Source organism: Pectobacterium jejuense (genome assembly GCF_026800125.1).
GTDB lineage: Bacteria > Pseudomonadota > Gammaproteobacteria > Enterobacterales > Enterobacteriaceae > Pectobacterium > Pectobacterium jejuense.
Window position 1 is genome coordinate 1 of sequence record NZ_JAPQKX010000006.1, and the last position, 230,686, is coordinate 230,686.

Sequence of the window (230,686 nt, forward strand, 5' to 3'; positions counted from 1 at the left end):
GTCTTCAGCCTGTCGGTCAGTTCCCTGTCCAGCCTCGCCTCAATATGCGCCCCGGCATAGCGTTGCACCGGGGGCCGCGGCCGGTCCGTCGGCAGCGTCAGGCACGCCGGAATACCGCGCAACTGTTCGACCCAGTAGCGCTGCTGCGCCTGCAACACCTCAGCCTGCACATGCCGATGCTGCCAGGCCGCATAGTCGCCGTACTGGATCGCCAGCGGCGGCAGCGGATCGGGACCGCCCGCGCTGAACGCCTGATACAGCGTCCCCAGCTCCCGCATCAACACCCCGACTGACCAGCCGTCGGCGATAACATGGTGCAGCGCCAGTCGCAGCCAGTGCTCGTCATCGCTTATCCGCACCAGTTCGCCCTGCGCCAGCGGGCCGCGTGTCAGATCGAACACCGGCGCAAACGGCGCAGGCGTTCCGACGCCCGTGGCATCGCGCAGCCGCAGCGGAAAACCGCATCCGGCCGGCCCCACCACCTGCACCGGCGCGCCCTCCCGGCTTTCGATATGGGTGCGCAGCGCCGCATGACGCGCCACGATCCGGTCCAGCGCCTGACGCAGTGCCGCGACGTCCAGTTTTCCGCACAGGCGGAACCCGCCCGCTATCACATAGGCGGCCCCCGCCGCCTCATCCATCTGCGCCAGGAACCACAGCCGCTGCTGAGCCAGCGACAGCGGCGGCGTCTCGCCCGCCGCCAGCGGTTCAATGGCCGACAGCGCCCCCTTCCCGGCCGTGCCGAGCGCGGCCGCCATATCCTTGAGAGCCGGACGGGCAAACAGTTCCGCCAGCGGCAGTTCACGGTTTAACTCACTGCGAATGCGCGAAATGAGCTGTACCGCCAGCAGCGAATGACCGCCGAGCGCGAAGAAATCGTCCTGCCGGCCCACCGTCTCCAATGCCAATAATTCCTGCCAGATCCCGGCAAGCACGACCTCTTCACGCCCCTGTGGAGCCGTATAAGCCTGCCGAGAAAAGGCCTCTTCCCCCGGCTCCGGCAACGCTTTACTGTCCACCTTGCCGTTCGGTGTCAGCGGAATCTGCGCCAGCACGACATAGGCCGCCGGCACCATATATGCTGGCAACCGCTCGCTAAGGTGTTCTTTAAGCGCTTCGATAGCGATACCGCCCTCCTCCTGAGGAACGCAGTACGCCACCAGCCGCTTATCCTGCGCCGCACCGCGCGCCATCACGATCGCCTGCTTGATGTCATCACAAGCCTGTAGCACGGACGCTATTTCGCCCAGCTCAATGCGGAAGCCGCGGATCTTCACCTGAGAATCGTTGCGCCCCAGATAATCAATCGTACCGTCAGCGCACCAGCGCCCCAGATCGCCGGTACGGTACATCCGTTCTCCTTCGCCCGCGAAGGGGTCGTCAAGGAAACGCTCGGCGGTCAGTTCAGGCCGATTGAGATAACCCCGCGCAACCCCGGCTCCGCCAACGTACAGCTCTCCCGCCACCCCTATCGGCGCTGGCATCCCGCTCGCATCCAGAATATATAACCGCAGGTCTGCCAGTTGGCGTCCCACCGGGCTTTCCCCGCTCCGTTCCGCGTCGCGTTCATCCAGCAGAGCATGGGTAACGTGCACCGTGGTTTCGGTAATACCGTACATGTTGACCAACTGCGTGCGGCAACCGACGTTCTGCCGATACCAGGGCGCTAACGCCGCCACATCCAGCGCCTCGCCGCCGAAAATAACCCAGCGCAGGGCATGCCTTTCCCCGCTTGCCGCCTGCGCCGCCGTAAGCTGACGGAACACGCTCGGCGTCTGGTTAAGCACCGTCACGCCTTCTTCGCACACCAGACGGTAAAGTGCCTGCGGCGAGCGCGCGGTCAGTTGCGGCACCACCACCAGACGCCCGCCGTGCAGCAGCGCTCCCCAGATTTCCCATACGGAGAAGTCAAAGGCATAGGAGTGAAACAGCGTCCAGACGTCCTGTTCGTCGAACCGGAATGTTTCCTGCGTTGCCGCCAGCAGGCGCGTTACGTTGCGGTGCTCCACCATCACCCCTTTGGGTCGGCCGGTAGAGCCGGAAGTGTAGATAATATAGGCCAGATGGTTCGCCGCCAGCCCCAGCCGCGCCGGGCTAATATTCGCCGAAGGGCATTGCTCCCAGGGCCGGGATTCCGCATCCAGCACAATCAGGCCAAGCCCCTGAGGCAGCTCGCCCAGTTGTGGCAGGAGCGCCCGTGTGGTGATCAACACCGCCGGTTCGCTGTCTTCCAGCATGTACTGCAACCGCTCCTGCGGATAGCTGGGATCCAGCGGCACGTAGCCGCCGCTGGCCTTCAACGTCGCCAGAATGGCGACGGGCAGCTCGCAGCTGCGTTCAAGCGCGATCGCCACACGGCTGTCCGGGCGTATGCCCAGCTCGATCAGCCAGTGCGCAAGCTGGTTGGCGCGGGCGTTCAGTTCGCCGTAGCGCAGCGACTGCGCCTGACAAACCACCGCCGTGGCATCCGGCCGCGCCTGCGCCTGCGCTTCAAATTGCTCATGGATACAATGCGTTGACGGATAGGTGCTTTGCGCGGCACCCCACTGCTCGATAGTCAGCGTACGCTCTTCAGGCGGCAACACGGGAATATCGACAACCAACCGTTGTGGCTCATTTTGCAGCGCCTCAACCAATCCCGATAGCGCTGTCTGCATGTAACCAACCACGCGCTCGGCGTCTATCGAAATAGCCGCCTGCACAGTCATCGTGAGCCCCTTATCCTGATCGTCAACGCACAGGATCAAAGGGTAATTGGTTCGCTCTTCCGCACTGAGAAGATCGATGCCTTCCCACAGAGAGATGGCTTGATCCTGTGGATTAATGGCGGTATGCCGATAATTCAACAACGCGCTAAACAGCGGTAGCGGCGCAGGCACGCCGCTGCAACGCTGCGCCAGCGCCAACGAGGCGTGCTCATGAGCCAACAAACCGGCCAGCTGACTTTGGGTATAACGCACAGCATCCGCAGCCTTGCAACCTGACAGTTGTAATCGTAACGGCAATGTATTGATAAACATTCCCAGCGCATGACCGGATCCACCTTGTAGCCGACCGACCAGCACCGTCCCGAAGACCACATCTTCACGACCCGACAGCACGCCGATCACCCGCCCCCAGGCCAGATGGAACAGGCTGGCCACGCTAGTCCCGAAGCTGCGGGCCTGTTCACGCAGCGCGCGGGTCAGCGCCGCCGGCACGGGTTGAATAACTTTATTGATGCCCTGACCATCTCCCTGCACATCCGTCAGGCCATAAGGCAGCGTAGGCTCTTCTAGCGTTCCCAACATATCGCGGAAGAAAGCGTTGTCCGCGTCGCTATCACGTCCAAGACGGACCTGCGCCACGTAGCGGCGGAATTGGAAAGGAGCAGGCAGAGATTCAGCCTTATCTTCCAGATACGCCTGCGCTTCCTTTAGCAGCAACTGAAGCGATGTCGCATCATCCACCAAATGGTGATACAACAGCGTCAGCAACCAGCGGCGATTAAGCTTATCCTCGGCAATCTGTACCGCCAGCAAAGGCGCTCGCCCGATATCCAACCGCGCCGGGCTGGCATTTAACAGCTGCTCAGCAATATCGCCATCAGCAGGATTCAGGGTGAATTCGGTCACTGGTGTCACGGCTGAACGCCACACCACCTGCACTGGGTTACGCAGCGTTTTCCACACTATCGAAGTGCGCAACACGTCATGGCGCGCGATTACCAGATTTACCGCGTCGATAAAAGCATCGAGACGCTGCCGGCTGTCAAACGCCAGCAGCGCATTCAATAAATAGGGATCGTGCTGCTCCGCCGTCAGGGAATGGTAGAGCAATCCTTCCTGTAAAGGCGCCAGCGGGTAGATATCCTGTACGGCAGCTGCACCACCGGGCACCGTCGCCACAACACGGTCAATGTCCTCTTGTAACAACGTCGCCAGAGGCAGCATTTCCGGCACAATATACGTACAGCCGGCAGGGATCAAATTGTCAGGAACAGAGAGATCGACCCTACGCCCCGTCACAGAGGCCAAAGCCGCTAGATTAGGCTGTTCAAACAGTACCCGGACATCCGTATCCATTCCTTCGTCGCGCATCCGAGCCATTAAACGCACTGCCAGCATGGAGTGTCCGCCGAGCTCAAAAAAGTTGTCGTGGCGGCCTACCTGATCCAGATCCAGCAGCTCTTGCCAAATTCGGGCTAGCGTCTCTTCGATAACGCCTTGCGGCGCCTCGTAAACATGCGTTACTCGCGAGCCGACATCCGGTGCCGGCAGTGCTTTACGATCCAGTTTGCCATTCGGCGTCAAAGGTAGGGCAGGGAGCCGTACATAGGCATCCGGCAACATATAAACCGGCAGCGTTTGCTCCAAATGTGCACGCAATATCTGCGCTTCCGGTATTTCGCCCTCATGGCCTTTGGATAACACGTAATAGGCGGAAAGAAATTGCTCGCCAACACCATCCTGTCTGGCGATCACCACGGCTTCGCCCACTGACGGGTAGCTCAATAGCGCCGCTTCAATCTCGCCCAGCTCAATGCGGAAGCCGCGGATCTTCACCTGAGAATCGTTGCGCCCCAGATAATCAATCGTACCGTCAGCGCACCAGCGCCCCAGATCGCCGGTACGGTACATCCGTTCTCCTTCGCCCGCGAAGGGGTCGTCAAGGAAACGCTCGGCGGTCAGTTCAGGCCGATTGAGATAACCCCGCGCAACCCCGGCTCCGCCAACGTACAGCTCTCCCGCCACCCCTATCGGCGCTGGCATCCCGCTCGCATCCAGAATATATAACCGCAGGTCTGCCAGTTGGCGTCCCACCGGGCTTTCCCCGCTCCGTTCCGCGTCGCGTTCATCCAGCAGAGCATGGGTAACGTGCACCGTGGTTTCGGTAATACCGTACATGTTGACCAACTGCGTGCGGCAACCGACGTTCTGCCGATACCAGGGCGCTAACGCCGCCACATCCAGCGCCTCGCCGCCGAAAATAACCCAGCGCAGGGCATGCCTTTCCCCGCTTGCCGCCTGCGCCGCCGTAAGCTGACGGAACACGCTCGGCGTCTGGTTAAGCACCGTCACGCCTTCTTCGCACACCAGACGGTAAAGTGCCTGCGGCGAGCGCGCGGTCAGTTGCGGCACCACCACCAGACGCCCGCCGTGCAGCAGCGCTCCCCAGATTTCCCATACGGAGAAGTCAAAGGCATAGGAGTGAAACAGCGTCCAGACGTCCTGTTCGTCGAACCGGAATGTTTCCTGCGTTGCCGCCAGCAGGCGCGTTACGTTGCGGTGCTCCACCATCACCCCTTTGGGTCGGCCGGTAGAGCCGGAAGTGTAGATAATATAGGCCAGATGGTTCGCCGCCAGCCCCAGCCGCGCCGGGCTAATATTCGCCGAAGGGCATTGCTCCCAGGGCCGGGATTCCGCATCCAGCACAATCAGGCCAAGCCCCTGAGGCAGCTCGCCCAGTTGTGGCAGGAGCGCCCGTGTGGTGATCAACACCGCCGGTTCGCTGTCTTCCAGCATGTACTGCAACCGCTCCTGCGGATAGCTGGGATCCAGCGGCACGTAGCCGCCGCTGGCCTTCAACGTCGCCAGAATGGCGACGGGCAGCTCGCAGCTGCGTTCAAGCGCGATCGCCACACGGCTGTCCGGGCGTATGCCCAGCTCGATCAGCCAGTGCGCAAGCTGGTTGGCGCGGGCGTTCAGTTCGCCGTAGCGCAGCGACTGCGCCTGACAAACCACCGCCGTGGCATCCGGCCGCGCCTGCGCCTGCGCTTCAAATTGCTCATGGATACAATGCGTTGACGGATAGGTGCTTTGCGCGGCACCCCACTGCATGAGCGTGTCACGCTCTTGAGGCGATAGCAGTTCGTAATCGCCCACTTTTTTAGGCAGATTATCTTCGGCGATCGCAAAAAAGTACATCAGGCGGCGTAGGTGACACGCTAAATCATCTTCATCGTACAGGGAGGCATTGCCCGTCAGGCACAGCTCCAGGCCATGGGTTGTGCCACGATCGAGTACCGTGATCATAAGATCATCCGACGGGCCAAGCGCCAAATTGTGCACGGCAACTCCCGCATCGCCAAAACGTATGTCGTCGTACTGGAAAGGAATGATGTTGATCGAGGTGGAGTACAGCGGACTACCCTGAGCGATCAAGCCCAGATCGGCGCTAATGGATTCGCCACGATAGCGCTGGTGCCTCCCGGCACCATATAACACGCTTTTCGTCTGACTAAGGCACTCTGCGATACCGTCGTCGTCCGACAGCCGCAGACGCAGCGGCAACACATTGCTGACCATACCCGGAAAGCGGCGAAAATTGCTACCGGAGCGTGCCGTCATCGGCAGCCCCAGCAACAGATCGTCCTGGCTCGTTATTCTCTTAAGATAAATGGCTATCAGGCTAATCAGTAACTGTGGTAAGGCCACGCCATGCCGGCTGGCAATATCCCGCAATTGAAGATGGCTGTGTTGCGGTAAGTATTGCTGCCGACGGACAATATCGGAACACGTCGCTTGCCTCTGCGCCAAACTTACCGGAGCTGGTTGGTCGATAAGCTGTTTCATCCAGTATTGACGATCCTGCTCATAGCGCGTTGATGCTTCATACGCGTTATTGGCGTCCAGCACGTCCGTCAGGGAGGCAAAAGAATCGCCACGGGGATGATTGCCTGCCAGAAGATCGGAATAGACTTCAGCCATACGCCGTACGAGCAAAGCCGCACCATACCCATCAAGAATAGCGTGATGATAACTGTGGTAGAAAAAAAATCGTTCGGGTGCCAATTGAAGAAGGGCGAATGAGAAAAGCGGACCGCGCGACAGATTAAAGGGAGTATTTTGATCGTTTCGCATCCATCGCTCTGCCGCCGCTGTGGAATCAGACTCTTGACTAAAATCAAGCAGCGGGAAAGTCCAGTCGGACGACAGATCGAGACGCTGGCAGGGCCCTTCTGGAGTATTATGCAAGGTCATCCGCAGAGACGGTGCTTCTTCAACGACAATTCTGCCCGCTTTTTCAAATATCGCCGTATCCAGAGGGCTAAGGATTTCAAGATATTCAGCGGCTTTGAATACCTGGGGTTTAGCGCTGTGGTTTAGGTGTTGGGCGAACCACATCCCCCGCTGCGCGGAAGATAAGGGGAAAATAAGGTCGCATTGCGCATTTTCCCTATTACCCACTGGTTGCAGATTACACAAAAGTGCCTTTTTATCAGACATAGGATTCCCTCCCTGTTTGGCGTATTTAATCAGAGATTAATATTTATCGCTTTGAATATAATTAGCATATTAATACTTATTCAATATGGTTAGTATGTTAATATTTCAACTAACACTCCCCTTATTTAACTGTCGTTCTTCCACATCATAAAAACATTGACTTTACTATCACCCTCAGATATTCAGTGATATAATTACCTTACACTTCGTATTACATGACTCAACAAATGAAGAAAATAGTCTATATCACCATACTTTAATCTACTTATACATTGGATGCGTCTAATAAAAACAACCCAACATGAGTTTCTCTTTAAAAAGCTCATAATATAGTTTTTGAGAAAAAAAACAAATAAAAAACAAGTATGACGGATATTGAAATATAACATTAAAATTAAAAACCATATTAATTAATTATTAATTAACTGACAAATCATAACAAGCAAAACTATATATCTTGATTTATAATTAATGTGAGCGTCACATACAGACTTATTAATGCCCAGACGAAGGTAAGATGCACGTTGTTAAACCTGCAGTTGCCAATCAATGAGTACAGAACAGTGGCATGCTGATTGATCTCCTCCCAATATCGGTGCCAGGCTAAATCAGAGATCCGGGCCTTTTGGCAGACTTCGAACAAACTCCTCTGAGTCTGGTTATTTAACGAGGAATGCGGTCTCTGCAGGTTATATTCCTGTCGCCAGTATTCGACCTTATCCTGAGCGTCTTCCAGTGACAGGAACCAGTGGACGTTCAGACATTCGTCCCGAAAACTACCATTAAATGACTCGATGAGGGCAGTATCTGTCGGTTTTCCGGGCCGGGAGAAGTCCATTGTCACCTTGTTTTCATAGGCCCACTGATCCAGCGGCTTAAAAATAAATTCGCTGCCATTGTCGGTCTGCAGCCGTCCCGGTACCCGCTTCTGTAACTGCTTCAGGCGCTCCATCACCGCGACCACATCGTCTCCGCGCAGCCCCAGACCTACCTGGATTGCCAGACATTCCTGATTAAAATTATCGACTACAGTTAGCGCCCGGATACGACGTCCGTTGAACAGATTATCAGCCACGAAGTCCATGCTCCAGCACTGGTCAATCGCACTCCCCCCAGGACGTACACGTCTGTGTCTGGCGGTAACATGTCGACGGGGGCGTTTTGTCCGCAGATTCAGGCCTTCCTGACAATAAATACGGCGTGTTTTCTTATGGTTAATCAGCCAGCCTTCCCGGTGCAGAAGAATATGAATGCACTGAACGCCGTAGCGAACACGGGTTTCGGCAATTTCCCTTATCCGCTGCGTAATGGCCCGGTCATCACGGCAACTGCGGTAGTGGTACACTGTGCGACTCTGCATCATCAGACGGCAGCCACGACGCAGTCCGATACGGTAAGCTTCCAGCAGATATTCCACCGCTTCACGCTTTTGCACGAGCCTCAGAACTTTTTTCGGATGACATCTTGCAACATATCTTTGTCCAGACTCAGGTCCGCCACCAGCCGTTGCAGACGGTGATTCTCTTCTTCTATCTGATGCAGACGGCGCAGTTCCGTCACGCCCATGCCGCCAAACTTCTTCTTCCAGTTGTAAAAAGCGGCTTCAGGGCAAACGCAATCTGCTCTTCGGTATAACGTGTCTTTTTCATGCTAGATGACCTCTTTTGGACGGAGAATACGGGCCGAAAACTCTACTTTACGCCGGTACTGAACAAAGGGAAGAGATCACTGGGTTCGGTAAAGCCCCCTCTCTCACTGGATGTGAATCGCTACAGATAATATGAATGGGCGCCCAGTAAGGCACTTCGGGCAGATGATAGTTACTGGGCTTGCCGCGCCGCCAATCAGCCATGCAAAGCGGGCGCTCAGCGCGGCTGACACTGCCTGTCGGAAATACCGAAACGTTCTAACCAGTTCAACTTAGATTGACACAGAGCACGACTCTGGAACTGAGCTGACTGCCAAACCTAGTTGACCCATAAATAATATGCGTGAGAAATTAAGTTCGAGTCGGTAAAAATTATTCAGCATGTCCTTGTTCTTCAGGAAAAACAGCGTTGTCGATAAATGGCATATCGTCAGGCTTTTCCTTCTCACAGAGCAGCTTCAATAATTCATTTCGAACCAAAAGTTTCCGGGCCCGGGTTGTGGCCACATACAGCAAGTTAGTTTCATCCGTCCGGGCTGCTTCTGATAACAACGGGTCGGTAATATCCGAAAAGTCGTTGTTCAGGATTACTGTATCCCATTCCAGTCCCTTGCTGCGATGCGCAGTCGATACCACGACATCAGCATCTTTTTCATTCGTCGTCGCCTGACGGCGTAAGACCTGTAATTTTTGCGGGAGCGGGAAATATTTATCAAGTAAGCCGATCGCCTGATTCATTTCGACGTCGTTGGTTGCCTTGGCGATAGATTTATACTCTTCAAAATCCCGGTATTCACGGCTAAGACGTGGTGTACGCATCCGTTCAGGCATATCGACTGAAAACCAGTACAAGTCTTCCAGCTCTTCCGTTTTATAGCCTTCAATCCCTCCTACCCAAAACACGCGCTTCTCTTCCATACTCTCGTAGAGCGCAGCACCAATGACGCCGGCAACCGTCCGGCTGAGCACAGTGTAACGAGAAACGTCCGCAGGCAACCGATCAACCACATCGTCACTACCGCCATTTCCAATTACTGGATGTGTTTCCTCCTGGCGCGCCAGCAATATATTTGCCATTTCTGCAACAGCCGGACCAAATCGAAAGCTCTGTGTCAGCCACAAGCGGTCAGCACCTTCCAGTGCTGGAGAATTCAGCGCGTTATCGGCCCCACGAAAACGATAAATTTGCTGATGGCGATCGCCAACCAGGACGACATTACAATTTTGAGTAAGTACCAGCGAACTGATGACAGGATTGGCATCCTGCGCCTCATCAAACAGGATCGTGTCCCAACGTTTTGACAAATCGGGCGCTGACAACTGGAACAATTTCAGATAGGTATCATGCGTGACAGGAAACGTCGAATCGATGCAGCTCATCTCATTCCACAGAAACTGAGCCGTCCCCAATATATTGTCTGCATCTAGTCCTTCGCGATCACCCTCATCCGGAAGATGCTCATAACTGAGTGCCAAAGAAGCGCTGCACAGGAAATGGTTCAGCGCAGTCAACGCTATTCTGACCAGCGGCCAGTGGCGGGTATTCAGTTTCCGGCCGACGTCGGTAATGCGCAAATTGGGTGTTAATCTCGGCTTTAGATGCTTGCCAAATTTCATCCATGCTAGTTGATGAGAGGTCTTACACTCAACATTGAATGGAAACTTGCGTTCCGCATCATCACGAACTGCACGATTATACGCAAGGTAGAGCATCCTTCGGTCAGGATTGGCCTGCGCGTAGCGAACCAGCGTTGTCGTTTTACCAGTGCCAGCAAAAGCATTAACGACCAGATGTCTCCCTTTCCAGTTGATCACAGCGGATTGTTCTGCCGTGTCCAAGTAAGCCATATCTGTACTCCATGGTGAAAAATCATGTTCGCACAGTGCAAGAAAGGGAGATCTATCGCCATTAAAAACTAATTCTTCATTTTGGAAATTTTCAGAGCTCAGAAATTTCACTGCTGACCGCATTCAAAAAAATAACAAACAACAAATTACTTTTTAACCTTGATCAGATAACCACTTTGTCTATAGTAAATAGCACTTACCTCAATCACATCACTGTTAAGAACAAACCAAGCTAAAAATTAAAAAACCATTATAAAAAACACTAAAATTTAATATAATTAAAATTAGTTAAAAATCCATTTCAATAAAATAACTGTCATAGATTAATGAATCACATTAGTTTTTCACTTCTCATCGTGTGATAGCAGCGCTGATGGATGCAGTGCCACTCCCGGCAAGTGTAGCGCCTTTATGCGAAGCTACTTAGTAATCTTTTCCGTCGCTACCAATCTACAATTACCCGTATCGCATTTATCATTAAAACACAACTCTGCCAACCCCCTACCAGATAAATCTAATTTCACGCACTCTAGCAAGGAGGATAAATCATTATCATCATCACTACCCCTCAAAAAATAATATCCCTTACCAGAATATAAAGAAAATTTAAAAGGTGTTAACAAAACGCCATCCATTAATTCATCATAGACCATTCCAATATCAACAACCGCTATCCCCAATCCTTTTATCACTGCATTAATAGCTGAATCCATCGACTCAAACTCATACTTATTAATAACTTGAAACCGATCTTTCAAACGTGACTCTTCACACCAAGAAAACCAATCTAATTCTCTTGATTTAACATAAACGAGATCAATTAGAATTCTATTATCTTTTTCAAAGAGATGTAACAACTTTGGAGACACCACTACAATTAAACACTCAGGTGAAAGCAAAGTACAATTCCATTCATCAGAAAACTTACCATCGCCATATTTTACTGTTGCATCATGATTTTTTAAATTGGCAATAGAATGAGAATAGTCATCATTTATAGTTTCGACAGTGATTATTGGGAAGTTATCTTTATTTTTATATTTTCTTAAAATAGGAATGAACTGGCGTATAGAAAAAGTGTATGGACTGCTTATAGTTAATACGATTCCAGCACGGTGAACATTTTCACATGCTTTACTTAGTATTTCGAATGCATGGCGAAGATCACCAGCAAAAGACTCACCTTCTTTAGTTAAAAAAACCTTTGGCCCTTTACGATAGAAAAGCTTCCTGCCAAAAAAAACCTCTATGGTATTGATATGCTTACTAATTGCACTTTGCGAAATAAATAACTCACTCGCAGCCAAAGTGAAAGATTGATGCTTGGCTGCTGATTCAAAAGCCTTTAATGCGTAAAGAGGGGGAATATTAGTCCAATCCATTTATTCATCTCCATGATACGAAAACTTCCCAATAAACGCACACTAGCTATCTCTTACTTCAAAATCATTAACCATGAGAATAATCTCAAAACCCCATAAAATAAACCATGAAAAAAAGGAATAGTAACAATAACTATTTTCCCATTTTTAAACTGAAAAACATCATCTATAACCAAAAGTAAATATTAATCCCCAAACCTCGCAGCCCAATTACTTAGCTTACTTTTATTAAGTGTTAGATGGAAAAATGGGAGCAACTATGAATACCTTTTCATCATTTAGAAAGCACGCTCTTTTACATTCAAAGGAGACAGCAGTAAAATCAATCAATCACAATATATCTTTTTATAATTTACTTCTCTTAATCCAGCGAATAGCCACAGGATTGAAGAGTGCAAATATAAAAAAAGGAGACCGAATTTCTATCCATATGGGAAACTGCTTTGAACTTATAGCTACATATTATGCCTGCCTAAAAATTGGAGCAGTCTTTGTCCCTCTCAGCCTAAAACTGTCTGCTAAAGAAGTGAAAAATTTAATTCAACATAGCTCATCCTGTGCGTACATTGGTGACAAAAAAAGATTTTATGAAACAAAACAAGAAATTGAATCATGTACAATGCTAGAAAAAATATGGGTTATAGATCTAAAAATAGAAGATAAAGAAAATAATACACATAATTGGGAAGAAATCATCTCACAACCTTATGATTATTCAGAAGATAACATTTACACAGACGAAATCGCATCTATATTTTACACATCAGGAACGACAGGACACCCTAAAGGAATTGTTTATTCACAAAAAACACTAATTGATGCTGTAAATTTAACAAAAGTAACCATAAACCCCAGACTCCCCAAATCAGATGGTGATAAGCCTGCTATTCTTAGCTTAGTCGATCTCATTAGCCCATGGAGTATACTTATTACCTTTGCAGCTCTTCAAAAGGGTTATTCAGTACTATTACTTTCAGAAGTCGACATAGAAAACATTACAGAAACATTAAAAGAAACACAGCCAGCATGGATTGCAGGAACACCGTCAAACTTTCATAAAATCATTAAAAATGAAGAAAACAACAACAATTCACTCGATCTTAGTGAAACAGTTTGTGTCGCGGGAGGTGACTCCTGCGCAACAGAATTAAGCCAGAAATTTTTTGAGTGTTTTGGTTCTCATCTTCAAAGTTCTTATGGTCAAACAGAATTAGGGGGGCCAGTAATATACCATCACGATATCTATGCTATCAACGAACCCTCTATTGGTTGGCCCCTACCTGGCGTAGAAATTAAAATAAATAATACTCAATCAAGTAATGGAGAACTTCTAATTCGCTCTCCGGCGAAAACCATAGGAATTTGGAATGGACATGATATTGAACTATTTCCCTCTGATCGATGGCTCGCTACCGGTGACCTTGTTCGTCAAGAAAATAATAGAAACTTGATTTTCCTCGGGAGAGAAAAAGATCAAATAAAAATAGAGGGCTATCCTGTATACCCAATAGAAATTGAGAATACTCTTATTCAACACGCAGACATCGCCGCCTCAGTTGTGTTTAGCGTCCCAGATAAATTCGCTGGTGAACGTATTATTGCATTAATTCAACCCCAAAAAAACCACTCACTTAAGGCGGAAACAATAGCATCCTACTTATCCGATAACCTTGCTCATTACAAACATCCATCCGAATACATTTTCATTAAAGAAATACCTGTCAATACCACGGGGAAAATCAGCCGTAGGAAACTATCAAATGAATACCACTTATTAAAGAGTCAGGCGGAAAAAGTTTTTACGTTATAAAAAAATAGTAAACATCAAAGAATTTATGAAATCAATTCACAAACCATGAATAGATAACATGAATGACATCTAAAGCATTAAAAACACTTATTAACCTAAAGGAATCATCACCTTGAAAAATATAGAAAACACTATTATCGGAATTCTAATCGACGATCTATTTATTGGCATCCCTCGTTCAGAAATTGAGACAGATATCAATATGCGAGATGGTCTTGGTCTAGATTCCTTAGGGTTCAGTGAACTACGAGCCCAGTGTGAGTATGCGTTTAACATCAAAATTGAAGATGAATACTTTACTCCTCAATATTTCGATTCAATTCAAACGCTCACAAAATTGATTTCAGAGTTAATTCTCAAATCAAATAATCAGGAGGGGAACCAATGAATATTCAACACCAAGATAAAGATGACCATCAGCCACGATTAATGGGATTTACGGAGCTTAAAGGATGGCTAAGACACCGACATCCTATGGTGTACCTCGATCGTGTTCTTGATTACGAGCCAGGGAAATATATTAAAACACTTATGGCAGTTTCGGGTCAGACAGATGCTATCGCTGGCCATTTTCCCGAACGCGCTATTTTTCCGGCAAGCCATATGGTGCAGGCCATATCACAATCGGCAATTATTTTATTTCAGCTTTCAACATCACCGCTAGCTGATGATGAAATCACGCTAGTAGGCTCAATTAAATCTCGGTTTACACGGGTGGTTGTACCCGGAGATCAAATTATTTTTAATCTCAATTGCGAAAGTTTGCGAGATAAATTCCTGACCTTTTCCTGTAAAGCAGAAGTCGCAGGTCAAACGGTCGGAATGCTAAAAGGCTCGCTAGTGCGCGAGAATATATCCACGCTAGGAGAGCAGTTATGGTAAATCATCACTCACCTGTTTGGGTTACAGGTATGGCCTGGTCTACAGCGTTAGGTGATGAAATACCCACTGTCTGGCAATACCTGCTAGAGGGTATCTCCGGTATAACTGACCTAGACTCCACATTATCGTTACGTAGTAACCTTGCAGCCCCAATACCAGACATCCCTTTAGAATGGGACGGGGCAAGACGTCAACACGCATTAACGGTAAAAACCTTACGTAAAGCGCTTGAGGATGCTTCTATTCCTGCGGATGACCCAGATATTCTCCCAGTTTTAGGAACCAGCTACGGCCATCATTTAGATTCACCCGATACTTTCTCGTTATCAGAATGGTCAACACAAGCTGTCAAAGCAGTCGGCTGTGTTAAGTCTCCTATCACGGTAAGTACAGCCTGTTCAGCAGGCTCTGATGCAATTTTAACGGGGCTGAGCTTTATCAAGGCGGGCCTTACCGAAATATGTGTATGCGGGGGAGCCGATGTACTGACTCTGGGGAAACGGCTCAGCCATTCACGGCTAGGCACGATGTCTAACGATGGCCTACGTGCATTCGATATTAGCCACAATGGTACCGTACTCGGTGAAGGTGCTGCCTTTCTGATATTGGAATCCGAAGAGCATGCTAAACGTCGCGGTGCCAAGCCTTACGGAATCCTCGCAGGAGCAGGCTCCGCAAACGACGCCGCCAGTGCCGTTTCGCCTGATTTATCAGGGCAAAATGTGATGCTTACCGTAGAACGAGCGCTCAATAGCGCAGGTTTAAAACCGGAAGATATTTCCATTATAAACGCTCATGGTACAGGAACACAGGTTAACGACAGTGTAGAGGCAAAAGCTTATTCAGCATTTTTTTCCCCCTTGCCACACCCGCCGATGCTATTCGCCACAAAAGGAGCATTTGGGCATACACTCGGCGCAACGGGAGCCATTGAAGCCATTGCAGTGCTACAGGCATTAAAAACACAAAGGCTTCCCCCCATTCATGGATTGTATGATCCCATTACCCCCTCCGATTTACCTATCGCCAATCAAAAAAACATGCCTTGCACGGCAACAGCGGGGCTGAGCATAACGCTTGGATTTGGTGGATTTAACACCTGTCTGGTTTTCCAAAGTGCAGGGAGCGCAGCACGATGACAAACGTCGAAACATTAACCCTGAAAGCACTCAACATCGTGGGTCATGGGATGGCAAGTACGCCTGATTTGTATACGTACAAACCTGCACAAAAAGCCTCACTTTATGCAGACCCTTTGTCATGGCTTGTTCTTGAAGCCGTTGAGCAAGCTATCAACGAGCACCGAGATGTCATTACATCGGCCTGCTCTTCTGTGGGGCATATCGCCATTAGCGACCAATGTACTCTCAAGACCATACACGACATTTCACAAACACTTCCCTCAGGACACCTTTCACCATTGCGCTTTTCCGGTGCCTGTCCAGGGATGATCATCGGACTTCCATCGCAATTCCTACGATTTAGTGGTCCGAGTATCGTATGGAGTATGCCACCGGACAACATGCAGCCCTATGCCACAGCATTAGCGCAGCTCTGGCTGGATGAGGGTTCGGCAACTCACGTCATTATTACCGAACATCGTGTCGACGAATCAGGCCACCACATTCGCAGCGTTGTCGTCACTCAGAGCGGAGGGGAACATCAATGACCTCCCAACCTACCATCACGCCCAGCTCCGCCCAGCACTTTCTGGACGGGCTTATTCAGGTCGATGTCAATCCGCATGATGCGCCATCGTTGGTTTTCGTCGATCTGGTAAAACACCTTCGTGAACAAGGGATTGAACCAGGCAATCCCGTAATGGTGGCAATCCCGAATAGCGTGCACTTCGCCGTAATCATTTTTGCGCTGTTGACCATTGGCGCGGTTCCCGTTCTGCTGCCGTCTTCTGCACCAGCGTCTCGTATTTATCGTATCGCGCAGGTAGTTGGTGCCAGAAACCTGATCGCATTACACCTTCCCTCTGGGCTGGCGCAAACGCAACCTGCGCAACCTCTGCCGCAATCGGGTCAGTTGATTCGTGTAGAAATATCCCGTGAACACCGTTATCAGCCGGGCGAGATCATTCTTCTCACATCAGGAACATCCGGTATCTTCAGCGGTTGCTTATTTCATATCAACGATTTATTTCGTAATGCGAGAAATCATGCACAAGCAGTTGAACAGCGCGCGGAAGATCGGATATTGATCAATCTACCAATGTACTACTCCTATGCTTTCGTCGCACAACTGCTCTCCTCTTTTGCACTAGGAAATACGGCGATTATTGCCGGCCCTCCTTTCACGCCAGGCAACTACGAGCGAACGATTGAAACCTACCAAATCACCCAGTCATCCATTACGCCAACAATGGTTAATGCCTGGTTGCTATCCGGTTCCGAACAGCTTCCAGCTCCGCTGCGACGTCTGACCATCGGCGGAGATGCTCTCTCAGCCAGTTCGGTTGAGGCGATTCTATCGCGTAATCCCGGAATCGAACTGTATCTCACCTATGGTTTGACGCAGGCGGGGCCGCGTGTTGCAACACTGGCCGCGCATCGCGCATCGCCCGATAAATATGCGTCCGTCGGTAAACCTTTCCCTGAAGTTAATGTTCACCTGCGTAAGGACAACCCTGACGACAAGGATGGCGAACTCATAGTTGAAACCTATACCGGCATGATTCGACGAATCCGCAGTTTGGATGAAGGTATTGATACACCACGCCATGGAGAGCGTCGCATCATCCACACCGGCGATCGTTTCACCATTGATGAGGACGGCTATCTTTTCTTTAAACAGCGCAACCCAACCTATGTCATGAGCCGCGGCGAAAAGGTGTGTTTGAAATCGGTCAGTGAAATAGCCGAAACCATTGCGGGAGTGTCTCATGCGGAAGCGTGGGTACATAACGATGCCGCCGAGACCGGCGGTGTGGAATTCACGCTGGATGTCTATTGTCAAGACAGCTCACTGAGCGAAGGAGAGATTCGACGCCAGCTCGGAAAAATTTTGCTTCGCAGTGAGCAGCCGAAGATTATCACGCTGTATTCCTCTTCAGACATCGGGTGGAGAAAAACCGCTCGTCAAAACGTCGCCACCAAATAACAGGAGTTCACGTATGGATGCCTTAAATCTGCCACTTATACTCTCTGGCGAATCAGCGTCGGCGCTCGCCAGCGTAGCCGAACATTGGCGAACCAAGATCGAATTCCTATCAGACGCTGAATTAACGACGTTTTGTCTGCATCAATTCGCCATTCCGCATGCGGAAATTCGTAGCGCCATCTTCGCGACGGATAAAGCCGGGTTGATCAAAGGACTGACGTCACTTTCGCAGGGTCGCGCAGCGCGCAACGTTTTAACAGGGAATGCGGCGGCGGGGGGAAACCCAGTACTGGTTTTCTCTGGGCAGGGCCCCTTGTGGCCAGGAATGACCTCTGAATTACTCAACGCACTGCCCGCTTATCGTCAAAGCGCGGATAAAAGCGGTACGCTATTTCAGGACAACCTGAACTGGAACCCAGCAGATGCACTTGCGGCGGGTGAGCCTTTCTCACGTCTGAAACAAATCCAACCCATACAGTTCACGATATCCTCCGCGCTTGCGGATGCATGGAGAGCTTTTGGCATCCGTGAAGCAGCCGTGGTCGGACATTCTGTCGGCGAAGCATCGGCAGCCTATTCCTCTGGCTACTTAAGCCTGGAGGACGCCACCAAACTGGTGACACTGTGGGGAAAAGCGCTCTCAAACATTGAAGGACAAGGTGCGATGGTGTCGGTCGCAGCCTCCGTTGAAGATGTTACGCCATTACTCAAAGAGTGGGATGGCAGGCTGGCTATTGCCGCTATCAACAGCAATAAAAGCGTTACATTAAGTGGCGGTACAGCAGACACAGAAGCCCTACTCAACAAATTAACTAAAGCGGGATTTTGGGCCTGGAAAGTGCCGGGTGGAGAGGTTGCAGGGCACTCTCCTCAGGTGGACAGACTTAAAACCGAGGTAATAGCGCACGCGCCGCACGATATTCTCTCTTCAGCGCATGCGGCATACTATTCTTCCGTCTCCGGCGTGCGCTACAGCAACGAAGATTTTCAGCCAGACTACTGGTATCGTATCCTGCGGGAGCCTGTTTTGTTCGAAAACAGCATCCGGGCATTGATCAACGACGGGCATCGTCTTTTTATTGAAGTCAGCCCACACCCCGTTCTGACCTCCATCATAGAAGAACATCTGCGCGAAGCCGGCGTTAAAGGCGCCGCCATCTCCACGCTCGATCGCCGGAAAAACGATCGGGAGGGTTTCCTTCAATCGTTGACTCACGCGTTTATCAACGGCGCATCGGTTGATTGGGCAAGCGTATTCAATCAACTTCTTCCTGAGCATGCGGAGCACTATCGCACTGCGCTAGCATACGCAAATGAAACCGCGCCCATCGCCAATGAGCCCTCTTCGCTTTCCGCTAATGCATTTAATACCGCGCTAGACGACAATATCGATCGGTTAGCGCTGCAAGATCGTAGCCCATCGGAACAATATGACATCCTGCTGGAGCTCGTATCACGAGAAATCAGCGCGCTGCTGGGCGAAACCTTTTCCTCGGACATGCAGGCGTTTCGTGATATTGGATTTACCTCATTGACTGTTGTCGAGTTCTCACGTGGACTCTCAGTCGCCACAGGGATAGAACTCCCCTCCACGCTTGTTTACGATCACCCGACACCGCGTGCATTAAGCGAGTATCTGAGACAAGCGCTTGGCCTCTCATCATCCGATGACGAGCAGGAAACACTGGAGACACGTAACCACGATGAACCTATTGCCATCATCGGTATGGCGTGCCGTTATCCCGGCAGCGTAAACAGTCCAGAAGCATTATGGGATTTACTCGTTAATGAGCGAGATGCAATCGGTGATTACCCGTCGGATCGTGGATGGAATATCACCAAACTGTATGATCCGGAACCGGGCCGACTAGGTAAAATATCCACCCGCACCAGCGGATTTTTATATGACGCTCCGCTGTTTGACGCTGGATTTTTCGGCATCTCACCACGTGAAGCCCTGACTCTGGAACCTCAACAACGACTTCTGCTTGAAGTCTCGTGGGAAGCCATTGAACGGGCAGGAATCGAGCCGTCGAGCTTATATGGTTCCAATACCGGAATATACGCCGGTATCATGGCGACAGAGTATGGATCTCAGATTCAGCATGCCTCAGAAGACGTTTCAGGCTACGGCTATATGGGAACCGCCACTTGCGTCGCCTCCGGCAGGGTAGCCTATAGCCTTGGCCTGCATGGACCGGCGGTGACCATTGACACCGCCTGCTCCTCCTCGTTAGTGGCTATCCATACAGCCTGTGAAGCGCTACGCAGCAATGACTGTAAACTTGCATTAGCGGGCGGTATCACGATTATGCCAACACCAGGCGTACTTATCGACTTCTCCCAACAGCGCGTGCTCGCGCCCGATGGCCGTTGCAAAGCCTTTTCTGCGTCAGCGGACGGCGTAGGTCTCTCGGAAGGCATCGGCATGCTATTACTCGAGCCGCTGTCTCAGGCACAGGCCAACGGGCATACGGTTCTGGGCGTCATCCGCGGCAGCGCAGTCAATCAGGATGGCGCCTCTAACGGACTGACCGCGCCCAATGGCTCCGCACAACAACAGGTGATTCGCCACGCGCTGGCCAACGCAGGCCTGACGCCTCAGGATGTCGATGTGGTTGAAGCGCACGGCACCGGTACTCGTCTTGGCGATCCAATCGAAGCGAATGCTCTGATGGCAACCTATGGCCGACATCGCTCAGCCGAACAGCCGTTGCTTCTAGGGTCAATCAAATCCAACATCGGACACACGCAAGCCGCCGCCGGTGTTGCCGGGCTGATCAAGATGCTGATGGCTTTCCGCCACAATATGTTGCCGCGCAGTCTGCACATTACGGAACCTTCTCATGAAGTCGACTGGTCAAGCGGTGCGATACAGCTACTCTCAGCTTCGCGCCCTTGGCCGCAGGTCGATCGGCCCTATCGTGCGGCAATCTCTTCATTCGGCGTCTCTGGCACCAATAGTCACCTCATCGTGGAACAACCGCCAGTATCGGTGTCGAATGGCCACATGCAGACCGAGGCTGTCACTGTGCCACAGGAGATGCTCTGGCCAATTGCTGCAAAAACCGATACTGCGCTGCGTAAAAAAGCGGCGCAATTACGGGAGTATCTGGCTAACCAACAAGCTATCGAGCCCATTAATGTGGGTTACTCACTCGGTATCTCACGTAGTCAATTTCCCTACCGAGCCGCCGTCAGAGGTCAATCAAAAGAAGCGCTGTTAAAAGGGCTACAATCGCTTGAAAATGGGCAGGATCACCCGACGCTAACTGTCGGTGCCTCCCCCGCCAGCGAATCAGGAAAACTGTTATTCATCTTCCCTGGTCAAGGGTCGCAGTGGCCTGAAATGGGAATGGAGCTGTATAACGCCTTTTCCGTTTACCGGCAGGCTATCGACGAAGTTGATGACGCGCTGCGCGCCTATGTCGACTGGTCGCTAATTGACGTGCTGCGTGGTAGCCCAGACACTCCGCCTTTGGATCGCGTTGACGTCGTGCAGCCAGCGCTTTTCGCGGTGATGACCGCACTGGCTCGCCTCTGGCAATCTTTCGGATTTACGCCGCACGCCGTCGTGGGACACTCTCAGGGCGAAATCGCTGCCGCCTATATCGCAGGTGCCTTGTCGCTACAAGATGCGATCAGGATCGTGGCGTTACGATCAAGACTGATGCTCAGCCAGTCAGGACACGGTGCCATGGCCACGCTCGGCCTTTCCGAAGAACAGACTCGCGCCCTCCTGACTCCAGATGATGGGGAGATTACCCTCGCGGTTTTCAACAGCCCGTCAGCAACCGTGGTTTCAGGCGCTGCCACATCGATCGAGGCGCTACTCCGTCGCTGTAAAAAAGAGCGAATCCGCGCCAAACGCATTGCGGTAGATGTCGCAGGCCATTCTCCTCAGCTCGATACGTTACGCCCTATCCTGATGGAGCTATTTTCCGGTTTAAAACCTAGCGCCACGCGCATTCCTTTTTACAGTACCGTGGACGGCCACGCGCCCGATATGCCTCTTGATGGCACAACCCTCAACGCCAAATACTGGTGTGACAACCTATGCTGCCCGGTACGTTTTTTCGACACGATATCGGCATTGAACAAAATGGGTAAAGTAGCCTTTCTGGAGTGCAGCCCGCACGCCGTGTTACTGCCCGCGCTCGAAGAAACAACAGACAGCACAGCAACGATCGTCGGTTCGATGCAGCGTAACAAACCCGCCATTGAGTGCCTAACGCAGGCAATGGCACAGTTGTACGTCAACGGACATAACCTCAACTGGCGTGCGCTTCATCCTACAGCCAACCTCGTGGATATCCCCACCTATCCTTTCGAGCATCGTCACTACTGGCTGACGCCCCCTGCCGCCAGCAATGTCGCCACAGTCGGACAACGACCGACGGAGCATGCATTACTCAGTGCAATCATCGACCTTCCAGACGACGAAGGCATGCTGCTGACCGGGCGTATTGGGCTAGCCAGTCAGCCCTGGCTCGCCGATCACGCTGCCACTGGTGTTGCTCTGGTTCCAGGAACCGCTTATCTGGATATGGTGCGCTATGCCGCGTTACTCACGGACTACCAAAAAATCGAGGAAGTAGTGATACAAACGCCGCTGGTGCTGCCTGAACAAGGGGAGTTGGATCTGCAACTCAGAGTCGGACGGCCTGACGATCGAGGACAACGTACCGTTACGATCCATGCACGGCATCATAGCGACGAGGAGAACGCCCCCCCGGAATGGACACTGTACGCCAACGCGTTATTACAGCGCGATGCCTCAAAACAGGTACAACGCCCATTCGACAACGCGGACTGGCCGCCAGCCGGCAGTGAGCCGTTGGATCTCGCCCACCTTCATCAACGGCTCTCTGCCGCTGGATATGAATATGGTTCAGCCTTCAAAGGGCTTAGTGCAGCCTGGCGCAATGGCGATAGCCTGTATGCCGAAGCCAGTTTGCCTGAAGAACTGTCGACGAACGGACATCTTCTGCATCCTGCGCTGCTCGATACCGTACTGCATACCATCGCGCTGCCCGATAGCGAAAACGAGGATGCGACAACGCTGCGACTCCCGTTCGCGTTGAGCGGTGTGACGATAGCTGACAAACAACCACGCCAGTTACGCGCACGTTTGCATTTGAAAACGCCAGAGAATATCAGCCTGATTGCTACTGATGAGACGGGCGAAACGGTAGTTGCCATTGAAACGCTCAGCTTACGGGAAACTACGCGGGATAATCTGCGTAATCAGTTACGCATCCAGCCGGAGTATGATCTGCTGCGCACGACCTGGAGCCCTCTGCCCAGCGCGTCTAAAGCAAAAGATGTTCCTTCAACCGCCAGTTGGGCGTTGCTGGATACCGATCCCACCGACGCCAGTCCGCTAGACATCTCCACCCGCTATGATTCATTGTCGGCCTTAAACGCGGCACTGGCGTCATCCACGGCACCAACGGTACTCATTTGGCCGTTGCCAGGTAACAATCCGGCGCAGACTGACGATGTGCCTCTCTCCACTCGTGCGATGTGCGAACAGGTTATCAACCATCTGCAACCCTGGCTGGCCGATGAAAGCATGGCCAACACCACGCTGCTGGTGATTACGCACCATGCGACAGAACACGGTTCACATGAACAGTTGGATGTCGCACAGAGCAGCGCATGGGCGTTACTCCACTCGGCACAGAACGAGAATCCAGGCCGCCTCGTTCTGCTTGATACCGATCGTCCTTTCATCGATACCGCATTACTCAGCGCAGCGCTGGCTAGCGATCGTCCACAATTGGCAGTGCGTCAGGGGCAACTGCTCATTCCGCATCTGACCAGAACAGTGAAAACCGGACTGCTAACCCCACCGTCCGATAGCGCTCTGTGGCGTCTGGATATTTCGGACGCCGGAAATCTCGACAATCTGGTGTTGAAACCCGCTCCTGAAGCTGGCGCGCCGCTCGGTAAGGAACAGATTCGACTCAGCGTGCGTGCGGCCGGCGTTAATTTCTATGATGTCGTATGCGCACTGGGATTAATCGCGCCGCAGCATGAATTCGGTACGGAAGCATCCGGCGTCATCACAGAAGTCGGGACGAATGTTAAAGACTTCAACATTGGCGATCGCGTGATGGTGCTGACTGAAGGCGCTTTCGGGCCAACGGTCATCGCCGACCGAGCGACGACTTTCCGTCTTCCTGACGACTGGACTTTCGCGCAAGCCGCTGGCATCCCCATCGCCTTTCTTACCGCCTACTACGCGTTGATGCAACTCGCCTCGCTGCGTCAGGGCGAACGTGTATTGATTCACGCGGCGGCAGGGGGTGTCGGCCAAGCAGCCGTTCAATTGGCGCATCACCTGGGGGCGGAAGTGTTTGCCACCGCACATCCAGATAAATGGCCAGTCCTGCGCCAACTCGGTATCGCCGACGATCACATCGCCAGTTCACGCAACCTTAAGTTCACCGGGCAATTCCGTCCGTTACTGAGTGATAAAGGGATTGATGTGGTACTCAACTCGCTTACCGGAGAATTTATCGATGCCTCTATGTCGCTAATGGCTTCAGGGGGACGCTTTGTCGAACTGGGCAAAACCGATATTCGCGAGGATTTTCCTACGGATCTGGTTTATCACTATCTTGACCGACCGGACAAAGATCCCGAACTGACCGCGGAGATGATTACCACGCTGTTATCGTTAATGCGCGCGGGGTCACTAGCGCCCTTGCCAATCACCGCCTTTGATATCAGAGAAGCGGTATCCGCATTCCGGTTGATGCAACAAGGTCGTCATACTGGCAAAGTGGTGTTGACGTTTCCCCAGCAACTCAATCCCGATGGTACGGTGTTGATTACCGGAGGAACGGGGACGCTGGCCGGGCTGCTCGCTCGGCATCTGGTGGCGTCACACCAGAGCAAAAACCTGATATTGGCCAGCCGTCGCGGCTTACGCGCCGATGGCGCGGTACAATTGCAAGCAGAACTGGAAAGCGCAGGGGCAACAGTCAAGATCGTCGCCTGCGATACCACCGACCCTCAGGCGTTGGATAAACTACTCGCAGCGATTCCAGCCACACATCCGCTAACCGGCGTGTTCCATACCGCTGGCGTACTGGCCGACGCCACCATCGCCAACCTGACAGCGGAAAGCCTCGATACAGTATTTTCACCCAAAATCGACGCAGTTTGGCATTTGCACCATAAAACCCGCACACATGATCTCGCGGCTTTCGTTCTCTACTCATCCAGCGCGGGAACGCTGGGTAGTCCGGGGCAAGGCAACTACTCTGCTGCGAACAACGCGCTGGACGCACTGGCACATAACCGCCGCCAGCAGGGTTTGAGTGCCACGTCCCTTGCCTGGGGCTGGTGGCAGCCAGTCACCGGGCTATCGAGCCGGCTCAGCGATACCGACAACGCGCGTATCGCGCGAACGGGTCTGGCGCCTATCACACCAGAACATGGGAATGCGATGATCGACGCATCGCTGGCATTACCTTACGCGGTTTATACCGCAGCGCCGTTGAACCCGCAGATGTTGCGTAAAAATGCACAGTCAGGGCGCCTTCATCCGTTATTTGAGCGGTTGGCGGGTCCCGCAATCGCGCGTAGGTCGTCATCGGGCGGAGAAAAAATGCCCGACCTACGAAAATTGCTATCCACGCTGGAATCCAGTGCTCGGCTAAAACAGTTACAGGCCGCCATCACCGATAACATCGCGAGCATACTTGGCCTTGATAACGGTTCACTTCTCGCGCCCGAACAGTCATTTAAAGAGAGCGGTATCGACTCGCTCATGGCACTGGAGTTACGCAACCGTCTGGCGGCAGTTTCCGGCCTGCGTCTACCGGCAACCCTGACGTATGACTACCCGACCCCTGTCGCGCTAGCGGAATATCTCGATGCGGAACTGTTCGCGGGGCAGGATGCGACGACCAACGCCGTGATGGCGGAAGAGGATGAATCGCACTTACGCGAGCGTATTGCCGGCATTCCGCTTGCCAGCCTACGTGATGCCGGCTTGCTGGATAAATTACTTCAGATAGCAAACGGCATCGCCCCCGTGGAGGACGCATCGAAAAAGCCTCAGGTTACCGATATTGAGTCCGCAAGTCTGGATGAGCTGGTGTCTATGGCTCTGTCTGACAAGGAGAAAATGCTATGACGCATCCAAAAGAGAGTCACGCCGCGAAAAATACCGCCGCGGGCGAAGGAACCACCGATCCGCGTCTGGTTGAAGCGTTACGCCACAGCCTGTTGCTGAACGAACAGTTGAAACAGCGTAATCAGGATTTGACGCAGGCGGCGCATGAACCTATCGCCATTATTTCAATGGGCTGTCGTTTACCCGGCGGCATTCATTCTCCCGAACAGCTTTGGCAACAGTTGTCCAATGACGAGGACGCCATCGGCCCCTTCCCTGCCGATAGGGGATGGAACGTGAAGACGCTCTTTGAACAAAACCCGGCACTCAGCGCCGTCGCCAACGCCTGGAAAGGCGGGTTTCTGGAGGATGCAGCAGGCTTCGACGCGGGCTTCTTTAAGATATCCGATCGTGAGGCACTGGCGATGGATCCTCAGCAACGCCTACTGCTGGAGGTGAGTTGGGAAGTTCTGGAGCGTGCTGGTATCGTTCCCGCCACGCTAAAAAACAGTCAGACCGGCGTCTTTATTGGCGCCACGCACAACGGCTATCTCAGCGATATCGAGCGGCGCAACCCCGCCGCCGACGGTTATCGCTTACAAGGCAGCCTGAGCAGCATCAGTTCCGGGCGCATCGCTTACACATTGGGACTTAACGGTCCGGCTATCACGGTAGATACCGCCTGCTCTGCGTCTCTCACTGCGATCCATCAAGCCATTCGCTCACTGAAGAGCGGCGAGTGTTCGCTTGCTATCGCAGGCGGAGCAACGATTATGGCTTCTCCAGAGGTCTTTGCCGAGTTCACCCGTCAAGGCGGTCTTGCCGCAGACGGAAGATGTAAAGCCTTTTCTGACCATGCCGACGGAACGGGGTTTTCTGAAGGCGTTGGGCTTATTTTGCTGGAGAAACTCTCCGATGCATTACAAGCGGGTCACAGCGTACTCGCCGTGATTAGAGGGAGCGCAATTAATCAGGATGGTGCCAGCAACGGGCTGACTGCGCCAAACGGCCCTGCGCAGGAACAGGTCATCCGTCAGGCGCTGAATAATGCGGAGCTGACCTTTTCCGATATTGATGTCGTAGAAGCGCACGGCACCGGCACCACGCTTGGCGACCCTATTGAAGCACATGCACTGCTCAACACCTATGGCAAACATCGGTCTGACGATCAACCGCTATGGCTTGGCTCACTAAAATCCAATATCGGCCATACCCAGCTTGCCGCTGGCGTCGCCAGCGTCATCAAGATGGTGATGGCTCTCAGGCACGGGCGCTTGCCCAAAACGCTGCATGCCGAGACACCGTCCGGAAAAATAGACTGGTCACGAGGCAACATTAAGTTACTCAACACGGCACGCGACTGGCCTGATACCGGGCGTCCCAAACGCGCAGCGGTATCATCATTTGGCTTTTCCGGCACCAACGCTCACCTTATTCTCGAAGAGGCTCCGTCAATTGCGCCTCCGGTGCAAGAAGCCGCACCTGCAAGGACTTTCCCCGTGCCTGGCATCGCGCTACCGTTGTCTGCGGCCTCACCAGACGGGCTGTGCGCTCAGGCCAAGCAGTTGCACGCATGGTTGACTCAGAATGCAAGCTCGATGCCCGACATCGCCTATTCGCTAGCCACCACCCGCACCCATTTTGACTATCGTGCCGTGATTACCGCAGAAGACAGTAACAATGCGCTTATCGCACTGGAGGCATTGGCCGCCAATCGCTACGCTCCCGGCATCATTCAAGGCGTCCGTTCTCCGTCAGGCAACGTCGCTTTCCTTTTTACGGGGCAAGGTGCACAGTGGCCGACAATGGGACAAGGGCTATACCATCAATCTCCGGTTTTTGCTCACACGTTCGACGACGTCTGCCAGCATCTCGATCCGCTGCTGTCGCAACCCCTTAAAACCGTCATGTTCGCCGAACAGAACAGTACCGACGCGCTGCTGCTGGATCGTACCGATTTTACCCAGGCGGCGTTATTCGCGTTCGAAGTCGCGCTGTGCCGGACTGTCATGCATCTCGGCGTACAGCCAGATGTACTGATCGGCCACTCCATTGGCGAGATCGCCGCCGCGCATATCGCTGGCATATTCAGTCTGGCCGATGCCGCGATATTTGTTGCAACGCGTGGGCGGCTGATGGAGTCCATCGCTGCCGATGGTACGATGGTTGCTATTGAAGCAAGTGAGGCGGAGATGTTGCCGTCGTTGCAGAAATATAAAGAATGCATTGCGATCGCCGCGATTAATTCGCCGTCTTCTGTAGTGATATCCGGTGACACCGACAAGGTGCTGAGCCTTGCAGAAGAGTGGCGCGCACGCGGCTACCGTACACATCGCTTAAGAACCAGCCACGCCTTTCACTCGCCCCATATTGATGGCATCGTTGATACCTTACGCCGTACCCTGTCAACGCTGTCATTTCAGGCTCCCGCCATTCCAATTGTTTCAACGGTGACCGGTCAACGGCTGACCAATGAACAGGCCTGTTCCGTTGAGTATTGGACAAATCAAGCCCGCTGTGCGGTGCGATTCGACGCTGCCATACAATGGCTTGAGACACACAATATCGTTGTCGCGTTGGAGGTCGGCCCTGACGGCGTACTGACGGCTTTGGGTCGAGCCAGTATAGTCGGCGAATCCAACGGTGTTCCCAGCGCAGCGTGGATTGCTCCCTTGCGTAAAGGGCGGGATGAGTTACGCCCCTTCTTTGCCGCTCTGGCCAAATTGTACGCACAAGGGCAACCACTGGACTGGAGGAAACTGCTCGTTCAGACACCGATCGTACCGCTACCTACCTATCCCTTCCAGCACCGTCGCTATTGGTTGCAAGCGCCACAGACACGCCCAACCTTAAATGGTGGATTTTTTGCGGTTAGTCATCCTTTTTTACATACAGGGATCGATAGCGCTGCTCAGCAAAGCTGGATTTTTACCGGACAATTAGACGCAGCCAGACACCCTTGGATACTGGAGCACCGGGTCGCCGACATCCCCGCAGGCGCGGGGACGATGACCGCAGAGATGATACTGTCTATCGGGGAGCAGTTTGGCTGCCAGCGTCTTGACGATCTCTTCCTGCACGCGATTTTGCCTCTGAATGAGTGTATTCCCACGTCCATCCAACTCCATGTCAGCCCACCAGAAGCGGATGGCGGTAGAACGGTGGAAGCCTATTTTCATCAGCCTGGCGATCCAGAACCGCGTGAGTATCAGATGGCTCCCTGGAAACGCTATGCCACTTGCCGTCTTGTACCAGACGAAAAGTTATCACCGGAGTGGCCGGATTTTCATAATGACAACTGGCCGCCCGCCGACGCCAAACCCGTTGATTTTACCCCGATTTATGAACACCTCGCTGCTCAGGGTGTGATTCTAGGTAACGCATTTCAAAGGCTCATTAATGTATGGGAGCACGAAGACGGGCTGTATATCGAAGCCACGTCGCCAGAGAGTCATGCGGAACTGGGAGAGGATTTCATTCTGCACCCGACCCTGCTAGACGCGGGAATGCAAGCGGCATTACTGGAGCAACTGAAACCAAGCGAAGAAAACATTCAGCCCCGTTTACTTTTCTCCCTGAGCGGGATACGGCAATACATCAGAGGTGCACAGCGTCTGCGAGGTCACCTGGTGCGAAAAACCACTGAGCCATCGACATCAGGCTACAGCGAATATGCGTTACGACTCGCGGATGATACCGGTCGAGCAGCCGCAATCATCGACTCCATAGTGCTGAAATCGTCAAACTCACCGCGCCTTGCCCCGTCACGTCCGCCGTTTTACCGTCTGGCATGGCGCGAGATTGCGCCAGACTCATCCACCACGAAGCCGAAAACTCACTGGATTATTCCGCAAAACAGGTTACGGAAGCGTTTATCCAGACTCATCAAGGAGCACGATACTTCCTGCACGTATGACGATATGCATCAAGCGCTGGCGACGTTCTCACCGCAGCCAGATGAGATCGCCGTCTTCATCGCGCCGGATGGCGACGATACCCCTGAGTTTATCGATCATAACCCGACACACTGCGTACTCAATGCTCTGCAAACGTGGATCGACGAGCCACGTACCGCAGATGTCCCCCTTCTTATCGTGACGCAAGGCGCAATAGCCACCAATGATGGAGAGAATGTCCCGAATCTCGCCCAGTCCCCACTCTGGGGATTAGTGCGCACCGCACAGCTTGAATATCCAGGACGATTCTACCTGCTTGATATCAATGAGGTAGAAAACACAGCATTGTCTTCTATTCATACCGCGATTAACACGCTGTGCCATGAGCCTCAACTGGCGTTACGCGAGGGTAAAATACTCACCCCGCGACTGGTAAAAGCCGCCGGCAATGGCGACCTTACCGATTACAACCACGCCGACCAGCCGGAAAACCCGAGCCGTAACCTTAACCCTGACGGCACCGTACTCATCACCGGCGGTACGGGCGCGCTGGGCAAAGTTATCGCGAAACATCTGGTGGAGCATCACGGCGTTCGTCACGTGCTTCTTGCCAGCCGACGCGGTAAGGGCGCGCCAGGCGCCAATGCGTTATTAAAAGACCTCGCCGAGCTTGGCGCACAGGCGACGATTGTCGCCTGTGATATCGCCAACGTGGCAGCCGTGGCCTCACTGCTTGATACTATACCGACGGCACATCCGCTCACCGCCGTCATTCACACAGCAGGAAGTGTGGATACGGCGACGCTGAAAACAATGAGTGCAGAGCAGATAGATAACGTTTTACAGTCTAAAGCCGTTTCCGCCTGGAATCTGCATCAGCTCACGCAGCATCACGATCTTGAGGCATTCATTCTCTATTCTTCTGCGGTCAGCATTCTTGCGCAAAAAGGACAGGGAAATTACGCCGCCGCCAACGCCTTTTTGGATGCACTGGCGTACCATCGGCGACATCAGGGTCTTCCTGCGACCGCAATGGCCTGGGGTATGTGGGCCGAACGTTCGGAAATGGGGGAGAAACTTGGTGACGACGATATACAACATATTATCGCAACAGGCCAAATCCCGCTTTCTCGCCCACAAGGCCTGGCCTTCCTGGATACCGTTGTCGGTGCACAAGTAGTGAACCATCCGCCGCTGCTGATACCTGCGCGTTTAAATCTGGAAGCGCTACGCGAGCAAGGCGACACCCCGCTATTGGCGGAAGTACTCCCAGCTCGCACAGCAGCAAGAAACAGCGTCAGTGCATCACCACAGATCGCAAACATGCCGGAAAAAGAGCGGTTGCCTTATCTGCTTAACGTGATCATTCAATACGCGGGTGAAGTATTGAGTCATCCCGATCCGGAGTCCATAAGAAGCGACGTGGAATTCATTACACTGGGATTCGACTCTCTTACCTCGATGGAAATGGGAAGCCGATTATCACAAACATTTGGTGTCCGCATTCCCGCTACGGCAATTTTTGACCATTCGACGCCGCAAGCGCTGGCGCAATTCTTACTGAATATTCTGACCGAGGAAAAGCACGCTACCGCAGCAGAGGCACACATTGATATAAAAAAAGACGCTGACAGGTTCTACCACCTGCTACGGCAAGCTGTGCAGCAAAACATGACGCAGGAAGGACTTAGCGTGCTGACCGGCGCGGCGCGCCTACGCGAGCATTTCTCGCACAGACAGCACGAACAGCACGCGCCAGAGACAGTGTGGCTGCGTAACGATCGGGAAAAACCGCTGCTGGTTTGCCTTAACTCATTCATTCCCGCCGCAGCAAATTTAACCTATCAGCGCTTAAGTTCAGCCTTGAGCGATCGGTACAGCATACTGACCGTGCCGTTGCCGGGATATCATGGCGAGCCCTTGCCTGGCACAGACTACGCGGCGGCGACGGCGCTGGCAACGGCAATAGAGAGAGGCACATCGGGGCGCGATTTTACGCTGGTAGGCTTCTCAACTGGCGGGCTCGTCGCACATGCCGCAGCTCACCAGTTGGAGGCTCGCGGCCGACAACCTAAAGCCGTAGTATTAATCGACAGCTTTCCGCCATCAGCCATGAATGAAGCCACAATGGGCGATGTACTGCGCACATGGTTTGCAGCCAAAGGCGAATTCTGGTCGGACGAGGACACCTCAGTCATGGCGATGGCCTGGTATCTCGAATTATTCGGCAGGCAGTGGACACCCTCTCACTTGAAAACACCAACGCTGCTGCTTCAGGCCAAAGATTATCCAGCGTCCGCACAACCGGAACGTTGGGCGAATGAATGGCCAAATTTGGTGAAAAGCATCATCACGCCGGGGAGCCATTTTGAACTGCTGACAGAATATGTCGCTCATACGGCAAAAAACTTATCTGATTTACTTGGTGAAACAGAAAAAAAAACGATCCGAAAGAGGAGCAATTCCGCAAGAAAAAATCGAAAAACTGAATATATTAAAAATGAATAATAAATATATTGGCGTGATAAAAAATCAGATATCGCGAGAATATTGATGCAGGAGAATAGTTATGACTGAAAATGACCTGACTTCTCTTTTCAATAACTCGGCTTTATTTAAAGCCTTGGGATTTAACATTATTGAAATAAAGGACGATGCGGTTGTTATGGAAATAAATGACGACAACCCCTGCCATCAGGGAGGCTTTGGTGTACTCACATCTCTCGGTATTAACGGTGCAGTGATCAGCGCAGCTCTGGAGTCAGCAATAGGCCTATGTGGATTTAACGCTCTGGGTCGTGAACCCGCTGGCGTGGTTGAACTTTCTGTCAAAATTTTACGTGTGATACGTAAAAAACCATGTCGAGTCGAGGCGCGCATCGATAATAAAAACAATAATGTCGCTTTTATTTCTGCCACGCTAATCAGCGCAAGAGGTGGTATTTGCGCAACAGGAACCGGCATTGTACTAAAGAGTAAAGCCACTGAGGCAACACTATGAAACTTACTAGTTAAAGCGTAGCAGAACGATTTTTATTTATACGTGTTAGTGGAACGCCAGTCATGGCGTTTCACGGATGAGTAATGCCACCAACGCGATCTGATATAAAGCAGATTGATAGATTTATTCGTTTCGACAAGGAGTTCAACATGACGACAAATTATTCTGTTCCTAAAGAGATGAAAGCTTATCTGATTCGCCCAGAGCGTTATGGCGATCCTATTACTGCAATTCAACAGGAAACCGTCAGCATTCCGAAATTATTACCTAATCAGGTTCTTATTAAAGTGATGGCGGCAGGACTGAATTATAATAATGTCTGGGCCGCATTAGGAAAACCCGTCGATGTTATCTCAGCGCGCCGTAAAAGAAATAAAGATGCTGAGCCGTTTCATATTGGTGGTTCAGAAGCGGCAGGTATTGTTTACTCTGTTGGTCATAATGTTAGTAACGTCAGCATCGGTGATGCCGTGGTGGTTTCCTGCTCGGTATATGACGCTACCTCGCTTGAATCACGCCTTTCTAACGATCCGATGTTTACCCGCAGTCAGGAAATCTATGGTTATGAAAGGAATTACGGATCATTTGCAGAATTTACAATCGTTGAAGACTATCAATGCTTTCCCAAACCTGACTTTCTGACTTGGGAAGAGAGCGCGACCCTGATGCTCAATGGACCCACAGCCTACAAACAACTCACTCACTGGGCACCAAATAACGTCAAACCAGGCGATGCCGTTCTCATATGGGGAGCAGCTGGAGGATTGGGTTCATTATCGGTACAAATTGTGAAAGCCCTCGGTGGGCTCCCCGTCGCGGTTGTGTCAAGTGAAGAGAAAGGAGAATATGTTCGCAAACTGGGGGCCGTAGGATATATCGTCAGGAAAAAATACTCACATTTCGGTCGACTTCCCGATGTGACTTCCGATGAACATACGTCATGGTCCAGAGCATTCGCCAATTTCAGACGCGACTTCTTTAAGGCCTTAGGAAAAAAAGAACTGCCCAAACTGGTCATTGAGCACTCAGGACAAGATACTTTCCCTACATCACTACAAATCTGCGATCACTCAGGTATGGTAGTCACAGTGGGGGGAACCTCGGGTTATAATTGTGACTTTGACGTGCGCCATTTATGGATGCATCAGAAAAGAATACAAGGTTCTCACTATGCCAATATCCGTGAATGTAATGAGTTTCTTAATCTTGTTAATCAAAGAAAGATTATCCCCACCATGAACAAAGTCTTTCATTTTTATGAAATACCTTATGCGCACCAAGAGTTATTAAACGGAGGTATATTCGGTAATGCAGCGGTACTGGTCAATGCAACCGCTCCGAAACTCGGCTCAAGCGTTTCTCATGAAGAGAAACTCACGACTGCAAACAGTCATTGAATGACTAATAACCTATCCCAAAAGAAATAATCATTAATAATGATTATTTCTGAGGGGGGATATTGCGGGCAGTAATTGGTAGCTCAGTGATAAACTCTGGGAAAAATCGCTGCTCTTATCCTGGAACACAAAAATCATCGCTCGCTGGGTACGCATTGTAAATGTGTTAATAATCGTGCCGTAATGAACGCTATTTTCTTTATGCTCAGGACAGGCTAACAATGGAATGCGCTCAACGGCACTGGAATATGTTAATCAAGCTGTGCCGATCGTCGGTTTCAAGAGTAGTGCAATGTAGGTTTTTTGAGCAATTCTAGCAGAACCGATTGCTGGCCTGCGAGCAGCTAAATGTTATCGACTAGTTGTGGTTGTCGATAGCTGAGTGCATGACAAAATCACCACCGACAGACCCAAGAAACAGGGCGACTTCCCACAGACAACGGGAAACAGTAAATAAATTGAGCAAAAAATTGCGCAGAATACGCACTTATACTGAAATTTTCACTTAAGATAATGAAGCGATTGTCTATTTGAAATAGTATGGGCGATCAATAGTGAAAATATATCCTGGGAAAATTAAATAAAAAGCAATAATATAATCTCATCAGTTAAAAAAATATAAAAAGAAAGCTCCCCCGAGAGGAGAGCCTTCTGTTGTTAAGCCGCCAGTTTATTTAACGAGGATATAGACAGACTGGCAGTGTTCATCAACGATACAACGTGTTCTGACTCCTCCCTAATCCACCCAATTGTATCGACCATAACCTCATAATAATCCGATGTATTCGGGCGTTCAGGATCATTGACTTCCGTATCACCCGTAAAACTCTTCATTACAGCACCATTGCGATAATGAATATCGGCACGGAAGGTCACTGGTACATAAATTCCTGCGGCAATCGCATCGACATGCTGGGTCAAAAAATCATCCTCAAACTCCATGATATCTATCTCGTCAATGGACTGTGGAGACATGTATAAACGTATTTCACCGGCACTACCACGCCAACGCCGTATCTCTTTTTCCTCAAATGCACAGGCGCTGACAAACTGCGTCAGCGTTTCTGCACACTGATGAGAGACATCCCGTAATGACCGCTCTAGGTGATCCATGAAGCGGAACCAATAACGTTCACTCTGCCGAAATTGCGCCAAAGTCACGTACTCATCCGGCAAACTGTCGCTCTGTCCAGAGGCTTCACGAAACGCCGCTTCATCCAGTTCGTAGAGAGGCATGATGTCAGCGCGCAGCAACTGGTCGGTTCGGCCACTGATTTGCGGGTGAACACGGGGAAGATACAAATACCCATGTTCTACTCCGTTACCATTAGCCTGCCAGTTCGTGGCGTTTATCCACAACGTCAGAACTTTCCGGCTGCGCTCACGCTTAACGTCATCTGTATCAAGACGCTCCAACATGGTTTCCATTACAGCCGTCAGTTGCTCGTTTTCAAACAATGTCTGCGTATTAACGTAAGTAATACCGGCATCCTCATCCAACTGCCAACATATATCGTCATAATCTGGTGCGTAACCTAATGTCCGCTGATACGCATGCTGAATGTATTCATGAATAATGCACATGGTGTACTCCTGGCAAAATGAGGGATGGCAGGAGGCCCGCAGGGCGTTCCCCTGCCGGGTAAAAAGTTAAGTAATCAGTCAGGCAACCAGACGCAATGCTGGCGCCGGTGAGTAGTTATCGAGCTTCAGACGTCGTCGTTCGTCACGCAGCCAGACTATCGCCTGCCGCACAACGTCACCGTAGTCTGCCGCGGTCAGCTGATTCACGTTCGCGACATCTTTCTGAACGGAAAAACGACCGATGATGGCACCATTGTGATAGTGAATCCGGCTCTCCAGCGCAACAGGGTATATCTCGCGGCGGCAAACCCGTTTGACGAACTCAACCGGGTCTGTCGCACTCACGCTCTCTGGATTAACCGGCCCCAGGTTCACAGTGATAAACCCAAAATCCGTGTCAAAACGCCGGACAACCCGTTCATCAACGTCACAATGCCGCTGCAATGCAGCCAACTGCGCTACACAGTGCTCTCCCGTCTGCGCCAACGCGCGACTCAACCAGGATTCAAACCGTGACCAGTGCTGTATCGTTTGCTCCAGTTGGGTACGAGGGATGACATCATCAGTATGCAGCTCACCTTGTGCCGTCAGTTGGATAAAGTCGGCATCCGACAAATCCAGTAATGCCGACGGATCGCCTGGTAATAAACAGTCAACCCTGCCGCTGCTCTCCGGAGAGGACCTCGGCAACAATCGTGTATTGCCACTAGCTGTGGCCAACGCATCCAGCCCCAAAATCCACAGTGTCAAGATTCGCTCACTCAGTTGACAACGAGCCCGTAGCTGCCGATTGCCGGGGATCTGATCGAGCATAAACTGCATAACAGGTAACAATCGCTGGCTATGAAACACGATATCCGTATTCATGTAGTCCTGCAGATCGTTACTGATATCCGCCTGCCACTCATCCTGATGCAGGAAGAGGTTCATGTGTTTCAGGTATGTCTGTTGAATAAACTGCTCTGTCAGCATGATGCTCCTTACAAATAAAGTAAGGGCGCTTCCCCTTCCGGGAGAAACGCCCGGTTAGGGTTAAATTGTTATGTCAGGCTACTTTCTGTTGAGCTTTTCGCTCTTGTTCACGGGTCCATTTACGTTCCCAGCCAAACATCATCCAGAAAGGCGTACGCCAGGTCTGACTGAACGTCATGCTCAGGCTGTTCCCGACAATCACCATGGCAGGGATGCCACATAACGCCAGTTGCACATACGCCATCATTGCCGCAACGGGATCGATATCGACACAAACGGCCATCATCTGTTTCTGTGGATTAAGGCCTGCTTCCAGCATGGCTTGTGCCATCGCAACAACCAGGCCGCCAGCTCCGCACGCGGGGTCTGAAACAGTAATGAAATCCCGTTCCCCACTGGTTAGTGCAGGCAGACCATCAGCCAGTTGCATTTTCGCCATCATGTAGCCAACGGAATACGGAGTGAAATACTGCCCCCGGCGCTGATCGCCAAGCTCGAGTTCCATGAATACAGAACCAAGAAAATCCGAAGCACTGAATTCCATTCCCTCAACTAGCGTGTTGAACAGTAAAGGGAAACGGTTCTGATCGGCTTTCTTGTAACGTTTTATTCGCCGCATGTAATCATCTTCGATTTCCTGCACAAAATGGCACCGGTTATGTAACGCCGCTGCCGACATGTGAATAAAATCGCTGAAGACCGTCCAACGGTTCTCATACGGTGCAATTTCCTGAAACTGGCGGATAAACGTTGCCCGATGTGGATTGGGACGTCCCTGGTTTCTGACCCAGGGGAGCGCGGCGAGATTTCCCGGATCATCCGGGTCACCTCCTTCTTCCTCATCGTTAGCTGCAACCTCATCGACCAATTCGGCAGACGGTGGCGGTAGCAACAACGTGCCAAGCTCCGGAGCCTCTAGAACTACGCCGCTATCATCGATGTCGCTGGCGACACGATGAACAGCTAGACTTCCGGGATTCAGTGAGAAACGCGCCAATGCATCAGCAACGCTATTCAACTCTGGCGTGAACAATGCCGTCGGCATATCACACCGAGGCCAGTCATAAATCCGTGCCAGCGCATTTACCGCATTACTCGGTGAAATGTTGTAGCGCAAGTGCTGATTCACCACGCTGTCACACACTAACGTCGTGTCATCCAGTTGCTGGCCATAATGCGTCGTTAACAGATGAGCAGCCTCTCTCTGCCAGTATTGAACCTCATCGAGCGGCAAGGTGACCAACCGCTGACGCTGAGTTTCCAGCCAGTCGACAGCCTTGCCCGCCTCAGAGGCAGATTTAAACAGTATCCAGGGATCTGAACCTCGTTCACCCGTCCACATCGGTTCGCCGGCAAGACGTATACCAGCCCGTGCTGCAAGCAACGCCCGTCCGATATCAGCGATGAGCGCTTCCTGCAGGTACGTGTTTATGTCAGGTGAGTCATTCGGCACCGTAAAACGACCAAGCCGGGTTGGATGCCCGGTTGCACGAATAAGCATTGCGGCCAGGCTATCCGCATCGGACTCAGGTAATTCAATGCGATCGCTGTCAGGAAGATAAACCGCCGGACGCTGTGCGCTGAAAAGTACCGGAACCTGAGAAGCAAACTGCCACTCCCCTACTCGTTCCATGCCAGGAACGGGCGACGGTGGCCATGGCCATCCAGGTTGCAACATATCGGATAATCCCTCGCACTGTTCAATGTTGATAACCCGAAACAGCGAAAGTGACGGTTTATACCGGACGACCGTGGTTGGTTTCTGTCCGGGCATTATCCTGCCGCCCAGAGAACGCAGGTCATCGCCGGTCAGCCAACGGTTTGATATCAACCCGTTTTGTAACGCTGATTGCCAGAGTAATAAAACGTTAATCCCAGTGAACCCCTGCCCGCTCAATGCGTGAACGGGTATACCGTGACGAATAACACTTTGCCGCCACGGTACCGTATCAGCGTTGACACTCTGCACCAGACGTTCTGTTAGCAGCCGGCAGATGTCACCAGCATCCTTCAATGTGAAAGTTTTCATAATGGTCTCTATCGAACGGAACCATCCCCTGAGGGATGGTTCCCTCAGGAAAAATCAAAAATCAGAGTACAGTGGTGAACAGTTGCAGAATCGCATGACCCGCAATAACAGCCTGCTGGCACAACTGCACAAACTGCTCATGATGCAGATAGGCCCAGATAACAGCAGATGTGATTATCCCTGTCGCCGACATGGCCATCAGAAACTGGTTACGCCGCCGGCGGAACTGTGCTTCTTTCTCTGAGACTTGTGTGTGCAAAAACAGTCCCAGCGTTTGCAGTTCGGCAAAACGACTGAACTCTTCACGCCGTAGTGCTTCACAAGCTGCATCATAACGTTCCAGTTCTTCCGGATGACGCTGCTCAAGAAAACGCCGGTAACCACCGTCTCGCAACGTGTGATAGTGCCGATCGAACTCAACCTGCAACCAGTCATAGAAACGGTTACGAGTACGTTCGATGGCACCAGGCTCGCGAGTCAGCGACTTCATTGCGACTTGCGTGGCCAGGGCCGATTCCTGGTGTTCATTAGTGGTCAGTAAACTCATGGTATGGACTCCGAAAAAAGAAGACGGGTCCACCCCTGCGGGTGTCCCCGTCAGGGTTAGTAATATGCTGAGTTAGTCAGTCAGGCTGATATGAACAACATCATTCTCATAGCGCAGATAAAATTGCTGCCACAACGATGTCGATTTATTGCCGTCACCAGGTAAACAAAAGTAGCCGGTTGTTATTTCTGAGCGAGTATTCGCAGCCAGTGCTTTTAATGCATGGCGAATCAGACGATGCAGCCGTTCTGTCTCGCATGCCTGCTCGGGCGTAAACGCGACAAGTCTTTCCCAGGCGCTGTCATCAATAGCAACAGCCGGAGATGATTGCGGCCGCCCAATCATGCTGCTTCATCATTCTGAGCAGCTGACGAAATCGTCACGACAGCGGGCATCCGTTCAGGTTTAGGTCGTTGGCGCACATTGCGTAGTAACTTCTGGTGCATGGCCAATGCGGTATCAACCGCCTCGTCCTCGCTATCCATATAACGTTCGCCATAAAACGCCTGCGGAGTCTCTTCACCGAAATATTGCAACTCCACACCAGGTTTATAATTGTGGCGGTGCTTCAGTACGACAGCACGTCCACTACATTGATGATCATCGGCGAGCAACCATTTTCCGGTATAAATTATTCGATGAGTTGACGATTCAATGGGCTCAGAACGCTGACGCCAGATCTGATAAAGCCAGACAAGAGCACGCGCAGACAATATGCTCGTCCAGCGTACGATGAACCACAACCCTGTAAACAGAACAATCAGTATGTGTAAAGGCATTGGCATAACCTCTCCTTTCAATGAGTTAACCCGCGAATTACCAGGACGAAAGCCAAAAGAACCAGAGAACCGGCGACTTTCAGCAGCGTGAGATAACCGAGCAGTTTCAGTAGAGCATTGCGATCGCGCCGAAAGCATTCCCGACGAATAAGCTGACACAACGCGTCCTCCTGCTCTGGTGTAAACGAAGTACCCTGAGCTGGAGCTTCTTGAGTGATATCAATGTGAGACATGAACTCTCCTTTTGGTCATAAAAAAGGGAGAGCTATCCCGTACGGGAGAGGACTCTCCCCGTGGGGTAACGTCTGATTAGACGAAAGTGTTTATGTGGTTATAACCATCCGCGTTCAGCAAACGACACCATTTCACCGTGGCCAACCACTATGTGATCTAGTAGGCGTGTTTCAATCAGATATAGTGCGTTAACCAAATCCTCGGTGATTTGTCGATCGGCATTACTGGGTTCAGCATTACCAGACGGATGGTTATGCGCACAAATGACTGCGGCCGCATTCAGAGCAATGGCACGACGAACAATTTCACGTGGGTGGACTTCAACGCTTCCAATCGAGCCGGCAAAAAGGGACTCACAGGCAATTAAACGCTCCTTACGGTCTAGGAACATAACAACAAAAACTTCTCGTTCCATGTGCTCCAATTTGAGACGCAAGTAAGCTTTAATATCTTCAGAAGACTGCATGACTTCCCGTTTCCTGACTCTCCGTTCAAGAAGCGCCAATGCCATATTGATGACACGTGCCTCACGCTCGGTATAAGCGGTAATACTGGGAGGTGTTAATTCGCGCATAAAAGACCTTTACAGGCTTAAGGGCGAATGCTTTCCCCCACGTGGCGAAAAGCATTGCCACTGGGGGAAAGGTAAAATTATCGTAGGACGATAATTGATGTAGAACGGATTATCTAGATTGGTTAGGGAGTAAAGCTCCTCACCAAATTTGTTGAATTAAAGCCTTTGCTTGCTGGGATTTTAATCCCGCTGTTAGTGTTAGTCGTCGGGTGCATACGATGTCTGAAAAAGTGGTAATACCGTTTCCAGAAGAAACAATATCTGACTTCACAGGTGTGCATGTACTGCCACACTTCACCGAAATTTTCTGCAACTGTTGGTTTTGGTAGGTTTCGGTTTGCTGAATGCTGTCCAAGAGTAGCCCACATGGAATGCCATTCAATGCTGTCACGTGGAACAAGGTCTATTCCCATATCATCTTTGTTCATTGATAAATACTCTCTTCAGTTTGAAAAGGGATTTATCCCCCATAGGAGAAAAATCCCCATATGGGTTAGGTAACAAAAAATGCATCAAAAACTGTATTCAATGTGCTCGACCGAGCCACTCAATGTAACCATCAAAATCGCTATCGCCATCCAGGCAGGAAGAGAATTCCCAGCAGGTATGCTTACCCTCCTGGACGCCATTCTGAAAGGCTTTATCCCAAAAACCCTGGGCAACTTTGTTTCCCAGTGAAATCACATCATTCAAATAATGACTGTAATTATCAGGGATAAAATTCAGCCCAACGGTTTCGCCAAGACATTCTGCGATTTCGAAAATCTGATAGTCATTGTCCGTAAAACCATCCTCATCAGGAGAACAGTTGATCCGAAGTGCCTCGAATGCACCAATCTCCATCAATTTTCCTTCTATGTCAGAAATCACACACAGCAGGTCAACGACAGAATGACGATTACGAGCAAGACGGTTAAGTAAAGTATTCATAATGGATAAATCCTTTTTTCAATTTGAAAAGGGATTTATCCCCCTCAGGGGAAAAATCCCCGTATGGGTTAAGTTGAAAATGAATCTCATCACGCCTGGCGCTAAAGACCCTTTTGCACCAGTCGTTCTGCTAACTGGTCATACGTTAAGCTATCGCTAACGACAAGCTGATATTCTTCTGCATATTCGATGTCGTCCGGATACAAGGTGATACGATCATCTCCCAGCCAGGACGGTACCTCATTAGCAAAAAACCAATTGTTATCCGGGTAAACAAAAACAATGCCATCAGCCATTTTGGCTATCCTTGTTCAAGGTACGAGATGCACATTCGATAATGTCACCTAATACCATAAGCAATTGCGGCATAGTTAAAGGTGTACCTTCCGCGATAATCCCAAGCTTCACTGCGCCTTCGCCAATTGCATTGGCAAAAAGAGCACGCTGATGAAGAAGATCATCGACAGATTCGGTAGCTAAATCACGATAACTACTGTTGTCTAAACCGAATTCTGGCGTTATTGCATTAGCTTCCACATGGCTGTGTGCATAACGCAGCAACCTGTCGAACGCTTTCTGAGTTTGCAAGATTTCGAAGTCCGATGTTGGCAATCGGTTATCTCTGAAATCAAGTAGCAACCCACGAAGGGCGTATAACGTCACCGATATCCCGAACGCATCTGTTGTCACTTGTATCTGCCCCCCGGGCGTTCTGACGTCATAAACCTTATCTCCGTCAGGAACGGCGTATACCGGAGTCTCCAGATCGCCAGTCACCTGAGGATGCCAGTCATTCCAACTACCACCAGTAAAGTGAAGTTTGGACTGCCAGACCTCAATGATGTACTGAACAAATACATCGTACGTATCTTGCGACATGAAAGAGTAGAAAGTTTCAAAAGCTGACGCTTTGTTAGTCTGTGTCATGGATAAATCCTCTTCTAAATTCAACTTGAAAGGGATCTATCCCCAGCGGGATAAATCCCGCATGGGTTAAGTCACGATATGGCAGCTGATTAGTAGAACGTCCGGCCGTCATACCAGTTGCGCTCGATATCTAAACTGAGCGTGTAGAGGTAGTTGTCAATGAGCCAAATGCTGGCATTAGGGCTCTCATGAACACGGGCAGCATCCGTCAGGCCTTTATTAAAATAGCGCTGCCACAAAGCAGCATTAACAGAAAGGCCGAGTTCAAGAATATCTGCGAAGTATTTGTCAAAAAAGTTACGCGGTAGCAGTTCCAGGTTGATAATTTCACCGGTCTGCCGTGCAACCCACGCTATCTTTTTCTGGTTAAGTGTCATCAACGCCAAATCGTCCCAATCTACCGTATCGATGCCGAGACGCATGAACGCAGTCGCTTCCATCAATACAGACTCAATATCAGAGACAATCCTGATGAGGTCTATTGTGGAACGTTGTAGAAATTCATCATCGCGTCGCAGAATGGCCAGGCGCGAGACGAAAGGTTTCGTGTTGAAATCGTGCATCGATAAATCCTTTTTTCGGTTCAAAACGAAAAGGGATTTATCTCCACGTGGGGATAAATCCCCGTGTGGGTGTGCTAAGTCACTGGAAGCGGTAACGCAGAGTTGCTAACTGTTTTGCTAGCAGTTGCGCAACCTTGATTGCCTCGTGACGCTGTGGAAACGTATTATCGGCGCAGGCATGAGAGTCGAACTGGTAAGATTTTGAGCCTAACCAACCGGTACAACTTTCTATCTGATAGATCCATTCCGAATCGCTTCGAAAAACCAGCGCACGGAATCTCATATGTCCAGAGCAATTAGGTATCCACTCACCAATAAATGCATCGTTACGCTGTGTGTTTTTCTTCAGCAACGCAGACAGACGCTCAGTAAAATTACTCGTACGACGTAAGACCATTTGCATGATGTTCTCCTGATAAAACGGGAGAACATCCCCCAGGCGGGAAGATATTTCCCGTTGGGTTGCTGGCTTAAAATTGATGTTAAAACGAGTCTTCCGGATATACCTGTTCTGTCGAAACCGTAACTGGCTCAACGATGACATCCATCGATTCATCTGGTTGCAGAGGGTTATGCTGGAAACCGCCGAGTCTGCTCAAATAAAAAAAGCAGAAAACGATGACAGCACTTCCCCAGACGAGTAAAAGCTGAAGGAAACTGTAGGTCTTATAAACATGCTGCCGCGTTTTCACTTTTTTCTTCAGTGAAAGCAACAACTGACCTGCCCAGTATCCATCACGATATGCAGTAGAAGAGTTCATTGTGATTGCTCCAAAATAAAATATTTGGAAAACCACACCCCTGCCATCGGGAAGTAGCTTCCCGGAGGGATTGATAGATAGTTAAGCGGAACCTTCATCACCACGCTCGTAGCGGCGTTCAAACTACCTGGTGACATCTGCTCTCAAAGGATGGCAGATTTACCGCGCTTCTTAATCACGCCCTTTTCCTTGCAGGCTTTGGAAAAGTGACTCAGTCACCCGAAGGCGATCCTCACAGACTGAAAGATCATTGGTGGTCGTCAGAGACGACAGGTTAGCTCGCTCAACATACTTAAAGATGGAATTAAATTCAATATATTCTCAACTATCCCTGAGCCAATTAAATTATTCGTATCAGATACGAATAAAGCATTGAACTGTTTGCGGGAAGAATATTTAATCGTATCTGATACGAATAAGAGGGGGACGTATGCGTATTTCAAGAAATCAACGTGATGTCTTGTTTTTACTGTATGCAATTGAGCAGAAGAAAGGCCACCAACATTTTGTAACAGCTACGGCCTTATTCTCTATGATAAGTAGAAACCGTAGTGCGACATTATATCCAAATCATTTAAGAACGTCCTGCCATACACTACATAAAAATGGTTTTGTTGAACAGTATAGAGACGAAAAATTAAAACTTTCCTATACATTAACAGAACAAGGAAGATTGGCAGCGTCGATGATTTACAATGAAACTGCCAAAAATTCTTCTTGAACTTCTCTCACTGAGAGGGATCAACTTTATTATAAACACGGGCAACATAGCGGCCTCGACCATCACCGTGCCCCAAATCCATGGAAGCTAATGCATCAGACTCATCTTTACTAAATCCATTTTTAAGATGTAGCTGTGTTGCATCTTGGGTATAGGCATACCTAAGGCTATGAGGTGCATATTTTCCGACAAGCCCCGCTTCCCTAACGATATTACGATACCGTTCAATTGCTAAATGCAAAGCAGGACGGTTAATCAATCGACCGTTATTTTCGCTCGTAATATGTAATGCATTATTCACTGCATTGATTAGCTTCTCCCGTTCAATAATTGTCGTATCTCTGGGCCGACCTCCTTTCGTGCCATAAACAATTCGAACTTTCTCATCACCATTCTGCAAAGCCTTCTGCCATGTTTTAAGAGATTTAACAGACTGAATAGTTTCCTCTGTCCGTAAGCCAAGAAGACGAGATAACTCCATGGCAGCAGCTGCACCTTTATCAGCAGCACTCACTTTATCTAAAATGCTCTGATATATACTATCTGGAATCGCAACTTTTGAACCGTCACGACTTGCACCAGAAATACCCAGTGCTTTATTACTCAAATTCTCATTCTCAGGGTCAGCCATAATAGTTTTACCCGCTGCATGGAGGATAGATCGTATTGCTGACATTTCATTTTGCAACGTTCTGATTGAAATTTTCTCTTCCTGACGGCTTCTTATATACATTTCAATATGACGAGGCTTAATATGCTTCGCATTCCTGATTTGCACATTCAAACGTTTTAATCTTTCTGCAAAACGATCGGCTATTTTCATGCGGTCATTAAGTGTTTTAAAACTACCGCCACCATCCCGCGCCAACGTCACAAGATTCTTGTTTAACTTAGCCATACAGTTCTCCAAATCCAATGAAGTGAGTTATGTATTCCGTCCGTGTGAACGGAATACATAACTCACCTGCTCCCTTTTGAAAGAGAGCGAAAATAGATACTTCATCCCCGACGACACGGTTTGATTTTGCGCATCCTGCGTCTCAGCAGACATCTGTGCATCGGGGGCGAAATGTTGAATTGTTGCAAGGCACCCTGGGTGTTACCCATTCGCGGCTTACGCCGGGCTGACTTTCGTCAGTCTACCTCCACACGCCAGTTGTTGCTGGCGTCGCCATCGATGTCGTGCTGATTACCTCCTCTATCTAATAGAAATGTCTTCATGATGATGTCTTTCATACATTCGGACTGTTTGTTAAATGAACGACCATTAAACGGTTAGTAAAACGTCTTTATACGTACTAAAAACCGTTACTACGTGTTGGTCAGATGGTAGAAGAATCGTCTATCGGGCAGTGCGTAAGCTCTGACCGTATTACGCGCTCGCGCGTCACTTGGTATTCGCGTTGCTCATACACAAGTGACGCCGCGCAGCTTCGACCTTCCATTGCGACTCCCGTAAGCGGCCAAATGTACCAAATGGCCTTATACGTGCGTGCAAAGGTCGGACGTAGCTCTAGACGTATTCGTATCTTGAATTGTGCGTAAAACAGAAAACCTCGAACAACATCAAATTGTTGCTGAAGCTATCGATCTGCTCTCGATAAAACGAGCCAGTATTTGAGTGTATAAGCGGAACCTTCATCACCACGCTCGTAGCGGCGTTTAAACTACCTGGTGACATCTGCTCTCAAAGGATGGCAGATTTACCGCGCTTCTTAATCACGCCCCTTTCCTTACAGGCTCTGGAAAGGTGATACAGCCACCCAAAGGCGATCCTCACAGGCTGACGGATCATTGGTGATCGTCCGAGTGGACGATGATACAGCGAAAATGATACTAACAACGCAATTCGAGATCGTCAAATAGTTACCCACATATCCACAGACAAAGTCGGCTCGGCACTCGCCGACCGCTCCCGTTCGCCCGCGCCTTTGGTGGGCGCAGACTCACGGGCTTATTTGTCCGTGGATATATGGATAACAATAAAAGCTATACAGTAATTACGCTTCTGGATTATTAAGATAATAAAGAAAATAATCTGAACTATAATCTTTACTCCAGCCAATCCAAACTGATGACTCTCCAGCCTGACCAAAAGGTGAAACACATCGGTTTCCAAGCATTGCACCTTCTTTACACAGATTACTTTTACATTGAATAACCAGATATGTGCAACATGCGCAGCGTGGATTTTTATGCTGAATTAACAGTTTTATTTTTCGTCGACATTAAAAATTGATGCCTTTAAACTGCTGCTGTATCCGGCGTTAGAATACACCTATGTTTTATAGTCACGTGTATATTTACGCTGAAAAAATATCAATTTTTATTGGCTTGGGGTTTCAATTAAAAAAATTTTAGTTAAAAAGCAAGAGAATAACGATTATTTAAAACCCAATTATGCATTCTCTTTTTTCATTAAAAGTCAGATGTAAAATCCAGTTATTTTATATCTGGGTTCAGACTTTTATGTCAACAAGGTGTTGAGACGTTATATTTTCGGCTTTTACATTTTCGTTATTCAAATTCACTGACTGAACTTCAGCCTTATCTCGTGCATATCCAGCCTGTTTTTGCTGTAGTTCACCAAACTGGCTGTACATATCAGTAAGCTGCTGCAGGATTTTGCGTTGCTCTTCAGGCATCCCGCAGCGCCTTTTTCTCAACCAACTCAGCTATCTTTTTTGAAAGAACGTCGATCTGAGAGGAAACATCAGTTCTTCCACCACCGCCTGCGAATGAATTCGTAACCAACTGAAATATCTGTACTTATCACCATAACCTTCTCCACTTATTGGCAGAATAATGTCTTTATTTACTCACCGAGCCATCAAAAAAAGTTTTACAGACCATATCACTTATGCCTACAGAGGCAATTTCGCCCCTTTCAGCCGATTCTGCGGCAGCGTACACTAAAAAATCGTAGGACTTGGCGAGCCAGGTTGCGGTCAGGTCAACTCTGAACACCCCTTCCATCTGTCCCCGCAGAAAAAAACCTTCCAGCGCCTCGCTGTAAAAAGACGGTGAGTACCCTTTCATATCCTGATTTTTTAAATCACTCATATCCATCCAGAGTGAGGCGCACCAGAACAGATAAAAAGGCCTGCTCGCCATTACGCCTTCGGTGAGGCGCATGAGCGCATCTTTAAAAGAAGATGAGCTTAAGTCAGCGTACTGCAGTGCATTTTCTAGGTGCCTCCGGGACAGAGTCGTCAGGAGTGCTATCACGCTCTCACGTGTTGGAGAAATTCTGTAAAGGGTTGCCTTGCTGATCCCTGCCATGCTTGCGATCTGCTGCAGATTCGCCCTGGGTTTCTGCATTACGGCAGTTGCAAGTGCCCCCGCAAGCTTCTCGTCAATTGTCACACTCATCCCTACACCGCACCATAAAGTATCAAATGAATCAATAGTGAACCAAATATATCTCATATCAGGAAAATCATCAATCTTTTGATTCTTTGTGGTGTTAAATGAATCTAGTTTGACTCATTAGCTACTATATGGAATCATCACACCACTCACAAATAGTTTGTAACAGGTAGAAGAGGGTTTGATGACAAAGTTAAAGGCTGGCTTACTTGCTCTTGCCATCGGTGGATCGTTGCTGACGACTGGCTGCGATAATGGTCAATCGGCTTCACAACAGGGTCAGGGGGAAGGTCAGGGGCAGGCGATTCCGGTTGAAATGCTAAGCATTACTCCCCGTTCTGAGAACCTGACGACAGAACTGCCCGGCAGAATATCTGCCGTACGCGTTGCCGAGGTTCGCGCTCGCGTGGCCGGTATTGTGCTGCACCGTCATTTTGAAGAAGGGGATATGGTCAGGGCCGGTGATCTGCTGTTTACGATCGATCCGGCTCCTTTCCGCGCGGCGCTTGAGCGGGCGCAGAGCAGCGTTGCGCGTGCGGCTGCTGAGGTCACAAAGGCCGATGCGCTGGTACGGCGCTACGCACCGCTTGTCAAAGCCGACGCCATCAGCCGTCAGGACTATGATGACGCGCTTGCAGCACTGCAGACTGCGCGTGCCAATAAAAAATCCGCTGACGCCGATGTCACGACTGCGCAGCTTGACCTGGGCTACGCTGCCGTGCGGGCACCTATTACCGGCCGAACCGGCAAGAGCTTGGTGAGTGAAGGTGGGCTCGTAGGACAGAATGAAACCACTCCACTGGTAAAAATACAGCAGATGGATCCGGTGTATGCCGACTTCAGGCAGCCCGTCAGTGACGTGATAAGGCTGCGGCAGGCCCTTAAAAACGGCACTCTTTCTGCTGATGCAGACGGCAAGTCGCCGGTCAGAGTAAGCGTAGACGGTACAGAATATCAGGCCAGAGGTCATCTGCTTTTCTCGGACGTAACGGTTGATGAAGGCACTGGGCAGATTATGCTACGCGGCGTTATCCCCAATCCCGAAGGTCTCCTCATGCCTGGCATGTACGTCCGTGTGACCACGGATATAGGAATCGATAAAAAAGCAATATTCGTTCCTCAGCGCGCGGTTTCTTTTGGCTCTGACGGAACACCGCACGTCATGACTGTCAACGCTGAAAGTAAGGCTGAATTAAGAAATGTGCACACCGGTGTCATGAGAGCAGGCGAATGGCAGATAACGCAGGGCCTCAGCGCCGGCGAAAAAATAATTGTGGCGGGTACAGACAAAATCCAGCCGGACACGCCGGTTACGACAGCGACGCAAGCTACGGCTAAAAGCCAGTAATGAATAACGCCAGCAACCGCCTGACATTGACGGAGCGGCACGTAACAGTTCACACCCGATGGATATTCTATGTCTGAATTCTTTATCAAACGCCCAAGGTTTGCCTGGGTAATTGCCATATTTATCATACTGGCCGGAGTGCTTTCTCTCTCGTCGCTGCCGGTTGCCCAGTATCCTGCCGTTGCACCGCCGCAAATTCTGATCACCGCGGCCTACCCCGGAGCTTCAGCTGACGTCATCAACAATACCGTGACCAGCCTGATTGAGGAAGAGCTAAACGGCGCAAAAGGACTCCTCTACTACGAGTCACAAAGTAACAGCGCTGGCGTGGCTGAAACCTACGTTACGTTTAAACCAGGCACCAATCCTGACCTTGCTCAGGTGGACGTGCAGAACCGTATCAAGCGTGTTGAATCTCGTCTGCCGCGCCCGGTGATGCAACAGGGTCTTCAAGTAGAACAGGCGAGTGCCAACTTCCTGATGATTTATGCACTTACCTACAAGGATGCAGATAAAGATCCCGTGGGGCTGGCTGATTATGCAGCACGGTACCTGAACAATGAGCTTCGCCGCGTACCTGGTGTCGGCCGCGTGCAGATGTTCGCGTCCGAACGCGCCATGCGCATCTGGGTCGATCCCGCAAAGCTTGTCGGTTATAATCTCTCTGTTGCGCAAGTTAATCAGGCCATATCTGCACAAAATGCGCAGGTATCAAGCGGCAGCATCGGGGACCAACCCGTCCCTCCTGATCAGGAGATAACTGCTACCGTGATGGTTCACGGCCAGCTTACCTCCCCCGAAGCATTTTCAGAAATCGTTCTGAAAGCAAACAGCGACGGATCCACTGTCAGGCTGAAAGACGTTGCGCGCGTTGAAATGGGAAGCCAGGACTACAAGTTTACCTCACGCCTCAACGGCAAGCCTGCAGCCGCTATCGCCATTCAGCTTACGCCCGGTGCCAACGCGCTGCAGACATCTGACGGCGTGAAGTCCAGGCTCAAGGAACTGTCGGCAAACTTCCCGGCGGACATGTCTTACAGCATACCTTATGACACCTCACGCTTTGTAGACGTGGCGATTGAGAAAGTCCTGCATACCCTGGTCGAAGCCGTAGTACTGGTATTCCTGGTGATGCTTCTGTTCCTCCAGAATATCCGTTACACGCTGATCCCTACGATTGTTGTTCCTGTCAGCCTGCTGGGAACGCTTGCCCTGATGCTGCCACTCGGTTTTTCAGTGAACATGATGACCATGTTCGGCATGGTTCTGGCAATCGGTATACTCGTTGACGATGCCATCGTCGTCGTGGAAAACGTCGAGAGGATCATGTCGGAGGAAGGCCTTTCGCCGCGAGATGCCACAATGAAAGCCATGAAACAGATCAGCGGCGCCATTATCGGCATAACCCTGGTTCTTGCTGCAGTATTCCTTCCATTAGCCTTCATGAGTGGATCTGTCGGCGTTATTTACAGACAGTTCTCGATTTCACTCGCTATATCAGTGCTTTTCTCCGGCTTCCTGGCACTCACCCTGACGCCTGCACTATGCTCTACGCTGATAAAACCTCTTTCTCAAGATCACAATCAACAGAAGAAAGGTATTTTTGGCTGGTTCAATAAGCGCTTCGATCGCGTGACACATGCCTATTCCGGAGCCACATCAGGTCTGGTCAGCCGCACCGGAAGAATGATGCTTGTCTATCTTGTTATTGTCGGCGTGCTGGCTTTTGCGTATGTGAGATTACCTTCCGCATTTTTACCCGCAGAGGATCAGGGCTATCTAATCACGGACATTCAGCTTCCACCGGGTGCAGCACTACCGCGTACGGCAGAAACCGCTAAGCAGATGGAGGACTACTATCGCAGCCTTCCGTCAGTTTCAGATGTCATTTCCGTCATGGGCTTCAGTTTCTCAGGTACCGGGCAGAATGCTGGCCTGGCATTTACCATGCTCAAAGACTGGTCTGAACGCTCTTCCGATCAATCAGCGGTAAACGAAACCGGCCGTGCGAATGGCGCTCTGCAGCAAATCAGCGACGGAACGCTTTTTGCCGTCATGCCACCTTCCATAGAAGGACTGGGTAATTCCGGGGGCTTTGCACTCCGCCTGCAGGATCGTGGCGGACTGGGGCGGGATGCGCTGCTTGAAGCAGGCAATATGTTGATGGGTAAGGTCTTTCAGTCACCTGTGTTTGCCTACATCATGATCGAAGGCCTCAAGGATGCGCCGCAGCTTGACGTCAAAATCGATCGTGAAAAAGCCGAAGCGCTGGGTATTTCATTTGACGTTATCAACAACACTATCTCGACCGCATTCGGATCGGCGCTGATAAACGAATTCCCTAATCAGGGCCGCATGCAACGCGTTATCGTCCAAGCAACCCCGGAAAGCCGAGCGACGCCTGAATCGCTGGGCAAACTCTACGTTCCTAACCGTTCAGGTGATATGGTCGCCCTGGAAAACTTCAGCGAGATTGGTTGGAAAACCGGTCCCGTCCAGATTGTCCGCTATAACGGTTATCCGAGCATAAAGTTTGCCGGTGACGTGGCGCCCGGCCACAGCTCGGGTGAAGGGATGAAGGAAATTGAGCGCCTAGCAGGTGAGCTGCCTCCAGGCATCGGATATGAATGGACTGCACTTTCTTACCAGGAAAAAGCGGCAGGCTCTCAGGCGCCGCTGCTGCTTGCGCTTTCCATGCTCGTGGTGTTCCTGGTTCTTGTGGCACTTTATGAAAGCTGGAAAATTCCGCTTTCCGTGCTGCTTATAATCCCCGTAGGTGCACTGGGTTCGGTGATGGCCGTCACCGCACTGGGCATGCCTAACGACGTTTACTTTAAAGTCGGTCTCATCACCATCATCGGTCTGGCGGCCAAAAACGCCATCCTTATTATCGAGTTTGCAAAAGACCTTCATGCACAGGGGAAAAGCCTCAGAGAGGCGGCGGTTGAAGCAGCTCACCTGCGTTTCCGCCCGATTATTATGACCTCCCTTGCCTTTATTCTCGGCGTTGTTCCGCTTGCCATCGCGACAGGTGCAGGTGCAGAAAGCCAGCGCGCCATTGGTACCGGCGTTATCGGTGGTATGCTGACGGCAACGCTTTTGGGCGTGCTCTTTGTTCCTGTTTTCTACGTATGGGTCATGTCATTTACCAAAGCCGGGCGCGAGCGTAAAAAGGAAGCTGTGCAGGAGAATAACAATGCATAATTTTCAGATTAAGAATCTTGTTCTCCTGTGTGTTGTTGGCCTTTCCGGGTGCTCACTGGCGCCCGACTATCAGCAGCCAAAAATGCCCGTTCCGTCCATTTATGCTGAGGGAGGGGGCGTTCAGGCGGGCCCGATGCCGGACTGGCGTAATTTTATCAGTGATAATCAGCTTCGTGAGCTGGTCGGCAGGGCGCTGGAGCATAACCGAGACCTGCGCATTGCGCTGCTTAATATCGAAAGCGCGCGGGCGCAGTACGGAATCTCAAGAGCTGACCGTCTTCCTGCAGTGAACGCTACAGGCGCTTTCAGCCGGGAGGACACGCCAGCCCTTCAGCGCCCACCGGGCGCACCGGCAGGACCTCAGTCGATGTACCGTGCCGAATTGGGCCTGAGCGCCTTCGAAATCGACCTGTTCAGCCGCACCCGCAATCTGTCTGAGTCCGCACTGCAGGAATACCTTGCCACCGAAGAGGCGGCGCGCAACGTCCGCATTACCCTGATCTCACGCGTCAGTGAGGCCTATCTTGACTATGCCTCTGCAGGTTCAAGGCTGGCGCTTACGCAGAAGGTGCTGACGTCGCGCGAGAGAGCATTCTCTCTGGCGAAGCTGCGCTTCGGGGCCGGCACCGCGAGTGAGCTGGACGTGTTGGAGGCGCAGGGGCTTCTTGAAGAGGCCCGCACCGAGTCGGTCCGGTCCGCGCGTACGCTCTCACAGGCACGCAACGCGCTCCGCCTGCTGGTCGGCGAAGACAACCTCAGTACCTCTCTGGGATCGGCGCCTGCCGGAGGTCAACTCTTCGGCGACGTCAGGGCAGGGCTTCCGTCAGATCTGCTGACACAGCGGCCCGATATTATGGCCGCTGAGCACGGTATTCGCGCACGCAACGCTGATATTGGCGCCGCAAGAGCCGCATTTTTCCCGCGCATAACGTTAACTGGCGCGCTGGGAACGGCGGGGCCGGAACTGTCCGGGCTTTTCTCCGGAGACACGCGGACATGGCAGTTCATGCCGCAGATCACGCTGCCAATTTTTGCCGGCGGACGAAACCGCGCGAATCTGGATCTGGCCAACGTTCGTAAGGACACCGCCGTTGCAGAATATGAAAAAACAATTCAGACCGCGTTCACGGAAGTGTCAGACGCGCTCAACGCCCGTACTTCTTTCGACAAAGAGCTGATGGCGCGTCAAAAACAGGTTACATCCAGCGACCGCACACTCGCGCTGGCCGAACTGCGTTACCGCACCGGACTGGACAGCCATCTGCGCTATCTGGATGCGCAGCGTCAGAATTTCACCGGACACCTGAACATGCTGGACTCGTGGAGGAACTCGCAGGCCAGCAGGATTCAGCTTTATAAGGCCTTGGGCGGCAGTCAGTCTCTGGAAGGCATGGCTGCCCGATAGTAGTTTTATATATTTTTCACATGAGAGGTGGTTATGATTTTAATTACAGGTGCAGCAGGACAGTTGGGCCGTCTGGTGATTTCTGAACTGCTCAAAACCGTTCCGCCGGAACAGATAGTTGCAGCAGTGCGCGAACCTTCAAAAGTCGGCGATATGACAGCGCTGGGTATTCAGGTTCGTCGGGGAGATTACACGTGTCCTTCGGACTGGGATGAAGCCCTCAAGGGCGTTGATAAAGTGTTGCTGATTTCATCGCCGGACGTTGGCTGCCGTGAAGAGCATCACAGGACGGTTACGGATGCGATCGCTGCTTCAGATTCGGTCGGCCTTGTCGCCTATACAAGCATGCTCCGTGCGGACTCCTCGGGTGTACCATACGCTGCGGAAGACCGAGCAACTGAGGCGATGGTTCTGAAAACCGGTAAAAACGCCGTTTTCCTGCGCCACAGCTGGTACATTGAAAACTATACCATGAATATTACCCAGTCGCTGCAGACAGGCATGCTGTTCGGCTGCGCCGGCAGTGGTGTATTGTCGGGGGCTTCGCGCGAAGACTACGCCGCCGCCGCTGCCTGCGTCCTGACGTCGGAAAAACCGCTGAAGCAGGTCTATGAGCTCGCGGGAGATGAAAGCTTTACACTGCCGCAGGTGGCTGCAGAAATGACACGCCAGACGAACACGACGGTGAACTACGTTGACATGCCGGAAGAGGACTATCGGAGTATGCTGGTTGATTACGGCGTACCTGACGGTGTGGCGATGATTCTGGCTATGGCCGATTCCGGCGTTGCCAGAGGCGATCTTTATACTCAGAGTCGGGACCTTTCAACGCTTATCGGCAGACCGACCCTGACCCTCCGGGAGGTAATCGCTAAAGCGCTGCTTCAGCAACAGTAATTGCAAGCCTGTCAGGGCCCTGCCCTGACAGGCTTAATCAGGCGAAATCACCCTCTGAGAAGTGGTGTCTCCCCTGCAGAGGTACGCCGCTTTTCCTCACTGAAGGTCATCGATATTAACCTCTCTTCAATACGCGCCCTGTTATTATCATCCTCCTCGTTATGCTGCCTCAGCAGGCTCGTTAACCAGAACCCGTCGGCTGCAAGCCTGACTGTTTCAAGCTCTGGCGCACTGTCGGTCTGCTGATGCCTGACAAGCCGTGCCGCAATCCAGTTTGTCCAGCGGTCAGCGAGGCCCGGTAAAGCGCCAGCAGAAAACGTCAGGGCTGTCCACGGAGAGTGGCGGGGTAACCTCGTGAATGCAGCCCGGATATAGGCGCGGGTAAAAACGCCGTACCGGTCACCGTCCTGCATAACGGCAGTGTCAATCTGTGAATCCAGTGATTCAAGCTCATTTTCAAACATGGCAGTGAGCAAATGCTCTTTGCCCTGGAAGTGATGAAACAGACCGCCTTTGGTGATGCCTGCCGCTTCGGCAATATCGTTAAGGCTGACCGCGCAAAAGCCCCTGTTGGCTATGAGGCAGGCCGCAGCATCAAGTAGCCGCAGGCGAACGGCTTCAGGATTTTTTCTGGAGGGTGCTGAAACGTTCATAATCAGTGCGCACTCATCTTTGAGAACCCATTAACAATGACCACCCCGGCAACAATCAGCGCAATGCCGACGAGCGCAGCCGCATCAGGTTTTTGCCTGAAAACCACCACGCCGACGACTGCTGTGAGGATAATTCCGAGACCCCCCCAGGACGCATAGGCCACGGCAAGCGGGACGACCCGTAATGCCTGAGCGAGCATGTAGAAAGAGAACGCATAAGCGACTATGGCAAGAAGGGAGGGCATGAGGCGGGTGAAATGCTCAGACTTTCCCAGAAAGAGGGTGCCGGTCACCTCTGAGACGATAGCGGCGGTCAGCGCGAGGTAAGCAATAAAGGGCTGCATATTTATCTCCAGTAGAAAACGCAATCATAGCACATACCAACCGGTCGGTATGTGCTATGATTGTAAAATCATCCGGAATTGTTTGCCAATGAGATGGTCAGAAAAGCTTATCTGAAAGCCAGATGACTATGCGAAGGTAGTATTCAGGAATATTTTAAACTAAGTCAGGTAGTTTTGTGGATCGGCACGGATTGGGATAAAACCTTTGAGTAATTTCACGATGGAGATTCAAACAGACGAGCAGAACCGCTCAGGGGCATATTATCTACGGGTTGCCATCTGTCTGCTGTATCGATCATGGCGCTATTTATCCATGCGCTGAATGCCAGTGGTTCGCAAAAGAAACCAGGAAGGCTGGTGCGTTATGTCATGATGATGACGATATGCACCCGGCACCGCAAGCTTTGATGGATTTGCGTCCTTCACTAGACTAAAATGTAACCATGAGATATTCCATTTGAGAAGGATATTCAGATGCAAAACACAGCAAAGAACCGAGCCTATCAGCGTGGACTTAAGGCTGCTGGTATCTGGAAAGGCACAAAAAATCGACTGATACAGTGGGATGCTGCATGTGTAGCTGCCGCTGGCCGTCACCATCTGCCAAAATGGGCAGGTCATATTCCGGTTGCTGCGGGGATTGTGTTGTTTGTATCTGGTGTATTGCTGGGCGGAGCAATCCTTTCTGCTATTCTGTTATTTGTTGCAGGACTTGTGTCGGTAATGTTTGGGCGACGCCCTAGCGATGCAAATAGTACAAACCATTATGTTCCAGATGATCCTAACTATCCACATAATGGCCCTTTTGACGTTTACTACGGTCCTGGAACTCCATCCTATAATCCTCATGAAATATACTACAACGAACCATTTGATGAGAAAGACCAATAAGGGGAGTATAAACATCCCCTTATTTTATTATCAGCTATTTCATTCCCTCTTTTACCCCCCCTTCAAACGAACCGATAGCTTTACTAGCAGCCCCTCCCGCTTGACTTCCAGCACTTTGAGCAGCTGCAGGACCTTTTTGAATCGCATTGGACAATGCCCCACCAATATCAAGTCCCGCCCACGATAATGCTCCTACCCACACAGTGGGAAGCACGATAAACATCGTTCCCATCACAAAGTTCATGACCATATCGTCAGAAGTGTTCTGAAAACCAGCCAGATTGAATCGGCTGTGGGTATCCGAACTGTACAGTGCTTCAAGTAGCCAGCTGTCGAGCCATCGTGCCAGTTCCCACCAGAACGTCAGGAAATTCAGCGCGAATATCACGAACGTTAAAGTAATCACGACCTTGAATTCATAGACACCAAAAGCCAGAACCAGCGGCAGCATGACGCAGACAGCCATCAACAATATGGCCTGAACCATCGGTAGCGCCTGGCGCATGGCATCAAATGCCGGAAATGCTCCCAGACTTCCCAACGCGCCGCCGGCAATGGCACCAAACCGATTGACGGTATTCATCGTAGTGAAGTCCGCATTACCCCCGTAACCAGCATAAACCTGCCCCCCCTGGGAGATATTTAGGCTCTGAGGACTCACCAGGCGCCTGATCACCGCTTCTTTATAGTCAGCGGTGCTTTTCCCCATCATTTTCAGTGCAGCAGAAAGACGCAGCCACATGCCAGGATCAGCTTGATTGACTACTCTATCCTGCAAACCGGTATCCGCGGCGGACCACCATTCATTACAAGTAGGATACCCCCCCCGGCCCGTATTCGGCCGGCCACTGTCCCTGGCATCGTTCCAGGGAAAATTTGACCGCGGCATTTTTGAGTTCAGTTCACCATAATAACGGGAACGAAACGTTGAACTGCCCAGCCATTCAATGTCCTTCAGCACATCCTTATCCGTTGTAGCCCCCTGGTCTTGCTGCTTCCACGTGTATAGCGCGAGCGCATAGCAGTCGTTGGTAAAGTCCTGCAGCTCTTCAGCCAGAGCCGGATTGCTGATGTTGGTCCTCTGCACCTCAAAACGAACCTGACGCAAATCCGGCCGACAGGGAATGGTTGCGACCGCAGCCTGCGTTACGCCTTTTGACAGGCGGTGTACCACAGCCCACCAAAAGGGTACCGCCGCTGTCTGATCGCCGAGGCTGGATACCACACTTGAATATCCACTTTCATCCGGAGACTGCGTTGTCCAGGTTCCACACATTTTCGCCCGAGACGTATCATATTGCATGGTACTCAGGCTCAGATTAATCAGCGGAACGCAGCAAGCCAGCATCACAAAGAACGCACCGTACAACGCGTTCTCGATACGGGGCAGTGACAGCATCCCTTTATTGCCCTCATCCTCCCCTTCTTCCCTGACCTTCATCCAGATACCAACAACTTTAAACGCCAGCGGCGCAGCAAAAAGCCCGGTACCAATCAGGATGTTCCACAGGCCATTATTAATGACCCAGCCCAACAGCGTCAGAAAATACTCGAGATAGCTGTTCGTGGTCATCGCGCCGCCCCTGTATCAATATACATGGCGTATTCACATGCCAGTAAAAACATCGCGCTCACGATGGCCATCCGTTTCAGCGGAGCTTTATACTCAGGCTTACATCCTGGCGCATGCCAGATTTTCCAGAGCCCCCATCCCAGTGCGCTATACAGCGTCAACCGCCAAACCAACCAGCCAATGCTCGTTCGCTGCATCCAGTGGCGTAGCGCTAGGAATTCATCCGAATAGGACACGCCAATGCTCGCGATCAGAAATGCAATAAACATAACGCCAGAGCAGAATGCCAACGCGAGCAACAGCACTTTGGTTCCCTGGCGTAGTCGCTTAATGGCAGATTGAGGCTGCGCCTTTTTAGATTCAGACATAGTTAGTTACTCTGGGCGGGAATCGTCATCTGGTTGAAGCGTATATCCGTATTGTCCTGGATTTGCTTCTGCGGATTGGTTTCTACGCGACTGTTTTCCCGTTCGATGATAGTCAGTACTGAGTTACGTGCCAGCTCGCGTTTGAGTTCCATCTCGTTCTTCAGTGCATTAATTTCCCGATCAAGCGACTCAATACGCCGGGTTCCCTCATCAACAGCAGCTTCCTGAGCAGCGGCATTAGGTTCGGACATACCCGTCATCAACATACGACGCATCAGTAATGCCGTCTCGACCGTATCCGCCATCGCCAGTTCGCTGGCCAGTCGGCCGGTTAACGCCGCATTATCCGGATCGCGTTGTAATGCCCGGATAACACCACTGGTGATAGTCAGACTCCCTGCCTTCAGCTTGGCCAGGTTCGCAGCCGTTGGTTTCTCCACCCCGTTAACCATTTTCACCAGTTGTTCCAGATTGGTTTTCGTTGCGTCTTCCAACATGGGGGCAAATCCCGTTCCCGCCTGAGTGGTACCAGGTTGCTGGGCGTCATCCCCACTGGTGCAGTCAGAGGCAACCTTACACGTCCGCATAGAGCGATCGCCAAGTACCTGAACAACTGCTTTTGCCGCATCTTCAGAGTTTGCAAATTTCTGACAAACAGAGCCCGTACAATTGCTGGTACTGACGGAAGATGTACTCAGTACAGGTTGACTGTTCATCATGTTATAACCCGCAGCGACCAAATCATGCGTTGGGCGAATAGCAGGCTGCCCTTTACCACCACGTCGTTGACCACCAATCCAATTTTGGCCGTTATTGCCGGTCAGTTTTTGGGAGTCGTTATCCGTTTGAATGGCATCGGCTTTTCCGCTGTTAACCAGTTGTTTGTACTCATCTGCCTGTGCAGACTGTGTCCATTTGCTGGAATCAGAGAAATCCATCATCCGTTTAGTCATGTTCTGGCAATTAAACATGGCCTTATCAAACGCCACATTTGCCTGAAGCACACCGTTAGTTAGCATGTCATAGAGACCCGGGCTCGCTCGTTGAATAATGGCACCAGGTAAACTGGAGACCGCACCGGTCGCACCCTGAATAACCTCCCCCATCAGGTTTTTAAATCCAGATGTCACCCCATTCAACTGATTGCCGACCGTCGTTTTCAGATCGAAATTACCGCACTGCAGATCAGAGCTCCAACCGAGATCAACACCCAACTTCTGCATACTGATGCGCGTCGCCGGCTGTGAAATCACAGAGCCGCCACCGAGCGTATAAAATAGCTTGTCGGACACAGCCCCACTGACATCAGCCCCATACCCCAGCGCCCCACTATTCGCCTGAGGCAAATTGACATTGAGCTGATCAGCAAGAACACATGGCGTAATCAAATGCAGCCCGATAGCCAGCACACAAAGTTTCATGTTCATCGTTATTCCTTAAAAATTCGTAACAGATAACAACCGCTGACCACGGCGTTGGCAGCAACTATAGGGTTGCCAGAGGGTATAAACTGCACTGCCATTCTCCGCTGACATGCGGTCACCATCAGGGAAGATCGCGCAGGAAGACGTTAGCTGTGGAGATAAGCGCTGCCACTTGTGATTGTTGGTGTTTTCCACGACAGGCTCTGGAGGCCAGTAACCATCGCGGCGGGAACCCGTCAGGGCCTGATAGACGTGCAGTTGACCAGAGCGCGTAATAATGTCTGCCACACGTTGGGCGACAACGGCGGACGCTTTATCGTCATCGGTATGCTGGACAAATCCAGAACGGGGATAAACATTCCCCCACATATTTCCAGACGCCATGCTGCCCACTTCGCGTTGGCCAGGAATGAGCGCCTCAGGATACAGCGATTCAGGAATTCCCGTTCGCCAGGCGAGAGAATCCAGTGTGCTCAGAAAATACGGCATGAGCGGAGTGGCAACGCTATCGCAGGAATAACCGGGAATTTGTCCACCGATGAGGGTCGAGGCTGGGTGGCCGATCGCATCCGCATACTTGAATTTGATATTGGATTTTCGTCGCCCCGGATCTTTAATATCTGCCGCGTTCCCTCCGCCGGCAGTGACCCCGCTTAACCCACTGGTCACCGTACTTTCCAACCCGCCAGCACCTTGACTGACCAGAGACATTTCTGACCAGGGATTGCCTCCTGGAGCCATATACGTGGATACCACTGCATCAGGAATAAAGTGAGTGACTTTGACGGACGTGCGAATGGTACAGCCGAATTTCGTGCAGAATAGCCAGTAACAGATGCCACTGACACGCCAGCTGATACACCCTGGAGAAATAGCGCTGGCAACGATTTGTGCGGTGTTAACGGCAGCAATCGCAGCAGGCTCACACGCGGTCGTGAGCATAATTCCAACTGCAATCGGCCGTAACCGGGTTCGCCATCGACTCATGGTCGTCCCCCTTCCTGCATTTTATATGCAAGCGCTTTGGCAACATCGGCCGTGCCGTACACCACGTCGCGATCGTCAAAAACAACTGCGGGATATTTTCGTACACCGATTTCCCACGCATGTATAACGCCACGATAAGCCGTTTGCAGGTCATTCTCATGCTGTTGCCACTGCGGAGAACGCATGACAGCCAGAGCCTGCTCTGTCGCTTGCTCCATCGATGCTGGAAACTCGCCAAACACGGAATGTTGCAACCGTTCCGGCGCATCCAGCCAAACTATCTGAGTCTCGGGTGTCAGATTGCTGGGAGGGTGTTGCTGGTCGGTATAAACAACGGGATTGGCCAATAATGGGGCAGGTAAAAACAGGAGAAGAAAAGCATAAATTTTGCCGTTCATCACCGCACTCCTCTAGGTTAATAAATACCCTTCAGGTTGCAGCAGGTGAGGGAGATAAACAGCGGTAAACTCTTTTCGAATAAATGAAAATTTACGGATTACAATAACCGAAACATAAATAAGGCCACTTCCAATAATTTTTCACCAACCGGAGGCGTATGAACATCCGAAGACTAAGGACTGACAGTATTGAACTTTCCCCAGAGGTTCAGGGACTACTGAATAACAGTATGGACTTCTTGCAAAAGGCACAGGATGAGTTTGCCTCATCACCAACCCATTCCATCGTCAGCTTTTGGACGGCCGTCGAGCTGTTACTTAAGGTACCGCTTGCTCATGAACACTGGTCGCTAGTATGCAGCGGAAAGAAAATTGTTCGCAAAAAGTATCGCGAAGGTGATTTTCAATCCATCACCTTTGCAGAAGCCTGTGAGCGGCTAAGCGATGTATTGGAAAAACCTCTGCCACCCGCCACCCTTAAAGCCTTTGACAAAATCCGCCAACACCGCAATCGCGTGGTCCATTTTTATCATGATGCCTTTTCGGAAGAAGACAAAGCGAAGTTACTGGCCGAGCAAGCTGACGCCTGGTTTGCGTTGAACCGCCTGATGCGCGAAGACTGGAAGTCACTTTTTGAAGGGGCTCTGGGAAACTATCTCGCCAAGCAAGAAATGAGTCTTCTAATAAAAAACACTTACTATGCCGATATTAAGTTCGACCAGATCAAACACGTGATCAAAGGACATCAAAAAAATGGGGATAAAATTCTCAACTGTAAGTTGTGCAAAAAATCTGCCTCACCAGTAAAAGTGCTTTTACAAATAAATGATTATTCTGTCAAAACGTCGTCATGCTTAGTGTGCGGTTCTTTTCAGGACAAGCTCATCGAATTTTCATGCCCTGAATGCAATAAGCCGCAAAGTTTAATCGCTTGGGATGAAACGGATTTTGAATGCACTAAATGCCAGCATTCTGTTTCCCGTTATGAGCTTTTTGATACGAGTAGTTGCTCACCGGACGAGTACCATTACGCCCCCACTCCGGCTGGTTGCTCCGAATGTGATACCGACCACTCTGTTTGTGAACTTGGAGAGGGGTATTTCTGCACACACTGTTTTAGCTTTTTCGAATCTATTGGCCAGTGTGAGTTCTGCGGTCATCACAGTACAGATGTAAATGAATTCAGCGCAATGACTGGCTGCAGCTTTTGTGAAGGACATCCAGAAACATGGGATGATGACGATGACTGAATATTGTTCATAATAAGAGCCCCAGCGAACCTGAGGCTCTGTTCGTCTGTCTTCACTATTCTTGATGCAATCGCGATTTTAATTACTGAGCTGTCGCAACAGCGTCAATTCTCTATGCGCTAGTCGCAACTTCTTTCAGATACAGAACCAGGTAAACCACATCAACAGCATCTGGAACAGAAATGTACCAACGGGGATGATCGTAATCATCAATCTCTGGCCAACTCGTTGTGCCGGCAACAGAGATCAGGATATCAACACAGGGGCCGATACCGTGTCCGCCATCAAAATGCAGCGCTACCGCACCTCGTGTACCGACTCGGTGAGGATGGCACGTTACATTGCACTGCATAGGTAAACGCTGACGAATAGCATCACGTAGCTGTTGCAGTTCGCTGTCGTTTTTCAGGGAAATCCCCGCCTCGCCTTGCGGTTTCAGACTAAAAAGCATGGGAAAATGGCCACTCTCCGTTTGGATCGTCGGCGTAGGGTATTTCAATGTCATCATGCTGCAGCTTTCTCCTGCTCAACCAAACCACGGGCTTTATCTAATGCTTTGGCGACCCGCATTGCCGCTTCCAGCTCCGAACAATGGAATTCATTCATCAGACGACGTCGTTCCACTTTTTCTTCTTTTTCTGTCATACCGAGCGCCAGGTACAAACTGGGGGGAACGGCACGGAACAACGCCTGGACGTTCTTCGATAATACGACCCCCTCGGTGTAACATTTATCCAGTTTACTGGCTGACATCAGCACCGATTTCTGTTCATCCGTCAGGGATTTGAAACGGCTGATATCATCGACTTCTTTCTTTGGCATCACCAGGCATAGCCACCATTCAGCCATGTTAAGCATTTTGCCGGCTGCATCTGGAAAATCCTCCAGGTTCTGCGTTGCCAGCCAGAGCCAGGCCCCCAATTTTCGCCACATTTTGACGATCTTGGTCATATAGGGCGCCAACAGCGGGTTAACCGTTGCAATGTGCGCCTCATCAACAGCGAAAACAATATCCCGTTTCTTGTATTGATCACGCTCAGCAATGTTGTTGATGGTGTTCGTCAGTGACACCATGGTCAATGCCATCTGCGCTTCATACCCTTCACGCGCAAAATACCCCAGATCAATCAGCGTAACGTCAGCTTCTGGCCAGAGCTGCCCTTCACGGTTAAACAGTTCTGCTTCAAAACTCCCTTCCTGTGTGAAAATACTCAGCGATTCAGCCATCTCAGCGGCTTTAGTACGACGCTGCTCATTGCGCTCAGTATCCATGGAAATATCAAGTAATGCGCGTTGCAGATCGGACGGAAGCATCTGTTTAGAAGCGGCATAAGAGGCTTTCGCGGCCATCACCAGTGCTTCACGGATCATTGCGCGATCGGCTCGTTTAAGCTCGGCTTCTTCCTTCGCATCACCACCGGTGATCATCATGCGGGCTGAAATCTCCATTTCCCCCAAAATGTCCCGTTTCTCTTTCTTATCCCCCTGATCGTCACCCTGCTCCTCTGTATCAGCGTCCAGTTCAGGCAGTGCATCTGCATCAATGGCCAAAGGAACATCACTGTTCAACAACTGATAAGCGTCACCAAACAGCGGAAGACTCAACCCATTACCCGGTTTGATACTGACCTTATTCACCGTCAAACCAAGGCTTTCAAAATAATCGGCCAACAGCCCAAATGAGTTGCCGGCTTCGGCAATAAACAGTCTGGGTCTGTGGATAGCCATCACCTGCGATAACATCGCGCACATCGTTGCTGACTTCCCGGCACCAGTCGGTCCAAAGATCAATTTATGTGCATTTTGGCTGCGATCACTTTTATTCAACGGGTCGAATGAAAATACGTCTCCCCCACGATTGAAAAAGCTGATCCCAGGATTACCCGTACCCGTTTCACGACCCGTTACAGGTAATAACCCAGCCAGATGCTGTACCCACGTTAGCCGGGTATACCAGTGTTTCTTATCGGTTTCAGGGTTAAAACACATGGGCAAGGCGCGTAAATAGGTATTCAGCGGAGCAACGTCATACTCTGGCCGCACCGGCTGCAAGCCTGCTCCCAGCAATACGGTCGTCAGTTCAACCCGTTTATGATTGAGCGTTTCCACATCATCGGCACGCAACAAAAATGTCAGTCCGGCACGGTACAACTTGTGCCGATTTCCCAGATACTCTTTGACGGTTTTAACATCCTGGCGAACACGTCCAGACTCAGTGTTCTCGCCGACTGCGTTCTTGGATAGCCGGGTAAAATCAGCTTCCAGTTTATCTTGCGGCTGTACCACTATGGTCATACACAGGGTGGTACCTTCCGGAAAGAGATCCATTAACGCATTGATCTTTTCTCCCCGGAGCATTTCCCCTGTAATCGCTCCGGGTTTTGGTGGGCGCCGTAATTTCTCGACCGGCAACGCACAATGCGCCTGATTATCAAACCACCATACGCCGTTCTCCACATCCGAACGTGGCGGATTGAACCACAGCGTCTCCGTGAAATCGTTTAATACCGGCATAGTGCCATCAGGTGTATCGCGTCGATCAAAATAGGCTGCCTGACGATATAACGTGTCTTTATCCACCCATTCCGGCGACGGATTAAAATGACGCAGCAACCAGCCATGCACCTGATGACCATTCTGTCGCACACACATTACTCCTGCGCCAGACAATGCACTGGTCACACGTTCACAGACCTGGTTGAGCATAGAGATCGGCGGCATCGGGTCTCGGTTGTTTTTACCAATCCAGCGGTATATCACAATGCGCGTACGACGCTGCTGACCGCGCCAGGGCTGGCCAGTAATTTTGGTATCAGTAAACAGACCTTCAGAACGGGCAATCCCCCGTAAATGTCGCTCAGTCTCTTTCAGCCAGGCTTCCGAGAACGGTGTGCCCTGCGCATGGGGTTTGACATAGCCCCTCAGGCGATCGACATAAGTATCGACATTGTTCTCATCCTGGCAAAAGAACTGCACAACCCAGGGGTTTTCATCTAGTTCTTCAAAGCTGTCCTGTATCGCATCCTCGACCGTATCGCGGATTTGTTCCAGGCGCTCTTCCGTACGTCCTTCTGTCGCAACGGGAGAGACTTCATATACCGCTCCGACAGAAATGCCATCATCCAACAACAGACATTTATCACTGTCCAAGAACTCTGCCCACGGCAGGTAATCGATGATTGAGGGATTAGCATGGTTCAGCCTAACCTCATCCTGAATCGTCATATTCCCAGGACGTTGCAGTGATGCTCGTCCGGCAACCTGAATTGAAATACCTTCAGCAAGATTGCCGATCGCGTCATCAGGTACACGCGTTTCACGAGAGCGGGATAGGCGCTTTTTATTAAATAGTGAGAACATTACAGCGCCTCCACGCGTTCACCCGGCATCGCATACTGGGTCTGGCTATAGAAGGGAAATACCGTGCTGTATCCGGGAACGGGTGTACTGCCCTCAGTCAAATGAGGGAAAATATATATCACCATGTCTGGGTTCGGCAGGCGGGGAAACTGTTGACTGATTTCGCTCTCCTGAGTTCGGCTGTAACTCCGATCGTCATGTAACGACGTTTGAAGCTCAGTTACACTCAGCGGTCGGCGTAATACATCTCTGGCCTGGGCTGAACGTCGAGTTGTTCCCTCTCCATCTGCACCATTCCATAATTCCAGCATGGAGTGCTCACCAGCTGGCAGCATTTCTTCTTTTGAGGTCGAGCACCCGCTCAATAACACCATAACAAGCAGTGTGGCCATAATCTGGCATTTAGGCATGTGTTTCTCCAGAACGTCGGAATAAATGAAAATGACCGGCAATGAGCGAAAATGACCGACACATCGGGTGACGGGATAATTCGGCAACCGTCATCCGTACGGTGTGCCAGTCATTAAGATGGCCCTGTTCGATGGCCATCAGGAATGGATCGGTCTGTTTTTCCAGAAAACAGGCCAGTTCAAAGCGTTTGAGTGATGCGGGCGGTAGTTGTCTGACAAAAAAGCAGCCTTCCAGCACCGGAATACAATGGCTACCAACATCAAGAAATAGTGCGTCATTAACCCAGTAAAGCGATGCTTGCGCTGATTCAGCCAGACTCTTGGCTAATAATTCAGAATCGGACTGACAATAGTGAATATCAATCCGTAGCCGATCGGTTGCGGATGCCGTACTAAAGATCCAGATGTTTTCCCAGCAGGCGTGAATGGTTTCCATCTCGCCTCCTCAATCCAAACCACGCTGGTTACTACCATCAGCCGGTAACGAGAAGTCGTACCGAACCTTGCGACCCTTGTCTTCATAATCAATCGCCAGTTGCCTGGTAATATGCACGGCTAATCGCATGCCTGGCGGGACATAAATCGCATCAAATGTCTGGCCGTAACGCTGTTTCACCCAGTCAGTCGTCTCATTCAGACCACCGGCCAGCGCCTTACCAAGAACCGCCTGGCCCGCGTCCCCCGTGAGTGAGGAGGTCATCCCACCATAGCCATTTGTTTGCGTCGTCTGCTGGTTTTGACTCAGCGCACCGGCAGCACCAGAACCAGCAGACAAAGCAAAAATGGTGGGCAGATAGGTCGATGCGTTAGATTTGCGTTCCCCGCCGATACAGGGGATCCCCGCTTCATCAGAAATCCAGCCAATACCACCGCTGGTACTACTCTCCCCCTGATTGTTACCGCCATTATTGCTATTACTGTTACCATTAGCGTCAGAGCGCGGCAATGTGCGAACGGTGCCATCGGCAAACACAAACGTAATACTATTGACCTGGCCACGAACGCACGACAACGTCCAGTCACCGCTGGCAGTACCCGACACGATCGCCCCCTCTACATCGGGCAAATCGATACCATTTGCGGTTAGGTTGTCTTTACCAATGAGTACCTTGAATGGGTAGGGATCAGTCACAGTGCCATTAATCGGGACGCGCCCTAACAGCGCCGTCATTGCCCGGCTGCCGATCAGGGTGGAATTCTCAGGTAAGGTGTAAACTGGCTCTGCTGTAACCTCATTTTTTTCGTTCGAGTACCCTTTCACCTGCTGCTCATACGCCGCTTTCTGGCGCGTTAACTCATTGTCGTTAAGAAAGGAGGTAGGAAACTGAGGTAATGCAGGCATACCAGAACTAGAGACCTTATTAGGATCAGTGGGTTTCTGATCTTTTGGCTGTACCCATATCAGCCCATCTGCGCCTTGCGACGAGGTGCCACTGGTACCACTTCCCATGCCGTCCAGCCCTAACCCCAGAGGAATATCACCGTGCCCAGAGGCGTCCTGGTAGTTACTCCCTCCGCTAATATGGCCACCGGGATTACTCATCGTATTCGCCAGTTTATCGGTCAGTTCCTGAATTTTATTCTGTAGCCGTAACTGTTCATCTTGTAAGCGTTTTTGCTGTGTATCGTAGGACTGCTGCACGCCAGAAACAGCTTCATTCACTTGCCCTGACACATCGGTACTACGGCGGGTCAATGCCTCATTTTGTTTTTTCAGGTCCTCATTTTGCTGGCTCAATCTGCCTAAATCACTGCGCACCTGATTTAACGAGCCGACCAACGTACGTAACGTATCCTGGGGAGTATCACCCGCGACGCCCAACGCTTTGAGTTCATCTGGAGACAACCCCAGTGTTGTCGTTGCTGTATCAGCGGCATTCTGTGTCTGGGGTGAATCTGATTGGCAACTCTTTACGCCAATCAGTGCACCGATGGCCAGCACCGATGGCACAATCACTTTGACCAACGTATTGGACTTAATTTGCATGAACACGTTCCTTCTTACTGGCCTTACCTGATGTTGGCGGCATTTTGGCGACCGGCTCTGCGACAAATGCCAGTTCCGGACGGCTATCGGTGACCAGGTATAATGTTGTCGTGTCTTCTGGTGAACCTATTGGCCCTACCCAACGATGCTGGAACGTGGCAGAAACAAACTGTCCCTGAAGAACCCGGGGATCGAGGACAATCTTTCGGCTGGACGTATTACGAACACGTAACGCCACAACGGAGCGCGCCCCAACTCCCCAGGCTGACAGCGTGGTTATATCCAACGGTTCAGAGGGATATAAGGTCGTGATCTTCCCAGATAGACGAGGGTTAACGGGATGAATACCACTCACAGGCTCTACCGCACGCAATGGCCCGTAGAGTGTTTGCGCGGCAAAACGCGTCAGAACGACAGGTAGGGGGGCGTTATAGCGAGGCGCTTTAGACTCTTTCGTGTCTGGCTTCGCTCCGGTAGTGGAAGATGAATCACTATGCCCGGATACCTTAGCAGGACGATCGCTGCTATCTACCGTAGTGACATCACCGCTATATACCAGACGAACAGGCTCTGTTGGGCCATTCGGTGACGCAGTCACATCGAGCAGAATAATCTCGCCGCTTTCCAGATCCTGTAACTGCAACCGCGTTTGAGGAAATGCACTGTCCGCTTTGAGATAAACCGCCCCACCGGTCGATTGAACGCGTAACTTGTCATTCAATGCCGGCGGGAAACCGACACGAACATTTTTATCCGCAAAAATAACGCGTTCTTGCCCTACCTTTAGTGGGATCTGCAGCGGGATCCGCTCCCATTTAATTAATTCATCAGCGGTAGCGTGCAATGACCCCGTCATGAACAATGCCAGTAAACCGCGCTGAAAAAGTCGCTGAGCTGTGGAAGGTTTCATTTTCACTGCATCATCCCCTTTTTCTTCTCTGGCTGAGGCTGATGTGAAATTTCCAGACGCTGCGGCATACCGTCATAACAATCCAGTGCCAGACCAAACGGGTTACGCTCTGCATCCCCATCCCAACGGACAACTTTTAGCGGGTAACGCACCAGTACCCGTTTAACAGGTTCGGTGTGGTAATACTCATCGGTCACCAAATCCAGACGGACAACCCAGTTATCACGGCTGATAACATCCACACTCTCCGCGCTGTATCCACGTCCGGGGATCTCGTAAACCACACGAACACGATCCAGGAGCTCGTTACCAAGGGAGCGCTTTTTCGCGTCTGCATTCAGAAAATCCAGACAGGATGGCGTCAGGTACGGGGATAGTCTAAATATCTTGCTGGGATAATCCTGTTCGCCATTTTTTGGCCAGGCATTCAACTGCTGGAAAATATAAAACGCGAAACTGTACACAGTAGGTGCCGGCACTTCCCACCAGGGCTTGGTACTACCCGCCCGGAGGTCTGGAGGGTTGTGAACCGTCAAATTGCTGGGTGCCTGCATCCAGCCGAGTATCGTGACCAGTAGCAGGACAACCAGAACACCACAAGCCATACGTAATGTCAGGATATGCTGATCACGATTTCTCACCGCGTTACGATAAATACTCATGATCGTCCCTTAGCGTGGCTACGGCGTAATGACCATCCTTGAGAGTGAATAATCAACGTCTCATCCCCTACACCAATACGTCTTTTCTTTTCCCCCAATTTTTGCCAGATATAATTCTCAGGTTTACCGCGTTTAATTCGGGCTATCCAGTTACCACCGAAACCAACTGCCAATAAAGGAGTCAATAACATTCCTGTCGGGACAATGACCCATCCAGCAAGAGGAATAAGGAAGACGGACCACAGGAGGCCAGCAAGAATCCCAAACAACGCGGCAAGCCCCAACTCTGGTGTGGTAAATCCTCGAAATGCCACGGGTTCGGCATTCAGGCGATCGGGTAAAAAAGGAATGGTCAGCATGCCGCCACCTTACAAAATAATGTTGGCAGATTTACCCAGCAACCAGATAATGAGGACAAGCAAGAGAGCCCCCACTACGACGATAGCGCCGAATTTTGTCCAGCTTGCACGTTCATTGCGAACCTCAGTAAAGGTATGACCAGCAGCAATCGCAACATTAATAAACATAATGGCCGCGACCAGCAGCCCACCCAGAGTAATGCCATCTTGTAGATAGCCTTTGAGCTGCCCCATCATTCCTGAACCAGCACTGGATTGTGGAGCCTCAATGCCGGGCAAAGCAGCAAATGCGGATTGGCATAACACGCTAATGTAGAACAAGAACGCGATAAGACGGCGAAGCATAAACATGGATAAATTCCTTTGTGTAGACAAAATTAACTGGCAAACATCCAAATACTGATAACCAATAAGATCACAGCTCGTAATACAAACCTGCCCAACGCAGCATCCCTGACTTTCTCGTTAGCCCACCCATTCCAGACGTCACTTAATGCCCAGGCAGCCCACAAAAACAGCGAGGCCAGCAGAAAGCCGATACAGATGAGGCTGAGTATTTGGGGATCGAAACCAGATGCTGATTTAAAGGCTGAAGACTGTGCGGCAGTCATAGACATATCAGGGACTCTCCCGACGGTAGTTCCCCGCAATAGAACTGGCTTCCCGAGGTTGTGCCCGGGATGGTGCCAAGTAGGTATCGATACCCGCTCTGATGGCATTCAAATCCGCAGTAATGCGTTGATAGTCGAAGTGGTATCGGGCACGATCGGCGGGGTCAGATTGCGCAGCGACAACGCGAGCTCGTTCCAACGACGCCTGAACCTGATCGAGTAGGCGTTGTGTGCTGGCTAGCTCGTCTTTCTCTGATGCATTCGCCGCATGAGTAAACAGCAATGAAGCACCTATCAGACAAGCAAGCCGGGCTGAGGGAGAAAACATGCACACCTCACAGTGAGTTGACGGTGCACATAGGATGAGGAATCAGGGAGGGTTGGTCAGCGATAAACTCTATCTGCGATGTCTAAAATTTATGATGAAATATATACCTATACATTCATGCAACAGGAACTAACATGGATTCTATTAACAATTCGGCATTTTATGCATCACTAGCCATTCCACTTTTATCTGTAGCATATATAGCCTTACTATCATTTATGCTAAACGACATATTTCAATCCATCAAAAGACGCAAGTGTAAGGAGACTATCAAGAAGTCAATCAATGCGGGGATAATGAAAAATGAAGATATTTATCTTTTAGCTGAACGATGGGGTGTAAAACGAGAAAAAATATCTAGCGTGCTTAATCTTATTCTCAGTGACTATCTTAACGAAAAAGATTGTCCTGATGAGCCGTTAGGAAAAATCAGAAACCTTATCGTTTGGCATCAAGAGAATGATCCTTTCGCGGATCTTCCTGAAAACATTAAATTACAGCTATTACATTTGCAAAAAAAGACAGACACTGATCATGCTGGTATTCTACAATTATCTAAGTCGCTGAATGAAATATATTTATCAAATCAACGAAAAGCAAAACGTGAGCAAAGAATCTCAATAGTCAGTCTTTTAATAGGGTTGATAGGTTTGTTTTATGGGTTCATAAAATAGAGGCGTACACTCTCCCTTGATTCTCAATGTAATATTCATAGGGATTCTCTGCACATTCTATAGGCACTGACGCGCCGCAAGCGGCTTGCCTGCTGACGAAGGCACACAAAAGCAAGTTTTGTATGCCTTCGTCCAGCTCAATTAAGAGACACTCATCTTCTGAAAAAGAGGATCTGCGCCAATAAATACCTCATCTGGAATATCAACCCATTCTTCCCGCAGAATATCGAATTCACCTTCATTCCAGTATCGCAGGAACATCTTGCATTCATCCGCATCCAGCTCCAGCGCAAACTGAATAGCAGCGACAGCCGCCTGACAGGATCCATCACTCATTACCGTCTATCCTCTTCTAAAATTAAAGATATTTTTTAAATGTGGCCGTCGTTACTGTAATTGCAGTACCAAATAGCAATGCTGCAGGTAACAGTAATAAATTAGGGTAAACAGCCATCGGCCAGGACAAATACAGCATAGCGGGCACATAAAACGCGGGTTTCACCAGACGTTTGGCATGGTGATAGAGAAAACTGGATTCATAGCCAGCACCAAAGCGTCGCAAGTCACGACGCCCCAGTCCTTCAACAGTGGCAACAATTACCACCATCGCAAACAAGGGTATCGAGAGAACCAGGATGGTGACCCTAACCAGGGTAACTACCGTGACATAGACAGTAGCCAGCAAATATTCCCGCAATGATTGTGCCAGCCAACCACTCCAGGCGTTTAAGCTACGACTGAGCTCACTATGACTGTCTGCCTGCATCTGATATTGGTTACTAACCCAATCCATAAAGCCACTGTTGATAAACGCCCAGTGATAGCCAGTGTTGATCCAATGGATTACGGTGACAGAGGGCTCGGAAAACAACAGACTACGTTTGAATTCTGACGATAAATAGCCCAGTTCAGTGTTCATTACCTGCTGACTGTGTGCAGCTCCTTCTGTTGGCCAGAAGAATGCAATACCCACGTACTCAATCAGCAGACTCAACAATAATGAGCCCAGAATGATACCAATCAACTTCCATGGCCAGCCCCACAATACGTTATAAAGTAATCCATGTTGCCGCTCTGGCTTTTGTGGGGAGGGATTACGCGCAGGTTCAGCCATATTACTCCCCCCCGACTGAACTACCGTTCCACCATCCCTCACTGGATCGGTAGTTACGGCGCATCTCTGTGGCGACAGCCTGCAAATTGGCTGGCATCATTGCATCATTCAAATCATTCGCCGGCAGTGGCATCCTGATTTTCCACAACTGGCCACCTTCAAGCAGGGCGAACGCCTGGCCTTTAGGCAGGCTGACGACATCAGACGGTTCAATCAGTGGAGTTTTTATCGTGCCGACACGGTCCTGTGTGCTTGAAGTAAAATCCTGTCCAGTCTCAACATTAGCCGTATCCGAGTGACCGGAAACCAACGTTTTACTGTAGATCTCAACCTGCGGCAGCTGCGTCGTAAGCAATTCTGCGGTTTTGTTGTCCCGGACACGCAGCATGATCAGTGTATTGAAGTTACCAATGACCTGAGCCGTTTTCGCAGCATTGCCGATACGCGCTTCGATATCCGATGACGTTTGCGTATAGGCGGTTACTTGAACACCGGCGCCACCGCCCTTGTTTATCAACGGAATGAATTCATCGCCCATAAGTTCATTGAATTCATCGCAGTGCAGGTTGATAACAGCCTTTTCCTCTTTCTGTTGCGGGAGCCCGGCATTAATTCCATGTTTATAAATATGGCCAGCAACGCTGACAAGGTCGGCAAACATGCTGTTCCCCACAGCAGTACCAACTTCACTATCTGTAAGGGCGTCCAGACCGATATACACAACGCCCCGTTTGCGAACAATTTGTTCCCAATCAAAAATGGGCCGTGAGTCATGCATATCCAGATAGTCCGGCGACAAAAGGGACGCCGTTTTACCCGTCGTCAGTTTTTCCAGTAGTGGCAGAAGGGAGGCAACAATTTTGTCGAAATAGGTTCGGTCATAGCGAACCGCGCTACGCAGACCATCGAGAATCGGATCATAGAGTGCCTTGCCAGCTTCAGAGCTTAATGCAACTTCTATCGCCCAGATGCCAACGCTATTAGGCTGGCCCTGCATATTTCGGGGAACATCTTCATCAGAGAGTACCCCTAGGTTATTACGTATCTGCAGTTGTAGCTCGGGCAGCTCTTCTTCAATGATTTTCTCAGCATAGCGCAGATACAGGTCCGCAATATTGTTGACGTAACGCATAATCAACGTGTAATCAGGCCGTTCACCCAATGCAACCAGAGCTCTGGCTACAATGTTTACGAAACGCCACGCGAACTCCTTAAACGCCGCACTGTTACCCTCCCCAGCCAATTGCCCTGAGATACGTGATGCCACTTCAGAAACGCGCCCAAATCTTCCGACCGCATTGTAGCGTGCTGATATCTCAGGCCAGCCCAGATGGAAAATATAAAGCGAATCACCTCGCCCAGCTCGATGTGCTTCAGCCCATACACGACGTAATAAATCAGGATCGCCTTTTGGATCAAAAACGATCGTCACATCACCACGGCGGATATCCTGGGTAATAAACAGTTCGGCCAACCGTGTTTTTCCAACACGAGTCGTACCCAAAACAATGGTATGCCCGGGGCGATCAGCCAGTGGTATGGTGACATCCACTTCATCCGGTTCAATACCATGCAAAACCGGCTTCCCGCCAACAGGTGGCAAAGGTCGTACTGGGTTCAGCGGAGAATCGACGCTTAACAACCTGGTAAGCCAAGGCAAACTGTGTTCTGACACATTCTCCAGTTTACGAGCTGCCTGATATAACGTTGATGGCTGAATGTAGCGTTCTACTTCCGGACGTAGCGTGTCACGCAGCCGCTGAGTGTGTTTCTGCGTCCACATAAATCCCTTACCGATAAACAACCGCCGTTTACTGACTGGTATTTGCTTACTACTCATAACGTAACGCGGTAGTCGTCGTAAATTACGCCGGTAACGCAGTACCTTCATTCCCTGGCGGGTTCGTACCATGGCCAGAACAGCAAATCCACCGGCCGTCACATAACTGACAGACGGGGCCAGAGCTATCGCCCAGGGCGCTTGTATACAGACAAATGCGGCTGTGGCAGAGACTGCGGCTGTATTCAACTCAACGGCTGGCCGTAGCAGTGCCTCAATGACATAACGATCGCTCATTGGTTTTTTCTCCCTGTGAACCGCCGCCACCAAGGAAGTTTCTTATGTTCTGGCGTCCGGTCATCCTCCCCCCACGTCGGTGATGCTAACGACAGATCCCAGTTCTGTTTTGCGGAGACGGATCCACCGTGACCATATCCATATACGCCTCTACTCATCTTATGGGACAGCCAGAAACGATAAAGTCCCTCAATGCACATTGAGATAAGGACGAGAAGACAATAAAAGCTATAAACACTTTTAAGATCTTGATGAATAACTTCTGATAATGGCATCGGTTTATTCACGCAATTGCTAATTGTCATTTTTGTAGGCAATTCCACACAGTGTTTTTTATTCATATATCCAGAAGGAGCGGATTGATATGCTTGTGCCCGAGATGACAATGCATCTGAATAAAGTGGCTCTAAACCACCCGTCAATGAGCCCATCATGAGAAATAAAAATAATAATGAGCCAACGATAAGGCTCGGCCACATAATCAACACGCGATAAAACATAATACTAATCTCTTTTACCAATAGCTTTGCATACCAGTAATTAATGGAAACTTTCATATTTTCTACCTTTTAAGTTTATCCAAATCGGATTGCCGGCCAACAATGCCAGTAATTGCTGACCGCTGATGATATGAAGGGGAAAAGTCCTGTTATGATTTGACGTTGTGAACTGCTTGCTTTTAGCCCCAGTACGTCCGGTATGAATAAATAGTCCGCAACACCGATGCTGTATCAGTAATGCCGAGAACGCAGCGACGTGCGCGGGATCTATTGCTCTGCTATAGCGTTTTGCCTGGATTAACCAACGTTGTCCTTCAATAAAGACTTGCCCATCCAATCCGCCGTCACCGCTGTATGATGCATTGCGAATCACCTTTAATCCCTGACGCTCCATTGCCAGTAAAAGGAGTTCTTCGAACACATACGGATTAACACGACGGAGATAGGAAAAACGCTGCGCATCGCCTGCCAAAGTAGGGAGTCTTTTTAACAAGCGTTCGGCCGTTTTACGATAACGCCGATGGCGACGCACGCTAGCTTTGCCACGCCAGCGGAATAACATGCTTATAACGGCAACAGTAAGAATGAAAAAAAGAATAGGCACAACAATCAAGGTAGGGTCTGCAATCACAGCCTCAGCCAGATATGGACGCTGTGGGATCATGGTTGTACCTCTGAAGATACAGAGGTCTCCGTGATCAGCGCGGGATAATGTCGCAATTGTAATCGGCGAGCTAACTCACCACCTGACGCAGGAGCCATCTGCACATCAGGAACCAGCGTTCGCAGGGACTGAACCTCTACCATATCCGTTACATTGACGATTAAGCCAACCGCCTGCATTTGGCCCAATTTTGCAGCATTCATCTGTAACCAGGAACGTGACACCGGATCGTCTCCAACGAGAAATAACGCACCAATTCCAGGCAAATTCAGCGTTCTTGACGCTTCAATACCAACAGTCAGTTCTGGTGTCAGCACCGGCAGCATAGCTCCCTCTCCTGGCTGACCTTTCCAGGTGCGGATTTCAGTATTATTGGCTTCGTTATTGTCCTGGCGGTTAATACCATCAAAGAACGATGCGGTATCTTTCCCTCCCAAATCGGCGACAACATTCAGTTCTGCATGAACAAAGAACGGGATCGCCAGAAAACACAGCGCAGATGCAGAAATAATTTTCATTTATTTGACACTCCGGGGTTCGATCCAGACAAGTTGAGTGGTAGGAGTAATCTCAGGAAGATGGGAAGCTGTCGAAGGTTCAATCATGGCCAATTTGCGCTGCACCGCAGAAATGTATCTGGCAGCCGGAGCACCGCCGGCTGGATGGTGGTAGCAACCAACAGCACGTAGCCAACTGCCCGGTTTTCTCTCGTAGCATTCACGTAGAATTTGTGCTGAAACATTCAGATTGGTGTAGGGTTCAAACGCCTCCCAGGAGTTTGCAAAACGACGACCGTTCCAACCCCAGTTAACCTGCCCTAATCCAACATCAATGTTTTTATGTGGAACCGTCTTCAGAAAACGTTGTAGTGCCTGCCAGGCTTCCAGCCGGCTGTCATATTGATAGCTTCTCCCCTGAACATTCAGACTCCAGGGCCAGGGGCGAATGCCATGAGGCAGCTTGCGGCTAGACTCCTGTAATGATTGTGCATAAAACAGTTCAGGCGGAACCTGATGTAAATACGCAACACGCTGATACCCGTCAGGCACCGGTTGTCGTGATGCGTTAACACTGGAAGAAAAAATGCTGAATATAACCAGCATCAGAAGGCAGCGACACGCCATCCACTTTCTCCCTGCTGCAACAACACTGGCATCAGTCCATTACCAAAGCGAATCCAACGACCGCCATCATGGTTCAATGTGATTTGACGATTACGCACGCGTTCTACTGAGATATTGCGCTCTCTGGCCCATTCACGCAGTTTGTTATCATCCCCACCGCTATCGACCAGATAGATATCAACCGGGCGATCATCCGCCAGAACGGCCGCGAGACGTGAATTACAGTTGCCGCAATCCTTGGATTTCACAAATAACGCCAATCGACCACCGTTATCGTGTGCGACACCGCCCGCATTACCCATGTTGACTGGCAATGCATTCGGATAAATGCGCCCCCAGGCAGCATCCACCTCACGCTGAAATTTCAAAATCTTTTCAGTTCGCTGAAATTCTTCTTTAACCCACTTCTCTGCTAACTGCCGCCGCTCTGCATCGCTGCGAGCTTCAATACCCAGGGTGGTTAACGGATCCAATCCCGGCGACTGGATACCAGTTTTCCCCCGGATCATGTCCTGATATCGAGCCCATTCTTCATCTGTCAGCCCCCACTGTGTCGACTGAAGGTGAGATAACCCCTGATCAACAACTCGAGTTTGTGAATTCGACTCAGGTGTAACATGAATGCTGGTATTGACGGACGCATGTGCCATTCCTGCCAAAGCAAGCATCAGCGCCATTGCTTTCACTTTCATAACGGTTCCTTACTGCAATGTGAGAATTTGAGATTTCCCATTAACCAAAAAATGCGCCTGATTTCCGTCAATGCTGGCTAACGTCCAGCCATTAACCGATTCGCCAGGCGTTAGCATTCGTATATCTGACCAGCGATTGCTTGCTGAATGAGGGATGATGACGGCATATTGCTGCCCTCCCCGATGCTCAATACTGGTTAATGCAAAAGGGGCGGGAACGGGTTTAATTACCCGTTGAGGCTTTTTTGCAGGGGTAGCCTTCTGCTTTTGCGGCGCTAACTTTTCAAACCTGTTTTGCCAGTCAGAGGCTAAAGAGGAAATACGTTTATCCTGTGCATCTGCTGTTCCCTGCAGATCATTAATACGCTGTTCAAGGTGTGCTAGCCGTTCAGGAATAGCTGATTGCCCTTCCGCGCTTTTAATGTACTGATTCAGCTTTTCATCTAGTGTGCGAGCCTGGCTCTGCTGAGACTGGCGGAACGTATCGAACTCCTGCACAGTAATAAATTCACTCCGAAGCTCGCCAACTTTAATTTTCAATTCTTGTATCTCTGTCGGCAATTGCTGAAGCTGGCCACGCCGAAATGCGGCATCCAGCGAGTCCAACTGGACACTCTGCTGTTGAACGATCAGGAAAAGCACGACAGAAAGACCTAGCGGAACAAAAAATAAAACGGCAAGCAGGCTTTTAAAGAGCCAGGAGTGCCGCGAATTTTCCTTATCCGCAGATTCTTCTTTATTGAAGAGTCCCATGCGCCGCGCGGCGACGTCTGCAGAGGAAGTCTTGGCGTAATGTGCGTTGACCTCTTCAGCAAACGGATCATCTTCTTGAGCTTCGGATAAAGGGGGAATAATGGTGTCTGTAACGGAGGACTCAGTTGTCATGCCTCAAATCCTTGCCTTTGGTTAACGGTTTTCGGCATTACTTTGCAAAAACCGAGAACCAGAAACGACAAAAAACTGAATATTGGTGATGAGAAATTTAGCGTTTGTAAAAGAAGTACTCATCTATTCTAAAGCATTCTTCTGGCGTTCTATTTCCGCCTCAGAATCAATCTTAGCCTGACATTTTTCCCCAATATAATTAGCTTCATAATGCGATCAGTTTAATAAAAACAACAACAAGTGACATAGTTTCTTTCATTTATTAAAGCCACCTCTAATCAACGTTCAATACCTATTATCGACTTCCCTGCGACAGCCTGGTGCAGTCGAGCATCTTTACCTGAGTGATAGCCGGCGTGATATGCATTATCATCGCCGCGACAGCTTTTCGCTTCCCGGCTTTTAAGTTCGCCAAACCCCTCGGAGATCTGTTTGTAATACAGTGACATTAATTGTTGCTCTTCTGATTCAACAGTAAACCGGCTAATGGCATTCCGAGCTCCGCTCACCCAGCCTGCACAAAATTGATCTGCACGATTGGTTTTAGTAGTGCGTTTGATACGCTTATTTTGTGAGGCAATAAACTCACTACGGGCTTTAATCAACTGAACGCTCAATACGTCGAACCCGTATGCAGCAATCTGTGGTCGTTCTGTCGGACCGTAGAATGCAACAGAACGTCGATGCTTCCGCGTCCATGTGTAATAACAATGCACACCGAATGCATAACACAGCATGTTTGCCAAACTGACCACGTATTCTGGGAGTTTTTTCGCATCAGACGGGCAATACTCACTCTGAAATTCCTTAATCGACTTCAGATCGATGTCCAACTCGCTCAGGCCAAATTTATGCATTAGATTCTGGGCCTGGCTAATAGCATTAGCAGCCTCATGCTCATTCGTGCTGCGTTTTGCTAAATGGAGGAGTTTTTGAATTTTCTCCATGTATTTTTCTTTTTCTTCTTCATCACTCATACTTCCCCCCCCGACATTATTGTCGTTAATTTATTTAATAATGATTTTATTTTAACTAAACTTTTTTTCCTGCATAGAAAAGCTATAATAATGATTAATGCACCAAGCCAACACAGGCAGTTGATAAAAACCTCTACGATGGAGTTCAAATTTTTTATTAAATCAGAATCACCTTCCGAACCACTAAAAAAACAAGCATAAGAAAAGAAAAAACAAGAATCACCACACCCAAGCAAAGTATATTCGCTCGAAGAATTTCTCTAATCTGATATGGAAGCGCTGAGCCCCACCGTTTTTAATCCATAAATAGACAGCAGCAGTAATAAGACTAAGTAGTATAATGCCTATCATTCGCTTCGCTCCTATATTTACTTTCCAGCCATAACTTTACTTAACTAACTACCTATAACAAATAAAAAAAGAACAAATATTAATATAAAATCCACAAAATCCATTATTAACCCCCAAAATCTTTCTTCAGCCACTCATTTATTAACGTTTTAATTTTATTTAGCCCTGTATTTTTTCAACGCTTCTTTATAACTGGCCTTAGCTGCTTTCTTTGTTTTGCTCCACTCACCGTAAATGCTTGAATCCTGATAATTCCCGTACCGATACATACGCCATTCCCCGCGACTACTATCGTAGTCAATGCGTGGAGTGTTGATACCCAACCATTCAGCAAAATCTCTATGCCCATAATCGGCATCAAGATACTCCTGCCAATTTCTCTTTGCTTTGGCTTGTCTGGTGTTAATTTTCGGTGGGGTATAATCAACAATATCACCGTAAACAATGCCATCTGTCGGGTGATAACGGTCAGGTGGAGAATTAGGAGCATCATCGAGTACAACGCCGATATACTGGCCAAAATCACGCACTATTGTTCCAGGATGGCCATATGCAATAACACGCCGCCCAACGCAGGCATTAACGCCGTAGTGCTGATTGACGTAATCAAATGCGCTCATTTAATTGGCCTCGATTTGTAGAGATGAACCCATGCAATGATTTCATCAAGTTGTTTGCTGTCCAATTCAGCACAGTTCGCGTAGATCGCTGCAGCAACCAGCCCCTGTTTTTTTCCGTTGTGGACCCAATACCCAGTTTACAATCTATTCCTTGCTGTCCGTCATCAGTCAACACTCTCCTACCGCGACAAGTCACAAACTGTTTAGCGTTTATTCCCACCGTCTTATCCCTCATTTCAAGTTGCGTGTACGTTGGTTCCATACAGTTGATGAAATAATTCACAGAAGGGGCTATTCATAGATAGCCCCTTCTTCAGCAATCAGAATGTGAACGTCAATTGAGCAACAGCACCATATGTTCTGTCTGTTCCCGCCATGCCGGTGATATCCAGATGTACGACATCAAACGGAGACAAACCAATGCCAGCAGTAAAATAGGAGTTATCACTGTCATGAATATCAGTACGATACCCTGCGCGCAGTTGCGCCCATTTCCAGGCATTCAGTTCGCCACCTACACTGACAAACTGGCTGTCTTTATCAGAGTTAAAACGACTGGCGGGTGTCAGATCGACATCAAGCGCAGTGGTAAAGAAACCGTTGCTGTATGCCGTTCCCAGCGTTGCCTGAGGCTTGATTTTGAACGTGTCTTTGACGCCGTTGACTTCTTTCGTCTCGATGCTGCGTGCAACCAGATTCTGGCCAACCAAACCAACCATCCAGTTATCGTTCAGATTGGTTGAAAAACCGACATCTACGTTGGCGCCCGTTTTATCGTTACGATAGTTGCCACTACGAAAATCCGAGCTGTCATAGTTATTGATCGCAACGTTGTAATTGAATGTATAGACGCGTTGTATTTTCGGTGTAATACCAGCAGAGAACTCGAGTCCGCCGACGTTAAATTCACGTGCCATCGCAACACCAACATCTGCAACGACAGCGGCACGGCCATTGGCAGATGATGTTAACGAACTCAAATCTGAGCCGTTTGCAGTACCATTTGACACCCCATCAAGCCACTGGAGATCGCTATCTGTCACGTTGGTTTTGACTGTTGCCGTTCCCCACGCCTTAGCAACGACGGCAAATGGCAGAACGCTATTGGGAACAGCAGCAACCGTTGACGCACCGGCATGCGCCTTAGCATGGCTTCCAGAAAAGTCTTGTAATGATCCACGCAGCGTTGACGCAGCTAAACTGGCATCTCCGCCGGCACTAACGATACGCTCAAACGATTTCCAATCATTGTCGATACGGTCGACCCCATCCTGCAGATTATCCGGGTCTGAAACCTGAGCGCCCACTGCAGGCAAAATCAGACTAAAGTCATCTGACTTATCAAATTTCGTCAGCAGCGCGGGGTTTACCAGAGCAGCTGCGCTGTAGTGCGAGGAAGCAACACCGGTTCCGCCCATAGCATCACCGCGAGCTTCAGTCCATGTTCCAGCCGCATTAGCTGAAGCAGCAATTGCACTGATCCCCGCAATAATAAAACTGCGTGTAATTAATGAATGTTTCATTCTTCATTCCTATTATGGAGGTTAAATATTTATGATTATTTTTTCTTGGTATTCCCTGGTACTGGCACAACATTCACTTCTTGATTTTTTGACAAAAAGATCCCCTGATGCTGGCGCATCATTAATAATAAAAAAACAAAATTTAACCTGCTAAAAAATCTTGATAGCTCTTATATTCACTTTTGTAATTATCAACAACCATACTGGGAAAAACAGAACCATCGGTTAACGATTCAACTTGTTTCTGCGAATAAGCCAAATACTTGGCATTCTTCGTTTTCGGAAGTTCCCACTCTCTCAACACGCGATAAATTTTAATGATTGGAATATTAATTACCCCCTGAACATTTTTCCATTTCCGAGTAAAAGCCAAAGTCACATTACAATCACTCATTGCGCGAAAGAAAACCAACTCAACATCATCACTCAAAGCGTCATAATCCAGAGGTTTCTGGTCAAAAAAATGGTAATTCTCCATTGGATACATTTTCTCGCAAAACAACCACTGCACGTCGATTTCAAACCACGATGCCAACTGATGTAACACCTGAGAGTTTAACAAATCCAGTGTTCGTTCTGCGCTGGATAATGCCCCCTGACTAATACCAAATGGTGCAAGTAATTGCGCCTGTTGCAATACATTTACCCTATGAGCATCCATCAACAAACAAAAACGTTCATAGACTCCCATCATTTTGTCAGCTGTTGATGCTCTGGCTTCAGAAAGTACACCTTCCAAGATAATGCCGTAGAGCGTAGACTTGGAAACACCGATACGCTCAGCATGCATGTCAAGGAACGCCCTGCTTTCTGGTTTGATCCTTACTGAAAACTGGCTATTACCACCATCATATTTGCCATCACCTTCAGGAAATACCATGTCCCCTGAACGAAGTAATGCAATTAATGCAGTATATGTAGGATTCATTCACTACGACTCCACATAAAAATCATTCTAATGTAATTAAGTAATTCGCTTTAATGTACAAGCGAGGTTAAACAACATAATTAATCGTGTACAACAAAATAAATCGATCGGTTCGATCTAATGTATCGATCACAGTAAAGTAATGTACTTTTTCAATCCACGATAAATTAATCACTTGCCACTAGAAATTTAGATTTTCGACACAATTATCATTACCCCCTTGTTAGGCACCGATACTAATCGCCACTCCTGCATCAGCATTTGAAGCATAATCCCCATGCGTTCAAAACGAGACAATTCGACCCCGACTACCCGGTATTTTCTGGCGTATTTTGACAAAACTCCTTTCGCAAGTGCTATCTGCGGTTTTCGAAAAAGGTGTGAACGGAGGACAACCGCACAGTCATGTTGCCCAAGCGCCCTCTCCAGCACAGAAACAAACTCAGCGTTGAACCGTCTGGTCTGAGCCTTACTGAGCCGACCAACTTTTGAGAAAAGAGCCAAATGGATCATTACACGCACTCTTCCTTTGTGCCTAAAATAAAAAAGAGAGAACCCTCTAAACGGCAGCAAAAAACTGATAAATGAGTAAACTGGGCAGTACAGGACAAACAGAGAAGCGAAGAAGATTATAAAAACCATTTATAACCACAATAGCCATATAAGGGTAACAAAGGAATGTAGTGCTAAAAGAGGAAATGACGATATTTAACTCAATATCGCCATAGTTAAATTAGGAGTGCCTAAGCCTATTTGGAAAGACTAATCTGAATATCACTGCTGTTATGGAGAACACCTGACACATAAACGACCTGAATCACGTCACCGCTTTTAACGGCGTATTGATACATTTTCTGTGCAACTGCGGTCGACTGATATCCCCAGTAATGCCCTCGCGAGCCCATTTTTACCACGGTTATCACGTTATCGAGCTGCGCGATAGCAGTACCGTTAACCAGGACATTGAACAAGGCGTTTGATGTATGCCAGCCATCCACAGGCTCGAAAAGAGACGAAATCGAGACATTGATAAAATCATAGTCCCCCGTTGCCGTGTAGGTCAGATTGTTCACCGCAGAACGCGTGACCGCACCACTGGTTCCTGCTTGCCCCCATGTCGTTTTGCCTTTCACATCAGACTGACAGGACAATAACTTACCGCTGACATCACGACTGACCGCGCCAATGTCCGCCCTCAGGCAGGTCTCTCCCTGGACATTCACCGACGCTAGCAGTAAATTACCCCGGACGCGTTGACGCCCCCAGATATCTAATTTCACAGTATCGTTGTCACCATCACCGCCCAATGACAGATAGCCACGTCCATCTCCCCCCGTAACGTTCATCAAAACAGCGTTTTGATCGCTGCTGCCGCCACCGCCAAACTGTACACTACTGCTGCCTGTTTTTGCCCTAACAAAACTGTCTGAGTTGATACCCTTCTTTACGTCCAAATCGCTATTCATCGTCACCCGTTTACCGAATGAAGAAAATCCGGTAACACTCAGATCCTGAGCGATATTCGCATTCTTTGAGAAATTACCACTCTGGCCATAAATATTGCCGGCATTGTCGATATTATTCCCGCCCATATCGATTGCGGTATGCATGCGATTCAGATCGGGTTTTCCGGTCACCGCAAAGCGGTATAGACGATCGCTTTCTCCCCGGGCATTGCTGAGTTCATCCGTCGTCAGAATAGCTGCCAACTGCCCTGTCGTCGTAGTCACGCCGAACGTGGCCAGCGGCTCTGTCCACACCCCCATGGCGCCCGTTATCTTTCCCGCTTCCCAGATATAACCACCGCCATCGATATGCATTGAGATAAAACGCAGCCCCTTGAACGGTAACGCGGTGCCGGATTGGGTATACACCACGGCCTGGAGCTGGGGCTTTGACGGATTTTGCTCACTCCTGACGACGGCGCCCTGCCAGCGCTGTCCGGCGGTGTTAATTTCACTGAACCCCGCCGCTAATACGCCGGTGTTTTTGAGCATAGCCGCAGTGACGATGACCGGCGTCGTGGTACCCGCCTGACTCAACAACGTATCGTAATGGCGACCAACATATTCCTTCAGCGCCGCTTTAAAACGGGTTCCCTGCTGTGCCATACCCTGATACTGCAATTCCTGCATGTAGTCCCGATAGACTGAGGTACCCCATACCGCAACACCCAACAGGATGAGCAACGCAACCCCCATTTCCATCATCGCCCAGCCCCGATGCGGCATTTTTGCTATCGACATTCTTTTTTCCTCAAAACACCACGACAGGGTTAAACACACGGTTGATTAATGCCAGCATTGCGCCGGCACATAGCCAAGGACCCAAAGGGCCTTCTTTTCGCGTACCCGGTGAGCTGGCGTGCCACAGCACAAAGCCAGTCACACCAAGTAACAACGCCAGCAAGGCTCCACTCCAGCCGCACCATGCGGCCAGTGCAACAGACAGCCACACATCTCCCAGCCCAAGCGCTTCGCGTTTTGCCCGGTAGTTGCAATAAAAGCGGACGATCGCGAAAAGTGCTCCAATCCCTGCCATCGCCCAAAGATGTTGCTCATCGCGTTGCCACATCACTAACAGCCCCGATGCCGCAGTTACGCCGGTATATTCAATCGGCAGCCAGCCAGCCGTGGCATCCAGCACGCTGAGCTGCAACATAAACCCCAGAAAAAGCACCGCACTAACCCGCTCAAACAGCGAAAGTGGTGCCGGCGCCAGCAGGAGCAGGAGCGCCCCCAGCGCGTACCCGGCAATAAAAAGCCGGCTAATGCGCCCATCCCACAAAGTAATGGCGCCCTGTTCAGCCAGGAAGCGGATAGGTGGTTTAACCACCGCGCTAAAGACGAGAACCAGTGCCATATAAATCAGAGGAGACCAGGGAACCAGGCCATTAAAATAGAAAATCATGGCAGCACAATCCCCCGTTCTTCTTTCAACAGGCGCTTGTAGCGCTTATAGATACGATTGGCATACGCTTCGCGAGTCTCATGGCGATCTTTGCGAAACCCGGCGTTATACGACCCCAGGCAATTCCAACTGATACCGCACACTTGAAAATGCTTTGCCAGTATCCATGTGCCGATTTGTACGTTCAGGCAGGGTTTAGTCAGCAAATCCTGCGGTGTCTGAATGACCCCCATCGCGATCAGCTTTGGAATATGCGTCGAATTCACCTGCATCAACCCGTAATCCCGACTGACTTCTCGCCGGGTTGCTTTATCCCGATTGATATTGATGGCATCCGGATTGAGGGAGCTTTCTCCCTCTGCAATAGCTTTCACCAACAAGGCATCAACCTGATATTTAGCGCCGGCGGCATCAAAGCAAAAAGCTGATGCTGTTCCCGCACACAACAGTTGGAGCAGCATCACCAGACAGAGCGTCGGGCCGCAACGTACACACACGCGCTTAACCGTTGATGGTGAATGTCAGTTTGTTTTGTCCCGTACGCCCGCTGTCGGCCAGGCATTCAGAGCCGGCTGATTCCAGCGACACCAGCCCGTCTGCATGTGATGCGCTGTTGATTGTAATACCTGATGCTGTGCCAGAGGCCGACATACGCGTCACTATTGCGATGCAGGCCTCCTGTGGAATTTTCTCTGACGTCAGTGTGAATCCGTTGTTAAAACCATTAGACGCTACAGGCGCTAAAACGATTTGCCCCCCCCATGAGTTCCACAGCGTCGCCGTTCCTGAACTACGCTCCCCCTGAACGGTAATCCCTTTAACGCCCCCCACCTGAATCAGCGTGCCGGTCATTTTGGTTCCGCTGCTGAAGTTGTAGCCCGATGAGTCTTTCAACATCCCTTGCGCAGTGGTGATCAGGTTTTGGTAATTAGAAACCTCAACCCCCACATCTTTACGCCCCAGCAACATAGAAATACCGCCCAGCACCAGGGCGATCACCACAATAACAATCAGTGCCACAGCACCGTTTTCCATAATGGCCCAGCCACGGTGTGGAGAGCGTTTTTCAAATGTAATAGCAGACATCATCTTTCCTCTTAATTAAAACCTGGTGGTATTACCCATATCCTGCAGTTGGAAACCCGACAGCAGGAGCAACACAAAGAAACTTATGATCAACATGAAGGAATAGAAGCGCATACGCGTAATGCGGAATTGAATACGCGACAGCGTCGTTTTCAAAAACTCATCGCCATAGTTACGGATCATCGCAGCCGAACCATCGCGACTGGTGAGCAGATAGAGATAATTGACCCCCTCTTTGCTCGGAAAATGATACCCACTGTCACGCAGGGCTTTTCCGAGCGATGCCCCTTCCTCCAGGTTGTCTATCGCCGCCTCAATACGCACACGCAACCACGGTGACGCAAACCGTCGCAATTGGTTGAGCGCATCCAGCGTTTTTACGTTGGCGTCCAGCAGAGAAGAGATGTTCATCAGGAAAATAGCCCCCTGAAGTTCTTTGTAGATTGACCAGGGAGCAAGATAATCGGCCCATTGGCGTAGTGGGTTAGCCCAGCGAGGCAGTGACCAGAGCACCCAGAAGACAAACATGCCAAAGGCTAACCCGGCTATCCCTCCTGAATGCTCAATGGTGTCAGACATCATTGCCAGTACAGAAAGCGCCCCACTCCATGTGGCAGGATCGGACATTTGCTCCAGTTGAGGTTTCACTGCATACGTCACCACTGCAAACGCACCGCCAACCAGGACAATCAACAGCAGCGGATAAATCAGCATCTGCAACACCATCATGAAAATGGTACGCCGGGCTTCAATCAGCACATTGACCTGCTTCAACACATCCGGGAGCGAACCGCTGGCCATTCCGGAGCTGATTAACGCAGCCTCTTCTAATGGTCCCCACTTCGCCAACACATCTTCCAGTGAGTTTCCTTCACTGTTATCCCTCAGAGCCTCAATACAGTCAGCCGTCAGTTCGGCTAACGGATGCCAGTGTTCGCCGAAGTTGGTGTGCACATCTTCAATTTCCTGTATTGCTACCAGCAATGGCGTATTGTTTTCCAGGAGAAAACGGAGCGAAGAGTAAAACCGGGATCGATAGGAACTGGAGAACGTCCGGCGCAAAATCTCGTAGCGAAAACGCTCCCAGGCGGACATGTCACGCATCAGCCATCCCCCCGTCAGGACGCAACATGTCGTCCTCATCCAGAGGGCAGACGAGATCTGCATCGAGTGCATCCACCTGACCTGTATTCAACTTGTGTAGCAAATGTGTCAGACGGGAAATCCCCCCCAAATGATCAAGCCAGTACTGGCGGGCAGCCATCTGTCCCTTTTCCAGATACAACGACATAAACCGGGCATCCGGGCGAATGACTTCAGCAATGACGCTGCGACCGATAACACCCCGACTGACAAGGCGGTCATTCAGTTTTTTCTGGCAATGAGGGCAGCCCTCAGCATTCCGGAAATGCAGGTTCTCAACTGTGCAAATCCCCTTGACCTGACAATAACGTTCCAGACGTACACGCTGTTCAGGTGATAACTGAAGCACCTTCTCCCCCCAGGAAATCCGACATTGGGGGCATAAAACCTGGACCAGACGTTGACTGATAAGGCCAATAAGCAGTTGAGGATCGGCTATTAGCTCTTCTGATATGCCCATCAGTCCCATACGACGCAGAGAGCCTACCGCGCTATTCGCATGCAGCGTGCTCATTACCAGATGACCGGTCTCCGATGCATACAACGCGGCTTTCAGTGATACCCCGTCCCGAATTTCGCCCATCAGAATCGCATCGGGATCGAGTCGCAACGCAGACGAGTTCGCCTTGTCCCACGCCTGTAGCACCGCATCAGTGCTGCTCTTGTCAGCAATAATCGGGGTCTGTATCGCTCCCGGGATCGCCCCCTCAGGCGGGTCTTCAATCGTCAACAGACGCTTACGGCCCTGCGTTCGTTCCAGATACAACGTGCTGAATGAGCGTAGCGTTGTACTTTTACCTGATCCTGTAGGGCCAGTTAGAAGAACAATACCTTCCGGGGTTCTCAACATCTGCTGTGACAGCTGCTGCTGTTCGGGAAGAAATCCCAGCTCATTAAGCGAGGGAGCGTTATCACCATCGTCAGGGATGATACGCATCACGACATACAGCCCGGACGCCGTCGGCGTATGGCTGTAACGCGCACCAAACAAGCCGACTTTTCGTAAAAACTCGGCCTTGATGCGCCCGTCCTGTTTACGATTGGGATAAAACTGTGTTTCTGTCACATCGCACATCGACAAAATAGCCGTAGATGCCTGCGCCATCCCTTCCTCACCAGGCAACTCGTCAATGGTTTCAATCTCACCGTGAATGCGGAACTGAACACGACACAGCGCGTCATCAATAATCAAATGAATATCAGAGGCATGAAACGACTTCCCCTGCGCAAAATAACTCAGTACCGCCTTTTGCCGATCGCTCACATTAGTCAGTTCAGACAGAGTAAGTCCGGTATCAGGTTTCTTTTTCCGCCGTTCATTCAACTCACCAAGGCTGATAAAGTCAGGGGAAACGGTCTTCTCTCTGTTTGCCTGCATGAGCTGACCGATCCACCCTTGGACCCGTTTATCTGTCCTGCGGTTGATATCTACCGCCACTCTTATCCCGCCATTCGGCACGTTTTCAACCAGCACAAACTCGGCCAAGTCCGCCGGAATATCACTCAACATTGCGTTACCCTCAGAATGACAGTTGTGAGCCGTCGCTCAGCGTGACGGAGGAATCAGTGATCGCACTGATGGAGGACGTCGTTCCAGGCAGCCGATCACCTTTTGCCATTTCAATGACATTGCCGCTCGCAAGGCGAATGCGAGCAAACATGGTTTTCCCATCGCCGTAGGTTTCCAGTAAAACGGGTTTACTGACTTTTTCCGGCGCTGATTGGCCTGCTGGCATCGTTGCCGCCATAGGGGCGATCGGTACCTGATACGGCGTTGTACCTGGAGGAACAATAAGAGGAAGTGGACTTTGGCTTTCTTTCAGCATCCGTTGCAACTTCGCACTCTCAACCTGAGCGGCCAAAAGCAGATTACGTGCCTGTACATCTTCAAGCTGACCGACAGTAACCAGTGAATTGCTACTCTCTGTCTCTCCTGTCGCTATCTCAGACTCTGCGTAAGCCGATGCCGCGACCATCAGGCACAACAGTGCCAGGCTATTTCTGCGCATAGATATGCCCTTTAATCTGGTAATCAAACTGCCCCTCCGCACTCAGAGAAAACGTAATACTGTCCAGCCTGATGCCGGTGTCATCGAAATCGGTCAAAATCCACTCTGGTGCCAGCTTGCTGTTTACCGTAAAGAGGTACTCATGCCAGTCCTGTACGGGCCCATCTGCACTCGAGCCAGGAGCTCGAGCAGGAGGCACAACCTCGCTGAGAGGGACATCAATATTTCGTCTCTGGAAATGGGACAGGAATCGCATCAATTGCACACCAGGCATGGGTACCGCTTCGTCACGCCACGGTGTCGGTTCGTTGTCGGTAATGAATGGGATAAAAACCAATCCGGTTTTTCCCCCTTCAAGAAAATTGAAAACCGCGTTTTGCCCCAGCAGCTGTTGTGAACGCCGGTCAAAATCGGAAATGGTGCTGCCGGGACGCGCTTCGTAACGCAAACGCATACCATCTCTGATACATTCCCCAGTCGTGAGACGCCAGCCGGCAATGGACACAGGTAGTGGTTTGCGAACAAAGTAGCACCGACTCAGAAAGTACGGCGTCGGCAACATCGTTGCCCAAGGGCGAGGTAATGTCTGTAGAGATTGTATTTTTTGACGTACTTTAGCTTGCTCTGCACGCAATGCAGCCAACGCCACTGCTTCTTGTTCAGCCTGCTCGGTCATATATTGCCAGTACCATGCCCCAGCACCGCCCAATGTGAGCGCAAGAAGTACAACGGCCAACGTAGTTAGTGACGTTAACTTCACCAGACGAGTTTGTTTACGCTGAATGAGAGACAATGATTTCGCTAACGAGAGCAAATCTATCGGGAAATCAGGTTCAGCAACCACTGCCCATCCGCCATCTGGCGCGTCATTAAACGAAAGAAACAATGCTTGTGCAGCCAGCGCTTCATCCAGTGTGCCGACAACATCCCCCATGACTGAAGGTTGACCGTTTTGAGATGCCAGGAATACCCATCGCGTTTCATCTATCGGGTAAATCCCGTAACTGTTATCGCCCGCAAACAAACAGAATGCGGCGGCCAACGAATGCAGCGAACGGCGTTGATGTTGTTTTGTAGTGTGTGCATAGCCTAAAGCTCGGGCCCCCTTCTTCCCCAAAGCAATACGATGTGAGCCAGGATGAGCGCTAAAAAGAGAGAAGCGACGGCGATACATGTCTGTCTCAGGTACCCACTTCAGCCCAGCCACCCATCCGCGACGCCCCTCGGGAATGACGGTAGAAAGCTGCTCTTTTTTTACTTTTACGCTGCGTACAGTTTTCATCCGTTACCTCAACACAACAGGCGTAATGACAATAACCAGAGACGTACGTGAGTTGTCACCCGAGCGGCCGCCCCCAAACAGGAAATTATCGGGTGTAAACGTGCCTGATTTGTTGGTTGTAGTATTCACCTGTTCAAATCCGGTCAGCACCAGTGACTGACCCGCTCGCAGGTTAACTTTACGTGTCAGTGAACGCAGTTTCGTGTGGGGCATATCCATGCGCGAATTGCCGTCCGCGGTCGTAAATGAGCGAATGGTTGGCGGGTCAGACAGATTGAATGAGAACTGGAGCTGGACATCGCCGTTTTCTTTAATGAACGGTAGCATCGTGACATTTAGCCCTGTGGTGATCATTCCTGGTTCAAGAGAACTCGTAGAACCGGCATTGGTCGTCGCTGTCGTGCTGGCGCGTGCGATGTAAACCGTCTGGTCTGACAACTGGAAGGGCGCTGGTGACAGGTTAGTTGTGGGAGCCGCCTGACTCATATCAACACTGACGGTTCCTTGTTCACTCAGTGCTTTAAATAACGCATTAGAGCCAGAAAATTTAGCAGCATTGCCCGTGGCACTATTCAAAATAGAAACGCCACCGCTCATTGCATTCTCTGAGGCACCACCGAAACTCCCTGTCATGGTCGCCCCCACATTATTCAGCGAGCGGTAAACCAATGACCAGTCCAGCCCCATTTGATTGGTTTTGCTCTGTGTCACACTGAGTAATTGAACATTCAATTGCACCTGGCGATTTAACACTTCATTCTGATAGTCGACAAAGCGCGCAACCCGAGCCTGAACCTGAGGCGTATCTGTCACCGTCAGCGCACCACTGGCCGCAGACAGCCAGAATCGTCCCTTCTGTGGAGTCAGCATCGTTTCAATAGTCTTGCGAATATCTTCATATAACTCGCTGTTCAGGTCGGTCGTCGTTTTTTGTGACGAACTCGCATCCCCCGATGCCGCGCCGGCGACAGACGATCCGCCGGATGCCCCCATCGAGCTGGACGTACCGGAAATCACGCTCGCCGTGCTCTCGGTTTTTGTGTTGAGCATGGCTAACTGATAGGTTTTTGTTTCGGTGTAATAAAATACAACCTGATTAGGTCCCTCAGACCTCCAGGACACCCCCAACTGGACAGCGATGTTATCCATCAGCTCAGCAATTCTGTCGCCATTCCACTTTATTGCACCAAGGTACAAACCAGATGAACCAGACATGTTCTGAGAGGGCTGTGATACCTGAGACGATGCGGTGGGATCAGAAATGCGGGACAACGCAACACGTCCATTATCATCCGGAATCGGTAGCGTTCCCGACATCTGTTGCGTTGCGACATTACTGACTGAGGCAGACTGCATTTGTGCCACATCGGGCGTAATAACCACACGGATACCACAGGTGCGCGTCAGACGTTGCCCCAGCTCCAGCAGGGACATTCCCTCTGGCCGATTGATCCGAAACGGACAATAACCCAACTTTTTTCCGTCATCGGATGATAACGGTGCGATTACCGGGTTCAGATTAACCCAAGGCTTATCTACCCAGGTCACCGCGGATTGCGTCTTCGACGTCTGCGATTCTGTAATACGTCGAGCCTGCTGGCCCGATGCATGAGCGTCGTCCTCCAGTTTCCGGATCTCAGTCAACGCACAACCCGAAAGAACGGCCATCACCGTTAAAGCCGTCACACTCAGAGCTGCGCGGCGCAAAGATAAAAAGGCGGGACTCTGCATCCTGCACTCCTGGTTCAGTTCAGATAAACGATATTCCCATCAGTCACACCGACCGGGAGGGATAGATTCATATCAGTGCCATCCATCATCTTCAGCCGACCGCCTGAGACGATGCAGACCAGTGACGACGACACAGAATGTGTGGCCAGCGCATTAACCAGACCGGGAAAATCGGCTGCCCATACCCACAGCCGGCCATTTGAAATTACGGCTTTGATACGGTTATCAGGCGACGGCACCAGAGCTAACTGAGCAATATCAATCGCGCCATTATTCATCGGGTTGTCATAACGCCAGTCATTAACGACGGAAGCGATGCGTAACATGTCGTTAGCCACATACGATGCGGAGACCTCATTGACTGACTCATGCTGCGATGCTGCACGCCGATTCTCCGTATTGCCGACGATTAAAAAGAAAACCAGCGTGAACGCCATGACGAGGTATCCCATCAGCGCCGTTCTCCTGGACGGTCACTGACCGAAATCAGGCACTGAATGCGATTTGCCGCCGCAAACAGAGGCGTATCGGCATCACGGTACAAATCGAATGCTTGTGTAATCACTGACTCAAAATTGCCGTGAAACGAAAGTGGCGCATCAATCCGGTAATCCACGTTGACGGGCCAGATGACAACCCAGTTACCACCATTCACACACGACGCCTCACTGGCCCATTTGTTGACTGACTCACGTAACGTCGTTCCCACTTCAGCACGCCACAGTGTTCCCTGGGACTGCGTACTGACAGGTTTACCAGGGACAAATGGCGACTTGGGAGCGGTTGTTGAGGCCAAAGCAGCAGGCGTTGCGGATTGTTGTGCGGGTGGCAACTTTTGCTGAGCCGGTAATGCCGCAGGTGCCGGAGGCAATGCAGTTGTAGGCACCGTCGCAACCGGTTTTACGGTCGAGGCTGAAACTGATGGTTTTACCGTTGTGGCCCCCTGACCAACGGGTGTTTTTCCATTCACTGGGGCTAAGTTAAGAGGTTGCGCTGTTGCTGATATCGGTTTATTAGCCAGAGCATTATTACCTGTTACTACAGAGGACGGTATCGTGGTTAATGCAGGTACAGGCAGTGGCTGACTATCCGGTTTTAACGTTCCTTTCACCGATGTTACTGAAGATGGATTTCCTGAAAATGAACTGCCTGGCTGTCGTGGCGCAATTGGAGCCGTCACCACTTGCGTGGGAGCAAATGAACGATATTCATCACGCAGAACAAAGCAGATCTCTCGATTCACATCATCAACACGCAGTCGCCATGCTGGCCCCGCGACAATCTGTAATGCTTCACTGAGACGAACCGGACCAATGTTGCGTTGCACACCAGGCAACGGGCGCACAAGCAGTTCAGAGAACATCGATGAACTGCTGGGACATAATGAATACCCCGATTCAAGCAGCAAATATCGAAATCCATCACCGACGCTACGCACAAGTTGCTGCGGCATCGTGATGTCGATCATTTGGTTGAGGGGATCGCGTTGTGAATCTGCAGGGCGAGTGCTGACCAGTGTGTAACGGTCATAACGCACGACTTCAGGTGAACGATTTTGATAAATATCGTTCGTCCTTGGCTGCACAGCTGGGCGGGAAACTGAAGAGGTTGTTTGTTGTGCGCACCCCACTACCAGCATTGCAGCAGAAAGGCATGCCAGCGTCGTCGTAGCTGGCGTATTTCGAGGGTGCCGCATAGGTCTTGTCATCAGTCTCCACCGTGTTTAAGAGAAATCTCAAAATCAGGTGGTTATTCTGCCGACAAGACCGGACTGAACAACGCTAAACTAAAAACGTGCTCAGAAAAGAAAAACGCTGACCGAAGCCAGCGTTAGTGCCCTATTACTACAGGGGATCAGTTAATTTGGCCAAAAATCGGCGTACAACACCTCTTCTACCGTCCAGATTTGTTCATCCGGCAGGTTTTCAAGCTGTGTTTCATCCGCAGCTATAGCGACTGCTTTAGACCAGATCACATCATACCAATCTGGATCATTCAGCTTGTTTTTCAGGCTGGGAGACTCTTTCAGCGCGTATGCCACATCTTTACGCTGCGCTTTGACAGTTTTTTCCCAGCTCGAACCACGACGTTCCGGTTGATATTTCCACTTGAGCAGGTGAGCAATCAAGACAGCCATACGGCTTGCCAGCTCTCGTTGTTCGCTCTTACCCACGTCTGCAATCTCCTCCGCGATATTCTCGCAGTCGATCTCTGAAAATTTACCGGAGCGTAAAAGTTCCGCCTGTTCATTCGCCCAAGCGACGACATCAGTCTCGTATCGAGTATGAGTAGTCATTTTACCCCCGTAAGATCACAGACAAAGTAAGTGTTTTACTAAGTCTGTCATGTAAAAAAGCACCAGTCAAAGACTGGTGCCTGTGTTTACGAAACAGCATAAATCGCTTTGCGACATACACCATAACCAAACCCAAGGAACGGTATGTCATCGTCAAAATCCATCGGCGGTTCATTGCCTGCTGGACGTTGAAACTGAGGTGTACCACTCTGTGCCGCTGGCTGCTGAGGCTTTCCCCATTCAGTACTGGCTGCACTTTGGTTGTTGTTAGGACGAGAGCCTAACATCTGCAATGTGCCGCCAACGTTAACGACAACTTCAGTCGTATAGCGTTCGACACCAGCCTGATCGGCCCATTTACGCGTTTGTAATGAACCTTCAATGTAAACTAGAGATCCCTTACGGAGATATTCGCCAGCGATCTCAGCGAGCTTCCCGAAAATTACCACACGGTGCCATTCGGTCTTCTCTTTCTGTTCACCACTTTGCTTATCCCGCCAGGTCTCGGAAGTCGCTAATGTCATGTTGGCAACTGCACCACCATTCTGCATATAGCGAATTTCTGGATCCTGACCAAGATGGCCAACTAAAATAACTTTGTTAACACCGCGTGAAGCCATAATCTTTCTCCTTTTACATTGAAAAACACCCCGCAAGCGAGGTGTTTATAATGAGTACCAGTTATCAGAATGAGTTATTCGCATAGGATTTAGCCGCAGCGGTACCATTGTTCTGAGGAGGCACGGAGTCAGATTTTTCAGCTTTATAGACCTGTTGCTGGCCTACTTTGATCCAGTCAACCTTAATCAATCGGGCTTTCTGGCTAACACGCTGTTCACCGGCATGTTCACCGGATTTTAATGTAAAAATCTCAGCAGAGAGATTACTCAGTGTGAAACCAATAAGGACTTTCTTATCCTCATCAGACGCTTTTTGACAGCGTGCAATCAGGTCAGTTGCTTCCTTACCGGCCACAGTGACATCAAAACGAACATAGTTCGCTTTATCTGCCGGACCACTTAAGGCATTAATGACACAACTCAGGAATTGTCCTGACTGGCCAGTAACGTGACGGATATTACTAACATATCCCAATCCATTAATCAGAAGATTAAAATATTCTGATTTGCCAGTTTGAGAATTGTTTTGGTTTTGAGCTTGAGTATTGTTATTTGCAGACATAGTGTTCTCCAGGAGTGTTAAATAAGGTGTAACGGAGAAAACATTCCCTTGAGGGAATTGTTTTTCCCGTCAAGGGTCAGGATCAGCTGTTATCCTGACTTGTCTGGTTAGTTAAGCGGAACCTTCATCACCACGCTCGTAGAGGCGTTTAAATTACCTGGTGACATTTGCTCTCAAAGGATGGCAAATTTACCGCGCTTCTTAATCACGCCCTTTTCCTTGCAGGCTTTGGAAAAGTGATTCAGTCACCCGAAGGCGATCTTCACAGACTGACAGATCATTGGTGGTCATCAGAGATGACGAGTAAGCACGGTCATTTTTAAATCACTGGACAATATCGTCAAACCTAAATTGTTTACGCATCAGTGAAAATAAAAACGGCACCCGAAATGGATGCCGTGGAGGAGGAACAACAGTTTGTAAGAACGCCTGACCGATACTACTGGTTCAGCGGCAATCGAATGCCTATTCGCCCCTGTTCGACGCTAGGTACGTCTGGCTCAGACTGTTCTCTCCATGGCAAAAAAGCCAATGCAGAGTAGTCGTTATAGAATGAAAATTAACGGAAAAACAATTTACTACTCTGCGAAAATTAAAACGGTGTCGGTTTTATCCGACACCGTCTAACAGGGTGTACCATCTCCCTGAAGTCTTCAACGTAGCTCCGGGGAAATTTCCCGACGCGTTTTTCACGGAGAGTATGCGTCTTACAGATCGACTGAGTGTGCGGTAGCCATCTGTTGGGCTGGTAGCGATCAGTTCCCCGTAAGAACATCACACTACCTCGTAGCCTTCGAGGTACAAAATGCATCAAAGCGACATTACCTTATCAAATATGTCAAATGTCAGGTAGCTGGTTTATTCTTAGTTTTTAGATTTTTCTTACCCCTCTTACCTTTTGTCCCTTCGCTAATGATCCCTTTGCAGAGCGGGTACTTCACACACCCCCAAAATACACCATTATCACTGTTTCTTTTTCTCATTATCCCACCACACTGGGGACACAGTGGAGAGACTGGTGCCGTCAACTTAATCGCTTGCTGACGCCCCCTATCTACTAATCTTAATGTCCATTCTTTTTGCTTTTGTAAAAAAGCATCCAACGACATGCGTCCTTCAGCAACATCATCCAATGCCTGTTCCCAAAGCGCTGTCATACCTGGATTAGTTAGAGCCTCTGGTAACTGAGAGATTAGCTCTCTGGCCAACTGCGTTGAATAAATGAACTTTTCACGCCGTTTTAGGTAATTACGCTTAAATAGTACATCTAATATATTTGCACGAGTAGCCTCGGTGCCCAGCCCCGCATTATCACGTAAGATTTTCTTTAATGTCGGATCACTAATAAAACTAGCTGCATTCTTCATTGCATCAATCAATGTGCCATCAGTAAATCGAGATGGGGGTTTAGTCTGTTGGGCTTTGACTTCACAACCCAAGACATTACAAATATCGCCTTTATTTAAAACAGGAAGGCTCCCTTGACTTCCATTTTCATCAGATTGAATATCGAGTTCTTTATCATTGGAAAAGAGTTTCTTCCATCCTATAACGACACTCACCCTACCTCGAGTTTTAAACAGTTGCCCTCCTAAATTAAACGTAACATCTGTAACATCGGATTCCTGGAGAGGAAAAAACTGAGCAAAATAATGCAGACGAATGAGTTGATAAACATTCAACTCATCATCTGATAATTTGCTTATATCGAAGGGTTGTTTCGTAGGGATAATTGCATGGTGAGCAGAGATTTTTTTGTCATTCCAGATACGGGAAACAAAAGAACGATCAGCATCTTTAATAAGTGATGTGGCAGCAGGATCTGACTGCAAAATAGCGGAAAGCACATCGTTCACCTCCCCTTTCATGGACTCAGGCAAGTATCCACAATCAGTTCTGGGATAAGTCGTCGCTTTGTGAACCTCATAAAGTGACTGAGCGATTTCTAATACTTTTGGAGCGCTCATTCCCCATTTATCAGAACAGGCTTTCTGTAACATGCTCAGGCTAAAACATAACGGCGCTGGCGTTTTTTCTCTCTTAAGTAACACATCAACGACAGATGTTGTCGCCGTTTGCTTGCAGAGCTGCTCCACCGCAAGGGCTGCATTATGCTGAATACAGCGCTTTTCATCATCGCAATATCCAGCAGCTGGTACCCATTGAGCTCTAAAGGTCATTCCGGCTTTTTCAATATCAGCAAACACCTGCCAGTAGGGCTTAGGAGAGAAATTCTCAATATCGCTATCTCTCTGGACAACAAGCGCTAGTGTTGGGGTTTGAACTCGTCCTATAGACAACAGCTCATCGATACCTTGTTCTGAAGCTTTAAGAGTATATATTCGAGTTAAATTCATGCCAATCAGCCAGTCGGCCTTACTGCGCCCCATGCCAGCATAATAAAGACGAACCGTTTTCTCACCTGGGAGGAGATTATCTAGCCCTTTTCGGATACTCGCGTCGTCAAGGGCGCTCAGCCACAGGCGTTTGACGTTTCCAGTAAATTGGCAATAATCCAGCAACTCTCTGGCTAATACCTCTCCTTCCCTATCAGCATCGGTTGCAATAACAACTTCATCCGCCTGTTTCAATAACCGACTAATTACAGCGAATTGCTCTGCAGAACTTTGCTTAACAACCATTTTCCATTCTGTTGGCAGGATAGGCAGAACATCCATACGCCAGGGTTTGCCGAACTGAGCACCGTATTCTTCAGGTGAGGCGACTTCCAGAAGATGCCCAAACGCCCAGGTTACGACAGTTCCGGTGCCTGATAAAAAACCTTTCCCTCGTTGAGTTGCACCGATAAAACGGGCGATATCTCGCCCCTGGCTCGGCTTTTCACAAAGAAAAAGTCGCATCATTCTCCCCCACGCAACGGTGATGAGAATGATGAGCGAACGTGGCCAGACATAATATCGGGATCTGGCTCGCCGAAACGCTCTATCGCCTTAATACCAGCAGGGGTTTTCGATAAAATGTCGCTTCGAGTAACATTGAATGATCTATAACCCTGCACCAAGTGATAAATTCGTCTTACCGCATAACCATTATTGTCGAGGTATTTATCCCTCTGCGCCCTGGAAATTAATCCGTAGTGAAAGGCCTGAAACACTCTCATTGCAAGCTGGTCATATCCAACCAATAACCATACACAACGGTAGCCAAGAGGCGAACGGCTATACACGCCAATATTTAACGGAGAAACAGAGCGCACATCGGTTAATGAAAGCGTTTGAGGGATCGCTTTTAAAATCCCGGAGAGTTCATCAACATCTGACTGTATTTTTTGACTCGATACACCCAGAGCATTTTCTAACTTAACCAACAATGCATCCGCATACGGGTTGTCTGCTGACGAATCATTGTTTGCCACGCCAGCAACAGCAATAACCTGAGGCATACTAAAGATCGTAAAAAATCGCGGACGCTCTTTTTGTTTTTTTGCCAAATCCTCACCTGCATCTTCCTTTCTGCGACCGTCCCATAACCGAATCGCGTAATGGGTATGGAGTTCAAGGGTCAGAGATGATTTCAATGCACCAGAACGGGTTTCTCGTTCACGGACAGGTTGAGTGGCAGAAGATGAAGTGACTGACTCTGATGAAACGGGTTCCTGATGTGTGTCATTATTCACACCATGATCTAACTCTGACATTGCTAACTCCTTGTGCTGACCTAAAATATTTCTGATATGAGTTAGAAATATTCAGGGCAAAGGAGTAACCAGCTCAATTCCAAACCAGTTTTACAGATCTATAAATATCCATGAATTAAGCAAACAGTATGATATGGTCGCTTTTTAATCACTGTTGCAGCCCTGCAACAGCGCCTGTTTTTTAACCACCCAACCATTCACCACCCAACATCACACCATTTTGTACCTGAATTCACCATGTGGTTATTTTTTAATCGCTGTTGCCCGGGGCAACAGAGGCTATTTTTTAACCAATCAACCATTGGCCACCCAACATCGCGCCATTTTGCGCCTGAATTCACAAGGTGGTCACTTTTTAATCGCTGTTGGCAGTGCCAACAGTGCCTGTTTTTTAACCACCACCACAATCATCCAGCCGCACACTTCCGTCGTATCTCAGCCAGTACACTCTGAACATGCGCTTTATCAGAAACTTTCGTAGTTGGCTCAGGCATAGCATCACTTACCGCCGTAGGAGTTTGGGGCTGAACAGGCGGTTTGGACGCTCTTTGGGTAAAGAGCTTTCCGTCACGGGCCCGTTTTAATACGGCCAGCAGCCAGCCAATGGGATTAGTGAGCCCCCCGTCAGAAAGCGCCCTTTTCAGGGATTGCAGCACCTGCTCGGCTTGTTCGCTGGTCAGTGCCTGAAGTTGTTCTGTCGCCATGTTACGGTCATCAAGTGACAGCAATTGCTCAAAGGTGCCGGGCAGTACGTACGTATTTCTTTTTACACAGTGTGTATTACTACGTACGTAACGGTTCGGATTCCGAACTGAGTGACAACCCCTTGAAATACCACTGAGTTCGGATTCCGAACCAGGTGATTTATCCCCTTCTGGATGACTGAGTTCGGATTCCGAACTCAGTGATTTTGCGTCCAAACTTGGTGATTTTTGTCTTAGTTCGGATTCCGAACTGAGGTGACGAACACTCTGTCTGGCTACCATTTGTTGCGGTGTTTGTGCGGAACCAAGGCGACTCTCAATAAGCGCAATACGGCTATGACGATGCCGCATCGTTGTATCATTTTTGATTTCGTTCAGAACGTCCCATGCTGTCTGGCTGATAGTTTTATTTTTATTCCGACATGCTTCAGCAACCGTGTCCAGCCAACCGGGATCGAAAATCTCCGCATCACGGAATGAGAGCGGTTCATCATGCTGTGCATAAATATTCCCCCGAACGCGCCCCTTTTCATCGCGAACGCGTTTGCACAAACTTAGCCAACCGGTGATCCTCAGCATCAACAGTACGCGGCTAATGGTTTCCCGGGACGCCCCACCTTTATGTGGAGAAGCCAGTTGACGCTGTAATTCATCATAGGTAGGGAAAATTGCGCCCTCATTTTGCTGGGCATACAAACGGATCATCATCCAGGCCATCTTATCCAAAGGAGATAGCCGAGTGTCTAATAGTAAACGTCTGGGGTATGCATCATGTACGTTCCCCATATAAAGCAGCCCGCTACGCAGCTGTCCCGCGTCATCAGCGGGTATTCGTTCAGCCAACCGGAGATTCATCTTCTCAACGGTGTAGGCTATCAGGCTGTCTGCCGGCAGATTCATATCGTTGTCCTTATCGCTGACTGTTTCTTATACGGCTGTTGGCTCGTAATAAAAAACATCAATGCACTTGTTTCTGCATCCGAATAGTCAGATGCAGCATAAACACACTGATTAGCCATATTTTAATTGACTCATTTTTAATACTTCGATTTCGTCATATTCCACCTCATATTATTTTCGTATTTCTTTGTTATAACGTTCGTGATTCATTAACTCCCACGAATCACCATGATTTCGACTCAATAGCCTCCAGAATGGACCGATATCAATCTTTAAATACCTGGAGTTTTTTTCCGTAAGACGGGTGTAATTTCGCTCTCCTTCTCGAAAGCGTCTAATTTGATTCTTAGCCTTGTGGTAATGTGATTTCGGCACGGTTGCCGGAGCATATAATCCCGGCATAATTTCGCATAAACGAGAACGCATTATTATCCTCACCGTGATATCGTTTTTCTTGATGATTCAGCAGAAATATTCATCCGATGCGTTTGACTCCATGACCGGACAGCGTGCCAGACAGCCGTCAACGACACATCCATCTGCTCTGCGGCTAACATCATGACATCCAACCCTTCGCCACTATCGACATTCTCTACAGTAGCCAATTGCCAACGCTGCCATAACGCTGCACTTTCCTCTTCACTCAGAACAACGCCACGCCCAGGGCGTACATCAATGCCGGCAATGCGCCGCCGATTAGCGACTTCCAGACTGGATAATCCAAACATGTGTTGCATGAGTTCAATCGAACCACCCAGTGATAACGCACGATCGATGCGTTGTACGCGCATCTGTTCTCGGCGGGCATGCTGAACAAGACGATAAAAATTCTCGTGATGAAGGCTGAACTGCAATACGGAAACGGAACTATTGGAAATATAGTGCAAGTCTTCAATCGTCAAACTTTGCAGTAGTTGCATTTCCTCTTGTTTTAGTCCAAGAGACTCACAACGACGTATATAGCCACTCTTTAAGTCCATCACTAGTTGGGTAAGAAGGTTATTTGCTGGCTGAGATACATTTGCTACTTGTAGTGAACTTTCACTCATAATTTCCCTCTGCATTTACGTGTTATTTATTTTTTGAACAACCTGAATACCTGTCTAATAAATACTCATGAATACGCCGAAAATCAGCAATTAACGGCGTACATTCATTCGCTGTTTTTAAGAAAATGTCACATTCATCATGCCGACTGAGTATTTCACCGCGCCGATCTAATATTCTGACATCGTCTGTATACGCATCCTGTATCTGGCGCTCTTTCTCTTTTATGGCACTGGATAGTGCATTAAGCAGCACCTCATAATAGGTGCCGCTTTCTAAACGTAATTTCCCCATCCTTTACTGCTCAGCTTGTTCCATTGCGATCTGCCGCTGATGTTCACGTAAACGGCGTAATACTCGGATCAGGCGTAACATTTTCACGGTATAAGTATCGTCAAGAACGGGTGAATCCCCTCTGTTTGCGGAGCCGATAACATTCAGGCAAAAGCTGAACATGTTGAATGGTTCATCGCTTTGCTGGCCAGTGAGTCCATTGAGAAAGAGAATAAATGGCGCGTTGGTTCTTGATGCAATATAACCAGCATCAAGAGGCTCTTTCGCTTCCAAGATCTCGTTGGGATAGCCCATAGCCTCAGCCAGCTCAAATGCCAGTCGATACGCGCTATCCTGTAAGTGTTCGATGTCATCCTGGAACGCAGAGATCTGCCAGATATCAGAGACGGGCTCCAGACCTCCCTTAGCAAAAGACAGTACAGAAGCAGAAGAGGCCAGTTGTTGGGTCGAATGCCCATCCGAAGGTGAAGAAAATGTCGTCTGACTCTCTGAACCTTCACTCTGACGATTTACCAACCCAGAAAGATTGCCCTGGTTATCGTTATCGCTATGGGAGAAGGCATTGTCATTACCCTGAAATTCCCATTCCTCTGCATTCTCATCATCATGATGCTCGTCGTCTTCGTCAATATGCTGACGATGAGCGCCACTTGCATCGTTTAACGAGGGGGGAGAAAAATGCTGTCTATCGCCATTCTTTCCAACTTGTGAGGAAGGTGGGGATGCAGATTCCGAACCAGCCGAACCAGCATCATCCCCTTTGTCCTTATTTGTCTCTCCAGTTGGTGACTCATGGACGAACGCGGGTAAGGGATCGGTATCGCCGAAAAGTTTGCGCTGATTGCGCACCTTCGGATCTAATTCCATTACCCAGCGATCGTAGTTAAGAGACGGGTGTGGTAAAGCACCGACTAGGTCACCGATAAACTCGTCCCGGAACATTTCCAGTGACCAGTCATCCGGAGAATCAAATTTTTTGCAGCATCCACCAAAAACATCTTCAAAAGACATTAACGGTGTCGCTCTAAAAGAGTAAGAAGACCACACGCTTTCCGCTACAGTTCTCAATGACAAAAGACTTTTTATTTGATGCCGTCCTAGCCCTGATTCAAGTAAATTTGGCATATATGGATATAGGAAGGTTATTGTGTTTTCCATTCGACTAATGCTGGACTTGTCAGTTGGCAATCCCTCTTCTGCTAACAATATTTCCAACTCACGTAACGATACGGATTTTCCTAGTTGCTCTTCGTAAATGCCACGAGCCTTCTGGATACCAAATGCTTTTTCGATAAAAGCCAGCTCACCACGAACTTCGTTCTCAACCAAGTGGCCAATGACACACTTAAGTCTGCCAGGCCAAGGTTTGAAAATGACCGTGTGGCGAAAGAAGCGTTCTTCGCGAGTTTCCTCCCATAGTTCACTCAGAATTTTATGACGAGTGTTCCCACCGTCACTAAAGATATAAATGCCAGGAAGATTGGGGTCACAGGTAACTTTAGGTACGGTATCTAAGCCTCTATTACGAATTGATTCTTTAATTTCGTCATATTTGGGATTGCGCGTAGTACGCGGGTTATCTGGATTGGGGGACATCTGATCCAACGTCAGTACCATTGGCATTTCATTGACCGGCAACGCGGAAACCTGAGCGGTTGCAGGCTCCCGACTGCCTTGCAGCATTGCATTACCAAGTTGCAACGAGGCTATTTTTTTATTCATCAGTATTTATCTCCATAGCCTAAATGCCATTCTCTGAAACGCGTATATTGCGCATCAAAGGCAAGTTTTACGGTGCCCACAGGTCCTTGGCGTTGTTTACCAATAATGATTTCAGCCAACCCTTTATCTGAGGTATTCGGGTCATAAGCCTCTTCACGATGGATGAACATAATCATGTCCGCATCCTGCTCCAGAGAGCCACCATCCCTAAGATCGGATAGGGTCGGTCGCTTATCAGCTCGGGTTTGTGACGCACGATTTAGCTGAGATAACGCCAGCAAAGGAACATTAAAATGCTTGGCAATGGACTTGAGAGAACGAGAAATTACCGATATTTCCTGAGTACGGTTTTCAGAGCCTGGGGAACTCATTAACTGCAAGTAGTCAATCATGACCAGGCTGGGTTGACCATATTTACGAATAAGGCGGCGTAGGCGGGAACGTAACAAAGATGGGGTTAAATCACTGTTATCATCAATGACCAAACGATCTTCCCAGGATTTCATCACCCCCAGTGCATTGGATATTTTCCCCCAATCTTCATCACTCAATTGGCCACTGCGCATTGCCTGGACACCGACACCTGCGATAGAGGCAGCCATACGCATAAGCAATTGTTCTGTTGGCATCTCCAGGCTAAATATGAATATGAATTTATCAGTTATACGTTCAATCGCATTTTCAGCAAAATTTAGCCCTAACGATGTTTTTCCCATTGAAGGACGTGCAGCAAGAATAATAAAGTCAGCTTCCTGAAGACCGCACGTCTCTTTATCTAACTCGCGATATCCCGTAGGCGTGCCCGTTATTCCATCAAGTATGGAGGAGTTACGCTCTAACCGATTTGCAACCAGCATCAATCCCTGTTGGACTGTCGTTTCACTTTTGGTTTCACGCTGCTCCGATATGTCAAAAAGCGCTTGCTCAGCCTGTTCTGCAATATCAGACACTTTTATTCGTCCCTGTGCCGTGGACATGGCATCAGCGCTGATTTTTTTGCCCAGAGAGATCAACTGACGAGCCTGGCTCCTGTCCCTGACAATCTCAGCATAGGCATTCGTATTCCCTGCACTCGGCGTGTTTTTGGCCAGTTCTGCGAGGTAAGAAAATCCCCCAATTGACTCAAACAGGTTATTAGGGGCTTTTTCGATTGATTCAGACAGCGTTATGAGGTCAATGGGTTGGCCGCTATCGACCAACCGTTGCATAGCCTTAAATATCTGCTGATGTGCCCGGTTATAAAAATCGCCGGCAACAATCCGTTCAACCACATCATCCCAGCGGTTGTTTTCCAGCATTAATGCCCCGATAACTGACTGCTCGGCTTCCAAAGAAAAAGGAAGATGTTGCGTCTGGGAGTTAGGCATGCTCAGCCTCCTTTCCGCCACAGCCAATCTGGCTAATGCTCATGAATGCTTTCACCAGACGCTCATGTGTTCTGGGAGAAACCAGCATTAACGGCCAATCATCCAAATAACTGGGACGTTTTGCATCCGGATTCCAGCCAGTTTCAAACAGCATCGTGTCACTAGATGACCCTGTATTATCCAAGGAGAGAAGGGACAATTCTTCTTCGGGAAAAACGTTGTAAACAATGACTGACGACTCAGGAACACCCCACGTATTGGCCAGAAGTGAGCGTGCGCGTTCCCCCGCATGCTCAGTGTAAAATGTTTCAAAAAAAACGGTCTGCTCACCAACGTCTTTATAGCGCCAGTGGTTGCAGGAACAGAATGCTCTATAGAGAGTCTTCATTGCGCTCCCTCCCCGGCATAACCACCTGCCAAAACTACATTAAAGCCATGTAATAACATCGTTTTTAATAGGGTTATGTAAACTTCTGAAAAGGGCGTCGGACTGATAGTTGCTAGGGATATACTCCCCTTTACTGACAGATCGTTTTCTGACCGCATAGTTTGGCGACTCCGGTCAGAAGGAACTGCCAGTGATTTCATATTCATCCGCAACAACAGGAGAAAAGAATGAATACAAATAACCAACAACAGTCCGACATTGATGCTTTTGAAAATCGCTGCAAATTTTTTTACCGTCAGGCGGCAGAAAAGTATTCGGAATATCCCGGTGCAGAACTGATTCAGATGTCCTACCGCTTGCTGTGGCTGGGCGAATGGCTTCGTCTGACGCATAGCTGGCATCAGCAATTCAGCCCCAGTTCCCCGCGAGAAGCATTGGAATACGCACTGATTAAGCAGCATCAGTGGACGCCGGAGATTATTCAAAGCATGTCCGATAAAGATATGTCGCTGGCGCTGACCGACTATTGGACTGCTTTTGCATCCGATCCTGAATGGAGCTCCAGGCAATGGGATATCGAGAAGCAACTCGACCGATTGGATGATCCGTACACCGGAATGGATGTTTGGTCGAAAAGCACGCTGACTGATGCCATTCCGGCATAGTAGTGACTGAAGATTAAACACTGGCTACCTCCCCTGTACCAGTTTGGTTCCGTAACACGGAATCAAACTTATCTTTCCAATGCGGGAAGAGCTCGCAAGCGAGACTATGCATGGTTACTGCAGCCGCAGCGCTTTTGCGATCGGTTACATATTCAAGACGGTGGACGGGTTGACCAAAGGCATGACCACGCTTATAGACTTCGAGCTGGTCAATTTTTGTTTCAAGAATGGAAATGTTTATGCTTTCGGATTGAAGGTATTTCTTCTCAGAAACGATATTGCCCAACTCTTCCAGGGTCTTACGATCCAATGATGTGTTCTCAACACAGTTGGCCAAAATTTTGATATCAGGGATCTGAATTCCGTATGCCTGCAACGCCAGTAACCGGGACATTAGACGCACAGTTCCACGCATGAATTCCCGAACATCAGGAAGTATGGGTTTAATCACGCCAACAACATTTTCTGTGGCAGCCAGAACAACGAGCTCAACCATCACGCCCGCAGCCCCTTTCGAGTCAATCATGATGACGTCGTAACTCTGGAAACTTTGATGCTGAAGGATGTTCTTGAGACGCATGCGTCCATCAGGGGCGTGAAGCATAGCTGTGGGGAGACGATCATCAGGATCGTTGGAAATGATGAGATCGAGGTTAGGTATGGCTGTTCGAGAAATTATGCTGTCTGGCTGGTTTAGATCTGTTGTCTGCATTAACAGCTCAAACAATCCAAACGGTGCCTCATGCTCCAATGCATAAATACTGCTGGCAGTAGGCTGCGAATAGTCGCCATCGATAAGCAAAGTCTTTAGCCCTGCATCAGCAAAAAAACCAGCAAGATTAGCAGCTTGAGTCGACTTCCCTTCGCCACCTTTTGTCGAAATTACGGGTAAAATTTTCATTTTGCACACTCGGTTTAATGTGCAGCTTTTTGCGTCTATCTCAGCACGAGGATTGAAAATCCTCGTGTCCTTGGTTCGATTCCGAGTCCGGGCACCACTAATTCTTAACCCTCGCCTTTGGCGGGGGTTTTTCGTTTCTGGCGTGTGGACTCCCCATCGAACACCGTTCGATTATTCGCCGCAAGCGGCTCAACCTTTCAGGGCCAGCGCGACAAGCGCGCTGTTCAACGCCTCCGGCGTTTGTCCGAGTCCGGGCACCACTAATTTAAAGAAACCAGCCTAACGGCTGGTTTTTGCTTTTGGGGATTGGGTTCTGAACTGGGTCTCGTTCTCTACGAAAGGGCTATCCCTCCGTCCCTATGATTCGGGCTCATACTTTGCCGTTTACTTTCTCTAGATCCCGCCAGCATTATTGCTAAGATCCCTGCAAAATATAAAGCGCTTGGTTAAAGAGGAACACTGCAATGAAACATCGGATTAGCGTTGTCGTGGACAAAGCCGACAACCAAAGTCCCAATTCTGCTGGGATACCTATTTCTGGTCTGGTGGACGACGCCATGGGCAAAGAAGCCTATCGGATCAAAACTGAGGTGTGGAAGAAGGAAAACCGCGAAGCGATGGAAGACATCGCCCGATTTATCGCAAAGAATAGTTCTTTTGCTGATGAAAACAGGAACTGGTGACCAGATAATTCATTGTTTATTAAAATAAACGCACCAGTCATTACAAAATGCTTGTCGACGTACAAAGTGATATTGTCGAGACACCAAAACATCGTATGGTCATCCTGTAGTCCCTCCGATTTTTAATACCACCGTCAGGCCAGTTTTACCTCACGCACATTAATAAAGCACACATCCGTGTGCGCTTTCTTCTTTGATTATTACAACTTGCTCACTGAAAAAACAGGAACACTGCCATCTTTATTGATTTTAAGCACATACTCACCTTTCCCTTTATTATAATCACCGCCAAGGACTTGTTTTGTATCCCAAGCTTCGCCAATGGTGTACCACAAGTTAGCTCCAGATTGAAACATGTAATATAAAATAGACTTGTGCCCCTTATTTAATTTAATCAGAATGCGATGCCCCTCAAGAAATTCCTTCGGCGTATCACACCATGGAACCCAAAGCCCATTAGTAGACTTTTCCTTTCCAACATCGACAATTATAGGTACGTCAGTTATTCTCTCTTGATTGTTAATATGTACAACATATGTAGATCCTTGTTTATTATCTACAATTAAGATATTACGGATATCAGCCATATTTTCTCCTAATCACAGGTATCTCATTTAAAACCAGTGCGAACGATGAAGTAAAAAATGCATCTACTAACATACTTTGAAATCTTTCAATCCTGACAAAGCATATAATAAACACTACTCCACCACTTTTATTACTTTGCTTTAAATTTCGATGCGTTTTATTTTTTAACTCACAAATCGCATATTTTACAAGATGAAAAACTCTATATTTCATCAGGTGTAAAATTCAGCAAGCCACCTTAAATGACTCAAATGACATGTAACCCCTTAACGTTTTGTATTATGGGCAGCCAAATGCATCTTTTCCCAACGTTCCCTTTTGCGGTTTTACGATAGCTGCAATATCTGCTGGGAGCGCTGACCAAATGGTCAACTTCGGATTTGCTTTCTGTTCAATGTTATCAACCGTAACCTGATAATTGCAAAAATCAGTATTTTTCGGTGCACCCTGTTCCATCAGGAACGCAGAATATTTTCCCTTATCCGGACAAGTACCAATGAAAATAACTTTCCAATATCCACTCGGAATTTGGACCGTTGGCGCTGCAGGAAGAGTAGCTAATGTTTGAAAGATAATTTAGTGATTGCCAATCTGATGCCCCACCTAAATCTGCAAGCGGAGCTTGATGCACTCGATCTACAACCTGCGTAGTATTAGCACCATCATATGCTGAAGGCGCTAAGGTGTCAGTAACAGGTAAATTAGGATCTTGTTTCCAGTTTCTTGCTCTACCGCTAGCTTGACTGGCCTTTGTAATTTCATACACAACCCAATTTGTTTGCAAATTTTGTTCCACTATTATTGTTCAGAGTGTACGCATTGTGGACTATCGTTTGTGAACGTCCTCCCGTTGGGCAACCAACAAAGCAATTATCAACCACTGACCGCTGGGACCGCTTCTACGCCGACTAATTGTGGTTCCCTCGGCTGATATGTTGTAGTACAGCCAGCCAACAACAATACAGGAATAAGCTTGATAAAATAATTTATCATAGTTCCACCTTTTTTAATTACCGTCCCAAAAACAACACAATCAATTATTGACTAAAAAAACCCACACTGCCACATCAATCTAAAATATAAAATAACAAACAGCCATTAAAAATAAAAACCAGCATTAAAATAATTAACAAATGCAAGAAAAAAACAATACAAAATAAAACATAACCAAGGAAAGTATTTGATTTGAAATTAAAATTATTAAACATAAAAATAAAAACGACTGTAGATATCATATTAAATTAAAAAGCGATTCAAGATGTAGAGATCTATTTTCAAAACATTCATGTCCCAGAAGGTAGACTGGCATCAGACGATACATATGACATTGTTCCCGGACTATCGATAGATGATGCGGTTCAATATTAGACTTACCAGTTCAACGAAGCTCAAAAAGATTAAAAAAACAAGTAAAAGCTGGACGTGTACTCATGGAACGCTTTGTTGCAAGTGCAGCCGTCAATAAGCAAGCGCCAACCAATAAGGAGAAGTACAATTTTGATATATGGGAAGATGTAGCCAACCAATTAGTTCCAGCATTTTTTACCGAGCCAGTAACAGGTAAGAAACGTTTAGACACGACAGTAAAAGGCGTTGAGATAGCCAAGAATGTCATTCAATTTTTAGGGAGCGTCATCGCTGGTAATGTAACAATCTTTGCTAAATTTCTCCAAACCTTTGGTAAGGGATTTGTAAGCATACCGGTTTTAGTTCCACAAAAATGTTTGATATTGCCAAACATAGTGCCATTCTCAGATTAGAAATCTCCCCACCAAATCCCCCAACGTCACCATCAGCATCATCGGATCTATCGGTGAAGGCTCAAAACCCACACGCAGGTAAAATTCCCGCGCTTCCTCAGACCGCGCATGAACCAGCATCCCGCGAATGCCAATAGTATCCGCCACCTGAATCACCCGCAGCCCTGCATCACGCACCAGCGCCCGGCCAATGCCCTGATCATGCAATGATTTATCTACCGCCAGACGTCCCAGTACTACCACTGGAATCGGATCGGGCATATTTCGGTGAAAGCGTCCGGGGGCGTCATTCGTTGCCACAGCACGGGAAGCCAATGAGTAATACGCCAACACTTTTGAATCATCGCAACTGACGAAAGTTCATGATGCGCCAGTGACCTGATTTTTCATCACCCGTTGTTTCAGACAGTTGTTCAGATATTCCACGCCACAACAGAATGGGGAAAGTACATATTCGGCATTGAGTGCTTCAGGGGCGGAAATCATTTCTCCTGTTCCCATGGTGCTGACATTTGCATGGTTTTACGCAGCGCGGAATTTAGCGAAGGAGACTGATCCAAACGGGCAAAGAATTCCTGATAAGCATCGGGATCTGCCATGATGATGCGCTGATCAATCAACACTTCCTCTACGGCAGCACGGGCAGCATCAAGAACAAAATCAGTGCGATTCTTTCCTCTGGCTTTCGCCGCACGATCGATAAGATCGCGTTCGGCAGGCTTGATACGTAAATTTAATGTCACACGTTTAGCAGAAACATCTTTTACTGCTGGCATGATGCCCCTCCTTATTCCCTCTGGAGAATAATTATACAGCTTGCGTAAAGCTTATCTCATTACGTTTTGTCGGCCTATGGGGAGCAACTTTCCTATCGGACGGCGTGAAGATGCTTTTGGTACCGCAGCCAACAACGTTCGATACAGCTGCCACATTCACTTCCAATATGATCTCTAACGCTGCTCCCCATCAAACCTCCTCAGAAGCCTGACCGATTTCCCGCAGTGCTCCCGGTGCGTGGCCCACGATGCGTTTAAATGCCCGGCTGAACGCCGCCAGAGAGCCGTAACCCAGACGTAGCGCCACCGTTTCAATCGCCTGATGCTCATGACGGATGTACTGGACGGCCAGACGCATGCGCAGCTCGCTGAGATATTTCGCAGGTGTGGTGCCAGTTGCAGAGAGAAAACGTTCGGCAAAAACGGAACGGGAGGTGCCCGCCTCTTTTGCCAACTCCGCGACGCTCCAGTTGACGCCCGGCTGCTGATGCATCGCGTAAATCGCCCGGCTCAGTCGCGGGTCGCGCAGTACCTGTACCCAGCCCGTCGCTTTACCACAGCCGGCTTCAACCCATCCACGCACGATGAGCGCCGCGACCACATCGGCCAGTCGCGCCAGAATGCCGGCAAATCCTACCTGACGCGTCATCGACTCACGTTCCATGGCCGCAAGAATCGGATGGATTTCCGGCCAGGTCGACATCAGGCGGCTCACCATCATGACTTCCGGCATCGCCTTGATCAGCGGCTGCATTCCACCCAACTCAAAATCCATGCATCCGCTGAAAATCACCGTGTTTTCGGTATCAGGACACGGTTCGCAGCCGATCGCACACACCGAATTGCAAATCGCTTCGCTTGGAAATGCCGACACCGGCGTGACGTCAGCCTTTTCATCAGAGAGCAACGCATGCGAATTCCCGTTGGGGATAAACAGTGCGTCCCCGCTTTTTAGCACAAACGTCGCGCCACTCTCCATGCGCAGCAGCGCCGTACCCTGGCTGACAAAATGAAACTGCGCTCTGCCGGGCTCGTAGTGAAACGCCACACCAAAGGGGGCATGGGTTTCAATTCGGCGATATGTCACCCCGGAAAGACGCATCCCACGCAGAAGCTCGCTGATCAAATCGGGTGACTGAACGGTCATGACGGCAACTCCGGACGAATAATCAATAAGTGAAGATTATATGTCATAGATCGTCCGTGTGGAACGCTCTATGCTTCGTGACGGTTGTCACATTTTTCTAACGAGAGAGCAACAGATGAATTCATGTATAGCGGCAAGTGAGGCCATCGCGCCCGCAAAACCCGCCTGGCGAGCCGTTTATTCACTAGGACTGGGGGTATTTGGCCTGATTACGGCTGAGTTTCTACCGGCCAGTTTATTAACGCCGATGGCGACAAGTTTAGGCGTCACGGAGGGAATGGCAGGCCAGGCGGTGACCGCGACGGCACTGGTCGCGCTGGTGACCGGCTTGCTCATCACATCGGCAACCAAAAGTATCGACCGCCGTTGGGTGCTGATGTTTTTCTCGGTGCTGCAAATCATCTCCAGCCTGCTGGTGGCGTTTGCCCCCAATCTGCATGTGTTGCTATTCGGACGTTTACTGCTAGGCGTTGCCATTGGTGGATTCTGGGCCATGTCCACCGCCACGGCGATGCGCCTTGTGCCCAAGGATAAAGTGCCTAAAGCGCTAGCGGTGATCTTCTCCAGCGTCTCGATTGCCACCGTTGTTGCCGCGCCGCTTGGCAGCTATCTGGGGAGTTTGATTGGCTGGCGAAACGTCTTTATCCTCTGCATTCTGCCGAGCGTTGTGGCGCTGTTTTGGCAATTGTGGGTGTTGCCATCGATGAAGCCGGAAAGCAGCGGTAGCCTGGGAACACTGCTTCGCGTGCTGCGCCGTCCGGGCATGATCGGCGGATTGCTGGCAACGGTGCTGATCTTCAGCGGACATTTTGCCTTCTTCACCTACCTGCGTCCGTTCCTGGAAACCGTCGGGCAGGCAAGCGTCGAGAATATTTCCCTGATTTTACTCGGCTTTGGCCTCGCCAATTTTGTCGGTACTTCGATTGCCGGTTATCTACTGGCGCGAAACTTGCGCCTGACGCTGGCACTGGTGCCATTTGTGATGGGCGTTCTGGCACTGACCATGGCGGCCTTTGGACATCTGGCAATGCTGGACGGCCTGCTGGTGGCGATGTGGGGATTTGCGTTTGGTCTGGTTCCTGTGGGCTGGTCAACCTGGCTTGCGACAACCGTACCGGACGAAGCCGAAAGCGCGGGCGGTTTACTGGTAGCATCGATCCAATTTGCGATCGGGGCTGGCGCTGCAGGTGGCGGGGTGATATTTGACCTCAACGGAGCCAGCGGTGTGTTTGCTGGCAGCGGATTATTGCTGGTATCAGCAATGGTGATTGTTTTTGCGGGCGTGCGAGTTCGCGCACAATAACACGCAATGCCACACCTGAGAGTCGGTGTGGCATCTGCCGCTTATCATCCCTTTTGAGCCGTTCGCATCGCCAGATCGACCCGATGGTTCGAGAATCCTCGATAGGAAATCGAGCTTTCCCTCACCCAGCTATAAATCTTCCAGCAGATTCTTGGAAAGCTGTCGCAGCATATTCAGATCCTCATCCTTCATACGCATAGAGCAACGCATCTGATTTGGCAGGTCGACGATCCGTTCTTTCAACGCAAGCGTCTTGTCTGTCAGCACCACTTTTTTCATCCGCTCATCACCCGCAACCGCAACCCGGTTTAAAAATTCCTTGGCTTCCAGTTTCTGGACAAGCGGCGTCAGTGTGCCGGAATCAAACAGCGTTTTCTCACTCAGTTCTTTGAGCAGAATATTGTCCTGATCGTATAGGGACAGAAGGACGACAAACTGCGGGTAAGTCAGATCGAATTCTTTCAGCAGCGGCCGATACTGACGGATCAGTGCATTGGCGACTGAATACAGAGAGAAGCACAGCAGTTCACCCAGGGTACTGTTTTCTTTCATTTTAAATACTCCGTTACTCACAAGCTTAAAAAAAATTATAAATAACGTTTGACCAAAAGTAACTTGTACGCAAGTATTGTTTATACGATTTAATCGTGAAGTTATGAAAGGCAACCCGATTGAACCTATCAACCACACAATTTTAAAAAGGGCCAACATCATGAAAACCGTCTCCACCATCCTGACTTCTGCCGTGTTCGCATCTATGACATCCGTCGCTTCTGCGCAGCCGATCAATGCCCCTGCACCGACCGCTGGTGTACAGGCTTTTCTTGATGTCCTGAATTCCGGTAAGGGCAAGCCGATAGAGCAGATGACTCCACAGGAAGCGCGTCAGGTTCTGATCGGTGCGCAACAGGGCGTGAAACTGCCAGCCGCACAGGTGTCTGAAAAAACCATCCAGGTGAACGGTCAGGCTATTAAGCTGAAAATTGTGAAGCCGGAAAATGTATCCGGTACGCTGCCGGTGTTCATGTTTTTCCATGGCGGCGGCTGGGTGCTCGGTGATTTCCCAACTCACGAGCGTTTAATCCGCGATCTGGTCAGGGCGTCTGGTGCCGCAGCGGTTTACGTGGATTACACTCCGTCCCCTGAAGCACGCTTCCCTGTAGCCATCAATCAGGCTTATGAAGCGACGCAGTGGGTAGCCGAGCACGGTCAGGAAATTGGTGTGGACGGTAATCGTCTGGCGTTGGTCGGCAACAGCGTCGGCGGCAACATGGTCGCGTCTGTTGCCCTACAGGCTAAACAGTTCGGCGGACCGAAAATTCGTTATAACGTCATGCTGTGGCCTGTAACGGATGCGAACTTCGATAACGCGTCCTACAACCAGTACGAAAAGGGCTATTTCCTGACGAAAAATATGATGAAGTGGTTCTGGGATAACTACACGACCCGTGCGGCAGACCGTAACAATATTCTAGCCTCCCCGCTGCGTGCCAGTACTGAACAGTTGAAGGGCTTCCCGCAGACATTGATTCAGACGGCAGAACTGGACGTACTGCGCGATGAAGGCGAAGCGTTCGGACGTAAGCTGGATGCAGCAGGCGTACCTGTGACCGTGACTCGCTACAACGGCATGATCCATGATTACGGCCTGCTGAATCCGCTGAGCGAGGAGCCGACAGTCATCACCGCGCTGGAGCAGGCAGGCGCAGAGTTGCAAAAACACCTGAAATAACGGCTTGATATAGCAATGGTTCCAAATGATAAAAGCCCTGACTATATTAGCCAGGGCTTTTAAGGTACTACAGATTTAAGATTTAACATTCATTGACTTAATAACATTTACTACTATTGGTACTGCTTCAAATGTACACGTTTATAACAGATAATATTGGGTACTAAAATGAGCTAAACCTCCCTATATTTACTGATTTAAACAGTCTGCCAACCTTATCACCATTCAAAGATATGGCAGGTTAACAAGTACATCCCCCATCGCGATATAGACTCTTTGATGCGTGGCCTTACTCCCGTTGCGATATCTTTCACATCACTAAACCAACACCTAATCGCAACCAATAAAAACAAAATCATGGCCTTACATCATCGCGCTTTCACCCCATTTTTGCGATTCTCGGTACTGACTACGTGGCCTTAGAGCATCATCGAGTGAGAATATGAAGTTTTCTCAACATCGATTTCCCATACAAAAATATTTCGTGACCTGTATCGCAAAATACGTGTTAAAGAACATATTCACTGTCTTTAACATCACAGCAGGCTGAAAATTCACTGCTGTTAGTAACCAATCTACGGATTTTAAAAACAGTGTCAATACTGTTTTTAATAACATGGCTTTAATAACAGTAGTCATTAGAAACGCATGAATAAAACACAGAGAAATAGAGCACTTGCCATATTTATATCTTCAGCACCGCGTTTAATTTAATCTCAACGACCGTATGACCAGTGGTTATTTTCTTTGTCCCGCCAAGGGTTAATAGCATCGAATTATTAATTAATTCATCGTTCCAGTTATGCAATATGTTTTTAAACAGATAGATATCATAACCAGAAGAAGTTACCTCAAAGAAACTGCCCTTACAGGTCGTGCTTTTTTACGAGATTCAGATTTCTGCTCACTGGCAGGTCGCGTAATAAGGACCTTTGAGCTCTTTCTTATATGAGAAAGCATGGCAGGTTTTGAGACGGGTATTAAGGTCTGTGGATTTATAGACGTAAGCCGTTACATGCTGCTTGCCCTTTATGGGCTCGACACCCCCAATGTGCCATAAGCTGTTTTTCAGATAGAGGTTAGTATTGGCTGTGCTGTTATACCCATTAACAACACTCGCTTCGGAAGACTGACTGAGAGTCTGGCGAATGGTGGTGCCTTCTCCATCGGTAGACTTGGTATCAAGCTGTTGCTGGGTGATAGCCGTCCATTTGCTGCAATCGTCGTTACTGCACACGAACACCGCCGCTAGCGTGTGGCTAGAAACTACGCTCAGACCCAATATTGATACCAGAGGTAGCAGACAGGATTTGAATGTTTTCATTGGAGCCTCTTTTCGATAATTATCAGTGATGATTACAACGTTAAAATGGCGGTTTCCGCATTGTTTCAAAGCTGAATCCGCCGCCTGCGCACAGGGACAGAAGCACGCATTCCTACAAATTAAACGCGATAACGTGACGCCACGGCTTAATGAGGACTGAACCAGTTCAAGTTCAGTGCCCCTTCCTCGGAATTAACCTTTTCAGCATCTACCTATTCCTTTTTAATGCCCCCATCCTTTGCCATAGGAATTAAAGGTGAAGGTTTTATCCTTGGTAATATTTCCGCCAGGGTACTGTAGCCGCTTGTTAGTCTGGGTATGGAACTCAAGCCCCTTTGGCTCTTGTTTAATACCGTTTCCTTTACCGGAACCGCTCAGTAACGGAATAGGCTCCGACGCTAAAATGTTATTCACACCGGTCTGAACATCTGAATCACATTTATCCCAGGTGTCCTGAAGGATCTGGATCGTCACATCATAGGGTTTGCCCCCCAGCCCCTGAACCTTATATTTTTTGTTCACATAATAAGTCATGACGCATTCTCCTAAGTTCTGTGAATTAAGGTTAAACCACTCATAGCGCCGGGGCGATGTACTGCACCGGTAGGTACAAATCAGAGAGATTAAGCAACGGCATCGGGTTCACCGTCAGGTCCGACATAATAGTGACCTCAAATTCCAACTTGGCCTGTAGCGTTGAAGGATTGTACGTCTGCACCCAGTCGGTAATCGTCGCGCTCAGGGTCGCCACCATGTCATTCAGCGTCAGCGTGCTAGTACCTTTTCCGTCGATATTGACCGACAGCGGCGGCATTATCGCCAGTGGCAAGGGAACCGGCATCGCGAAAAGTTCGGTTGAAAGGCTGTAAATCCAGGTGGTATTAATCTGGATCGTGCTGTCACCGCTGACGTTGGCATCAAACAGTGCGTTAAACAGCACTGCCAGATGCTGCTCAAGCGTGCGCGGTGTCGGGTTACCGTCCGGCGAATTCAACGCGGCAATATTCACCTGTCGGTCAGAACGTAGCGTCGGGTGCAGCGGGTTACCGAATGAGACTTCCGGCGTGGTGAAGACAAACGGCTGACTGATGCTGCCGCCGATATCCTCATTACGCGTCAGATATACCGTCGAAATAGCATCCTGCCGTTCCAGAATCTGCATACCCGGCAGCAACACCGTACGCGCCGCCACACTTTGCGCAACTTCTGCAGTCAGCGGCTGCTGGTTGCTATCCAAATAGTACCAAGCGTAGAGGCCAACGCTGGGATCGCTCATCGCCTCAATAGGTACCGCCGTATAGCCCTGAATATTTACGACGGGATCTTTCGCCATCCCGGTTGGCGCACCGTCGGTAGAGTGCAGCGTGACAACCCACACCGCTTGATCAACCTTATCAATCTTGACGCTGCCGGTTTCCTCAGCAATCCAGAAATGCCAGGTTGCCCCACTCAACTGTGGCGCGCTTGGTGGTGCAATGCGTATTCCACCGGCTCCCGCCTGAGTAGCAATATCAGTGACTATCTTCAGATAAGCCCCTAATGCCAGAGAAGCATCGTTAATCTTGTTCTGATCGGTCGTGCGGGCATCAATCAAAGGCACCGTTTGGCCGATTAGCTGCGTCAACGTCTTCTGGCTACTCATAAACTGCGCCAGCCCCTGGAACGCATCCATATAACCTGCCAGCCGTAACATACTGTTATCCTGAAGGTTATAAGAGACTTCGTTATAGATACGATCCTGCTCGAAGTGGAAGTCCGTGCTGTAGGTGTAGCTGTAATTCCACTGGGTTAGCTGACTTAGTTCGCTGGCCTGCGCGTCGGTCGCAACACCGTTTTGCGTCATCATGCGCGGCGTAGCAGGAAAATCACGCAGCAGTAGCGGCACAGTGAACTGTCCCAGATTACCGCTCAGCATCGCGTTGTTATCGGTCCAGATAGGTGACAGCCAACTGGAAGCCAGATAGCCCTCAATGCCCGGTATCGCCGACACCTGATGCTCAATTGATGCCCCCGTCCACGAAAGATCCAGCGTCACGCTCTGGACCACTTCACCATCCACTTTGATGTTACCAGGAGACGACATCAGGAAAGTGATAGGCTGATTATTGCCATCCACCAGCGGCATCTTGGGCGACGTTAACGTCACCAAGCTCTGAATTTCTTCACTGTCAGTGTTCCAGGTCAGGTTGCCGAACAGTTGCGGGCTCTCTTCGTCGGCAAGCTGTGGAATATCTGCACTCACGGTGGCGCCAAAAGAGATTGCAGCACGTACCGTATAGAGATTAGAAAGCTTCACAAGCAGGCTCTGATACAATTCTTTCTGAGCAGACACCAGTCGGGTACTACTCTGCCCGGCATACACCGGGCCCATCAGTTTTGATGCAGCCTCAGCCAGTGAGTCCTTCTGCTTAGCCAGTTCCGCCATAAAGCTTTCTACACCCGCGGGCTTATTGGTCGCTTTAGCATCAATAACCAGAATCGATGAGGTAAATTCCGGCGAGAACAGCGTATCGAAGAAGCTGAAGAAGCTGCTCAGCCAGCTGTCCATATCTGTGCCGGACCAGGTGTTGCTGGCAGGCGTGGTGGTGAAGCTGTTGGTCGTCGGATCGAAGTCCGCCAGTTTACTGTATGGCCAGACCTGCGCATCCCGCGTGACAAGCGTGTTGGATACCGGCTCTGGGGCAAACAGCTCTGGCGTTCCCTTATCGTTCGCCTGCCAGGCAATACCGTTACCAGAACCATTCACAGCCATACGCATCGCCCACACCGACGACTGGCTGACGCCAGCAGAAGGAAGGTAGCGATCGGTCCCTTGTGCAATCACCAGCGCAAATGCCCCTTCCTCAGAAAGCGTTGCGTCGATATCGCGAGCGAAGCTCTGCAGGATATTTTGATTACTACCTGCTGACGAACGCTGGGTTCCAGCTTCAGTTTTTGCCGAAATAACAGACGTCACCGCCAGCGTCTCGCTGACAGCAGAAAAATCCCCTTCGGCAATACCGCCAGTGCGCTTAATGGTGACGCTCAGCGTCAGCGGGAACACACTCGCTGGGTTCAACGCCTGCTTTGCGGCGGTCACGAAAAGCATAAAACTCAGCGGCGTTGGATCAGGTAAGCTGGTGTTCCCCTGCGCTCTGGCGGCAAGGAATGTCTGAATACTCACCAACCATCCCGTCAGCGTGCCCGCAGCACCATACTGGTCACCGAGACCAATCTGTTCTGGGCTGATCTGCAAGCTGTCTGCCACCAGCGTGGTTTCCATGAACAGTGCAATACCGTTAGGATCGTCAAGCTGATACAAAATCGCGTTCAGCGTCTGTAAAGACGAATTGGCACGGGATTGCCAGGCGTTAGCAGTGTCTTCCTGACTGGGGTTAAACGCGCTGGGATCGAAGGCACTGGTCAGCTGAATCTGGAAGTCCTGGCCGACAGGTGCGGTGTCAGCCACCGACCAACTGGTGGAGATGGACGGCCACTGGGCAACGGTCATCAGGTTATCGGTATATCCCGTCAGCGCTGGCGCGTTGTTATTCGCTCCCGCCACGCTGTGATTGTCATCCAGTGTTGAAACCATGCGGTTGCCATAGAGATCGTTCCAGCCGTAGTCAACCTGCAAAATACGGCCATTACCACTGTATGGATTCCCCGGATTGATGCTGTCCCGCACAAATTGGGTATACGGAATCGACGTCGAGTATGTCAGCTCATCTGCACGGGTCATTTCACGCACAAAACGCACTTTACCATTACCACTGGAAGCATCATCAGACTGCTGTCCTAACGGCAGCCCCACGTTACTGGCACTGAAATCGACATTCCCCTCCACCTGATACGCCAGTAGCGTAAAGTTGTTCAATAAGAAATCCACTGCAAACTGAGGATTGGTCGGATCGGCTGGAATATCCGGCAGCCCGGCACGCGTAGCCAGAATCGGCTGTACTCCCGGAACCTCTGTCGCTGACTGTGATAACGGGCCGCTCATCAGCGTCAGCGTCTGGTCGGCGCTAAGCAAGGATGTAGCCGTGGCGTTCTGTCCAGCCAGTACCGTTACGCTGGTGCCATACCACGACGCAATTGATACCAGCGTCGTGCCACCGGGAGAACTGCCCACCGTAAGCACCACCGCTGGAAGGCGAATAGCGGTGCCGTTTGCCAAACCGCTGTTCCACTGAGCATCGGTAATTCGCGGATTTGCCAATTTAATCGCGGCAGCATCCATATTGAACCAGCTGGCGATCGCGCTCAACTGTCCGCCCGGAGCGCTGCCGTCAACGGGCACACGGTACAGGCCATTGTTAACCACCAGTTTTGCACCCGCCGTTAGCGCAATCTCTCCGCCGGCAGCCAGCGTCTTATCCACCAACGACACCAGATTACTGAAATAGCGCGATGCCACCGCTGTCAGACTGTCACCAGCCTGCACTGAATGGCTGACCTCTTGCGAACGCGCCTTAGCAACTAACGTTGAACTGGAGATATCAATAGCATCGCCAGTCACTACTGCGTTCATATAAGACTGCAGGCGTGGCTGGGGCGCATACATTACGATCAGATTAACGGTCGCTTCACCTTTGTCGTTAAAGGCAGCATCCGGCAGTCCCGCGCCGCTGTCGGCGTCGAAATAGTAGAGGAAGAACCCGCCGGAACGCGTAATGCTTGCCTCCCAAAGCAGGCGAACCAGCTCCGTGGGTTTATTGAGGATGTTGCTATTGGTTTCATCCTCATCCTCCAAACGTGCCGCAGCCAGAAACGCAGACGGTGGCAGCGTGACGGTAGACAGGTTGGTTTGCGAAATCCCGAAGGTGACGCCAGCGCCTGTGTCCGCAGAGAAGGTGGAGCCGCTACTGCTGCTAGCCGCCTGATACCCCACAACCATCGAGGCATAGTCGGCGTCACTCTGTACGTACTGCACCATACGTTCGAGGATCAAGGCATCGCTAGCGCTGGCGCCCATCACTTCATATGTACATTGACTGGCGCTGCTCGCCGTCCCGGTTGCGGCAAGTTTCTTCACCGTAAACTCTACGGAAGAGGCCCAGGCGACACGTTCTACCGGTGTATCTTCCACCTGTCCGGTGGCGACATTCATTCGCACCGCTTCAAGGTCAAAATTCGGGCTGTTGACGGCCTGGAGATCTCCCGGTTCGGAAGCGCTCAGGCTGGTCAGAGCCAGCATGGAATCCGGCAACGACCAAATCTGCGTCTGGTCACCCGTGGTACCAGACGGGAAAATAATCGGATTGATACTTTGCCAGCGGATACCGTTAGAGAGCGGATAGCGTGCAGGCTCATCGTCGACGGTGACCCAAGCATCAATCGTATCCGGCCCGGCAGGAAGAATCGTCGTCGTGGCATAGCTGTTCAGCGCGGCAATGCGCTGATAGTTAATATCTCCCAGCGTCTGCTGCTCATCCGGTGGCGCAACGGTAAAGGTTAGCGCAGATGCACCGTTGGCAAAGGAGAGCCAATCAACAGCGCCGCCCTTACTCAGAGTAATCGTCAACGGCGAATCAGGTAGCGTACTCAGTGGCAACTGTTGGCCAGTAAGAGCAAACAGGCCGGCGTAATCCGGCAGGCTTAACGCTCCGGTCTGAGTATTTTTCGTTACCCACATGCCCGGTTTGTTCGGCGTGATTTTGCTGGTCGGCAGACGCAGGCCATGGAAGTAGTAGCGTGACGCCATGCCGCTCAGATGGTTGATCGCATTCACCCGCTGGGCCTCAGCCAGCAGCGCGGAGACCTGGAATTGCGGCAGTTCCACCACATCCAGCAGTAGCGGATTTTGGTTCTCATCCTGTGCAACAAACAGGTCGATAATATCGCCGTTCTGCGTAGTAATCGGGTTGTCGACATCCTCACGATCCACCCCGGCCAGATCCTTAACCGTGATACCGTAAGCCGTCGAGACATTCTGCAATGTATCGCCCTGTTCAACGGTATAGCCGAACGGCGGCACAGTCAGCGTGGCATTGGACTGGAAGAGGCTGGTTAGCGTCAGAATATCGCTGCTGGCAAACAGCTGTGCCAGAGAGATCCCTGCACCAATACGCGCGGCAAGTGACGTCAGGGTTTCCGACCCGGAAATAATATAAGGTGTGCCAGAGTAGGTCACCGTTGCACCAGAGAGCAGGATACCGGCAATATCGGCGTTGTTCGTCGCCAGCGCCGCCGCATCAAAGGCGCCGCCGTACTGACTCTGCGCGGCCACCGACGTGAAGCTATCCGTCGCAGACAGCACGTAGCTGACCAGCGGCAGTTGCAGCGTTTTACCCGCAGTGAGCGGATGTGACTCGTTGCCTTTAAACAAATCGTAGAGAGAAAACAGCGCGCCATCCGCAGCAGGCAGTTGTCCCGTGGTGTTAACCCAGCTAACAATTCTGTTGCCGCAATCGCCCGCCGCCAAAGGATAGTTAAAGTCGCGCAGGCCATCGCGCATCGCCTGCAGCATCTGGCGCATTATCAGCACAAAATAGTCACTGAAGATAAAGGAAGCGACAGACAACTCGCTGTTACGGTAAGCCGTGAATGCCTTCAGACCCGCACCATTGCTCTCCTGTTCTACCTGCACCGCCAGTTGGTTAAAGTATTCGCGCAGGAAGGTAACAAAATCATCACTGACGCTGTTGTAGTCAGCAAAGGTGTAGTCAATATCCGGCTGACCACCCCAGCCCGGCATTGCGATGTTTAAATTCACCGCCATCGGGAAATAGGCCGCTTCGGCGGTGCCAGCATCGGTAGGCAGGCTGACAGCCAGGCGGAACTGATTATTCATAAACTGTTCGATATCAGCCACGCTGAGCGGCATCGGTACATTTTCTGCGTCGTTCAGGTAGTTGATCAACGTCTCCAACGCCTCGTCGGTCACGATCGCTGCATCGATCTGTTCTGGCGTCATTGCTGTAGGCTGGATAGCCGCCACGGCCCAACGGGCAACCATCTTGGCTATTTTTTCAAACGACGTGTCCTGTGCATTACCCGCCGCACGCAGCAGATTGGTACTGTTATCACCGGTTGCCGAGCCGGGGGCATCAATAAACAGGCTGGCGACATAACAAGGGAACTGCTTGCTGATATCGACAGTAGGGCCAGCGAACGCATTATCTCCGGCGATACCCGGGGCAAAACCGAGATAGCCAACTAAGCTGTTGTCGCCACTCGTACGTGCCAGCAGATTGCTCCACTGTGGTGTGATGTTTTGTGCCGTCGCCGTAAAAGCTCGCAGGCGAGAACGACTGGATTTCATCGACAGCAAACGACCGCCATCAGACTTCGCGGCTACCCGCCATGGTGCATCCTCAGGCCGTTGCAGATACCCCAGAGTGAACGATTCCTGAATGTGGGTGGAGAAACTGAAACTGAGCGAAATTTTGAACAGGCCCAGATTGATCTCCGCTTTGGCGCTCACGCTCACTTCAACGGAGACGCTGACGGGAATGGGCGAGTAGGATGCCAGCGTGATCTGCGCATAGAGTTTCAGGTTGATATCAACCGACGCTTTAATAATCACAAAATCTACGGAGCCGTAGAGGTGACCAATGATGCCAAAAGTACCCTGTAGCTGAAAATAGTACTGCCCCTGCATGGTCATCGCATTACTGCTGCCAGTGTTGCTGACGTCGTAAGGATTCCACTTAGCGAGGATCCCTTCAATAATGCCGAAAATGGTCAGGCTAAATCCGGCCTTCAGTATCCCGACGTCCAGCGATTTGCCCAGACCAATTTGTGCACCGAAGCCAAACACCAGATTAGGATTAAAGAAACCGTTTGTTGCCAACGGCAGTTGAGTCACCACCACGGCGGGCAGCTTGCCAAAATAGAAACCGCCGGATCCTAGCGCAGGGATCCCTGGGGGGATAATGGCTTCCACCGAGAAAGAGCGAGAGAAATTCTGGTTCCACGGGAAACCGATATCAAATTTAAAGTCCCCGTTGGTATAAACCTCAACGCCAAAGGTGGGGAGCGTGATGGTGACCGCCCCCACATCAATACGACGCATCAGCGTTGGCAGCGTGATTTCTGCCTGAAACACACCTAGCCCGTCGCTGATCTTACGGTAGATAATCTGGAAATCGAGGCCTGCAAATACCTTCGCCGCTTCGCCTTCCAGCGCAATACGCAACGCATAAAGCGTGGGATCGGTAAACACAACCTGCAGGGTAAAGACGTAGCCATTGCCACTATCATCCCCCTCATTTTTCTTGTCCTCGATCTTCAGAACGCCAAAATCGGTGGCGAACAGCCAGTTATTGCCCGCATCAAAACCAATCTGCGGCACGCTTTTACTGTCCGGTACAGGCAAAGCAGCCAGCAAGTCGATAGCCTTCTGCACCGAGGTGATATTTTGCAGATCCTTAACCTGAACATGCTGCCCGGCTGCCAGCAAGCGCAGATCGAGATACTTATTACCGCTGCCTGGAGGCGCTGGCGTTGACGAAGGATCTGCCGCATCCCACGTCAACCCACCATCGTCAGTCAACGCCCTGCTATCGTTGCCGATTTCCCACAGGAAATCGCCTTCCAGCGTGACGTGTACGCCCTTATTTTCCCCTTTTGGCTGATACTCCAGCGAAAAACCGGTGATTTTGGCGAAGATCAAATCTAGCGGGCCGATATCGACGCGGAATTTCACCGAGTTATCGTTGAAGTTCCAGATCAGCGAGAAATTGGCCAGCGTGATACTGTTCATCACATTCCACGGCGCGGCCAGACCAAAGGTAGAACCCGTCATCCAGGAGATGAATGTCTCTACCATCGATCCCAACGAGGTGGAGTCGGTAAATTTCAGCGTGGCGATATTGGTCTTGCTGTCAACTTGAGCCGACAGCGGCCCCCAGAAAAAGCCGTAGGAGTTATAGCCCTTATCGTAGTTATAGAATACGGTGAGATCGATATTGTTCCAGAGAATCTGGGCAGAGACGTTGCCATAGCTGGTGTCTTCATTCTCAGCCGCCGCCAGCAACAGTGGCTTAGGCTGCATCGGCACCACCACGCCGCTGTTGCTCAGCACGGGTACCAGCGCTTTCCCCACCAGCGCCGCATGTGCCTGCGCTTTTTCTTCTGCCGATCCCGTACCAAATTTACCCGTGATAATCGACTTAAAATCTTTGCCAAGTGGCGTATTCCATACGGTGATGGTTCCCCCAACCATATAGGATGTCGCCTTATCTGCATCCCCCTCACCGGCCGATTCTTTTGCCGATTCCACCTTAAAGATCAGCTCGGAAATATCCAGATTGGGCATACCGTCAACCCACCAGCCACTACCAAGGTAGGTCTGAATAATCTGTTTCACCTTAATCGCACTGTCACCCTGCTGGCCCGCAAATGACCAGGCACCTTCTCCGGCATAAATCGCCGTGACGCTCATATCCACGGCAATATCCGGTTGTTCAGAGAACAGCACGGTGGCGGCCGACAGCGTACCGGTCACTTCAGATCCCGTGCCTTCAATATTGATAAACAGATCGGTCAAACTAAACGTTGCCACTCCCAGCGACAGATCCCAGCTGTTCAGCTTAATGCCCGCGCTGATGTTATAAACGGACTCAGAACCTTTCTCACTCGGTACCACCGTCATCTCGAAGTTACCGAGATCGGCATTCAAATTGATCCCGTACTCAGGAGGAAGGAAGAAGAAGATGAGATCGCCAAGCGGAATCGGCTCGCTGTCCTCCGTCAAGCTGGCGGAAGCTGTCAGGTTTGGATAACTCACCGCCACATCAATACTGCCAGGCCCAATCGCTACCTGACTGCTGGCTTGCCAACTGCAACTACGGGAGCCGGTGGGTTCAGCGATCCCCATCGTAAACTGCAGATTGTTCAGAGTAAGCTTTGGAAACAATACCCACGGCTGGTTGTTTACCAGTAAGAGTTCGAACGAGTCGATAGCAGACGTCGCGTAATCGTAACCAAACTTCAGCCGCTGTAGCTCAATATTACCCGCACCGTTGATCGCCGCTGGCAGGGTATTCATAAAATTGATACCGCCAAGCAGCGCAAACAGATCGTTAAGTGAAGGCGGCTTGATAGAGAGATCGCCGTCGATAACAATCTTCCCTTCTGCCGAAGACGGAAAATCCATATTGAAATCAATGGGATTTCCACCCACTGTTATTTTACAGACCACGGCACCGGTAAGCCGCTCATCATTACCGGGGATGGTCGCATTAACGATGACGCTGTCGAGGGTAAACCACGCCACTGCGTTTAAATTCACATCGCCAAGTACCAGCGTAAAGGCGGTATCAATCGATTCGCCATCGGCGTTCATGGTGAATTCAATGTCAGTTTTCAGCGACATCCCAAGAAAATTGAGCGTCTGCCCGGTAACGGTAATCTTATCTCCACCTTCTGGATAGTCGATCACAACCGACTGCTGCGCTGAACCAATAGTGAAGCTATTGCCGCCAATAATGGTGGTGATAAATTTATTAAAAGAACCCGAAGAAAATACGCTGGGGAACAGCGACAAAGCACCTTTTGAGGTCGCGTTTTGCAACTGCTGGTCGAGCTGATCGAGCGGTGTTTCATCGTCCCCCTCGGCAGCAAACGCCCGCAGGCACAGCGCACTGCTGGATTTCGCTTGGGTCGGATTAACACGCATCATCAGAAACATCAGCGCCTGCAAAAGCTTATCGTTAGCACTATCGCTGAACCAACGTTTCAGCCCTTCAAAGTAGAGCCGCCAGTCGCCATCTTTCTTCGCATAGTCCCGAGCCTGTTCCACCAGCAATGCCGCCAGCCTTTCCGGTGGCATCTTCGTCTCAGCGCTATAACCGTTTTTAAACTCGTAGATGCCAATCTGAATCAGGTCATAGGTGGCACGGAAAAGCTTATCGCTCAGTATGCTGGGCGTACTAGGCTGCTGCACGGCATTAACAGAGGAGGTGGCGTCGAGAAGCGGACTGCCGAAACTGCTGGGGTAGGGATTGATCCCCACCTTGGTCAGCTTGAAGAAAGGCTTGCCGAGATTGAGCGCCAGATTAGCGGTCCCCTGCCCTTCAAATACGGAAGGCAGAGCAGCGATTTCATAGAAGTAATTAAACAGATCCTGCGGCAGCCCAGGCAGGTTGATCACAATCACGCCGCGATCGGCGAGCTGTCCCACCAACGAGTTAAGATCGCCAGCGGAAATACCAGGCTCGATATAGATATTCCCCGGCTTAGGTGACTGCGGATTGGTGTCAGGCTGATACAACCCTTTGTTGATGCACCAACGCTGGGTGTAGTAAACAATCTTCTCATCCTGATCCATATCGGCAGGATTACCAGCTATCGGTTTAGCCGCGTTAATGGGAATAAAATCTTTTAGTGCATCGAAAGTCGTGGACTGCAATTGATTCAACAGAATAATCACGATCGGTTGGTTAAATGGCTTACCGGTTTTTTGCGCCAGTGCACAGGCCGTAGCCAGCTCAAACGGTATTTCCGACGCGCCACCGAGGACCGGTTTGCGCCCCCAGGCAGAGTCATATAAGCCGTAAACAGGCAAGGTTTGCACCTTCTGTGCAATCACCAGATCAACGACCGCTTTCGCCCGGTTAATCACATCCTTATTGATATTGGGTATCTGTAGCAGCTGTGCCCAGTCGGGTTCCTGCGGTGTCGGCATGGCAAAAGCGCGATAGGAAAATGCCCCCTGCTGCAAGCTCTGCTGTTTCGCCAGATCGATATAGCTATCGGCATCTTTTGGCAAAATTAAACTGAGGGGCTTATCCGATTCATTGACGATTTCCCACATATAGGGCTGAAGTTGCAGGTAAAAATCTACCTGCAGCGCATTTGCCAGATTCTGTTTGGTAATGCTGGTGACTTCTGCCCCGCCGTTAATACACAGCGGCACCTGCCCGCTCAATCCAGTAACCGAACGACTCTCCCCGTCTCCGGACTGTTTTTCCTGATAAGGAAAGAAGGTAATAGTCACGCCGTTTAGCGTGTACGGCTGTGGATTCTTTGGATTCAGTCCAGGCAGCAGTACCGCCAGTTTGTCGATAACCTCACTGCCGTTCGTCGCGTCATAAATCAGTTCAACGGGATTGGTAAAGCCGAGAGCAATCATGCGCTTTAGTAAATTCACCGTATTCGCCTGATTGCCAAAACCGGAAGAGCGATAGACAAAGTAGCGTAGGGGCTGGGTCGCCAGATAGGTTTGCAGACGGGTGAGCCCCTGGGCGGTGATAATACCGTTGGTGGACTGAGCCGATACGGAGAAAGCATTGATCAAAGCAGCAAGATTCTGTGCGCCACCGCCAGTCAGTGCGGCGTTAATCGGGTGCAAAGGCAGGATCTGTTCACTCATTACCGGCACTCCCCTTCGTCAGTGAAGCAAGGCGCGCGCTGTCGTCGCCCTTGGTTTTCGGCTCATTGTTATAAACGGCATACCAGGCAAGGCCGGTTTTGGGCGCTGCGCCGCCGGTGGTACTGTCGGCGTCGCCGAACAGATAAAATGCGGTGCTACCGTTAGGTGGTATTTTCAACACACCAAGGAATTTGATGGCGATTTCATTAAGGACCAGCATGAACTGTTTGCCAGTGCCATCGCTGCTGCTCTGCGATGTCGTCGTCACAGCGCGGCCAGTTCCGTTTCCGTTATCACCGGCGCGCCAGGTTAGCGGCTTCAACGACGTGGGATGCAGTAACGTTCCCGGTTTGTCGGTATACAGCAGTTGGATGGTGCCGTAAGACAGTGCAATCACGCTTTGCAGACTGATCAACGGTGCCCCATTGTTGGTGCCCGGCATTTTCAGCCCTGTAGTGGTCTGGTATCCATCACCCTCACTGTCCGGAGACCACGCCAGCAGCAAGTAGGCATTCAACCCGGCTTTACCCGCCAGATCGCCAGCCGTCCCGAGGTTCAGTCTGAACTGGAGTCCGTTCCACTCTCCGCTCACGCCGCCCATGCGAATGTTGGTCACGACGTCCAAATAGCCGAGCGACGCAGGCGTCACCTCATCATCGCTGGGGCTAACCAGCCCCACCAGCTCCATAGACAGCGAGTTATACAGGCTACCTGCGCGCGCAACGCTGGCCGCCATATTGAAAGCAATCTGGCTGCTGTCGAACGTTATCTGCCGGTTATTCAGGGGGGCGGGCGTGTCAAACGACATATTGAGGCCCAAATTGCTGTAGTTCAGGCCAGTGCGTGGTGTATAGAGGTTATCTTCCGGTCCGAAGGAGTAAAAATCGATCGCTGTACTTGTATCTTCATCTAAGCAGATACTATCCGTGTCGCCATCATCCTCATCGTCCTCCTCATCTCCCTCATCATCGTCTACGGCAATTAACTTCAGGAAGCTCATATAGCCAGTCAGATCAAAGCGGATTTGGGTCTGAGCGCTGTCGGAGCTTACGGTATTCATTGAGGCGGACAACGTCTCCACCGCGCAGAGCACATTATTGTTAAACAGAAAGCTGTAGTCGGAGAGCGTCTTCATGCCATAGGTGGGCTTGCCATTGTTGCTTTGGAAGGTACCCGACATAATGATTGAGTTGTACTGATTGCCCCCATCCCCCATGTCTGTTACCGCACTGCCGAACACCTTGTTCAACGTCAGTTGGGTATAGCTGGAGAACTGTTTTACCGCCGTGTTTTCAAACAGTACCTTCAGCGTCAGGGTAATGAAGTCATAATCCTCCCCGTAAGCCGGAGTTACCGGACTTCCCTCGCTACTGGTGTCATAGCTGTTATCAACATAGTAGATCAGGCCATACACCGAGCTCTGCTTATCAATCTGAATCCCCGTCCCTTGCGGATCGCTTTTAATCTGGCTGATCTGCACTGCCAAATGATGGGCGTAAAATCTATCAGGGTTACGGATACCCGCAGTAATCCCCGCCAAATCGTTCGGTACGGTAGCAATTTTGGCGCGTAATACCAGAATACCGGTCCAGTTAGGATCGGCGGCAATGCGACGGAAATCCCCGAAGAATTCGTCATCTTCCTCCGCAAAAGCGGCAGTAAAATAATCCTGTAACCACTGCGACAGATTGACCATCTGCTGCAGGTCCGGCGTATCGCCAGATGTCATGGTCGGTGCGGAAAAGGTGTCTGCCTGAGTCCATTTCGATGGACTGGCAACCAGATTATCGTCAACGTCTCCCTCGGGATCCCACAGCGGACCGGTAATATTTTTTACGATCATCACATTGGTGTAATCGCCATAGTCGAGAGACGTTCCAACGTCGGCTTCAATCACCCAGCCGCCAATATTCAGTTGATTGCTGAACGTTCCGCCGCTGCGTACAAAATGCTGTGCGTTGGCCGCCACCAGAAATAATTGATTAGTCTGGAACGCTTGCTGCAATTCAGCACTGGGCTGATTAAACGCCAGCTCTCCCGGATCGGGTGTCACCACCTGCCCCAGCAAAATCTTTTCCCATGCGCCGCCGGTGGATGAGCTGTCCACGCTGGCAAGCACACCCGACGGAGTGGCGAAATTTACCGTTCCTCCCGCGGCCTTCGCTGCCAGACGTGACGGAAGGCGGGCAGCGTGCTGTCGCGCTGACAGCGTCTGGCCCATATTTTTATTGCCTATAGCCTTACGGCGCGTCGGGCCCACGATCAGTGTTTCAAACTGGCGACTCTGCTGTGGGCTAAACAGGTTAACCCCGTCACCGGGCTGAAAACCGCGATAGGGTACCAGCGGGAAAGGTGCCGTTCCGCTATCCGGCAGCACATAGCCAGGATCGACATGCCCCAGCATTGACGGGTTTTTCTGCCACACGTAATCGTCATAGCCAAAGAGCGCCGCACCATCGGGCTGTGCCGCATAGGTATTCTGCTTGCCGGCAGGAGGCAGCACCGTCGCCCAGGAAGTGACATAACTCTGATTAAGCAAGATATTGTTATCGGTTGGTGCCCCGGTTGGTGAGGCGGCAGGCGGAGGAAACGCCACCGCATAAGCCCCCATCTGGGAGATAAAGCGCAAGCAAGAGGCGCTTTCCACCGAGTCCCCGGGAATCACTGAGATAAACTCGCTGCCGGAAAGTCCACACAGTATTTCAGCGGTAACGCCGTTCGGACCAGGTGGTGCACTAATCAAAAAGTCACCAAAAGGTGCGGCATGAAAGTCTGTCACGCTGTCAGAAATACGGTGGCCAATAGCAAACACCAGCCCGGCGTTTTGGTGACTGTCTTCCTGCGTGGCGATAACCGGTGTCAGCGTCACAGCGTCGCCCGTGACCGTCACATAGAACGAATTGAGCTGGGTCGTGCGGCCATCCTGATTCGTGCCGCCAAACAGCAACGCCGAACGATTACTGTTTTGGTTATTCAGGGTATTGATGGCGTTCAGTGGGTTAGCAGGGTCGATGTTGGCCTGAAAATTCAGCATATCAGTGGCACCGTCCGACCCCGTGGCCAGCGGCAACCATTCAGAAATCAGACCATCAAACGCCACACCATTGGTAAAGAGAAAATGGAACCCCCAATGCCAGCTGTTGTATAACGACGAACGCTGGATAGCGGTATCAAAAGTGATACAGCCGCGATTAGCGCCCGCAAACGGCAGCGTAGCCCACGGTGCGGCTGCCATTTGTGGTGCCGAGGCACCAGTAAACGTCACGCTGCCCTGACTCAGCGTCAACACATTGTTTCCGAGGCTAACCTTCATCCCATTCTGGATCGAAAGCGCCATACTCGGCAGGATATTGGCGTTAGCCAGACCGGAGACCACCGATGAACCATCGCCCGCCAACCCCAGCCAGATAGGGGCAGTAGACTGTGCCAACGCGACCGGATCGGGGGTAGATAACCAGAGAATGCCGCGCGAAGCAGCCTGACGTGCCGCGGTATTCTGCACCGCAGTCACAAAAGCAAGCTGTACATCAGCATCGTCGTTAAAATTCAATGCCTGCGGACAGAAGACAAAAATACCCGCCAGACTGGTATTGGTTAGAGCATCGGAGAGTTCAATATCTTTCCCTGCCGCAGGCGCATTTACGCCCAGAACGAAGGCTAGCGCCCCCGTATTATTGCCATCATTATTGGCAAGATAGAGTGCGGAACTGGCTGCCTGTGCAAAAAAAGCCATTGAACATCCTCCGACGAAGAGATGTACGGTTTAAGCCAAAGGAAGCATTCCCTTTGGCCGTATTATCTTTGCTATGTGCGTAAGTCGGAATCAGACCGAGAAGGTGTGGGTTGCCGCCAGCGTGGTCTGCTTTAGCTGTGCGTCTTGAGTGGAGTAGCCAGAGGAAAATAGCCCCAGCGTATAGGTCGTACCGCGCGTCAGCAGGATATTATTGAAGGAAACCGTGCTCTTAGCGTTGCTGCTGGTCGCTGGCGAACGCCATTTGGGTTTCTGTTTATAGGATGCGGTCACCCCTTCCCATATCCCTACCCAGGTATTGGAATCCGCGGGGCTGAAACCTGGCAACATATTTATTTGCGCCACTAATGAGGTGGAACCTCGCTTAAACACATCAACAGAGGATGTTAGTACTGTGTAGTCGTCATCGCTATCGGAGGGAACAAGCACGGAAGCAACAACGTTACTGTATTTTGACCCAGTACCGGACGTGTTCAGCGGGCCAACGCCATAGCCGATAATATAGGACAGCGTAGTGACATCCAGACCATCAAAAGACTGTGAACCAGAAGGGCTATTACCAACCACTGGAGCGGAATCGATGGCATCAGTAGACCAGGGAATCTCATCACCTGATTGCCAGATATAGAGAATATTGCCATAGGTACTGGGTTGGTTAGCGTTAGGCCCACTGTAATCAACACTGATTTGATTCGCCGTCACTGAGCTGGGATCGGTAGTCACAATGATATTTTGATCGGCAGTGGCAGAAAGACCGAGTTCGACCTGCAGGACTTTATCAACAGACATAATACTCTCCTAATATCAATACAATGATACAGACAGTAATGGTCAGGACAATAAAAGAGCAGCATCATCCATATCCATACGTGATGCCCCAAAAAGGTAAGATAAACTTACTTTTTGTAGAGGTGATCTTAAAATAGACCAATTTTTATACATAAATTTAGTTTTCTTTAAAAAAAGACATAGACGCAACATTAAGCAATAAAAAAGAATAAAATAAATAAAAACAAGAAATTATTAGATTTGTATTTTGATAAATAAAAAAATAACAGTTTCATCAGCATTTTTACCGCCGAGATTTATCTTTGAATCAGATTCTTCAACCGATCATAATGATAAGACACATTAATTATTGTGGTTATAATTTAACCAGTTTAGTATTTTCCCAGATCAATCAGTTTGAAAAGGTGGCGGTACAGGCGAGGCGTTGCAGATCCAGCGTCAGAGCCTTAGAGCTGTAGCCGCTGGTGTAAAGTCCGAGGGTATATTTTTGTCCACTGACAATAGAAAGTTCATTGATTCCCGCCGTGCCAGCATTGGTATCAATCGCAATTGCAGCAAACCATTTTGGCGGAGTCGTCCAGGAAATACTTTCTCCTTCCCATAGTCCGATCCAACTATTAGAAGCTTTGGCATTAAAACCAGGTAAAAACGCAAAATCGCAGGCAAGCGAACTCACGCCAACGAAAGTGGGTGTAATGCTGCATCTGTTCGGTTCTGCCACACGACGTTGCTCTCCCGCCAACTGTGCCGGAATATAAGCAGATGCCACCACGTTCAGATAACGAGACCATTCCCCTTCCACATGCTGCGGCCCGACGGCATACCCAAGAATGTAAGCCCCAGCGGATATCTCTACATTGTCCAGATTTTGATCGCCATCTGGCAAGTTGAGCAAGATTGCGCTTTGCGCCACAGCCGGGCTGCTCCACGGTACTTCATCGTTGGAAACCGGCCAGAGAAAAACCTGATTCTGATAATCCGCAGGCTGGTTGCCACTCAGAGTGTGATAGCTAAAATTCAGTAGAGTGCCAGCAACCAGATTGATGCTCAGCATCGTCGCCTGCTGCGTAATCGCCGAGTCCGCCAGCAATACCATGGGCTCATTGCCGTTTTGCCCCCCTAATGGCGGATGCAGAGCAATGGGCAATTGATTGGGTACCCGCTGTTTCACTGGTACCTCAGTTCGTGCATGAAAAGGCAACGACACCATCGTTGCCAACCCCCCAGCCAGAAAATCTCGCCGCTTCACTTTTTTCTCCCTGAGGCACGCCTGTTATGGCTATTGGCAGATAGTGCTTATCAAGTGAGTATTACATGGTTTTAGTGATTGATTATCAAACAACCAAAATTGTTATCAGGCCAAGCAAAGCGATATTCCGTCTTGGCAGAGAGATGGCATACCTTTATCGAAGCATGCTCTCTAATATGCTCAGCGAAATTCATATATTTCCCTTTATTCTCTGATTTCATAGCGAGGATGAGGTTACGATCTAGCACGTCATTGATGACGATACGTAAAGTATGCGGAAATGAGGCTAAAAACATATCATCCGTTTGGCCGAACGGTAATCAGCCATCTACCATCCGGCCAGAAGAAATAAGGGATTAAAACGTCATGATTTAAAGACGCTATTATTTTAAAAATAGGATTTGTTATCGATAGCTTAAAATAACGACTACTAGAAAATGCGGCCACCAATATGGCGCGCGGCATCGATACACGCCTCTGGCGTTCCCAACTCCGGCATCAGTAGCATTTCAGACGTCAATACTGAAGCACCGCAGTAGTCAAATATTCCGTGATCGATCTGTGCATGAAAGGCGTCCGCATAGCCACGCTTTTCAAATGTTCTCTGGTTAGCAGCACCCAGCGCTACAAGATGCACCGGTAAATGCCCCAGTTTCTTTATCACATTCCCATCAGCGCTTTCTTCATAGGCCCAACCATTTGAAAACACGCGGTCAATCCACCCTTTCAGCAGCCCCGGCATGGACCACCAATAAATCGGGAACACCAGCACCAGCGCATCTGCGTTATCAATACGCGATTGCTCAGCAATGACGTCAGGCGGTGTTGCACCTGTACACTGGAAAGCCGCCATATCTGACACAGAAAACACCGGGTTAAAGCCTTCCTGGGTAAGATCTGCGATTTCAAACGTATTTTCTGGGTTTGCCCCAACGATCCCTTCCGCAATCGCGGTAGCGACACTGTGCGTTAGTGAGGTATGAACAGGATGAGAAACGACAAGTAATGCATGCATTCCGGATACTCCTATTGCTATAGAACGATGTCAGCGATAATCTAATATACTAACAGTAACCTACTATTGGTAAGTTACTTTTGGTACATAAGAATGTCAACAGGATAATATCGCCAATGTCCAAACCACAGGCACGACAGCGTTTATCAAGAGAAGATCGCCATAGACAGCTGATCAAAGCCGCCTGGCAAATTATTCGGGAAGAAGGTACGGAAGCGCTGACGCTCGGGCATCTGGCGGAACAGGCAGGTGTAACGAAGCCGGTGGTTTACGATCACTTTACTAACCGTTCGGGGCTGTTAGCTGCACTTTATAAGGAATACGATGCCCGCCAGACGGCAATTATGGATGACATTATCCGTAAAACGGAGCCCGTACTCGATCAGTTGGCCGCAGTGATTGCCACTTCTTACATTGATTGCGTACTGCTTCAGGGCCGTGAAATGCCTAATGTCATGGCGGCGCTCACTGGAACCCCCGAGCTTGAGCAAATCAGGCAAGAGTACGATGCCACCTTCACGGAAAAATGCCGCGATCTCTTTGCCCCATTCTGCGCGGACAAGCCTCTTCATGACGCCGCATTACGCGCGATGCTCGGTTCCGCCGAAGGATTATCTTATGCCGCCGTTAAAGGGATCATTACGGAGCAGCAGGCTAAAGATGAACTGTTCCACGTGATTGTCGCGATGGTGCAAAGGTGTAGCGCAGGGCATAAAATTACCAGTTCCCATTAGAAGATAGTCGTAAAGGGTCAGCGCGCCATCCTGACCACTTTACCAACCCTTTCTCAGAATGATTCAGCAAAGCCTATTGAGCTGTGCCGATAAATCACACCATTCCCTCCGCTATTTCCCCTACTCCCTTTAATAATTTACAAACCAGAGTATCAGTTCTATGTTTTTTTAAGCGGGTCATTGTAATTTTCAATTTCTTAGCACGAATATGATTTTACATTCCAACTATTACATACCTCAAGATATAAGGAATTTTCATATGCCTAATACTGATGACGCCCTAATAAATGCGATTGTAGCTAATAATAAACTTATGGAGATAAATGATTGCCCAGGTGTTCCCACTCAAATTAGTCGTGCTGTTTATGGCAAGACACAGGATGATTCTGGCAGTGGAACTGTGATTGAAAATAACAAAGACATGCAGAAAAACATTAATATCGCCATCGGGTTCCCTGGAGCCAATTCAGAGACTGCCGTGTGGCATTTCCTTGTTGGGCCGACCGTGCACCACTTTGTCGTCATTCCATGGTATCAACACACAATACCGCAAGGGTGGGTTTATACCGTCTTTATGGCATATGAAAATGAATATTCTGTTGGAAAATATGTAAAACATACCGCGCCGGCACCTTCGGAGGCTAAGGGCTACAAAAAGATATGGACAAAAAGCGATCTAAGCAAGATGTTTTCAGATCTATTAACGAGCGATACCGCATGGAAAGAATATTTTGGCCCAACTGGCAAACCTAAAGCCCAAAAAATAACATACTGGAAATACAAAGTAATTTCATTAAACACGGCAATCGCTAATGTAAATAAATATAGCTAGAAAAAGCTTAGTAATTCAGCAATGACAACAGAAAGTGTCGCCAGACCGGGGCTCGAAAAAACATAGAGCCCCCATCAATCTTGATTTTCTGTAGGAAAAAAATTCCCCACTGGCGTCTGAGGCATAATATTACTCTCTGTTTTATTTTCTCTCAGGTACGACATGACTTCTGCGCTTCATAATTCTGACTAAACTGAATAGCACTTTCTATGGAAAGCGAAGCGACAGCATAAAGCTCTGCATCGTCTAAACGTTGCAATCCTTTTGCAAAATTTTTCGCAATAGTTCCGGTACCCATGATTGCCCATCTTATTTTTTTCATATTTTCACTCTTAAAATATCCGGAGAGGTGGTTTTTATATTTCCCCAAAAACAATAAAAAAAATCAAAAAAACCAGAAAAAGAAGACAAAATCGAAGCTATCATGACTTTTATTGAAGGGATGATCGTGAGAGCGGAATTTATTGGCCTAACCAGCGGCGAGGATGTTTATCGCCAGCACGCCAGACGGTTAGCTTTCCCTCCCCCCTTATCAGTAATAACCCGGCGCCTATCACACATCGGTAAAGCAAACCGACGATCAAGTCGTCGTCATTAACTTTATCTCTCATTGAGGAAGTAACCATGAACTCACCACTCACACAAGGCGTTCACCATATTGGTTTGGCGGTATCAGCACTGGAAGAAAGCTCGCACTTTTTTACCTCGCTTCTAGGATGGAAAGAGGTAAAACGAAAAGAGGATTATCCCGCTATTTTTGTCAGCGATGGAACGGTAATGCTCACACTGTGGCAGGTACAAACCAGCGAGCCAGTTCAGTTCGATCGAAAAAGTAATGTCGGCTTGCATCATCTTGCCATTAAGGTTGATAGCAAAGCGACGCTGCTTGAGATCGCTGAGAAATTATCAGCGCATAACATCAACATTGAATTCGCGCCCGCTCTGGTTAGCGGTGGCCCGGCAATGCATATGATGTGCTACGAGCCAAGCGGGATCCGTATCGAGTTTTACTGGTCAGGTCAGTAAATGCGATTTAAGAACACCTGACTCATGAGCCACATCAATAATGGCGCTGATATCACCGCCATTCACCCTGATTTAAAATTGACCAAAATCAATAAAAAATCAGTAAATACATTACTTTACCTTTCTATACTTCCCACCTTTTGACCTTCCCGTAGGGGGAAGGTGTAACGTCATAAGTTGTGATTCCAAGCTAATGACTCTAATTGAGGGGAAATGATGATGAAGATAAAGATGATGTCGGCGCTGCTTGCTCTGACACTGAGCGGGCCGGGTTTCGCTGCGGCGACGGACGCCAACGCGTTTCTGGCTAAACAAGGGCTGGCGGGGAAAAGCGTCGAGCAGATCGTCGATACGATCGATCAATCGCCGCAGGCAAGACCGTTGCCCTACAGCGCGTCGATTACCAGCAAAGAACTGAAATTATCCGATGGGCAGCAGCAATATAGCTATCCGCTGGGCAATAAATTCTATCTCTCATTCGCCCCTTATATTCAGCAAACGCATCCCTGCTTCAACCACAGTTTATCTGGGTGTCAGGGCGAACTCACCAATACCGCATTTGACGTAAAAATCACGGATAAAGCCGGTAACGTTATCGTGCAAAAAACACTGAGCAGCCACCAGAACGGTTTTGTCGGCGTATGGTTACCGCGCAATATTGAAGGAACAATTAGTGTTACCTATCAGGGGCGCGTGGCAAGTTCACCGTTTGCGACCTATGACGACAGTCAGACCTGCATGACGACACTGCCATTGAAAGAGGCGTAGCAGAAAGCCGTCGCGAACACAGAATAAGAAACCCAGCGCCATCGCTGGGTTTTTTGTTCAGCGGGGAAGCTGGCGTATTACTTATTTCATCGCCCCCGCGATTTACTCACACCACGCCCGTATCCACGCGCTTACCGATATCTTTTAGCTGCGAGTATTTTTCTAACAGGCCGGGCGCGTCGTCCAGACTCATGGCAAACATCCACATGTAGGTCATCACCGAATAGATATGCCCCGCATTGGTTCCGCCGTTAAGCGTCATATACACAATCGTCAGTGAAAACAGGACGGCAGCGGCGGCCCCGATAGCCAGATAGCCCAGCGCTTCACGATCCGACAGGCGAATGCGCAGCCCAGCCAGCACATGGTAATGCTTGGTCAATGAAGCCGCCGTCGCGCTGCTGACAAAGCCAACCTCTTTTTCCAGACGGTTATTTAATTTGCCAAACAAGGCTTCATTCTTGCGTGTATAGCTTGGCAGGAACAACGCGAAAAACAGCAGAATGACGATACAGGCCACGCCCGCCCAGGATTCAATCACCAGCAACATCACGGCCGCACCGATGATCGACGCCAGCGACGTGATCAACACCGGAAGATGGATTTCAAAAAAATCCACGAACTCGCGTGAGAGGGCCACGCGCGCCGCGATAGTTGAGTGATTATGGTTTTCTTTTCTCTGCGCCAGAATCACTGGGACAGCCAGTGCAGCATAAATACGGGCGAACGTGCGGGTATCCACACTGCGCCGCGCCGCGCCAATCGCCCACATAATGAACACCATCAGCGCATACAGCACCGCGTGCCAAGGCTGAGCGTTCAGAATAGCGTTAATGGCGAAACCCGCCATCAGGGGATAAAGAAGGTAAGTCACATTCTCCGCCACGACTAACAGCAGAGTGAGAATCAGTTTTTTGCCATGCAGCTTTCCGAGTTTTTTAAGGGTGACAGCGGCACTATGCGAAACCTTGAGCGGTTCGCTGATATTATGGGTTTGCATGAGAATCGTATTTAACAGAGTTATACTTGAGCGGTTGCTCAAGAGAAAAAATTGTATTTGAGCACTTGCTCAAAGTCAACGCGGGGACGGTAATGAAAGAGACGACGAAAGCGCTAAAAGACAAAATCTTTGATGGCGCAATCGAGCTGTTTATTGAGAAAGGGATAGAGAAAGTCACCACGCGCGAACTGGCGGAACACGTTGGTATTTCGCGCAGCCATCTTTATCACTACTTTCCTGACTGGCAAACACTGTCGATTGAGGCGCTAACGGCGTTCATGCAGGCGGATTTGGAAGAGGTTGCAGCAGGAATCGCCACATTACCGCCGAAAGAGAAACTGCATGCGCTGGTGAAGAATTACTTGCCGGATACCACCGATGTCATCTGGAATCTGTATGGCTCGCTATGGCAGTTGGCCGTTCACAATACCGCTTACGCAGAACTCGCCCATGTAATGACAGAGAAATGGTTTGCCTTACTGGAAGAGATCATCGCATCAGGCGTCGCGTCCGGTGCTTTCAAAAATACCGATACTCAGCGCGTTTCCCGCCAGCTAGGCGCGCTGTTAAACGGCTACTCTGACCATCTGATTATTAACCCTACGCCTGCTGATTTTCAGCAAGCAACGGAAGATATTGATGACTTCATACAGCGCGTGTTGTGAAGCGCATGAGCAGCACGCCCAGAATTGCGATTAATGTGTACACGCCGTTTCAACACGCATTAATCGCGGATATTACAGGCCATTTTTGATTGGACGGTGCTAATCAGATAAGCATACTTCGTCAACATTTCGAACTGGATGACATCATTTTCAGCCAGGATGGGGATCGCTTCATCGGGTGCATTATCATTGATATTCTTATTAATCACGATATTGTTCACCACCAGACGGTTCCCTTCCCACACTGAATCAAAGCTGAACGTGCGCCGAATCGTTAGCGGTACGCCGTCTTCACCGAGGTAAAAGCCGTTGACCAACACCAGCGCCCTGTTTTGTTTATTGAGATAAAAATAGACGTCATATTCCTTTCTGATTTGTTGATCTTCTACGTAGTGCTTTACCTCAGCCTGACAGACCAGCGGATTTCGGTATAAATTACTTTTTAAATAAAAAAGGATTCCCAGCGTAAATGAAATAAAAAGCACTAATACAGTGCAAAAAATCTTCTTTCTGACTTTAATTATTAACATAAGTTACACATCCCTTCCCATCTTTCTTGCAGGAAATAACGATTTCACTTTTCTTATCCAGCATTCCAGATATAACGATTTTTTTCGACAGGAAGAACAACGTGTTGTCGGTACACAGATTTTCATAGTCGGTCGGAAGGGGATAACCTACGCTGTCATATAAATAGAAAAGATCGCATTTCCCACTCATCTTAACGTCAACAAGGTGTCGATACGGGAAGCGATTTGCGCTTACCAGCGCGATCAGAAAAACCCCCACTATCGTTATCCAGATGAGAAGAAACCGGATGTATTGCTGTTTTTTTACTGGCTCAGAGATGGCGCGGTGTTTTATAGAAAACGGCTTTTTTTCTTCGTAAACCTCCTCTTCAACGTTCTTCTCACCTCCCTGATTTAGCGTTTCTTTCTCTTCTTTTCCCCCATTATCTGTTGGATAGAAAACAATGCTTTTCGCGTTAAAAACAATACCCAGCTTGGGGATGGTTACAATCGAATCCGCAAGGTCGAATTCGCGTAATACCTTCCTTAGCAGAGATAAATAGTTGTTTAAATTATTAAGAGAAGGGCAAAGTGCGTGCTTTTCCAATGCCTCTTTCAACAAAAATTCGCGGCTTAGCGTTACCCCTGGATTCTCAATGAACAAGCAGAGCAATCGAGAAATAGGAAGGCTCAGAGAGATGGCTTCATTTTCACGTTCTATCCATGCTAGTGTTCCTTCTCCCTCATTAAAAATGATTAAATCATTAATCAAATAAACCATACGTACTTTTTCCATCAAGATTAAGAAGCGCTATTCATTTGTTATAATCAGCCTGATAGATACATCACTTATGATAATAAAACCTATGGAATAGTCTTAAATTTACTACGCCATGACAAAAAACACGTTATCTATAAAAAATAAATTATATATGCAATCTCACAGGCTCTATCTCAGGCAAGGATAAAAACTTACCTATTTATTGTCAAAGATTATTTACCCTTCATTTAAGATCTATATAAATAAAAAGACATTTCATTATTTTTATAAAGCAGAAAACATTTCACCCCATATCAACCCAGAAGATAGAAAATAACAAATAAGACATTGAATTAAAATAAATTATCTCGACAATTATATTTATAGCCCATTATGTCTTGTTAGGACATCAAAACCCAAAAACAGAACAAAAACCTAAATAAATATAAATTTTAAAGATTTAAACTAAATAAAACTAACTAAAACAATATATTTGACCACAAAGCCACTCAGCACTACCATCTCCCCTGTTCCAGAGCCACTGATTAGGCAAGCGGGAAATATATTCCCTACGTGAAAATACGATAAACCGCTACCCCGTCAGTAAAGGCATTACAAAAGAGAAGGTATTAGTCGTTATGAATGAACGTATGAGTATTCATGAGAGTAGTGCTCACGTTTAAACATTCGCTTCTAAACACATTCACTTCTAAACAAAGTAACCAACAGAGAGAGCATAATATGAAATTATCAAAAATCACCCTGGCATCCCTTATCTCCGTCATATTGTCTGCCGGCGCATATGCTGCAGATTCACATAATGGATCGGTGACGTTCAAAGGAAAAATTATTGATACGCCTTGCTCAGTATCTCAGGATGATTTGCACCAAACGGTCGAATTTGGCGAAATCAGTAAAACCGTGCTGGAAAACGGTGGCACCTCCGAAATTAAGCCGTTTGATATCACATTAAAAGATTGCAGTCTGGATACCGCGACCAGCGCCAAAATTGTTTTCTCCGGCGGCGTGGCATCTGGCACCAATAATGAACTGCTGGCATTAAACGGCAGCGCAACTGGTGCAGGTATTGCCGTTGAACGTGTTGGCGAAAAAATTAAATTCGACGGAACCACACCAGCCGTTCCAGCAACACCATTGGCAAATGGAGATAATATCTTCTCCTTCACGTCTTATGTCGCAAAACTGCCAACCCCCCAGGAAGGGGAATCGCCAGTAATCACGACCGGTTCCTTCGCCAGCACGGCTAATTTTGTTGTGTCCTATCAATAACATTCTGTTGCGCTAACAATCTATTGCGCTAACAACAGGGATAGGCAATCAAATGGGGGAGGCCTCCTCCCCTAATATCTTATTTATTCCACATATCGATTGATATGAATGGATAACCACAATGCGGCATCTATTCAAGTATCTATTCCTATGGCAATGAAGAATATTACATTCAAAGAAAAAATAAAATTCGCGTTATTTCGCTGCGGTATTTTTATTTTTTCTTTGAATACAACATCGCTCAGTGCAACGGAATTTAACGTTAACGTACTGGATGTCGACGATCGTACTGAAATTGATCTTAGCCATTTTTCCGATCCCGAATACGTCACGCCCGGCACCTATCTTTTATCAATTAAAGTCAACGCACGTGAAATACAACAGCAGATGATTGATTACCTGCCGGAAGGCAATCATCGCGCTCGGCCAACGTCCTGCCTCTCGCCCGAACTCGTCGATAAACTGGCACTGAAAAAAGAGGCGCGTGACAAAGCCGAATTATGGAATAACGGTGCGTGTGTCGATCTGACGCCTATCGCTGGCGTCACCGTCTCTAACCAGATAGGCATGGGAACGCTAAATATTACGATCCCGCAGGCCTGGCTAGCGTACAGCGATCGCAACTGGATTCCACCCGAACAATGGGACCACGGCATCAACGGTGCGCTGCTGGACTACAACCTCGTCGGGAACGTGCGCCGTGATACCAATGGCAAAGGCACATCACACTATCTCAGCAGCTACGGCACCACCGGATTTAATCAGGGAGCCTGGCGCTATCGCGCTGATTACCGCTATTTTCTGCAAAAATCGCGCAACGCGAATCGCGATCGTTTCTCGTGGGATCAGTTTTACGCCTATCGTCCGCTGCCAACGCTTTCAGCCGATCTCAAGCTGGGGGAAATGTATTTCAGCAGCAATCTATTCGATAGCTATCGCTTTACCGGCGTGTCATTAGCCAATAACGAGAACATGCTTCCCCCTTCGCTGCGCGGCTATGCGCCCGAAATTCGCGGCGTCGCCAAGTCAAACGCGACGGTGACCGTCACGCAAAATGGCAGGCTGATCTATGAAACCACCGTGCCTGCTGGCCCCTTTGCCATTCAGGATATGAAGAACGGCGTCAGCGGCACGCTGGATGTGCGTGTGACGGAAGAAGACGGTACGGTGACGACATTCCAGACCGAATCGGCCAACCTGCCTTACCTGACGCGGCCGGGGCACGTGCAGTACAAACTCGCTGCCGGTAAACCCTCAAATACCAACCACCGTCTGCAAGGTCCGGCCTTTTCTGCTGCCGAAGCCTCATGGGGATTATCCAACGCGTGGTCGGTGTACGGCGGCGGCATGTTGTCCGATGGCTACCAGTCCTGGTCGGCAGGCATCGGGAAGAACCTCTACCTGCTGGGCGCACTGTCGGCGGATATCACACAGTCACGCGCGACGTTCCCGGCAACGTCCGCGTCGCAGATGGGGCATGCTTTCTCGCTCAACTGGTCTAAATACTTCAACTCGATCGATAGCCAGATCAGTTTCGCGGGCTACCGCTTTTCAGAAAAGACCTACATGAGCATGGCGCAATATCTCTATGCGCTGAATCTCGATAGTCGCTATCGCAATGAAAAAGAGCGCTACACCATTACGCTCTCCAAAAATTTCGCGACGCGGGAATCATCTTCCGTGCTGAGCGGGCTATCGACCTACGTTACCTATACGCGCCAAACCTACTGGAATGAAGCCGAGCAGGATCGCTACGGGGTTTCACTGAACAAATATTTCGATATCGGCGCATTGAAAGGCATTGCCGCGAATCTCTCGGTCTATCGCACCGAATTCAACCGCCGTACCGATGACAGCCTGTATCTGAGCTTTTCTATCCCGCTCGGAGAGAAGGATCGCCTGAGCTACAGCATGGGGCGCTACAACGACGGCAGCAATCAGGCGCTGACCTATTCCAACAATGCCGAGCCGCGCCGCACCTGGAATCTGAGCACCCGGCACGACAGCAAAGAGAACACTTACCTGAGCGGCAACTATACCCATCTGGCACCGATGACGGATGCCGCCGTGGGCGTCGCCTGGCAGCAGGATCGCTATACCTACCTGCACGGTTCATTGCGCGGCGGGATTACCGCCACCCGCCACGGCGTCGCAGCACACCCGAAAGGCAATCAGGGCGGCACACGCATCATGGTCGATGCAGGCCAAGCGGGCGTGCCATTCACCGGTAGTCAGGTCGAGACCAATCGCTATGGTCTGGCCGTGATTGCCGGCACCAGCAGCTACTACGACGTGTCGACCCGCATTGATGTTCAGAAATTACCGCAACACATTGAAGCGGTAACGACGGTGGTTCAAGGCACGCTGACCGAAGGCGCCATCGGCTACCGCAAGTTCGACGTAGTGAGCGGGGCAAAAATCCTGGCGCACGTCGCGCTGGCCGATGGCAAAAATCCCCCGTTCGCCGCCCAGATCAAAAACAAGAAAGGCCGCGATATCGCCATGATCGCCAACGGCGGTCAGGCCTACATCACGGGCGTGTCGCCTGACGAAACGCTGTCCGTCATCTGGGAGGGGAGAACACAGTGTGCCATCACCCTGCCCGCCACCTTAAATCACCTTGATGCCCTGCTACTTCCCTGTAAATAAGCGGCGCGAAGAAAGAGAAAAATCTGGAGAGTACGTTATGAAACACACATTTTATCAGCGAGCAGCAGGATTCATTATCGGCTGCCTGTTTTTGATGCCCACAGCCTACAGCGCACTGAGCCTCGATCGCACCCGCGTTATTTTTAACGATGAGGAGCAATCCGCGACGGTCATGCTGATGAACCAAAATACGGAGAATCCGTTTCTGGCGCAGTCCTGGCTGACGGACGATCGGCACAATAAAGTGACGACGCCGCTGATGGTGCTGCCGCCATTACAGCGCATAGAAGCAAAAGGATATAGCCTGATCCGTCTGGTCAAAACAGAGCAAATCAGCCAATTACCAACCGACCGCGAATCGCTGTTTTACCTTAACGTCCGGGAAATTCCGCCCAAGACGGACAAGCCCAACGTATTACAGATCGCCATTCAGTCTGAAATTAAGGTGTTCTTCCGCCCCCGTGGCGTAAAGCCAGCCAAAGACGAAATATGGCAGGAAAAACTGATCGTCCGCAAAACAGGAAACACCTTTCAGGTAGAAAACCCCACGCCGTACTACATCACGGTCAGCGGCATTCTGAAACAGCCCAAAGCGACGCGCGCCAACCCCACCAGCCTGCTGAAGGGAAACGCCTTTATGGTTTCACCACGCTCAACGCTGTCGATTGAAGTGAATGACGGCGCGGTCGATCGCTTCTATCTGTACTACGTCAATGACTACGGCGGCCATCTGGAATTGCCTTTTACCTGCGCGCAAAACCAGTGCCAGCCCGTCATCCGTAAATAAGCCACAGGGAACCCGCCATGTCTTGGTTAGCTGCTCGTCAACATCGCTATGTCGCCCTCTGCGCGTCGCTCTTTTTCGGCTTAACGGCGTTTAACGCCAACGCGCTGGAATGCCGGCTGGGCACCGTGACCGGCCCGGTAAACGATTATGAGGATATCGGTACGCTAAAAATCCCCGCGACCTTGCCTATCGGCAGCCGTCTGTGGACATCAAAACCCTATACCCGCAACCTGGCCTGCTGGGCATATAAATCCGTACGCCCACAGGGTGAGATGTCCTATTTCTATCCCAACCCTGAAGGCAAGGCCATCAGCCAAGGGGTCGGAATTGGCATCATCTATAACGGACAGGATCTCGGGGTGATTACCAACGGCGGCACCACCGCATCCCGCGTCTCCACAGGACAGTGGATCTTACCGGGCCCAAGCGGCTCATCACCGCCGTCCAACCCGACGATGCTGAATGTCACGGTACAGCTCTATCTCGAAAAAACGGGAAATATCACCGATACCACGGCGGGAGTCGATTCGTTGCGCGTCTTCCAGATCGACGGCGAAGGGGGCATCAACAACAAACCCGACAGCAACTATGGCCTCAGCCTGTCAGGACTACACGGCATCGACATTATGCAATGCGCCGCGAAGATCAACGTCTCGCCCGACAGCTATGTCGATTTTGGTACGGTCCGAGCGTGGTCGGGTACAGAGGCCAACGCACTGGCGCAAACGGAATTCCACATCAACGTATCGACCGACGGCGGAGAAGACTGCGGAAAAGGGTTCGATCTGGATATCAACTTTGATGCCTCGTCGCGGGGAAATTCACTCGTCGGGATAGACGGCATGAACATGGGAAATGGCTCCACGCTGAAGATCGAAGATACGCGCAGCGGCAATAACGTGGTGTTTAACCAGTTCATCGGTCTGGTTGACGGCCTGACGGCATCGAGCGGCCAGGTTGAACGACGTTATACAGCACGGCTCTATGCGGCCGGCCCTGCCGTGATAGGCGATACCGAGAAAAATATTATCCTACGGTTTAATTATCATTAATCCGTCTTCCTACGCGAGATCGCAACGATGATCAAACACAGCAACACGGTAGTGAAATCCAGTTCGCGCGGCCCCCTGCTCGCCTTCGCACTTGGCATCATAGCGCTGCATTCAGGTACATCCTTCGCGCAGCAGATGAACGTGCTGGACGATCACGAAGTGACCTTCCACGTATTAGTCGTCAACGCCGCCTGTAATGTGAGTACGGAGAGCAAGGCGATTGTGGTGGACATGAGTGAAGTCTCTGACCGCTATTTAAAAGCCAATCGCTACGGCGACTGGCATGACTTCACGATCAACCTCACGGACTGCAATCTGGATACCTACCAAAACGTCACTATCCGCTTTTCAGGCAAAGAAGAACCGCTCTTGCCCAAGCGGCTGGCGCTGGATACGCCTTCCGGTGCCAAAGGCATCGCAGTTGGCATTTATCATGCGAACAAACTGGTCGGCATCAATAGCAGCACGGACAGCATTGTGCTGCAAAGCGGAGACAACACCATTCCCTTTTCGGCCCGCATCGAAAAGATACGCGACGATCTGATTCAGTCCGGCGATTTCATGGCAACGGCGAACTTTACGTTGAGCTATTTATAGCGAGGTTAACCCCTATTCCGCCATCAGTTCACGTAGCATGCGCTCAGGGTTATTCAGGAAAGCACGTGTGATCTGATAGTGCTCCGTGTCCTCATACGCGACCTGCTGTATTCCGTCTTCACCGAACTGAAAGATAGTGGCGTCGGGATACGCCATCAGAATCGGAGAGTGCGTCGCGATAACGAACTGCGATCCTTCACGAATGAGATCGTGCATGCGGGCGATCGCCGTTAATTGCCTGCTGGGCGACAGCGCGGCTTCCGGTTCGTCGAGCAGATAGATCCCCTCTTTACCAAAACGGTTGAGCAGCAGCGCCATGAAGGATTCGCCGTGGGATTGTTCATGCAGCGAATGGCCGCCATAGGAGTCGATCACGGGTGGATCAAAACCGGGTTCGCTATCCAGCCGTTCAATCTCCGTCGCGACGTTGAAAAAGCTCTCCGCGCGTAAGAAGAAACCGTTTTTAGGCTTCTTAATGCCTTTCGCCACCCGCAGGAAATGCGACAGTCTGGAGTGCGACGTACGGGTGCCGAAGTTGAAATTGCGGGTACCGCCTTCCGGGTTGAACCCCATCGAAACAGCGATGGCTTCCAACAGCGTGGATTTTCCCGCGCCATTTTCGCCGATAAAAAAAGTGACTTTCGGGTGCAGTTCCAGCTTATCCAGCGAGCGAATCGACGGAATAGAAAACGGGTAGACCTCGAATGAATCCACCTTTTCGTGAACCAGTGCGACTCGGCTGATGTATTGCGTTGAGATCATTCTCTGTCTTCCTGACGGGTAATGATGATGAGTGAAGAGCGTGTTTTTTCCATTACCTTAGCAAACGAATAAAAAGCGTCAATGCCTGATACTCATCCTCCGTCAGGCTGTGACCGCCGTCGCAGACGTGATATTTCCTCACTTTTTCCTAATCGCGCTGGCCGCCTTCATTTTCGCCGCCACTGTGGAGTAGCCCAACGCATGCTGGGCATCTGCACATGGTTATTCCTTTCACTCATTTTCTATAACACTTTCGTAACCTACCTACGCAGGGTGTAAAAAATGACAACGACAATAACCGAATCATCTAACCACACCAGAGAGGCGTATCTCGCCTCAGCCATTGCCAAATTCTTCAAGCGTATTATCCCGATGCTGGCCATTATGTTGATTATTAATCAGATAGATAGGTCAAATATCGGGTTTATAAAAGCAGAACTCCAGACCGATGCCGGTATCAGCGCGGCGGCATTTGGCCTTGGCGCAGGGCTTTTCTTTATTGGCTATGCGCTGTTTGAAGTCCCCAGTAACCTGATGATGAAGAAATTCGGGGCGCGAGTGTGGCTGACACGCATCATGATTACCTGGGGAGCCGTCGTGGTCGCGACCGGCTTTGTCACCAGCCCGATACAATTTTATGTCCTGCGCTTTTTGCTCGGCGTAGCCGAAGCGGGTTTCTTCCCCGGCGTGCTGTATTACTTCCGGCTCTGGGTGCCTAACGCCTGGCGTGGCCGGGCAACGGCGCTGATCCTCAGTGCCAGCGCGGGGGCGTTTCTCTTCTCCGGCCCGATTACGGGAGCCATCCTGATGATGCATGATTTCCTCGGCATTGCAGGCTGGAAATGGGTGATGTTTTTAGAAGGCGCAGGGTCGATTCTGGTCGGGATTCTGGCGGCTTTTGTGCTGGTATCCAGCCCTGATAAAGCCCGCTGGCTCAGCGCAGAAGAGAAGCAGGCGCTCGGGCAACAGCTACAGCAGGAAGAAATAGAGCGCGATGCGCAGCAGGAAAATACCGGAAAACTGCGCTTACTAACGGACCGCAGAACGCTGTTCTACTGTGCCATCTTCTTTACCATGACCATGACGGGTTACACGCTGGTGTTCTGGCTCCCGCAAATTATCCAACGCATTCAGGGATTCAGCAGTTTCGGTATCGGGTTGCTGACCGCCATCCCCTGGCTGTGTGCCATTATCGCCATCAACCTGGTTGGCAAATTCAGCGACAAACATCGCCAGCACTTACCTAAAGCGCTGGGCGTCGCCATGCTGATTGCCGCCTGCGGCACGTTTATGGCGACGATCGGATCGCCGTGGTTCGGCTTCTTCGCCATGATCGTTGCCTGCATTGGATCAAAGGTCAGCGCCACCTTCTTCTGGCCCATGCCGCAGGGCAACCTGCCTGCGTCCATCGTCGCACCGGGGATCGCGGTGATCAACTCGATCGGTAACCTCGGGGGCTTCGTCGCACCTACCGTCTTTGGCTATCTGGAATTAAAAACCGGCAGCACAACGGGCGGACTCTATTCCCTGACTGCGGTTTCCGTCGTGACCGGTCTGTTCTTATTGCTGCGTCACACACACACCACGCCGCCTAGTTCATTCAAACCTATGGAGCATCGAAATGTCTGACAGCCCTATCATTAAAAAAATGGAGGTCATTCCGGTCGCCGGATATGACAGTATGCTTTTGAATATTGGCGGTGCGCACAACTGCTACTTCACCCGAATTTTGGTGACGCTGACAGACAGCGCGGGCAATACCGGCGTAGGAGAATGTCCCTGCCATTCCAGCACGCTCGCGGTGCTCAACGGTTTTATTCCGCAGGTGGAGGGAACAACGCTGCTCAAGCTGAACACCACACTGAGCACGCTGTTTAAAAGCGATCAGCGCAATCTGAGTAGCGGACAAACCGACAACACTGCGATTCACATTCCGCAGATGAACCCGGAGAAATTTTACAATGCGGTAGCTGCGACGGAAGCCGCGCTACTGGATCTGACCGGTCAGTTCTTAAATCTTCAGGTCGCAGAATTGCTGGCCAGCGGTAAGCAGCGCGAGTCGATTCCGATTCTCGGATACCTTTTTTACATCGCCGACCGCACGAAAACCGACATAAATTACCTGCCCGGCGAAACCGGAAAACATGACTGGTTTTATCTGCGCCATCAGGCAGCGATGGACGACGCCGGCGTGATCCGTCTGGCGGAAGCCGCCAGCGATCTCTATGGCTTTAATGATTTCAAACTCAAGGGCGGCGTGCATCACGGCGAAAAAGAGGTTGAGACGGTAAAAGCGCTGCTGCGCCACTTCCCCGGCTCGCGGGTTACCGTGGATCCCAACGCCAGTTGGTCTCTGGATGAATCGATACGCTTGGGGCGGGAACTACAGGGGCAAATACCGTATCTGGAAGACCCGTGCGGCGCAGAGAACGGCTATTCTGGCCGGGAAACTCTCGCCGAATTCCGACGCGCCACCAACATTCCCGTGGCAACCAATATGATCGCTAACGACTGGCGTCAGCTTAACCATGCGCTTCAGTTGAACGCTATCGATATTCCGCTGGCCGACCCGCATTTCTGGACCATGCGCCATGCCAATACCGTGGCGCAGCTGTGCCAAGAATGGGGATTGACTACGGGCTGCCATTCCAACAACCATTTCGATATCTCACTCGCCATGGTTGCGCATCTGGGTGCGGCCGCGCCGGGCGAACGCATCACGCCGTTTGATACCCACTGGATATGGCAGGATGGACAGCAGCTCACGCATGAAGCCCCGCGAATTGAAAAAGGCCATTTGCACTTGCCGGAAGGGCCGGGATTAGGGATTACGCTGAACAGGAAACGGGTGGAGAAGGCGCACCAGCTTTATCAGTCACTACCGGATAAAAACCGTAACGACGCGCTCGGTATGCAGTTTTTAATCCCCAACTGGTCGTTTAACGCCAAACGGCCATCACTGGTTCGTTGAAAAAATCCCCCGCCGATGCTGTCGGCGGGGGATGATGTTTCACTTAAGATTCAGACATCATTAACGATCATTAGAAAGCGTTGATCGTCAGAAATCACTGATCGTCAAAAAGCATAGTTAACGGTCATCGAGACGCTGCGCGGCGTGCCATACACGGCATAAGGCGCAAGGTAGTCGCTATACTCTTTATCGAATAGGTTATTGATATTCGCCTGTACCGCCAGCTGTTTGGTCACCTGATAGCGGCCAAACAGATTAACCAGCGCGTAGCTGCCCTGCTCGGCGCGCAACGTGGTGTTTTGCGGTCCAGAGCCTTCCTGCCAGATGCCATTTTGCCAGTTCACGCCGCCGCCAACGGTCAAATCCGGCAGCGTTGGCAACTGGTAGCGGGTAAACAGCTTGAACGACGTGCGCGGCTGTTCTGGGTTAACCGACTTACCGTCTTGATCGTCAACAACATAGCGCGTACCGCCAAACGTCATTTGCCAGTTATCCGTCACGGCACCGTTAACTTCAAACTCGATACCTTTACTGACAACACCATCAACAGACTCGTAAGCCGTTTCTTGTGTCACCACATTCTTCTCAAGCGCAGTTTGAGCTACACGATCCTGCTCAATTCGGAAGACCGCAACTGAAGCCGTCAAGCGACTGTTATACCAATCCCCCTTCACACCCGCTTCATAATTTTTCCCGGTTGTAGGAGACAAATATTGATTATCTACACCTTTTTTCGTTTGTGGCTGGAAGACATCGGTATAGCTGGCATACGTTGACCAGGTATCGTTGATGTCATACACCAAGCCGACATAAGGCGTCACACGATTCTTACTGGTATTTCCTGTCGTTCCAACGATGCTCCAGTCGGTATAACGTACGCCAGCAATCAGGTGCAATGGATCCGCTAACGAGAATCGTGCTGAGGTATAGAGGGATTTTTGTCGTGTGGTTGAGTGCTCATAATCATTATTCCAGAGTCCCGGCACAAAAGTGCTACCCACCCAAGACCCCCATGTAGGATCGGCAATATTGCCATTCCAGTTGTAGAAATTGCCCATATCCGCAGGGCTTATCGTCGATTGGGTATTAGCGAATTGATTACGCTGCCGATTATAGCTACCGCCTACCACCAACTCATGCTGGCGTCCCAGTAATTCGAACGGGCCAGATGCGTAAGTATCAATCGCATCAACCTTACGGGTTCCCTTATTCCATCCGCCGTAAGCACCGACATTACCGCCGAACGGATCAACCAGTATTCCGGTATCTTTATCTGGGAACCCATTGGCATACATCAGTTTGGAGTCAAAGTCGTTTTCTGCATGCGTACCATTCATGCGTACTTGCCAGCCGTTATCAAAACGCTGGGTCAGATCGGCAAAAACCTTCTTCGATGTTTTATCCGAGTAACTCCAGTTTGGTGCGGTGTTAAAACTACGATCAAAACGAATGCGACTACCATCGCTATTCCACGTCGGCAACCCACCCCAGGTTGGGTTAGTGATGTGACTATCCTGATAATCATAGCCAATTGACAATGTGGTGGAATCAGTCACATCGGCATCAATCACACCGTAGAGGAATTTTTTGCGGTTGTGGTAACGGTCGAGCCAGGTGTCGTTATCCTGATAGCCAGCAATGACGCGTCCACGCACATTACCAGACTCCGTCAGCGGCGCAGACAGATCGGCTACCATCCGTTGTTTATCCCACGAACCGTAGCTGCCAGATACCGAGCCTTTGAACTCGCGGCTGTCCGCATGCTTGCGCACCATGTTTACCGCGGCAGAAGGGTTGCCCGTTCCGGTCATTAGCCCCGTAGCCCCGCGCACCACTTCGATACGATCGTAGATCGCCGTGTCTGAACCTGAATCACCAAAATCCCAGATTTCATTAACCACCGTCGGAATACCGTCGAACAGGTAGTTAGTGATACGGAAACCGCGAGCAAAATACGTCACACGCTCAGAGTCGATAATTTTAGAGGACACACCGGTCGTGTTCGCCATTACCTCGCCAATCGTTTGCAGGCCCTGATCTTCAATACGCTGCTGACTGAACACGCTCACCGACTGCGGAATATCACGCGGCGTCAGCGTCATCTTCGTTCCGGCATTAGTCACTTTCACGCTGTAATCCTGCGGGTCGCTGGCTTCGGCGTTAGCATTGGCGTTCGCGCTGACGACGAGCGTATCACCTGAAGCAGGGTTTTCTTCGGCAGCAGCCTGAGCGGGCAGAAAAGAGGCAGAGATCAACAGGGCGAGAAGAGAGACTCCGAATGGTTTTGCTCCGGCCAGCGAAGAATCACAAACGCGCGTTTTTCCGGCGCGAGTAACTCTAAAAGACATGGTATATCCTCGGTTAACTGATGGTGATTTTGGCGAGATGCTGAGGCGTTTTTTGTCAACATTTGCACAGAAAAGTAAATGATAACTATACGCATTATTATTGTCATTTCAATACAATGATTAATTCACTTAAAATACAAATAGATAGAAAAGAATAAATCACCATGCCGTTAACAAGACATTGTTACAAAAAGAACATACGAGGAATTTATAACAGTCCGCTCAGCCCAAGGACGGCCAGCGGCAGCGCGACGCCTGCTACCAGTGTTTGAACCGCAATGATGCCCGCCATCAATGGCGCATCACCACCCAACTGACGAGCCATGATGTAGGACGACGATGCCGTCGGCAGCGCCTGAAACAACAGTGCGGCAATCGCAGCCGAGCCAGACAGACCAAAGAGGTGGCAGGCAGCAATCGTCACCAGCGGCATCGCAATGAATTTCGCGCATGATGCCATCACAACAGGCCGCAGCCAGCTACGCGCGGCAGAGAAATCCCGCGCTGCGCCCACGCACAGCAGCCCCAGCGGCAGCGACGCCTGTCCCAATGATTTCATTACCGGTTCAATCCCCGGCGGCAAGCCTAATCCGGTAATCTGCAAAGTAATGCCGATCGCGCAGGCCACCACCAGCGGGTTCAGCACCAGCAGTCGCACGATATTCTTGAATGACGGCGTCCCGGCGTTGCCGTAGCGGGCAAAGACCAAGACACAGAGAATATTGACCGTCGGCACAATCGCCGCGTTCGCGACGGCCGCGAGCGCTACGCCGTGTGCGCCAAACAGCCCAGCGGCGGCAGACACACCAACATAGTTATTAAAACGGACACCGCCCTGAAATATCGAGGTAAACGCCGCATCATCAACGGGAAAGAAGCGGCGTACTGCGACCAGCCCGACAGAGACAGCCAGCGTCGAGCACACCAGCGTCAGGATCATCGCTGTTACCGGCACGCCATCCAGACGCGCCGTCGCCAGCCCATGCAGAAATAGTGCAGGAAGTAGAATGTAATAACCCAGCCTTTCAGCCTGTGGCCAAAATGCCGCCGTCAGAAAAGCACGCTGACGTAACCACGAGCCCAGCACGATCAGGAGCGCGATCGGCAACAGCGCCAGCAGGAGTGAGACGATCATCGGCTGACACACCACGGCGTAGAAGGTAAAAGAAAGAAGGACTGCGGGTTGGACGCCATGGTTCAGTACCTGAATTGAAGAAACTGGCACTACCATAGCGGGACTTCTGATGAGAAAAAAACGAGATTAACTCGACGTTAGCTCAATTATTTCTCATGAATGGCATCGTCACCAGACTGCGTTCGGATCGCTTCTGTCAGTGCCGTAGCGAGGCGCGTTGCCGGACGATCTTCGCGCTCCAGCAGCACAACGCGCCGCTGCTGCTGAGGCTCACCAAAGGGAATACATAGCAGATTATCCAAACGACTCACCTCACGTTCGGACAGCGGAATCACCGCCACGCCAAGCCCGCTGGTGACCATCTGCATAATCGCATCCTGACTGTCCAGCTCCATATCAGTTTGTACCCGTAGCCGCTGGCGACGCAGCTCGCGATCGATGGTTCGCCCAGCCCAAGCACGACGATCGAAACGAATGAAAGGGTGATCTTGCAGAAGCTGTCTGGCATCCAGAGACGCCAGCGCCGAGGGAGCAACGATCCAGAATCCTTCCTGATACAGCGGCGTGCTCACTAAGCCAGTTGGGTAAGGTTTTACGGGCTCGGTGGTCACGGCGGCATCCAGTTCACCGGCATCAATGCGAATTGCCAGCTCTGCCGACATCCCCGAATTCACCAGAACACGCAGACGTGGATGAGCGTGACGCAATGCGGACAGCGCGGCGGGCAAAACGCCAGCCAGCGCGGTCTGGATCGCGCCAATTCGCAGGCGTCCGGCCAACTCCCCACCCTCGCCTAACTCGGCAGCAATACCGTCATACTGCGCAAGAATGTCATGCGCCTGCTCTACCGCGCGATGTCCGGCTTCCGTGAGTACCGGGATGCGGCGTGAGCGATCGAAAAGCGACACCTTGAAGTCTTCTTCCAGGCTGCGAACATGCAGGCTAACGGCAGATTGCGTCAGACACACGGCTTCAGCCGCGCGGGCAAACGATCCATACTGAGCAATCGCGACTAACGTGCGTAACGCTTTCAACGACATGCAACCCACTCTCCGGCATATGCGTGAATAGAAAAACATGAATAGCAAAACGTGAATGGCAAAATGGCGCGCTATCAAGCATTCCGTCAGAACAATGTCACGAGAGACTGTAGCCATGCCATGATAGCTGTAACAATGTCGCTTTTTTGCATAGGTTGCAACATACGTTGGCGGAGGAGAGGAACGCCAGCGAAACAGGAGGCGTATCGCTGGCATAAACCGGGCTGAGTAATAAGTTAATTAAGAAGAAAAATAGAGGAGTAACTTACTCATAAAAAACATATTTTTCGACAGAAGATACATTCTTATTATAAATTACCTGGTATTTCCCCTGGTGAGGCAAATACGTGCTTACTTTCTGATTACCATCAATACATATCAGATTATGTTTCTTATCATAGAACAATATAGCGACCGAAAAACGAGTGAAATTCACTCTTGCCTAAATGTTTTTTATATGATAAAGAAATATTCATATTGGAAGTATAATTTAGCGTGCTAATAATGAGGTTTTATTGTAATGAATCTAAATATTACTAACACACCAGATTCAGATGAAGAAGAATTTGTAATAGCAAGCCTTTGGAAACACAATGAACAGTACGAAACTGTTGATATTTCCCCTCTATTCTTAAATTTCAAAGACGATGAAAATAATATTATCGCAGGGTTAATCTCCAGAACCTGGTGGGGTGCATTAGAAGTTCAATATCTTTGGGTGAGTGAGAAATATCGTAAAAGTGGGCTTGGGCGTCAACTTATGCAAACCGCTGAAAAAGAAGCATTAAAACGTGGTTGTCATCTGACTTACGTAGATACATTCGGATTCCAGGCTAAGGGGTTTTACGAAAAGTTGGGCTACAAAGAGTATGGAAACCTACCGGGATATGCGTACAAGCATACTCGTCATTACTTAGCTAAATTGATCCGCTGAATTAATCCCAACCTATTAAGGAGGGCAGGATGCCATCATCACAAACAAACATGACTGATTATATTCGTAATCTGATTATTATGATGGAATGTTTAAATGAACCATGGGGTATTAAAGATTTATCATCACGCCATGTTTACATGAATAAAGCCGCTTACCTTTATACCAATACGCCAATGCGCTTTGATATTGAAGGACGACTAGATGATGAATTTCCTGCCAGTTGGACGGAGCTTTCTGACGATTTAAAAGAACACGACAGGCTGACAGAAAATAGTGAGAAAAGAGTCACTGTTATTGAAACACACTATTGGTATGGAAAGAAAACGCTGACCCCCTTCGTCAGCGAAAAGATCCCCATCTTTGATGAAAATAAGCTTTGCATCGGTACAATGTGGAACGCCAGGCCTCTAGATACGAGGTCTCCACTCATCTATATAGATCAAAAAAAGCCGACCACGTTACAAACTGAATTAACGACAAATATTTTTACCAAGTCAGAGTTGGATATTATCTTCCTGATATTACAACGTTTATCAAATAAAGAAATAGCAAGGAAAATGAATATATCACCAAAAACAATAGAAAACAGAATATATAATATGTATCAAAAGGCAGAGGCACATTCATTACCTCAATTTGAGGAATTTTGTCGCCATCTTGGGATCGATGGTTATATTCCTAACTCTCTCATCGAGAAAGGCATTCAATTTATATAAGAGAACCTATCTACATGGAAAAAATAGATGACTACCCGGTCAGCCGCGTTCCGCTGAGTGTCCGGCTGCCTTTTTTAAATGTGGCATTAGTGCACATCGGCATGTTAACCGCGCTAGACCAGTTTATGTTAGGCGCGGTGCTCGGCCATTCCATGACGCTAAGTCAGGCATTTCTCGCCATCTTTATTGGCAGCGTCATTTTTGGTGTAGTAACCGTAGGGCTAGGCTATGCGGGAATGAAAGAAGGGATGTCGGGCAGCCTGCTCGCACGCTGGTGCGGCTTTGGCCGTATTGGTTCCGTCCTGATTGGGCTGGTGATCGCCGTTAGCCTCATCGGTTGGTTCGGCGTCCAGAACGCTGTATTCGCCAAAGCACTTAACTTTGCGATGGCGGATAAGCTCGGCTTTGGCTGGTCTGCCGCGCTGTCCGGCATTGCGCTGACGCTGCTGGTTGCCTTTGGTTTCAGGGCATTACGCTTCACGGCCAAAATTGCCGTGCCGATGTTTGTTATCGTCGTCGGCTATATCTCGATCATGACGCTCTCCGGCCACAATATTGCTGAACTGATTGCTTCCGCGCCTAACGGTGAAGCCATTTCCATTAGCGCTGGCGCAACAATGGTGGTGGGCGGCTGTATCGTCGCAAGCTTAATTACTCCAGACATGACGCGCTATTCCCAAAAAGGAAAGCACGTTTTCTGGATGACGATGCTGTCGATTATCGTCGGGGAATTTATCGTGAATGGCCTCGCCATCATTATTGCCCGTGCGCTCAATACCGCAGACGTCGTAACAATCATGTCTCAGGCGGCTGGCGGCATCGGGCTGATTGCCGTGATATTTTCGACACTGCGTGTAAATGATATCAACCTCTATTCCTCCTCTTTGGGAATCGCCAATGCCATAGAAGGCGTCACGGGGAAGAAATTACGCTATGTCTCCATCACACTGGTGATTGGGCTCATCGGCACACTGCTTTCCGTTGCCGGTATTCTGGACCGTTTTATTGATTTCCTGACGCTACTGGGCGTGCTGTTCCCACCGATTATCGGAGTGATGCTGGTCGATTATTATATTTTGCGCACCCACAAAGTATTGCTCGACACCAGTCGTGCCGAAGGCCAATTACCCGACAGTGCTCAAACGCCGCTGATTGGCTGGCCCGCTATTATTGCCAGCATTGCCGGGGCCTTCGTCGGATTAGCCTTTGAGTGGGGCGTACCAGCATTTAATTCGTTACTGGCCGCCAGCCTGCTTTATTGGATAATAAAGCATTACACCAATAATTATGTTTATTTTAAGAAACTCGAGCATAACCAAAATTTAAAATGAAATAGGTAACAAGATAAATTTAACCTATAATCCACTCGGCCTATTCCTACAGAGGCCGATATGTTTTTTACTTAAGCAAAATAGGCCACGATGGCCTTGGGATGGGGCCTTATCTATCAACGAGAAATTCTCCCTCGTGAAATAATAAGGCTGATTAGCAATATTCATGCTAGGAAAAGGATTTATGCCAAAAATAAAAACACTTCTCACGCCACTAAACTGTCTACTCGTTTTAAGTGGCGCATTGATGGTCAATACGGCAAACGCCGCTGAGGCTTGTGTCGCGGGAAACTGGCAGGTGGATAATTCCATCACCGATATGCCTTCCGTGAAATACCAGACTGAGCACTTTGCCTTCCGCTGGAATAATAACGACGTTAACCGTAATGATGCCGTTGCCGCAGGGCAAAAGCTGGAACAAATTTGGGATAAATTTATTAACCAAATTGAGTTCCCCGAGCCTTATTGCAAACAGACCGTGAAATATAAAGCCAATATTCACATCGACCCGACCTTTGGGCTCAGCGGGGGTATTGCGGGCGGTGGCAGTATGGGGATGTGGATCGGCCCTGCGTCACTCAAGGATAACTGGGGGCTAGCGCACGAATTTACCCATGCGCTGCAAGGGCAAACCGGCGGTTTCCAGAGTTCAGGCGATAACTACGTTGGCTGGATTTGGGAATCCCACGCGAACTGGATGACGCACCAGATGGATGAATTCCGCGGTACGTCGGCACACTGTTCGGAAATGCAGGTCAACTATTCGCATATTTATCTGGGTTCAACGCGTAACCGTTACTGCAACTGGCAGTTTATGGAATACCTGAAGAATCGCTTTGGCTATAGCGCCATCAACGATATGTGGGCAAAAGCGCCGAAATGGGGCGAAAGCGGCCAGTCTACTGCCGATCCGCTGTCCATTCTGCGTACCAACATGGGCTGGAGCCAGTCTGAATTCAACGACGTCTTCGGCGACTGGGCGATGCATAACGTCAACTGGGATTACGTCGATCCAGACGGCTTCGATCGTGGCCGCTTCTATCGTTCAACCTACGGCGGCTATGGTGCGGTACAACCCAACCAGAATAACGCCGACCGTCTGCTGAGAACCACGGCGCTTGAGCCGGTTGTGGGCGCCAGCGCCAGCCTCCGTCGATTCTCCGTACCGTTCGATCAGGCTCCACAGCAGTTGGGCTACAACATCGTTCGGCTGATCCCGGAAAGCGGCGCGACGAAGATCACCGTCAAATTCCGCGGCATGGTGCAGAGTAAATCTGCCATTACCCGCTTCCCAGGGCTGAAGAACGATCCGGCAACCATGCCGCAGCCTAATTCCGATTGGCGTTGGGGGATTGTCGCAGTCGGTTCGGACGGCGTTTCTCGCTACAGTGAATTGCAGCGCGGCGCGTCTGCCACGGTGAAAAACTTCACGATTCGTCAGGACGATCGCGGCATTTACATGGTGGTCATGGGTACACCGTCGCAAATGCAGAAGATCAAGTGGGATCAGGCTTACTACTCCCTTTACCGCTATCCGTGGATGGCTGATTTCACCGGCGTCTGGCCGGAAGGCAGCCAGCCTGGCGCACCGAATCCAACCGCTAACGGTTCTCGTCACGCCAACGGCGGCGGCTGGGTATCCAACGCAGCCAATGTCGCTCCTACCGCGTACGTCGGGCCTTACGCTCGCGTCATCGGCGGGACGGTGAGGGATAACGCCAGAATTGAAGATCGTGCAACGATTCTGAGCGGGACAGTGGAAGGACGCGCCGTTGTCGGCGGCCTGACGGTGATGCAGGGCAATACCATCGTGCGTGATAACGCGCGGCTGCATACGGTCTTCATGGGGCCAGGTGCGTTTGAGCGCGGCATTGTGCTGTCAGGCAATGCGCAGATGCGTGGAGATGCGGAAATTCGCGGCGCTTCCGCGTCGCAGGGCGTATTCTATGGCTTTATTGATGAAAATGAAGTCAGAAGCAGTGCTGCCGGTGCTTACCTGACCGAAGCCGTGCCAGAAGTGACGGCCGTTCCGGTCTACAGCACGAAGTAATCTCACCACAAAAAAGGGACCGGCTCAGCACCACGTTACGTTGACTCTCAAAATAAGTCGGCTCCATAACAAAACAGGCCGCCATATTGGCGGCCTGTTTCATGCGATGCATAGCACAGATTCTTAGAACAGTGCGCCGGGCGGCACGTCTTTATAAGTATTTAGGTAAGCCGCCAGCATTTTTTTAAAGAAGTTACGCACTTTTTTCACCTTGGTTTGACTTAATTCGTTATTTTAATGACGCGATGGAATGACTTTTTAGCGATGACTTGTCTTAATGGCAGTGCCCCGCTTTATGGTGATGAATTGTACACCCTTGCTGAGCAAAAGCCCATTTTTTGTGATGTAAGTCACACAATAAAATTCACCAGTCCTCTCCCCCAATCCCCCTCAACCCACGCTGATTTTCTTTTGTTGCGAATCATTACCATCAGTGACCAATATGCCGTTGGCTATGCTATGCTCATGATGAAAGACGAAATTTTAGTCACTGTCCGTTATCAATTGAGCGCCATTCACTGTCGGTTAGCACACTTTTTCACGCGCAGTCACCACGGTTTCGCCATTGGTTATTCGCTGATGAAGGCCCATTCCTACCCCCATGGAAACCTGGAAACTTAACCTCTTCTCTGCCTGGCTGGGATGTTTTTTCACCGGGCTGGCCATGAGCCAGATATTACCCTTCTTGCCGCTGTACATTGAGCAGCTTGGCGTTCACTCGCACGAGTCGCTGAGCCTGTGGTCCGGTTTGATCTTCAGTTCGTCTTTTCTCATCTCAGCCGCCGTTGCGCCGTTGTGGGGAAGCCTCGCCGACCGCAAAGGGCGAAAGCTCATGCTGCTGCGCGCCGCACTCGGTATGGCAATCGTGATGTCATTGCAAGGGTTGGCAACCAATGTGTGGCAGCTGTTCATCCTGCGCTCGCTCATGGGGCTGACCTCTGGGTACATTCCCAACGCGATGGCGCTGATCGCCTCACAGGTTCCGCGTGAGAAAAGTGGCTGGGCGCTGGGCATGCTATCAACCGGGCAGATCGCTGGCGTCATTCTCGGCCCCTTATTCGGCGGCTTTATGGCCGACTATATCGGGCTACGCATCGTCTTTTTCATCACCGGTGGCATGCTGTTTACCAGTTTCCTGATTACGCTTTTCGCGATTAAAGAGAGCGTGGTTAAAGTCACCAAAGAGAATCGGCTCAGCGGAAAAGCCGTCTTCGCGTCGCTGCCGTATCCGGCGCTCATCATCTGCCTGTTCATTACGACAATGATGATCCAGATGGCGAACGGTTCCATCAGTCCCATCCTGACGCTGTTCATTCGCGATCTGGCTCCCGGCACCGACAATATTGCCTTTATCAGCGGCGTGATTGCCGCGATTCCCGGCGTCTCTGCCCTGCTATCCGCCCCGCGACTTGGCCGTTTAGGCGACCGGATCGGCGCACATCGCGTCCTGATCGCCGCACTGGCGATCAGCGTGCTGCTGTTTCTGGTCATGGCGATGGTACAAAGCCCTACACAGCTCGGCATCCTGCGCTTTCTGCTGGGCTTTGCCGATGGCGCACTGATGCCAACCGTGCAGGCGCTGTTAGTCAAATACAGCAGCCAGCAGGTAACAGGCCGCATCTTCGGCTATAACCAGTCATTCATGTATCTGGGCAACGTCCTGGGGCCACTGGTGGGTTCCGGTGTGTCCGCCCTGATGGGCTTCCGCTGGGTGTTCGTCATCACCGCCGTTCTGGTGCTGTGCAATACGCTGCAACTCTTTTTCGCTTTCAGGAAACCGCGCGGAAAGGGATAACGATCCGGCCAGCGACTCTGCTGGCCATTCATTTCTCTCGATGAGCCCCCACCCTATGCACCTCTCCCTTTCTCAGGGGATTCACCCCTTTGTTATAAATGATGTAAAAACATCAAAAAAACTTATTTTTTGACAAAAAATTACCACCTACGCGTATCAATATGAAAAATTAATCACATAAATGTAAAAAAACTTAAACAAACCCTACCTATATTGGCTGCTTTGTTTCGGCGCCACGCGAATTGCCCTGTTCAGAAATTCAGACATTCGCGCTTGTAGGGAAGTAAGTAATGAGAAACTGGAACGAACCAAAGAAGCAAAAAGCCCACATCGATTTGGTTCCCATGATCGATGTGATGATGTTCCTGCTGGTCTTTTTTGTACTGATCAGCATGAACGTCATTCCTGCGCTAGGCCTGAAAACGCAGCTCCCCGCCGCAGGCAGCGCACAACAACTTAAGCCCCAGAAAAAAGCGATCATCACGCTTGGCGCACAGGATCATCTTGAGCTGGACGGACAGCCGATAGCACTGAGCGATCTCGTTACGACGCTGCAACAGCAGCAGCAAGACCAGCAAACCACCATCATTATCAACAGCGATAAAAGCGTCGAGGTTGAGCGTCTGGTAGCCGTCATGGATACCCTGCGTCAGGGTGGGTTCTCGTCCATTTCTATCGCTACCCGGAAATTGTGACATGTATCTGCTCTATCGCTCACGCCACGCCATCAGTTGGTTGCCGCTGCCGGTCTTTGCTACCTGCCTGTTCTTCGCCAGCCAACAGCCGCCGCTGAAAGTTCAGCAGCAATACGACGAAACGGTCATGGCGCTCACGCTGGCTGAGCCGGAACCGATTCCCCAGCCCGAACCGGTCCCTGAGCCAGAGCCAGAACCGGTGCCACAACCGGAACCCGAGCCTGAGCCGATTCCGGTTAATGAGCCCGATCCGATCATAGAAGCCCCACCAGTTACGCCGCCGAAACCGGAAGTGAAGCCAAAGCCGAAACCAGAGGTTAAGCCCAAGACGGAAGCCAAACCTAAACCGGTGCCCACGCCAGCCAAGCCGACTACGCCACGCCCAGAAGCCCCGGCCAAGCGCCCGGCACCGGCTTCCTCTTCCGCGCCGTCGGTGAATGTCGCTGCGCTGGAAAATAGCTATGCGCAGGCGCTGCGTGCGCAGCTTGAACAAACCAAACGCTACCCGACCGGACGTCAGGCGTCACTCGAACGTCCCGAAGGTCGCGTTGAAGTCTGGCTGGAGGTCGATCGCACAGGACGCGTCATCGATTCTGGAATCAGCAACAAAGCACGCAGCATGCTGCTGAACCGGGCGGCGCAAGCCAGCTTACAGAGCATCAAACAGGTTCGAGCCTTCCCCGCCGACGCCTTTGCAGGACAAAACACAAAACGTTTTTTAGCCACGTTCGATTATCAGGCGCAGTAGTGTTCATCGCCTGAGTAAGAGAGTGAATCAGCAAGAATAACGTCAACAACATGTTGATTAATAAACCACTGATAATACTGGGATTGTTAAATGAAACCGTTCAAACTTTCTGGGGTATGTTTGTCCGTCGTCGGCGCATTACTGGCAGGCTCCGCGCTGGCGGAAGAAGCGACAAATGTCGGCACGATCAACGTACAGGGACAACCGCTCGGCGCAGGATTAATGGTTCAGGAAGACAGCGCAAAATCGCGCTCAACCGTGACAAAAGACGCGCTGGATAAGATGCCCGCAGCAGGCAACGCCATTGATAAACTGAAATACACCGCAGGTCTGAACGTCAGCAGCAACGACGCCAGCGGCTTAAGCGGCGTCAGCTATACCATGCGCGGCATGAGTGCAGATCAGGTCGGCCTGTCATCGGACGGCATTCCCGTCAATGACTCCGGTGACTACGCCGTGTACCCGAACGGCATGGGCGACCCGGAAAACCTGGAGCAGATCTTCGTTACCCAAGGTTCGTCAGAAATGGACGGCCCGCATATCGGGGCCAGCGGCGGTAACATCGGGCTGGTTTCCCACCGTCCGGCGAAAGAATTTGGCGGCTTCGTTAAGCAAACATTCGGCAGCAACAACCTCAGCAAGACCTTCGCACGTCTGGAAACCGGTCAACACAACGGCTTCAGCAGTTGGCTCTCCTACTCGTATACCGATTCCGACAAATGGCGCGGCGCAGGCTATTCCCGTGCCGATAAAGTCGAATGGAACGGCCTGTATGAACATGAAAACGGCCACAGCAGCAGCCTGATTGTGAAATACAATCAGCAAGATACCATCAACTACTCGACGCTGAGCAAACGGCAGTTCGAGCAAAACGGGCGTAAGATGGATTACGCCACAACGCCGGTGTACAACAGCCGTGGGCAAATTTCCCAATACTACAAACTCAACCGCAATAACTTTGAAACGCTGAATGTCACGTTCACGCAGAAGTTGCAGTTGCGCGATAACATGGCGCTGACGTTACAGCCCTACTATTTCTCGACGAACGGCGGCAGCTTCGGCAGCGGGAGCGCCAGCGTGTTGTCCGCGACGTCAGACCGCGCGGGTAACTACGATCTCAGCAACCTGACCTCTAACACCTACTACCGCCCATCGTGGACGGAAACCTGGCGGCCGGGTATCACCACCAAGCTGAAGTGGGATATTAGCGACGAGCACAGTCTGGATATCGGCTACTGGTTCGAGCGTGCCCGCCAGCGTCAAACGCAGCCGTTCATTCCTATTAAGAGCGACGGCACTCCAGCTAACATTTCTGGCAAACCCGGCGATGCGGATCAGATCACCGATGCGAACGGGAAAGTGGTTCAAGGCCGTAACCAGTTTACCGTCACGCCTGCCCATAAAATCTGGATTCAGGACACCTGGTTCTTCTCCCCTGAATGGACGTTCACCGGCGGTCTGGCCTATCAGCACGTAGAACGTGACGGGACTAATCTCGGCAGCTTGTATAACGTCGCAGAGAAAAAGAACAAGAAGTACCACGAATTCCTGCCCAGCTTTAACGCGGCCTACCGCATCAATACCGAAAATCAGGTGTTCTATAACATCACGCGCAACATGCGTACCCCGCCCAACTACGTCTTGTATAACGTTGGCGATTCCATCAATACCAAACCTGAGCTGAGCTGGAACCAGGAACTGGGCTGGCGCTTCCAGAATGAGGACATGCTGCTGAGCGCCTCGCTGTTCCTTATCCAGTTTACCGACCGTCAGATCTCCAGCCGTAACGCCGATGGCGATTACGAAATGATCAACGCCGGGAAAGTGGAAAACAAAGGACTGGAACTGGAGTGGAGCGGCAAGCTGCCACATAACTTCAACTACTTCGCCGCTTATACCTATACCGACACCGAGCAGAAAAACAATCTCGCCACCGGTGGCAGTCAGCTCCCCACTACGGGCAAGCAGGTCGCCAACGCGCCGAAAAATATGCTCAACCTCGGGCTGGGCTATGACGATGGCCTCTACTATGCCGGCGTGAACAGCCGCTACGTCGGGTCGTTCTACGGCGACATGACCAATGACGAGAAGATCGGTGGACGTACCGTTTTCGATCTCAGCGCTGGCGTCTATCTGCCAGTGGATAAGAAGATCGTGAAAAGCGCCACCTTACGCTTTGGCGTCAACAACCTGTTCGACAAAGAGTATCTCGACTCTGCACGTTCAGTGAGCTTCAACTCACGATCGTATAACGGCGTATCGGCAGGCACACCGTTTTACAACGTGGGGGAAGAGCGCACCTTCAGCGCTTCACTGGAAGCCACGTTCTAATCCAATAACGTAGTACGCCAGCGCGGTTTCCCGCGCTGGCACTCATCACAAACAATGCCCAACAAGGCAATAGAAGGATCAGGCCATGAACGCCGATATGCTGCACGAGATTATTTTCTACGTCATGTACGCCTCACTGGTGATCGCCCTGATGATCATCATCGAACGCAGTCTCTATTTTTCCTATACGCGTCGACAGGCCAAACGGCTGGAACGCGCGCTGACGGCGGATATTCGCCACGTTCACGATCTGCCGGACGCGCTGACCCAGCGCCCTAGCCTGCCCATCGCCGTCGTCACGCCCGTTCTGGCGCAGTCACATCAGGCAGAAAACCGCGATGCACTTAACGACCTGATCGACGCACAATATCTGCAAAGTAAGCCGCTGCTGTCACGCGGACTCTGGATTCTGGAAACGGTCGTCACCGCAGCACCGCTACTGGGGCTGCTCGGCACCATCATGGGGATTATCGAAACCTTCAAAGCACTATCTGCTGCTGGCATCTCCGACCCGAGCCAGGTTTCTGCCGGGATGGGTACCGCGCTGTACGCCACCGGACTGGGGATCGCCATCGCGCTGGTTTGCCTGCTGGGGAACAATTTCCTGCAAAGCCGAATGGAACACATCAACGAAATGCTGAAAGTCCTGCTGATTCGCGCCGGAATGCCGCATACTCGCCAACAGAAAGCGGGCCCTGCTGTGACGCACAATTCCGTGACAGACAGTGCCGTTACGGAAAAAACGATGGCGGAGAAGCGCTATGCTTAATCGTTGTGGTTTCATCAATCCGGGGCAACGCTGGAAGCATTGCATCAACACACTGCTGACAGGAGGCGTATTGTTTATTGTGAGTGTGTCAGCCTATGCCGACGCCAGCGCTAGCGGCTATCGCATTCCCGGCTATGAATTAGTGTATGACGCCCCGGTGGAAACCACGCTGACCGCCCCCGATCTACGCCCCAGCGATGCGGTGTGGATATCGCTGTTTGATCATGCCCAGCACACCATTGAGTTGGGTCAGTTCTATGTCGCGAATCAGGCGGGAACACGCTTTGATACCGTCTTACAGCATCTGCGTGCCGCCGGAGAACGCGGCGTACGAATCCGCCTGCTGCTTGAAGAGAAAGGGCTAAAAATTTCCACCCAGGACACGCTGGAACAGCTCAAAACGATTCCGAATCTCGAGCTGCGCGTGATTCCTTTTGAACGCCTGAGCGGCGGTATTGTGCATGCCAAATACCTGCTGGTTGATGGCAAACAGGCCTACATGGGTAGCCAGAACCTTGACTGGCGGGCGCTGGAGCACATTCACGAAACGGGATTATTGATCGACGATCCCCGCGTAGTGACTCAGATTAGCGCTATTTTTGAACAAGACTGGCAGGCACAGGCGCGACTGGCCCAAGGCGAAACCGTTCCGCCACTGCCCACCGCAACGCAACCCGCTGACCGTTCGGGTAACTATCTGGTTGCCAGCCCCAAAGCGTTTAATCCCGCTGGTGTGATAGATTCCGAAGAAGAACTCCCCCGCTTGCTGGCCGAAGCCCAGCAGTTGGTCCGTATTCAGGTGATGGATTACGTTCCGCTCTCCTACGGCCCAGAGAAAACACGCCCGTACTATGCGGTGATCGATAACGCGATTCGTGCCGCCGCCGCACGCGGCGTCCAGATCGAGCTGATGGTGTCCGAATGGAGCACCAAAATGCCGAATATTGCCTACCTGAAAAGTCTGGCAGTGCTACCCAACATCCAGATAAAAACGGTGTCGATTCCCCAAGCCAGCAGCGGCTTCATCCCGTTTGCTCGCGTGATCCACAGCAAGGTCATGACCATCGACGGCAAGAAAGCCTGGATCGGTACCAGCAACTGGAGCGGCGGCTATCTGGATAACTCGCGCAATCTGGAGATGGTAATTCAGAACCCAGCGATGGCGCAGCGGGTAGACATGCTCTATACACAACTGTGGAACAGCGAGTACGCGCATCCTCTGCGCATTGATTATGATTACCCGCGGCCCGATCCGGGTGGCATGAAAGAGAAAGAGAAAGATAAGGAGAAGGAAAACAGCCCTTCATCCACGACAGTCGGTACGGTCAACGCACCGTAGCCACCACCAGAATGACATTTGATGGGGAATAGCATGAAACACACGTTGTTAGCACTGCTGGTTGCCGGATTTCTGCCGTTCAGCGTTCAGGCCGCAGGAGAAAAAGTGACGCGCTATGTCGTCACCTTCCCAGACAGCGAACGCGTTGCGTATCAGGGCAAATTCGCCCAGAACTTCCCCAACGGTCTGCCTGTCGGTATTGGTTCCGGCCTCTATTTTACCGGTAAACAGGGCGACGATCTGATGTTCACCACCGTCACCGATCGCGGTCCGAATGCCGATGCGCCGCTGGTCGGCGAGAAAGAGGCCAAGATCTTCGCCAGCCCTGACTACGCGCCGCTGATGATGGATATTCGCGTCAGCGCGAAAGCCGCCGAGGCAATCAACGCCCGTCCGCTGCACGATGCTGAGGGCAATATCACCGGCCTGCCGCTGCCTGGGGACGTTATCGGCACCACCAACGAAGTGGCGCTGAACGATGCACTGCAACCGCTCAGCACCAGCCAGCGCGGGCTGGACACCGAAGGGATTACGCCGGATGGCAAAGGCGGCTTCTGGCTGTGTGACGAATACGGCCCGTTCCTGATCCACGTTGATGCCAGCGGGAAGATCCTGCAAAAATTCGGGCCAACGCCTGCGGGCAGCGAGCATTCAGTCGCCAGCGGCTTACCGAATATCATCAAATGGCGTCAGCCGAATCGGGGTTTTGAAGGCCTGACCCGCCTGCCGGACGGCACGATTGTTATGGCAGTGCAAAGCACGCTGGATATCGACGGCAAAAGCAAAAACAAAGCGCAGTTTACGCGTCTGGTGATGTTTAACCCGGAAACCAAAACCAGCCGTATGGTGGGCTACCCCATCAATATCGACAGCTATAAGAAAGCGAAGGATGCCAAGATCGGCGACATCGTCGCGCTGGATAATCAGCGCATTTTGCTGGTCGAGCAAGGCGCGGATAAAGACAAGCAAATGCAGAACCGCATCTATCTGGTCGATCTCAGCAAGGCGAGCGACCTGACACCGTTCGATGCTGACGGTAAGTCGCCGGAATTTGACGATCTCGCCCAGTTGGAAAAACGCGGCATTACGCTGGCGAGCAAGCAGGAGCTGGTGGATCTGCGTAAGCTCGGCTGGCAGCAGGAGAAAGTGGAAGGTCTGGCGCTGGTCGATAAGCAAACGCTGGCCGTCATTAACGACAACGACTTTGGTCTGCAATCCGTGCTGCAATCCCCGGTTAAAGCGAAAGATAAGGCGGACGACTATCAGGTTACTGCCGATGGCAAACTGACGCGAGATGGCAAGGCGGTCGAGACGACGTTAGCCATCAAACCGTTGGAAAAGCCAGAAGCCGATAACGAACTGTGGGTGATTCAGCTGGCACAACCATTGAAGTCTCATCTTCAATAAGATCTTACTTTTACCAAGGCAGTGTTTAATGCCTGCCCCCAAAAGCAGCGCAAAAGACTAATCAATCCCAAAAAAAGGACAGGAATAACATTTTATGCTCATTGATTTTTAATAATAAAAATCAATGAGCTACTCCCAGACTAGCCCACCAGCTAGTGCAAAAACTATCCAGCACGATTTCCCTCGACACATCAATAAAGAAAGCCTTATTTTCGATATTCGGCATGGCAATACCGCCCAAAAAACACGAGCACAGAGCAACGATGAAATCTCGCAGCCCTTTTTCTCGTGGCCTGATCATCGACAGGTTATGGAAAAACCGGTGCAGTGTTGATCATCGGTGAAATGATTGAACACACATAAATAGGGAAGTTAAAACACCATGAAAAAAATAGCACAACAGACGGACAACGATCATGCAAACACATCCACGGGCTCACATACGGACGCAGCAAGACCGGCGTCGTTACCTCGCCGCCGCTTTTTGCAAGCCGGAGCGGGTGCAGCTTTCAGTGGATTGCTAGGCCAATTCAAAGGAAGTTTCCTCACCCGAGCCATCGCCGCAGTCGCAACGGGCGCGATTGCTCCCTCAATTTATGCCGAAGAACGAATCTTCACACATCCCGGCCTATTACATACCGAAGAGGATTTTTCTCGCATCCGAGATAAAATTGCCAGAAAAGAACAACCCTGGACAAATGCCTGGACCCCGTTCATACAGGATGGCTATTCACAGTTGGGAACGAATCCGCGCGCAACCGATAATCTCGTACGCGGCGGCGAGGGACAAAACTTCCCGGTTTTATATATCGATGTGCAACGCTCCTACCGTCTGGCGGTACGCTGGAAGATTACGCAGGATAAGGCTTATGCCGATGAAGCCCTGAGGTATCTCAACGCCTGGTCTTCTACTCTGAAAACCATCACGGGTAACGCAGACCGCTGGTTAGCAGCCGGTATCTATGGCTATCAATTCGCTAACGTCGCAGAGATTATGCGTACTTACTCCGGCTGGGCGCGCACCGATTTTGAGCATTTCCAAAACATGATGCTGACGATCTTCTACCCGATGCCGCGTAATTTTTTAGACGTTCACAACGGTGCAGAGATTACGAACTACTGGGCGAACTGGGATCAGTGTGCGATTGCCAATATTTTGGCGATCGGCGTGCTGTGCGACCGACCTGATATCTATCAGGAAGCCATTGATTACTACAAGTATGGTCAGGGAAATGGGGCGGGAATGCAGGCCGTTGTACATTTACACCCCGGCTATCTGGGGCAATGGCAAGAAAGTGGCCGCGATCAGGGGCACACCACGTTGGGTATGAGTCTGGGTGTCGCATTCTGCGAAATGGCGTGGAATCAGGGGGATGATATCTACGGTTATGCCAATAACCGCTTCCTCGCCGGTGCCGAATATGTGGCAAAATCCAATCTGTCTGATAGCAATGGCGGTTTCCTTTCCGTTCCGTGGAAAAATTATCGTAATCGCCATGGCCTGATGGAAGGGCTTGGCACCGTCAGCCAGGGAAATAACCGTCCGTGCTGGGAAACAATCTACAACCATTACGCTAAACGCAAAGGAATTGCGACGCCCTACGTTTATAAGTATGTACAGAAAATCACACCAGAGAATGGTGGCGGTGGCGATGGTACGGGCTACGGCACGCTATTGTACACTCGCGATTTGCTCGTCGAGAGTTCAGCACTGAAACCAACTGGCTTAACCGCTTATCGCCGTGGCGACAGTATCGAACTTTCATGGTGGGGCGTCGTCGGAGCCACTAGCTATACGCTTGAGCGTTCAACCTCGGCGAATGGGGCATTCAGCCCAATCGCTTACAACATTACCGACTTATTAACCTATACCGATCAGGATATTATCTCCAGTGCATCCCGCTACACCTATCGTGTTAAAGCACTGGTGAATGGTGGAGAAACACTGGCTTCTGATGTCGTGAGCGTTGCGATAAAAACAGAAGAAATTTTTCATCTGGCGTTTAACGAAGGTTCAGGCACCACGCTGGCTGACAACACAGGAAAATGGGAAGCCAGCACCTTACATGGCGGAGCCAGTTGGGGAACGGGGCCGGATGGTGCTGGCGTTGCGCTGGTGTTAGATGGTGTCGATGGTCATGTCAGCTTGCCCGGAAAAGTGATGGAAAATTTAGGTGATTTCACCGTCGTTACCCGCTTCTGTGCTGACGACAAGCGCACCTGGGCGCGTATTTTCGATATGGGTTCTGGCACCCGACGCTGGATCGCCCTATTGCCTTACAGCAATCTGGGTAAACCCTCATTCAGAACATCCAGTTTGCATGGCTACATGATGGAAGCGTTTGAACCCACCACCGAGACATTCCCCGTTGGTCGTTGGGTCACCGTCGCACTGGCCCAGTCTGGTAATATCGGGATTATGTATATTGACGGGAAAGAGGTCGTGCGGAGTGAAACTCTAACACTAGCGCCTTACCAGCTCGGTGAATTGAGTGCCGCCTACCTTGGCCGTTCACAATATCCGACCGATCCCTACATGAAGGGGCGCTATGATTATTTCAAAATTTACGCAGGTGCCTTGAGCAGCACTGAAATTGCGGCGTTATCCAGTTAAGACGTGTAAACACTCACCGCATGAATACATCAAATTTCATGCGGTGATAGCAGCCAGTAAACAAGGATCAGGCGTGCTCGAACCAGTCGCTATTCTGTTGCGCAATTGGCGTGATCGAATAGATCATTTCCTGCAAATGCTCACGAATCGCTTTTTCCGCGGCATCAGGATCGCGCGCTTTCAGGGCGCTAAAAATCAGGTAGTGCTGTTGAATCAGGCTGGGCGGTGGTGAAACCTGGCTCAGGCTGAGAAAACGTACGCGGTCCATCGTCGCTTTAATCGATTCGATGGTTTCCCACGCCAGCGGACAGTTGGCAATCTGTGTCAGCAGCTGATGGAAGCTGTCATCAAGGCTGAGAAACTCGCGTACCTGATCATTCTGCGCAGCCAGTTCCTGACGGCGTAAGTTGTGCTCCAGCGTCAGCAGCTGTTCTTCCGTCACCATTTCTGCCGCCCGGCGCGCAATCGCACATTCCAGAGCCTGACGAATAAAGCGGGCATCTGCCACGCGCTGCTCGGAGATCTTCATCACAAACGTGCCGCGCTGCGGCAGGATCTGCACCAGTCCGGCCTCTGCCAGCTTGATAAAAGCCTCTCTCACCGGCTGGCGGGAAACGTCAAAACGCACAGAAATTTCTTTTTCAGACAGCAGCTTACCCGGCGGAATATTGCATTCCACAATGTCTTTGCGCAGTACGCGATAAATTTGCTGGTTGACTGGTTCGTTGTTGTTGATCTGAAAAGAGGTGTCCATGCCGTTGTGCTTACCCGAGAAATTTACCGTTTATGATACATGTTAATTAGGGACTATACCCGCCATACTTGTCTGTCATATCTCAAACTGCACGTTTGTTCACTTACCTTACGCCCCAGCCACTCACATGAGTCAGTGGCTGGGGATAATGAGGAACAGCATATCTTTCACAGGAGACCCGCAGCCGGACGTTTCCAAAGAGCATATCGTTCAGTTGCCGCCTGTATTCGACTGGTTTAGACGCTTATCCTCTATTTCAAAAATACATAATTAAACGGCTATCACACTATATTAAACGACTATCAGACTATGGCATAAGTAAATTAGGCAAGAACATTACCGTTTGCGGAAATAAAAAGAGAACCGCGACGAAAATGAGGAATGCCAATAAATACGGCACTGAAGTTTTCATAAAATGTACTGTGTCACATTTTAAAATACCACAGACCGTATACATACAAATACCAACCGGCGGCGTATTCGCTCCCAACAACGTTAAGGTAATAAACATAATGCCGAAATGAATGGGGTCATAGCCTATTTCTGTCACGATGGGCAGTAATATTGGCGTCAACAGCAATACCAGAGGACTGGCATCCAAAACCATCCCGATAATGAGTACCAAGGCAAAAATCAGTAGCATGATACCAGTAGGGCTTTCTGTAAAATCGGTAATGATTTCAGTCATTGCCTGAGGCAATTGATCCAATACGCTGATATGTCCCAGAATAAAGGCAGCCATAACCAAAAGCATGACAATACCCAGATCGCTTAGCGTTTCAGTCAATGTCTCAAGCATTCCTTGCCACGTGAGTTCCTTATAAACCAGACCACCAATAATAATGGCGTAGAGAACGATAAATGCCCCCGCTTCTGAAGTAGTAAACAACCCTAAACGAATCACTACGATGAGAATGACTGGGAACATCAACGCCCAAAAACCGCGACGAAAACTAACCACAACCTCTTTGAACGTCGGCTTTGACAATGTTTCTGGTGGGATTTTCATACGACGAGCCATGATGTAATTCGTTATCATCAGGGTTATCGTCAGCAAAAAACCGGGGATAATGCCAGCGAGGAATAATTTACCGATAGAGACATTACCCACAAATCCAAACAAAATTAACAAGATGCTTGGAGGTAATGTAGCCGTGATCAATGACGCAAAAGCGATAACGACAGCCGTGTAAGCCCGTGGATAGCCCCGCTCAATCATAGAGAAACCGAGCATACGTGACTGCATTGACGCATCAGCGACTGCTGAACCAGCAACGCCCCCCATAAGCATCGCGAGTAATACGTTAATTTGCGCTAATCCTCCGATCATCCAGCCAGTCAGTAAACGCGCAAAATCCAATAAACGCTCTGTAATGCCTGTTCGCGTCAGTAAATTTCCAACCAAGATAAACAAAGGGACAGCAATCATCGGAAATGACTGTGTCGGCGCGGCAAACTTTTGAAAAGCGATACCAAGAGGGAGAAAATCAGACGTGAAGAAATAGGCCAGGCTTGATATGGCAATGACAAATCCTACCGGCATGCCCATCAGCATGAAAACGACGAATAATACACCGGTCAACCATATCATGGTAAATCCCCTCTAATAGATAATGCTCGACGGGTATTAACTTTATCAATCAGTTGCTCAACACAGGTCAATATCATTAGCAAACACCCTGTCGGAACTGCCGCGCTTAAAAAAACATGATTTAATTCTGAAATGGGTAATACATGAGCTCGTGTATCCCAGGTAAAAAGATATCCAGAGTAAGTTCCAAAACCAAGAAATAAGATAATCAAAACTCTATTAATATAATCTATTCCAGTTTGGATTTTCTCAGGTAACCGCTTAGATAAAAAATCAATTCCCATATTACGTTGATTGGCTTGAGCATAATGGATAGAGAACATACTTACCCAAGCGAATAAAACCATTGATATCTCTATAGACCATATCAGTGGATACCCCACTGCTCGTCCAATAGCCGCGACCAGAATAAGTATCACCATGATGATAAACATAATCTTTGCAATGGCTATTTCTATTTTAATCAGTGTTTTCATCTGAAATATCTCACACAACGTCCCGCCGAAAAGGCGGGATCGGCACAGAGGTAATCAAACTAATTTATTTGGTGTCCAACGCTGTTTTCAGGCTGTCACGAGCGGTTTCCAATCCAAGTTTAGCAGGTACATTTGCACAGGCAGTTATAAAGGGAGTGAGATCGATTTCTTCCACTTTCACGCCACTTTTGGACATTTTTTCTAAAACGGCAGCACTTTGCTCTATAATTTTTTGGGATGCGAATGCACCAGCATTATAAGATTCTTCATGAAGAATCTTCTGATATTCGGCAGGAAGTTGGTCAAACCATTTACTCCCAACAATAATCGACGTCATTAAGTGGTAGTGGTTGGTTTTAGTAATATATTTAGCGACCTCATTAAGCTTGGAACCGTATAACGCCGTTGGGTGCGCCTCGGCAGCATCCACTACGCCCGTCTGAATGGCGGAATACACTTCGGACCAAGCCATTGGCGTTGGTGATGCTCCCATGCAGTTGATTGTTTCAATAACGATAGGCGCATCAGGTACCCTTACTCTGACACCTTTTAAATCAGCTGGCTGGGTGAAAGGTTTTTTCGTAATCATCATACGAGAACCTTGATACCAATTGAACGAGAGGCTGACCAAGCCCGATTTTCCCTGTAATTGCGATTCCCATTCTTTAAATATGGGTGTTGTGACAAATTTCGAAGCTTGCTCATAATTTGACAATAAGAAGGGGGCATTCAGTATTGCCAACTCTGGCACAAATTGCGCCAGTCTACCGCCATCAGTGAGAACGCCAACATTACTTCCCACTTGAGCCTGCTGAATTAGTTCACCATCGGCTCCCAACTGACCGCTAGGAAATAACCTCACACGTACTTTTTTATCAGTGCGTTTTTCAACGTTTTTCTTAAATTCCTTAAATCCAGCATAAACAGGATCATCCGGAGCTAACGCAGTGCTCAAGTTGAAATCATATGTTTTGGCGGCAACGGAAGATAAGGTAAAAAGCGAAAGTAATGAGGCAAGTGCTATTTTTTTGCATATCCTCGGTGTTAAAGCATAAAAATACTTCCTTTCGAAAGTTAAGGTATATTTTGACATATCTTTCTATTCTCCGAAGGAAAAATCATGAATGTAAAAATACTAGATACGCTAATTCAACACATCGAAATTAAATCCCCCACTTCTCAGTTATCAGAAAAATAGACTATTTACATCATCACTAACGGTTTATTGACCTTACCCATTAGTCAAACATTATTTAATCATTATCTCAGGTCACTCAGCGCCGCTTCTATCGCATTGCAGAATATTACCAATGATCATCTTTTCACTTCTTGTGCCAGCTCCACGACTTCAGCCCATACGCCATCATCAACAGGGATGCCTTTGACAAGATTCTCTTGCCGATTTTTAGCTGAATGTTCTCCGGGATAATAAACTTCTGTTTGGCCTTCTGCCTGCGTCGATGTCTTGACATAATCCGCCACGCTGTCAGCCATACGCTCGCTAAATTCACTGCCGCCAAGCTGGGCTGGATCGAAAACAATAAAAATCTGGCTGGCTCCAGTGCAACTGCCTTTACCAATTTTATCAATCTCATTTGTCGGATGGCCTGCGGACAGCAACGCCGCCATCGCATCTAACAAAACGGCCAGCCCCGAACCTTTCCAGTATCCGGTTGGAAGGATGCGCATAGATTGTTCAATTGGCCTCGGTTCATCGGTTAAATTTCCCTGCTGATCAAAACCGCCAGGAAAAGGCAGACGTTCGTTTTTAAGCCGCGTAACCTGTAATTTGCCGTATGAGTACTGCGACATCGCCATATCTAATACGATCGGCCCTTTTTCTCTCGGCACAGCCATCACAAAAGGGTTGTTACCTAAGCGGGTATTTTTAGCCCCCCACGCAGGCATACACGATTCCGTATTCGTCCAACACATTGCGGCAAGACCTTGTTCCGCGGCTTTCCAGCCGTACGCGCCTCCACGCATCCAGTGGGTAGTATTGCGTAAAGCAACAATCCCTATGCCATTTTCACGCGCTATCTCCGCTGCTTTTTCAACCGCAAACAAGGCGTTGGTGACACCAATCCCCTGATTACCGTCATAGATCTGAATCACACCTAATGATTTGACCTGAGTGGGCTCAGCCTGAATATCGATCCAACCTTTTTTGACATAGTCAATAAACCGGGATACGCGGTTTAAGCCGTGCGAATAAACCCCATCACAACTGGATTCTGTATGAATCTGTGCGCAAACGTCCGCTTTTTTCTCGCTTAATCCCGCGTTCAAAAATGCCTTCTTTACAGTCTCTTTCATGACATCAAAACTAATTCTTTGCATATTTTTCATCTCATTTCTAAGACCAACATTCCACGATGGACATCATCATGACTGAATATCTACCAGCACTTCGCAGCAACTTTTTGGCACCTGTTCAACTTAGCTCATTTATCCGCCATTACCTACTACCATACAAGTACACCAATAGTGATAACTTGAATCACCTCACATTTATTAACATTTGCAACATTTATCGAAAAACCATAAATAGCAGAAGGAGGAACAGGAATGCATCAAGAGGGAAAAGAGGATGTGGCAGGCGAACCATAGGAACATTAACGCTGTGCTTCAGAGCGCTAATGATGAAAGTCCTTTTTAGTTGATCTTCAACGTAATATGGCAGGTGTCATGGTTACCGCAATCCTGTTGCGGTGAGATAGAGATATTGCAGGACAAGGGGCCATCCGTATTTCCCTTGCCCTGTATGGTCACAAACATAGCCAACGCGATCGGTTTTGAAATTACCAGTCCATTGCCTGTAACGTCCCTTTCACGCCTTTTTCTAGCAACGTCAGATAATGCTGCGTCACCGCATCGACAAAGACAGGGTTCTTCGGTAAGTCCTCACCAAAAATCGCCGTCAGCGCCAGCAGCGCCGCGACTCGGCTTTCACCTTCTGGGCTGCGTTGCACCGTTTCAGCGATCAGATCTTTCAGCGGATCGCTAATTTCAATCGGTTTTCCTTGCTCATCCACGCCGCCCACATAGCGCATCCATCCCGCCACGCCGAGCGCCAGCGCATCAAAACGGCTGCCGCGTGCCAGATGCCAGCGGATCGAGTCCAGCATCCGCTGTGGCAGTTTTTGCGAACCGTCCATCGCAATCTGCCAGGTGCGGTGCTTTAACGCACGGTTACGATAGCGATCCAGCAGCGCATCCGCATAGGCGGCGAGATCGACACCCTGTGTACGCAGCGTCGGAGCCTGTTCACGCAGCATCAGATGATGTGCCGCCGCGACCAGGTCGTTGTCCTGCATGCACTCGCTGATATGCTGGTAGCCTGCAAGGTAGCCCAGATACGCCAGAAATGAGTGGCTGCCGTTCAGCATACGCAGCTTCATTTCCTCAAACGGCAGGACATCCTGTACCAGCTCCGCACCGGCTTTTTCCCATGCAGGACGGCCGTTGACGAAGTTATCTTCAACCACCCACTGGAAGAACGGTTCACAGGCGATCCCCGCGGGATCGACTACGCCCAGCTGTCCCTGAATTGTCTCCAACGTTTCCTCGGTGATAGCCGGAACAATCCTGTCCACCATCGTGGACGGAAAGGTGACGTGCTGTTCAATCCAGCGCGCCAGTTCGATATCCTGCAGCTCGGCCAGTTGCACGATCACGTTGCGCGTGACGTGCCCGTTTTCTGGCATATTGTCGCAGGACATCACGCTGAATGCCGGTAGCTGGCGTTCCCGTCTGCGTTTAATCGCAGCCAGAATCACACCGGGCAGGGAGCGTGGTTCTGCGGGTAACCCCAGATCGTGGCAAATCAGCGGATGTTCACTATTTAACTGCCCCGTCGCCGGGTGGTGGCAATAGCCTTTCTCCGTGACGGTAATCGATACGATGGCGATATCCGGCGCGCTTAGCGCTTCCAGCACTGCCTCGATGCCTTCGACTTCCGCATGCAGCGCGCTGGTCGCTACACCGATGACCCGGCTATTCCAGCCGCTGTCCGCCATTTCGGAAACCGACCACAGCAAATCCTGCTGGCGAATGGCTTCAATTTGCTGCTCGCCGCCAATCAGGTTGATTTCGCAATAGCCCCAGTCGCTACCGTGTTCCGCCGCCAGCTTATCGGCACAGACCGCCTGATGCGCCCGGTGAAATGCGCCGAAGCCAATATGCGCAATACGTGTTTTTAGCTGGCTGCGGTTGTAACGCGGCACCACAACCTGCGGTTTAAGAGTGGAAAATTCACTGATACTCATCGTTATCCCTGATAGGTGATTCAAAAAATACGTCTGTGCCCTAAATGATTCGAGTTGCAGACAGGTCAACTCATCTGCAACTCGAACAATGACAATCTGAACGTTACGCCGCGTCGTCTAATGCATCCAAGTCACGGTCTTTCACTTCCGGCATACAGATAGCCGCGAATAAACCAATCACTGAGTAAGCAATCATCATCACGACAATCGGCCACCAGGAACCGGTCATGTTGCAGAAAATACCTGCTAACACCGGACCAAAACCAACGGCAACCAGACCACCCGTTTCTTTGGCAATCGCCATTTGCGTAAAGCGGCTGCGTCCACCGAATATTTCCGCCATCGTGATATTTTCCAGCGCAAATAATCCCAGTACCGCGAAGTTATGAATAATGATAATGCTGACGACAATTACGTTAACGCTATTCTCTTTATCAACGATAAGAGAGAGCATTGGGTAGGCTAACAATATCGCCGAGATATTCAGAATAATATACGGTACGCGGCGACCAATTTTATCCGAGAGCCATCCTAATAATGGAATGGTGATAAAACCAATAATGGAGCTGATCATCAATGCATCGGTCGGAATAGATTTATTGAACAACAGCGTTTGAACTAAATATCCCGCGAGGAAGGTCTGAATTAATCCTGAATTTCCCGCCTGTCCGAAACGTAATCCTGTTGCCAGCCAAAACGCCTTGCTTTTGAACATGGACAGTACCGATTTTTGCTCGCTTTGCTCAACCACCAGAGCAGGTGACGGCTCTTCAGTATCAGAGACATCATTACTGACTTTTTCAAAAACCGGGCTTTCTTTCAGGTTCATACGCAGCCAGATCGCAAAGATCATCACGACTACGCTGGCCAGGAACGGTACACGCCAGCCCCACGCCAGTAACTCTTCTCGCGAGAGGGCAAAAAACATGACGGCCCAGATAGCCGTGGCGCTGAGCGTGCCGCAGTTGGTGCCCATTGCAACCAGTGAGGAAATAATCCCGCGTTTCCCTTTCGGCGCGTATTCAGCCAGCATGGTACCGGCACCGGAAATCTCGGCGCCCGCCCCTAACCCCTGCACGATACGCAAGGTCACCAGTAAGATGGGCGCGAAAATACCAATCTGTGCGTAGGTTGGTAGCACGCCAATTAACGTGGTACAGATCCCCATCATGGTAATGGTAATAAAGAGCACTTTCTTTCTACCGATGGAGTCCCCCATCCGGCCGAAAATAAAGGCACCGACGATACGTGCGACATAACCTGCGCCGTAGGTTCCCATTGCCAGAATCAGCGCCATCGCCGCCGATTGTTCAGGGAAGAATATTTCATGGAAGACCAATGCCGCACCGAGCGAATACAATTGGAAATCCATAAATTCTAATGCGGTGCCCAGCCAGCCGGACACCGCCGCCTTGACTAAATCAGAGGTACTTCTTACAGGCTTATCTTGTCCAGATGCGATCTGCGTATTCATATATATACTCTCGACGATTTGTAATTATGGTAGAGCACAGTAAGTAAAATTACCGTTCATCATGGTGTCGCAATCCACTCCAGCCCGTTATTGATGGTCTGGAGTGATTAAGAGAGAAATAATTACTTCAAAGGAATCATTATATTATTCTGTAGTCGATATGGTTTTTCCTTTTATATATTCCCTGTTGCCAATAAAAATATTTATACTCGTCATACTTCAAGTTGCATGTACGTTGGCTACGTTCACTCACCCGAATCACTTACTTCAGTAAGCTCATCGGGATTCCTTCTCTTGCCGCCTGCATGAAACTCGAATTATTTAGAGTGTTTACTCGTCATGCATCATTAAACGTCAGCAGGACTTTACAGCAGCGTTTTTGATCTTTTTCAAAGACCTCAATCGCCTGTACCACCTGCTGATAATCAAACCGATGGGTAATCAGTTTGGCCGGATCGATACGTTTCGCTTTCAGCCACTCAATCACGATAGGGAATTTGTTGGCATTCAAGCGCGATGAGAAAATGGAGATCTCTTTGCTGGTGATTCCCTGTTGGCTGATCTGACAAGGCTCGCTGGAAAAACCCATGATGGCGATGCGTGCCGCAGGAGAAGCAATCGTAATCGCTTCCTGCAAAATAGACGGATGGCAGGCAGCATCAACAATCAGCGTCGGCTTGATATTCAGCGCGTCCAGCTCATCTTTTAATGACAGCGAGGCGTTGTTGATAACCCTGTCCGCTCCGCTACGTAATGCCATATCCAGACGTTCAGGAATGCGATCGACGACGATGACTTCCTTCACGTTGAACACGCCTTTCAGTACCTGAACCGAGGTTAACCCCATCGGTCCCGCACCATAAATCAGGGCGACATCCTGCTCCGTCGGCTTCACCTGTGCGGTCACGTTGGCGGAAATCGTGAAGGGCTCGACCATCACGGCGAACTCATCAGGGATCTCATCCGGGATGATGTGCGCGTTCTTCGCCGGTACGGCAGCGTACTCGCTGAACCCGCCGTCGCGATGCACACCCAGCACTACCAGCGAGGTACAGACGTTCGGCTTGCCGATTGAGCAAGGGTAGCAGTGGCCGCAGCTCACTACCGGATCGACTGAGACGCGCTCGCCCAGACGGGATGCCTCCACGCCCTCACCCACCGCCTCAATCACGCCGAAGAATTCATGCCCAATTACGCGCGGGTATTTAGCAAAAGGGTTATGCCCGCGATAGATGTGGCTGTCCGAGCCACAGATACCGGCCAGCTTTACCTTCACCCGAACTTCACCTGCCGCTGGCTGCGGAATAGGACGTTCTTCAATCACCAGCGTATTCGGCTGCTGTATCACAATGCTTTTCATATTTTGGCCTCTGATTACCTATTCCACTCTTACCAATTCCACAATGTGCCGTCTTCCAGACGGGCAACCGGCAGATAAGCGGGGTCATAGGGGTATTTGGCCGCCAGCTTTTCATCAAACTCAATGCCTAACCCCGGTTTTTCGCCTGGGTGCATGTAGCCGTTATCGAACGTCCAGTTATGCGGGAACACTTCCAGCATTTGCTCCGAATAACCCATGTATTCCTGTACGCCGAAGTTTGGCACCCAGAGGTCAAAATGCAGCGCCGCCGCCATGCAGATAGGCGACAGATCCGACGGCCCGTGTGAACCGGTGCGCACCTGATAGAGCGAGGCAAAATCGGCGATACGGCGCATGCCAGTGATCCCGCCCGCATGGGTAATCGTGGTGCGAATGTAGTCGATGAGCTGTTCTTCGATCAGCTGTTTGCAATCCCAGATGCTGTTAAAGACTTCACCAACCGCAATCGGCGTAACCGTGTGCTGGCGGATTAAACGGAAGCACTCCTGGTTTTCCGCCGGCGTTGGGTCTTCCATCCAGAACAGACGATAGTCTTCAATGCTTTTACCAAAGCGCGCCGCTTCAATCGGCGTCAGGCGGTGGTGCATGTCGTGCAGCATGTGCTCGTTGAAGCCAAACTTGTCGCGCACCGCTTCAAACAACTTCGGCGTGAAATCGAGGTATTTTTCCGTCGACCACAGTTGCTCTTCTGGCAAGTTGCCTTTCGTCGCCGGCTCATACGCCAGCCCTTTGCCTTTCGCCATACCGTAGGTGGTTTTCATACCCGGCACGCCGCACTGTACGCGAATCGCCTTGAAGCCCTCATCGCGATGCTTAGCGTAATCGTCCAGCACTTCATCAATCGAGTGGCCCGTGGTGTGGCAATACACCATAACGCCCGTGCGCGATGCGCCGCCCAGCAGTTGGTAGAGCGGCATGTTGGCGGCTTTGGCCTTGATGTCCCACAGCGCGGTATCGACTGCTGAAATGGCAGACATCGTCACCGGGCCACGACGCCAGTACGCGCCTTTGTAGAAATACTGCCAAATATCTTCGATCTGGTGCGCATCACGGCCAATCAGCTGCGGACACACATGATCTTTGAGGTAAGAGGCGACCGGCAGCTCACGCCCGTTGAGCGTCGCATCGCCGAGGCCGGTTAATCCGCTATCTGTCGTAATTTTCAGGGTGACAAAGTTTCGCCCCGGGCAGGTGACAAACACTTCAGCGCTGACAATCTTCACGTTACTTATCCTTCTGTGCATGTAGCCATTCGTTTATGCTGACTACCATACAAGTATATTAATCGAGATAATTTGAATCACCTCACATTTATTCACATTTGCAACATTTATCTAAAACCCATGAAGATCGGGAAGAGAAACCGAGGTGCATCGAGGGATAAAACGTAGGGAAATAAAAGGCAGGCGGCGGCTTATGCGGTCAATGCATCAGGAATTGGACGCACGCGGAACATGTTCTCCGTTGCGGTACACGCGCTGGATATCCGCACCTTTCAAACAAGGAAAGCGCCCTACCGGACGGACTCGCTGTTGTAGTCTTGCAGGAAATCCAGAAACAGCCGCACCATGGGAATGTTAGTGCTGCGCTTTAGATAGCTAATGGCGAAAGTCCTTTTCAGCTGCTCTTCCAGCGGAATAACCGCGACGTCGTAAGCGGTCAGGCTTTTCGCGACAGACGAACAGAGGAAGACCACACCGGACAGGTTAATCACCAGATCCATAATGATGTCCATGTTGCTGCATTCGCGAAAATAGCTTGGGTTGATGCCCTGTTGAGTGAAGGATTTGGAAACGGCGGCATGTTCCCCTGTCCCTTTCTGCGGCACGATCAGCTTTTCTTTGACCATCTGCGGCAAGCTGAGCGTCTTGCTGTCGGCAAGCGGGTGCGATCTTGCCATCACCGCAACAATGTCATCGATCTGACAAATGGTGTGATGAAACAGCGGATCGTTCAGGTACTCATCAAAAGGTGTCGAGAAAGACAGGTGGATCTCTCCATTACGCACCCTTTCCAGTAAATCGGTGCTGACGCCGTCAATGAAAGAGATATCGATATTGGGATAGGCTTTCTGAAACAGGTTAAACATATTGTAGTGAGCCAGACGATTAAAAATCGGAATCACGCCAACCAGCAGCGCGCCATCCGTGCTTTCCTCATAGCTGCTGACAAACTGCTCCAGCTCATAATGCTCTTTAATCATCCCCTGAATTTTGTCAGCAAAGATCTTCCCGAATGGCGTCAGAGAAAACTGCCGGGTGGTTCGGTTAATCAGTTTTCTTTCCGTTTCAAGTTCCAGCCGCGCGATCTCCTGCGACAAGAAGGCCTGAGAGATATTCAGCGCCTTCGCCGCTTTAGTGAAACTCCCGACCCGGATGAGTTCCTGATAATAAATCACACGCTTTATACTGAACATTGTTTTATATTACGCATCAACTGTCTCGTTTATAACCACCCATAATAACAATTATAGGGCTCTGTAAATAATCAAATGTGATTAGATGCACATTTAATTCATGAGAAATAGCGTTAATGGTAGATATAGTCAACTTATTATCAAGGAGGAAATAATTCATTAGCTTAAGACAGTCCAATCCATATTATTAAAGATTTTTTAATATTGTTTTTACAAACACAACATCGTTCTTCACAAACCGCTCTGATTTACATGCTTCTAACAAAGGACTGAAAGTATGCACTATCCGAAAACAGCCAAAATAGTATTAGCCTCACTGACGATGATGAGTTCCAGCGCAATCAACGCGGCACAGAACCAACATGAAATCGCCGTAAAGCAGGAAACTACTTCGGTGAAGTTAATCTCTGACGTCGTTTATTCTCAGGTATCAATGCGCGGCTACCCTAACGTCGCATTAAAAATGGATATCCTTCAGCCTGAAGCAAAAGAAGCGCTCCCTGTCGTATTATTCATTACCGGCGGCGGCTTCATTAACGCCAATAAAGATAATTATCTGCAACAGCGCCTTAGCATTGCCGAAGCGGGCTATGTAGTTGCCAGTATGGAATACCGCGTCGCGCCTACCGTACTTTTCCCCTCTCCGCTAGAGGATGTAAAGTCCGCCATTCGCTATCTGCGCGCTAATGCGAAAAAATTTGGTATCGACGGCCAACATGCCGCAGTTTTCGGTTCATCGGCAGGAGGCTATCTGGCGGCGTTTTCCGGGGTAACAAATGGCTCAAAAGCCTACGATAAAGGCGATCACCTCGACCAAAGCAGTGATGTCCAGGCCGTCATTGATTTCTATGGCTTATCCGACCTAACGCTCGTCGGTGAAGGCTTCCCAGACGATGTCGTTCAGAAACACGCATCACCTTCCGCAACAGAAGCTATCTGGGTTAACGGCACCGCAGTATTTAATGAAGGGGGCTCGATTACTCGCTATCCCGATAAAGCCGCAGCGGCCAACCCGATTAACTTTATCAGCGGCACCACACCTCCGTTCCTGATTATGCACGGCACAAACGATACCTCGGTTTCTCCACGCCAGACCGAGAGACTGCATCAGGCTCTGACGGCGAAAAATATCGAATCCACCTACTACAGCGTCAAAGGTGCCGAGCACGGCGGGCCGCATTGGCTGCAACCGGAAATCATGCAGATTACCGTCCGCTTTCTTGATAAGCACCTAAAACCTTAATACCCGTTTACGGTTTTTAGTATATCCCCCCATTATTTTGTTACACAAACGTTAGTGCTAAATACGCACTAACGTTTTTTATTTGTTACGGAAAAAGTCATTGTCCATTCCGCCCCCCTTTATTACTCACATAAAAAATCGACAATATGATACACATCAATTATTCGTTTTTATCACAAAAAATAAAAATAGCAACTTGCATCCATATAATAGAAACACAATTTCTTAAACGAACGAGGGAAATAAAAATGGCATTTATAACAAATCAACATTTGTTATATACGGATATACAAAAAAATAAACGTGACCAAACGCACACTTAACCTTTAATTCCCATGTTCCAATAAAACCACAATAACAACGTGGCCAACTTATTATTTTCATCGTAATAATGAAGCATCATTCCCTATTAGCGCCACACTGCGAAATATTAACGCTATTGCTGGATTACTACTATCTGGCGTTCGCGCGGCTATCACCCCAATGTGAAGATTTATAATATGGAAGAATTATCTCGCCGTCGTTTTATTGCCTATATGGGAGGTACGATTGCTATTAGTGGGCATATCGGTCTCGCACAAGCGCAAAATGAACCCGAAAAAATGCAGGGTAAATTAGCGGTTAAATATGGCTTATTGCATAACGAAATGCGCTGTATCGGCTGCAAAGCCTGTATCAAGGCCTGTAAAGAGACCAATAACGTACCCGATGGCGTAACCCGACTGGATATACTGCAAACCGTCGATATTCCCGCCGTCGAGAAGACGCGCGCCATTAAGCAATTTTTCCGTAAATCCTGTCAGCACTGTGAGAACCCGCCCTGCGTTGCGGTCTGCCCAACGGGAGCCTCCTTCAAAGACGCACTCACCGGTATCGTCGACGTCAACGATAAACGCTGCGTGGGCTGCCGCTACTGCATTGCCGCGTGCCCTTACCACGTGCGTTTCATCAACCCCGTTACGAAGACAGCAGATAAATGTAACTTTTGTCGGGAAACCAATCTAGCCGCTGGGAAGCAGCCCGCCTGCGTCGAAATCTGCCCCACTAAAGCCTTGGTATTTGGCGATCTCAACGATCCTGAAAGCAACATTGCCAAGATGATCGCGAGCAACGCGACCTACCGCTCCAAGGTCTATTTGGGCACCGAACCCCAGCTCTACCGCATGCCGGGGAAACGAGGAGAAATCGACAATGCATAATGCCTTCACGTTCGACACGCTGGTATGGGATTGGCCCATCGCCATTTATCTTCTTCTGGTCGGCATTTCGGCGGGCATGGTGTCGCTCTCGATGCTGCTCAGGCACTACGTTCCCAGCGAATATCACGGCAGTAACCTTGTCATCAAAGCCACGGCCATCGTGGCACCGCTCGCCGTGATCCTCGGGCTGGTGATTCTGATTTTTCACCTGACTCGACCGCTAGCCTTCTGGTATTTGATGATTTTTTACAACCCGACCTCCATCATGTCGCTTGGTGTGATGCTCTTTCAGGTGTATTTCGTCGTGATGCTGTTATGGATCATCACGCTTTATCATGACGGATGGCTGACGCAGCTTGAGACCGTCTGGCACCGGCCCGCTTTGGCTGCGCGAGCGCGTAAGTTAACGGCGATGATCGTCAAAAAAGCGGCGGTGATTGAAAACCTGCTGCTGGTGCTGGCGATCCTGCTCGGCTGCTATACCGGCTTTCTGCTGTCTGCGCTGAAATCGTTCCCGTTACTGAATAACCCCGTTCTGCCCGTCCTGTTTCTGGTATCCGGCACCACCTCCGGCATTGCTGTCATGCTGCTGGCCAGTGCATGGGGGCGCAATACGTCGGGGCATTCACACTCCCTGCATTTCATCCATCGTGTGGAAACGCCAGTGGTGTACGCCGAACTGTTCCTGCTGTTCGCGTTCTTTATCGGGCTGCTGCTTGGTGGCGGGCAAAAGGTTGTCGCCGCGCAGACCGCGCTGTCGGGTTTCTGGGGCGGCGTATTCTGGATTGGCATTATTGGCATCGGCATTGTGATCCCATTCATTGCCAATCAGGTGCGCAAGCCTTCCACGCATTCCGGCAAAGGCCAGCTGATTACGTTAGCCACCATGAGCCTGTTCGGCGTGTTCCTGCTACGACTGTTCGTGCTTTATGCCGGACAAATGACGGTGGCCTGAATGAACACGTCATGGGTCTTATTCTGGATTGCATCGGCTACCTTTTTCATGCAATCCCTGGATACCACCATGGTGTATGTCGCCATTCCTGCCATCGCGCAGTCGCTACACCAGCCGGTGTTGCATATGGAAGCGATTGTGATCGCCTATATTGTCACGGTCGTCGCATTTACGCCGGCCAATAGCTGGCTGGCGGAACGACTAGGGGAACGGAAAACCTACCAGATCGCGATGGCCATTTTCACGCTCGGCTCGCTGCTGTGCATGACGGCAACCACACTCAGCAGCTTAAGCGTTTTCCGCTTTATTCAGGGCATCGGCGGTGCGCTCATGCTGCCCATCATCAGAACCGTGATATTGCGCACCACGCCGCAGAAGCTGAAATTACGCTTCCTGAATCGGGTGACCTTATTGGGATTACTCGGCACCCTGATCGGCCCCGTTTTCGGCAATATTCTGGTTAGTTTTCTCTCATGGCAGGCTATTTTCCTCGTGAATATCCCGCTGGCTTTACTCTGCTTTTTTCTGGCAACTAAATATATTCCTGTTGCTGCCATAAAAGAGACACCCCGCACGGGTGCCTATGAAGTCGCCTTTCCCATTTTGATGTTATTTCTCGTGGCCTTCATGTTAACCACCGCTACGAAAAATATATTGCCAACGTTCGTCATGCTATTTCTGTCTTGTAGCATGTTGGGCTTGGTATTTATTTATTATCGGCAGCATCTCATTGCAGAAACGGCATTATTCCCTCGCGCCCTGTTTGGCATCAGAACCTTTTCTGTCGGCGTTATTGGCGGCATCGCGACGCGAACATTACTGGCATCGACGCCCGTCGTGCTGTCGTTAATGCTGCAAACGACGCTGGCCTGTAAACCCGCGGAAACCAGCCTGATTTTACTGCTCTTTTCCAGCGGCGCACTGCTATCAAAACTGCTGTTCGAACCATTGGTCAAGCGTATTGGCTACCGTCGGCTGCTGATGCTGACAACCAGCATCACGTCGCTGTGTATCCTCGCCCTGAGCGCTGCCGTGCAAGAGAAATCAATGCTGCTTATCGGCATCATCGCCATGCTGTTAGGCGTGCTGATTTCAACCTTATATTCAGCAGCAGGCACGCTGGCCTTTAGCAACCTGAATAACAGCACGTACCACAGCGGTAATAACCTGCTGACCATTAGCCAATTACTTTCCGTCATGCTCAGTATGACGCTGACGTTTCCGATATTACGCTTTCTTTCTCAGTTTGAAATTCTCTTCAACCTTAACCCTTTCAGCCTGTTGTTTTTATTACTCGGCATTGGCTTACCCATTTGCTGCCTGATATTCAAGCCCCTCAATAACGACGACGGCTATCACTTTATTCATGGGAGATAAATTTGTGACTCACCGTATTCATTCAAAAACTACTGGAACTATTGATATGAAAATCTGCTCAGGAATCCTTCCACTCTGCCTGTTATTCGCAATGGGAACCGCGGTTGCGCAAGAAGGGAATTTTAAAGCTGGCACCTATTCCGCCGCGAGACAGGGTATCGGCGGGGACGTCACCGTTACGCTCGATATCGATGCGCAGGGGAAAGTCCTTAAATCGACGATTGATGCCCCGGAAGAAACGCCGGAAGTCGGCGGGGAAGCCGCCATCGAACTCGCAAAAACCATGACCGAAAAACAGAGCATTCAGGTTGATGGCGTGTCCGGTGCCACGATGACCAGCGGTGCGGTGAAAGAAGCAGCAGAAGACGCGTACTCACAGGCTAAAGCGAATTAATCCCGTTGGTTCTCCACGCGCAGCACGACTGCATTGTAAGAATACGAATGACATTAAGGAAAACATCATGACACGCTTCAGAAAAAGTGTACTCGCGACGCTCTGTCTCTCGATGATGAGCTGGTCTACCGCGCAGGCGGCGGACGCGGCAAAACCGGAAATCCCGAAAAGCGCGGATATCGTTATTATAGGCGCAGGCGCGGCGGGCACGTCGGCAACGATGGCTGCCGCAGAGAAAGGGGCAAAAATCGTCTTACTGGAAAAACAACCGATTGTCGGTGGCACCGGTAACTTTGCCGAAGGCATCTTCGCCGCCAACAGCAGCCTGCAGAAACGTCAGGGGATTGTGGTCACGCCTGATATGGCCTTTAAGACCATCATGGATTACAGCCACTGGATGGCTAATCCCTTCGTGGTGCGCGCTTTCGTCAACCGTTCTGCGGATACGATTGAATGGGTGAAATCGAAAGGCATCAAGTTTGAATATATCGGCCCCGGCGGCCCTGGCGGCATGCTGACCTGGCATGTGATCGACGGCCCCGGCCACGGACGCCACCTGATCAAGACATTCCACGAGCAGTTTAAAAGCATGGATGTCACCACGCTGGTGAAAACGGCGGGTAAAGATCTGGTCGTGAAAGACGGCAAGGTGACGGGCGTTATCGCGCAAGATAGCGAGGGCAACACCATCCAGATAGACGCCAAAGCCGTCATCATCGCGACCGGCGGCTATGCCAACAATAAAGAGATGCTGCAAAAATACGCCGCTTTCCCCGATACCATCATGGTCGGTAACGTCGGTAAAGACGGCGACGGAATTAATATGGCCTGGAAAGCCGGAGCCAAACCGGACGGCCTAGGCCTGCTGCAAGCCTATCGCCCTGGCCTGCCAGACTACGCCCCGAACTCTCACCTGCTGGCCGCCGCGCGTCAGCCCTATCTGTGGGTTGACCAACATGGCCGCCGCTTTACCGATGAATCCAACGTCATCATCTGGCCACACTCCGGCAACGCGCTGTCAAAAGCGGGCGGCATCATGTACTCCATTTTTGACGAGACATCCCGTAAGCATTACGTCGAAGACGGCATTGATGTGCCGATTGGCGAATGGGTGATCGCCAATACCAAGCTGACTAAATTTGATAGCGAATTTACGAAGGAAAGTCAGAAAAATCGCGGCTTCGTTTTCAAATCTGCCACCATTGACGGGCTGGCGAAAGAGATGGGCGTTGATGCGAGCGTGCTGAAGAATACGCTGGAAGAAAACAACAAGTTTGCGACGCAAAAGCGGGATGAGGTGTTTAACAAAAACATGGATTACCTGCGTCCGGTCAAAACCGGTCCGTTCTATGCGGTGAGAATGCAACCGGCAGCGCTAGGCACATTAGGCGGCGTGAAGATCGACGAGAAAATGCAGGCGATAGATAAATCCGGTGAGGTCATTCCGGGTCTGTACGTTACGGGTAATGATGCTGCTGGCATGTATGGTGACACCTATGACCTGCTGTTAGGCGGCGGCACGTTTGGCTTTGCGCTCAACTCCGGTCGTATCGCGGCAGAAAGCGCCCTCGATTATATGAAGTTCAGCAAGAAATAAGCACCAGTACTTAAGCCAGCCTGTATGCCGATGCGGGCTGGCTTTTATTTGAGAGGAATAGATTCAAACGGGATTCACTGCGAGCGGAATAGCATTCCACTCATCCAGCTTTACGAAACGTCAGGTTAAAACGGCATTCGTCGGACATCCCTTCCGGCACGTTGCCGCTTTTCAACGGCAGAATGCCGTGGAAATAGAGCCGCGATTCACCACCCCAGACCACCACATCGCCGTGTGTCAGCGGAACACGTTGCGCTTTATCACTACGCGCCATGCCGCCAAACAGGAACATCGCGCTGAGCCCCAGCGAGACGGACACGATAGGCTGGTGAAAATCCCGTTCGTTTTTATCCTGATGCAGAGACATACGCGTACCGACATCATAGCGATTGATGAGGCAGGCATCCGGTTCAAAATCAGCAAAACCCGCTTCGCTCGCCGCCTGCTTCGCCAGTCGGGAAAAAACCTTTGGCATCGCGGGCCACGCCTCTCCGCTCAGCGGATCCTGTGCGGTGTAACGATAGCCGCGTTCATCCGTCACCCAACCGAGCGGCCCGCAGTTGCTCATCGCCACCGACATCACAAAACCGCCCGGCGTGACCATATTCCGCAGCGGCGCTCGTGCAGTGACGGCTTTCAGCGCCGCAAGCAGCACCGGAGCATCGTCATAGGCGCGACCACGCAGGATGACCGCCCCCAGTGCCAGCGTTTCCGTCCAACGGCGCGGCGCTTCATCGGCAAATAAATCAAAATTCACGATGACGATTCCCCTTGCAGATGTACGGTCTGCTCTTTCTCCAGCAGTTCTTTGTCCAACTGCTCTTTATCCAACAGGGCACGTTTACGCACAATGCCCCAGCGATAGCCTGACAGCGCACCGTCATGTCGGACCACGCGATGACAGGGAATCGCAACCGCCAGCCGGTTTGCCGCACAGGCACCCGCGACCGCGCGTACGGCGGCCGGCGATCCAATGCGCTCAGCGACATCACGATAGCTCAGCGTTTCTCCAGCCGGAATCGCCCGTAGCGCCTGCCAGACTCGCTGCTGAAATGCCGTGCCGCGAATATCCAGCGGCAGCGTGAACCCAATAGTCGGATCGTCAACAAACCCGACAACCTGCGCCATGCGTCGTTCAAACGCCGCATCGCCGCCAATTAGCTGTGCGTTAGCAAACATCTCCTGAAGCGCGTTGAGCAGAGGTTCAGGATCGTCTCCCAGCAGGATCGCGCAGATCCCTTTCTCACTTTCTGCCACCAGCACCTCGCCGAGTGAGCAGCGGCCAACGCCAAAGCGGATCGTCATCCCTTTTCCTTTGTTCTGAAACGCCGTCGGCGTCATCCCTAAATGCGCGCCCGCTTCAGCATAAAAGCGTCCGCTGGCCTCATAGCCCGCTGCTGCAATCGCGGCAGTCACCGTGCCGCTATCTGCCAACTGTTCACGTAGCTGCCGATGACGGTGGGCGCTGGCATACTGCTTTGGCGTCAGACCGGTTATGGTTTTGAACACGCGATGAAAATGGAACGCGCTTATCCCCACGGCCTGAGCCAGCACCGCCAGCGTCGGTTGATGCTCCGACTGCTCAATCATCCGACAGGCGTGGGCAATCTGCTGCGCCTGCTGTTCCTGCCGCGAAAGTGTTCCCTGACGGCAGCGTTTACACGGACGGAAACCCGCCGACTGCGCCTCATCGGCCGTCGCGAAGAACACCACATTTTCACGTCGGGGCTGACGTGATGCACAGGAGGGCGCACAGTAAATCCCCGTGGTTTTCACCGCATAGATAAAGCAGCCGTCAGCCGCTTGATTACGCGTCACCACCGCCTGCCAGCGCGAGTCGGCATCCTGAAACGGTGTATCGTTACGCATCATAGGCACCTCAACCTCATTCCAATCTCAGTCTGACTGCCAGTCTTAATATTACTGTCAGTCTTAATACTACTGCCCGTCTTGATACAACTAAAAGTCACGCCATGCGCTAACGCTAAACCAGAGCGACCTTACGCACACGTTCAACTCTTGCTTTTTCATTCGGATCGCCCCGATGTTGATATTTCCGCCGACATTACCGGTTACTTTTTGAACAAATCTGTGATGTGAATAAATGGTACACGGTGAGACTCAGCTTTTTCTCAGCAATCAGGGGGCAACATGAGCGGAAATAAAGTTCACTGGAATGGCGGTTTGCATGACGATGCGGTGCAGATTATGTCACGCGGTGGGGGAATCATCGTTTCGCCCACCAAGGTGGGTTACATCATCATGGCTTCAGATAAGGCCGGGCTGGAACGCAAATTTGATGCCAAACAGCGTAGCCGAAGCAAGCCGGGTGTCGTGCTGTGTGGATCCATCGCGCAGTTGAAAGCGCTGGCGCAGCTAAACCCAGAAATCGAACAGTTATATCAACGCCATTGGGATGCCGACGTGCTGCTGGGCTGCATCCTCCCCTGGCACGACAGCGCATTAGTGCGTATCCCCAAAGACGGCTCGAAAGCGCTGATGATGGACGATCGCAAAACCAGCTGTTTCGTAATTAAGTTCGGTAAACCGAGCGAAATCCTCACGCAGGAGCTGTGGGAAAAGTACGGTAAATTAACCTTTGCCAGCTCAGCCAACCCGTCAGGCAAAGGCAATCGGGGCGAGGTGGAGGGGATCGGTGAACGGATCAGTGCCTTTGCCGATCTAATTATCGAAGCCGACGATTACGTGAAATCTATCCAGCCGAATAAGTCCCATGACACTCGCTATGAGCAAGGCGTGATGGTGTCGATGGTGGATACAGACGGTCAACTGATACCGGAACAGAAAGGGAGACGGAGCGTATATCCGTGCCCGGCGCTGATACGCAAGGGGCTGGATGTGGACAAGGTGATGTCGCTACTGTCTGATACCTTCACCACCTGGGACTATCGCCACGGCGAGTATTATTAACGCGTAACAGCGGCATAACCTGCCGCTGAAATATCCCTTCCCACATGGCGCGCTATGCGGCAATCTCCTATGCTCGTTTTCTGTCCTTGCGTTCTCATCACGGAAGCCGTTTATGCCATCCCACTCGCCGTCGGATTTCACGCAGCACGCCAAAACTCATCTCAGCGCCATCAATACACGCTGGGCTAGCCTGATTGAACAGATTGGCGACTGTCGCCATCAGACCGCGCCGCATAGGGAACCCTATGAGGCACTGATGCGTGCCGTTGCCTATCAGCAGCTAACGACGCGTGCCGGGGATGCGATGGTCGCGAAACTCCTGCGGGTACATGGCGATGTCTTTCCCACCCCGGAACAGATACTGGCCTGCTCCACCGACACGCTACGGCAGTGCGGTTTTTCCGCCCGTAAAGCGGATACGTTGCATGGCATTGCACAGGGTGCGCTAAGTGGTCTGGTACCCAGCCTCGCACAGGCCGCAGAGAGGGATGATGACACGCTTATTCAGCAGCTGACGTCGCTCAAGGGGATCGGGCGCTGGACGGTAGAAATGTTTTTGATTTATTCGCTGGAACGCACCGATATCATGCCGCTCGACGATCTCGGGATTCGGCAGGGGCTACGCTACGTCTACGATTTGCAGGATATGCCGAAACCGCGCGAGTTACAGGCACTAAGCCTGCACTGTCAGCCTTATCGCACGGTGGCATCCTGGTATTTATGGCGAGCGCTTGAACTACCGGCGTATCAGAACTTTAAGCTGACACACCGGTAACGCGCAGCATTAACACTGGCGGATTAGCGCAGACGAGAACTGGCTGAGACCTGCTGAGCGTGGCGGCGGTTCATAATGCGTTCCCGCAGGGTATCGTAGGCCCAGTTATACACCACGGTGTACGGCAGGAAGAACAGGAAGAAGCCAATTTCCAACATTAGCGCCTGCCACAGCGTGACATTCAGCATCCACGCCGCCAGCGGCAAACCAATCAGGATAAAGCCGCCTTCAAACCCCAGCGCGTGAGCGATACGAACCGGCAGCCGACGCTTAACGCGATCCGCCGGCCACAGACGATCGAATATCGAGTTGTAGATCATATTCCAGATCATCGCGACGCTAGCCAGCATGATAGTCAGCGCCCCCATATCGAAAACTGACTTATTCATCAGCCAGGCTGCCGTTGGCGCACAGATCATCGTAGCAATCAGCTCAAAGCCCACCGCATGGTACACACGTTCACGTAACGTTTTGTTGGTTTTGTTTTGCATAGCACATTCACTTTTATTCATTGTTTGGTTCTGACTGCGGCTATTTTCATCGCATAAGGTGGTAGAGTACAGTTAGATTCCATCGATAAAAACGATATACTCGTCATACTTCAAGTTGCATGTGCGTTGGCAATACTCGGCTCATCACTGAGCCTCGCCCTGAAGGGCCGCCGCAAGCGGCGTTCAAATCGGCTAAGACGATTTGTCCTCGCTCACCCCAGTCACTTACTGAAGTAAGCTCCAGGGGATTCACTGCGTCGCCGCCTTCCTGAAACTCGAATTATCTAGGGTATAGATAGAAATGCGATATTCACCGGAATCCCTGTTGGCTTTTGTGACCACCGTTGATGCGGGTTCGTTTTCGGCCGCCGCACGGCGCTTGCATAAAAGCCAGTCCACCATCAGCGCGGCCATCGCCAATCTGGAAGCCGATCTGGGGCTGACGCTGTTTGATCGATCCGGCCACCAGCCGGTGCTCACGCTGGCGGGCAGAAAAGTGCTTTCCCACGTACAGGCGATCTTATCCGCCAGCGAAGAGCTGGATGGGCTGGCGATCCGTCTGGCCGACCATATCGAACCCCGTCTGACGTTTGTGCTGTCCGATATCTGGCAAGCGCCTCACTACGAACTCGTGCTTCAGCGTTTCGCCCAGCATTTTCCTGATATTGAGTTTGAATGCCTGATTGCGGAAGGTGATGACGTGATCGATCTGCTGCAAATGAACCGCGCGCATGTCGGGCTATTGCGCGCCCAGACGGATTACCCGCCCGATATTGCCGCCGCGCGTTTGCAGATTAAGACCGACATGGCCATCTTCGTGTCGGCAGCGCACCCGCTGACAACGGAAAAAACCGTGACGCGCAGCCAGTTGGCGACCGTCCGCCAGCTCTATCTCAATACCTATAAACGCAGCGATCGGCTGCAACCGGAAGGGATCGTTTGGTCTGCGCCGTCCTACCTGATGCTACTGGAAATGGCGCAGCAGGGGCACGGCTGGAGCATTCTGCCACGCTGGCTGGTGGCGCAATACGACCAGCAGAAACTGGTGGAGCTGCCAGTCGCGGGCTGGCCGCAGTGGATTGACGTGGACGTTGTCTGGTCCAAGCCCCATCCACCTGGCCCAGCAGGGTTGTGGATGATCGACAATCTCCTTGCCCAACAAGAGACTACGTCGCCATAACTCCGTCACGGCATTGGTAAAATCACATCCGTCATCACCTCTGCCACCGCACTGTCACCGCACTGTGGCTTTGGTGATCGGCCTGTTTTTCCATGAAACGATAAAAAGCCAATAACGGTTTATTTATATCGCCAACGAATAACATTAAGGATGAAATGGTTATTGTTTTTAATTTCACCATTTACTTTACTTAATTAAGCCAATTAAAAGAGGAATATTTTCACGTTAAATCGCGTGCCCTTTCCCGTGGCGTCCGCACACAGGAAACCTATGCTGTGCCGCCGTTCCACGCGTCTGCTACGGGGAAAAAATAACGCGCACATCATTATTATTGTGATGTACCAAAGTAGTACTTCCCGACAAAAAACCATACTATTATGGTGATTACTACTTTTGTATTCGAGACATCCCTGTAGTGCTGCAGTAATACGCCTTAATAATAAGATGCTGAATCCTATAAGGTGAAAATTTACTAATTGATGCAATTGCAAGTGAGAAAAAAATGTCGAATAAACCCTTCTATTACCAAGATCCGTTTCCACTCAGTAAAGATGACACCGAATATCGCCTGTTGAGCAGCGACTTTGTCTCTGTCGCACAATTTGAAGGTCAGGACATCCTGAAGATCGAGCCAGCCGCGTTGACCCTTCTGGCCCAGCAAGCCTTCCACGATGCTTCTTTCATGCTCCGCCCCGCTCACCAGCAGCAAGTTGCCGATATTCTTAGCGACCCGGAAGCCAGCGAAAACGATAAATACGTGGCCCTGCAATTCCTGCGCAACTCAGAAATTTCCGCCAAGGGCATTCTGCCGACCTGTCAGGATACCGGTACAGCGATCATCGTCGGTAAAAAAGGCCAGAACGTCTGGACTGGCGGTAATGATGCCGAAGCCTTGTCCAAAGGGGTGTACAACACCTTTATTGAAGACAACCTGCGCTACTCGCAGAACGCTGCGCTGGATATGTACAAAGAGGTTAACACTGGCACCAACCTGCCCGCGCAGATTGACCTCTACAGTACCGAAGGCGAAGACTATAAATTCCTGTTCGTCACCAAAGGCGGCGGTTCTGCCAACAAGACTTATCTGTATCAGGAAACCAAAGCGCTGCTGACGCCGGGTAAACTGAAAAGCTTCCTGATCGAGAAAATGCGCTCGCTGGGCACCGCAGCCTGCCCGCCGTACCATATCGCGTTTGTGATTGGCGGTACCTCAGCAGAAACCACGCTGAAAACCGTTAAGCTGGCGTCAACCAAGTACTACGACGAACTGCCGACCGAAGGCAATGAGCACGGTCAGGCATTCCGCGATGTTGCGCTGGAACAGGAAATTCTGGAAGCCGCGCGCGATCTGGGTCTGGGCGCGCAGTTCGGTGGTAAATATTTTGCGCACGACGTGCGGATTATCCGCCTGCCGCGCCACGGTGCCTCTTGCCCAGTCGGTATGGGCGTGTCCTGTTCCGCTGACCGTAACATCAAAGGCAAGATCAACCGTAAAGGTGTCTGGCTGGAGCAGTTAGAGCAGAATCCGGGCAAATATATTCCTGAACATCTGCGTGAAACGGGCGAAGGCGATGCGGTGAAAATCGATCTGAACCGTCCGATGGCAGAGATCCTGAAAACGCTGTCGCAGTATCCGGTATCCACCCGTCTTTCCCTGACTGGCACCATCATCGTGGGTCGTGACATTGCTCACGCCAAGCTGAAGGAGCGTCTGGATAACGGCGAAGGCCTGCCGCAGTACATCAAAGATCACCCGATTTACTACGCGGGCCCGGCGAAAACGCCAGAAGGCTACCCGTCCGGTTCGTTAGGCCCAACCACCGCTGGTCGTATGGATTCCTACGTCGATTTACTGCAAGCCAACGGCGGCAGCATGATCATGCTGGCAAAAGGCAACCGCAGCCAGCAGGTGACCGACGCATGCCATAAACACGGCGGCTTCTACCTCGGCAGCATCGGCGGCCCGGCCGCGATTCTGGCGCAGAACAGCATCAAGAGCCTGACCTGCGTGGAATACCCGGAGCTGGGAATGGAAGCGATCTGGAAAATCGAAGTCGAAGATTTCCCAGCCTTTATTCTGGTCGATGATAAAGGCAACGACTTCTTCCAGGTGATTCAGAGCGCTAAATGCGTGAAATGCGGTTAACTCAGTTCTGTAGTCATTAGAGGTTAGGCAATATTTCGTGTGCCAACGCCCCTATTTTCGGGGCGCTTTCAGACCGTTGACAAACCTATTTGCCGAATGAAAACGGGAGTAACGGAATAGAAGAGTAAAGCGTTTGCGCCATGGACAAAAACGTCAGGAACGTTTTTGAACGTCGCTAGCGACGGCCCTGAAAGGGTGAATCTCAGGGATGAGATTCATATCTGCGCAATCCGAGCTTATATGGACGTACTTGCAGCGTCTTTACGATCTATCCGTTACTCCCGCTCTACGGACTTTGTCAGCAACCTCAACGCCCCGATTTTCGGGGCGTTTTTTATTTGATGCCTAACCGCTTTGCCAGACGGTGCAGGTTGCCGCTGTCCATTTCCAGTTCTCTTGCGCAGGATGACCAGTTGCCCTCATGGCGCGCCAGCGTTTGTTGGATGATCCGCCGCTGATAGTCGTCCGTTGCCTCCCGCAGGCCGCCGCTGATGAAATACGCGGGTGCGGTGTCGATAGCGCTCGACGCCCCTGCGACGGCATGAACGGGCTGAGAGGGAAGTTCGAGATTGAAATGTTCAGGGCCTAACAGTACTTCGCCTGATTCCTGCCCTGCTCTCGCCAGCACGGTCGCGCGATAAATAGCGTGTTCCAGCTCGCGCACATTCCCCGGCCAGCCGTACTGTTCCAGTAGTGCGCCCGCGTCGGCCGTTAACGCCAGACGCGCCAGCCCCAGTTGCGCACGGCTTCGCTCGCAGAAGAATCCCGCCAGCAGCGCCACATCCTGACTGCGCTCACGCAGCGGTGGTACAGACAGAGGGAACACGCTCAGACGGTGGAACAAGTCAGCACGGAAAACGCCATCCAGCACCGCCTGCCGCAGATCGCGGTTGGTGGCCGCCAGCACGCGCACGTTCACTTTCAGGCTGCTGTCATCACCCACGCGCTGGAGATCGCCATACTGCAATACGCGCAGCAGCTTCGCCTGTAGCGTCAGCGACAGTTCGCCAATCTCATCCAGAAACAGCGTGCCATTATCCGCCATTTCAAACTTACCGGTTCGATGATGGATCGCACCGGTAAACGCGCCCTTCACATGACCAAACAGCTCGCTCTCCGCGACCGACTCCGGCAGCGCGGCACAGTTCAGGTACACCAGAGGATGACTTGCCCGGCTGGAACCACGATGAATCGCCCGCGCCACCAACTCTTTACCAACACCGGTCTCCCCCATAATCAACACGTTCAGGTCAGAACCTGCGACGATATCGACCTCTTTCTTCAGCCGCTGCATCGGTTCTGACAGCCCGACCATTTCCTCGACACTTTCCGCCGCCGGACTTTCAGCCCGCACTGGCGCAGGTAACTGCCGCTCAAGACGCTCCATCAGCAGCGCATTACTCAGCGCCGCCGCCGCCATTGCCCCCACCAGCCGCAGTTCTTCATCGCTGAAATGGTCGAACTGACAGGGATCCATGCCGTCCACGGTCAGCGCCCCGATCAGGTTCTGATTGGCAAACAACGGCAGGCCGACGCAGGCATGCACCTTAAGATCCTCCTGACTGGGGATCAAACCGTCATAGGGATCGGGAAGCTGGCTGTCCGCCGGAAAGCGCACCACGTCACCCGCGCGGGCAATCGCCTCCAGACGCGGATGATCGGACAGGCGAAAGCGTCGCCCCAGCACGTCCGGCGCCAAACCATCGATCGCCAACGGACGGAACAGCTGATTCTCGTAACGCAGCAGCGCCGAGGCATCACAGCACAGCAGTTGGCGCAGGCTGTTGATTAAGCGCTGGAAACGATCCTGATTCGATAGCCCCATTTGCAGCTCGATAGCAATGCGGGCAAGGGCGTTAATGGAAAGCGTCATAGTGTGTCCTAATGACAGAACCTGTGTCATTAAGACAATAGATAAAGCATGTCATTTTGACAATCACTATTTATTAAAATGTTATAAATCAATGAATTAAAAATTGGCACGCTTCCTGCTATCTCTACAGCATATTCCCGACTATGACTACTGAGGTTTCAGAACATGACAATTCACGTTAAGAACAATATCCACTGGGTTGGACAACGCGACTGGGAAGTCCGTGATTTTCACGGCACCGAATACAAAACGCTGCAAGGCAGTAGCTACAACAGCTACCTGATCCGCGAAGAGAAAACCGTGCTGATCGATACCGTCGATCACAAATTCAGTCGTGAGTTTGTGCAGAATCTGATGGCGGAAGTGGATCTGAACACGATTGACTACATCGTGATCAACCACGCCGAAGAGGATCACGCCGGGGCGCTGACTGAGCTGATGGCGCGTATTCCCAACACGCCGATTTACTGTACCCACAACGCGATCGATTCCATTACCGGGCACCACCATCACCCAGAGTGGAATTTCCACACGGTCAAAACCGGTGACACGCTGGATATCGGCAACGGCAAGCAGCTGATCTTTATCGAAACGCCCATGCTGCACTGGCCGGACAGTATGATGACCTACATGACCGAGGACGCCGTGCTGTTCAGTAACGATGCGTTCGGTCAGCACTATTGCGATGAACACCTGTTCAATGATGAAGTCGATCAAACGGAACTGTTCGAGCAGTGCCAACGCTATTTCGCCAATATTCTGACGCCGTTCAGTCGCTTGGTGACTGCCAAGATCCACGAAGTGCTGGGATTCAACCTGCCGTTGTCGATGGTTGCGACCTCACACGGCGTGGTATGGCGTGACGATCCGGCCCAGATCATCCACCTGTATCTGAAGTGGGCGGACAGCTATCAGGAAGATCGCATCACGCTGTTTTACGACACCATGTCCAATAACACCCGCATGATGGCCGACGCCATTGCGCAAGGCATCAACGATGTCGATCCCGGTGTAGCGGTAAAAATTTATAACGTCGCCCGTCACGACAAGAACGAAATCCTGACGCAGGTGTTCCGCTCGAAAGGCGTGCTAGTCGGTTCATCCACCATGAATAACGTGATGATGCCGAAGGTCGCCGCCATGCTGGAAGAGATCACCGGCCTGCGTTTCCAAAACAAGAAAGCCTCGGCGTTCGGCAGCTACGGCTGGAATGGCGGTGCGGTAGACCGCGTTCAAACCCGTTTGATGGATGCCGGTTTTGAAACCACGCTAGCGCTGAAAACCAAATGGCGTCCTGATGGTTCCGCACTGGAAATTTGCCGCGAACACGGTCGCGAAATCGCTCGTCAGTGGGCACTGCACCCGCTGGATGATACGCCTGCCCGCCGCGTCATCTCGCCCGTAAAACAGACCGTCGCGGCACCGCAAGCCACCACAGCCCCGCAGAATGTGAGCGCCCCTGCCGAGAGCGCCTGCGGGTGCAATGAAGTCGCTGCGCCACAGTCAACCGCACAGCCAGCGGTACCGTCAGAAAACGGTTGTATGGTGTGCAGCGTCTGCCAGTGGATCTACGATCCTGCACTCGGCGAACCGATGCAGGATGTCACCCCTGGCACCATGTGGTCGGACGTACCAGACAGCTTCCTCTGCCCGGAATGTGGGCTGGGCAAAGACGTTTTCAATCCGATTCGCTAAGGAGAGGATGATGAAAGACATCGTGATTATTGGCGCGGGCTTTGCCGCCCGCCAGCTCATCCGACAGCTGCGCAAGCTGGATGCGCACTGCCCTATCCGCCTGATTACTGCCGACAGCGGCGATGAGTACAACAAGCCGGATCTAAGCCATGTGATGAGTCTGCAACAGCACGCCGACGATCTGACTAAGATGTCGGCAACCGCGTTTGCTGAAGAGAACCGCATTGCGCTGCTGGCCAATACGCGCGTCACCGCCATTGATCGCCAGGCGCAACAGGTCATCTGCGGCACGGATCGTTATGATTACCATAAGCTGGTGTTCGCAACGGGTGCCAGCGCAATGGTGCCGCCGATTCCGGGACGCGAACATATGCTGACGCTCAATAGTCAGCAGGAATATCGCACCCACGAAAATCGGCTCTGGCAGGCTGAACGCGTACTGGTGCTCGGTGCTGGACTCATTGGTACTGAGCTGGCGATGGATTTGGGTCGCGCCGGAAAACGGGTCACGCTGGTTGACTGCGCCAGCAGCATTCTGCCCGCGTTGATGCCGCCCGAAGTCAGCGCGCGCCTACAGTTTACGCTGACGCAGCAGGGTGTTTCACTGCAGTTGAACACGACCCTGCAACAGCTGGAGAAAACCGAAACCGGCATACAGGCCACATTTACCGATGGTCGATCTGTCGAGGTGGACGAAGTCCTCTCCGCTATCGGTTTGCAGGCCAACACGCAGTTGGCGAAAACAGCGGGGTTAACGGTGCAGAAAGGTATTCAGACCAATGCACAGTTGCAGACCACCGATCCACTGATTTATGCGTTGGGCGACTGCGCGGAGATTGGCGGTAAGCTCCTGCCTTTCCTGCAGCCGATTCAGCTCAGCGCGATTACGCTGGCGAAAAACCTGCTGGGTGCCAACGAGATGCTAACGCTGCCGCCAATGCTGGTAAAAATCAAGACGCCGCTGTTTCCCTTACAGATGGCAGGCGATACCACCGGCGGTGATTTACACTGGCAGCAGGAATGGAACGAACAGGGGATGGTAGCAAAAGCGCTGGATGGTCAGCAGATGCTACGCGCCTTTGTGGTCGGCGGGGAGCGGATGAAAGAGGCATTTCCGCTGCTGCGACAGCTTTCCACGGTGAGTTAAACCACGGCCTGAGACAGCAAAATAAATAATGCATTTAAAATGCATATTTTCTGGTCAGCCTGCGTGCGGATTAATAGAATACGGCTATCGCTTTTAGAATTTACAGACCGAGGTAAAGATGCAAGATCTCATTTGTTATAAGAAGATGCCACAGTGGAACAGCCAGACGCTGCCTGCCGCGTTTCAGGAAAAGCACAACACGCAGGAAGGTACCTGGGCAAAATTGACCGTGTTGAAAGGGGAAATGACCTTCTCCATGCTGACCGAAGACGGCGAGACGTTGGAGACATTCCAATTCTCCGAACAGAACCAGCCGCCGTTTGTTGAACCACAGGCGTGGCACCGCATCGTCTCGTTTTCTGACAATCTCGAATGTCAGCTCAGCTTTTTCTGCTCGGCAGAAGATTTTTACCATAAAAAATACGGTCTGACGCGTACCCATTCCGAAGTGATCAACGCCGTGCAGCACATCAAGCCGGGCAAAACGCTCGATTTAGGCTGCGGCGGCGGGCGCAACTCGCTGTACCTGAACCTGCGCGGGTTTGATGTCACGGCCTGTGATAAACATGAGCAAAGCATTGATTCGCTGAATAATATCATCAAGAGCGAAGCGCTGGACAACATCCGGGCGGGCGTTTACAACATCAATCTGGCGGAAATCAAAGAGCAGTATGACTTTATCCTGTCGACCGTCGTGCTGATGTTCCTGGAGCGCGATCGTATTCCGCACATCATCAGCAATATGCAGGACAGCACCGTTAACGGCGGCTACAACCTGATTATCGCCGCGATGTCGACGGAAGATTGCCCGTGCCCAATGCCTTTCTCGTTCACCTTTAAAGAAAACGAGCTGAAGGACTATTACGCCGATTGGGAGATCCTCAAATACAACGAGGATATGGGTGAGCTACACAAAACCGATGCGCAGGGTAACCGCATCAAGCTGCGCTTCGCCACGCTGCTGGCAAGAAAGCCGTAAGCACCGATTAGTCGTTAAAAAACCTAATCAATTAAAAAATAAGACATAAAATACAAAAGGGCCGATTACTCGGCCCTTTTTATTTCTCTATACGCTGCGTGAATCAGCTGGCTTTGCGCGCTGCCGCGATGCGATAAGCCACCAGATCTTCAATCGTCAGTACCGGCATATCGTGCTGTTTGGCAAACGTGATCACTTCAGGCGCGTGCGCCATTGAACCATCATCGTTCGTCAGTTCACACAGAACACCAGACGGCTTCAGGCCCGCCAGCGTCATCAGGTCAACGGTCGCTTCAGTGTGACCACCGCGCGTTAATACGCCACCCGGTTGGGCGCGCAGCGGGAATACGTGACCAGGGCGATTCAGATCGCTCGGCTTGGCGTTATCCGCAATCGCGGCACGAATAGTGGTCAGGCGGTCGGCAGCAGAAACGCCCGTCGTCACGCCTTCGGCGGCTTCGATCGTCACGGTGAATGCCGTTTGGTAATGGCTGGAGTTCTTCTCCACCATCATCGGCAATTCCAACTGCTGGCGACGCTCTTCCGTCAGGCACAGGCACACGATGCCACTGCCGTGACGAATCGTCAGCGCCATTTGTTCAACGGTCATATTTTCAGCAGAGAAGATCATGTCACCTTCGTTTTCACGATCTTCATCATCCAACACCAGCACGCCGCGGCCATGACGCAATGCATCAAGTGCGCGTTCTACGCGTTCGGTAGGATTGCCAAATTCAGAAAGTAATGTCTGATTCATGGTAAAAAACCTCAATGTTATTATGGATTACCAGAATCAGGGCGAGCTTGAGGAGTAACCACTACTACTGGTTGCATAGTAATAGTTAACAAAAATAACGCGAGCGGGCATATAGCCCGACAGATACCGTTACTCTCTCCCATCCGGACTTTAACCGTCGGCCCCGGAATTACACCGGATCTGCTGACCCCACGCTGCGAAACCGATAATTAATATCGAAGAAAACAGCGAGAGCGCTCGCGGGCTTCCAGTATGTGTACTGGTTTACCGCCGGTGGGGAATTACACCCCGCCCTGAGAATAAGCGGGTTTACTATAACGCTAATACCTCGATAGGGCAATTGATCCGCCACAGGAAATAGGGCAAAACGTATGCTGGATTACAGTAAAACTATTCTGAATTACAGTAAAACCATGCTGAATATGTGCAAAGCCGATGTCAGATTTTATTTATACCCATTACACTTGCTATAGTAACAACTTACATAACCTAATCAGGAAAGCGACATGATTGACCCAAAGAAGATTGAGCAAATCGCCCGTCAAGTGCATGAATCTATGCCAAAAGGTATCCGGGAATTGGGTGATGATGTGGAGAAAAAGATTCGTCAGGTCTTGCAGGCACAGCTGACCCGATTGGATTTGGTGAACCGTGAAGAGTTCGATATTCAGACGCAGGTTCTGCTCCGCACGCGCGAGAAGATTGCCCGTCTGGAACAGCGTATGACCGAGCTGGAAGCGAAACTGTCTACGGAAGAAAAGCCCGCCGCAGCGCCGGAAAACGACCAGTCATCACAATAACTCGTCTCATCACAACAACGCGTCATCATCGCGATGCAGCGCCCTAATCAGGGCGTTGCTCAATTCCCTACCCCGCCTATCCGAAGTGCAGATTTTACACCACTGAATTCAGAATCAACGACTCAGTGGGAAATCAGTTCGACCTGCTTACGCGGCAGGAACAGCCACAGCACGGCCAGCATGATTAACGCATACAGCGATTTCCAGCCGATCATCAGCAACAGCGCACAGCAGAGCAGGCCCCCGATTGCCGCCATCACGCGCGCGCGCCCTTTCAGCAAACGCCACCCTGCCAGCATACACAGCAGATAAATCAGCACAAAGATGCCGTTCGCGTACACAATCAGCATATCCAGCGGCAGCCTGAGCCAGTAAATCAACAGGCAACACACCAGACAGCAGGCCACCACAACCGACAGCGCATTCACCGGTGCCTGCCCTGCAGACAGCTTCGCTAATGCGCTTCCTTTTGATGCCTGCGACCAGACTAAACGGGCGAAGCCCTGCGTGTAGATATTCACGCTGGCAAAACAGGCCAGATACCCGACAAAGCAGGCAACCCACAGCGCGTGTTCGCCAAACAGCTGCACGACGATACCCGGTAGCGAAGCCGTTGCGGCAATCCCTTCACCGTAAGCCTTAAAATGCAGCACAGCCACCGTACATCCCCAGTAAACCGCACCAGCGACCAGCATGCCGATCAGTAAAGCCCGTGGGAAATCGCGCTCCGGTGCCCGGAATTCTGTCGCCATATGGGCAAAAGCTTCAAGACCCACAAAGCACCAGAACATCACAGCCAGCGCACCAAAGGTGTTAGGCCATGACAGTTCACTCACCGACGGCCAGGGAATATGCGCAGGCGTGATATCGCCCTGCCACCAGATTGCAGCAACCAACCCCACCACCAGCATTGCAATGACGATCTGAATGTTGGCGCTGGATCCTGCACTGCGCAGGCCAAGCAGCCAAATACCGCCCAGCGTCAGTAGCTGTACGCAGAGCAGCCCCAGGTCGCTCCAGCCAAACGCCGCCTGCCAGAATCCGGCCGCAATCTGCAAGGCAGCAGGCAGACCTAGCGGAATAACGGACAGGAATAGCCAGCCGGTCACCCGAGCCATACGCGGCCCAAAAGCAAGGTTAACAAAGTGCGCGGCCCCGCCCGCATTAGGAAAATGTTGCCCCAGCGCGGCAAAACCAATGGCGATAGGAAAAACAAGCAGAATCAAGATCGGCCACGCCCATAGGCTGTCTTGCTGTGCCAGCTGTGCGACCAGCGCAGGAACCGCAAACACCCCAGTCCCCAGCAGAGAAGTAGAAAGCAGCCCTACGCCCTGAATCAGCCCAAGCTCTTGTTTTAATCCTTTTGCTTCACTCACTACGTTTCACCTTTTGTTGCCTTTTTACACCACACCGCTGTCGGATCGAAGCATAAAAAAAAGCCTCCACTAACGGAGGCTTCTCTCACCCACTGCATTCGCAAACGTTATATCAGGCGTTGGCTTTCAGCACATCGCGAATGCGAGCTTTGTAGGATTCAACCTTCTGCGGCGTCATCATACGACGTTCGTCATCCTGCACCACACCGCCAACATCGTCAGCAATGCGCTGTGCAGACTGTAACATCAGTTTAAAGTTTTGGCTGGCATCGCCATAAGACGGCACCATCATGAAAATGGACACGCCGGGCGTTGAGAACTCGGACATGGCATCGACATTAAACGAACCGGGCTTAACCATATTGGCCAGACTGAACAACACCGGGCCTGCGCCAGCGGGGTTCACATGGCGATGGAAAATGTTCATTTCACCAAACTGGAAGCCGGCCTGAAGCAGGCTTTGCAGCAGCAGTTCGCCGCCAATGACACCGCCCTGATGCGCCACAACGTGCAACACCAGAACCGCTTCTTTTGCCGCTGCGGGTTCAACTGGCTCAACCGGTTGCTGAGGCTGTACAGGCGCGGGCTGAACTTTTTCATGCAGCGAATGTGCAACAGGCTGCTGTGGAGCCGATGCTGGTGCATCATACGCAAACGACTCACGCGGAGCGTTAATGCTCGGTTCAGAAATCGGGGTTTCTCTAGGGGCGACAACGTGCGGGTTAGTCTCGCCACGTACCTGCGCACGCGGAGAATCTACCGGCGTAGCTTCATCCAGCAGAGGATCGTAAGAAGACACGGGAGACAGATGCTCAAACGGCGATTTCGCCTCTGAACGAACGTCTTCGCGTGCACTGTTGTTATTAAGTGAAGGATTATTAAATGGAGGATTATCAAATGACGCGTTATCAAATGATGAGTTATCAAGTGATGCGCTGCCAAATGAAGGCTCGCTCTGCTGCGGGCGGGCACCCTTCACGCGGACTTCGCCCACGCCTTCATCCAGATCATCAAGCGGCGTTTCATCACGCGCTTTCTTTACACGTTTAGCTGGGCGGTCACGAAAAAGGGACGAGCGCTCTTTACGGCTAGTCCACAAGCCGTGCAGTAAAAGCGCTATTATAGCGATCGCGCCAACAACGATTAATATCAGACGCAAGTCCTGCATCATTGCTATCCCAATTGTTCCAACAAAACATTGCCACCACGGCAAATACCTATACTACTAACTCTATTTGCCTGAGTACACAAGTGCAAGCCTGCACGGTACTTTATGACAATAAAGATAGATACAACGCACTTTTTTGCTGTTTTTTCATCCAAATGCGGGCTAGTCAGCATAAGACCATCCCGATATGATGCCTCAACAAACAAATGACTGAGTCTATCGGCACTATGTCTTCAGAAAAACAATCGTCTTCAGAAAAACAATCGTCTTCAGAAAAACCATCATCTTCCGAAAAATCGCCTTACGGCAACACCACTGGCCAGGTTCGCAGCGGCATACACTATTTTCTTGCCGGATGGCGTCTGATCTCACTGCCGGGCATCCGACGTTTCGTTATTCTGCCCTTACTGATGAACATCGTACTGATGGGCGGGGCTTTCTGGTGGCTTTTCACCCAGTTGAATGACTGGATTCCGCAGATCATGAGCCACATTCCGAGCTGGCTGCAATGGCTCAGCTACCTCATTTGGCCACTTGCCGTGCTCTCCATTTTGCTGGTATTCAGCTACCTATTTAGCACGATCGCCAATTTTATCGCCGCACCGTTTAACGGCTTGTTAGCAGAACAGTTGGAAGCAAAACTCACCGGCCAAACGCTGCCGGACAGCGGCATACTCGGCATCGCCAAAGACGTCCCACGCATCATGAAGCGTGAAGTCCAAAAGCTGGCGTATTACCTGCCACGCGCGATTGTGCTACTGCTGCTCTATTTCATCCCCGGCATTGGACAAACTGTCGCTCCGGTACTGTGGTTCCTGTTCAGCGCGTGGATGCTGGCGATTCAATACTGCGATTATCCTTTTGATAACCACAAAGTGGGCTTTGCCACGATGCGTCAGGCATTACGTCGCCATAAAGTCGCCAATATGCAGTTTGGTGCCTTGGTCAGCCTGTTTACGCTGGTGCCTTTTTTGAATCTGGTCATCATGCCCGTTGCGGTATGCGGTGCAACGCAGCTGTGGGTGGATCGTTATCGCAATCTATCAGCAACCCTGCCGAAAAAAGCGCCATAAAAAGACAGCAAGCACTGGCTGATAACGGCCAGTGCTTTCTATTGTAATGAAAAGATATTTCTTAAGAACATAACGATATAGCAATTCTTTACTTCACTGAAAAGTGTGAACGAGTATTCTCTCTACGTTCGCAAAAATTTCATACAGTTATAAGGACAGGCTATGAGCAAGATCTACGAAGACAATTCTTTCACAATCGGCCATACGCCGCTGGTTCGCCTGAACCGTATCGGCAACGGACGCATTCTGGCTAAAGTGGAATCCCGCAACCCCAGCTTCAGCGTAAAATGCCGTATCGGCTCCAACCTGATTTGGGATGCAGAAAAACGCGGCGTTCTCAAACCAGGTGTTGAGCTGGTTGAACCTACCAGCGGAAACACAGGGATTGCGCTGGCCTATGTCGCCGCAGCTCGCGGTTACAAACTCACGCTCACTATGCCGGAAACCATGAGCATCGAGCGCCGCAAGCTGCTGAAAGCGCTGGGTGCTAATCTAGTGCTGACCGAAGGCGCGAAAGGCATGAAAGGTGCTATCGCCAAGGCAGAAGAAATCGTTGCCAGCGATCCACAGCGTTATCTGCTGCTACAGCAGTTCAGCAACCCTGCTAACCCAGAAATTCACGAGAAAACCACCGGCCCTGAAATCTGGGAAGATACCGATGGTCAGGTTGATGTCTTTATCTCTGGCGTCGGTACTGGCGGTACGCTGACCGGTGTCAGCCGCTACATCAAGAACACCAAAGGCAAAGCCATCATCAGCGTGGCAGTCGAACCTACCGATTCACCGGTGATCACTCAGGCGCTGGCAGGCGAAGAGCTGAAGCCAGGTCCGCACAAGATTCAGGGCATCGGCGCAGGTTTCATTCCGGGTAACCTGGATCTGAAACTGATTGACCGCGTAGAGAAAGTGACGAACGAAGAAGCGATCAGCACCGCGCGCCGTTTGATGGAAGAAGAAGGCATTCTGGCGGGTATTTCTTCCGGTGCAGCCGTTGCCGCAGCGCTGAACTTGCTCAAAGAAAAAGAATTTGAAGATAAAACTATCGTCGTTATTCTGCCTTCTTCTGGCGAACGCTACCTCAGCACAGCACTCTTTGCCGACCTGTTCACCGAGCAGGAACTGCAACAATAACCCCCCGGTCACACTCGAACAACAAGTGACCAATGTGTTAAAAAAGCACCTATTTAGGTGCTTTTTTGTGGCACAGTTCAAACTTTCCACCACATGTGGATTGCTTTTCTACATCAGGTTTAGTATTTAACCGAACAATTATTTTGATGCGTGAAATTAATATCCGACAAATACCACGCCCCGTCACATGCTTTTCCCCTGCGCACGATAGCCCACATCGCCGTTTTGCGACTGAGGTTAAGATAATGGGTAGCGGAAGCTGCGGTGTTTGATGGTATTTTATTCAGGAAATACGTTTGACGGTTTTCTTGTCGCATCGTGGCCCGCCCCTGTAACATAAATCAGGAGCTAACCAAACAGGCTAAAGTTCAGTGAATCAACTAGACTTTAGTTCCACAACATTAATCTAATCCATAAGTTGGGGAAAAAAGCATGTTCCAGCAAGAAGTGACTATCACCGCACCGAATGGCCTGCACACTCGTCCTGCTGCTCAGTTCGTCAAAGAAGCCAAAGGCTTCACCTCAGAAATCACCGTGACGTCCAACGGCAAGAGCGCTAGCGCCAAGAGCCTGTTCAAATTACAAACACTCGGCTTAACACAAGGAACTGTGGTTACTATCGCTGCGGAAGGCGAAGACGAACAAAAAGCGGTTGAACACCTGGTCAAGCTGATGGCTGAGCTCGAGTAACCGACGAGTTTTTTAGTGAACACCAGAATCGAGTAAGGTAGGGTTATGATTTCAGGCATATTAGTATCACCGGGTATTGCTTTTGGTAAGGCACTGTTACTGAAAGAAGATGAAATTCTCATCAACCGGAAAAAAATCTCTGCGGATCAGGTGGAGCAGGAAATTGAACGTTTTCTGACTGGCCGTTCCAAAGCATCCGCACAGTTGGAAGCGATCAAGAAGAAAGCGGGCGAGACGCTGGGCGCAGAGAAAGAAGCCATCTTCGAAGGCCACATCATGTTGCTGGAAGATGAAGAGTTCGAGCAGGAAATCATAGCCCTGATTAAAGATGAACATGCTTCCGCCGACGCCGCTGCGTTTTCCGTCATCGAAAACCAGGCTAAAGCACTAGAAGAGCTTGATGATGAATATCTGAAAGAACGTGCCGCAGATATGCGTGATATCGGGAAGCGTTTGCTCAGAAATATTCTCAACATGCCTATCGTCGATCTGGGCGATATTCAGGATGAAGTCATTCTAGTTGCCACGGATCTGACGCCGTCAGAAACCGCGCAGCTGAATCTGGACAAAGTGCTGGGCTTCATCACCGACCTTGGTGGCCGCACGTCTCACACGTCCATTATGGCCCGTTCGCTGGAGCTGCCTGCGATCGTCGGCACGACCAATGTGACCCAGCAGGTTAAAAACGGCGACTATCTGATCCTGGATGCCGTAAACAACCAGATCTATCAAAATCCGACTGCGGATAAAATTGAAGAATTAAAAGCGGTTCAGCAGCAATACCACGCTGAAAAGTATGAGCTGGCCAAGCTGAAAGATCTGCCAGCTATCACGCTGGACGGCCATCAGGTTGAAGTCTGTGCCAACATCGGTACCGTGCGTGATGTCGCGGGTGCAGAGCGTAACGGTGCAGAAGGTGTCGGCCTGTATCGTACTGAATTCCTGTTCATGGATCGTGACTCGCTGCCTACCGAAGAAGAGCAGTTCCAGGCGTATAAGGCAGTTGCCGAAGCCGTTGGCGCTCAGGCCGTTATCGTCCGTACCATGGATATCGGTGGCGACAAAGATCTGCCCTACATGAACCTGCCGAAGGAAGAGAACCCGTTCCTTGGCTGGCGTGCTATCCGTATCTGTCTGGATCGTAAAGAAATCCTGCACGCTCAGCTGCGTGCCATTCTGCGCGCATCAAAATTTGGCAAGCTGCGTATCATGTTCCCGATGATTATTTCCGTGGAAGAAGTGCGTGAGCTGAAAGCCGAGCTGGAGATGCTGAAAGCACAGCTGAGAGAAGAAGGTAAAGCCTTCGACGAAAGCATTGAAGTCGGCGTGATGGTGGAAACACCTGCCGCCGCTGCTATCGCGCCACATTTAGCCAAAGAAGTCGACTTCTTTAGTATTGGGACAAATGACTTAACCCAGTATACTCTGGCAGTTGATCGCGGTAATGAGCTGATTTCTCATCTCTATAACCCGATGTCCCCTGCCGTCCTAACCCTGATCAAACAGGTCATCGACGCGTCTCATGCCGAAGGCAAGTGGACAGGGATGTGTGGTGAGCTCGCCGGTGACGAACGTGCTACACTACTGTTATTGGGAATGGGTCTGGACGAATTCAGCATGAGTGCGATCTCTATCCCGAGCATCAAGAAAATCATCCGTAATGCGAATTACGAAGATGCGAAGGCGCTGGCGGAGCAAGCACTCGCTCAACCGACAGCACAAGAGTTAAGCAATCTGGTGAGCCGCTTTATTAAAGAAAAAACGCTCTGCTGATTCTGCTTTACCTAATAGGTTTCAAGGTGGCAATCAGCACCCCGACAAGCGATAGATTCGCAGTCGGGGTAGCGAAGAAAACCAATGCCACACCAACTTGAAAGATTAGGGTATACGCTGGCCCAATATTAATGCTTAGGAGAGAATCATGGGTTTGTTCGATAAATTGAAGTCTCTGGTTTCTGACGACAAAAAAGACACTGGCAGCATCGAAATCATTGCCCCGCTGTCCGGTGAAATCGTCAATATTGAAGACGTTCCTGATGTCGTATTTGCAGAGAAAATCGTCGGTGACGGTATTGCCATCAAGCCAACTGGCAACAAGATTGTCGCACCGGTAGACGGCACCATCGGTAAGATTTTTGAAACCAACCATGCGTTTTCCATCGAGTCTGACAGCGGCATTGAGCTGTTTGTGCACTTTGGTATTGATACCGTTGAATTGAAAGGCGAAGGCTTCAAGCGCATCGCCGAAGAAGGCCAGCGCGTGAAGAAAGGCGATCTCGTTATCGAGTTTGACCTGGCTCTGCTGGAAGAAAAAGCGAAGTCTACTCTGACACCAGTGGTTATTTCCAACATGGATGAAATCAAGGAATTGACCAAACTGAGTGGTACGGTTGTTGTCGGCGAAACGCCGGTTATCCGTATCAAAAAGTAAGCCGCCTTCTACGGATGGTTTACTACGTTTGCACGAGACGGCACCCGGATGGTGCCGTTTTCGTTTCAGGCTTTCCAGCGCGGCACGCACAGGCGAATCACTAACCCGCATTGCTCACCATTCTCCGCCTCAATATGCCCGCCGTGCGCCAGCACGACTTTACGGGTAATCGCCAGCCCCAGCCCATAACCTTTACCAGACAGCGGTGAATCAACACGAATGAAAGGATCGAAGATGCTGGAGAGCTTACTTTTCTCCACGCCAGGCCCCTGATCGGCGACCTGAATCGTCCATTCATGTTCATTGCCAATGAGCGACACGGAAACCTGCTGCGTGGGAGCAGAAAAACGTAGCGCGTTGCGCATCACATTATCAACGGCCCTGCGCATTAGCTCCGCGTTGCCTTTAATCGTGTAGTCTTCGTCCTCATCCGCCGCCAGCAGGATTTCAACGCCGGTGACCTGCGCTTCGTAGCGCGCATCGTTGACCACGGCCGTCACCAGCCCCAGCAAATCGAAATAGGCTTCCTCAATGCCGGAATGCTCCGTGCGCGATAGCGTCAACAGTTCGCCAATCATCTTATCCATCAGCAAAGCTTCACGCTCAATACGCTGCAAAGAACTCTCTATATTGTCGGGGTTCTGTCTTATCAACCCGATAGCGAGTTGCAAACGCGCCAGCGGGGAGCGCAGCTCATGCGAGACATCATGGAGCAGTTGTTCGCGCGCGCTGGCCAGGCTATCCAGTCGTTCAACCATCGAATCGAAATCACGCGCGACATCGCTAATTTCATCATGACGTTTATGCATCACTGGCAGCAGACGCACGTTCAGATCGCCCTGTGCAACCTGATCAAACCCCGCACGAATCTGACTTAGCGGACGTGCCAGGCTCCATGCCAGTACCGAGCTGAACAACAAGCCCCCCAACCCCGCAATGATGACAAACGGCACGGGCACGTTGAGAAATTCGACTGGCCGAGGGGGACGAAATTCGCTGCGCAGCAGCTCGGCGTCATACCGAATCTGATACCACTTTCCGGCTGGGCCGCTGACCTGCTTGATAATATGCGTGGCACGCGGCATGCCGCGTTTGTCCGGCGCAAAAGCCTCATCGAGCAACGCGTTCTGCGGACCGGAAACCAACTCCTGATCGGACAGCGGCAGCGGCGATTCCGTGACGGAAATGTATTGCTGCTCTTGCTGCGGCAGCAGCGACATCACATCGTTCAGTTCACCCAAGCCGCCATGTTGCAGCGCCGCAGCCACCATCTCCGTTTGCAGCGTCGCTATGCGCGACACCACGATTTCTTCCAGCGGCTTATGTCGCTCGCCGTAAAAAGAAAAAGCCAGCCACAGCAGCTGAGACATGACGAGGAACGTCAGCCAGAACCCGAGCAATATCTTCCAGAAAAGTCGTCCACGAATCATCATCAGCGAATCCGGTATCCCACGCTGCGCACGGTTTCAATCGTCATGGCGTTGCCCGGCAATGCGCCGAGCTTCTGACGAATATTGCTGATGTGCACGTCCACGCTGCGGTCATAGGCTTCACGGCGACGCCCCAGGCATTTTTCGGACAGCTCATCTTTTGACACCACCCGTTCAGGGGAACGTAACAGCAGTTCCAGCAAATTAAACTCAGACGCCGTCAGATCAAACGGCTTCCCACGCCATTCGCTGATGCGCGTGGCGGGGTTCAACACCAGATCGCCGCTGGCGGCCAGGCTCTCATCGCGCTTTGCGCTAGGCTGATCGTCATAGCGGCGCAGTACCGCCCGCAGTCTTGCCACCAGCTCACGCGGGTAACATGGTTTAGGCATATAGTCATCCGCGCCCATTTCCAGACCGATAACTCTGTCGATGTTGTCGCCTCTCGCGGTCAGCATAATAACGGGTAGCTGCTGGGTTTTTCTGATCTGGCGCAGCACGTCAATCCCGCTCATATCCGGCAGCATCACATCCAGAATCATCGCGGTGTAATCCCCCGATATCGCGCCATCGACGCCCTCTTTGCCCGTCAGCACCCGCGAGGTTGAAAACCCTTCCGCATTCAGATACTCACAGAGCATGTCGCCCAGCTCTACGTCGTCATCGACCAGTAAAATATTCATATCCTGTCCTCATTAATCGGGTATACCCTACGTATTCGAGTTGCGGGAAGGAAACGCACATGCAGCTTGAAGTATGATGGGTATAGATAATGTATTCTCAGGCCTGGCGTGAATATTCGCAGCCAGATTTACTTAATCCTTACCATTTCTTTCAGCAAAGATTACCGCTACCTTTACGGACTCGGGGTAAATTACTCACCTACGTTATTTATTTCCGTTCAGATGCATTCATTAAGGACGACTCCCCCTGATGCAATCACGATTTTTTACACGACGCCGTACGACGATCGCGCTTGGCCTTATCGCTGCTGCTGTCGTTCTTCATCTGTTTTTCAACAAGCCAGCACACGAGCCCAATGCGCTTACTGCCACCGCCGAAATTGCGGATCTCGAACAGACGGTACTCGCTGACGGCAAAATTGAGGCACAAAAGCAGGTCAGCGTCGGTGCACAGGCCTCGGGGCAAATCAAAGCGCTGCACGTCGAACTTGGCGATAAGGTGAAAAAGGGGCAATTGATCGCCGAGATTGATGACCTCACCCAGCAGGACACGCTAAAAAACGGTGAGGCCGCGTTAAAAAACATTCAAGCGCAGCGAGCAGCCAAACTGGCGGAATTGCGTAATAACGAATTAAGCTGGCAGCGTCAGCAAATGTTGATGAAACGTGGTGTTGGCGCACAGGCTGATTACGATAGCGCGAAAGCGACGTTGGATGCCACCCGAGCCAATATTGACGCGCTGGATGCCCAAATCATTCAGGCACAGATTACCGTCAACACCGCCAAGGTTAATCTGGGATACACCCAAATTCGCTCACCGATGGACGGTACCGTGGTGGCCATTCCGGTTGAAGCTGGACAAACGGTCAACGCGATTCAGACGACGCCGACCATCGCCAAAGTCGCCAATCTGGACACCATGACCATCAAGGTGAAAATCTCAGAAGCCGACGTCGTCAAGGTGAAAACCGGCATGCCCGTATGGTTCAGTATTCTGGGCGAACCGAATAACCGTTACGAAGCCACGCTGAGCTCGATTGAGCCCGCGCCAGACTCCATCAACACGGACTCGACCACAACCTCATCCAGTTCAAGCAGCAGTTCCAGTTCATCATCCAGCACCGCGATCTATTACAACGGTCTGTTCGATGTGAAAAACCCTGACGGCGTCTTGCGCATTTCCATGACGGCACAGGTGTATATTCTGCTGTCTTCAGTGAAAAATGCTATTGTCGTTCCCGCGACGGCGTTAACCTCGCGTGATGGCATGTGGTATGTGCAGGTCGTGAATGCGAACAAGAAGGTTGAATCGCGCCTGGTGACGCTTGGCCTCAACGATAACGTGCGCACCCAGATTCGTTCGGGGCTCAGCGTGGGGGAACAGGTCGTTGTCAGCCCATCGTCCAGCGATGTCGCGTCTACGCATCCTGGCCCACCGATGGGGATGTAACGTATGTCCACATCCTTACTGAAGCTGACCGGTATTACCCGCCGCTTTTCCAACGGTGAACAGGACGTCACCGTCCTCAAGGACATCAACCTGACCATCAATCAGGGAGAAATGGTGGCGATTGTCGGTGCATCCGGGTCGGGAAAATCCACGCTGATGAATATTCTCGGCTGTCTGGATAAACCGTCCGCTGGTGATTATCAGGTGGCAGGACGCGCTGTTGGCAAACTGGATAACGACCAGCTAGCAGAGCTGCGCCGCGAGCATTTCGGTTTTATTTTCCAGCGCTATCATTTACTCGGCGATCTAACAGCGCTGGGGAATGTTGAAGTGCCCGCCATTTATGCCGGAAAAAGTCGACTGGCGCGACGTCAACGGGCGGCAGAGCTGCTCACTCGGCTAGGACTGGAAAGTCGTCTTCACTATCGGCCCAGCCAGCTTTCCGGTGGCCAGCAGCAGCGTGTGAGTATCGCCCGTGCGCTGATGAACGGCGGTGGCATCATTCTGGCGGATGAACCCACCGGTGCGCTCGACACCCACAGCGGCAACGAGGTTCTGAGCATACTTCGCGACCTTCACAGACAGGGCAATACCGTCGTGATCGTCACCCACGATATGACGATTGCCGAACACGCTCAGCGCATCATCGAACTGCGCGATGGCGAAGTGATTGCCGACCGGCAAACGCGCCCCGAAGAGGCCACCGTACCGTCACAGGAAGCCGCCAGCTCTCCGGCGACATCCGCCCTGAATCAGTTCAAAGATCGCTTTATTGACGCGTTTAAAATGGCGCTGCTGGCGATGAACGCCCAGCGAATGCGTACCTTTCTGACCATGCTCGGCATCATCATCGGCATTGCCTCCGTCGTCTCGGTCGTCGCGCTGGGAAAAGGTTCACAGGAACAGGTGCTGGCCGACATCAACTCGATGGGCACCAGCACGCTGGAAATTTTCCCCGGCAAAGACTTCGGCGACATGGATGCCAGCGCCATCCAGACGTTACGCGCCAGTGATATCCAGCCGCTGACGCAGCAGCCCTACGTGCACAGCGTCACGCCGTCTATCTCCACCAGCGTAACGATGCGCTACGGCAACATTGCCGTTTCCGCCAGCATTTCCGGGGTTGGCGAGCAGTTCTTCACCGTACGTGGCTACACCCTGCAACGCGGCGTACTTTTCCCTCGCAGCAGCGTCGATGAACTGAAGCAGGACGCCGTGATTGACAAAAACACGCGCGATAAGCTCTTTCCCCACGGCGAAGACCCCATTGGACAAGTGATTCTGCTGGGCTCGCTGCCCGTGCGGATTATCGGCGTCGTCAGTAAGAATCAGGGCGGCTTCGGCAGCGATGAAAATCTGAACGTCTGGGTACCGTACACCACAGTGATGAAGCGTATGGTCGGACAGTCCTACCTGAAAAGCATCACAGTGCGGGTGAAAGACAATATCGATATGAACGTCGCCGAGAAAAGCATCACCGCCCTGCTGACGCAGCGGCATGGTACGAAAGATTTCTTTATCATGAACACCGACAGCATCCGTCAGATGATCGAGAAAACCACCACCACGCTCACGCTGCTGGTGTCGATGATCGCGCTGATCTCGCTACTGGTGGGCGGTATCGGCGTGATGAACATCATGCTGGTTTCCGTCACAGAGCGAACCCGAGAGATCGGCGTTCGTATGGCGGTTGGCGCACGCACCAGCGATATCATGCAGCAGTTTCTGATCGAAGCCGTGCTGGTTTGCCTGTTCGGCGGCATCATCGGCGTGGGGCTGTCGCTGGCTATCGGCGTACTGTTCGCCCAGTTCAGTAGCAATTTCGCGATGATCTATTCCAGTTCCTCGATTATTGCCGCGTTCCTGTGCTCCAGCCTAATCGGCATTATCTTCGGCTTCTTCCCCGCCCGTCGTGCCGCGCGGATGGAACCGATCCACGCGCTGGAGCGGGAATAGCCCACTCAGTTACTCTAAATAATTCGAGTTTCAGGAAGGCGGCAAGAGAACGAATCCCGATGAGCTTACATAAGTAAGTGATTCGGGTGAGTGAACGCAGCCAACGCACATGCAACTTGAAGTATGACGAGTAACGTTAATCAAATACCCCGGTGGACAAATACCGATCGCCGCGATCGCAGGCGATTGCAACAATCACGCTGCCGGGGTTTTCCGCTGCGATCCGCAGCGCACCTGCCACCGCACCACCGGAACTGACGCCACAGAAGATGCCTTCCTGACGCGCCAGTTGGCGTAACGTATTCTCGGCGTCCACCTGCGTCATATCCAGAATGCGATCGACCAGATCGGCACGGAAAATCCCTGGCATATAGTCCGGCGTCCAGCGGCGAATTCCGGGAATGTGGCTGCCTTCCGCAGGCTGTAATCCCACCGTGCAAATCGCTGGGTTCTGCTGCTTCAGATAGCGGCTGACGCCAGAAATCGTGCCGGTCGTTCCCATGCTGGAGATAAAGTGAGTCACCTTACCCGCCGTCTGCTGCCAGATCTCTGGGCCAGTCGTAAGAAAGTGCGCCAGCGAATTGTCCGGGTTATTGAACTGATCGAGCGTTTTCCCTTCTCCCGCCAGCACCATCTGTTTTGCGCGATCCCGCGCCCCTTCCATTCCCAGCTTGCGACTAACCAACACCAGCTCTGCGCCATACGCGCGCATCGCGGTCTGGCGTTCATAGCTCATGTTGTCTGGCATCAGCAGGCGCAGCCGATAGCCTTTCACCGCTGCAATCATCGCCAACGCAATACCGGTATTCCCGCTGGTCGCCTCAATGAGCCGGTCACCGGGGGCAATGTCACCACGATTCTCCGCCTGCTGGATCATAGAGAGCGCCGCCCGATCTTTTACCGATCCGGCGGGGTTATTTCCTTCCAGCTTCAGCCAGATTTCACTGTTTAACCCCTGCGTCAAGCGCTGCAATTTCACCAGAGGGGTATTGCCAATACAATGCTCAAGCGTTGTCACAAGTTGAGTCCTAAAAAACCTCACGCGTGCGGCGCGAGTGATAGAAAAGAGTAAAGTTAGTGTTTATTCATTTGCCGCTTCACCCGCCACTGCAAGGCGCTTTTGATGAACAGCGTCAGTATCGCCATCACGGTTAACAGCGCCGCCGCGGTAAACGCCCCCACGCTGTTATAATCCTGATGCAGCAATTCGACCTGTAGCGGCAGCGTATAGGTTTCACCGCGAATCGAGCCTGAAACCACGGATACCGCACCAAATTCACCTATCGCTCGGGCATTGGTCAGCACCACGCCATATAGCAGTGCCCAGCGAATATTCGGGAGCGTCACCCGATAGAACACTTGCCAGCCCGACGCACCAAGCAGCACCGCCGCTTCTTCTTCCTGACTGCCCTGGCTCATCATCACCGGAACCAGCTCCCTGACCATAAACGGGCAAGTCACGAATATGGTTACCAGCGCAATGCCAGGCCAGGCAAACATCAGCTGTATCCCCTGCTCATCCAGCCAGCCGCCAACCGGGCCGTTGGTGCTGTAAAAGAGCAGATACAGCAAACCCGCAACCACCGGAGAAACAGCAAAAGGAATATCGATCAGCGTGAGCAGCAGTTGCCGCCCCGGAAACTGAAAGCGCGTGACCAGCCACGCCAGCAGCGTGCCAAACACCAGATTCACCGGTACGACAATCGCAACCACCAGCAGCGTGAGGCCAATGGCATGCAGCATGTCAGGATCGCTCAGGTTACGCCAGACGCCCCCCAGCCCGTGCGACAGCGCCGCGGCAAAAATTGACACCAGGGGGATGACCAGCATGATGAGCGATAATATCACGCCCAGCGCAATCAACGCCGCTCTCGCCCCGTTACGTTCCTGCCGAACCGGATGAGGTTGACGCCGTGGCGTTACAGTCGGTATCTCTGCCATTACACGCTCCGGGTCCGTTGACCAAAACGGCTTTGCAGCACGTTGACGGCAAACAGGATTAATAAAGACGCGGCTAATACGACGGAGGCAATCGCACTGGCGGCAGGGAAATCAAACTCCTGCAGGCGGATAAAAATCATCAGCGAAACGACTTCCGTCTGCCAGGCAATGTTCCCCGCAATAAAGATAACCGCGCCAAACTCGCCCAGACTGCGGGCAAACGACAGCGCGGTGCCCGTTAAGAGCGCCGGAGTTAACTCCGGTAAAATGACGTAGCGAAAACACTGCCAGCGACTCGCCCCCAGCGTTTGTGCTGCCTCTTCGTATTCCGGCCCCAGATCTTCCAAGACCGGTTGAACGGTGCGCACCACAAAAGGAATGCTGGTGAACGCCATCGCGACCGTAATCCCCAGCCAGGTATACGACACCTTGATGCCATACTCTGCCAGCCATGCGCCGTACCAGCCGGTCGTTGAAAACAGCGCAGCCAGCGTCAGCCCCGCTACGGCAGTGGGGAGCGCAAAGGGTAAATCCATCAGCCCATCCAGCAGAGCCCTGCCGGGAAAGCGATAACGCGTCAGAATCCACGCCATTAACAGGCCGAATCCTGCATTAAATACCGTTGCCAGCCCCGCCGCCAACAGCGTTACTTTGTAGGCAGCCACCACCTGCGGATTAGCGATCACCGCCCAGTACTGCGCCAGACTCATTTCTGAGAGCTGCATGACCAGCGCGCTTAAGGGCAGCAGCAGAATCAGACAGACGAACAGCAGGCTGCTGCCCAGACTCAGCGCGAATCCCGGCAGCACCCGTTTACCTGAACCAGAAAAAAAATTACCCGGCCCCAAAGACATTACTGACGACCAGCCGCCAGCAATTTATCCAGTTCGCCACCGGTGTCGAAGTGGGTTTTCATCACCTGCGGCCACGTCCCAAACTGATCTTCGACCCGGAATAAGGTGGTTTCCGGGAAGCGGGATTTCAGCGTTTGCGCCAATTCAGGGTTATTCACGCGGTAGTAAAAATCAGTGATGATTTTCTGCGCTTCCGGGCTATACAGATAATTCAGATAGGCTTTTGCCGCCTGCTCGGTGCCGTTCTTCTCGACATTCTTATCGATCCACGCCACAGGGAATTCCGCCAGCACATTGACCTTCGGGACGATCACCTCGTAGTTCTCGGCACCGTACTGGTTACGGATGTTATTCACCTCGGATTCGAAGCTGATCAGCACATCGCCCAACTGGCGTTCCACAAACGTGGTGGTTGCGCCACGGCCGCCGGTATCAAAGACTTCGACGTTCGCCAGAAAACGCGTGATCCACGCGCGCGTTTTAGCCTCGTCGCCACCGTTGGCTTTACTGGTCGCGCCCCAGGCCGCAAGGTAGGTGTAACGAGCATTGCCGGAGGTTTTCGGATTCGGGAAAATCAGCTTAACGTCATCACGTACCAGATCGTTCCAGTCGTGAATCCCTTTAGGATTGCCTTTGCGAACCAAGAAGGCCATGGTGGAGTAAAATGGAGAGCTGTTATTCGGTAAACGCGCCTGCCAATCAGCCGGAATCAGCTGACCGCGATCGTGCAGGATCTGAACGTCCGTCACCTGATTATAGGTCACGACATCGGCCTTCAGGCCTTGCAGAATAGCCAACGCCTGCTTAGATGAACCGGCATGCGATTGTTTGATCGTCAGCGGATCGTTAGGATGCTGCGACAGCCACTGTTTTTCAAAGCCGGGATTGAGCGCAACAAAGAGCTCACGCGACACATCATAGGAGCTGTTCAGCAGCTCGGTAGCGGAGACAGCGCTCTGCCCGCCCAGCAGCAATGACAGCGCCAGAGAACCTTTCACCAGCCAGCCTTTCACCTGTACTTGATTCATCTTATGTCCTGCCAGAGTTAGAGCCTATTCGGTAGGCCTTGTTATAGGGGCCGTTTACATAGCCGTTTTTGTATATACCCTAAATAATTCGAGTTGCGTGACAAAACGTTAGCGTTTTGAACAACGCTCTGCGTTGACCCTTTAGGGCAAGGCCCATTTATGGCCTTGTAACGCGGCAACCGAGCGAATCCCCAGGAGCTTACTCAGGTAAGTGACTGGGGTGAGTAAGGGCAGCCAACGCACAAGCAGCTTGAAGTATGACGGGTACAGCGTAAATCAGTGTAGGGGGAAGTGGCGGCTAACATATAACCTTTATATATAACATTTCGGGCTTTTTAAGCGCTAAAGGACATAACCCCGAAACGAGCGAGACGAGAAGAAAAAGCATGCTGAAAAAGCAAAGGCGCGGTCAGATTCCAAGGCAGGGAAGTGGAAAAATTGAAAGCGGAGAGGGAGAGAATGAATGCCTGCAAAGGTGCAGGCATCAGGAAAATGCGTCAGTTCTTACAGCGACAAAAGCTGATCCAGAGAAGGTGCGAAGAAGTAGCTGCCGCTGACGGCACGCGTAAAGCGCAGCATCTCATCACGTTTACCGTCACGATCGCCGAACATGCTCAGCAACTGCTGCTCAATGTTATGCAGACGTGCGCAGTAGGCGACAAAGTAGAGCCCATTTTTCCCGCTCGCGGTGCCATAAGGCAGGCTCTGGCGCAGAATTTTCAGCCCTTTGCCGTCTTCCTTTAAATCTACGCGGCTAAGATGCGACGTTACAGGACGCTCATCGGAAGACAGCTCTTCGTTGTCCTGCTTGGTACGCCCGATCATCTGTTCCTGCTGTTCTACGCTAAAACGCTGCAGCTGCTTCAGATTGTGTTCCCAACGCTGGGTAAATACATAGCTGCCGCCTGCATCCGGCTGGCCTTCGGGGATAATCGCCACGGCGTGACGGGCATCGCCCTGCGGGTTTTCCGTGCCGTCGACAAAGCCGCTTAAATCGCGATCTTCCACCCAGCGGAAACCATGCGTTTCTTCTTCGATACGAATCGCGCCACCAAATGCGATCAGCGCCGCCTGTGCCAGCGTAAAGTTGACATCATGGCGCAGCGATTGAATGTGGATCAACACATCACGCTGTGTGGCAGGAGCAAGCCCATTGCCCAACGGCGTAAACGGCTTCAGCTCCGCCGCGCCGTGGTTGCAGTCCAGATCGCGCCAGACATCGCTGCCAAACGCCAGCACCGCGCCCAATCCCGCATCGGGATACTGCTGTTGTAACTCTTGTAACGTCTGACAGAATTTTTTGCATCCCTGCCGGATAGCATCAAACTCTCCCTGAATCATCGCTTCCATAAAAATGGCAAAACGGCGGTGTTCCAATAAAATACCGCTTTGAATTGGTGTCATTTCTGCTTCCTCAAGCGTCAGTTTTTTCTTTGTTGTTATGGCTTTTACTACTGTGGTTATGGCTTATTACTGCGGTCATAAAAGATTGCGGCTGCCACAGCACATGCCAGACAGCGCCGCTATCATACCGGAAGCCGCCTGGCTTTTACCTTGCGTAAAGACAAATTAGTCCTTTACGAGACACTCCTTTATAAAGCTGATGTGTTACGCCCCTGCGCGTGCCACACAATTTTGCTCACTTTCCAGGTTTTCAGGATATCGTCGGGCGGCATCAAGCCTTCCGGGCCGCTCCACTCGCCGGAATAGACGTAGCTGATATGCGTACTCTGCGGTGCGGCACATTCCACGCTCTGCGCATCATCACCTTGCCCCAACTGGCAGGATTCAAACGCTTTGCTGTAGGTATTGCTAAAAACATCACCAATTTTCACGCCGCCTGCGCTGCCAATCGCTGGATCCATGACCTCAACTTTGCGTACGCTGCCCTTCGGCTGGCCGCTGATGATCATCTTCACGTCTTTGCCATCCAGCGCCTGATAAAACGCGACCAGTTGACCGTTGGACGTGCCCATTCCGCTACGCAGTTGATAACTACCATCCAGCGCGCTCTGTAGCGCCCCTTCGGACAATGGCGTACCAGCATTGATGCCACCGACACCCGTATCGGTCACTTCCAGCGAGCTACCGAACCAGTTAAACGGCGACAGGCTCGACCAAGAGAAATTGGAAAGCGTGCTGCATCCGGTCAGCAACAGCGGTAAACCCAGCACCAGCGATAAACCCAGCGGGCGAAAATTCATGGCATGTACTCCTCAAGATTGAACGGCTTTCGTCATCAGCCACCCTAGTAAGATGGGGATTGGAGTCTGCGAGCGACGAAAAGTGCCGTAAAGACGGGATAATCCTGCGGAAGATTATAGGGGGCATGGGACGAGAAACCTACCAGAACCGCAGACCTCCCGAGAGCCGGAAGGTCTGCGAACAACATCAACTACGCTGTGAGGCAAAATCCGTTAAGTCATAACGGTGCGTGAACAGATCATCCAGCTCCGTCTGGTGCGTAATCGCCACCACGGTACACGCTGGCAATGCCAGCTTGACCAGAGCCAGAAGCTGTCTGGCGGCGTCATGATCCAGGTTGCTCGTCGCTTCATCCAGATAGAGCGTATCAGGTTTAGCAATCAGCGCACGGGCAAAGGCAACACGCTGCCGCTCCCCACCGGAGAATACGCGATCCCAGTTTAGCTGCTCATCCAGACGATCGCGCCACGCGCCCAGCCCAACGCTATCGAGCGTCTGACGCAGCATCTCGCTGTCTGCCAGTGCCGGGTGCGGATAGCAGAGGATCTCTGCCAGCGTACCCTGCCCCAGATAGCTCTGCTGCGGTAACAGCAGGCTGCGACCTTCCAGCGACTGCCAGCGGCCATCGTAATACGGCCAGAGACCGCTTAACGTACGCAGCAGCGTGGATTTCCCCAGCCCGCTGCGGCCAGAAAACTTACTCCAGCTACCCACTTCACAGCTCAGATCCACCTTTTGCAGCAGCGGAGAACCCTGCGGCGTGGTGAAAGAAAGCTGATCCAGTTGTAAACGTTCGCCGACCGGAACCACTTCATCTTCAGACTGATGGCGTTTGATTTCCTGTTTGAACTGGCTCAGACGTTCCATGCTCGCGGAAAGCTCCATGAATTCCCGATACATGCGAATAAACCAGCTCAACGCACCATGCACCTGAGCAAACGCTCCGCGGATTTGCATCAACCCGCCTAGCGTTACCGTTTTACTGAGAAAGGCCGGTAATGCCGCAAAAATAGGGACGATCAAGCTAACACGCATGTAACCCGTGGTGAAAAGGCCCAGATTACGTTCCGCATTCATTGAACGCCACCAGTTAGAGACAATCGCAGAAAATTGACGCTTAAGATGGCTTTTTTCCTGCTGTTCGCCACCATATAGCGCAATTTGCTCCGCGTTATCATGCTTACGCAGCAAAGACGCACGGAAATTCGCTTCAGCACGTTGCTTCTCATAGTTAATACCGTGCAGCCGTTTACCGATCAGATGCGTAATCAAGGTGCCGAACACGGTATAGATAATGACGGCCCAGACCAGGTAACCTTTGATTACCCACTCCTCACCGAACAGCGTAAAGCGCTGTACTCCCGACAGTTCCCAGAGAATGATGACGAAAGATGACAACTGGGCCGTCACAACCAAAAATGACGCCACCAGACTCACCGTCTTATCAACAAATAAGCTGATATCCTCAGCGATACGTTGATCGGGGTTATCAATTTTTCCCACTATCGACATCCGATAAAACGCCCGCTTTGCCAACCAGCTATTCACTAACTCTTCCGTCATGGCACTGCGCCAACGAATGATCAGCCAGCGAGTGAACCAGTCCTGATGCACAAATACCACGATATAAATCAGGATATAGATGCCGTACTCTTTCATGAGAGAGAGCAGCAAGCTGCTATCAAACGTACCTAGCGCATCGTAAAACGTTTTACTCCAATCATTGAGCAATACGTTGAGATAGACGATGGTCCATCCCATACTGATGGCAGCAACAAGAAGTAACAGAGCTAATAAGCCTTGTTTTCCCCGCCAAAAAGGGCGGCAGAGATCGACAAACTGTGCCGCTATCTTTTTCACTCTTTCACCTCTTGCGGCAAGGTGATGTAAAGCACGCGGTTATCCGGGTTATACAGCTTCGCCGACATCGCCCGTACCTCTTCCAGCGTGATGCTGTCAGCCAGTTTGGATACGCTGCTCAGATAACGTGGATCGTTATAGTGGCGGTAGCTCAGAAGCAGACGACGCTCTATCGTCATGAGATCGCTCTGACGCCCTTTTTCTGCACGGATGAACTGTGCTTTCTGCTCATCGACATCCTGCTGAGTGATCTTCGTCGGCAGTTCGGCAAAGGCTTTCTCAGCCAGCGTCCACAATTCCTGCGCACGTTCAGGCGCGCTGGAGAAGCTCACTTCCGTTTCAATACGCTGTCTTT

The 230,686-nt window shown here is 50.7% G+C and carries 191 protein-coding genes, 4 pseudogenes and 1 riboswitch (1 of these 196 cut by a window edge); of the genes and pseudogenes, 70 read left to right on the top strand and 125 right to left on the bottom strand.

Features of this window, described 5'->3' with window-relative positions; all coding sequences use genetic code 11:
• The 4 genes and pseudogenes from NXT09_RS12205 to NXT09_RS12220 form a co-directional block, all read right to left on the bottom strand.
• Positions 1 to 7,208, bottom strand: a 7,208-nt coding sequence (locus NXT09_RS12205; protein ID WP_268579840.1) for a non-ribosomal peptide synthetase, incomplete at its 3' end; no start/stop codon positions are given.
• 608 nt (positions 7,209 to 7,816) lie between these two features.
• Positions 7,817 to 8,857: pseudogene (locus tag NXT09_RS12210) on the bottom strand (IS3 family transposase).
• 371 nt (positions 8,858 to 9,228) lie between these two features.
• The gene (locus tag NXT09_RS12215) at positions 9,229 to 10,704 is read right to left on the bottom strand and encodes a UvrD-helicase domain-containing protein (protein ID WP_268579841.1); all 1,476 of its coding nucleotides are present in this window, start codon (positions 10,702 to 10,704) and stop codon (positions 9,229 to 9,231) included.
• 419 nt (positions 10,705 to 11,123) lie between these two features.
• A complete protein-coding gene (locus tag NXT09_RS12220; RefSeq protein WP_039313121.1) occupies positions 11,124 to 12,086 on the bottom strand; it encodes a LysR family transcriptional regulator in 963 nt (320 codons plus the stop codon).
• Between the two features lie 259 nt (positions 12,087 to 12,345).
• On the opposite strand from NXT09_RS12220, the gene NXT09_RS12225 reads away from it, so the two are divergent.
• The 11 genes and pseudogenes from NXT09_RS12225 to NXT09_RS12275 all read left to right on the top strand — a co-directional run.
• Positions 12,346 to 13,896 (top strand): class I adenylate-forming enzyme family protein, encoded by a 1,551-nt coding sequence (locus NXT09_RS12225; RefSeq protein WP_119871506.1) that lies wholly within the window; start codon positions 12,346 to 12,348, stop codon positions 13,894 to 13,896.
• A gap of 112 nt (positions 13,897 to 14,008) precedes the next feature.
• The gene (gene amcB / locus NXT09_RS12230) at positions 14,009 to 14,284 is read left to right on the top strand and encodes a cispentacin biosynthesis acyl carrier protein AmcB (RefSeq protein ID WP_039313127.1); all 276 of its coding nucleotides are present in this window, start codon (positions 14,009 to 14,011) and stop codon (positions 14,282 to 14,284) included.
• A complete protein-coding gene (gene amcE / locus NXT09_RS12235) occupies positions 14,281 to 14,778 on the top strand; it encodes a cispentacin biosynthesis cyclizing decarboxylase AmcE (RefSeq protein WP_039313130.1) in 498 nt (165 codons plus the stop codon). Before amcB ends, amcE begins: the two co-directional genes overlap by 4 nt.
• Positions 14,772 to 15,917: a cispentacin biosynthesis acyltransferase subunit AmcF gene (amcF, locus tag NXT09_RS12240; RefSeq protein WP_039313135.1), complete on the top strand. Its 1,146-nt coding sequence runs from the start codon at positions 14,772 to 14,774 to the stop codon at positions 15,915 to 15,917. Before amcE ends, amcF begins: the two co-directional genes overlap by 7 nt.
• Positions 15,914 to 16,447, top strand: a complete 534-nt coding sequence (amcG, locus tag NXT09_RS12245; RefSeq protein ID WP_039313139.1) for a cispentacin moiety biosynthesis protein AmcG — start codon at positions 15,914 to 15,916, stop codon at positions 16,445 to 16,447. Before amcF ends, amcG begins: the two co-directional genes overlap by 4 nt.
• A complete protein-coding gene (amcH, locus tag NXT09_RS12250; protein WP_048258623.1) occupies positions 16,444 to 17,886 on the top strand; it encodes an adenylate-forming 2-oxoglutaryl-ACP ligase AmcH in 1,443 nt (480 codons plus the stop codon). The genes amcG and amcH overlap by 4 nt, the downstream gene beginning before the upstream one ends.
• Positions 17,887 to 17,899: 13 nt before the next feature.
• Positions 17,900 to 26,038 carry a type I polyketide synthase gene (locus tag NXT09_RS12255; RefSeq protein WP_268579842.1) on the top strand — a complete coding sequence of 2,713 codons (8,139 nt, stop codon included), beginning with the start codon at positions 17,900 to 17,902 and terminating at the stop codon, positions 26,036 to 26,038.
• Positions 26,035 to 32,421 carry a type I polyketide synthase gene (locus NXT09_RS12260; RefSeq protein ID WP_268579843.1) on the top strand — a complete coding sequence of 2,129 codons (6,387 nt, stop codon included), beginning with the start codon at positions 26,035 to 26,037 and terminating at the stop codon, positions 32,419 to 32,421. The genes NXT09_RS12255 and NXT09_RS12260 overlap by 4 nt, the downstream gene beginning before the upstream one ends.
• A gap of 61 nt (positions 32,422 to 32,482) precedes the next feature.
• The gene (locus tag NXT09_RS12265) at positions 32,483 to 32,914 is read left to right on the top strand and encodes a PaaI family thioesterase (RefSeq protein WP_039313152.1); all 432 of its coding nucleotides are present in this window, start codon (positions 32,483 to 32,485) and stop codon (positions 32,912 to 32,914) included.
• Between the two features lie 149 nt (positions 32,915 to 33,063).
• Complete coding sequence (gene ccrA, locus NXT09_RS12270; protein ID WP_268579844.1) at positions 33,064 to 34,311, top strand: crotonyl-CoA carboxylase/reductase; 1,248 nt, start codon at positions 33,064 to 33,066, stop codon at positions 34,309 to 34,311.
• 82 nt (positions 34,312 to 34,393) lie between these two features.
• A pseudogene (locus tag NXT09_RS12275) lies at positions 34,394 to 34,736 on the top strand (transposase); the annotation flags it as partial.
• 232 nt (positions 34,737 to 34,968) lie between these two features.
• On the opposite strand, the gene NXT09_RS12280 reads toward NXT09_RS12275, so the two are convergent.
• From NXT09_RS12280 to NXT09_RS12345, 14 genes are all read right to left on the bottom strand, one after another.
• The gene (locus NXT09_RS12280; RefSeq protein ID WP_268579845.1) at positions 34,969 to 35,895 is read right to left on the bottom strand and encodes a hypothetical protein; all 927 of its coding nucleotides are present in this window, start codon (positions 35,893 to 35,895) and stop codon (positions 34,969 to 34,971) included.
• 78 nt (positions 35,896 to 35,973) lie between these two features.
• Positions 35,974 to 36,867, bottom strand: coding sequence for a hypothetical protein (locus tag NXT09_RS12285; RefSeq protein ID WP_268579846.1), 894 nt, complete (start codon positions 36,865 to 36,867; stop codon positions 35,974 to 35,976).
• 73 nt (positions 36,868 to 36,940) lie between these two features.
• Positions 36,941 to 38,896, bottom strand: coding sequence for a TA system toxin CbtA family protein (locus NXT09_RS12290; protein WP_268579847.1), 1,956 nt, complete (start codon positions 38,894 to 38,896; stop codon positions 36,941 to 36,943).
• A 61-nt stretch (positions 38,897 to 38,957) separates the two neighbouring features.
• Entirely contained in the window at positions 38,958 to 39,443 is a 486-nt protein-coding gene (locus NXT09_RS12295) for a hypothetical protein (RefSeq protein WP_268579848.1), read from the bottom strand.
• Positions 39,444 to 39,515: 72 nt separating this feature from the next.
• Entirely contained in the window at positions 39,516 to 39,788 is a 273-nt protein-coding gene (locus tag NXT09_RS12300) for a hypothetical protein (RefSeq protein ID WP_268579849.1), read from the bottom strand.
• The gene (locus NXT09_RS12305) at positions 39,785 to 40,228 is read right to left on the bottom strand and encodes a hypothetical protein (protein ID WP_268579850.1); all 444 of its coding nucleotides are present in this window, start codon (positions 40,226 to 40,228) and stop codon (positions 39,785 to 39,787) included. Before NXT09_RS12305 ends, NXT09_RS12300 begins: the two co-directional genes overlap by 4 nt.
• Before the next feature lie 11 nt (positions 40,229 to 40,239).
• Positions 40,240 to 40,455, bottom strand: coding sequence for a hypothetical protein (locus NXT09_RS12310; RefSeq protein WP_268579851.1), 216 nt, complete (start codon positions 40,453 to 40,455; stop codon positions 40,240 to 40,242).
• Between the two features lie 98 nt (positions 40,456 to 40,553).
• A complete protein-coding gene (gene radC, locus NXT09_RS12315) occupies positions 40,554 to 41,030 on the bottom strand; it encodes a RadC family protein (protein ID WP_268579852.1) in 477 nt (158 codons plus the stop codon).
• Positions 41,031 to 41,555: 525 nt separating this feature from the next.
• Positions 41,556 to 41,960 carry a hypothetical protein gene (locus NXT09_RS12320; protein WP_119873120.1) on the bottom strand — a complete coding sequence of 135 codons (405 nt, stop codon included), beginning with the start codon at positions 41,958 to 41,960 and terminating at the stop codon, positions 41,556 to 41,558.
• 101 nt (positions 41,961 to 42,061) lie between these two features.
• Positions 42,062 to 42,256, bottom strand: a complete 195-nt coding sequence (locus tag NXT09_RS12325; RefSeq protein ID WP_268579853.1) for a hypothetical protein — start codon at positions 42,254 to 42,256, stop codon at positions 42,062 to 42,064.
• Positions 42,249 to 42,887 (bottom strand): antirestriction protein, encoded by a 639-nt coding sequence (locus NXT09_RS12330; protein ID WP_268579854.1) that lies wholly within the window; start codon positions 42,885 to 42,887, stop codon positions 42,249 to 42,251. Before NXT09_RS12330 ends, NXT09_RS12325 begins: the two co-directional genes overlap by 8 nt.
• A gap of 89 nt (positions 42,888 to 42,976) precedes the next feature.
• A complete protein-coding gene (locus NXT09_RS12335; protein WP_268579856.1) occupies positions 42,977 to 43,450 on the bottom strand; it encodes a hypothetical protein in 474 nt (157 codons plus the stop codon).
• A gap of 79 nt (positions 43,451 to 43,529) precedes the next feature.
• Positions 43,530 to 43,853, bottom strand: coding sequence for a hypothetical protein (locus NXT09_RS12340; protein ID WP_039313187.1), 324 nt, complete (start codon positions 43,851 to 43,853; stop codon positions 43,530 to 43,532).
• Positions 43,854 to 43,932: 79 nt separating this feature from the next.
• Positions 43,933 to 44,211 carry a hypothetical protein gene (locus tag NXT09_RS12345; protein WP_268579857.1) on the bottom strand — a complete coding sequence of 93 codons (279 nt, stop codon included), beginning with the start codon at positions 44,209 to 44,211 and terminating at the stop codon, positions 43,933 to 43,935.
• A gap of 430 nt (positions 44,212 to 44,641) precedes the next feature.
• Between NXT09_RS12345 and NXT09_RS12350 the strand changes: the two genes are divergently transcribed.
• On the top strand, positions 44,642 to 44,932 hold the full coding sequence (locus NXT09_RS12350; RefSeq protein ID WP_268579858.1) for a chromosome segregation protein ParM: 291 nt from the start codon (positions 44,642 to 44,644) through the stop codon (positions 44,930 to 44,932).
• Positions 44,933 to 44,939: 7 nt separating this feature from the next.
• Here the strand turns inward: NXT09_RS12350 and NXT09_RS12355 are convergent, their stop codons facing one another.
• The 3 genes from NXT09_RS12355 to NXT09_RS12365 all read right to left on the bottom strand — a co-directional run bounded on the left by NXT09_RS12355 (position 44,940) and on the right by NXT09_RS12365 (position 48,361).
• The gene (locus tag NXT09_RS12355) at positions 44,940 to 45,830 is read right to left on the bottom strand and encodes an integrase domain-containing protein (RefSeq protein ID WP_268579859.1); all 891 of its coding nucleotides are present in this window, start codon (positions 45,828 to 45,830) and stop codon (positions 44,940 to 44,942) included.
• Between the two features lie 1,561 nt (positions 45,831 to 47,391).
• Complete coding sequence (locus tag NXT09_RS12360) at positions 47,392 to 47,577, bottom strand: hypothetical protein (RefSeq protein WP_268579860.1); 186 nt, start codon at positions 47,575 to 47,577, stop codon at positions 47,392 to 47,394.
• 166 nt (positions 47,578 to 47,743) lie between these two features.
• On the bottom strand, positions 47,744 to 48,361 hold the full coding sequence (locus NXT09_RS12365; RefSeq protein WP_268579861.1) for a TetR/AcrR family transcriptional regulator: 618 nt from the start codon (positions 48,359 to 48,361) through the stop codon (positions 47,744 to 47,746).
• 124 nt (positions 48,362 to 48,485) lie between these two features.
• Between NXT09_RS12365 and NXT09_RS12370 the strand changes: the two genes are divergently transcribed.
• The 4 genes from NXT09_RS12370 to NXT09_RS12385 all read left to right on the top strand — a co-directional run bounded on the left by NXT09_RS12370 (position 48,486) and on the right by NXT09_RS12385 (position 55,155).
• Positions 48,486 to 49,649, top strand: a complete 1,164-nt coding sequence (locus NXT09_RS12370) for an efflux RND transporter periplasmic adaptor subunit (protein ID WP_268579862.1) — start codon at positions 48,486 to 48,488, stop codon at positions 49,647 to 49,649.
• A gap of 69 nt (positions 49,650 to 49,718) precedes the next feature.
• Positions 49,719 to 52,853, top strand: coding sequence for a multidrug efflux RND transporter permease subunit (locus NXT09_RS12375; RefSeq protein ID WP_268579863.1), 3,135 nt, complete (start codon positions 49,719 to 49,721; stop codon positions 52,851 to 52,853).
• Positions 52,846 to 54,258 (top strand): efflux transporter outer membrane subunit, encoded by a 1,413-nt coding sequence (locus tag NXT09_RS12380; RefSeq protein WP_268579864.1) that lies wholly within the window; start codon positions 52,846 to 52,848, stop codon positions 54,256 to 54,258. The genes NXT09_RS12375 and NXT09_RS12380 overlap by 8 nt, the downstream gene beginning before the upstream one ends.
• A gap of 33 nt (positions 54,259 to 54,291) precedes the next feature.
• Complete coding sequence (locus NXT09_RS12385) at positions 54,292 to 55,155, top strand: SDR family oxidoreductase (protein WP_268579865.1); 864 nt, start codon at positions 54,292 to 54,294, stop codon at positions 55,153 to 55,155.
• Between the two features lie 47 nt (positions 55,156 to 55,202).
• On the opposite strand, the gene NXT09_RS12390 is transcribed toward NXT09_RS12385, so the two are convergent.
• Both NXT09_RS12390 and NXT09_RS12395 read right to left on the bottom strand, forming a co-directional pair.
• The gene (locus NXT09_RS12390; RefSeq protein WP_268579866.1) at positions 55,203 to 55,808 is read right to left on the bottom strand and encodes a TetR/AcrR family transcriptional regulator; all 606 of its coding nucleotides are present in this window, start codon (positions 55,806 to 55,808) and stop codon (positions 55,203 to 55,205) included.
• A gap of 2 nt (positions 55,809 to 55,810) precedes the next feature.
• Positions 55,811 to 56,152 carry a DMT family transporter gene (locus NXT09_RS12395; protein ID WP_268579867.1) on the bottom strand — a complete coding sequence of 114 codons (342 nt, stop codon included), beginning with the start codon at positions 56,150 to 56,152 and terminating at the stop codon, positions 55,811 to 55,813.
• 474 nt (positions 56,153 to 56,626) lie between these two features.
• Here NXT09_RS12395 and NXT09_RS12400 point away from each other — a divergent pair, with 474 nt between their 5' ends.
• A complete protein-coding gene (locus NXT09_RS12400; RefSeq protein ID WP_268579868.1) occupies positions 56,627 to 57,043 on the top strand; it encodes a hypothetical protein in 417 nt (138 codons plus the stop codon).
• Positions 57,044 to 57,077: 34 nt separating this feature from the next.
• Here the strand turns inward: NXT09_RS12400 and NXT09_RS12405 are convergent, their stop codons facing one another.
• From NXT09_RS12405 to NXT09_RS12425, 5 genes are read right to left on the bottom strand one after another with little or no spacing between them, the layout of a single operon-like run.
• The gene (locus NXT09_RS12405; RefSeq protein WP_268579869.1) at positions 57,078 to 58,616 is read right to left on the bottom strand and encodes a conjugal transfer protein TraG N-terminal domain-containing protein; all 1,539 of its coding nucleotides are present in this window, start codon (positions 58,614 to 58,616) and stop codon (positions 57,078 to 57,080) included.
• A complete protein-coding gene (locus tag NXT09_RS12410; RefSeq protein WP_268579870.1) occupies positions 58,613 to 58,984 on the bottom strand; it encodes a hypothetical protein in 372 nt (123 codons plus the stop codon). The genes NXT09_RS12405 and NXT09_RS12410 overlap by 4 nt, the downstream gene beginning before the upstream one ends.
• 2 nt (positions 58,985 to 58,986) lie before the next feature.
• Entirely contained in the window at positions 58,987 to 60,411 is a 1,425-nt protein-coding gene (locus NXT09_RS12415; protein ID WP_268579871.1) for an integrating conjugative element protein, read from the bottom strand.
• A gap of 9 nt (positions 60,412 to 60,420) precedes the next feature.
• A complete protein-coding gene (locus NXT09_RS12420) occupies positions 60,421 to 61,395 on the bottom strand; it encodes a TIGR03756 family integrating conjugative element protein (RefSeq protein ID WP_268579872.1) in 975 nt (324 codons plus the stop codon).
• A complete protein-coding gene (locus NXT09_RS12425; protein ID WP_268579873.1) occupies positions 61,392 to 61,793 on the bottom strand; it encodes a TIGR03757 family integrating conjugative element protein in 402 nt (133 codons plus the stop codon). The genes NXT09_RS12420 and NXT09_RS12425 overlap by 4 nt, the downstream gene beginning before the upstream one ends.
• Positions 61,794 to 62,023: 230 nt before the next feature.
• Between NXT09_RS12425 and NXT09_RS12430 the strand changes: the two genes are divergently transcribed.
• Positions 62,024 to 63,043, top strand: a complete 1,020-nt coding sequence (locus tag NXT09_RS12430; protein WP_268579874.1) for a hsdR — start codon at positions 62,024 to 62,026, stop codon at positions 63,041 to 63,043.
• Between the two features lie 112 nt (positions 63,044 to 63,155).
• On the opposite strand, the gene NXT09_RS12435 is transcribed toward NXT09_RS12430, so the two are convergent.
• From NXT09_RS12435 to NXT09_RS12485, 11 genes are read right to left on the bottom strand one after another with little or no spacing between them, the layout of a single operon-like run.
• Complete coding sequence (locus NXT09_RS12435; RefSeq protein ID WP_116164806.1) at positions 63,156 to 63,551, bottom strand: acetyltransferase; 396 nt, start codon at positions 63,549 to 63,551, stop codon at positions 63,156 to 63,158.
• Positions 63,548 to 66,403 carry a conjugative transfer ATPase gene (locus NXT09_RS12440; protein WP_268579875.1) on the bottom strand — a complete coding sequence of 952 codons (2,856 nt, stop codon included), beginning with the start codon at positions 66,401 to 66,403 and terminating at the stop codon, positions 63,548 to 63,550. Before NXT09_RS12440 ends, NXT09_RS12435 begins: the two co-directional genes overlap by 4 nt.
• Positions 66,403 to 66,813: a TIGR03751 family conjugal transfer lipoprotein gene (locus NXT09_RS12445; protein ID WP_268579876.1), complete on the bottom strand. Its 411-nt coding sequence runs from the start codon at positions 66,811 to 66,813 to the stop codon at positions 66,403 to 66,405. The genes NXT09_RS12440 and NXT09_RS12445 overlap by 1 nt, the downstream gene beginning before the upstream one ends.
• Positions 66,806 to 67,249: a hypothetical protein gene (locus tag NXT09_RS12450; RefSeq protein ID WP_268579877.1), complete on the bottom strand. Its 444-nt coding sequence runs from the start codon at positions 67,247 to 67,249 to the stop codon at positions 66,806 to 66,808. Before NXT09_RS12450 ends, NXT09_RS12445 begins: the two co-directional genes overlap by 8 nt.
• A gap of 9 nt (positions 67,250 to 67,258) precedes the next feature.
• Complete coding sequence (locus tag NXT09_RS12455) at positions 67,259 to 68,800, bottom strand: TIGR03752 family integrating conjugative element protein (protein WP_268579878.1); 1,542 nt, start codon at positions 68,798 to 68,800, stop codon at positions 67,259 to 67,261.
• A complete protein-coding gene (locus NXT09_RS12460) occupies positions 68,790 to 69,656 on the bottom strand; it encodes a TIGR03749 family integrating conjugative element protein (protein WP_268580036.1) in 867 nt (288 codons plus the stop codon). The genes NXT09_RS12455 and NXT09_RS12460 overlap by 11 nt, the downstream gene beginning before the upstream one ends.
• A gap of 56 nt (positions 69,657 to 69,712) precedes the next feature.
• The gene (locus NXT09_RS12465; RefSeq protein ID WP_268579879.1) at positions 69,713 to 70,372 is read right to left on the bottom strand and encodes a PFL_4703 family integrating conjugative element protein; all 660 of its coding nucleotides are present in this window, start codon (positions 70,370 to 70,372) and stop codon (positions 69,713 to 69,715) included.
• Entirely contained in the window at positions 70,369 to 70,731 is a 363-nt protein-coding gene (locus tag NXT09_RS12470; RefSeq protein WP_268579880.1) for a TIGR03750 family conjugal transfer protein, read from the bottom strand. Before NXT09_RS12470 ends, NXT09_RS12465 begins: the two co-directional genes overlap by 4 nt.
• Before the next feature lie 9 nt (positions 70,732 to 70,740).
• Positions 70,741 to 71,082, bottom strand: coding sequence for a TIGR03745 family integrating conjugative element membrane protein (locus NXT09_RS12475; protein WP_268579881.1), 342 nt, complete (start codon positions 71,080 to 71,082; stop codon positions 70,741 to 70,743).
• 26 nt (positions 71,083 to 71,108) lie between these two features.
• Positions 71,109 to 71,348, bottom strand: a complete 240-nt coding sequence (locus NXT09_RS12480) for a TIGR03758 family integrating conjugative element protein (protein ID WP_119871475.1) — start codon at positions 71,346 to 71,348, stop codon at positions 71,109 to 71,111.
• 1 nt (position 71,349) lies between these two features.
• Positions 71,350 to 71,670 (bottom strand): integrative conjugative element protein, RAQPRD family, encoded by a 321-nt coding sequence (locus NXT09_RS12485; protein WP_268579882.1) that lies wholly within the window; start codon positions 71,668 to 71,670, stop codon positions 71,350 to 71,352.
• 134 nt (positions 71,671 to 71,804) lie between these two features.
• On the opposite strand from NXT09_RS12485, the gene NXT09_RS12490 reads away from it, so the two are divergent.
• A complete protein-coding gene (locus NXT09_RS12490; RefSeq protein WP_119871473.1) occupies positions 71,805 to 72,344 on the top strand; it encodes a hypothetical protein in 540 nt (179 codons plus the stop codon).
• A gap of 141 nt (positions 72,345 to 72,485) precedes the next feature.
• Here NXT09_RS12490 and NXT09_RS12495 read toward each other — a convergent pair whose 3' ends face one another.
• From NXT09_RS12495 to NXT09_RS12675, 36 genes are all read right to left on the bottom strand, one after another.
• Positions 72,486 to 72,680, bottom strand: coding sequence for a hypothetical protein (locus NXT09_RS12495; RefSeq protein WP_039313272.1), 195 nt, complete (start codon positions 72,678 to 72,680; stop codon positions 72,486 to 72,488).
• 22 nt (positions 72,681 to 72,702) lie between these two features.
• On the bottom strand, positions 72,703 to 73,458 hold the full coding sequence (locus NXT09_RS12500; protein WP_268579883.1) for a TIGR03747 family integrating conjugative element membrane protein: 756 nt from the start codon (positions 73,456 to 73,458) through the stop codon (positions 72,703 to 72,705).
• A 1-nt stretch (position 73,459) separates the two neighbouring features.
• Positions 73,460 to 75,535, bottom strand: coding sequence for a type IV conjugative transfer system coupling protein TraD (traD, locus tag NXT09_RS12505; RefSeq protein WP_268579884.1), 2,076 nt, complete (start codon positions 75,533 to 75,535; stop codon positions 73,460 to 73,462).
• Positions 75,532 to 76,092, bottom strand: a complete 561-nt coding sequence (locus NXT09_RS12510) for a hypothetical protein (protein WP_268579885.1) — start codon at positions 76,090 to 76,092, stop codon at positions 75,532 to 75,534. Before NXT09_RS12510 ends, traD begins: the two co-directional genes overlap by 4 nt.
• Complete coding sequence (locus NXT09_RS12515) at positions 76,076 to 76,699, bottom strand: restriction endonuclease (RefSeq protein WP_268579887.1); 624 nt, start codon at positions 76,697 to 76,699, stop codon at positions 76,076 to 76,078. The genes NXT09_RS12510 and NXT09_RS12515 overlap by 17 nt, the downstream gene beginning before the upstream one ends.
• On the bottom strand, positions 76,696 to 77,217 hold the full coding sequence (locus NXT09_RS12520; protein WP_268579888.1) for an integrating conjugative element protein: 522 nt from the start codon (positions 77,215 to 77,217) through the stop codon (positions 76,696 to 76,698). The genes NXT09_RS12515 and NXT09_RS12520 overlap by 4 nt, the downstream gene beginning before the upstream one ends.
• A complete protein-coding gene (locus NXT09_RS12525) occupies positions 77,218 to 77,802 on the bottom strand; it encodes a lysozyme family protein (RefSeq protein WP_268580037.1) in 585 nt (194 codons plus the stop codon). It abuts the gene before it with no gap.
• Positions 77,802 to 78,515, bottom strand: coding sequence for a TIGR03759 family integrating conjugative element protein (locus NXT09_RS12530; protein ID WP_268579889.1), 714 nt, complete (start codon positions 78,513 to 78,515; stop codon positions 77,802 to 77,804). The genes NXT09_RS12525 and NXT09_RS12530 overlap by 1 nt, the downstream gene beginning before the upstream one ends.
• A 9-nt stretch (positions 78,516 to 78,524) precedes the next feature.
• A complete protein-coding gene (locus NXT09_RS12535) occupies positions 78,525 to 79,400 on the bottom strand; it encodes a hypothetical protein (RefSeq protein WP_268579890.1) in 876 nt (291 codons plus the stop codon).
• Between the two features lie 278 nt (positions 79,401 to 79,678).
• Complete coding sequence (locus tag NXT09_RS12540; RefSeq protein WP_268579891.1) at positions 79,679 to 80,377, bottom strand: DUF2786 domain-containing protein; 699 nt, start codon at positions 80,375 to 80,377, stop codon at positions 79,679 to 79,681.
• Between the two features lie 506 nt (positions 80,378 to 80,883).
• Entirely contained in the window at positions 80,884 to 81,348 is a 465-nt protein-coding gene (locus tag NXT09_RS12545) for a hypothetical protein (RefSeq protein WP_268579892.1), read from the bottom strand.
• Positions 81,349 to 81,668: 320 nt separating this feature from the next.
• The gene (locus NXT09_RS12555) at positions 81,669 to 82,871 is read right to left on the bottom strand and encodes a conjugal transfer protein TraF (protein ID WP_268579893.1); all 1,203 of its coding nucleotides are present in this window, start codon (positions 82,869 to 82,871) and stop codon (positions 81,669 to 81,671) included.
• Positions 82,872 to 83,013: 142 nt separating this feature from the next.
• Positions 83,014 to 83,799 (bottom strand): hypothetical protein, encoded by a 786-nt coding sequence (locus tag NXT09_RS12560; RefSeq protein ID WP_268579894.1) that lies wholly within the window; start codon positions 83,797 to 83,799, stop codon positions 83,014 to 83,016.
• 749 nt (positions 83,800 to 84,548) lie between these two features.
• Entirely contained in the window at positions 84,549 to 86,045 is a 1,497-nt protein-coding gene (pilV, locus tag NXT09_RS12565) for a shufflon system plasmid conjugative transfer pilus tip adhesin PilV (RefSeq protein ID WP_268579895.1), read from the bottom strand.
• 10 nt (positions 86,046 to 86,055) lie between these two features.
• Positions 86,056 to 86,709 (bottom strand): prepilin peptidase, encoded by a 654-nt coding sequence (locus NXT09_RS12570; RefSeq protein WP_268579896.1) that lies wholly within the window; start codon positions 86,707 to 86,709, stop codon positions 86,056 to 86,058.
• Positions 86,706 to 87,170 carry a lytic transglycosylase domain-containing protein gene (locus tag NXT09_RS12575; protein WP_268580038.1) on the bottom strand — a complete coding sequence of 155 codons (465 nt, stop codon included), beginning with the start codon at positions 87,168 to 87,170 and terminating at the stop codon, positions 86,706 to 86,708. Before NXT09_RS12575 ends, NXT09_RS12570 begins: the two co-directional genes overlap by 4 nt.
• A 40-nt stretch (positions 87,171 to 87,210) precedes the next feature.
• The gene (locus NXT09_RS12580; protein ID WP_119871456.1) at positions 87,211 to 87,795 is read right to left on the bottom strand and encodes a type 4 pilus major pilin; all 585 of its coding nucleotides are present in this window, start codon (positions 87,793 to 87,795) and stop codon (positions 87,211 to 87,213) included.
• Positions 87,796 to 87,810: 15 nt separating this feature from the next.
• Positions 87,811 to 88,899, bottom strand: coding sequence for a type II secretion system F family protein (locus tag NXT09_RS12585; RefSeq protein ID WP_268579897.1), 1,089 nt, complete (start codon positions 88,897 to 88,899; stop codon positions 87,811 to 87,813).
• A complete protein-coding gene (locus tag NXT09_RS12590) occupies positions 88,892 to 90,448 on the bottom strand; it encodes a GspE/PulE family protein (RefSeq protein WP_268579898.1) in 1,557 nt (518 codons plus the stop codon). The genes NXT09_RS12585 and NXT09_RS12590 overlap by 8 nt, the downstream gene beginning before the upstream one ends.
• Positions 90,449 to 90,458: 10 nt before the next feature.
• Complete coding sequence (pilP, locus tag NXT09_RS12595; protein WP_268579899.1) at positions 90,459 to 90,947, bottom strand: type IV pilus biogenesis protein PilP; 489 nt, start codon at positions 90,945 to 90,947, stop codon at positions 90,459 to 90,461.
• On the bottom strand, positions 90,934 to 92,229 hold the full coding sequence (gene pilO2, locus NXT09_RS12600; protein WP_268579900.1) for a type 4b pilus protein PilO2: 1,296 nt from the start codon (positions 92,227 to 92,229) through the stop codon (positions 90,934 to 90,936). Before pilO2 ends, pilP begins: the two co-directional genes overlap by 14 nt.
• Positions 92,230 to 92,232: 3 nt before the next feature.
• The gene (gene pilN, locus NXT09_RS12605) at positions 92,233 to 93,960 is read right to left on the bottom strand and encodes a PilN family type IVB pilus formation outer membrane protein (RefSeq protein WP_268579901.1); all 1,728 of its coding nucleotides are present in this window, start codon (positions 93,958 to 93,960) and stop codon (positions 92,233 to 92,235) included.
• Positions 93,961 to 93,974: 14 nt separating this feature from the next.
• Positions 93,975 to 94,412, bottom strand: coding sequence for a type IV pilus biogenesis protein PilM (gene pilM / locus NXT09_RS12610; RefSeq protein ID WP_268579903.1), 438 nt, complete (start codon positions 94,410 to 94,412; stop codon positions 93,975 to 93,977).
• Complete coding sequence (gene pilL2 / locus NXT09_RS12615; protein WP_268579904.1) at positions 94,412 to 95,668, bottom strand: PFGI-1 class ICE element type IV pilus protein PilL2; 1,257 nt, start codon at positions 95,666 to 95,668, stop codon at positions 94,412 to 94,414. The genes pilM and pilL2 overlap by 1 nt, the downstream gene beginning before the upstream one ends.
• A 150-nt stretch (positions 95,669 to 95,818) precedes the next feature.
• Positions 95,819 to 96,256: a DUF29 domain-containing protein gene (locus NXT09_RS12620; RefSeq protein ID WP_268579905.1), complete on the bottom strand. Its 438-nt coding sequence runs from the start codon at positions 96,254 to 96,256 to the stop codon at positions 95,819 to 95,821.
• Between the two features lie 86 nt (positions 96,257 to 96,342).
• The gene (locus tag NXT09_RS12625) at positions 96,343 to 96,876 is read right to left on the bottom strand and encodes a single-stranded DNA-binding protein (RefSeq protein WP_268579906.1); all 534 of its coding nucleotides are present in this window, start codon (positions 96,874 to 96,876) and stop codon (positions 96,343 to 96,345) included.
• A gap of 64 nt (positions 96,877 to 96,940) precedes the next feature.
• The gene (locus tag NXT09_RS12630) at positions 96,941 to 97,438 is read right to left on the bottom strand and encodes an STY4534 family ICE replication protein (protein ID WP_268579907.1); all 498 of its coding nucleotides are present in this window, start codon (positions 97,436 to 97,438) and stop codon (positions 96,941 to 96,943) included.
• Between the two features lie 845 nt (positions 97,439 to 98,283).
• Complete coding sequence (locus NXT09_RS12635; protein WP_268580039.1) at positions 98,284 to 100,299, bottom strand: DNA topoisomerase III; 2,016 nt, start codon at positions 100,297 to 100,299, stop codon at positions 98,284 to 98,286.
• A complete protein-coding gene (locus NXT09_RS12640) occupies positions 100,299 to 101,096 on the bottom strand; it encodes a PFL_4669 family integrating conjugative element protein (RefSeq protein WP_268579908.1) in 798 nt (265 codons plus the stop codon). The genes NXT09_RS12635 and NXT09_RS12640 overlap by 1 nt, the downstream gene beginning before the upstream one ends.
• Positions 101,097 to 101,503: 407 nt before the next feature.
• On the bottom strand, positions 101,504 to 102,700 hold the full coding sequence (locus NXT09_RS12645) for an STY4528 family pathogenicity island replication protein (RefSeq protein ID WP_268579909.1): 1,197 nt from the start codon (positions 102,698 to 102,700) through the stop codon (positions 101,504 to 101,506).
• A 171-nt stretch (positions 102,701 to 102,871) separates the two neighbouring features.
• Complete coding sequence (locus NXT09_RS12650) at positions 102,872 to 103,126, bottom strand: ParE family toxin-like protein (protein ID WP_072013554.1); 255 nt, start codon at positions 103,124 to 103,126, stop codon at positions 102,872 to 102,874.
• A gap of 8 nt (positions 103,127 to 103,134) precedes the next feature.
• Positions 103,135 to 103,749, bottom strand: coding sequence for a DUF2857 domain-containing protein (locus NXT09_RS12655; protein WP_205558534.1), 615 nt, complete (start codon positions 103,747 to 103,749; stop codon positions 103,135 to 103,137).
• A gap of 22 nt (positions 103,750 to 103,771) precedes the next feature.
• Complete coding sequence (locus NXT09_RS12660) at positions 103,772 to 104,041, bottom strand: hypothetical protein (protein WP_268579910.1); 270 nt, start codon at positions 104,039 to 104,041, stop codon at positions 103,772 to 103,774.
• A gap of 3 nt (positions 104,042 to 104,044) precedes the next feature.
• Positions 104,045 to 105,763: a ParB family protein gene (locus NXT09_RS12665; RefSeq protein WP_268579911.1), complete on the bottom strand. Its 1,719-nt coding sequence runs from the start codon at positions 105,761 to 105,763 to the stop codon at positions 104,045 to 104,047.
• Positions 105,763 to 107,130 carry an SPI-7-type island replicative DNA helicase gene (gene dnaB-PI / locus NXT09_RS12670; protein WP_268579912.1) on the bottom strand — a complete coding sequence of 456 codons (1,368 nt, stop codon included), beginning with the start codon at positions 107,128 to 107,130 and terminating at the stop codon, positions 105,763 to 105,765. Before dnaB-PI ends, NXT09_RS12665 begins: the two co-directional genes overlap by 1 nt.
• Entirely contained in the window at positions 107,123 to 107,518 is a 396-nt protein-coding gene (locus NXT09_RS12675) for a hypothetical protein (protein ID WP_268579913.1), read from the bottom strand. Before NXT09_RS12675 ends, dnaB-PI begins: the two co-directional genes overlap by 8 nt.
• A 227-nt stretch (positions 107,519 to 107,745) precedes the next feature.
• Here NXT09_RS12675 and NXT09_RS12680 point away from each other — a divergent pair, with 227 nt between their 5' ends.
• Positions 107,746 to 108,183, top strand: coding sequence for a hypothetical protein (locus NXT09_RS12680; protein WP_268579914.1), 438 nt, complete (start codon positions 107,746 to 107,748; stop codon positions 108,181 to 108,183).
• A 13-nt stretch (positions 108,184 to 108,196) separates the two neighbouring features.
• Here NXT09_RS12680 and NXT09_RS12685 read toward each other — a convergent pair whose 3' ends face one another.
• A complete protein-coding gene (locus NXT09_RS12685; protein ID WP_268579915.1) occupies positions 108,197 to 109,084 on the bottom strand; it encodes a ParA family protein in 888 nt (295 codons plus the stop codon).
• A gap of 464 nt (positions 109,085 to 109,548) precedes the next feature.
• On the opposite strand from NXT09_RS12685, the gene ccdA reads away from it, so the two are divergent.
• Complete coding sequence (gene ccdA, locus NXT09_RS12690) at positions 109,549 to 109,767, top strand: type II toxin-antitoxin system antitoxin CcdA (protein ID WP_268579916.1); 219 nt, start codon at positions 109,549 to 109,551, stop codon at positions 109,765 to 109,767.
• A gap of 200 nt (positions 109,768 to 109,967) precedes the next feature.
• Here the strand turns inward: ccdA and NXT09_RS12700 are convergent, their stop codons facing one another.
• Positions 109,968 to 110,354, bottom strand: a complete 387-nt coding sequence (locus NXT09_RS12700; protein WP_268579917.1) for a hypothetical protein — start codon at positions 110,352 to 110,354, stop codon at positions 109,968 to 109,970.
• Between the two features lie 280 nt (positions 110,355 to 110,634).
• A pseudogene (locus NXT09_RS12705) lies at positions 110,635 to 111,348 on the bottom strand (DNA/RNA non-specific endonuclease).
• A 437-nt stretch (positions 111,349 to 111,785) separates the two neighbouring features.
• Here NXT09_RS12705 and NXT09_RS12710 point away from each other — a divergent pair.
• Complete coding sequence (locus NXT09_RS12710; protein WP_268579918.1) at positions 111,786 to 112,115, top strand: hypothetical protein; 330 nt, start codon at positions 111,786 to 111,788, stop codon at positions 112,113 to 112,115.
• Here the strand turns inward: NXT09_RS12710 and NXT09_RS12715 are convergent.
• The 3 genes and pseudogenes from NXT09_RS12715 to NXT09_RS12725 form a co-directional block, all read right to left on the bottom strand.
• Positions 112,107 to 112,601 (bottom strand): annotated as a pseudogene (locus NXT09_RS12715) (GNAT family N-acetyltransferase). The gene NXT09_RS12710 and the pseudogene NXT09_RS12715 overlap by 9 nt on opposite strands.
• Entirely contained in the window at positions 112,598 to 112,891 is a 294-nt protein-coding gene (locus NXT09_RS12720) for a type II toxin-antitoxin system TacA family antitoxin (protein ID WP_268579919.1), read from the bottom strand. The pseudogene NXT09_RS12715 and the gene NXT09_RS12720 overlap by 4 nt, the downstream one beginning before the upstream one ends.
• Before the next feature lie 190 nt (positions 112,892 to 113,081).
• The gene (locus NXT09_RS12725) at positions 113,082 to 114,038 is read right to left on the bottom strand and encodes an AraC family transcriptional regulator (RefSeq protein ID WP_268579920.1); all 957 of its coding nucleotides are present in this window, start codon (positions 114,036 to 114,038) and stop codon (positions 113,082 to 113,084) included.
• 115 nt (positions 114,039 to 114,153) lie between these two features.
• Here NXT09_RS12725 and NXT09_RS12730 point away from each other — a divergent pair, with 115 nt between their 5' ends.
• Positions 114,154 to 115,341 carry an MFS transporter gene (locus NXT09_RS12730; protein WP_205556498.1) on the top strand — a complete coding sequence of 396 codons (1,188 nt, stop codon included), beginning with the start codon at positions 114,154 to 114,156 and terminating at the stop codon, positions 115,339 to 115,341.
• A gap of 129 nt (positions 115,342 to 115,470) precedes the next feature.
• Here the strand turns inward: NXT09_RS12730 and NXT09_RS12735 are convergent, their stop codons facing one another.
• Positions 115,471 to 115,893, bottom strand: a complete 423-nt coding sequence (locus NXT09_RS12735) for a MarR family winged helix-turn-helix transcriptional regulator (RefSeq protein ID WP_268579921.1) — start codon at positions 115,891 to 115,893, stop codon at positions 115,471 to 115,473.
• A gap of 160 nt (positions 115,894 to 116,053) precedes the next feature.
• Between NXT09_RS12735 and NXT09_RS12740 the strand changes: the two genes are divergently transcribed.
• Positions 116,054 to 117,073: an alpha/beta hydrolase gene (locus tag NXT09_RS12740; RefSeq protein WP_268579922.1), complete on the top strand. Its 1,020-nt coding sequence runs from the start codon at positions 116,054 to 116,056 to the stop codon at positions 117,071 to 117,073.
• Positions 117,074 to 117,977: 904 nt separating this feature from the next.
• Here NXT09_RS12740 and NXT09_RS12745 read toward each other — a convergent pair.
• The 7 genes from NXT09_RS12745 to NXT09_RS12775 all read right to left on the bottom strand — a co-directional run bounded on the left by NXT09_RS12745 (position 117,978) and on the right by NXT09_RS12775 (position 137,499).
• A complete protein-coding gene (locus NXT09_RS12745; protein ID WP_268579923.1) occupies positions 117,978 to 118,397 on the bottom strand; it encodes a hypothetical protein in 420 nt (139 codons plus the stop codon).
• Positions 118,398 to 118,619: 222 nt separating this feature from the next.
• Complete coding sequence (locus NXT09_RS12750) at positions 118,620 to 118,931, bottom strand: hypothetical protein (protein ID WP_039461835.1); 312 nt, start codon at positions 118,929 to 118,931, stop codon at positions 118,620 to 118,622.
• A gap of 40 nt (positions 118,932 to 118,971) precedes the next feature.
• Complete coding sequence (locus tag NXT09_RS12755; RefSeq protein ID WP_268579924.1) at positions 118,972 to 130,695, bottom strand: LysM peptidoglycan-binding domain-containing protein; 11,724 nt, start codon at positions 130,693 to 130,695, stop codon at positions 118,972 to 118,974.
• Complete coding sequence (locus NXT09_RS12760) at positions 130,688 to 134,428, bottom strand: hypothetical protein (RefSeq protein ID WP_268579925.1); 3,741 nt, start codon at positions 134,426 to 134,428, stop codon at positions 130,688 to 130,690. The genes NXT09_RS12755 and NXT09_RS12760 overlap by 8 nt, the downstream gene beginning before the upstream one ends.
• 90 nt (positions 134,429 to 134,518) lie before the next feature.
• Positions 134,519 to 135,235, bottom strand: coding sequence for a hypothetical protein (locus NXT09_RS12765; protein WP_268579926.1), 717 nt, complete (start codon positions 135,233 to 135,235; stop codon positions 134,519 to 134,521).
• A 391-nt stretch (positions 135,236 to 135,626) separates the two neighbouring features.
• Positions 135,627 to 136,484: a hypothetical protein gene (locus tag NXT09_RS12770; protein ID WP_268579927.1), complete on the bottom strand. Its 858-nt coding sequence runs from the start codon at positions 136,482 to 136,484 to the stop codon at positions 135,627 to 135,629.
• A gap of 430 nt (positions 136,485 to 136,914) precedes the next feature.
• The gene (locus tag NXT09_RS12775; RefSeq protein ID WP_268579928.1) at positions 136,915 to 137,499 is read right to left on the bottom strand and encodes an NAD(P)H-dependent oxidoreductase; all 585 of its coding nucleotides are present in this window, start codon (positions 137,497 to 137,499) and stop codon (positions 136,915 to 136,917) included.
• 116 nt (positions 137,500 to 137,615) lie between these two features.
• Here NXT09_RS12775 and NXT09_RS12780 point away from each other — a divergent pair, with 116 nt between their 5' ends.
• Together NXT09_RS12780 and NXT09_RS12785 are read left to right on the top strand one after the other, a co-directional pair.
• On the top strand, positions 137,616 to 138,233 hold the full coding sequence (locus tag NXT09_RS12780; RefSeq protein ID WP_268579929.1) for a TetR/AcrR family transcriptional regulator: 618 nt from the start codon (positions 137,616 to 137,618) through the stop codon (positions 138,231 to 138,233).
• 259 nt (positions 138,234 to 138,492) lie between these two features.
• Positions 138,493 to 139,065 carry a hypothetical protein gene (locus tag NXT09_RS12785; RefSeq protein ID WP_268579931.1) on the top strand — a complete coding sequence of 191 codons (573 nt, stop codon included), beginning with the start codon at positions 138,493 to 138,495 and terminating at the stop codon, positions 139,063 to 139,065.
• Positions 139,066 to 139,216: 151 nt separating this feature from the next.
• Here the strand turns inward: NXT09_RS12785 and NXT09_RS12790 are convergent, their stop codons facing one another.
• Positions 139,217 to 139,387 (bottom strand): hypothetical protein, encoded by a 171-nt coding sequence (locus NXT09_RS12790; protein ID WP_268579932.1) that lies wholly within the window; start codon positions 139,385 to 139,387, stop codon positions 139,217 to 139,219.
• 302 nt (positions 139,388 to 139,689) lie between these two features.
• Between NXT09_RS12790 and NXT09_RS12795 the strand changes: the two genes are divergently transcribed.
• Positions 139,690 to 140,091: a VOC family protein gene (locus NXT09_RS12795; RefSeq protein ID WP_268579933.1), complete on the top strand. Its 402-nt coding sequence runs from the start codon at positions 139,690 to 139,692 to the stop codon at positions 140,089 to 140,091.
• A gap of 216 nt (positions 140,092 to 140,307) precedes the next feature.
• Positions 140,308 to 140,859, top strand: coding sequence for a copper-binding periplasmic metallochaperone CueP (gene cueP, locus NXT09_RS12800; protein ID WP_268580041.1), 552 nt, complete (start codon positions 140,308 to 140,310; stop codon positions 140,857 to 140,859).
• Between the two features lie 106 nt (positions 140,860 to 140,965).
• Here cueP and NXT09_RS12805 read toward each other — a convergent pair whose 3' ends face one another.
• Positions 140,966 to 141,859: an ABC transporter six-transmembrane domain-containing protein gene (locus tag NXT09_RS12805; protein ID WP_205553045.1), complete on the bottom strand. Its 894-nt coding sequence runs from the start codon at positions 141,857 to 141,859 to the stop codon at positions 140,966 to 140,968.
• A 92-nt stretch (positions 141,860 to 141,951) separates the two neighbouring features.
• Between NXT09_RS12805 and NXT09_RS12810 the strand changes: the two genes are divergently transcribed.
• Positions 141,952 to 142,524 (top strand): TetR/AcrR family transcriptional regulator, encoded by a 573-nt coding sequence (locus NXT09_RS12810; RefSeq protein ID WP_268579934.1) that lies wholly within the window; start codon positions 141,952 to 141,954, stop codon positions 142,522 to 142,524.
• A gap of 59 nt (positions 142,525 to 142,583) precedes the next feature.
• On the opposite strand, the gene NXT09_RS12815 is transcribed toward NXT09_RS12810, so the two are convergent.
• Together NXT09_RS12815 and NXT09_RS12820 are read right to left on the bottom strand one after the other, a co-directional pair.
• On the bottom strand, positions 142,584 to 143,054 hold the full coding sequence (locus NXT09_RS12815) for a FidL (RefSeq protein ID WP_240584643.1): 471 nt from the start codon (positions 143,052 to 143,054) through the stop codon (positions 142,584 to 142,586).
• A complete protein-coding gene (locus NXT09_RS12820) occupies positions 143,041 to 143,814 on the bottom strand; it encodes a winged helix-turn-helix domain-containing protein (protein ID WP_268579935.1) in 774 nt (257 codons plus the stop codon). The genes NXT09_RS12815 and NXT09_RS12820 overlap by 14 nt, the downstream gene beginning before the upstream one ends.
• 720 nt (positions 143,815 to 144,534) lie before the next feature.
• On the opposite strand from NXT09_RS12820, the gene NXT09_RS12825 reads away from it, so the two are divergent.
• The 5 genes from NXT09_RS12825 (at position 144,535) to NXT09_RS12845 (ending at position 150,168) form a co-directional block, all read left to right on the top strand.
• The gene (locus tag NXT09_RS12825) at positions 144,535 to 145,083 is read left to right on the top strand and encodes a fimbrial protein (RefSeq protein WP_240584641.1); all 549 of its coding nucleotides are present in this window, start codon (positions 144,535 to 144,537) and stop codon (positions 145,081 to 145,083) included.
• A gap of 225 nt (positions 145,084 to 145,308) precedes the next feature.
• A complete protein-coding gene (locus NXT09_RS12830; RefSeq protein WP_268579937.1) occupies positions 145,309 to 147,732 on the top strand; it encodes a fimbria/pilus outer membrane usher protein in 2,424 nt (807 codons plus the stop codon).
• A gap of 37 nt (positions 147,733 to 147,769) precedes the next feature.
• Positions 147,770 to 148,519 carry a fimbrial biogenesis chaperone gene (locus tag NXT09_RS12835; RefSeq protein WP_268579938.1) on the top strand — a complete coding sequence of 250 codons (750 nt, stop codon included), beginning with the start codon at positions 147,770 to 147,772 and terminating at the stop codon, positions 148,517 to 148,519.
• Positions 148,520 to 148,536: 17 nt separating this feature from the next.
• The gene (locus NXT09_RS12840; protein WP_268579939.1) at positions 148,537 to 149,571 is read left to right on the top strand and encodes a hypothetical protein; all 1,035 of its coding nucleotides are present in this window, start codon (positions 148,537 to 148,539) and stop codon (positions 149,569 to 149,571) included.
• 27 nt (positions 149,572 to 149,598) lie between these two features.
• Entirely contained in the window at positions 149,599 to 150,168 is a 570-nt protein-coding gene (locus NXT09_RS12845; protein ID WP_268579940.1) for a fimbrial protein, read from the top strand.
• Positions 150,169 to 150,180: 12 nt separating this feature from the next.
• On the opposite strand, the gene NXT09_RS12850 is transcribed toward NXT09_RS12845, so the two are convergent.
• Positions 150,181 to 150,930 carry an AAA family ATPase gene (locus NXT09_RS12850; protein ID WP_268579941.1) on the bottom strand — a complete coding sequence of 250 codons (750 nt, stop codon included), beginning with the start codon at positions 150,928 to 150,930 and terminating at the stop codon, positions 150,181 to 150,183.
• Positions 150,931 to 151,212: 282 nt separating this feature from the next.
• Between NXT09_RS12850 and NXT09_RS12855 the strand changes: the two genes are divergently transcribed.
• Together NXT09_RS12855 and NXT09_RS12860 are read left to right on the top strand one after the other, a co-directional pair.
• Complete coding sequence (locus NXT09_RS12855; RefSeq protein ID WP_268579942.1) at positions 151,213 to 152,559, top strand: MFS transporter; 1,347 nt, start codon at positions 151,213 to 151,215, stop codon at positions 152,557 to 152,559.
• Complete coding sequence (locus NXT09_RS12860; protein WP_268579943.1) at positions 152,552 to 153,901, top strand: enolase C-terminal domain-like protein; 1,350 nt, start codon at positions 152,552 to 152,554, stop codon at positions 153,899 to 153,901. Before NXT09_RS12855 ends, NXT09_RS12860 begins: the two co-directional genes overlap by 8 nt.
• Before the next feature lie 104 nt (positions 153,902 to 154,005).
• Here the strand turns inward: NXT09_RS12860 and fhuE are convergent, their stop codons facing one another.
• The 3 genes from fhuE to NXT09_RS12875 all read right to left on the bottom strand — a co-directional run bounded on the left by fhuE (position 154,006) and on the right by NXT09_RS12875 (position 158,424).
• Positions 154,006 to 156,249 (bottom strand): ferric-rhodotorulic acid/ferric-coprogen receptor FhuE, encoded by a 2,244-nt coding sequence (gene fhuE, locus NXT09_RS12865; protein WP_268579944.1) that lies wholly within the window; start codon positions 156,247 to 156,249, stop codon positions 154,006 to 154,008.
• A 208-nt stretch (positions 156,250 to 156,457) separates the two neighbouring features.
• Positions 156,458 to 157,480 (bottom strand): AEC family transporter, encoded by a 1,023-nt coding sequence (locus tag NXT09_RS12870; RefSeq protein ID WP_268579945.1) that lies wholly within the window; start codon positions 157,478 to 157,480, stop codon positions 156,458 to 156,460.
• Between the two features lie 50 nt (positions 157,481 to 157,530).
• The gene (locus tag NXT09_RS12875; RefSeq protein WP_268579946.1) at positions 157,531 to 158,424 is read right to left on the bottom strand and encodes a LysR family transcriptional regulator; all 894 of its coding nucleotides are present in this window, start codon (positions 158,422 to 158,424) and stop codon (positions 157,531 to 157,533) included.
• Positions 158,425 to 158,944: 520 nt separating this feature from the next.
• Between NXT09_RS12875 and NXT09_RS12880 the strand changes: the two genes are divergently transcribed.
• The 4 genes from NXT09_RS12880 to NXT09_RS12895 all read left to right on the top strand — a co-directional run bounded on the left by NXT09_RS12880 (position 158,945) and on the right by NXT09_RS12895 (position 163,458).
• Complete coding sequence (locus NXT09_RS12880; RefSeq protein WP_205553072.1) at positions 158,945 to 159,358, top strand: GNAT family N-acetyltransferase; 414 nt, start codon at positions 158,945 to 158,947, stop codon at positions 159,356 to 159,358.
• A gap of 29 nt (positions 159,359 to 159,387) precedes the next feature.
• Positions 159,388 to 160,077 carry a helix-turn-helix transcriptional regulator gene (locus tag NXT09_RS12885; RefSeq protein ID WP_205553074.1) on the top strand — a complete coding sequence of 230 codons (690 nt, stop codon included), beginning with the start codon at positions 159,388 to 159,390 and terminating at the stop codon, positions 160,075 to 160,077.
• Between the two features lie 14 nt (positions 160,078 to 160,091).
• The gene (locus tag NXT09_RS12890; RefSeq protein ID WP_205553076.1) at positions 160,092 to 161,408 is read left to right on the top strand and encodes a purine-cytosine permease family protein; all 1,317 of its coding nucleotides are present in this window, start codon (positions 160,092 to 160,094) and stop codon (positions 161,406 to 161,408) included.
• A gap of 184 nt (positions 161,409 to 161,592) precedes the next feature.
• Positions 161,593 to 163,458, top strand: coding sequence for an Svx/AvrXca family virulence/avirulence protein (locus tag NXT09_RS12895; RefSeq protein ID WP_205553078.1), 1,866 nt, complete (start codon positions 161,593 to 161,595; stop codon positions 163,456 to 163,458).
• Positions 163,459 to 163,581: 123 nt separating this feature from the next.
• Here the strand turns inward: NXT09_RS12895 and azuC are convergent, their stop codons facing one another.
• Positions 163,582 to 163,668 (bottom strand): stress response protein AzuC, encoded by an 87-nt coding sequence (gene azuC / locus NXT09_RS22580; protein ID WP_085996941.1) that lies wholly within the window; start codon positions 163,666 to 163,668, stop codon positions 163,582 to 163,584.
• A 54-nt stretch (positions 163,669 to 163,722) separates the two neighbouring features.
• Between azuC and NXT09_RS12900 the strand changes: the two genes are divergently transcribed.
• From NXT09_RS12900 to NXT09_RS12940, 9 genes are all read left to right on the top strand, one after another.
• Positions 163,723 to 164,079, top strand: coding sequence for a hypothetical protein (locus tag NXT09_RS12900; RefSeq protein WP_268579947.1), 357 nt, complete (start codon positions 163,723 to 163,725; stop codon positions 164,077 to 164,079).
• The gene (locus tag NXT09_RS12905) at positions 164,060 to 165,253 is read left to right on the top strand and encodes a multidrug efflux MFS transporter (protein ID WP_240584629.1); all 1,194 of its coding nucleotides are present in this window, start codon (positions 164,060 to 164,062) and stop codon (positions 165,251 to 165,253) included. The genes NXT09_RS12900 and NXT09_RS12905 overlap by 20 nt, the downstream gene beginning before the upstream one ends.
• Before the next feature lie 290 nt (positions 165,254 to 165,543).
• Positions 165,544 to 165,948 carry an ExbD/TolR family protein gene (locus NXT09_RS12910; RefSeq protein WP_268579948.1) on the top strand — a complete coding sequence of 135 codons (405 nt, stop codon included), beginning with the start codon at positions 165,544 to 165,546 and terminating at the stop codon, positions 165,946 to 165,948.
• Between the two features lies 1 nt (position 165,949).
• Positions 165,950 to 166,696 (top strand): energy transducer TonB, encoded by a 747-nt coding sequence (locus NXT09_RS12915; protein WP_268579949.1) that lies wholly within the window; start codon positions 165,950 to 165,952, stop codon positions 166,694 to 166,696.
• Between the two features lie 90 nt (positions 166,697 to 166,786).
• Positions 166,787 to 169,027, top strand: coding sequence for a TonB-dependent receptor family protein (locus NXT09_RS12920; RefSeq protein WP_205553083.1), 2,241 nt, complete (start codon positions 166,787 to 166,789; stop codon positions 169,025 to 169,027).
• 85 nt (positions 169,028 to 169,112) lie between these two features.
• On the top strand, positions 169,113 to 169,796 hold the full coding sequence (locus NXT09_RS12925; protein WP_268579950.1) for a MotA/TolQ/ExbB proton channel family protein: 684 nt from the start codon (positions 169,113 to 169,115) through the stop codon (positions 169,794 to 169,796).
• Entirely contained in the window at positions 169,789 to 171,135 is a 1,347-nt protein-coding gene (locus tag NXT09_RS12930) for a phospholipase D-like domain-containing protein (protein ID WP_268579951.1), read from the top strand. Before NXT09_RS12925 ends, NXT09_RS12930 begins: the two co-directional genes overlap by 8 nt.
• Before the next feature lie 33 nt (positions 171,136 to 171,168).
• A complete protein-coding gene (locus NXT09_RS12935) occupies positions 171,169 to 172,542 on the top strand; it encodes an esterase-like activity of phytase family protein (RefSeq protein ID WP_268579952.1) in 1,374 nt (457 codons plus the stop codon).
• Between the two features lie 382 nt (positions 172,543 to 172,924).
• The gene (locus tag NXT09_RS12940; protein WP_268579953.1) at positions 172,925 to 175,156 is read left to right on the top strand and encodes a LamG-like jellyroll fold domain-containing protein; all 2,232 of its coding nucleotides are present in this window, start codon (positions 172,925 to 172,927) and stop codon (positions 175,154 to 175,156) included.
• A 67-nt stretch (positions 175,157 to 175,223) separates the two neighbouring features.
• On the opposite strand, the gene NXT09_RS12945 is transcribed toward NXT09_RS12940, so the two are convergent.
• The 10 genes from NXT09_RS12945 to NXT09_RS12990 all read right to left on the bottom strand — a co-directional run bounded on the left by NXT09_RS12945 (position 175,224) and on the right by NXT09_RS12990 (position 187,516).
• A complete protein-coding gene (locus tag NXT09_RS12945) occupies positions 175,224 to 175,910 on the bottom strand; it encodes a GntR family transcriptional regulator (RefSeq protein WP_010282703.1) in 687 nt (228 codons plus the stop codon).
• A gap of 307 nt (positions 175,911 to 176,217) precedes the next feature.
• A complete protein-coding gene (locus NXT09_RS12950; RefSeq protein ID WP_010282701.1) occupies positions 176,218 to 177,501 on the bottom strand; it encodes a TRAP transporter large permease in 1,284 nt (427 codons plus the stop codon).
• Positions 177,498 to 177,977, bottom strand: coding sequence for a TRAP transporter small permease (locus NXT09_RS12955; protein WP_268579954.1), 480 nt, complete (start codon positions 177,975 to 177,977; stop codon positions 177,498 to 177,500). The genes NXT09_RS12950 and NXT09_RS12955 overlap by 4 nt, the downstream gene beginning before the upstream one ends.
• Positions 177,978 to 178,041: 64 nt before the next feature.
• Positions 178,042 to 179,070, bottom strand: a complete 1,029-nt coding sequence (locus NXT09_RS12960) for a C4-dicarboxylate TRAP transporter substrate-binding protein (protein ID WP_268579955.1) — start codon at positions 179,068 to 179,070, stop codon at positions 178,042 to 178,044.
• A 221-nt stretch (positions 179,071 to 179,291) separates the two neighbouring features.
• On the bottom strand, positions 179,292 to 180,317 hold the full coding sequence (gene yiaK / locus NXT09_RS12965) for a 3-dehydro-L-gulonate 2-dehydrogenase (protein WP_268580042.1): 1,026 nt from the start codon (positions 180,315 to 180,317) through the stop codon (positions 179,292 to 179,294).
• 461 nt (positions 180,318 to 180,778) lie between these two features.
• Positions 180,779 to 182,245 (bottom strand): mannitol dehydrogenase family protein, encoded by a 1,467-nt coding sequence (locus tag NXT09_RS12970; protein WP_268579956.1) that lies wholly within the window; start codon positions 182,243 to 182,245, stop codon positions 180,779 to 180,781.
• A gap of 103 nt (positions 182,246 to 182,348) precedes the next feature.
• The gene (locus tag NXT09_RS12975) at positions 182,349 to 183,719 is read right to left on the bottom strand and encodes an MFS transporter (protein WP_094432047.1); all 1,371 of its coding nucleotides are present in this window, start codon (positions 183,717 to 183,719) and stop codon (positions 182,349 to 182,351) included.
• A 337-nt stretch (positions 183,720 to 184,056) separates the two neighbouring features.
• A complete protein-coding gene (locus NXT09_RS12980) occupies positions 184,057 to 185,079 on the bottom strand; it encodes a Zn-dependent oxidoreductase (protein WP_268579957.1) in 1,023 nt (340 codons plus the stop codon).
• 29 nt (positions 185,080 to 185,108) lie between these two features.
• On the bottom strand, positions 185,109 to 186,323 hold the full coding sequence (gene manD / locus NXT09_RS12985) for a D-mannonate dehydratase ManD (protein WP_039283781.1): 1,215 nt from the start codon (positions 186,321 to 186,323) through the stop codon (positions 185,109 to 185,111).
• A gap of 290 nt (positions 186,324 to 186,613) precedes the next feature.
• A complete protein-coding gene (locus NXT09_RS12990; protein ID WP_039312577.1) occupies positions 186,614 to 187,516 on the bottom strand; it encodes a LysR family transcriptional regulator in 903 nt (300 codons plus the stop codon).
• Between the two features lie 277 nt (positions 187,517 to 187,793).
• Here NXT09_RS12990 and NXT09_RS12995 point away from each other — a divergent pair, with 277 nt between their 5' ends.
• The 6 genes from NXT09_RS12995 (at position 187,794) to NXT09_RS13020 (ending at position 194,281) form a co-directional block, all read left to right on the top strand.
• Positions 187,794 to 188,759, top strand: coding sequence for an alpha/beta hydrolase (locus tag NXT09_RS12995; RefSeq protein WP_268579958.1), 966 nt, complete (start codon positions 187,794 to 187,796; stop codon positions 188,757 to 188,759).
• 500 nt (positions 188,760 to 189,259) lie between these two features.
• On the top strand, positions 189,260 to 189,958 hold the full coding sequence (locus tag NXT09_RS13000; RefSeq protein WP_205553106.1) for a 4Fe-4S dicluster domain-containing protein: 699 nt from the start codon (positions 189,260 to 189,262) through the stop codon (positions 189,956 to 189,958).
• The gene (nrfD, locus tag NXT09_RS13005; RefSeq protein WP_268579959.1) at positions 189,951 to 190,913 is read left to right on the top strand and encodes a cytochrome c nitrite reductase subunit NrfD; all 963 of its coding nucleotides are present in this window, start codon (positions 189,951 to 189,953) and stop codon (positions 190,911 to 190,913) included. Before NXT09_RS13000 ends, nrfD begins: the two co-directional genes overlap by 8 nt.
• A complete protein-coding gene (locus tag NXT09_RS13010; RefSeq protein WP_268579960.1) occupies positions 190,914 to 192,290 on the top strand; it encodes an MFS transporter in 1,377 nt (458 codons plus the stop codon). It abuts the gene before it with no gap.
• A gap of 46 nt (positions 192,291 to 192,336) precedes the next feature.
• The gene (locus tag NXT09_RS13015; RefSeq protein ID WP_102118242.1) at positions 192,337 to 192,684 is read left to right on the top strand and encodes an FMN-binding protein; all 348 of its coding nucleotides are present in this window, start codon (positions 192,337 to 192,339) and stop codon (positions 192,682 to 192,684) included.
• Between the two features lie 67 nt (positions 192,685 to 192,751).
• Positions 192,752 to 194,281, top strand: coding sequence for an FAD-dependent oxidoreductase (locus tag NXT09_RS13020; protein WP_268579961.1), 1,530 nt, complete (start codon positions 192,752 to 192,754; stop codon positions 194,279 to 194,281).
• A 100-nt stretch (positions 194,282 to 194,381) separates the two neighbouring features.
• Here the strand turns inward: NXT09_RS13020 and alkB are convergent, their stop codons facing one another.
• Both alkB and ada read right to left on the bottom strand, forming a co-directional pair.
• The gene (gene alkB, locus NXT09_RS13025) at positions 194,382 to 195,038 is read right to left on the bottom strand and encodes a DNA oxidative demethylase AlkB (protein WP_268579962.1); all 657 of its coding nucleotides are present in this window, start codon (positions 195,036 to 195,038) and stop codon (positions 194,382 to 194,384) included.
• Positions 195,035 to 196,153 carry a bifunctional DNA-binding transcriptional regulator/O6-methylguanine-DNA methyltransferase Ada gene (ada, locus tag NXT09_RS13030; RefSeq protein ID WP_370690953.1) on the bottom strand — a complete coding sequence of 373 codons (1,119 nt, stop codon included), beginning with the start codon at positions 196,151 to 196,153 and terminating at the stop codon, positions 195,035 to 195,037. The genes alkB and ada overlap by 4 nt, the downstream gene beginning before the upstream one ends.
• Before the next feature lie 279 nt (positions 196,154 to 196,432).
• Between ada and NXT09_RS13035 the strand changes: the two genes are divergently transcribed.
• Both NXT09_RS13035 and NXT09_RS13040 read left to right on the top strand, forming a co-directional pair.
• Positions 196,433 to 197,212 (top strand): L-threonylcarbamoyladenylate synthase, encoded by a 780-nt coding sequence (locus NXT09_RS13035; RefSeq protein ID WP_240584613.1) that lies wholly within the window; start codon positions 196,433 to 196,435, stop codon positions 197,210 to 197,212.
• A 112-nt stretch (positions 197,213 to 197,324) separates the two neighbouring features.
• Entirely contained in the window at positions 197,325 to 197,987 is a 663-nt protein-coding gene (locus tag NXT09_RS13040; RefSeq protein ID WP_268579963.1) for a DNA-3-methyladenine glycosylase family protein, read from the top strand.
• Between the two features lie 23 nt (positions 197,988 to 198,010).
• On the opposite strand, the gene NXT09_RS13045 is transcribed toward NXT09_RS13040, so the two are convergent.
• Positions 198,011 to 198,478, bottom strand: a complete 468-nt coding sequence (locus tag NXT09_RS13045) for a multidrug/biocide efflux PACE transporter (protein ID WP_268579964.1) — start codon at positions 198,476 to 198,478, stop codon at positions 198,011 to 198,013.
• A 301-nt stretch (positions 198,479 to 198,779) separates the two neighbouring features.
• Between NXT09_RS13045 and NXT09_RS13050 the strand changes: the two genes are divergently transcribed.
• Positions 198,780 to 199,658, top strand: coding sequence for a LysR family transcriptional regulator (locus NXT09_RS13050; protein ID WP_268579965.1), 879 nt, complete (start codon positions 198,780 to 198,782; stop codon positions 199,656 to 199,658).
• 502 nt (positions 199,659 to 200,160) lie between these two features.
• Entirely contained in the window at positions 200,161 to 201,804 is a 1,644-nt protein-coding gene (gene fumA, locus NXT09_RS13055) for a class I fumarate hydratase FumA (RefSeq protein WP_268579966.1), read from the top strand.
• A 334-nt stretch (positions 201,805 to 202,138) separates the two neighbouring features.
• Here the strand turns inward: fumA and norR are convergent, their stop codons facing one another.
• Positions 202,139 to 203,677 carry a nitric oxide reductase transcriptional regulator NorR gene (norR, locus tag NXT09_RS13060; RefSeq protein ID WP_268579967.1) on the bottom strand — a complete coding sequence of 513 codons (1,539 nt, stop codon included), beginning with the start codon at positions 203,675 to 203,677 and terminating at the stop codon, positions 202,139 to 202,141.
• 165 nt (positions 203,678 to 203,842) lie between these two features.
• Here norR and norV point away from each other — a divergent pair, with 165 nt between their 5' ends.
• The 3 genes from norV (at position 203,843) to tehB (ending at position 207,498) form a co-directional block, all read left to right on the top strand.
• Positions 203,843 to 205,372 (top strand): anaerobic nitric oxide reductase flavorubredoxin, encoded by a 1,530-nt coding sequence (gene norV, locus NXT09_RS13065; protein ID WP_268579968.1) that lies wholly within the window; start codon positions 203,843 to 203,845, stop codon positions 205,370 to 205,372.
• A 10-nt stretch (positions 205,373 to 205,382) separates the two neighbouring features.
• Positions 205,383 to 206,519, top strand: a complete 1,137-nt coding sequence (gene norW, locus NXT09_RS13070; protein WP_268580044.1) for an NADH:flavorubredoxin reductase NorW — start codon at positions 205,383 to 205,385, stop codon at positions 206,517 to 206,519.
• A 118-nt stretch (positions 206,520 to 206,637) separates the two neighbouring features.
• Complete coding sequence (tehB, locus tag NXT09_RS13075; RefSeq protein ID WP_205553145.1) at positions 206,638 to 207,498, top strand: SAM-dependent methyltransferase TehB; 861 nt, start codon at positions 206,638 to 206,640, stop codon at positions 207,496 to 207,498.
• Between the two features lie 103 nt (positions 207,499 to 207,601).
• Here the strand turns inward: tehB and ribB are convergent, their stop codons facing one another.
• The gene (ribB, locus tag NXT09_RS13080) at positions 207,602 to 208,255 is read right to left on the bottom strand and encodes a 3,4-dihydroxy-2-butanone-4-phosphate synthase (protein WP_102118232.1); all 654 of its coding nucleotides are present in this window, start codon (positions 208,253 to 208,255) and stop codon (positions 207,602 to 207,604) included.
• 127 nt (positions 208,256 to 208,382) lie between these two features.
• Positions 208,383 to 208,560: riboswitch (FMN riboswitch) on the bottom strand.
• Between the two features lie 201 nt (positions 208,561 to 208,761).
• On the opposite strand from ribB, the gene ubiK reads away from it, so the two are divergent.
• Positions 208,762 to 209,055, top strand: coding sequence for a ubiquinone biosynthesis accessory factor UbiK (ubiK, locus tag NXT09_RS13085; protein ID WP_039484983.1), 294 nt, complete (start codon positions 208,762 to 208,764; stop codon positions 209,053 to 209,055).
• Between the two features lie 122 nt (positions 209,056 to 209,177).
• On the opposite strand, the gene yjeH is transcribed toward ubiK, so the two are convergent.
• Entirely contained in the window at positions 209,178 to 210,431 is a 1,254-nt protein-coding gene (yjeH, locus tag NXT09_RS13090; RefSeq protein ID WP_268579969.1) for an L-methionine/branched-chain amino acid transporter, read from the bottom strand.
• 112 nt (positions 210,432 to 210,543) lie between these two features.
• Positions 210,544 to 211,602, bottom strand: a complete 1,059-nt coding sequence (gene zipA, locus NXT09_RS13095; protein WP_268579970.1) for a cell division protein ZipA — start codon at positions 211,600 to 211,602, stop codon at positions 210,544 to 210,546.
• A 224-nt stretch (positions 211,603 to 211,826) separates the two neighbouring features.
• Between zipA and cysZ the strand changes: the two genes are divergently transcribed.
• The 5 genes from cysZ (at position 211,827) to crr (ending at position 216,924) form a co-directional block, all read left to right on the top strand.
• Positions 211,827 to 212,672: a sulfate transporter CysZ gene (gene cysZ / locus NXT09_RS13100; RefSeq protein ID WP_268579971.1), complete on the top strand. Its 846-nt coding sequence runs from the start codon at positions 211,827 to 211,829 to the stop codon at positions 212,670 to 212,672.
• Between the two features lie 162 nt (positions 212,673 to 212,834).
• Positions 212,835 to 213,803, top strand: a complete 969-nt coding sequence (gene cysK, locus NXT09_RS13105) for a cysteine synthase A (RefSeq protein ID WP_014914284.1) — start codon at positions 212,835 to 212,837, stop codon at positions 213,801 to 213,803.
• A gap of 432 nt (positions 213,804 to 214,235) precedes the next feature.
• Positions 214,236 to 214,493 carry a phosphocarrier protein Hpr gene (ptsH, locus tag NXT09_RS13110; RefSeq protein WP_005971891.1) on the top strand — a complete coding sequence of 86 codons (258 nt, stop codon included), beginning with the start codon at positions 214,236 to 214,238 and terminating at the stop codon, positions 214,491 to 214,493.
• Between the two features lie 45 nt (positions 214,494 to 214,538).
• Positions 214,539 to 216,266 (top strand): phosphoenolpyruvate-protein phosphotransferase PtsI, encoded by a 1,728-nt coding sequence (gene ptsI, locus NXT09_RS13115; RefSeq protein ID WP_014914283.1) that lies wholly within the window; start codon positions 214,539 to 214,541, stop codon positions 216,264 to 216,266.
• Positions 216,267 to 216,414: 148 nt separating this feature from the next.
• On the top strand, positions 216,415 to 216,924 hold the full coding sequence (gene crr / locus NXT09_RS13120; RefSeq protein WP_010284368.1) for a PTS glucose transporter subunit IIA: 510 nt from the start codon (positions 216,415 to 216,417) through the stop codon (positions 216,922 to 216,924).
• Positions 216,925 to 216,989: 65 nt separating this feature from the next.
• On the opposite strand, the gene NXT09_RS13125 is transcribed toward crr, so the two are convergent.
• Together NXT09_RS13125 and NXT09_RS13130 are read right to left on the bottom strand one after the other, a co-directional pair.
• Positions 216,990 to 218,357 (bottom strand): ATP-binding protein, encoded by a 1,368-nt coding sequence (locus NXT09_RS13125; RefSeq protein WP_268579972.1) that lies wholly within the window; start codon positions 218,355 to 218,357, stop codon positions 216,990 to 216,992.
• The gene (locus NXT09_RS13130; protein WP_268579973.1) at positions 218,357 to 219,037 is read right to left on the bottom strand and encodes a response regulator transcription factor; all 681 of its coding nucleotides are present in this window, start codon (positions 219,035 to 219,037) and stop codon (positions 218,357 to 218,359) included. Before NXT09_RS13130 ends, NXT09_RS13125 begins: the two co-directional genes overlap by 1 nt.
• A 250-nt stretch (positions 219,038 to 219,287) precedes the next feature.
• Between NXT09_RS13130 and NXT09_RS13135 the strand changes: the two genes are divergently transcribed.
• Together NXT09_RS13135 and NXT09_RS13140 are read left to right on the top strand one after the other, a co-directional pair.
• Complete coding sequence (locus NXT09_RS13135) at positions 219,288 to 220,487, top strand: efflux RND transporter periplasmic adaptor subunit (RefSeq protein WP_205553156.1); 1,200 nt, start codon at positions 219,288 to 219,290, stop codon at positions 220,485 to 220,487.
• Positions 220,488 to 220,490: 3 nt separating this feature from the next.
• Positions 220,491 to 222,443, top strand: coding sequence for a MacB family efflux pump subunit (locus NXT09_RS13140; RefSeq protein ID WP_268579974.1), 1,953 nt, complete (start codon positions 220,491 to 220,493; stop codon positions 222,441 to 222,443).
• A gap of 136 nt (positions 222,444 to 222,579) precedes the next feature.
• On the opposite strand, the gene cysM is transcribed toward NXT09_RS13140, so the two are convergent.
• The 8 genes from cysM to NXT09_RS13180 all read right to left on the bottom strand — a co-directional run.
• Positions 222,580 to 223,461 carry a cysteine synthase CysM gene (cysM, locus tag NXT09_RS13145; protein WP_240584598.1) on the bottom strand — a complete coding sequence of 294 codons (882 nt, stop codon included), beginning with the start codon at positions 223,459 to 223,461 and terminating at the stop codon, positions 222,580 to 222,582.
• A 56-nt stretch (positions 223,462 to 223,517) separates the two neighbouring features.
• The gene (cysW, locus tag NXT09_RS13150; protein ID WP_268579975.1) at positions 223,518 to 224,384 is read right to left on the bottom strand and encodes a sulfate/thiosulfate ABC transporter permease CysW; all 867 of its coding nucleotides are present in this window, start codon (positions 224,382 to 224,384) and stop codon (positions 223,518 to 223,520) included.
• Positions 224,384 to 225,238 carry a sulfate/thiosulfate ABC transporter permease CysT gene (gene cysT, locus NXT09_RS13155; RefSeq protein ID WP_268579976.1) on the bottom strand — a complete coding sequence of 285 codons (855 nt, stop codon included), beginning with the start codon at positions 225,236 to 225,238 and terminating at the stop codon, positions 224,384 to 224,386. Before cysT ends, cysW begins: the two co-directional genes overlap by 1 nt.
• Complete coding sequence (locus tag NXT09_RS13160; protein WP_268579977.1) at positions 225,238 to 226,266, bottom strand: sulfate ABC transporter substrate-binding protein; 1,029 nt, start codon at positions 226,264 to 226,266, stop codon at positions 225,238 to 225,240. The genes cysT and NXT09_RS13160 overlap by 1 nt, the downstream gene beginning before the upstream one ends.
• 504 nt (positions 226,267 to 226,770) lie before the next feature.
• Positions 226,771 to 227,670 (bottom strand): Dyp-type peroxidase, encoded by a 900-nt coding sequence (locus NXT09_RS13165; protein ID WP_268579978.1) that lies wholly within the window; start codon positions 227,668 to 227,670, stop codon positions 226,771 to 226,773.
• Positions 227,671 to 227,858: 188 nt separating this feature from the next.
• On the bottom strand, positions 227,859 to 228,470 hold the full coding sequence (locus tag NXT09_RS13170; protein WP_268579979.1) for an RpoE-regulated lipoprotein: 612 nt from the start codon (positions 228,468 to 228,470) through the stop codon (positions 227,859 to 227,861).
• A gap of 187 nt (positions 228,471 to 228,657) precedes the next feature.
• Entirely contained in the window at positions 228,658 to 230,331 is a 1,674-nt protein-coding gene (locus NXT09_RS13175) for an ABC transporter ATP-binding protein/permease (RefSeq protein WP_240584593.1), read from the bottom strand.
• Positions 230,328 to 230,686: the 3' portion of a M16 family metallopeptidase gene (locus NXT09_RS13180; RefSeq protein ID WP_268579980.1), read on the bottom strand. 2,413 nt of this gene lie beyond the right edge of the window; the window shows 359 of its 2,772 coding nt (coding positions 2,414-2,772); its start codon lies beyond the right edge, outside the window — the gene reads right to left on this strand; it ends in the stop codon at positions 230,328 to 230,330. Before NXT09_RS13180 ends, NXT09_RS13175 begins: the two co-directional genes overlap by 4 nt.

What these genes read in the sequence shown, in the direction of transcription:
- NXT09_RS12215 (WP_268579841.1), bottom strand. Translation starts at nt 10,704, where the DNA reads ATGGCTTACTTGGACACGGCAGAACAATCCGCTGTGATCAACTGGAAA.
- NXT09_RS12220 (WP_039313121.1), bottom strand. Translation starts at nt 12,086, where the DNA reads ATGGATTGGACTAATATTCCCCCTCTTTACGCATTAAAGGCTTTTGAA.
- NXT09_RS12225 (WP_119871506.1), top strand. Translation starts at nt 12,346, where the DNA reads ATGAATACCTTTTCATCATTTAGAAAGCACGCTCTTTTACATTCAAAG.
- amcE (WP_039313130.1), top strand. Translation starts at nt 14,281, where the DNA reads ATGAATATTCAACACCAAGATAAAGATGACCATCAGCCACGATTAATG.
- amcF (WP_039313135.1), top strand. Translation starts at nt 14,772, where the DNA reads ATGGTAAATCATCACTCACCTGTTTGGGTTACAGGTATGGCCTGGTCT.
- amcG (WP_039313139.1), top strand. Translation starts at nt 15,914, where the DNA reads ATGACAAACGTCGAAACATTAACCCTGAAAGCACTCAACATCGTGGGT.
- amcH (WP_048258623.1), top strand. Translation starts at nt 16,444, where the DNA reads ATGACCTCCCAACCTACCATCACGCCCAGCTCCGCCCAGCACTTTCTG.
- NXT09_RS12255 (WP_268579842.1), top strand. Translation starts at nt 17,900, where the DNA reads ATGGATGCCTTAAATCTGCCACTTATACTCTCTGGCGAATCAGCGTCG.
- NXT09_RS12260 (WP_268579843.1), top strand. Translation starts at nt 26,035, where the DNA reads ATGACGCATCCAAAAGAGAGTCACGCCGCGAAAAATACCGCCGCGGGC.
- NXT09_RS12265 (WP_039313152.1), top strand. Translation starts at nt 32,483, where the DNA reads ATGACTGAAAATGACCTGACTTCTCTTTTCAATAACTCGGCTTTATTT.
- ccrA (WP_268579844.1), top strand. Translation starts at nt 33,064, where the DNA reads ATGACGACAAATTATTCTGTTCCTAAAGAGATGAAAGCTTATCTGATT.
- NXT09_RS12280 (WP_268579845.1), bottom strand. Translation starts at nt 35,895, where the DNA reads ATGTGCATTATTCATGAATACATTCAGCATGCGTATCAGCGGACATTA.
- NXT09_RS12285 (WP_268579846.1), bottom strand. Translation starts at nt 36,867, where the DNA reads ATGCTGACAGAGCAGTTTATTCAACAGACATACCTGAAACACATGAAC.
- NXT09_RS12290 (WP_268579847.1), bottom strand. Translation starts at nt 38,896, where the DNA reads ATGAAAACTTTCACATTGAAGGATGCTGGTGACATCTGCCGGCTGCTA.
- NXT09_RS12295 (WP_268579848.1), bottom strand. Translation starts at nt 39,443, where the DNA reads ATGAGTTTACTGACCACTAATGAACACCAGGAATCGGCCCTGGCCACG.
- NXT09_RS12300 (WP_268579849.1), bottom strand. Translation starts at nt 39,788, where the DNA reads ATGATTGGGCGGCCGCAATCATCTCCGGCTGTTGCTATTGATGACAGC.
- NXT09_RS12305 (WP_268579850.1), bottom strand. Translation starts at nt 40,228, where the DNA reads ATGCCAATGCCTTTACACATACTGATTGTTCTGTTTACAGGGTTGTGG.
- NXT09_RS12310 (WP_268579851.1), bottom strand. Translation starts at nt 40,455, where the DNA reads ATGTCTCACATTGATATCACTCAAGAAGCTCCAGCTCAGGGTACTTCG.
- radC (WP_268579852.1), bottom strand. Translation starts at nt 41,030, where the DNA reads ATGCGCGAATTAACACCTCCCAGTATTACCGCTTATACCGAGCGTGAG.
- NXT09_RS12320 (WP_119873120.1), bottom strand. Translation starts at nt 41,960, where the DNA reads ATGAATACTTTACTTAACCGTCTTGCTCGTAATCGTCATTCTGTCGTT.
- NXT09_RS12325 (WP_268579853.1), bottom strand. Translation starts at nt 42,256, where the DNA reads ATGGCTGATGGCATTGTTTTTGTTTACCCGGATAACAATTGGTTTTTT.
- NXT09_RS12330 (WP_268579854.1), bottom strand. Translation starts at nt 42,887, where the DNA reads ATGACACAGACTAACAAAGCGTCAGCTTTTGAAACTTTCTACTCTTTC.
- NXT09_RS12335 (WP_268579856.1), bottom strand. Translation starts at nt 43,450, where the DNA reads ATGCACGATTTCAACACGAAACCTTTCGTCTCGCGCCTGGCCATTCTG.
- NXT09_RS12340 (WP_039313187.1), bottom strand. Translation starts at nt 43,853, where the DNA reads ATGCAAATGGTCTTACGTCGTACGAGTAATTTTACTGAGCGTCTGTCT.
- NXT09_RS12345 (WP_268579857.1), bottom strand. Translation starts at nt 44,211, where the DNA reads ATGAACTCTTCTACTGCATATCGTGATGGATACTGGGCAGGTCAGTTG.
- NXT09_RS12350 (WP_268579858.1), top strand. Translation starts at nt 44,642, where the DNA reads ATGCGTATTTCAAGAAATCAACGTGATGTCTTGTTTTTACTGTATGCA.
- NXT09_RS12355 (WP_268579859.1), bottom strand. Translation starts at nt 45,830, where the DNA reads ATGGCTAAGTTAAACAAGAATCTTGTGACGTTGGCGCGGGATGGTGGC.
- NXT09_RS12360 (WP_268579860.1), bottom strand. Translation starts at nt 47,577, where the DNA reads ATGCCTGAAGAGCAACGCAAAATCCTGCAGCAGCTTACTGATATGTAC.
- NXT09_RS12365 (WP_268579861.1), bottom strand. Translation starts at nt 48,361, where the DNA reads ATGAGATATATTTGGTTCACTATTGATTCATTTGATACTTTATGGTGC.
- NXT09_RS12370 (WP_268579862.1), top strand. Translation starts at nt 48,486, where the DNA reads ATGACAAAGTTAAAGGCTGGCTTACTTGCTCTTGCCATCGGTGGATCG.
- NXT09_RS12375 (WP_268579863.1), top strand. Translation starts at nt 49,719, where the DNA reads ATGTCTGAATTCTTTATCAAACGCCCAAGGTTTGCCTGGGTAATTGCC.
- NXT09_RS12380 (WP_268579864.1), top strand. Translation starts at nt 52,846, where the DNA reads ATGCATAATTTTCAGATTAAGAATCTTGTTCTCCTGTGTGTTGTTGGC.
- NXT09_RS12385 (WP_268579865.1), top strand. Translation starts at nt 54,292, where the DNA reads ATGATTTTAATTACAGGTGCAGCAGGACAGTTGGGCCGTCTGGTGATT.
- NXT09_RS12390 (WP_268579866.1), bottom strand. Translation starts at nt 55,808, where the DNA reads ATGAACGTTTCAGCACCCTCCAGAAAAAATCCTGAAGCCGTTCGCCTG.
- NXT09_RS12395 (WP_268579867.1), bottom strand. Translation starts at nt 56,152, where the DNA reads ATGCAGCCCTTTATTGCTTACCTCGCGCTGACCGCCGCTATCGTCTCA.
- NXT09_RS12400 (WP_268579868.1), top strand. Translation starts at nt 56,627, where the DNA reads ATGCAAAACACAGCAAAGAACCGAGCCTATCAGCGTGGACTTAAGGCT.
- NXT09_RS12405 (WP_268579869.1), bottom strand. Translation starts at nt 58,616, where the DNA reads ATGACCACGAACAGCTATCTCGAGTATTTTCTGACGCTGTTGGGCTGG.
- NXT09_RS12410 (WP_268579870.1), bottom strand. Translation starts at nt 58,984, where the DNA reads ATGTCTGAATCTAAAAAGGCGCAGCCTCAATCTGCCATTAAGCGACTA.
- NXT09_RS12415 (WP_268579871.1), bottom strand. Translation starts at nt 60,411, where the DNA reads ATGAACATGAAACTTTGTGTGCTGGCTATCGGGCTGCATTTGATTACG.
- NXT09_RS12420 (WP_268579872.1), bottom strand. Translation starts at nt 61,395, where the DNA reads ATGAGTCGATGGCGAACCCGGTTACGGCCGATTGCAGTTGGAATTATG.
- NXT09_RS12425 (WP_268579873.1), bottom strand. Translation starts at nt 61,793, where the DNA reads ATGAACGGCAAAATTTATGCTTTTCTTCTCCTGTTTTTACCTGCCCCA.
- NXT09_RS12430 (WP_268579874.1), top strand. Translation starts at nt 62,024, where the DNA reads ATGGACTTCTTGCAAAAGGCACAGGATGAGTTTGCCTCATCACCAACC.
- NXT09_RS12435 (WP_116164806.1), bottom strand. Translation starts at nt 63,551, where the DNA reads ATGATGACATTGAAATACCCTACGCCGACGATCCAAACGGAGAGTGGC.
- NXT09_RS12440 (WP_268579875.1), bottom strand. Translation starts at nt 66,403, where the DNA reads ATGTTCTCACTATTTAATAAAAAGCGCCTATCCCGCTCTCGTGAAACG.
- NXT09_RS12445 (WP_268579876.1), bottom strand. Translation starts at nt 66,813, where the DNA reads ATGCCTAAATGCCAGATTATGGCCACACTGCTTGTTATGGTGTTATTG.
- NXT09_RS12450 (WP_268579877.1), bottom strand. Translation starts at nt 67,249, where the DNA reads ATGGAAACCATTCACGCCTGCTGGGAAAACATCTGGATCTTTAGTACG.
- NXT09_RS12455 (WP_268579878.1), bottom strand. Translation starts at nt 68,800, where the DNA reads ATGCAAATTAAGTCCAATACGTTGGTCAAAGTGATTGTGCCATCGGTG.
- NXT09_RS12460 (WP_268580036.1), bottom strand. Translation starts at nt 69,656, where the DNA reads ATGACGGGGTCATTGCACGCTACCGCTGATGAATTAATTAAATGGGAG.
- NXT09_RS12465 (WP_268579879.1), bottom strand. Translation starts at nt 70,372, where the DNA reads ATGAGTATTTATCGTAACGCGGTGAGAAATCGTGATCAGCATATCCTG.
- NXT09_RS12470 (WP_268579880.1), bottom strand. Translation starts at nt 70,731, where the DNA reads ATGCTGACCATTCCTTTTTTACCCGATCGCCTGAATGCCGAACCCGTG.
- NXT09_RS12475 (WP_268579881.1), bottom strand. Translation starts at nt 71,082, where the DNA reads ATGTTTATGCTTCGCCGTCTTATCGCGTTCTTGTTCTACATTAGCGTG.
- NXT09_RS12480 (WP_119871475.1), bottom strand. Translation starts at nt 71,348, where the DNA reads ATGTCTATGACTGCCGCACAGTCTTCAGCCTTTAAATCAGCATCTGGT.
- NXT09_RS12485 (WP_268579882.1), bottom strand. Translation starts at nt 71,670, where the DNA reads ATGTTTTCTCCCTCAGCCCGGCTTGCTTGTCTGATAGGTGCTTCATTG.
- NXT09_RS12490 (WP_119871473.1), top strand. Translation starts at nt 71,805, where the DNA reads ATGGATTCTATTAACAATTCGGCATTTTATGCATCACTAGCCATTCCA.
- NXT09_RS12495 (WP_039313272.1), bottom strand. Translation starts at nt 72,680, where the DNA reads ATGAGTGATGGATCCTGTCAGGCGGCTGTCGCTGCTATTCAGTTTGCG.
- NXT09_RS12500 (WP_268579883.1), bottom strand. Translation starts at nt 73,458, where the DNA reads ATGGCTGAACCTGCGCGTAATCCCTCCCCACAAAAGCCAGAGCGGCAA.
- traD (WP_268579884.1), bottom strand. Translation starts at nt 75,535, where the DNA reads ATGAGCGATCGTTATGTCATTGAGGCACTGCTACGGCCAGCCGTTGAG.
- NXT09_RS12510 (WP_268579885.1), bottom strand. Translation starts at nt 76,092, where the DNA reads ATGAAAGTTTCCATTAATTACTGGTATGCAAAGCTATTGGTAAAAGAG.
- NXT09_RS12515 (WP_268579887.1), bottom strand. Translation starts at nt 76,699, where the DNA reads ATGATCCCACAGCGTCCATATCTGGCTGAGGCTGTGATTGCAGACCCT.
- NXT09_RS12520 (WP_268579888.1), bottom strand. Translation starts at nt 77,217, where the DNA reads ATGAAAATTATTTCTGCATCTGCGCTGTGTTTTCTGGCGATCCCGTTC.
- NXT09_RS12525 (WP_268580037.1), bottom strand. Translation starts at nt 77,802, where the DNA reads ATGCTGGTTATATTCAGCATTTTTTCTTCCAGTGTTAACGCATCACGA.
- NXT09_RS12530 (WP_268579889.1), bottom strand. Translation starts at nt 78,515, where the DNA reads ATGAAAGTGAAAGCAATGGCGCTGATGCTTGCTTTGGCAGGAATGGCA.
- NXT09_RS12535 (WP_268579890.1), bottom strand. Translation starts at nt 79,400, where the DNA reads ATGACAACTGAGTCCTCCGTTACAGACACCATTATTCCCCCTTTATCC.
- NXT09_RS12540 (WP_268579891.1), bottom strand. Translation starts at nt 80,377, where the DNA reads ATGAGTGATGAAGAAGAAAAAGAAAAATACATGGAGAAAATTCAAAAA.
- NXT09_RS12545 (WP_268579892.1), bottom strand. Translation starts at nt 81,348, where the DNA reads ATGAGCGCATTTGATTACGTCAATCAGCACTACGGCGTTAATGCCTGC.
- NXT09_RS12555 (WP_268579893.1), bottom strand. Translation starts at nt 82,871, where the DNA reads ATGAAACATTCATTAATTACACGCAGTTTTATTATTGCGGGGATCAGT.
- NXT09_RS12560 (WP_268579894.1), bottom strand. Translation starts at nt 83,799, where the DNA reads ATGAATCCTACATATACTGCATTAATTGCATTACTTCGTTCAGGGGAC.
- pilV (WP_268579895.1), bottom strand. Translation starts at nt 86,045, where the DNA reads ATGTCGATAGCAAAAATGCCGCATCGGGGCTGGGCGATGATGGAAATG.
- NXT09_RS12570 (WP_268579896.1), bottom strand. Translation starts at nt 86,709, where the DNA reads ATGATTTTCTATTTTAATGGCCTGGTTCCCTGGTCTCCTCTGATTTAT.
- NXT09_RS12575 (WP_268580038.1), bottom strand. Translation starts at nt 87,170, where the DNA reads ATGCTGCTCCAACTGTTGTGTGCGGGAACAGCATCAGCTTTTTGCTTT.
- NXT09_RS12580 (WP_119871456.1), bottom strand. Translation starts at nt 87,795, where the DNA reads ATGTCTGCTATTACATTTGAAAAACGCTCTCCACACCGTGGCTGGGCC.
- NXT09_RS12585 (WP_268579897.1), bottom strand. Translation starts at nt 88,899, where the DNA reads ATGCGTGACATGTCCGCCTGGGAGCGTTTTCGCTACGAGATTTTGCGC.
- NXT09_RS12590 (WP_268579898.1), bottom strand. Translation starts at nt 90,448, where the DNA reads ATGTTGAGTGATATTCCGGCGGACTTGGCCGAGTTTGTGCTGGTTGAA.
- pilP (WP_268579899.1), bottom strand. Translation starts at nt 90,947, where the DNA reads ATGCGCAGAAATAGCCTGGCACTGTTGTGCCTGATGGTCGCGGCATCG.
- pilO2 (WP_268579900.1), bottom strand. Translation starts at nt 92,229, where the DNA reads ATGAAAACTGTACGCAGCGTAAAAGTAAAAAAAGAGCAGCTTTCTACC.
- pilN (WP_268579901.1), bottom strand. Translation starts at nt 93,960, where the DNA reads ATGCAGAGTCCCGCCTTTTTATCTTTGCGCCGCGCAGCTCTGAGTGTG.
- pilM (WP_268579903.1), bottom strand. Translation starts at nt 94,412, where the DNA reads ATGGGATACCTCGTCATGGCGTTCACGCTGGTTTTCTTTTTAATCGTC.
- pilL2 (WP_268579904.1), bottom strand. Translation starts at nt 95,668, where the DNA reads ATGACAAGACCTATGCGGCACCCTCGAAATACGCCAGCTACGACGACG.
- NXT09_RS12620 (WP_268579905.1), bottom strand. Translation starts at nt 96,256, where the DNA reads ATGACTACTCATACTCGATACGAGACTGATGTCGTCGCTTGGGCGAAT.
- NXT09_RS12625 (WP_268579906.1), bottom strand. Translation starts at nt 96,876, where the DNA reads ATGGCTTCACGCGGTGTTAACAAAGTTATTTTAGTTGGCCATCTTGGT.
- NXT09_RS12630 (WP_268579907.1), bottom strand. Translation starts at nt 97,438, where the DNA reads ATGTCTGCAAATAACAATACTCAAGCTCAAAACCAAAACAATTCTCAA.
- NXT09_RS12635 (WP_268580039.1), bottom strand. Translation starts at nt 100,299, where the DNA reads ATGCGACTTTTTCTTTGTGAAAAGCCGAGCCAGGGGCGAGATATCGCC.
- NXT09_RS12640 (WP_268579908.1), bottom strand. Translation starts at nt 101,096, where the DNA reads ATGTCAGAGTTAGATCATGGTGTGAATAATGACACACATCAGGAACCC.
- NXT09_RS12645 (WP_268579909.1), bottom strand. Translation starts at nt 102,700, where the DNA reads ATGAATCTGCCGGCAGACAGCCTGATAGCCTACACCGTTGAGAAGATG.
- NXT09_RS12650 (WP_072013554.1), bottom strand. Translation starts at nt 103,126, where the DNA reads ATGCGTTCTCGTTTATGCGAAATTATGCCGGGATTATATGCTCCGGCA.
- NXT09_RS12655 (WP_205558534.1), bottom strand. Translation starts at nt 103,749, where the DNA reads ATGAGTGAAAGTTCACTACAAGTAGCAAATGTATCTCAGCCAGCAAAT.
- NXT09_RS12660 (WP_268579910.1), bottom strand. Translation starts at nt 104,041, where the DNA reads ATGGGGAAATTACGTTTAGAAAGCGGCACCTATTATGAGGTGCTGCTT.
- NXT09_RS12665 (WP_268579911.1), bottom strand. Translation starts at nt 105,763, where the DNA reads ATGAATAAAAAAATAGCCTCGTTGCAACTTGGTAATGCAATGCTGCAA.
- dnaB-PI (WP_268579912.1), bottom strand. Translation starts at nt 107,130, where the DNA reads ATGCCTAACTCCCAGACGCAACATCTTCCTTTTTCTTTGGAAGCCGAG.
- NXT09_RS12675 (WP_268579913.1), bottom strand. Translation starts at nt 107,518, where the DNA reads ATGAAGACTCTCTATAGAGCATTCTGTTCCTGCAACCACTGGCGCTAT.
- NXT09_RS12680 (WP_268579914.1), top strand. Translation starts at nt 107,746, where the DNA reads ATGAATACAAATAACCAACAACAGTCCGACATTGATGCTTTTGAAAAT.
- NXT09_RS12685 (WP_268579915.1), bottom strand. Translation starts at nt 109,084, where the DNA reads ATGAAAATTTTACCCGTAATTTCGACAAAAGGTGGCGAAGGGAAGTCG.
- ccdA (WP_268579916.1), top strand. Translation starts at nt 109,549, where the DNA reads ATGAAACATCGGATTAGCGTTGTCGTGGACAAAGCCGACAACCAAAGT.
- NXT09_RS12700 (WP_268579917.1), bottom strand. Translation starts at nt 110,354, where the DNA reads ATGGCTGATATCCGTAATATCTTAATTGTAGATAATAAACAAGGATCT.
- NXT09_RS12710 (WP_268579918.1), top strand. Translation starts at nt 111,786, where the DNA reads ATGGAACGCTTTGTTGCAAGTGCAGCCGTCAATAAGCAAGCGCCAACC.
- NXT09_RS12720 (WP_268579919.1), bottom strand. Translation starts at nt 112,891, where the DNA reads ATGCCAGCAGTAAAAGATGTTTCTGCTAAACGTGTGACATTAAATTTA.
- NXT09_RS12725 (WP_268579920.1), bottom strand. Translation starts at nt 114,038, where the DNA reads ATGACCGTTCAGTCACCCGATTTGATCAGCGAGCTTCTGCGTGGGATG.
- NXT09_RS12730 (WP_205556498.1), top strand. Translation starts at nt 114,154, where the DNA reads ATGAATTCATGTATAGCGGCAAGTGAGGCCATCGCGCCCGCAAAACCC.
- NXT09_RS12735 (WP_268579921.1), bottom strand. Translation starts at nt 115,893, where the DNA reads ATGAAAGAAAACAGTACCCTGGGTGAACTGCTGTGCTTCTCTCTGTAT.
- NXT09_RS12740 (WP_268579922.1), top strand. Translation starts at nt 116,054, where the DNA reads ATGAAAACCGTCTCCACCATCCTGACTTCTGCCGTGTTCGCATCTATG.
- NXT09_RS12745 (WP_268579923.1), bottom strand. Translation starts at nt 118,397, where the DNA reads ATGAAAACATTCAAATCCTGTCTGCTACCTCTGGTATCAATATTGGGT.
- NXT09_RS12750 (WP_039461835.1), bottom strand. Translation starts at nt 118,931, where the DNA reads ATGACTTATTATGTGAACAAAAAATATAAGGTTCAGGGGCTGGGGGGC.
- NXT09_RS12755 (WP_268579924.1), bottom strand. Translation starts at nt 130,695, where the DNA reads ATGAGTGAACAGATCCTGCCTTTGCACCCGATTAACGCCGCACTGACT.
- NXT09_RS12760 (WP_268579925.1), bottom strand. Translation starts at nt 134,428, where the DNA reads ATGGCTTTTTTTGCACAGGCAGCCAGTTCCGCACTCTATCTTGCCAAT.
- NXT09_RS12765 (WP_268579926.1), bottom strand. Translation starts at nt 135,235, where the DNA reads ATGTCTGTTGATAAAGTCCTGCAGGTCGAACTCGGTCTTTCTGCCACT.
- NXT09_RS12775 (WP_268579928.1), bottom strand. Translation starts at nt 137,499, where the DNA reads ATGCATGCATTACTTGTCGTTTCTCATCCTGTTCATACCTCACTAACG.
- NXT09_RS12780 (WP_268579929.1), top strand. Translation starts at nt 137,616, where the DNA reads ATGTCCAAACCACAGGCACGACAGCGTTTATCAAGAGAAGATCGCCAT.
- NXT09_RS12785 (WP_268579931.1), top strand. Translation starts at nt 138,493, where the DNA reads ATGCCTAATACTGATGACGCCCTAATAAATGCGATTGTAGCTAATAAT.
- NXT09_RS12790 (WP_268579932.1), bottom strand. Translation starts at nt 139,387, where the DNA reads ATGAAAAAAATAAGATGGGCAATCATGGGTACCGGAACTATTGCGAAA.
- NXT09_RS12795 (WP_268579933.1), top strand. Translation starts at nt 139,690, where the DNA reads ATGAACTCACCACTCACACAAGGCGTTCACCATATTGGTTTGGCGGTA.
- cueP (WP_268580041.1), top strand. Translation starts at nt 140,308, where the DNA reads ATGATGAAGATAAAGATGATGTCGGCGCTGCTTGCTCTGACACTGAGC.
- NXT09_RS12805 (WP_205553045.1), bottom strand. Translation starts at nt 141,859, where the DNA reads ATGCAAACCCATAATATCAGCGAACCGCTCAAGGTTTCGCATAGTGCC.
- NXT09_RS12810 (WP_268579934.1), top strand. Translation starts at nt 141,952, where the DNA reads ATGAAAGAGACGACGAAAGCGCTAAAAGACAAAATCTTTGATGGCGCA.
- NXT09_RS12815 (WP_240584643.1), bottom strand. Translation starts at nt 143,054, where the DNA reads ATGTTAATAATTAAAGTCAGAAAGAAGATTTTTTGCACTGTATTAGTG.
- NXT09_RS12820 (WP_268579935.1), bottom strand. Translation starts at nt 143,814, where the DNA reads ATGGTTTATTTGATTAATGATTTAATCATTTTTAATGAGGGAGAAGGA.
- NXT09_RS12825 (WP_240584641.1), top strand. Translation starts at nt 144,535, where the DNA reads ATGAAATTATCAAAAATCACCCTGGCATCCCTTATCTCCGTCATATTG.
- NXT09_RS12835 (WP_268579938.1), top strand. Translation starts at nt 147,770, where the DNA reads ATGAAACACACATTTTATCAGCGAGCAGCAGGATTCATTATCGGCTGC.
- NXT09_RS12840 (WP_268579939.1), top strand. Translation starts at nt 148,537, where the DNA reads ATGTCTTGGTTAGCTGCTCGTCAACATCGCTATGTCGCCCTCTGCGCG.
- NXT09_RS12845 (WP_268579940.1), top strand. Translation starts at nt 149,599, where the DNA reads ATGATCAAACACAGCAACACGGTAGTGAAATCCAGTTCGCGCGGCCCC.
- NXT09_RS12850 (WP_268579941.1), bottom strand. Translation starts at nt 150,930, where the DNA reads ATGATCTCAACGCAATACATCAGCCGAGTCGCACTGGTTCACGAAAAG.
- NXT09_RS12855 (WP_268579942.1), top strand. Translation starts at nt 151,213, where the DNA reads ATGACAACGACAATAACCGAATCATCTAACCACACCAGAGAGGCGTAT.
- NXT09_RS12860 (WP_268579943.1), top strand. Translation starts at nt 152,552, where the DNA reads ATGTCTGACAGCCCTATCATTAAAAAAATGGAGGTCATTCCGGTCGCC.
- fhuE (WP_268579944.1), bottom strand. Translation starts at nt 156,249, where the DNA reads ATGTCTTTTAGAGTTACTCGCGCCGGAAAAACGCGCGTTTGTGATTCT.
- NXT09_RS12870 (WP_268579945.1), bottom strand. Translation starts at nt 157,480, where the DNA reads ATGGTAGTGCCAGTTTCTTCAATTCAGGTACTGAACCATGGCGTCCAA.
- NXT09_RS12875 (WP_268579946.1), bottom strand. Translation starts at nt 158,424, where the DNA reads ATGTCGTTGAAAGCGTTACGCACGTTAGTCGCGATTGCTCAGTATGGA.
- NXT09_RS12880 (WP_205553072.1), top strand. Translation starts at nt 158,945, where the DNA reads ATGAATCTAAATATTACTAACACACCAGATTCAGATGAAGAAGAATTT.
- NXT09_RS12885 (WP_205553074.1), top strand. Translation starts at nt 159,388, where the DNA reads ATGCCATCATCACAAACAAACATGACTGATTATATTCGTAATCTGATT.
- NXT09_RS12890 (WP_205553076.1), top strand. Translation starts at nt 160,092, where the DNA reads ATGGAAAAAATAGATGACTACCCGGTCAGCCGCGTTCCGCTGAGTGTC.
- NXT09_RS12895 (WP_205553078.1), top strand. Translation starts at nt 161,593, where the DNA reads ATGCCAAAAATAAAAACACTTCTCACGCCACTAAACTGTCTACTCGTT.
- NXT09_RS12900 (WP_268579947.1), top strand. Translation starts at nt 163,723, where the DNA reads ATGACTTGTCTTAATGGCAGTGCCCCGCTTTATGGTGATGAATTGTAC.
- NXT09_RS12905 (WP_240584629.1), top strand. Translation starts at nt 164,060, where the DNA reads ATGGAAACCTGGAAACTTAACCTCTTCTCTGCCTGGCTGGGATGTTTT.
- NXT09_RS12910 (WP_268579948.1), top strand. Translation starts at nt 165,544, where the DNA reads ATGAGAAACTGGAACGAACCAAAGAAGCAAAAAGCCCACATCGATTTG.
- NXT09_RS12915 (WP_268579949.1), top strand. Translation starts at nt 165,950, where the DNA reads ATGTATCTGCTCTATCGCTCACGCCACGCCATCAGTTGGTTGCCGCTG.
- NXT09_RS12920 (WP_205553083.1), top strand. Translation starts at nt 166,787, where the DNA reads ATGAAACCGTTCAAACTTTCTGGGGTATGTTTGTCCGTCGTCGGCGCA.
- NXT09_RS12925 (WP_268579950.1), top strand. Translation starts at nt 169,113, where the DNA reads ATGAACGCCGATATGCTGCACGAGATTATTTTCTACGTCATGTACGCC.
- NXT09_RS12930 (WP_268579951.1), top strand. Translation starts at nt 169,789, where the DNA reads ATGCTTAATCGTTGTGGTTTCATCAATCCGGGGCAACGCTGGAAGCAT.
- NXT09_RS12935 (WP_268579952.1), top strand. Translation starts at nt 171,169, where the DNA reads ATGAAACACACGTTGTTAGCACTGCTGGTTGCCGGATTTCTGCCGTTC.
- NXT09_RS12940 (WP_268579953.1), top strand. Translation starts at nt 172,925, where the DNA reads ATGAAAAAAATAGCACAACAGACGGACAACGATCATGCAAACACATCC.
- NXT09_RS12945 (WP_010282703.1), bottom strand. Translation starts at nt 175,910, where the DNA reads ATGGACACCTCTTTTCAGATCAACAACAACGAACCAGTCAACCAGCAA.
- NXT09_RS12950 (WP_010282701.1), bottom strand. Translation starts at nt 177,501, where the DNA reads ATGATATGGTTGACCGGTGTATTATTCGTCGTTTTCATGCTGATGGGC.
- NXT09_RS12955 (WP_268579954.1), bottom strand. Translation starts at nt 177,977, where the DNA reads ATGAAAACACTGATTAAAATAGAAATAGCCATTGCAAAGATTATGTTT.
- NXT09_RS12960 (WP_268579955.1), bottom strand. Translation starts at nt 179,070, where the DNA reads ATGTCAAAATATACCTTAACTTTCGAAAGGAAGTATTTTTATGCTTTA.
- yiaK (WP_268580042.1), bottom strand. Translation starts at nt 180,317, where the DNA reads ATGCAAAGAATTAGTTTTGATGTCATGAAAGAGACTGTAAAGAAGGCA.
- NXT09_RS12970 (WP_268579956.1), bottom strand. Translation starts at nt 182,245, where the DNA reads ATGAGTATCAGTGAATTTTCCACTCTTAAACCGCAGGTTGTGGTGCCG.
- NXT09_RS12975 (WP_094432047.1), bottom strand. Translation starts at nt 183,719, where the DNA reads ATGAATACGCAGATCGCATCTGGACAAGATAAGCCTGTAAGAAGTACC.
- NXT09_RS12980 (WP_268579957.1), bottom strand. Translation starts at nt 185,079, where the DNA reads ATGAAAAGCATTGTGATACAGCAGCCGAATACGCTGGTGATTGAAGAA.
- NXT09_RS12990 (WP_039312577.1), bottom strand. Translation starts at nt 187,516, where the DNA reads ATGTTCAGTATAAAGCGTGTGATTTATTATCAGGAACTCATCCGGGTC.
- NXT09_RS12995 (WP_268579958.1), top strand. Translation starts at nt 187,794, where the DNA reads ATGCACTATCCGAAAACAGCCAAAATAGTATTAGCCTCACTGACGATG.
- NXT09_RS13000 (WP_205553106.1), top strand. Translation starts at nt 189,260, where the DNA reads ATGGAAGAATTATCTCGCCGTCGTTTTATTGCCTATATGGGAGGTACG.
- nrfD (WP_268579959.1), top strand. Translation starts at nt 189,951, where the DNA reads ATGCATAATGCCTTCACGTTCGACACGCTGGTATGGGATTGGCCCATC.
- NXT09_RS13010 (WP_268579960.1), top strand. Translation starts at nt 190,914, where the DNA reads ATGAACACGTCATGGGTCTTATTCTGGATTGCATCGGCTACCTTTTTC.
- NXT09_RS13015 (WP_102118242.1), top strand. Translation starts at nt 192,337, where the DNA reads ATGAAAATCTGCTCAGGAATCCTTCCACTCTGCCTGTTATTCGCAATG.
- NXT09_RS13020 (WP_268579961.1), top strand. Translation starts at nt 192,752, where the DNA reads ATGACACGCTTCAGAAAAAGTGTACTCGCGACGCTCTGTCTCTCGATG.
- ada (WP_370690953.1), bottom strand. Translation starts at nt 196,153, where the DNA reads ATGATGCGTAACGATACACCGTTTCAGGATGCCGACTCGCGCTGGCAG.
- NXT09_RS13035 (WP_240584613.1), top strand. Translation starts at nt 196,433, where the DNA reads ATGAGCGGAAATAAAGTTCACTGGAATGGCGGTTTGCATGACGATGCG.
- NXT09_RS13040 (WP_268579963.1), top strand. Translation starts at nt 197,325, where the DNA reads ATGCCATCCCACTCGCCGTCGGATTTCACGCAGCACGCCAAAACTCAT.
- NXT09_RS13045 (WP_268579964.1), bottom strand. Translation starts at nt 198,478, where the DNA reads ATGCAAAACAAAACCAACAAAACGTTACGTGAACGTGTGTACCATGCG.
- NXT09_RS13050 (WP_268579965.1), top strand. Translation starts at nt 198,780, where the DNA reads ATGCGATATTCACCGGAATCCCTGTTGGCTTTTGTGACCACCGTTGAT.
- fumA (WP_268579966.1), top strand. Translation starts at nt 200,161, where the DNA reads ATGTCGAATAAACCCTTCTATTACCAAGATCCGTTTCCACTCAGTAAA.
- norR (WP_268579967.1), bottom strand. Translation starts at nt 203,677, where the DNA reads ATGACGCTTTCCATTAACGCCCTTGCCCGCATTGCTATCGAGCTGCAA.
- norV (WP_268579968.1), top strand. Translation starts at nt 203,843, where the DNA reads ATGACAATTCACGTTAAGAACAATATCCACTGGGTTGGACAACGCGAC.
- norW (WP_268580044.1), top strand. Translation starts at nt 205,383, where the DNA reads ATGAAAGACATCGTGATTATTGGCGCGGGCTTTGCCGCCCGCCAGCTC.
- tehB (WP_205553145.1), top strand. Translation starts at nt 206,638, where the DNA reads ATGCAAGATCTCATTTGTTATAAGAAGATGCCACAGTGGAACAGCCAG.
- ribB (WP_102118232.1), bottom strand. Translation starts at nt 208,255, where the DNA reads ATGAATCAGACATTACTTTCTGAATTTGGCAATCCTACCGAACGCGTA.
- ubiK (WP_039484983.1), top strand. Translation starts at nt 208,762, where the DNA reads ATGATTGACCCAAAGAAGATTGAGCAAATCGCCCGTCAAGTGCATGAA.
- zipA (WP_268579970.1), bottom strand. Translation starts at nt 211,602, where the DNA reads ATGATGCAGGACTTGCGTCTGATATTAATCGTTGTTGGCGCGATCGCT.
- cysZ (WP_268579971.1), top strand. Translation starts at nt 211,827, where the DNA reads ATGTCTTCAGAAAAACAATCGTCTTCAGAAAAACAATCGTCTTCAGAA.
- cysK (WP_014914284.1), top strand. Translation starts at nt 212,835, where the DNA reads ATGAGCAAGATCTACGAAGACAATTCTTTCACAATCGGCCATACGCCG.
- ptsH (WP_005971891.1), top strand. Translation starts at nt 214,236, where the DNA reads ATGTTCCAGCAAGAAGTGACTATCACCGCACCGAATGGCCTGCACACT.
- ptsI (WP_014914283.1), top strand. Translation starts at nt 214,539, where the DNA reads ATGATTTCAGGCATATTAGTATCACCGGGTATTGCTTTTGGTAAGGCA.
- crr (WP_010284368.1), top strand. Translation starts at nt 216,415, where the DNA reads ATGGGTTTGTTCGATAAATTGAAGTCTCTGGTTTCTGACGACAAAAAA.
- NXT09_RS13125 (WP_268579972.1), bottom strand. Translation starts at nt 218,357, where the DNA reads ATGATGATTCGTGGACGACTTTTCTGGAAGATATTGCTCGGGTTCTGG.
- NXT09_RS13130 (WP_268579973.1), bottom strand. Translation starts at nt 219,037, where the DNA reads ATGAATATTTTACTGGTCGATGACGACGTAGAGCTGGGCGACATGCTC.
- NXT09_RS13135 (WP_205553156.1), top strand. Translation starts at nt 219,288, where the DNA reads ATGCAATCACGATTTTTTACACGACGCCGTACGACGATCGCGCTTGGC.
- NXT09_RS13140 (WP_268579974.1), top strand. Translation starts at nt 220,491, where the DNA reads ATGTCCACATCCTTACTGAAGCTGACCGGTATTACCCGCCGCTTTTCC.
- cysW (WP_268579975.1), bottom strand. Translation starts at nt 224,384, where the DNA reads ATGGCAGAGATACCGACTGTAACGCCACGGCGTCAACCTCATCCGGTT.
- cysT (WP_268579976.1), bottom strand. Translation starts at nt 225,238, where the DNA reads ATGTCTTTGGGGCCGGGTAATTTTTTTTCTGGTTCAGGTAAACGGGTG.
- NXT09_RS13160 (WP_268579977.1), bottom strand. Translation starts at nt 226,266, where the DNA reads ATGAATCAAGTACAGGTGAAAGGCTGGCTGGTGAAAGGTTCTCTGGCG.
- NXT09_RS13165 (WP_268579978.1), bottom strand. Translation starts at nt 227,670, where the DNA reads ATGACACCAATTCAAAGCGGTATTTTATTGGAACACCGCCGTTTTGCC.
- NXT09_RS13170 (WP_268579979.1), bottom strand. Translation starts at nt 228,470, where the DNA reads ATGAATTTTCGCCCGCTGGGTTTATCGCTGGTGCTGGGTTTACCGCTG.